Source organism: Streptomyces fuscichromogenes (assembly GCF_014645815.1).
GTDB classification, from domain to species: domain Bacteria; phylum Actinomycetota; class Actinomycetes; order Streptomycetales; family Streptomycetaceae; genus Streptomyces; species Streptomyces fuscichromogenes.
In genome coordinates this window covers 195457-426142 of record NZ_BMML01000002.1, presented here as the reverse complement: position 1 = coordinate 426142, position 230686 = coordinate 195457, and the positions used below count along the sequence as shown (strand labels likewise).

At 71.6% G+C, this 230686-nt stretch carries 195 protein-coding genes, 3 tRNA genes and 2 pseudogenes (2 of these 200 running past the window's edge); 99 read left to right on the top strand and 101 right to left on the bottom strand.

The genetic code is table 11. The features are described from left to right. The 15 genes from IEZ11_RS05675 to IEZ11_RS05605 form a co-directional block, all read right to left on the bottom strand. On the bottom strand, window positions 1-2782 hold the 5' portion of the coding sequence (locus IEZ11_RS05675; protein WP_189261457.1) for an HD domain-containing protein. It extends 2186 nt beyond the left edge of the window; the window shows 2782 of its 4968 coding nt (coding positions 1-2782); it begins with the start codon at window positions 2780-2782; its stop codon lies off the left edge, out of view. A gap of 379 nt (window positions 2783-3161) precedes the next feature. Then, on the bottom strand, window positions 3162-3980 hold the full coding sequence (locus tag IEZ11_RS05670; protein ID WP_189261456.1) for a S1 RNA-binding domain-containing protein: 819 nt from the start codon (window positions 3978-3980) through the stop codon (window positions 3162-3164). A 379-nt stretch (window positions 3981-4359) separates the two neighbouring features. Beyond that, on the bottom strand, window positions 4360-4947 hold the full coding sequence (locus tag IEZ11_RS05665; RefSeq protein WP_189261455.1) for a hypothetical protein: 588 nt from the start codon (window positions 4945-4947) through the stop codon (window positions 4360-4362). Window positions 4948-5190: 243 nt separating this feature from the next. Beyond that, window positions 5191-7164 (bottom strand): TIGR03960 family B12-binding radical SAM protein, encoded by a 1974-nt coding sequence (locus tag IEZ11_RS05660; RefSeq protein WP_189261454.1) that lies wholly within the window; start codon window positions 7162-7164, stop codon window positions 5191-5193. Window positions 7165-7320: 156 nt separating this feature from the next. Continuing rightward, window positions 7321-8823, bottom strand: coding sequence for a CYTH and CHAD domain-containing protein (locus tag IEZ11_RS05655; RefSeq protein WP_189261453.1), 1503 nt, complete (start codon window positions 8821-8823; stop codon window positions 7321-7323). A gap of 150 nt (window positions 8824-8973) precedes the next feature. Beyond that, entirely contained in the window at window positions 8974-10173 is a 1200-nt protein-coding gene (gene rodA / locus IEZ11_RS05650) for a rod shape-determining protein RodA (RefSeq protein ID WP_189261452.1), read from the bottom strand. Further along, window positions 10170-12419, bottom strand: a complete 2250-nt coding sequence (gene mrdA, locus IEZ11_RS05645) for a penicillin-binding protein 2 (protein ID WP_189261451.1) — start codon at window positions 12417-12419, stop codon at window positions 10170-10172. Before mrdA ends, rodA begins: the two co-directional genes overlap by 4 nt. A gap of 115 nt (window positions 12420-12534) precedes the next feature. Then, complete coding sequence (mreD, locus tag IEZ11_RS05640) at window positions 12535-13209, bottom strand: rod shape-determining protein MreD (RefSeq protein WP_189261450.1); 675 nt, start codon at window positions 13207-13209, stop codon at window positions 12535-12537. A gap of 15 nt (window positions 13210-13224) precedes the next feature. Next, complete coding sequence (gene mreC, locus IEZ11_RS05635; RefSeq protein WP_189261449.1) at window positions 13225-14184, bottom strand: rod shape-determining protein MreC; 960 nt, start codon at window positions 14182-14184, stop codon at window positions 13225-13227. Window positions 14185-14348: 164 nt separating this feature from the next. Continuing rightward, window positions 14349-15368: a rod shape-determining protein gene (locus IEZ11_RS05630; protein ID WP_046734341.1), complete on the bottom strand. Its 1020-nt coding sequence runs from the start codon at window positions 15366-15368 to the stop codon at window positions 14349-14351. 327 nt (window positions 15369-15695) lie between these two features. Then, window positions 15696-16109, bottom strand: a complete 414-nt coding sequence (gene ndk, locus IEZ11_RS05625; RefSeq protein ID WP_189261448.1) for a nucleoside-diphosphate kinase — start codon at window positions 16107-16109, stop codon at window positions 15696-15698. Window positions 16110-16175: 66 nt separating this feature from the next. Next, complete coding sequence (locus tag IEZ11_RS05620; RefSeq protein ID WP_189261447.1) at window positions 16176-16535, bottom strand: DUF4233 domain-containing protein; 360 nt, start codon at window positions 16533-16535, stop codon at window positions 16176-16178. Window positions 16536-16537: 2 nt separating this feature from the next. Further along, complete coding sequence (gene folC, locus IEZ11_RS05615; RefSeq protein WP_373294845.1) at window positions 16538-18046, bottom strand: bifunctional tetrahydrofolate synthase/dihydrofolate synthase; 1509 nt, start codon at window positions 18044-18046, stop codon at window positions 16538-16540. 18 nt (window positions 18047-18064) lie between these two features. Beyond that, window positions 18065-20545 (bottom strand): SpoIIE family protein phosphatase, encoded by a 2481-nt coding sequence (locus IEZ11_RS05610; protein ID WP_189261445.1) that lies wholly within the window; start codon window positions 20543-20545, stop codon window positions 18065-18067. A 142-nt stretch (window positions 20546-20687) separates the two neighbouring features. Continuing rightward, window positions 20688-23318 (bottom strand): valine--tRNA ligase, encoded by a 2631-nt coding sequence (locus tag IEZ11_RS05605; protein ID WP_189261444.1) that lies wholly within the window; start codon window positions 23316-23318, stop codon window positions 20688-20690. Between the two features lie 137 nt (window positions 23319-23455). On the opposite strand from IEZ11_RS05605, the gene IEZ11_RS05600 reads away from it, so the two are divergent. Then, window positions 23456-24403 carry a hypothetical protein gene (locus IEZ11_RS05600; RefSeq protein WP_189261443.1) on the top strand — a complete coding sequence of 316 codons (948 nt, stop codon included), beginning with the start codon at window positions 23456-23458 and terminating at the stop codon, window positions 24401-24403. A gap of 102 nt (window positions 24404-24505) precedes the next feature. Here the strand turns inward: IEZ11_RS05600 and clpX are convergent, their stop codons facing one another. From clpX to IEZ11_RS05575, 5 genes are all read right to left on the bottom strand, one after another. Continuing rightward, window positions 24506-25792 carry an ATP-dependent Clp protease ATP-binding subunit ClpX gene (clpX, locus tag IEZ11_RS05595; RefSeq protein ID WP_189261442.1) on the bottom strand — a complete coding sequence of 429 codons (1287 nt, stop codon included), beginning with the start codon at window positions 25790-25792 and terminating at the stop codon, window positions 24506-24508. 212 nt (window positions 25793-26004) lie between these two features. Then, on the bottom strand, window positions 26005-26670 hold the full coding sequence (locus IEZ11_RS05590; RefSeq protein ID WP_189261441.1) for an ATP-dependent Clp protease proteolytic subunit: 666 nt from the start codon (window positions 26668-26670) through the stop codon (window positions 26005-26007). A 67-nt stretch (window positions 26671-26737) separates the two neighbouring features. Further along, complete coding sequence (locus IEZ11_RS05585; protein WP_189261742.1) at window positions 26738-27346, bottom strand: ATP-dependent Clp protease proteolytic subunit; 609 nt, start codon at window positions 27344-27346, stop codon at window positions 26738-26740. A gap of 393 nt (window positions 27347-27739) precedes the next feature. Continuing rightward, a complete protein-coding gene (tig, locus tag IEZ11_RS05580) occupies window positions 27740-29137 on the bottom strand; it encodes a trigger factor (RefSeq protein WP_189261440.1) in 1398 nt (465 codons plus the stop codon). 186 nt (window positions 29138-29323) lie between these two features. After that, window positions 29324-29400: transfer RNA gene (locus IEZ11_RS05575), tRNA-Pro, on the bottom strand. 163 nt (window positions 29401-29563) lie between these two features. Here IEZ11_RS05575 and IEZ11_RS05570 point away from each other — a divergent pair. Beyond that, window positions 29564-29634 (top strand) — tRNA-Gly (locus IEZ11_RS05570). Between the two features lie 76 nt (window positions 29635-29710). Here IEZ11_RS05570 and IEZ11_RS05565 read toward each other — a convergent pair. Then, complete coding sequence (locus tag IEZ11_RS05565) at window positions 29711-29905, bottom strand: hypothetical protein (RefSeq protein WP_189261439.1); 195 nt, start codon at window positions 29903-29905, stop codon at window positions 29711-29713. 461 nt (window positions 29906-30366) lie between these two features. Here IEZ11_RS05565 and IEZ11_RS05560 point away from each other — a divergent pair, with 461 nt between their 5' ends. Beyond that, window positions 30367-31509: an acyltransferase family protein gene (locus IEZ11_RS05560; RefSeq protein WP_189261438.1), complete on the top strand. Its 1143-nt coding sequence runs from the start codon at window positions 30367-30369 to the stop codon at window positions 31507-31509. Between the two features lie 13 nt (window positions 31510-31522). On the opposite strand, the gene IEZ11_RS05555 is transcribed toward IEZ11_RS05560, so the two are convergent. Together IEZ11_RS05555 and IEZ11_RS05550 are read right to left on the bottom strand one after the other, a co-directional pair. Then, complete coding sequence (locus tag IEZ11_RS05555) at window positions 31523-31969, bottom strand: HD domain-containing protein (protein WP_189261437.1); 447 nt, start codon at window positions 31967-31969, stop codon at window positions 31523-31525. Between the two features lie 157 nt (window positions 31970-32126). Further along, window positions 32127-33290: a PP2C family protein-serine/threonine phosphatase gene (locus IEZ11_RS05550; RefSeq protein ID WP_189261436.1), complete on the bottom strand. Its 1164-nt coding sequence runs from the start codon at window positions 33288-33290 to the stop codon at window positions 32127-32129. A gap of 174 nt (window positions 33291-33464) precedes the next feature. On the opposite strand from IEZ11_RS05550, the gene IEZ11_RS05545 reads away from it, so the two are divergent. Further along, complete coding sequence (locus IEZ11_RS05545; RefSeq protein ID WP_189261435.1) at window positions 33465-34706, top strand: GNAT family N-acetyltransferase; 1242 nt, start codon at window positions 33465-33467, stop codon at window positions 34704-34706. Window positions 34707-34713: 7 nt separating this feature from the next. Here the strand turns inward: IEZ11_RS05545 and IEZ11_RS05540 are convergent, their stop codons facing one another. Both IEZ11_RS05540 and IEZ11_RS05535 read right to left on the bottom strand, forming a co-directional pair. Then, window positions 34714-35517, bottom strand: a complete 804-nt coding sequence (locus IEZ11_RS05540; RefSeq protein WP_189261434.1) for an Fpg/Nei family DNA glycosylase — start codon at window positions 35515-35517, stop codon at window positions 34714-34716. Window positions 35518-35720: 203 nt separating this feature from the next. Beyond that, entirely contained in the window at window positions 35721-36215 is a 495-nt protein-coding gene (locus IEZ11_RS05535) for a ribose-5-phosphate isomerase (RefSeq protein ID WP_189261433.1), read from the bottom strand. Between the two features lie 205 nt (window positions 36216-36420). Here IEZ11_RS05535 and IEZ11_RS05530 point away from each other — a divergent pair, with 205 nt between their 5' ends. Next, window positions 36421-37860: an amino acid permease gene (locus IEZ11_RS05530; RefSeq protein WP_189261432.1), complete on the top strand. Its 1440-nt coding sequence runs from the start codon at window positions 36421-36423 to the stop codon at window positions 37858-37860. Between the two features lie 3 nt (window positions 37861-37863). Here IEZ11_RS05530 and IEZ11_RS05525 read toward each other — a convergent pair whose 3' ends face one another. After that, window positions 37864-39651: a serine/threonine-protein kinase gene (locus IEZ11_RS05525; protein WP_373294829.1), complete on the bottom strand. Its 1788-nt coding sequence runs from the start codon at window positions 39649-39651 to the stop codon at window positions 37864-37866. 267 nt (window positions 39652-39918) lie between these two features. Here IEZ11_RS05525 and IEZ11_RS05520 point away from each other — a divergent pair, with 267 nt between their 5' ends. Beyond that, window positions 39919-40650 (top strand): LPXTG cell wall anchor domain-containing protein, encoded by a 732-nt coding sequence (locus IEZ11_RS05520; RefSeq protein WP_189261431.1) that lies wholly within the window; start codon window positions 39919-39921, stop codon window positions 40648-40650. 65 nt (window positions 40651-40715) lie between these two features. On the opposite strand, the gene IEZ11_RS05515 is transcribed toward IEZ11_RS05520, so the two are convergent. Then, window positions 40716-41300, bottom strand: coding sequence for a biotin transporter BioY (locus tag IEZ11_RS05515; protein WP_189261430.1), 585 nt, complete (start codon window positions 41298-41300; stop codon window positions 40716-40718). A 441-nt stretch (window positions 41301-41741) separates the two neighbouring features. On the opposite strand from IEZ11_RS05515, the gene IEZ11_RS05510 reads away from it, so the two are divergent. From IEZ11_RS05510 to IEZ11_RS05485, 6 genes are all read left to right on the top strand, one after another. Further along, on the top strand, window positions 41742-42950 hold the full coding sequence (locus IEZ11_RS05510; protein ID WP_189261429.1) for an ROK family protein: 1209 nt from the start codon (window positions 41742-41744) through the stop codon (window positions 42948-42950). A 195-nt stretch (window positions 42951-43145) separates the two neighbouring features. After that, complete coding sequence (locus IEZ11_RS05505) at window positions 43146-44213, top strand: ABC transporter substrate-binding protein (protein WP_189261428.1); 1068 nt, start codon at window positions 43146-43148, stop codon at window positions 44211-44213. After that, on the top strand, window positions 44210-45055 hold the full coding sequence (locus IEZ11_RS05500; protein WP_189261427.1) for an ABC transporter permease: 846 nt from the start codon (window positions 44210-44212) through the stop codon (window positions 45053-45055). Before IEZ11_RS05505 ends, IEZ11_RS05500 begins: the two co-directional genes overlap by 4 nt. After that, window positions 45031-45744, top strand: a complete 714-nt coding sequence (locus tag IEZ11_RS05495; RefSeq protein ID WP_189261426.1) for an ABC transporter ATP-binding protein — start codon at window positions 45031-45033, stop codon at window positions 45742-45744. The genes IEZ11_RS05500 and IEZ11_RS05495 overlap by 25 nt, the downstream gene beginning before the upstream one ends. A gap of 115 nt (window positions 45745-45859) precedes the next feature. Beyond that, window positions 45860-47200, top strand: a complete 1341-nt coding sequence (locus IEZ11_RS05490) for an LLM class flavin-dependent oxidoreductase (RefSeq protein ID WP_189261425.1) — start codon at window positions 45860-45862, stop codon at window positions 47198-47200. A 46-nt stretch (window positions 47201-47246) separates the two neighbouring features. Continuing rightward, window positions 47247-48137 (top strand): TauD/TfdA dioxygenase family protein, encoded by an 891-nt coding sequence (locus tag IEZ11_RS05485; RefSeq protein ID WP_189261424.1) that lies wholly within the window; start codon window positions 47247-47249, stop codon window positions 48135-48137. Between the two features lie 207 nt (window positions 48138-48344). On the opposite strand, the gene IEZ11_RS05480 is transcribed toward IEZ11_RS05485, so the two are convergent. After that, entirely contained in the window at window positions 48345-49007 is a 663-nt protein-coding gene (locus tag IEZ11_RS05480; RefSeq protein ID WP_189261423.1) for a mycothiol-dependent nitroreductase Rv2466c family protein, read from the bottom strand. Between the two features lie 136 nt (window positions 49008-49143). Here IEZ11_RS05480 and pepN (IEZ11_RS05475) point away from each other — a divergent pair, with 136 nt between their 5' ends. Next, window positions 49144-51729, top strand: a complete 2586-nt coding sequence (gene pepN / locus IEZ11_RS05475; protein ID WP_189261422.1) for an aminopeptidase N — start codon at window positions 49144-49146, stop codon at window positions 51727-51729. Window positions 51730-51936: 207 nt separating this feature from the next. Next, entirely contained in the window at window positions 51937-52986 is a 1050-nt protein-coding gene (locus IEZ11_RS05470) for a hypothetical protein (protein WP_189261421.1), read from the top strand. A gap of 124 nt (window positions 52987-53110) precedes the next feature. On the opposite strand, the gene IEZ11_RS05465 is transcribed toward IEZ11_RS05470, so the two are convergent. The 6 genes from IEZ11_RS05465 to IEZ11_RS05440 all read right to left on the bottom strand — a co-directional run bounded on the left by IEZ11_RS05465 (window position 53111) and on the right by IEZ11_RS05440 (window position 60533). Further along, complete coding sequence (locus tag IEZ11_RS05465) at window positions 53111-54616, bottom strand: DMT family transporter (RefSeq protein ID WP_189261420.1); 1506 nt, start codon at window positions 54614-54616, stop codon at window positions 53111-53113. Window positions 54617-54837: 221 nt separating this feature from the next. Further along, window positions 54838-56040: a glycosyltransferase gene (locus IEZ11_RS05460; RefSeq protein WP_189261740.1), complete on the bottom strand. Its 1203-nt coding sequence runs from the start codon at window positions 56038-56040 to the stop codon at window positions 54838-54840. Between the two features lie 310 nt (window positions 56041-56350). Then, window positions 56351-57508 carry an RNA polymerase sigma factor gene (locus IEZ11_RS05455; protein WP_189261419.1) on the bottom strand — a complete coding sequence of 386 codons (1158 nt, stop codon included), beginning with the start codon at window positions 57506-57508 and terminating at the stop codon, window positions 56351-56353. Next, entirely contained in the window at window positions 57508-57924 is a 417-nt protein-coding gene (locus IEZ11_RS05450) for a YciI family protein (protein WP_189261418.1), read from the bottom strand. The genes IEZ11_RS05455 and IEZ11_RS05450 overlap by 1 nt, the downstream gene beginning before the upstream one ends. Before the next feature lie 121 nt (window positions 57925-58045). Further along, on the bottom strand, window positions 58046-59824 hold the full coding sequence (locus tag IEZ11_RS05445; RefSeq protein ID WP_189261417.1) for a TIGR03767 family metallophosphoesterase: 1779 nt from the start codon (window positions 59822-59824) through the stop codon (window positions 58046-58048). A gap of 244 nt (window positions 59825-60068) precedes the next feature. After that, a complete protein-coding gene (locus IEZ11_RS05440; RefSeq protein ID WP_229712816.1) occupies window positions 60069-60533 on the bottom strand; it encodes an NUDIX hydrolase in 465 nt (154 codons plus the stop codon). 209 nt (window positions 60534-60742) lie between these two features. On the opposite strand from IEZ11_RS05440, the gene IEZ11_RS05435 reads away from it, so the two are divergent. After that, entirely contained in the window at window positions 60743-64057 is a 3315-nt protein-coding gene (locus IEZ11_RS05435) for a S8 family serine peptidase (RefSeq protein WP_189261416.1), read from the top strand. 55 nt (window positions 64058-64112) lie between these two features. On the opposite strand, the gene IEZ11_RS05430 is transcribed toward IEZ11_RS05435, so the two are convergent. Together IEZ11_RS05430 and IEZ11_RS05425 are read right to left on the bottom strand one after the other, a co-directional pair. Then, window positions 64113-64898 carry a hypothetical protein gene (locus tag IEZ11_RS05430; RefSeq protein ID WP_189261415.1) on the bottom strand — a complete coding sequence of 262 codons (786 nt, stop codon included), beginning with the start codon at window positions 64896-64898 and terminating at the stop codon, window positions 64113-64115. Window positions 64899-64900: 2 nt separating this feature from the next. Beyond that, window positions 64901-65428, bottom strand: coding sequence for an RNA polymerase sigma factor (locus IEZ11_RS05425; protein ID WP_189261738.1), 528 nt, complete (start codon window positions 65426-65428; stop codon window positions 64901-64903). Between the two features lie 343 nt (window positions 65429-65771). On the opposite strand from IEZ11_RS05425, the gene IEZ11_RS05420 reads away from it, so the two are divergent. The 3 genes from IEZ11_RS05420 (at window position 65772) to IEZ11_RS05410 (ending at window position 70224) form a co-directional block, all read left to right on the top strand. After that, entirely contained in the window at window positions 65772-66788 is a 1017-nt protein-coding gene (locus IEZ11_RS05420) for an aspartate-semialdehyde dehydrogenase (protein WP_189261414.1), read from the top strand. Window positions 66789-66988: 200 nt separating this feature from the next. Next, complete coding sequence (pepN, locus tag IEZ11_RS05415; RefSeq protein WP_189261413.1) at window positions 66989-69562, top strand: aminopeptidase N; 2574 nt, start codon at window positions 66989-66991, stop codon at window positions 69560-69562. A 203-nt stretch (window positions 69563-69765) separates the two neighbouring features. Then, window positions 69766-70224 carry a DUF5707 domain-containing protein gene (locus IEZ11_RS05410; protein ID WP_189261412.1) on the top strand — a complete coding sequence of 153 codons (459 nt, stop codon included), beginning with the start codon at window positions 69766-69768 and terminating at the stop codon, window positions 70222-70224. A gap of 5 nt (window positions 70225-70229) precedes the next feature. Here IEZ11_RS05410 and IEZ11_RS05405 read toward each other — a convergent pair whose 3' ends face one another. Then, the gene (locus tag IEZ11_RS05405) at window positions 70230-71807 is read right to left on the bottom strand and encodes an FAD-dependent monooxygenase (protein ID WP_229712815.1); all 1578 of its coding nucleotides are present in this window, start codon (window positions 71805-71807) and stop codon (window positions 70230-70232) included. A 143-nt stretch (window positions 71808-71950) separates the two neighbouring features. Here IEZ11_RS05405 and IEZ11_RS05400 point away from each other — a divergent pair, with 143 nt between their 5' ends. Next, window positions 71951-72550 (top strand): TetR/AcrR family transcriptional regulator, encoded by a 600-nt coding sequence (locus tag IEZ11_RS05400; protein ID WP_189261411.1) that lies wholly within the window; start codon window positions 71951-71953, stop codon window positions 72548-72550. An 81-nt stretch (window positions 72551-72631) separates the two neighbouring features. Here the strand turns inward: IEZ11_RS05400 and IEZ11_RS05395 are convergent, their stop codons facing one another. From IEZ11_RS05395 to IEZ11_RS05385, 3 genes are all read right to left on the bottom strand, one after another. Continuing rightward, complete coding sequence (locus tag IEZ11_RS05395; RefSeq protein WP_189261410.1) at window positions 72632-72895, bottom strand: hypothetical protein; 264 nt, start codon at window positions 72893-72895, stop codon at window positions 72632-72634. A gap of 310 nt (window positions 72896-73205) precedes the next feature. Further along, window positions 73206-75326, bottom strand: coding sequence for a 4-alpha-glucanotransferase (malQ, locus tag IEZ11_RS05390; protein ID WP_189261409.1), 2121 nt, complete (start codon window positions 75324-75326; stop codon window positions 73206-73208). After that, on the bottom strand, window positions 75327-75536 hold the full coding sequence (locus IEZ11_RS05385) for a hypothetical protein (RefSeq protein WP_189261408.1): 210 nt from the start codon (window positions 75534-75536) through the stop codon (window positions 75327-75329). 197 nt (window positions 75537-75733) lie between these two features. On the opposite strand from IEZ11_RS05385, the gene IEZ11_RS05380 reads away from it, so the two are divergent. The 3 genes from IEZ11_RS05380 to IEZ11_RS05370 are packed head-to-tail and all read left to right on the top strand — an operon-like array spanning window position 75734 to window position 78332. Further along, window positions 75734-76267 carry a PadR family transcriptional regulator gene (locus tag IEZ11_RS05380; protein ID WP_189261407.1) on the top strand — a complete coding sequence of 178 codons (534 nt, stop codon included), beginning with the start codon at window positions 75734-75736 and terminating at the stop codon, window positions 76265-76267. Beyond that, window positions 76264-76962, top strand: a complete 699-nt coding sequence (locus tag IEZ11_RS05375) for an ABC transporter ATP-binding protein (protein WP_189261406.1) — start codon at window positions 76264-76266, stop codon at window positions 76960-76962. Before IEZ11_RS05380 ends, IEZ11_RS05375 begins: the two co-directional genes overlap by 4 nt. After that, entirely contained in the window at window positions 76959-78332 is a 1374-nt protein-coding gene (locus IEZ11_RS05370; RefSeq protein WP_189261405.1) for an FtsX-like permease family protein, read from the top strand. Before IEZ11_RS05375 ends, IEZ11_RS05370 begins: the two co-directional genes overlap by 4 nt. 208 nt (window positions 78333-78540) lie before the next feature. On the opposite strand, the gene IEZ11_RS05365 is transcribed toward IEZ11_RS05370, so the two are convergent. Then, window positions 78541-79077 (bottom strand): HNH endonuclease, encoded by a 537-nt coding sequence (locus IEZ11_RS05365; protein ID WP_089107458.1) that lies wholly within the window; start codon window positions 79075-79077, stop codon window positions 78541-78543. 368 nt (window positions 79078-79445) lie between these two features. Here IEZ11_RS05365 and IEZ11_RS05360 point away from each other — a divergent pair, with 368 nt between their 5' ends. Both IEZ11_RS05360 and IEZ11_RS05355 read left to right on the top strand, forming a co-directional pair. Beyond that, window positions 79446-80549, top strand: a complete 1104-nt coding sequence (locus IEZ11_RS05360) for a mechanosensitive ion channel family protein (protein WP_189261404.1) — start codon at window positions 79446-79448, stop codon at window positions 80547-80549. A gap of 133 nt (window positions 80550-80682) precedes the next feature. Beyond that, window positions 80683-81303: a Uma2 family endonuclease gene (locus tag IEZ11_RS05355; RefSeq protein WP_189261403.1), complete on the top strand. Its 621-nt coding sequence runs from the start codon at window positions 80683-80685 to the stop codon at window positions 81301-81303. Between the two features lie 12 nt (window positions 81304-81315). Here the strand turns inward: IEZ11_RS05355 and IEZ11_RS05350 are convergent, their stop codons facing one another. Next, window positions 81316-81852, bottom strand: coding sequence for a hypothetical protein (locus IEZ11_RS05350; RefSeq protein ID WP_189261402.1), 537 nt, complete (start codon window positions 81850-81852; stop codon window positions 81316-81318). Between the two features lie 250 nt (window positions 81853-82102). Between IEZ11_RS05350 and IEZ11_RS05345 the strand changes: the two genes are divergently transcribed. The 14 genes from IEZ11_RS05345 to IEZ11_RS05280 all read left to right on the top strand — a co-directional run bounded on the left by IEZ11_RS05345 (window position 82103) and on the right by IEZ11_RS05280 (window position 101202). Continuing rightward, window positions 82103-82948 carry a hypothetical protein gene (locus IEZ11_RS05345; protein WP_189261401.1) on the top strand — a complete coding sequence of 282 codons (846 nt, stop codon included), beginning with the start codon at window positions 82103-82105 and terminating at the stop codon, window positions 82946-82948. A 276-nt stretch (window positions 82949-83224) separates the two neighbouring features. Beyond that, the gene (locus tag IEZ11_RS05340; protein WP_189261400.1) at window positions 83225-84436 is read left to right on the top strand and encodes an ROK family transcriptional regulator; all 1212 of its coding nucleotides are present in this window, start codon (window positions 83225-83227) and stop codon (window positions 84434-84436) included. A gap of 76 nt (window positions 84437-84512) precedes the next feature. After that, window positions 84513-85856, top strand: a complete 1344-nt coding sequence (locus IEZ11_RS05335; protein WP_189261399.1) for an ABC transporter substrate-binding protein — start codon at window positions 84513-84515, stop codon at window positions 85854-85856. A gap of 2 nt (window positions 85857-85858) precedes the next feature. After that, window positions 85859-86800, top strand: coding sequence for a carbohydrate ABC transporter permease (locus tag IEZ11_RS05330; RefSeq protein WP_189261398.1), 942 nt, complete (start codon window positions 85859-85861; stop codon window positions 86798-86800). Between the two features lie 2 nt (window positions 86801-86802). After that, window positions 86803-87696: a carbohydrate ABC transporter permease gene (locus IEZ11_RS05325; RefSeq protein ID WP_189261397.1), complete on the top strand. Its 894-nt coding sequence runs from the start codon at window positions 86803-86805 to the stop codon at window positions 87694-87696. Between the two features lie 6 nt (window positions 87697-87702). After that, window positions 87703-88971: a 6-phospho-beta-glucosidase gene (locus IEZ11_RS05320; RefSeq protein WP_189261396.1), complete on the top strand. Its 1269-nt coding sequence runs from the start codon at window positions 87703-87705 to the stop codon at window positions 88969-88971. Then, window positions 88962-89933 carry an N-acetylglucosamine kinase gene (locus IEZ11_RS05315; RefSeq protein ID WP_189261395.1) on the top strand — a complete coding sequence of 324 codons (972 nt, stop codon included), beginning with the start codon at window positions 88962-88964 and terminating at the stop codon, window positions 89931-89933. Before IEZ11_RS05320 ends, IEZ11_RS05315 begins: the two co-directional genes overlap by 10 nt. 323 nt (window positions 89934-90256) lie before the next feature. Next, window positions 90257-91663 carry a GlnX family signal transduction membrane protein gene (locus IEZ11_RS05310; protein ID WP_373294828.1) on the top strand — a complete coding sequence of 469 codons (1407 nt, stop codon included), beginning with the start codon at window positions 90257-90259 and terminating at the stop codon, window positions 91661-91663. A 14-nt stretch (window positions 91664-91677) separates the two neighbouring features. Next, entirely contained in the window at window positions 91678-92718 is a 1041-nt protein-coding gene (locus IEZ11_RS05305) for a glutamate ABC transporter substrate-binding protein (protein ID WP_189261735.1), read from the top strand. A 47-nt stretch (window positions 92719-92765) separates the two neighbouring features. Further along, window positions 92766-94097, top strand: a complete 1332-nt coding sequence (locus IEZ11_RS05300; protein ID WP_189261394.1) for a hypothetical protein — start codon at window positions 92766-92768, stop codon at window positions 94095-94097. Next, window positions 94094-96598, top strand: a complete 2505-nt coding sequence (locus IEZ11_RS05295; RefSeq protein ID WP_189261393.1) for a serine/threonine-protein kinase — start codon at window positions 94094-94096, stop codon at window positions 96596-96598. The genes IEZ11_RS05300 and IEZ11_RS05295 overlap by 4 nt, the downstream gene beginning before the upstream one ends. A gap of 3 nt (window positions 96599-96601) precedes the next feature. Next, window positions 96602-97975 (top strand): PP2C family protein-serine/threonine phosphatase, encoded by a 1374-nt coding sequence (locus IEZ11_RS05290; protein ID WP_189261392.1) that lies wholly within the window; start codon window positions 96602-96604, stop codon window positions 97973-97975. A gap of 141 nt (window positions 97976-98116) precedes the next feature. Further along, a complete protein-coding gene (locus IEZ11_RS05285; RefSeq protein WP_189261391.1) occupies window positions 98117-99457 on the top strand; it encodes a vWA domain-containing protein in 1341 nt (446 codons plus the stop codon). A gap of 68 nt (window positions 99458-99525) precedes the next feature. Continuing rightward, on the top strand, window positions 99526-101202 hold the full coding sequence (locus IEZ11_RS05280; protein WP_189261390.1) for an FHA domain-containing protein: 1677 nt from the start codon (window positions 99526-99528) through the stop codon (window positions 101200-101202). Between the two features lie 74 nt (window positions 101203-101276). Here IEZ11_RS05280 and IEZ11_RS05275 read toward each other — a convergent pair whose 3' ends face one another. Continuing rightward, window positions 101277-102251 (bottom strand): methyltransferase domain-containing protein, encoded by a 975-nt coding sequence (locus IEZ11_RS05275; protein ID WP_189261389.1) that lies wholly within the window; start codon window positions 102249-102251, stop codon window positions 101277-101279. A 79-nt stretch (window positions 102252-102330) separates the two neighbouring features. Between IEZ11_RS05275 and IEZ11_RS05270 the strand changes: the two genes are divergently transcribed. Beyond that, window positions 102331-102735 (top strand): globin, encoded by a 405-nt coding sequence (locus tag IEZ11_RS05270; RefSeq protein WP_189261388.1) that lies wholly within the window; start codon window positions 102331-102333, stop codon window positions 102733-102735. 35 nt (window positions 102736-102770) lie between these two features. Here the strand turns inward: IEZ11_RS05270 and IEZ11_RS05265 are convergent, their stop codons facing one another. The 4 genes from IEZ11_RS05265 to IEZ11_RS05250 all read right to left on the bottom strand — a co-directional run bounded on the left by IEZ11_RS05265 (window position 102771) and on the right by IEZ11_RS05250 (window position 106258). After that, a complete protein-coding gene (locus IEZ11_RS05265) occupies window positions 102771-103439 on the bottom strand; it encodes a DUF8010 domain-containing protein (protein WP_189261387.1) in 669 nt (222 codons plus the stop codon). Then, the gene (locus IEZ11_RS05260; RefSeq protein WP_189261386.1) at window positions 103436-103849 is read right to left on the bottom strand and encodes an acyl-CoA thioesterase; all 414 of its coding nucleotides are present in this window, start codon (window positions 103847-103849) and stop codon (window positions 103436-103438) included. The genes IEZ11_RS05265 and IEZ11_RS05260 overlap by 4 nt, the downstream gene beginning before the upstream one ends. 6 nt (window positions 103850-103855) lie before the next feature. Then, on the bottom strand, window positions 103856-105520 hold the full coding sequence (gene ettA, locus IEZ11_RS05255) for an energy-dependent translational throttle protein EttA (protein WP_189261385.1): 1665 nt from the start codon (window positions 105518-105520) through the stop codon (window positions 103856-103858). A gap of 111 nt (window positions 105521-105631) precedes the next feature. After that, window positions 105632-106258 carry a hypothetical protein gene (locus IEZ11_RS05250; RefSeq protein WP_189261384.1) on the bottom strand — a complete coding sequence of 209 codons (627 nt, stop codon included), beginning with the start codon at window positions 106256-106258 and terminating at the stop codon, window positions 105632-105634. A gap of 226 nt (window positions 106259-106484) precedes the next feature. On the opposite strand from IEZ11_RS05250, the gene IEZ11_RS05245 reads away from it, so the two are divergent. Continuing rightward, window positions 106485-107258 carry a ferritin-like domain-containing protein gene (locus tag IEZ11_RS05245; RefSeq protein ID WP_189261383.1) on the top strand — a complete coding sequence of 258 codons (774 nt, stop codon included), beginning with the start codon at window positions 106485-106487 and terminating at the stop codon, window positions 107256-107258. A 30-nt stretch (window positions 107259-107288) separates the two neighbouring features. On the opposite strand, the gene IEZ11_RS05240 is transcribed toward IEZ11_RS05245, so the two are convergent. The 5 genes from IEZ11_RS05240 to IEZ11_RS05220 all read right to left on the bottom strand — a co-directional run bounded on the left by IEZ11_RS05240 (window position 107289) and on the right by IEZ11_RS05220 (window position 114130). Then, entirely contained in the window at window positions 107289-107645 is a 357-nt protein-coding gene (locus tag IEZ11_RS05240; protein WP_189261382.1) for a hypothetical protein, read from the bottom strand. Between the two features lie 24 nt (window positions 107646-107669). Beyond that, complete coding sequence (locus tag IEZ11_RS05235; RefSeq protein WP_229712814.1) at window positions 107670-109037, bottom strand: Cys-Gln thioester bond-forming surface protein; 1368 nt, start codon at window positions 109035-109037, stop codon at window positions 107670-107672. A 378-nt stretch (window positions 109038-109415) separates the two neighbouring features. Further along, window positions 109416-109916, bottom strand: a complete 501-nt coding sequence (locus IEZ11_RS05230) for a single-stranded DNA-binding protein (protein WP_189261380.1) — start codon at window positions 109914-109916, stop codon at window positions 109416-109418. A gap of 410 nt (window positions 109917-110326) precedes the next feature. Beyond that, a complete protein-coding gene (locus IEZ11_RS05225) occupies window positions 110327-112474 on the bottom strand; it encodes a YfjP family GTPase (protein ID WP_229712813.1) in 2148 nt (715 codons plus the stop codon). Window positions 112475-112522: 48 nt separating this feature from the next. Further along, window positions 112523-114130, bottom strand: a complete 1608-nt coding sequence (locus IEZ11_RS05220; RefSeq protein ID WP_189261379.1) for a dynamin family protein — start codon at window positions 114128-114130, stop codon at window positions 112523-112525. A 321-nt stretch (window positions 114131-114451) separates the two neighbouring features. On the opposite strand from IEZ11_RS05220, the gene IEZ11_RS05215 reads away from it, so the two are divergent. Continuing rightward, window positions 114452-114524: transfer RNA gene (locus tag IEZ11_RS05215), tRNA-Arg, on the top strand. Window positions 114525-114673: 149 nt separating this feature from the next. Here IEZ11_RS05215 and IEZ11_RS05210 read toward each other — a convergent pair. Next, window positions 114674-116005, bottom strand: coding sequence for an MFS transporter (locus tag IEZ11_RS05210; RefSeq protein ID WP_189261378.1), 1332 nt, complete (start codon window positions 116003-116005; stop codon window positions 114674-114676). Between the two features lie 45 nt (window positions 116006-116050). Between IEZ11_RS05210 and IEZ11_RS05205 the strand changes: the two genes are divergently transcribed. Next, on the top strand, window positions 116051-117082 hold the full coding sequence (locus IEZ11_RS05205) for an ArsR/SmtB family transcription factor (protein WP_189261377.1): 1032 nt from the start codon (window positions 116051-116053) through the stop codon (window positions 117080-117082). A 291-nt stretch (window positions 117083-117373) separates the two neighbouring features. Here the strand turns inward: IEZ11_RS05205 and IEZ11_RS05200 are convergent, their stop codons facing one another. The 3 genes from IEZ11_RS05200 to IEZ11_RS05190 form a co-directional block, all read right to left on the bottom strand. After that, on the bottom strand, window positions 117374-118075 hold the full coding sequence (locus tag IEZ11_RS05200) for a TetR/AcrR family transcriptional regulator (RefSeq protein WP_189261376.1): 702 nt from the start codon (window positions 118073-118075) through the stop codon (window positions 117374-117376). A gap of 160 nt (window positions 118076-118235) precedes the next feature. Next, window positions 118236-119204 carry a MarR family winged helix-turn-helix transcriptional regulator gene (locus tag IEZ11_RS05195; RefSeq protein ID WP_189261375.1) on the bottom strand — a complete coding sequence of 323 codons (969 nt, stop codon included), beginning with the start codon at window positions 119202-119204 and terminating at the stop codon, window positions 118236-118238. 36 nt (window positions 119205-119240) lie between these two features. Beyond that, window positions 119241-119927 (bottom strand): hemerythrin domain-containing protein, encoded by a 687-nt coding sequence (locus tag IEZ11_RS05190; RefSeq protein WP_189261374.1) that lies wholly within the window; start codon window positions 119925-119927, stop codon window positions 119241-119243. A 160-nt stretch (window positions 119928-120087) separates the two neighbouring features. Here IEZ11_RS05190 and IEZ11_RS05185 point away from each other — a divergent pair, with 160 nt between their 5' ends. Together IEZ11_RS05185 and IEZ11_RS05180 are read left to right on the top strand one after the other, a co-directional pair. Then, on the top strand, window positions 120088-121047 hold the full coding sequence (locus IEZ11_RS05185; protein ID WP_189261373.1) for a D-2-hydroxyacid dehydrogenase family protein: 960 nt from the start codon (window positions 120088-120090) through the stop codon (window positions 121045-121047). A gap of 122 nt (window positions 121048-121169) precedes the next feature. After that, window positions 121170-121457 carry a chaplin gene (locus tag IEZ11_RS05180; RefSeq protein ID WP_189261372.1) on the top strand — a complete coding sequence of 96 codons (288 nt, stop codon included), beginning with the start codon at window positions 121170-121172 and terminating at the stop codon, window positions 121455-121457. A 63-nt stretch (window positions 121458-121520) separates the two neighbouring features. On the opposite strand, the gene IEZ11_RS05175 is transcribed toward IEZ11_RS05180, so the two are convergent. From IEZ11_RS05175 to IEZ11_RS05140, 8 genes are all read right to left on the bottom strand, one after another. Next, window positions 121521-122387, bottom strand: coding sequence for a tyrosinase family protein (locus tag IEZ11_RS05175; protein WP_189261371.1), 867 nt, complete (start codon window positions 122385-122387; stop codon window positions 121521-121523). After that, complete coding sequence (locus tag IEZ11_RS05170) at window positions 122371-122865, bottom strand: tyrosinase family oxidase copper chaperone (RefSeq protein ID WP_189261370.1); 495 nt, start codon at window positions 122863-122865, stop codon at window positions 122371-122373. The genes IEZ11_RS05175 and IEZ11_RS05170 overlap by 17 nt, the downstream gene beginning before the upstream one ends. A gap of 123 nt (window positions 122866-122988) precedes the next feature. Continuing rightward, window positions 122989-123513 (bottom strand): hypothetical protein, encoded by a 525-nt coding sequence (locus IEZ11_RS05165; protein ID WP_189261369.1) that lies wholly within the window; start codon window positions 123511-123513, stop codon window positions 122989-122991. 124 nt (window positions 123514-123637) lie between these two features. Beyond that, on the bottom strand, window positions 123638-124222 hold the full coding sequence (locus IEZ11_RS05160; RefSeq protein WP_189261368.1) for a vitamin K epoxide reductase family protein: 585 nt from the start codon (window positions 124220-124222) through the stop codon (window positions 123638-123640). Next, window positions 124222-124722: a DUF5949 family protein gene (locus IEZ11_RS05155; protein ID WP_189261367.1), complete on the bottom strand. Its 501-nt coding sequence runs from the start codon at window positions 124720-124722 to the stop codon at window positions 124222-124224. The genes IEZ11_RS05160 and IEZ11_RS05155 overlap by 1 nt, the downstream gene beginning before the upstream one ends. Before the next feature lie 156 nt (window positions 124723-124878). Next, window positions 124879-125175, bottom strand: coding sequence for a hypothetical protein (locus tag IEZ11_RS05150; protein WP_189261366.1), 297 nt, complete (start codon window positions 125173-125175; stop codon window positions 124879-124881). 106 nt (window positions 125176-125281) lie between these two features. Beyond that, complete coding sequence (locus IEZ11_RS05145) at window positions 125282-125926, bottom strand: hypothetical protein (protein WP_189261365.1); 645 nt, start codon at window positions 125924-125926, stop codon at window positions 125282-125284. 191 nt (window positions 125927-126117) lie between these two features. Continuing rightward, window positions 126118-126357 (bottom strand): chaplin, encoded by a 240-nt coding sequence (locus tag IEZ11_RS05140; RefSeq protein ID WP_189261364.1) that lies wholly within the window; start codon window positions 126355-126357, stop codon window positions 126118-126120. Between the two features lie 250 nt (window positions 126358-126607). Here IEZ11_RS05140 and IEZ11_RS05135 point away from each other — a divergent pair, with 250 nt between their 5' ends. The 9 genes from IEZ11_RS05135 (at window position 126608) to IEZ11_RS05095 (ending at window position 137178) form a co-directional block, all read left to right on the top strand. Next, window positions 126608-127702 (top strand): DUF3344 domain-containing protein, encoded by a 1095-nt coding sequence (locus IEZ11_RS05135; RefSeq protein WP_189261363.1) that lies wholly within the window; start codon window positions 126608-126610, stop codon window positions 127700-127702. Window positions 127703-127759: 57 nt separating this feature from the next. Then, window positions 127760-129028, top strand: a complete 1269-nt coding sequence (locus IEZ11_RS05130; RefSeq protein WP_189261362.1) for a glycosyltransferase — start codon at window positions 127760-127762, stop codon at window positions 129026-129028. Continuing rightward, the gene (locus IEZ11_RS05125) at window positions 129025-130446 is read left to right on the top strand and encodes an exopolysaccharide biosynthesis polyprenyl glycosylphosphotransferase (protein WP_189261361.1); all 1422 of its coding nucleotides are present in this window, start codon (window positions 129025-129027) and stop codon (window positions 130444-130446) included. The genes IEZ11_RS05130 and IEZ11_RS05125 overlap by 4 nt, the downstream gene beginning before the upstream one ends. 2 nt (window positions 130447-130448) lie before the next feature. Then, a complete protein-coding gene (locus tag IEZ11_RS05120) occupies window positions 130449-131759 on the top strand; it encodes an O-antigen ligase family protein (protein WP_189261360.1) in 1311 nt (436 codons plus the stop codon). Window positions 131760-131851: 92 nt separating this feature from the next. Next, the gene (locus tag IEZ11_RS05115) at window positions 131852-133474 is read left to right on the top strand and encodes a lipid II flippase MurJ (RefSeq protein WP_229712812.1); all 1623 of its coding nucleotides are present in this window, start codon (window positions 131852-131854) and stop codon (window positions 133472-133474) included. Window positions 133475-133559: 85 nt separating this feature from the next. Then, the gene (locus IEZ11_RS05110; protein WP_189261733.1) at window positions 133560-134249 is read left to right on the top strand and encodes a polysaccharide deacetylase family protein; all 690 of its coding nucleotides are present in this window, start codon (window positions 133560-133562) and stop codon (window positions 134247-134249) included. Further along, window positions 134250-135425, top strand: coding sequence for a glycosyltransferase (locus tag IEZ11_RS05105; RefSeq protein ID WP_189261358.1), 1176 nt, complete (start codon window positions 134250-134252; stop codon window positions 135423-135425). It abuts the gene before it with no gap. Beyond that, window positions 135422-136063 (top strand): YveK family protein, encoded by a 642-nt coding sequence (locus IEZ11_RS05100; RefSeq protein ID WP_189261357.1) that lies wholly within the window; start codon window positions 135422-135424, stop codon window positions 136061-136063. The genes IEZ11_RS05105 and IEZ11_RS05100 overlap by 4 nt, the downstream gene beginning before the upstream one ends. Then, complete coding sequence (locus IEZ11_RS05095) at window positions 136060-137178, top strand: GNAT family N-acetyltransferase (RefSeq protein WP_229712810.1); 1119 nt, start codon at window positions 136060-136062, stop codon at window positions 137176-137178. Before IEZ11_RS05100 ends, IEZ11_RS05095 begins: the two co-directional genes overlap by 4 nt. A 53-nt stretch (window positions 137179-137231) precedes the next feature. On the opposite strand, the gene IEZ11_RS05090 is transcribed toward IEZ11_RS05095, so the two are convergent. Next, entirely contained in the window at window positions 137232-138629 is a 1398-nt protein-coding gene (locus IEZ11_RS05090) for a glycoside hydrolase family 26 protein (protein WP_189261356.1), read from the bottom strand. 161 nt (window positions 138630-138790) lie between these two features. Between IEZ11_RS05090 and IEZ11_RS05085 the strand changes: the two genes are divergently transcribed. Next, complete coding sequence (locus tag IEZ11_RS05085; protein ID WP_189261355.1) at window positions 138791-140128, top strand: carboxylate--amine ligase; 1338 nt, start codon at window positions 138791-138793, stop codon at window positions 140126-140128. Beyond that, window positions 140128-141384: an NAD(P)-binding domain-containing protein gene (locus IEZ11_RS05080; protein WP_189261354.1), complete on the top strand. Its 1257-nt coding sequence runs from the start codon at window positions 140128-140130 to the stop codon at window positions 141382-141384. Before IEZ11_RS05085 ends, IEZ11_RS05080 begins: the two co-directional genes overlap by 1 nt. A gap of 43 nt (window positions 141385-141427) precedes the next feature. On the opposite strand, the gene IEZ11_RS52195 is transcribed toward IEZ11_RS05080, so the two are convergent. The 3 genes from IEZ11_RS52195 to IEZ11_RS05065 all read right to left on the bottom strand — a co-directional run bounded on the left by IEZ11_RS52195 (window position 141428) and on the right by IEZ11_RS05065 (window position 143299). Beyond that, window positions 141428-142267: a chaplin gene (locus IEZ11_RS52195; protein WP_229712809.1), complete on the bottom strand. Its 840-nt coding sequence runs from the start codon at window positions 142265-142267 to the stop codon at window positions 141428-141430. Between the two features lie 119 nt (window positions 142268-142386). Further along, window positions 142387-142638, bottom strand: a complete 252-nt coding sequence (locus IEZ11_RS05070; protein WP_229712808.1) for a chaplin — start codon at window positions 142636-142638, stop codon at window positions 142387-142389. A 244-nt stretch (window positions 142639-142882) separates the two neighbouring features. Next, window positions 142883-143299, bottom strand: a complete 417-nt coding sequence (locus IEZ11_RS05065) for a rodlin (RefSeq protein WP_189261353.1) — start codon at window positions 143297-143299, stop codon at window positions 142883-142885. Window positions 143300-143570: 271 nt separating this feature from the next. Here IEZ11_RS05065 and IEZ11_RS05060 point away from each other — a divergent pair, with 271 nt between their 5' ends. Next, window positions 143571-143984 carry a rodlin gene (locus IEZ11_RS05060; RefSeq protein WP_189261352.1) on the top strand — a complete coding sequence of 138 codons (414 nt, stop codon included), beginning with the start codon at window positions 143571-143573 and terminating at the stop codon, window positions 143982-143984. 230 nt (window positions 143985-144214) lie between these two features. Continuing rightward, entirely contained in the window at window positions 144215-144625 is a 411-nt protein-coding gene (locus tag IEZ11_RS05055) for a rodlin (protein WP_189261351.1), read from the top strand. Window positions 144626-144735: 110 nt separating this feature from the next. Here the strand turns inward: IEZ11_RS05055 and IEZ11_RS05050 are convergent. The 10 genes and pseudogenes from IEZ11_RS05050 to iolC all read right to left on the bottom strand — a co-directional run. Beyond that, a pseudogene (locus tag IEZ11_RS05050) lies at window positions 144736-144990 on the bottom strand (long-chain fatty acid--CoA ligase); the annotation flags it as partial. 117 nt (window positions 144991-145107) lie between these two features. Then, complete coding sequence (locus IEZ11_RS05045) at window positions 145108-146589, bottom strand: vWA domain-containing protein (protein WP_189261350.1); 1482 nt, start codon at window positions 146587-146589, stop codon at window positions 145108-145110. Between the two features lie 157 nt (window positions 146590-146746). Continuing rightward, window positions 146747-147610: an ABC transporter permease gene (locus IEZ11_RS05040; RefSeq protein WP_189261349.1), complete on the bottom strand. Its 864-nt coding sequence runs from the start codon at window positions 147608-147610 to the stop codon at window positions 146747-146749. Continuing rightward, window positions 147607-150255, bottom strand: coding sequence for a CocE/NonD family hydrolase (locus tag IEZ11_RS05035; protein WP_189261348.1), 2649 nt, complete (start codon window positions 150253-150255; stop codon window positions 147607-147609). The genes IEZ11_RS05040 and IEZ11_RS05035 overlap by 4 nt, the downstream gene beginning before the upstream one ends. A 441-nt stretch (window positions 150256-150696) precedes the next feature. Next, complete coding sequence (locus tag IEZ11_RS05030; protein ID WP_189261347.1) at window positions 150697-152094, bottom strand: APC family permease; 1398 nt, start codon at window positions 152092-152094, stop codon at window positions 150697-150699. Window positions 152095-152423: 329 nt separating this feature from the next. Further along, window positions 152424-153926 (bottom strand): CoA-acylating methylmalonate-semialdehyde dehydrogenase, encoded by a 1503-nt coding sequence (mmsA, locus tag IEZ11_RS05025; protein ID WP_189261346.1) that lies wholly within the window; start codon window positions 153924-153926, stop codon window positions 152424-152426. A 14-nt stretch (window positions 153927-153940) separates the two neighbouring features. Beyond that, a complete protein-coding gene (gene iolD, locus IEZ11_RS05020) occupies window positions 153941-155812 on the bottom strand; it encodes a 3D-(3,5/4)-trihydroxycyclohexane-1,2-dione acylhydrolase (decyclizing) (protein WP_189261345.1) in 1872 nt (623 codons plus the stop codon). Continuing rightward, complete coding sequence (gene iolB, locus IEZ11_RS05015; protein ID WP_189261344.1) at window positions 155809-156624, bottom strand: 5-deoxy-glucuronate isomerase; 816 nt, start codon at window positions 156622-156624, stop codon at window positions 155809-155811. Before iolB ends, iolD begins: the two co-directional genes overlap by 4 nt. Window positions 156625-156631: 7 nt before the next feature. Continuing rightward, window positions 156632-157507 (bottom strand): Cgl0159 family (beta/alpha)8-fold protein, encoded by an 876-nt coding sequence (locus tag IEZ11_RS05010; protein WP_189261729.1) that lies wholly within the window; start codon window positions 157505-157507, stop codon window positions 156632-156634. Between the two features lie 71 nt (window positions 157508-157578). Beyond that, window positions 157579-158529: a 5-dehydro-2-deoxygluconokinase gene (gene iolC / locus IEZ11_RS05005; protein ID WP_189261343.1), complete on the bottom strand. Its 951-nt coding sequence runs from the start codon at window positions 158527-158529 to the stop codon at window positions 157579-157581. 375 nt (window positions 158530-158904) lie between these two features. Here iolC and IEZ11_RS05000 point away from each other — a divergent pair, with 375 nt between their 5' ends. After that, complete coding sequence (locus tag IEZ11_RS05000) at window positions 158905-159105, top strand: helix-turn-helix transcriptional regulator (protein ID WP_189261342.1); 201 nt, start codon at window positions 158905-158907, stop codon at window positions 159103-159105. A 4-nt stretch (window positions 159106-159109) separates the two neighbouring features. Here the strand turns inward: IEZ11_RS05000 and IEZ11_RS04995 are convergent, their stop codons facing one another. Next, window positions 159110-160153: a zinc-dependent alcohol dehydrogenase family protein gene (locus IEZ11_RS04995; protein WP_189261341.1), complete on the bottom strand. Its 1044-nt coding sequence runs from the start codon at window positions 160151-160153 to the stop codon at window positions 159110-159112. 273 nt (window positions 160154-160426) lie between these two features. Here IEZ11_RS04995 and IEZ11_RS04990 point away from each other — a divergent pair, with 273 nt between their 5' ends. The 3 genes from IEZ11_RS04990 to IEZ11_RS04980 all read left to right on the top strand — a co-directional run bounded on the left by IEZ11_RS04990 (window position 160427) and on the right by IEZ11_RS04980 (window position 164099). Beyond that, the gene (locus tag IEZ11_RS04990) at window positions 160427-161377 is read left to right on the top strand and encodes a PrsW family intramembrane metalloprotease (protein WP_189261340.1); all 951 of its coding nucleotides are present in this window, start codon (window positions 160427-160429) and stop codon (window positions 161375-161377) included. Window positions 161378-161450: 73 nt separating this feature from the next. After that, window positions 161451-161690: a heavy-metal-associated domain-containing protein gene (locus IEZ11_RS04985; protein WP_189261339.1), complete on the top strand. Its 240-nt coding sequence runs from the start codon at window positions 161451-161453 to the stop codon at window positions 161688-161690. Between the two features lie 144 nt (window positions 161691-161834). After that, the gene (locus IEZ11_RS04980) at window positions 161835-164099 is read left to right on the top strand and encodes a heavy metal translocating P-type ATPase (RefSeq protein WP_189261338.1); all 2265 of its coding nucleotides are present in this window, start codon (window positions 161835-161837) and stop codon (window positions 164097-164099) included. Between the two features lie 553 nt (window positions 164100-164652). On the opposite strand, the gene IEZ11_RS04975 is transcribed toward IEZ11_RS04980, so the two are convergent. Together IEZ11_RS04975 and recD2 are read right to left on the bottom strand one after the other, a co-directional pair. Then, window positions 164653-165942: a citrate synthase gene (locus IEZ11_RS04975; RefSeq protein ID WP_189261337.1), complete on the bottom strand. Its 1290-nt coding sequence runs from the start codon at window positions 165940-165942 to the stop codon at window positions 164653-164655. A 178-nt stretch (window positions 165943-166120) separates the two neighbouring features. Beyond that, complete coding sequence (recD2, locus tag IEZ11_RS04970; RefSeq protein WP_189261336.1) at window positions 166121-168409, bottom strand: SF1B family DNA helicase RecD2; 2289 nt, start codon at window positions 168407-168409, stop codon at window positions 166121-166123. Between the two features lie 244 nt (window positions 168410-168653). Here recD2 and IEZ11_RS04965 point away from each other — a divergent pair, with 244 nt between their 5' ends. The 3 genes from IEZ11_RS04965 (at window position 168654) to IEZ11_RS04955 (ending at window position 171763) form a co-directional block, all read left to right on the top strand. After that, window positions 168654-169190 carry a DUF4232 domain-containing protein gene (locus IEZ11_RS04965; protein WP_189261335.1) on the top strand — a complete coding sequence of 179 codons (537 nt, stop codon included), beginning with the start codon at window positions 168654-168656 and terminating at the stop codon, window positions 169188-169190. Window positions 169191-169487: 297 nt separating this feature from the next. Next, the gene (locus tag IEZ11_RS04960) at window positions 169488-170339 is read left to right on the top strand and encodes a PhzF family phenazine biosynthesis protein (protein WP_189261334.1); all 852 of its coding nucleotides are present in this window, start codon (window positions 169488-169490) and stop codon (window positions 170337-170339) included. 236 nt (window positions 170340-170575) lie between these two features. Continuing rightward, entirely contained in the window at window positions 170576-171763 is a 1188-nt protein-coding gene (locus tag IEZ11_RS04955) for a trans-sulfuration enzyme family protein (RefSeq protein WP_189261333.1), read from the top strand. A 13-nt stretch (window positions 171764-171776) separates the two neighbouring features. On the opposite strand, the gene IEZ11_RS04950 is transcribed toward IEZ11_RS04955, so the two are convergent. Beyond that, window positions 171777-172220, bottom strand: a complete 444-nt coding sequence (locus IEZ11_RS04950) for an Lrp/AsnC family transcriptional regulator (RefSeq protein ID WP_189261332.1) — start codon at window positions 172218-172220, stop codon at window positions 171777-171779. 183 nt (window positions 172221-172403) lie between these two features. Here IEZ11_RS04950 and IEZ11_RS04945 point away from each other — a divergent pair, with 183 nt between their 5' ends. From IEZ11_RS04945 to rbsD, 8 genes and pseudogenes are all read left to right on the top strand, one after another. Next, a complete protein-coding gene (locus tag IEZ11_RS04945; protein WP_189261331.1) occupies window positions 172404-173186 on the top strand; it encodes a VOC family protein in 783 nt (260 codons plus the stop codon). Window positions 173187-173301: 115 nt separating this feature from the next. Next, window positions 173302-173808: pseudogene (locus IEZ11_RS04940) on the top strand (MBL fold metallo-hydrolase); the annotation flags it as partial. Window positions 173809-173983: 175 nt separating this feature from the next. Then, a complete protein-coding gene (locus IEZ11_RS04935; RefSeq protein ID WP_189261329.1) occupies window positions 173984-174772 on the top strand; it encodes a DUF5995 family protein in 789 nt (262 codons plus the stop codon). A gap of 266 nt (window positions 174773-175038) precedes the next feature. Further along, window positions 175039-176130 (top strand): LacI family DNA-binding transcriptional regulator, encoded by a 1092-nt coding sequence (locus IEZ11_RS04930; protein WP_229712807.1) that lies wholly within the window; start codon window positions 175039-175041, stop codon window positions 176128-176130. Continuing rightward, window positions 176127-177659, top strand: a complete 1533-nt coding sequence (locus IEZ11_RS04925) for a sugar ABC transporter ATP-binding protein (RefSeq protein WP_189261328.1) — start codon at window positions 176127-176129, stop codon at window positions 177657-177659. Before IEZ11_RS04930 ends, IEZ11_RS04925 begins: the two co-directional genes overlap by 4 nt. Next, window positions 177649-179586 carry an ABC transporter permease/substrate-binding protein gene (locus IEZ11_RS04920; protein WP_189261327.1) on the top strand — a complete coding sequence of 646 codons (1938 nt, stop codon included), beginning with the start codon at window positions 177649-177651 and terminating at the stop codon, window positions 179584-179586. Before IEZ11_RS04925 ends, IEZ11_RS04920 begins: the two co-directional genes overlap by 11 nt. A 73-nt stretch (window positions 179587-179659) precedes the next feature. Next, window positions 179660-180562, top strand: coding sequence for a ribokinase (locus IEZ11_RS04915; RefSeq protein ID WP_189261326.1), 903 nt, complete (start codon window positions 179660-179662; stop codon window positions 180560-180562). Next, the gene (rbsD, locus tag IEZ11_RS04910) at window positions 180559-180948 is read left to right on the top strand and encodes a D-ribose pyranase (protein WP_189261325.1); all 390 of its coding nucleotides are present in this window, start codon (window positions 180559-180561) and stop codon (window positions 180946-180948) included. Before IEZ11_RS04915 ends, rbsD begins: the two co-directional genes overlap by 4 nt. Window positions 180949-180969: 21 nt before the next feature. Here the strand turns inward: rbsD and IEZ11_RS04905 are convergent, their stop codons facing one another. Then, window positions 180970-181965, bottom strand: a complete 996-nt coding sequence (locus tag IEZ11_RS04905) for an ArsR/SmtB family transcription factor (protein ID WP_189261324.1) — start codon at window positions 181963-181965, stop codon at window positions 180970-180972. 319 nt (window positions 181966-182284) lie between these two features. On the opposite strand from IEZ11_RS04905, the gene IEZ11_RS04900 reads away from it, so the two are divergent. From IEZ11_RS04900 to IEZ11_RS04870, 7 genes are all read left to right on the top strand, one after another. Next, window positions 182285-182725, top strand: coding sequence for an NUDIX hydrolase (locus IEZ11_RS04900; protein ID WP_308426456.1), 441 nt, complete (start codon window positions 182285-182287; stop codon window positions 182723-182725). A 63-nt stretch (window positions 182726-182788) separates the two neighbouring features. Next, window positions 182789-183136, top strand: a complete 348-nt coding sequence (locus tag IEZ11_RS04895) for a hypothetical protein (protein WP_189261322.1) — start codon at window positions 182789-182791, stop codon at window positions 183134-183136. Continuing rightward, the gene (locus IEZ11_RS04890) at window positions 183133-183918 is read left to right on the top strand and encodes an MBL fold metallo-hydrolase (protein ID WP_189261321.1); all 786 of its coding nucleotides are present in this window, start codon (window positions 183133-183135) and stop codon (window positions 183916-183918) included. The genes IEZ11_RS04895 and IEZ11_RS04890 overlap by 4 nt, the downstream gene beginning before the upstream one ends. Continuing rightward, entirely contained in the window at window positions 183905-184579 is a 675-nt protein-coding gene (locus tag IEZ11_RS04885; protein WP_189261320.1) for a hypothetical protein, read from the top strand. Before IEZ11_RS04890 ends, IEZ11_RS04885 begins: the two co-directional genes overlap by 14 nt. A gap of 12 nt (window positions 184580-184591) precedes the next feature. Further along, window positions 184592-185326, top strand: a complete 735-nt coding sequence (locus IEZ11_RS04880) for an LbetaH domain-containing protein (protein ID WP_189261319.1) — start codon at window positions 184592-184594, stop codon at window positions 185324-185326. Window positions 185327-185411: 85 nt separating this feature from the next. Then, window positions 185412-186482, top strand: a complete 1071-nt coding sequence (locus IEZ11_RS04875; protein ID WP_189261318.1) for a sugar-transfer associated ATP-grasp domain-containing protein — start codon at window positions 185412-185414, stop codon at window positions 186480-186482. Between the two features lie 31 nt (window positions 186483-186513). Then, window positions 186514-187008 (top strand): GNAT family N-acetyltransferase, encoded by a 495-nt coding sequence (locus tag IEZ11_RS04870; RefSeq protein WP_189261317.1) that lies wholly within the window; start codon window positions 186514-186516, stop codon window positions 187006-187008. A 302-nt stretch (window positions 187009-187310) separates the two neighbouring features. On the opposite strand, the gene IEZ11_RS04865 is transcribed toward IEZ11_RS04870, so the two are convergent. From IEZ11_RS04865 to IEZ11_RS04855, 3 genes are all read right to left on the bottom strand, one after another. Then, window positions 187311-187661 carry a hypothetical protein gene (locus IEZ11_RS04865; RefSeq protein WP_229712838.1) on the bottom strand — a complete coding sequence of 117 codons (351 nt, stop codon included), beginning with the start codon at window positions 187659-187661 and terminating at the stop codon, window positions 187311-187313. Window positions 187662-187888: 227 nt separating this feature from the next. Further along, on the bottom strand, window positions 187889-188956 hold the full coding sequence (locus tag IEZ11_RS04860) for a DNA polymerase III subunit beta family protein (RefSeq protein WP_189261315.1): 1068 nt from the start codon (window positions 188954-188956) through the stop codon (window positions 187889-187891). 46 nt (window positions 188957-189002) lie between these two features. Continuing rightward, on the bottom strand, window positions 189003-189272 hold the full coding sequence (locus IEZ11_RS04855; protein ID WP_189261314.1) for a hypothetical protein: 270 nt from the start codon (window positions 189270-189272) through the stop codon (window positions 189003-189005). 275 nt (window positions 189273-189547) lie between these two features. On the opposite strand from IEZ11_RS04855, the gene IEZ11_RS04850 reads away from it, so the two are divergent. Continuing rightward, window positions 189548-190372, top strand: coding sequence for a helix-turn-helix domain-containing protein (locus IEZ11_RS04850; protein WP_189261313.1), 825 nt, complete (start codon window positions 189548-189550; stop codon window positions 190370-190372). Next, a complete protein-coding gene (locus tag IEZ11_RS04845; RefSeq protein ID WP_189261312.1) occupies window positions 190359-190586 on the top strand; it encodes a DUF397 domain-containing protein in 228 nt (75 codons plus the stop codon). The genes IEZ11_RS04850 and IEZ11_RS04845 overlap by 14 nt, the downstream gene beginning before the upstream one ends. Here IEZ11_RS04845 and IEZ11_RS04840 read toward each other — a convergent pair. Both IEZ11_RS04840 and IEZ11_RS04835 read right to left on the bottom strand, forming a co-directional pair. Then, window positions 190576-191337, bottom strand: coding sequence for an HNH endonuclease family protein (locus IEZ11_RS04840; RefSeq protein ID WP_229712806.1), 762 nt, complete (start codon window positions 191335-191337; stop codon window positions 190576-190578). The two genes, IEZ11_RS04845 and IEZ11_RS04840, sit on opposite strands and share 11 nt — an antisense overlap. Further along, on the bottom strand, window positions 191334-192734 hold the full coding sequence (locus tag IEZ11_RS04835; protein ID WP_189261311.1) for an AAA family ATPase: 1401 nt from the start codon (window positions 192732-192734) through the stop codon (window positions 191334-191336). Before IEZ11_RS04835 ends, IEZ11_RS04840 begins: the two co-directional genes overlap by 4 nt. Window positions 192735-193278: 544 nt before the next feature. Between IEZ11_RS04835 and IEZ11_RS04830 the strand changes: the two genes are divergently transcribed. The 3 genes from IEZ11_RS04830 to IEZ11_RS04820 are packed head-to-tail and all read left to right on the top strand — an operon-like array spanning window position 193279 to window position 196927. Beyond that, complete coding sequence (locus IEZ11_RS04830) at window positions 193279-195555, top strand: glycoside hydrolase domain-containing protein (RefSeq protein ID WP_189261310.1); 2277 nt, start codon at window positions 193279-193281, stop codon at window positions 195553-195555. Between the two features lie 17 nt (window positions 195556-195572). Beyond that, window positions 195573-196604 (top strand): hypothetical protein, encoded by a 1032-nt coding sequence (locus IEZ11_RS04825; RefSeq protein WP_189261309.1) that lies wholly within the window; start codon window positions 195573-195575, stop codon window positions 196602-196604. Continuing rightward, window positions 196595-196927 carry a hypothetical protein gene (locus IEZ11_RS04820; protein WP_189261308.1) on the top strand — a complete coding sequence of 111 codons (333 nt, stop codon included), beginning with the start codon at window positions 196595-196597 and terminating at the stop codon, window positions 196925-196927. The genes IEZ11_RS04825 and IEZ11_RS04820 overlap by 10 nt, the downstream gene beginning before the upstream one ends. Before the next feature lie 109 nt (window positions 196928-197036). Here the strand turns inward: IEZ11_RS04820 and IEZ11_RS04815 are convergent, their stop codons facing one another. From IEZ11_RS04815 to IEZ11_RS04805, 3 genes are all read right to left on the bottom strand, one after another. Next, window positions 197037-197834, bottom strand: coding sequence for a sugar phosphate isomerase/epimerase family protein (locus tag IEZ11_RS04815; RefSeq protein WP_189261727.1), 798 nt, complete (start codon window positions 197832-197834; stop codon window positions 197037-197039). 32 nt (window positions 197835-197866) lie between these two features. After that, window positions 197867-199018, bottom strand: a complete 1152-nt coding sequence (locus IEZ11_RS04810; protein ID WP_189261307.1) for a dihydrodipicolinate synthase family protein — start codon at window positions 199016-199018, stop codon at window positions 197867-197869. A gap of 84 nt (window positions 199019-199102) precedes the next feature. Next, window positions 199103-199261: an Arc family DNA-binding protein gene (locus tag IEZ11_RS04805; RefSeq protein WP_189261306.1), complete on the bottom strand. Its 159-nt coding sequence runs from the start codon at window positions 199259-199261 to the stop codon at window positions 199103-199105. 29 nt (window positions 199262-199290) lie between these two features. On the opposite strand from IEZ11_RS04805, the gene IEZ11_RS04800 reads away from it, so the two are divergent. Then, window positions 199291-200493 carry an RNA-guided endonuclease InsQ/TnpB family protein gene (locus IEZ11_RS04800; protein WP_189261305.1) on the top strand — a complete coding sequence of 401 codons (1203 nt, stop codon included), beginning with the start codon at window positions 199291-199293 and terminating at the stop codon, window positions 200491-200493. Between the two features lie 34 nt (window positions 200494-200527). Here IEZ11_RS04800 and IEZ11_RS04795 read toward each other — a convergent pair whose 3' ends face one another. Then, the gene (locus IEZ11_RS04795) at window positions 200528-201685 is read right to left on the bottom strand and encodes a Gfo/Idh/MocA family protein (protein WP_189261304.1); all 1158 of its coding nucleotides are present in this window, start codon (window positions 201683-201685) and stop codon (window positions 200528-200530) included. A gap of 239 nt (window positions 201686-201924) precedes the next feature. On the opposite strand from IEZ11_RS04795, the gene IEZ11_RS04790 reads away from it, so the two are divergent. Next, window positions 201925-202971, top strand: coding sequence for a LacI family DNA-binding transcriptional regulator (locus tag IEZ11_RS04790; RefSeq protein WP_189261303.1), 1047 nt, complete (start codon window positions 201925-201927; stop codon window positions 202969-202971). A gap of 222 nt (window positions 202972-203193) precedes the next feature. Here IEZ11_RS04790 and IEZ11_RS04785 read toward each other — a convergent pair whose 3' ends face one another. Both IEZ11_RS04785 and IEZ11_RS04780 read right to left on the bottom strand, forming a co-directional pair. Further along, the gene (locus IEZ11_RS04785; protein WP_189261302.1) at window positions 203194-204441 is read right to left on the bottom strand and encodes an FAD-dependent monooxygenase; all 1248 of its coding nucleotides are present in this window, start codon (window positions 204439-204441) and stop codon (window positions 203194-203196) included. 130 nt (window positions 204442-204571) lie between these two features. Then, on the bottom strand, window positions 204572-204967 hold the full coding sequence (locus tag IEZ11_RS04780; protein ID WP_189261301.1) for a hypothetical protein: 396 nt from the start codon (window positions 204965-204967) through the stop codon (window positions 204572-204574). Between the two features lie 393 nt (window positions 204968-205360). Between IEZ11_RS04780 and IEZ11_RS04775 the strand changes: the two genes are divergently transcribed. Next, window positions 205361-206296 (top strand): bifunctional helix-turn-helix transcriptional regulator/GNAT family N-acetyltransferase, encoded by a 936-nt coding sequence (locus IEZ11_RS04775; RefSeq protein WP_189261300.1) that lies wholly within the window; start codon window positions 205361-205363, stop codon window positions 206294-206296. A gap of 17 nt (window positions 206297-206313) precedes the next feature. Then, window positions 206314-207114 (top strand): sugar phosphate isomerase/epimerase family protein, encoded by an 801-nt coding sequence (locus tag IEZ11_RS04770; RefSeq protein WP_189261299.1) that lies wholly within the window; start codon window positions 206314-206316, stop codon window positions 207112-207114. Between the two features lie 21 nt (window positions 207115-207135). Here the strand turns inward: IEZ11_RS04770 and aroA are convergent, their stop codons facing one another. Continuing rightward, complete coding sequence (gene aroA / locus IEZ11_RS04765; protein WP_189261298.1) at window positions 207136-208386, bottom strand: 3-phosphoshikimate 1-carboxyvinyltransferase; 1251 nt, start codon at window positions 208384-208386, stop codon at window positions 207136-207138. Between the two features lie 399 nt (window positions 208387-208785). Here aroA and IEZ11_RS04760 point away from each other — a divergent pair, with 399 nt between their 5' ends. Both IEZ11_RS04760 and IEZ11_RS04755 read left to right on the top strand, forming a co-directional pair. After that, window positions 208786-210579, top strand: coding sequence for a glycoside hydrolase family 3 protein (locus tag IEZ11_RS04760; RefSeq protein ID WP_189261297.1), 1794 nt, complete (start codon window positions 208786-208788; stop codon window positions 210577-210579). A gap of 104 nt (window positions 210580-210683) precedes the next feature. After that, window positions 210684-211325 carry a hypothetical protein gene (locus IEZ11_RS04755; RefSeq protein ID WP_189261296.1) on the top strand — a complete coding sequence of 214 codons (642 nt, stop codon included), beginning with the start codon at window positions 210684-210686 and terminating at the stop codon, window positions 211323-211325. Window positions 211326-211344: 19 nt separating this feature from the next. On the opposite strand, the gene IEZ11_RS04750 is transcribed toward IEZ11_RS04755, so the two are convergent. From IEZ11_RS04750 to IEZ11_RS04740, 3 genes are all read right to left on the bottom strand, one after another. After that, on the bottom strand, window positions 211345-211737 hold the full coding sequence (locus IEZ11_RS04750; RefSeq protein ID WP_189261295.1) for a hypothetical protein: 393 nt from the start codon (window positions 211735-211737) through the stop codon (window positions 211345-211347). 103 nt (window positions 211738-211840) lie between these two features. Then, window positions 211841-215602 carry an ABC transporter ATP-binding protein gene (locus IEZ11_RS04745; RefSeq protein ID WP_189261294.1) on the bottom strand — a complete coding sequence of 1254 codons (3762 nt, stop codon included), beginning with the start codon at window positions 215600-215602 and terminating at the stop codon, window positions 211841-211843. 70 nt (window positions 215603-215672) lie between these two features. Then, window positions 215673-216086, bottom strand: a complete 414-nt coding sequence (locus IEZ11_RS04740) for a VOC family protein (RefSeq protein WP_189261293.1) — start codon at window positions 216084-216086, stop codon at window positions 215673-215675. A gap of 108 nt (window positions 216087-216194) precedes the next feature. Here IEZ11_RS04740 and IEZ11_RS04735 point away from each other — a divergent pair, with 108 nt between their 5' ends. From IEZ11_RS04735 to IEZ11_RS04705, 7 genes are all read left to right on the top strand, one after another. Next, complete coding sequence (locus IEZ11_RS04735; RefSeq protein ID WP_189261292.1) at window positions 216195-217259, top strand: helix-turn-helix transcriptional regulator; 1065 nt, start codon at window positions 216195-216197, stop codon at window positions 217257-217259. Between the two features lie 125 nt (window positions 217260-217384). Then, window positions 217385-219112, top strand: coding sequence for an MOSC and FAD-binding oxidoreductase domain-containing protein (locus IEZ11_RS04730; RefSeq protein ID WP_189261291.1), 1728 nt, complete (start codon window positions 217385-217387; stop codon window positions 219110-219112). Window positions 219113-219195: 83 nt separating this feature from the next. After that, window positions 219196-220041, top strand: coding sequence for a serine hydrolase (locus IEZ11_RS04725; protein WP_189261290.1), 846 nt, complete (start codon window positions 219196-219198; stop codon window positions 220039-220041). An 80-nt stretch (window positions 220042-220121) separates the two neighbouring features. Beyond that, window positions 220122-221177 carry an esterase-like activity of phytase family protein gene (locus tag IEZ11_RS04720; RefSeq protein WP_189261289.1) on the top strand — a complete coding sequence of 352 codons (1056 nt, stop codon included), beginning with the start codon at window positions 220122-220124 and terminating at the stop codon, window positions 221175-221177. Between the two features lie 118 nt (window positions 221178-221295). Beyond that, window positions 221296-223659, top strand: coding sequence for an ArnT family glycosyltransferase (locus IEZ11_RS04715; RefSeq protein WP_189261288.1), 2364 nt, complete (start codon window positions 221296-221298; stop codon window positions 223657-223659). 138 nt (window positions 223660-223797) lie between these two features. Further along, window positions 223798-224604 carry an endonuclease I family protein gene (locus IEZ11_RS04710; protein ID WP_189261287.1) on the top strand — a complete coding sequence of 269 codons (807 nt, stop codon included), beginning with the start codon at window positions 223798-223800 and terminating at the stop codon, window positions 224602-224604. Window positions 224605-224748: 144 nt separating this feature from the next. Further along, complete coding sequence (locus IEZ11_RS04705) at window positions 224749-225102, top strand: peptidase inhibitor family I36 protein (RefSeq protein ID WP_189261286.1); 354 nt, start codon at window positions 224749-224751, stop codon at window positions 225100-225102. Window positions 225103-225111: 9 nt separating this feature from the next. Here IEZ11_RS04705 and IEZ11_RS04700 read toward each other — a convergent pair whose 3' ends face one another. Together IEZ11_RS04700 and speB are read right to left on the bottom strand one after the other, a co-directional pair. After that, window positions 225112-226800, bottom strand: coding sequence for a thiamine pyrophosphate-binding protein (locus IEZ11_RS04700; protein WP_189261285.1), 1689 nt, complete (start codon window positions 226798-226800; stop codon window positions 225112-225114). Continuing rightward, window positions 226797-227765 (bottom strand): agmatinase, encoded by a 969-nt coding sequence (gene speB / locus IEZ11_RS04695; protein ID WP_189261284.1) that lies wholly within the window; start codon window positions 227763-227765, stop codon window positions 226797-226799. The genes IEZ11_RS04700 and speB overlap by 4 nt, the downstream gene beginning before the upstream one ends. Window positions 227766-228085: 320 nt before the next feature. Here speB and IEZ11_RS04690 point away from each other — a divergent pair, with 320 nt between their 5' ends. Beyond that, window positions 228086-229672 carry a helix-turn-helix domain-containing protein gene (locus IEZ11_RS04690; RefSeq protein WP_189261283.1) on the top strand — a complete coding sequence of 529 codons (1587 nt, stop codon included), beginning with the start codon at window positions 228086-228088 and terminating at the stop codon, window positions 229670-229672. A gap of 65 nt (window positions 229673-229737) precedes the next feature. After that, a complete protein-coding gene (locus IEZ11_RS04685) occupies window positions 229738-230526 on the top strand; it encodes a phosphatase (RefSeq protein WP_189261282.1) in 789 nt (262 codons plus the stop codon). 91 nt (window positions 230527-230617) lie between these two features. On the opposite strand, the gene IEZ11_RS04680 is transcribed toward IEZ11_RS04685, so the two are convergent. Further along, window positions 230618-230686 carry the 3' end of a hypothetical protein gene (locus tag IEZ11_RS04680; RefSeq protein WP_189261281.1) on the bottom strand. Its footprint extends 258 nt past the window's final position, so the window shows 69 of its 327 coding nt (coding positions 259-327); its start codon lies off the right edge, out of view; it ends in the stop codon at window positions 230618-230620.

The window sequence follows — 230686 nt, the reverse complement described above, 5'->3', positions numbered from 1 at the left end:
GTTCTGCTTTTAGATCTGCCACGAACCCGAAGAGCTTCTCGGGGTCTTGATCCTGTGACTCGACCCAAATTCCGTCAGACAGCAGAGCGCCTCTCCCATTCACCCACCAGAAATTCTCAACCCCCGATTGCGGGGAAACCACGGATCGACCTTGGTAATAGAGCCTGCCGGGCTCCCACTGTTCAGTTAGATTGCCGTCTTCAGTGCAGGATAGGCCAAACTCGCTTACCCATACGAGGGAACGCAGAGTGCGGGCCGCTGAAATGGCAGCCGTTCCTTCAGCGGCATGCTCTGAAAGATACAGACGTACGATCGTCCCTCCTCCTGGAAGAGCATGCGACATGTCATTGATTCTGAAGAGACTTCCGCTGGAAGATATGTGAACCTGCAAGCCGCTATCAGTGGCACGGCCGAAGTCATCGGTTCCGCGCGTGGAGATCACCATTTCATCGGCAATCATGAAGTAACTGAAAACCCCAATGCCAAATCGGCTGTTTGGGAAAATTCGCAGGTTCTCATCTAGGCGTCGCCAGCGCGCCTGCTCCATCCGAAATCCGCGAGATTGCTCGAATCTCCGACCAGCTCGAGAGAATGTGTTCTTTAGATCAACGGCTCGCATCCCAACACCGTTATCTTCGCATTCGATGTATCTGCGCCCAGCCGATGTTTCCCCCTGTCGAAACTTGATCATCCCAACCCATTGCTGATCGCCGGCAGGTTGCTTTAGGCGTCCGTACTTGAGACGTGCTTCTCTGTAGCGGCATGCGTCCAGGGCGTTCTGATAGACCTCTCTGATCGCAAGTTTCGGGCTTCCGTAAAGCTGCGTCCCCATCAGTAACTCGCGAATTTCGCTCTCTGCAAGTTGAAAGCGGAGGAGCGGCAATTTGTAGACTGAACCAGTCTGAGCATCGCGCGCAGGACGCAGCCTCTCACACGAAATCCTGCGAGGTACGTGTGCGAAGATTGCACTTTGAGGGTTGCCACGATCAGCGTTGGCCAACTTAATTCGATTGACCGCCTCATCTGCCCAGGAGGTGAGTGTCTCAAGCGCAGCGTGAATCGCTTGGTGAGGACAATGCAGATCGAGATCAAGGTTTGCATCGTGAGTGGACTGCGCCCACCGAATGTCCTGGAGAGCCCTTACTGCTTGATCGATTTCAATTCGATCTGATGTCCCAACATGGTCAACCATGACGCTCGGTAGGGTTCGAATATCAGCTGCAAGTGTGCCAGCTAGCCCGAGAATCTGAGATATCTCCCCCATGCGCCAGGGCTCGGTCTGTCCCGATGGCAGAGAGATGTGATCGCCTTGCCAGTAACGCTGCTTTCGCTCCACACTCTCTTCGTTAAGCTCTCCAGGGGCAGCATTCATCTGACGAGCAAGAAAGATCATTTGATCTATCAGGTCATCAACGCGAGATGCTTGCTGCTCTCGAATATCGAGAATTTCAGAGGCAAGCGGACGGAGTAGTGTCCGGACGAAGCTCTCGTCCCATAGCCCTTCCATTCCCAGACAATGACGTATTAGTAGCCAACTGGACACGGTGACAGCGTCCTGAGAAATTCCCCTCTTCTTTAGCTCTCTTCCCTTTCGCCAGACGAGCGGATGCGCCTGCCAGGTATTCTCTAGAGCAGCCCTCTCGTTCGTCATGTCGTTGGGAGCGGCGGGCTCTAGATTGGACGGATCAAGACCTGAACACTCCGTGAATGCAGCACCCAGCACAGCCTCGCGAACAAATGGGCTGACAGCTAGTGCAGAAAGCTCTGCCACGGAGAGAACACCTCTCCCGGAAGTGGTTGTCGGACCTGTCAGTAGCCTCCGAGCGACCTGCAAAACTCGAGCAGGGTACTCATCGTCCATCCACGGATTGGCATCCTGCAATTGGGTATTTCGATAATATTCAGAGCACTTCTCGATTGTTTGCTTAAGAGATCTTCTTAGGTTTTCAGTTCTGTTTTCCCCTGCATCCTCACATAGCAACCAAATGTCGTCAGAATCAACAACATCCATCCACTTCTGATGCTGATTATGCCCCTCGCACACCACTACTTGTGAAATCTTTTCTGGCCCTGCTGGCGGGTAATATGCCTGTGGATTTTGTGATTGCCCCGTCACTCTTGCGAGATTTCGTGTCTTGCGTGTCAGGAATGTGATTACTTCCTTCACGTCTCGCGGCTGCGTCCTCGGGCTAAGAGCCTCTGTCAGCGCGCCCGTGAAATAGCTTCCATTTTCTCGACTTGATCCGCAAGTCTCACCGATACCGCATCCAAAGATCACGGCAATTTTTTCATTGCCAGCAGGAAAGTTCGTGGCAGCACCGCCGCCATAGCCAAGACCGTCGTGGAGTGCATCGCGACACGCATCAATGGTGAAAAGTACTGCTTCTGCAGTCGAGCCCCGTAGCAATTCGGCTATGTCCAAGCGCAGAAGTGTATCCGTGTCTATGGTCGGAGCCCCGCTCCGCCAGGTGTTGGCGACATCTGCCGGCACTAGATAGTCTGTACCGTCAATTGTTACGCCATGTCCTGTGAAGTGGATAAGAACGAATGCGTCCGCTGGAGCGGTGCAGCAGATCTCGCTGATCCTGCTCCTGATAGACGATCTAGTGGCTTGCCAATCTCCGCCCGCGCCAAGCACATCTACGTTAAAGCCGGACTCGATGAGCGCTGACTCGAGGCCCTCCACATCATGCTTGACCACTTCAGAGAGATCTTCGAACTCTGTACTCAGGTCATGACGAGGTACGGCGATGATCAAGGCGCTACGCGGGGTGGCAGTCACGCTCTACTCCATGAAGGTGTTCTAACCGTGAGGTCAGAATGCCTGAACTTCACCCCAGCGTGCAGGCATTCTGGCAAAGAGGCGCCCTGATCGGCTGACTCTCTCAAGGATCGCACTGTCTGATCCGGCGCGTCGAGTCAAGGGGTCATTCACTCAGCAGCACGTGTCAGCACCACGCAGCTACAAGTCGTTAGAGACGGCGCCGGTCACTTGCCGCCACAGCACCGACATTCGAGTGCCTCGCTCACCTCAGTGCGTGTGACCACTCGCATCCGGCGCCGGACCCACGTCCTTGACCGCCAACGGCAGCAGCTTATTGCCCGTCGGGACGACCTGGATGTGGGTGTCCATGGCCGGGCATGGTCCGAACCGCCACCGCTCAGGCTTGCCGCCGGGACAGTGACAGCCGGCGCCGCTGACGGTCGACGTCCACGACGACGACCGTCAGCTCATCGCCGACCCGTACGACGTCCTCCGGCGCGGCCACGGGCACCGAGCTCAGCTCGGACAGATGCACGAGGCCCTCAATGCCATCGGCGACCTCCACGAAGACACCGAACGGGACCAGTTTCGTCACCCGCCCACTCAGCTTCTGTCCCGCCACGATGCCGTCGACGAACGCCAGGAAGGGGTCCGGCTGCATCGCCCGCAGGGACAGCCGGGCCTCCCCGTTCCAGGTGTCGAACTGCAAGAACTCGCACGACACCCGCTGCCCGACCTCGACGACGTCGGAAGCGGCCTCGAAATGACGCCAGGACAGCTCGGGATACGTGATGAAGCCGACGCCGGGATACACCGGATGCTCAGGTCCCTCATCCAGCGCCACGAAGACCCCGAACGACTCGATCGCCGCCACCGTGCCGGTCAAGCGCTCACCAGGACGAAGCCCCTTGAGGAACGCCCAGAGCTCCGGGTTCTCCATGGCCGCCATCGACAGTCGCACCCCGCCCTCGTCCACATCCACCGCCATCACCTCGCCGGCGACCCTCTGTCCGACCACAGCGACGTCGGCGAAGCGCCGGCACCACCAGGAACCGTCCAACGGCCCCACCGTCCCCAGCGGCCGGGCGGTGAAGCCGTCCAGGACCACCGACATCCCAGACCGGGAAACCGCTGCGACCGTCCCGCGGCAGACGTCCCCGACACCGATCGCCGCCAGAAAACTGCGGACGTCCCCTCCAGCCGACGCATCCCCCATACCCCGAAGGCTCTCACGGAGGGCCGCTAAACCCACTCCACCTCGGACTCTATGACTGCGCTGCTCCCCAGCACGGGCAGAGGCGTACGGGAGGAGGTCAACGGCGCTTGTGGACGCGGACGTCGAGCACCCGCCGTGACCATCAGCGCAGCCACCTCCTCCTCGCTCGCCCCCGCCAACGCCTCAACCACCCGATCGAGCGCCTCGCCCACCTCAGTGCGTGTGGCCGCTCGAAGACGGCGCCTGAGCTGCGTTCTTGACCGTCAGGGGCAGCAACTTCGCGCCGCTGTTGCTTACTTGTGGCCAAATGTCCATCTGCGGGCGCGGCACTAGGGAGATCCACCGATGTGGGAGTTCATCCATTGCCGAGCATGTGCGTTCACCAGCAACGCGACCATGCACTTGGAGGGAGGAAGTGGGGAAGGTCGTCCACCGCTTCAGCAGGGATGAAGACCGGCCGTGTGAGCAGGTGGTCGCCCGCCCGCTGCACGTCGATCACGACGCCCAGGGTGTTGGAGCCGGGTACGCCTGCGTCCATGTAGCTGAGCTCCGTGTAGGGCTCGCGGGCCTCGGCTCGGTCAGTCATCCACTGCTCCAACACCGAGGGCACACGGCCGACCACAGCCATGCCGTCGGCGAAGACCTGAGGCCCGCGCAGAGCGTCCACCACAACGCCGGCGAGTCGCTCCTGCCGGTAATAGAGCCTCAGGCCGAACTCCGGGTAGGCGCCTTCCTTGACTCCGGAGACCGTCTCGCTCGTAGACCGGCTACGCGTGTGCCGTTGAGGTTCCGCCGTGACGTCGCTCAGAGCCTCCGAAACCTCGTCGGGGCTCATGGCAAAGCTCAGTGGGCCCACGCTCACGAACGGATCGAGAGTCCACTGCTGCCGCGCGTTGTCAGGCAGAACGTCCCACCACTTGAACATGGCCACGAAGGTTACGGCAGCTTGATCGAACACCTCACCCACGGCCGGTGGACCACAGGCGCCAGATCCGCCGGACAGGCCCTAAGCCCCTTCCAGGCTCAGACCCACTCCACCTCTGAATGGATCCTCGTAGAGCCCCCAGGGGGCGGCAGAGGCGTTCTCGGCGCATGCTGTACGGATCTCTGCCGCCTGCCCTGAGCGCCGAGCGCGTTCAGCACAGCCGCTCGGTCTTCCTCACTGCTGTCCGCCAAGGCGTCAGCAATCCGCCGCAACGCCTCACTCACGTCAGTGAGCGTGTCCGCTGGCCGGAGCATCCTTCTTGACCGTCAGAGGCAGCAACTTCTTCCCGCTGTTACTTACTTGTGGCCAAGTATCCATCTGCGGGCACACCCCGCAGTCGAAGCAGGGTGTCCAGCGGCAGTCCTCGACCTCGGTCTCGTCGAGGGCGTCCTGCCAGTCCTCCCAGAGCCAGTCCTTGTCGAGGCCGGAGTCGAGGTGGTCCCAGGGGAGGACCTCCTCGTAGGTGCGCTCGCGGGTGGTGTACCAGTCGACGTCCACGCCGAAGGGGGCCAGGGCCTTGTCGGCGCAGGCCATCCAGCGGTCGTAGGAGAAGTGCTCGCGCCAGCCGTCGAAGCGGCCGCCGTCCTCGTAGACGGCGCGGATGACGGCGCCGATACGGCGGTCGCCGCGGGAGAGGAGGCCCTCGACGATGCCGGGCTTGCCGTCGTGGTAGCGGAAGCCGATCGAGCGGCCGTACTTCTTGTCGCCGCGGATCTTGTCCCGGAGCTTTTCGAGGCGGGCGTCCGTCTCCTCGGCGGAGAGCTGCGGGGCCCACTGGAAGGGGGTGTGGGGCTTGGGGACGAAGCCGCCGATGGAGACCGTGCAGCGGATGTCGTTGGAGCGGGAGACCTCGCGGCCCTTGGCGATGACCTTCGTCGCCATGTCGGCGATCTGGAGGACGTCGTCGTCGGTCTCGGTGGGCAGGCCGCACATGAAGTACAGCTTCACCTGGCGCCAGCCGTTGCCGTAGGCCGTCGAGACGGTACGGATCAGGTCGTCCTCCGAGACCATCTTGTTGATGACCTTGCGGATGCGTTCCGAGCCGCCCTCGGGGGCGAAGGTCAGGCCGGAGCGGCGGCCGTTGCGCGTCAGTTCGTTCGCCAGGTCGATGTTGAAGGCGTCGACGCGGGTGGAGGGCAGGGAGAGGCCGATCTTGTCCTCGGTGTAGCGGTCGGCCAGGCCCTTGGCGATGTCGCCGATCTCCGAGTGGTCGGCGGAGGAGAGGGACAGGAGGCCCACCTCCTCGAAGCCGGTCGCCTTGAGGCCCTTGTCGACCATCTCGCCGATGCCGGTGATCGAGCGCTCACGGACCGGGCGGGTGATCATGCCGGCCTGGCAGAAACGGCAGCCGCGCGTGCAGCCGCGGAAGATCTCGACCGACATGCGTTCGTGGACCGTCTCGGCCAGCGGGACCAGCGGCTGCTTGGGGTAGGGCCACTCGTCCAGGTCCATGACCGTGTGCTTGGAGATGCGCCACGGGACGCCCGACCTGTTGGGGACCACGCGGGCGATCCGGCCGTCGGGGAGGTACTCGACGTCGTAGAACGCCGGGATGTAGACGGAGCCGGTCTTCGCCAGGCGGAGCAGGACCTCCTCGCGGCCGCCGGGGCGGCCCTCCGCCTTCCACTCGCGGATGATCCGCGTCATGTCGAGGACGGCCTGCTCGCCGTCGCCGATGATCGCCGCGTCGATGAAGTCCGCGATCGGCTCGGGGTTGAAGGCCGCGTGGCCGCCGGCGAGGACGATCGGGTGGTCGAGCGTGCGGTCCCTGGACTCCAGGGGGATGCCGGCCAGGTCCAGGGCCGTGAGCATGTTCGTGTAGCCCAGCTCCGTGGAGAAGGAGAGGCCGAACACGTCGAAGGCCTGCACGGGGCGGTGGCTGTCCACCGTGAACTGGGGGACACCGTGCTCACGCATCAGCGCCTCCAGGTCCGGCCACACGCTGTACGTGCGCTCGGCGAGGACGCCCTGCTGCTCGTTGAGCACCTCGTAGAGGATCATGACGCCCTGGTTGGGCAGTCCGACCTCGTACGCGTCCGGGTACATGAGCGCCCAGCGGACGTCGCAGGTCTCCCACGGCTTGACCGTGGAGTTGAGCTCTCCGCCGACGTACTGGATCGGCTTCTGCACATGCGGGAGCAGAGCTTCGAGCTGCGGGAACACAGACTCGGCGACCTGAGAGGCGGCTTCGGCAGGCATCTCGCGGACCTTTGTGAGGTGGCTGGGGGCGACTCCCCGGCGTGAGGCCGGGGCGGCTTCCCGGCCGGTGACCGGGGGGTGTGGCTTCCCGGCCGGTGACCGGGAAGGGTGGCCATCTAGCCTAACCCGGTCGGCGGACTCCCCCGTACGTCCGGATCACACCGGCGCCCCGGCCCTGATCCTCTTCCAGGCATGCGGCGCCCCGGCCTCCACGGCCGCCGCCCGCTGTTCCTCGCGGCCGTACAGCAGCCCGTAGGTGAACGTGCTCTCCGCCGCCGCGTGGGCCACCGCGGACAGTTCGCGCAGGGTCTCGCGGGCCATCACGCTGTCCTGGTGCTCGCCGAGCATGCTCTGGAGCGACTTCATGGACTTCAGCAGGGTCTTCGCCGGTCTGCCGAGTGCGGGGCGGGCCGCCTCGGCGGCGTAGCGGGTGCGCTTGGCCTTCTTGCGGGCCTCGTGCAGGCCGAGGTCGCGGTCGTGGCCGGGGGGCTGTGCCATGGCGGTCTCGATCAGGTCGGTGACCTTGGCGAAGTCCCTCCGCACGGCCTTGCCGAGGATATCCTCGGGGTCGCCGGCGGCCGCCTTCAGCAGCGGCGGTCCCGCGGCCAGGGCGTCCAGGGTGTCCAGGAGTGCCAGGTAGCGCTCGGAGTCCAGGACGCCGAGGAGCCTGCTGCGGGAGCCGCGTTCGCCCGCCTCGGCCCACCGGTGCAGGCGGTCGTGGACGGGGCCGTCGACGAGCGCGGGGGGTACGTCGGCGAGGTCCGCCAGCAGGCGGTCGGCCAGGACCTCCTGGTCGCGGCCCAGGCCCAGTTCCCCGGCGAGCCACTTCAGCTCGTCGGCGACCGGGTCGGTGACCTCGCGGTCCAGGACCTTGCCGAAGGTGCGGAAGGTGCTGCGCAGCCGGCGGGTGGCGACCCGCATGTCGTGCACGCCCTCCTCGGTGTCCAGACGGACGGCCGGGTCGAGCGCGACGATCGCGTCGCGCTGGGCGCGGACGTAGGCCATGACGTGGTCACCGGCCGTGACCGGTGCGGCGGAGCCGGTGGGGAGGCGTGGCTTGCCGCCCTTGGTCTCGGCGAGGGCGCGGGCCAGTTTGGACGCGGACTTCGAGGGGCGTACGCCCGCCTTGCCCAACCGTTTCTCCACCTGGTCGAGGAAGGCGGGGTCGCCACCGTCGGCGAGTTCCACCTCGATCTCGGTCCACTGTGCTCTGCCCTTGCCGCCGAAGAGCCGGTCGGCGCGGACGCGGTCCACGCTCACCTCGGCGAGCAGGGTGCCGTCGGCGTCGACGAGGTGGCGGACGTCGCGGGTGGTGCGCAGCCGGACCACCGGGACCAGCCGGCCCTCGCGGACCCGGGAGCGGGCGAGGGCGGCGAGTTCGTCGGGGAGCGTGTCGGAGAGGGGGGCGTGGATCTCGTCCCGGACGCCGGGGGCGACGGGGAGTTTGAGGTGCCAGCCCGCGTCGCTGCCTCCGCTGCGGTGCCGCAGGGTGACTCTGGCCGAGGCCAGGCGCAGGTCGGAGGTGTCGTGGTAGGTCGCGTCGAGTTCGGCGGTGCCCTTGTCCACGACGTTCGCCACCCCGGCGACGCCGGTCAGATCGGGCAGGCCACTCTCGTCGGATTCGTACTTGCGCTCGATTTCACGCTTCGCATCCGCCATGAACCGAATCTAATGGCCCGGACGTCGCGGGGGCCAGCGGCCGAAGCGGGTGAATCAGCGGGAAATCCGCGGGAAAGCGGCGGGAAAAACGGAGCAGGCGACAGGTGAACACACAGCGAACGACGTGTGTTCACCTGTCCGCCGCCCCGGCTACGCCGACATCGGGCGCTGCACCCTGATCGACTGGAGCAGGCCCACCGCCACCCACACCGCGAACATCGATGAACCGCCGTACGACACGAACGGCAGGGGCAGACCGGTGACCGGCATGATGCCGAGGGTCATGCCGATGTTCTCGAACGCCTGGAACGCGAACCACGCCACGATCCCCGCCGCGACGATCGTGCCGTACAGCTCGGTCGTCTCGCGGGCGATCCGGCAGGCGCGCCACAGGACGACGCCGAGGAGCAGGATGATCAGGCCCGCGCCGACGAAGCCCAGCTCCTCGCCCGCGACCGTGAAGACGAAGTCGGTCTGCTGCTCGGGGACGAACTGGCCGGTGGTCTGCGAGCCGTGGAACAGGCCCGCGCCGGTCAGGCCGCCGGAGCCGATCGCGATGCGGGCCTGGTTGGTGTTGTACCCGACGCCGGAGGGGTCGAGGTCGGGGTTGGCGAAGGCCGCGAAGCGGTTGATCTGGTACTCGTCCAGGATGTGCAGCTGCCAGACCGCGATCGCGCCCAGCAGGCCCGCGCCGAGCAGGCCGAAGATCCAGCGGTTGGAGGCGCCGGAGGCGAGCAGCACGCCGAGGATGATGGTCACCATGACCAGGACCGTGCCGAGGTCGGGCATGAGCAGCACGATCAGGATCGGGACCGCGGCCAGGCCCAGGGACTGCAGGACGGTGCGGTGGTCGGGGTACTTCTTGTCACCGGCGTCGACCCGCGCCGCCAGTATCATCGCCATGCCCAGGATGATCGTGATCTTCACGAACTCGGCGGGCTGCAGCGAGAAGCCGCCGCCGAAGACGATCCAGTTGCGGCTGCCGTTGATGGTGGCGCCCAGCGGGGTGAGCACCGCGAGGATGCCGAGGACCGAGAGGCCGTAGAGGATCGGTACGGCGTTGCGCAGCTGGCGGTGGCCGACCCAGATCGTGCCGATCATCAGGGCGAGTCCGATGCCGGTGTTCATCAGGTGCCGGATCAGGAAGTAGTACTGGTCGCCCTGGTTGATCTCGGTGCGGTTGCGGGTCGCGGAGAACACCAGCAGCGAGCCGAGCAGGGACAGGGCCAGGGCGGCCAGCAGCATCGGCCAGTCCAGGCGGCGGGCCAGCGAGTCCCGGGCGAGGACCCGGGTCCAGCCGGCCCGCGCCGGGCCGTAGCCGGAGACGGAGAAGCTGTTGGCGCCGGTCATGTGAGCATCCTCCGGCTTCCCCTCTTCCGTGGCCGCCTGCGGGTGTTGCTGTTGCCGGTGGACGATGAGGGCGCGGTGGCCGGCGTCTGCTGGCCGTCGTCGGTCTTGTCGCTCTGCTGCGAGACGCGGAAGTCCTTCGCCGGGTCCTTGGAGATCTTCGGGGCGGCGATGGTGCCGTCCGTGCGGACCTTCGGCAGGCCCTTCTGCGGGGTGTAGAGCAGCGCCTTCGACTTGTCGACGGAGCCGTCGGACTGGACGCCGTACAGCGCGTTGTAGATGTTGTGGACCGCCTCACCGGAGGCACCGGAACCGGTACCGGCCTGGGCGATGGTCATGATGACCGTGTAGTCCTTGGTGTAGGTGGCGAGCCACGACGTGGTCTGCTTGCCGTAGACCTCGGCGGTACCGGTCTTGCCGTGCAGGGCGATCTTGTCCTGCGGCCAGCCGCCGAACTTCCAGGCCGCGGTACCGCGCGTGATGACGCCCGCGAAGGCGTCGTTCATGCCCTTGAGGGTGGCCTGGGTGACCGGCAGCTTGCGGATCACCTTGGGCTTGATCTCCTGGACGGTCTTGCCGTCGGCGGAGACGATCGCCTTGCCGATGGTCGGCTGGTACTCGGTGCCGCCGTTGGCCACGGCGCTGTAGATCATCGCCTCCTGTATCGGCGTGACGAGGGTGTCGCCCTGGCCGATGGAGTAGTTGATCTCGTCGCCCTCGCGCATCTTGTTGCCTTCGAGGCAGTTCTCGTACTCGATCTTCTCGACGTAGGTGCCGTCCTTCTTCCCGGACTTGCACCAGGCGTCCTTGTTGGCCTTCCAGTAGTCGAGCTTCCACTGGCGGTCGGGGATGCGGCCGGTGACCTCGTTGGGCAGGTCGATGCCGGTCTCCTTGCCGAGGCCGAACTGGTGGGCGGTCTTGAAGAAGTAGTCCTTCGGCTCGCCCTTCTTCGGGTTGATGCCGCCGTCCTTCTTCCACTCCCGGTCGGCGAGGCCGTAGAAGACGGTATCGCAGGAGACCTCCAGGGCGCGGCCCAGCGAGATGTCGCCGAAGTTCTCGCCCTCGAAGTTCTTGAAGACCTGGCCGCCCACCGAGTAGGAGCTGGTGCAGGGGTAGCCGCCGTCCCAGGCGTAGCCGGCGTTGACCGCCGCGGCCGTGGAGACCACCTTGAACGTCGAACCGGGGGCCGCCTGACCCTGTATGGCCCTGTTGAGCAGCGGGTAGTCGGAGTTCTTGCCGGTCAGGGCCTGGTAGTCCTTGGCGGAGATGCCGCCGACCCAGACGTTCGGGTCGTAGGTCGGGGCGGAGGCCATGGCGACGACCCGGCCGGTCTTGGCCTCCATCACGACGACGGCGCCGGAGTCGGCCTTGTAGTTCTCGTGGGTGATGCTGTCGTACTGCTTGCGGGCGGCCTTCATCGCCGTGTCCAGCTCGTACTCGGCGACCCGCTGGACGCGGGAGTCGATGCTGGTGACCAGGTTGGAACCGGGTTCGGCGGCGTCGGACTTGGCCTTGCCGATGACCCGGCCGAGGTTGTCCACCTCGTAGCGGGTGACGCCGGCCTTGCCGCGCAGTTCCTTGTCGTACTCCCGCTCCAGTCCCGACCGGCCGACCTGGTCGGAGCGCAGGTAGGGGGAGGAGGTGTCCTTGGCCTGCTGGATCTCGTCGTCGGTGACCGGGGAGAGGTAGCCGAGAACCTGGGCGGTGTTGGACTTGCCGGGGCTCGCGTAGCGGCGGACGGCCTCGGGCTCGGCGGTGATGCCGGGGAAGTCCTCGGAGCGCTCGCGGATCTGCAGGGCCTGCTTGGCGGTGGCCTTGTCGGTGATCGGGATCGGCTGGTAGGGCGAGCCGTTCCAGCAGGGCTGGGGGGTCTTGGCGTCGCAGAGGCGGACCTTCTGCATGACCTCCTCGGGCTTCATCCCGAGGACGCCCGCGAGCTTGGTCAGGACCGCCTTGCCGTCGTCCTTCTGCTTGAGCAGGTCGGTGCGGGAGGCGGAGACGACCAGCCGGGTCTCGTTGTCCGCGAGGGGGACTCCGCGGGCGTCCAGGATGGAGCCGCGCACGGCGGGGTCGACGACCTGCTGGACGTGGTTGCCGGACGCTTCCTTCTGGTACTCGGCGCCCTCGCGGATCTGGAGGTACCACAGGCGTCCGCCGAGGGTGCCGAGCAGGGAGAGGACCAGGATCTGGATGACGACGAGACGGATCTGGACCCGTGGGCTCCGACCGGTCTCGGGAATGTTGGTCACTGGGCTGCCTCCCCCTCTCCCTGCACGAAGGCGCGTGCGCGTACGCATGATGAACGATCTACCTGTGAGGCCGCGTTCCGCCCCCGTGTACCCGTTCGGGTGAACTCCCCCGCGTTCACAGACGCTTGACCCCCTTGATGCGGCCGACGCGGACGTTGCGGGTGCGGGCCTTGGCCTTCAGGGCGCCGAGGCCGCTGCGCTGGCCGCCGATCCGCATCCCGGTCCCGGAGGAGATCCAGCCGGAGGAGATGTCCGCCTTGCCGCCGGAGTTGGCCTCCGTGAGCGGGTCGCCGTCGGCGCGGCGGGCCAGGGCCATGACGCCGGGGACCACGAACGGGGCGAGCAGCAGGTCGTAGAGGGCGGCCGTGATCAGCAGGCTGGTCATGCCGACGTGCCGGGCGGCGGTGTCACCGACGAGGGCGCCGACGCCCGCGTACAGCAGGGTGGAGCCGATGGCGGCGGCGACCACGACGAGCATCGGGCCGGTCGCGGACTTCAGGCGGCCGTTCTCCGGCTTGATGAGGCCGGCGAAGTAGCCGACGACGCAGAGCACCAGGGCGTAGCGGCCGGCCGCGTGGTCGGCGGGCGGGGCGAGGTCGGCGAGGAGTCCGGCGCCGAAGCCGACGAGGGCGCCGCCCACATGGCCGTAGACCATGGCGAGGCCGAGGACGGTGAGGAGCATGAGGTCGGGGACGGCGCCGGGCAGGTGCAGGCGGGCGAGGACGCTCACCTGGATCACCAGGGCGACGACGACCAGGGCGGAGGAGAGCAGGAGCCGGTTGACACGCATGAGGGGATTCAGCTCCTACCGCTGCTGGTCGTTGGTGTCGGTCCCGTTCGTGCCGGTGCTCGCGCTCGCGGACGGGGTGACCGTGACGGTCACCGTCGGGGTGGGGGTCGGCCTGGGCTTGGCCGGGAGCACCTCGTCGCGCGGGTCCTTCTTCGGTGCCTCGACGACCACGCCGACGATGTCGAGCTTGGTGAAGGACACGAACGGCGTGACGTACAGGGTGCGGGTGAGGCCGCCGTTGGACGGGTCGATGGCGGTGACCGTGCCGACCGGGACGCCGGGCACGAACGGCCTGTCGTTCTGGGAGCCGAAGGTGACGAGCCGGTCGCCCTTCTTCACCTCGGCCTGGCCGTTGAGGAGTTCGACGCGCAGCGGACGGTCGCCCTGGCCGGAGGCGAAGCCGAGTTCGTCGCTGCCCTCCATGCGGGTGCCGACGGTGAAGTCGGGGTCGTTGGCGAGCAGCACGGTGGAGGCGTCCGGGCCGACGGTGGTGACGCGGCCGACGAGACCGCTGCCGTTGAGGACGGTCATGTCGCGTTTGATGCCGTCGTTGGAGCCGACGTCGATGGTGATGGTCCAGGAGAAGCCCTGTGCCGACCCTATGGCGATGACCTGGGCGCCCTTGATGCCGTACTGGCCCTCGGCGGCGATGTTGAGCATCTTGTCGAGCTGCGCCAGGCGGCTGCGGTTGCGGTCGTTGCTGCCGAGCTTCGCCTTGAGGGCGGCGTTCTGTGTCTCCAGCCGGGCCAGCCGGTCGTGCCGTTCGCCGGAGTCGCGGACGGCGGAGACCGCGTTGCCCACCGGGTCCACGACTGTCGACATGCCGTTCTCGATCGGGCCGAAGACCGCGGCCGCGGCCTGCCGGGCGCCGTCGACCGGGGAGTTCCTGCCACCTCGGATGTCCACCGTGATCAGCGCGAACGCGATGGCGATCAGCAGCACCAGGAGCAGCCGGCTCTCTTTCGTGTCCCTCACGTGCGGCGGCCGTGCCTTCCTCAATAGGAACTGGGGAGCTTGGTTGTGTGTGTGGGGGGGGAGTTGGGGGAAGCGGAGCTCGTTTTGGGTGAGCTTATGCCTCCATATCAACGATCCGCCGCACGAGAGGAGATCATCTCGTACGGCGGAATCGAAGCGTTACGTCATCTGCGCGGCTGGGCGTCCAGGACCTGCTGGAGCGCCTCGAACTCCTCGACGCACTTGCCGGAGCCGAGCGCCACGCTGTCCAGCGGGTCCTCGGCGATGTGGATCGGCATGCCGGTCTCGCGGCGCAGCCGCTCGTCCAGACCGCGCAGCAGTGCTCCGCCGCCGGTCAGAACGATTCCCCTGTCCATGATGTCGCCGGACAGCTCCGGCGGGCACTTGTCGAGGGTGGTCTTGACGGCGTCGACGATCGCGTTGACGGGTTCCTCGATCGCCTTGCGGACCTCGGCGGCCGAGATGACCACGGTCTTCGGCAGCCCGGACACCAGGTCCCGGCCGCGGATCTCGGTGTGCTCGTCGGAGTCGAGTTCGTACGCCGAACCGATGGTGATCTTGATCTGTTCGGCGGTCCGCTCACCGAGGAGGAGGCTGTACTCCTTCTTGATGTGCTGGATGATCGCGTTGTCCAGCTCGTCGCCCGCGACACGGATGGACTGGGCGGTGACGATGCCGCCGAGCGAGATGACCGCGACCTCCGTGGTGCCGCCGCCGATGTCCACCACCATGTTGCCGGTGGCCTCGTGGACCGGCAGGCCGGAGCCGATGGCGGCGGCCATGGGCTCCTCGATGATGTGCACCTGGCGGGCCCCGGCCTGCGACGACGCCTCGATGACGGCACGGCGCTCGACGCCGGTGATGCCGGAGGGCACGCACACCACGACACGCGGACGGGCCAGGTACCGCCGCTTGTGGATCTTCAGGATGAAGTAGCGGAGCATCCGCTCGGTGATCTCGAAGTCGGCGATCACGCCGTCCTTCAGCGGACGTACGGCGACGATGTTGCCGGGCGTGCGCCCGATCATCTTCTTCGCCTCCGCGCCGACCGCCAGAATTCCACCGGTGTTCGTGTTGATCGCGACGACGGACGGCTCGTTGAGTACGATCCCGCGACCCCTGACGTACACCAGCGTGTTGGCGGTCCCGAGGTCGACAGCCATGTCACGGCCGATGAACGACATTGAGTTCCCCATCAGGATTCGTCTGGCCTTCCCGGGAGCTTTTGAGGGCATTTCAGGTCGGCGAAGTGGGTGCTGTGACGTGAAGGCTTACATCGTAGACGCGCCTGCACGAACACTGCGCGAGGGTCTTCGCCATTGTCAGCACGTGTGGGGCCGCCTCGCTTGTGGAGACGGTCCAACGGGGCCACTCGTTCCCCCGATCGGCACGCATATGCCGAGGGACGGCCGAAATCGTTCGGCCGTCCCAGGTCATGCAGCTCAATGGGCTGACACCTCGTCAAAAACTTCCACCAAAACTCCGTAGCGCCCCTCCCGGGGCCCGGAGGGCTACGCGCGGCCCGGGAAGAAGATCTTGACCTCGCGCTCGGCGGACTCCTCCGAGTCGGACGCGTGGATCAGGTTCTCGCGGACGATCACACCGAAGTCACCGCGGATGGAGCCGGGCGCGGCGGCGATCGGGTCGGTGGGGCCGGCCAGCGCGCGGACGCCCTCGATGACCCGCTCGCCCTCGACGATCAGGGCGACGGAGGGACCGGAGGCCATGAACTCGACCAGCGGCTCGTAGAACGGCTTGCCGACGTGCTCGCCGTAGTGCTGCTCCAGCGTGGCGCGCTCCAGGGTGCGCAGCTCCAGCGCGGTGATCTGCCAGCCGGCCTTGCGCTCGATGCGGCTGATGATCTCGCCGGTCAGGCCCCGACGAACGGCGTCGGGCTTGAGCAGGACGAGGGTGCGCTGGGTCACGGGAGGGCTCCTTCGCGGTACTGGGTGTGCGGTGAGGAGAGGCTACAGGGCGGGCCTGGGCGTCCGTCACGCAGCGTCAGGTGCGGCGGGGGCCTCGGACTGCGCCGCGAAGCGGGCCTTGGCCTCGTCGATCTTCCTCCCGTAGTGCACGGACGCCCACCACAGGCCGGCGAAGACCGCACCCAGGAAGTACATCGTCGGGACGAAGACCCCGGACGCGACCAGGGCGATCTGCAGGGCCCAGCCGAGGGCCACGCCGCCGGGCCGGGTGATCACCCCGCACAGGGCCACGCAGAGGACCATCGCGATACCGCTGACCAGCCAGACCGTGGCGGCGGACAGGTCGGCGTCCTTCATGGCGACCAGGGCGGCGAAGCCGATGACGAAGAACTCGCCGATCAGGGTGGAGGAACAGAGCGTACGCATGGTCAGCCCCTCCCCAGGAGCAGCCGGGCCTCGCCGACGGTGATGACGGAACCGGTGACCAGCACCGCGCCGCCCGCGAACTCGCCCTCCTCCTCGGCCAGCGTGATCGCGGCCTCCAGGGCGTCGGGCAGCCGCGGCTCGACCTGGACGCGGTCCTCGCCGAACACCTCGACGGCGATCGCGGCCAGCTCGTCCGCGTCCATCGCGCGGTGACTGGAGTTCTGGGTGACCACGACCTCGGCGAAGATCGGTTCGAAGGCCTCCAGGAGGCCCTGGACGTTCTTGTCGCCGCTGGCCCCGACCACGCCGATCAGCCGGCTGAAGTCGAAGGCCTCGGTGACGGCCTCGGCGGTGGCACGGGCCCCGGCCGGGTTGTGGGCCGCGTCGAGGACGACGGTGGGAGAGCGTCGTACGACCTCCAGCCGGCCCGGGGACGAGACGGCCGCGAAGGCCTTGCGGACCGTGTGGATGTCCAGGGGCTCGGGGCGCTGCGCGCCGACCCCGAAGAACGCCTCCACCGCGGCGAGCGCGACGGCCGCGTTGTGCGCCTGGTAGGGGCCGTGCAGGGGGAGGTAGACCTCCTCGTACTCGCCGCCCAGGCCGCGCAGGGTGAGCAGCTGGCCGCCGACGGCGACCTGGCGGGCGACGACACCGAACTCCAGGCCCTCGCGGGCGACGGTGGCGTCGACCTCGACGGCCTTCTTCAGCAGCACCTGCGCCGCGTCCACCGGCTGCTGGGCCAGGATCACGGTGGCGTCCGGCTTGATGATCCCGGACTTCTCGGCGGCGATCTCCGCGGTGGTCCCGCCCAGCCGGTCGGTGTGGTCGAGGTCGATGGGGGTGACGACGGCCACGTCCCCGTCGATGACGTTCGTGGCGTCCCAGGAGCCGCCCATGCCGACCTCGACGACGGCGACGTCCACCGGGGCGTCCGCGAAGGCCGCGTACGCCATGGCGGTGAGCACCTCGAAGAAGGAGAGCCGGTACTCCTGCCGGGAGTCGACCAGCTCGACGTACGGCTTGATGTCCTGGTACGTCTCGATGAACCGCTCGGCGGAGACCGGGGCGCCGTCGAGGCTGATGCGCTCGGTGATCGACTGCACGTGCGGGCTGGTGTAGCGGCCGGTGCGCAGGTCGAACGCGCCGAGCAGGGCCTCGACCATCCGGGCGGTGGAGGTCTTGCCGTTGGTGCCGGTGATGTGGATCGAGGGGTACGCCCGCTGCGGCTCGCCCAGCACGTCCATGAGGGCGGCGATCCTGCTGACCGACGGCTCCAGCTTGGTCTCGCCCCAGCGGGTGGCGAGCTCCGTCTCCACCTCGCGCAGGGCCCGGTCGACCTCGGGGTCCTCGGGGCGGCCCGGGACGTCGGCCTGCCGCGGGCCGCCGTCCCGGGTACGCAGGGTGCGGCTGCCGGCCTCGATCACCGCGAGATCGGGGTCGCGGTCCGTCTCGGTCTCGACGACGTCGTCGAAGCTCTCGTCGAAGCTGTCATGGGGGTCGCGCGGAGGCAGATCACTCACGGGTCCAGTCTACGGAGCCCCGCGGGCGCGTGGAGCGTCGGTCGCCGGCAGTGCCTGTTCGCACCAGATCGTCTTGCCGGCGGCGGTCTGCCGGGTCCCCCACCGCCGGGTGAGCCGGGCCACCAGCAGCAGGCCCCGGCCGCCCTCGTCGAAGATCCGGGCCCGCCGCAGGTGCGGGGCGGTGCTGCTGCCGTCGGAGACCTCGCAGATCAGCATCCTGGTGTCGCGGATGAGCCGCAGCCGGATCGGGGGGCCGCCGTAGCGGATGGCGTTCGTGACGAGTTCGCTGACCACCAGTTCGGTGGTGAACGACAGCTCGTCCAGCTTCCAGGCGCCGAGCCGGCCGGCGGTCAGGGTCCGGGCCGTGGCGACCTGCTCGGGGTCCGCGGGGACCTCCCAGGTGGCCACGTGGTCGCCGGGCAGCGCGCGGGTGCGGGCGAGCAGCAGGGTGACGTCGTCGGCGGGCTCGCCGGTGCGCAGTTCGGTCACCACCCGGTCGCAGGCCGCCTCCAGCGACTCCTGCGCCCCGGGTGCCGCCAGCGCGCGGCGGAGCCGGTCGAGGCCGTGGCTCAGGTCGAGGCTGCGGGAGTGCACCAGGCCGTTGCTGAACAGCGCGAGGGTGGCGCCCTCGGTGAGGTCCAGGTCGCTGGTCTCGAACGGCAGCCCGCCGAGTCCGAGCGGCGGGCCGGCCTCGCCGGGGGCCGTCTCCACCGCTCCCTGCGGGGTGATCACGAAGGGCAGCGGATGGCCGGCGCTGGCCAGCGAGCAGTGCCGCGAGACCGGGTCGTAGACGGCGTACAGGCAGGTCGAGCCCACCTCGGCGGCCTGTTCCCCGGCGCCGTCGTCGAGGTGCAGGACCAGGTCGTCCAGGTGGGTGAGGAGTTCGTCGGGGGGCAGGTCCACGTCCGCGAGGGTACGGACCGCGGTGCGCAGCCGGCCCATGGTGGCGGAGGCCTGGATGCCGTGGCCGACGACGTCCCCGACGACCAGGGCCACCCGGGTGCCCGACAGCTGGATCACGTCGAGCCAGTCGCCGCCGACCCCGGCCCGGGTGCCGGTGGGCAGGTAGCGGTAGGCGAAGTCGACGCTCGGGCAGTCGGGCAGGACCTGCGGCAGCAGGCTGCGCTGGAGCGCCAGCGCGGTCTCGCGCTCCCGGGTGAAGCGCCGCGCGTTGTCGATGGCGGTGGCGGACTTCGCGGCGAGTTCCTCGGCGTCGGACAGGTCGTCCTTCTCGAACGGCGGGGAGTCCCGGGTGCGCCAGAAGACGATCACCCCCATCACGACGCCCTGTGCCGACAGCGGCGCGGTGATCAGCGAGCGCATGCCGTAGTCGAGGAGCCGGTCGGTGTGCGGTGCGTCGGGAAACCTCGCTCCGCGGGCGGCGCGCAGGTCCGCGGTGAGGGCCGCGCCGCCGTCGGCGCGCCGGGGGCCCCCGGGCGGCGGGTGCACGGCGATCAGGGCACCGGCGGGGTCCAGCGGGGAGTCCTCGCGCACGCCGCCCCGGGCCACCCGCCGCAGGACGCTCTCGGCGGCCGTCGGCTCCCCGCCGCGCAGCACGGACTCCTCCAGGTCGACGGTGACGAAGTCGGCGAAGCCCGGGACGGCCACCCGCACCAGCTCGTCGGCGGTCCGCCCCACGTCGAGGGTGTTGCCGACGGCGGTACCGGCGTCGTAGAGCAGCCGCAGCCGCCGGTGGCTCTTCTGCAGCGAGCCGGCCATGGTGTTGAACGCCGTCTCCAGCTGCCCGATCTCCCGGCGCCCGGAGAGCGGCACCCGCGCGCCCAGGTCGCCGGCGGCGAGCCGGGTCGCGGCGCCGGCCATCCTGCGCACCGGCCAGACGATCACCCGGGTCACATAGGCGCCGTAGGAGATGATCAGGACGAGCGCGCCGCCGACGCCCGCGGACGCGGCGATCGTGAGCGTGCGCATCCGGCCTTCCAGCGCGCTCTCCCGCAGGCCGATCTCGATGCGCTGGTCGTGGAGGTAGCGGGAGAACTGGCTCCGGAGCGCGTCGAGCCGCCGCGTGCCCTCCAGGGTCCGTGCCGTACTGGTCGCGTCGGGGTCGCCGCGCCGGGCGGCGGCCACCAGCGGGACCGAGTAGTCGTCGACGAAGGACTGCCCGGCCCGCTGGATCTGCTGGGCGAGCCGCCGCTGGGCGGGGGACGTGCTGACGTCCACGAGCCGCCGCGCCTGCTCGGGGAAGGCCGCGCGGGCGGTCCGCCAGGGTTTGAGGAACTCGTCCTGCCGGGTGATGACGTAGCCGCGCTGGCCGCCCTCCAGGTCGAGGACGGTCCCCTGCACCACCCCGATCTGGTCGAGGGCCGGCCGGCCGCTGCGGGCGGAGAGCAGGGAGTGCCGCGCGTCCTGGATCGCCAGTATCAGCATCAGGAAGACGAGGCCCATCAGCACGGCGAGCAGGGCACCCGCGACGGCCGCCAGGGGGACCAGTCCGCCCTGCGGAGGTGTCCTCGTTCGGCCCCTGCGCTGCATGCGGGAGTTCCCTCCGCCACCAAGCCAGAACGGAACATCAAGGACATGTTCCTACTTTTGGATTGTAGGGCGGGACCCTGCGCGCAGGCGTCCGGCAGCCCCGTGGGAAGGGGCTGCCGGACGCCTGCGGGGGACGCTTCGGCTACGCCTGCGGGAGGCGGTCCAGCTGGGTCTGGATGCGGGCGATGTCCTCGTCGGCCTTGGCCAGCCGGGTGCGGATCTTGTCCACGACGTCGTCCGGGGCCTTCGCCAGGAACGCCTCGTTGCCCAGCTTCGCGGTCGCCTGGACCTTCTCCTTCTCGGCGGCCGCGAGGTCCTTCGCGAGGCGCTTGCGCTCGGCGGCGACGTCGATCGTCCCGGACAGGTCCAGGGCGACCGTGGCGCCGGACACCGGGAGGGTGGCCGTCGCCGCGAAGGCGTCGCCCTCCGGCTGGAGGCGCAGCAGCTGGCGGATGGCCGCCTCGTGCGGGGCGAGGGCCGTGCCGTCCAGCGTCAGCCGGGCGGGGACCCGCTGGCCGGGCTGGAGGCCCTGGTCGGCACGGAAGCGGCGGACCTCGGTGATGACGGACTGGAGGGTCTCGATCTCCCGCTCCGCCGCGTCGTCGCGGAAGCCGCTGTCGGCCGGCCAGTCGGCGATCACGACCGACTCGCCGCCGGTCAGCGTCGTCCACAGGGTGTCCGTGACGAACGGGACGACCGGGTGCAGGAGCCTCAGGGTGACGTCGAGGACCTCGCCGAGGACGCGCCGGGAGACCTCGGCGCCGCGGCCGCCCGCCTGGAAGGTGGTCTTGGACAGCTCGACGTACCAGTCGAAGACCTCGTCCCACGCGTAGTGGTAGAGGGCGTCCGACAGCTTGGCGAACTGGAAGTCGTCGTAGAACGCGTCGACTTCGGCGACCGTCTTGTCGAGGCGGGAGAGGATCCAGCGGTCGGTCGCCGACATCTCGGCCGGGTCCGGGAGCGGGCCCTCGACGGTCGCGCCGTTCATCAGGGCGAAGCGGGTCGCGTTCCAGATCTTGTTGGCGAAGTTCCGGGACGCCTGGACCCAGTCCTCGCCGATCGGCACGTCGGTGCCGGGGTTGGCGCCGCGGGCCAGGGTGAAGCGGACGGCGTCGGAGCCGTACTGGTTCATCCAGTCGAGCGGGTCGACGGCCGTGCCCGAGGACTTCGACATCTTCTTGCCGAACTGGTCGCGGACCAGACCGGTCAGGGCGATGGTCCTGAAGGGGACCTCGCCGTCCATGGCGTAGAGGCCGAACATCATCATCCGGGCGACCCAGAAGAAGATGATGTCGTGGCCCGTGAGCAGGACGTCGGTCGGATAGAACTTCTCGAGATCCGGGGTCTGTTCGGGCCAGCCGAGGGTCGAGAAGGGCCACAGGCCGGAGGAGAACCAGGTGTCCAGGACGTCGGGGTCCTGCTTCCAGCCCTCGGCCTCGGTGCCGGGCGGCTCCTCGTCGGGGCCGACGCAGACGACCTGGCCCTCCGGGCCGTACCAGACCGGGATCCGGTGGCCCCACCACAGCTGGCGCGAGATGCACCAGTCGTGCATGTTGTCGACCCAGTCGAAGTAGCGCTTCGACATGTCGGCGGGGTGGATGGCGACCCGGCCGTCGCGGACCGCGTCGCCCGCCGCCTGCGCCAGCGGGGCGACCTTGACCCACCACTGCATGGACAGGCGCGGCTCGATGGTGGTCTGGCAGCGCGAGCAGTGGCCGACGCTGTGGACGTACGGGCGCTTCTCGGCGACGATCCGGCCCTGCGAGCGCAGCGCCGCGACGATGGTGGAACGGGCCTCGAAGCGGTCGAGTCCCTCGAAGGGGCCGTGGACCGTGATGACGGCCCGCTCGTTCATGACCGTGATGGACTCCAGGCCGTGCCGCTGGCCGATCGCGAAGTCGTTCGGGTCGTGGGCCGGGGTGACCTTGACGGCACCCGTGCCGAACTCCGGGTCGACGTGCGTGTCCGCGACGACGGGGATCGTACGGTCCGTCAGCGGGAGCTTGATGCGCTTGCCGACCAGGTGCTTGTACCGCTCGTCGTCGGGGTGGACGGCGACCGCCGTGTCACCGAGCATCGTCTCGGCACGGGTGGTGGCGACGACCAGCGTCTCGTCGCCCTCGCCGTACTTGATGGAGACCAGCTCGCCGTCGTCCTCCTGGTACTCCACCTCGATGTCCGAGATGGCCGTCAGACAGCGGGGGCACCAGTTGATGATGCGTTCGGCGCGGTAGATCAGCTCGTCGTCGAAGAGCTTCTTGAAGATGGTCTGGACGGCCTTGGACAGGCCCTCGTCCATCGTGAAGCGCTCACGGTCCCAGTCGACGCCGTCGCCGAGGCGGCGCATCTGGCCGAGGATCTTACCGCCGTACTCCTCCTTCCACTGCCAGACGCGCTCGACGAACTCCTCGCGGCCGAGGTCGTGGCGGGACTTGCCCTCCTCGGCGAGCTGCTGCTCGACCTTGTTCTGGGTGGCGATGCCGGCGTGGTCCATGCCGGGCAGCCACAGCGACTCGAAGCCCTGCATGCGCTTGCGGCGGGTCAGCGCGTCCATCAGCGTGTGCTGGAAGGCGTGGCCCAGGTGCAGCGAGCCGGTGACGTTGGGCGGCGGGATGACGATGGTGTACGCGGGCTTGTCGCTCTTGGCGTCCGCCGCGAAGTAACCGCGCTCTACCCAGCGCTCGTACAGCGGCCCCTCTACGTCGGCCGGCGCGTACTGGGTCGGCAGTTCGGTGCTGGGCGCTGTGGGCTGCTGCTGAGCATTCTCGGTCACGGGGCCCAGTTTAGGGGTGTCCCGGCACTGTCCCGAAACGCGTTTGTTCTGTAACGGTGGGCACCCCCGCGCCATGAGTCCGCTGTGGCTGAGCCAGGATGTCAGGAACACATAAGCATCTGGAGGGGAACCCAGAGATGAGCTACAACCAGCCGGGCCCGTACGGGGGGCCGCCGCCTCAGCAGCCGGGACCGTACGGGCAGCAGTCGGGTCCCTACGGCCAGCCGCCGCAGGCGCCCCAGCCCGGCTACGGCTACCCCCAGCAGGCCCCGCAGCAGCCGGGCCCCTACGGTCAGCAGCCCCCGCAGCCGCCGCAGCCCGGTTACGGCTACCCGCCCCAGGGTGTTCCCCCGCAGCAGAACCCGTACGGCCAGCAGCCGCCGTACGGCCAGCCCCCCTACGGCGTTCCGCAGCCGCCGGCGCCGGGCGGCGGCAGGAAGAGGACGGGGCTGGTCATCGGTGCGGTGGCGGTGGTCGCCGCGGTCGCGGTCGGCGCGTACTTCGTGCTCGCCGGGAGCGGCGGCAGCGGCTCGGTGGCCGACGACGGCCCGCACAAGCTGACGGCGCCGGCCACGGTCATCGACAACACGTACAAGAAGCAGGGCAACTCGGAGTCGGGCACCCTGACCTCCTCCGACGTCAAGGACGCCGAGGCGTGGGGCATCCAGGACCCCAAGGACGTGAGCGCGAGCTACGTCCTGGGCTCGGGTCTCACCGCGAAGTCCCTGACGTTCAGCGGTGTGTACGGCACCATCGACGATCCCGAGAAGACCGTCGACGCGATGTTCGCCAAGAGCAAGGAAGAAAGCAGCAAGCAGGGCTCCGACGGCAAACTCGTCGGAGATCCGAAGACGTTCGAGCCGGCCGGTTTCGACGGCGTCATGAAGTGCCAGGAAGTCGAGTCCAAGGACAGCACCACCGGCAAGACCGTCGACATGCCGTTCTGCGTGTGGGGTGACCACAGCACGGTCGCCTACGTGTTCGCCTACGACCTCACCGCCGTCGCCACTGGAAAGGCCGGTTCGATGCAGGACACGGCCTCCCTCGCCGCCAAGCTCCGCGACGACGTGCGCGTCAGGGCCTGACAGCCAGGCCGGCGCCGGCCCCGCACGGGAACGGCCGGACCGGACACCGAAAGGGCGCCCGCCGAAACCCGGCGGGCGCCCTTCCTCGTACGAGTACCGCGGTTACGCCGACTTCTGCTCGCCCGAGCCCCGCCCGCGGGCGTCGCGCGGGATCAGGGTCGGGTTGACGTTGGAGTGGACGACGTCGGCCGTGATGACGACGCGGGCCACGTCCTTGCGGGACGGCACCTCGTACATCACCGACATGAGGACCTCTTCCATGATGGCGCGCAGGCCCCGGGCGCCGGTCTGGCGGAGGATCGCCTGGTCGGCGATGGCCTCCAGGGCCTCACGCTCGAAGTCCAGCTCCACGCCGTCGAGTTCGAAGAGGCGCTGGTACTGCTTGACCAGCGCGTTGCGCGGCTCGATGAGGATCTGGAGCAGGGCCTCGCGGTCCAGGTTGTGGACCGAGGTGATGACGGGCAGCCGGCCGATGAACTCCGGAATCATGCCGAACTTGACCAGGTCCTCGGGCATGACGTCCTCGAACTGGTCCTTGGACTGCAGTTCCCGCTTGGAACGGATGGTCGCGCCGAAGCCGATGCCCTTGGCGCCCGCCCGGGACTCGATGATCTTCTCCAGGCCGGCGAACGCACCGCCCACGATGAACAGCACGTTCGTCGTGTCGATCTGGATGAACTCCTGGTGCGGGTGCTTGCGGCCGCCCTGCGGCGGGACGGAGGCCGTGGTGCCTTCGAGGATCTTGAGAAGGGCCTGCTGCACACCCTCACCGGAGACGTCCCGGGTGATCGAGGGGTTTTCGCTCTTACGGGCTACCTTGTCGATCTCGTCGATGTAGATGATCCCGGTCTCGGCCTTCTTGACGTCGTAGTCGGCGGCCTGGATCAGCTTGAGGAGGATGTTCTCCACGTCCTCGCCCACGTAGCCGGCCTCCGTCAGCGCGGTGGCGTCGGCGATCGCGAACGGCACGTTCAGCATGCGGGCCAGGGTCTGCGCGAGGAGCGTCTTGCCGGAGCCGGTGGGGCCCAGCAGCAGGATGTTGGACTTCGCCAACTCGATGGCGTCGTCGCGGCCCTGGGCGCCGCCGTTCTCCCCTGCCTGGACCCGCTTGTAGTGGTTGTACACCGCGACCGAGAGGGCCTTCTTGGCGGGCTCCTGGCCCACCACGTAGCCCTCCAGGAACTCGTAGATCTCGCGGGGCTTGGGGAGTTCCTCCCAGCGCACCTCGCTCGTCTCGGCGAGCTCCTCCTCGATGATCTCGTTGCAGAGATCGATGCACTCGTCGCAGATGTACACACCGGGCCCTGCGATGAGCTTCTTGACCTGCTTCTGGCTCTTGCCGCAGAACGAGCACTTGAGCAGATCGCCGCCGTCACCGATGCGTGCCACGGTGTGCTTCCCCTTCGCCTGGGAGACGCCTGGACTCTTCCGAATCCAGCGGCTCCTGGTGCTGCCTTATGTCGACGGTACCTTGCCGGGCCCCCTGTACGGGCCCCCCTTGGCACGGTTCACTTTGACGTGCACCTTGCCGTGCGCGTGGTCAAACCGTGCCAAGGGCGGCAGAGAACACATTCTCTGTCAGCGGCCGATCTCAGCTGAACTCAGCGGACGTCAGCGTTGTTCATCTTCCGGGTGGAGATGATCTGGTCCACGATGCCGTAGTCCAGCGCCTCCTCGGCCGTGAGGATCTTGTCGCGCTCGATGTCCTCGCGGACCTGCTCGATCGGCCGGTTGGAGTGCTTCGCCAGCATCGTCTCCAGCTGGTCACGCATCCGCGTGAACTCCTTGGCGATGATCTCCAGGTCGGAGAGCTGGCCGCGGCCGGTGGAGCCGGCCGGCTGGTGGATCAGCACCCGGGAGTTCGGCAGCGCCATGCGCTTGCCGGGGGTGCCGGCGGCCAGCAGGATGGCCGCGGCGGAGGCCGCCTGGCCCATGCAGACCGTCTGGATGTCGGGCTTCACGAACTGCATCGTGTCGTAGATCGCCGTGAGGGCGGTCATGTCGCCGCCCGGGCTGTTGATGTAGATCGAGATGTCCCGGTCGGGGTCCATCGACTCCAGGCACAGCAGCTGCGCCATGACGTCGTTGGCGGAGGCGTCGTCGATCTGGACGCCGAGGAAGATCACACGCTCCTCGAAGAGCTTCGCGTACGGGTCGTACTCGCGGATGCCCTGGGAGGTGCGCTCGACGAAGCGCGGGATGACGTAGCGGGCGTCGGGCCGGGGCCCGTCGTAGCGGGCGTCAGCGGCGCCGGGGATGTTGCTCATGAGGGTGTTCACCGTCCTGGTGGCGTTCGGGGGGCTGGAGTCTCGGCGGAGCGTGGCGTGTCCGGGCTCAGGAGGCGCCGGTGCCGCCGCCTCCCGGAACACCGGAGGCATGCGTGATGATCTCGTCAATGAGACCGTACTCCTTGGCCTCTTCCGGGGTGAACCAGCGGTCGCGGTCGCCGTCGCGGATGATCGCCTCGACGGTCTGGCCGGAGTGCTGCGCGGTCAGCTCGGACATGCGCTTCTTGGTGCGCAGCAGGTACTCGGCCTGGATCTTGATGTCCGAGACCGTACCGCCGAGGCCCGCGGAGCCCTGGTGCATCATGATGTCCGCGTGCGGCAGCGCGAAGCGCTTGCCGGCGGCACCGCCGGTGAGCAGGAACTGGCCCATCGAGGCCGCCATGCCCATGGCGATGGTCACCACGTCGTTCGGGATGTACTGCATGGTGTCGTAGATGGCCATACCGGCCGTCACCGAGCCACCGGGGCTGTTGATGTAGAGGTAGATGTCCTTGGCGGGATCGGCCGCCAGCAGCAGCAGCTGCGCGGTGATCTTGTTCGCGATGTCGTCGTCCACCTGCTGGCCCAGGAAGATGATCCGCTCACCGAGCAGCCGGTTGTAGACCTGGTCACCGAGGCCACCACCGAAGGAAGGCTCGCCGGCGGCGGAGGGCATCAGATTCGTCACGTATCCACCTGCTCGTCATGTACGACGGCGTTGGGCCGTCTCACGTTTCCCTAGCCGGGGGCTTGGCCGGGGGCTGCAGTCCTGTCGGACTCCGGTCCCCTTGCCCTCGTACTCATGGACCCTAACGCGATGGTCCCTTCGGGGAATCCCGGTAACAGGGCTGTTCGCCGGGGGCGTAGCGGCTGCGCCGGTGGGCCGACGGCCACGCGCCGTGCGGGTACGTGGGCGCGTGCGGGTGCGTGGGCGCGTGCGGGTGCGTCGTGGTCGCTCGCGCAGTTCCCCGCGCCCCTTTGGGGCGCGCTGCAGCCCGGGGGGATGACGAAGGGGCCCCCGGGACAGCGCCCAGGAGCCCCTTGTACGCCGTTACGGGCGCCGGAGGGCTCAGCCCTCGGTCTTCTCCTCGGCGGCCTCGGCGGGGGCGTCCGTGGCCTCGGCGACGGCCTCGGGGGCCTCCGTCTCGTCCTCGTCCTCGTCGTCCAGGTCGACGATCTCGCCGTTGGTGTCCTTCACCGTGGCGGCCTCGACCACGACGGCCAGGGCCTTGCCGCGGGCGACCTCGCCGACCAGCAGCGGAACCTGGCCGCCCTCGACGACGGCCTGGGCGAACTGGTCCGGGGACATGCCGGAGGAGGCCGCGCGCCGCATGAGGTGCTCGGTGAGCTCCTCCTGGTTGACGTTCAGCTTCTCGACCTTGACCAGCTCGTCGAGGACGAACTGGGTCTTGATGCCCTTGACCGCGGCCTCGCGGGTCTCGGTCTCGAACTCCTCCTCGGTCTTGCCCTGGATCTCCAGGTACTTCGCGAGGTCGAGGCCCATCTGGCCGAGCTGGTGGTGCTCCAGGTTGTGCTTGCGGGTGTTGATCTCGTCCTCGAGGAGCTTCTCGGGGACCGGCACCTCGACGAGCTCCAGCAGCTTCTCCAGGACGCGCTCCTGGGCCTGCGTGGCCTGGTCGTACGTCTTCATGTTGGCGAGACGCTTGCGGCTGTCGTCCTTGAGCTCGTCCAGGGTGTCGAACTCGGAGGCGAGCTGCGCGAACTCGTCGTCCAGCTCGGGCAGTTCGCGGGCGGCGACCTGGGTGACCTTGACGGTGACCTCGGCCTCGCGGCCGGCCGCGGAGCCGCCCTTGAGCTCGGAGGTGAAGGTGGCCTCGCCACCGGCCTCCAGGCCCTTCACGGCGTCGTCGATGCCGTCGAGGAGCTCGCCGGAGCCGATGGTGTAGGACACACCGCTGGCGATGCCGTCCTCCAGCACCTCGCCGTCGACCTTGGCCTCCAGGTCGATGGTGACGACGTCGCCGTCCTCGGCGGCCCGCTCGACCGGGGAGGTGGCGGCGAAGCGCTCGCGGAGCTGCTCGACGGACTTCTCGATGTCCTCGTCGGTCACCTCGACCGCGTCGACCTCGACCTCGATGCCCGAGTAGTCCGGGATCTCCAGGGCCGGGCGGACGTCGACCTCGGCGGTGAAGTTCAGCGTCTCGCCGTCCTTCAGCTCGGTGATGTCGACGTCGGGCTGACCCAGCGGGTTCAGCTCGGCCTCGTTGACCGCTTCGGTGTAGAACTTCGGAAGCGCGTCGTTGACCGCCTCCTCCAGGACCGCACCGCGGCCGAACCGCTGGTCGATGACGCGGGCCGGGATCTTGCCCTTGCGGAAGCCCTTCACCGTGACCTGCTGGTTGATCTTCTTGTACGCCGCGTCGAGGCTGTCCTTGAGCTCCTCGAAGGGCACCTCGACAGTGAGCCGAACCCGGGTCGGGTTCAGGGTCTCCACGGCGCTCTTCACGGTTCGGTCTCCTTGTGGCTGACTTCTTGGGTTCTGCCGGTGCCAGAGGGGCCCGGCGGACTTTCGTCGCCCGGAGGAGTTCGTAGGCCGCCGTGCGGGGGCCGGGACACGCGGGCGCGCAGCTTGCATAGTAACCGCAGCGGCTCAGCGCCCCAAAAGGCGATCAAGACGGACGCCGTCAGGTGGTGGTCGGGGTGGCGGGATTTGAACCCACGGCCTTCCGCTCCCAAAGCGGACGCGCTACCAAGCTGCGCCACACCCCGTTCCCGTGCGACACGTAGGGTACATGCCCGGGCCGCCCGCGTCGGCTGCTTTGTTCACCCGCGTCGGCGTGACATCCCCGCAGACCAACACGTTGGCCTGCGCGCGGGGCGACCCGCTACGATGCCTTCAGTGCCGCGGTCACCGACCTGCGGCGCGTCTGGTGCGGGCGTAGCTCAATGGTAGAGCCCTAGTCTTCCAAACTAGCTACGCGGGTTCGATTCCCGTCGCCCGCTCTGAACGGCAGAGGCCCAGGTGAGGGGTGGTGACACCCCCCTGGGCCTCAGTCATGCCCAGGGCGCGGGCGCCGGTTCAGAAGTTGATCGAGTTGATGGTCTGCGCTATCGAGTCGAGGAAGCGCTGGATGGAGGGCGCCATCCCGGTCGAGGCGAGGAAGAAGCCGAAGAGGACGGCGACGATGGCGGGGCCCGCCTTGATGTTCCCCCCTCTCATCAGCACCACAAGGATGATCGCCAACAGCAACACCACAGACAGTGAAATGGCCACAACTGATCACGCCCTCGGTCGGTCCGCACTCCGGCCCGGGGGTACGGCCCCCGCACCCCCGCCAGATCCATCGTGCCACCAACCCGGCCGCACTATGCGGTTCGTGACACAACGTCGACAACACGCACCGCACCGACAACCGCGCGCACTGTAATTCGAGCGTCCACCCGCCCGCGGATCCACGGCAATTGACAGACATGGTTTCGGTGTCCACACAACGCGTGCGCAGCTAATTCGAATTATTGACACAGGCACGGCAAGCGACGCTCAATCGTGGGCGTTATGCACCAATGAGTAGGGATGAATGAGGACATCACGGGTCTAAGTGCCGCATGGAACCGCATAGACGCAGGCATCGACTTCGGTAAATCACCCGACGGTTCACAGACCGCCGTCGCCGAATACCAGGATTCACATCGGCGGTTTTACGAAAACGCACAGGCGCCGCTAAGGTGCCTCAGATGTCCGACGCCGCCATCACCCCCGGCCAGAACCGAACACCGCGTCCCCCGGCCCGGCCGCCGGTGGGCGGACAGCGCGACGCGTTCTTCGACAACGCCAAGTACCTGGCGATCGTGCTCGTCGCGATGGGTCACTCATGGGAGCCGCTGAAGGGCGACAGCCGCGTCCTGGAAGCGGTGTACTGCGTGGTGTACGCCTTCCACATGCCGGCGTTCATCATCATCTCCGGTTACTTCTCCCGGAACTTCGACATGCGCCCGGACCGGCTGAAGCGGCTGGTCACCGGGGTCGTCGTGCCCTATGTCCTGTTCGAGACCGGCTACTCGCTCTTCGAGCGCTACGTGATCGGCTCCCCCGGCCAGGACATCAGCCTGCTCGACCCCTGGTACCTGACCTGGTTCCTGTGCGCGCTGTTCGTCTGGCGTCTGACCACGCCCCTGTGGCGGACGGTCCGCCATCCCCTTCCGGTCGCCTTCGGCCTCGCGATGCTGGCCTCCGTGTCCCCGAGCATCGGTGACGACCTCGACCTCCAGCGGGTCCTGCAGTTCCTGCCGTACTTCGTGCTCGGCCTGTGCCTGCGGCCCGAGCACTTCCGGCTGGTGCGCCGGTGGCCGGTGCGGATCGCCGCGGTGCCGCTGTTCGCCCTCGCGCTGGCGGTCGCGTGGTGGTCGGTGCCGCGGATGGACACCGCGTGGTTCTTCCACCGGGACTCCGCGCAGGAGCTGGGCGCGCCGTGGTGGTCCGGGCCGGTGATGGTGCTCGCCCTGTTCGGCTGCTCGATGCTGCTGACGGCCGGCTTCTTCTCCTGGGTGCCGGGCCGGCGGATGTGGTTCACGACGCTCGGCGCGGGCACGCTGTACGGCTACCTCCTGCACGGCTTCGTCGTGAAGTACGCCGTCCACCTGGGCTGGTTCGACCCGAGGTGGCTGCACCGGCCGGCCGGCGAGATCCTCGTCACCGCGCTCGCGGGCGCATGCGTGACGCTGCTGTGCACCCGGCCCGTGCAGCGGGTGTTCCGGTTCTCCATGGAGCCGAGGATGGAGTGGGCGTTCCGGCGGGACGCGGCGGAACTGGCCCGCGGGCGGGAACGGGAGCAGGGGCGGCGGCAGGGGTCGCGGAGCCGGCAGACGGCCGACGTGTGACGCCGTGCTCCGCCTACGCGGGGAGGCCGAGGAGGGCGCGCATCCGGGCGTACTTCCCGGTCAGCCGTTTCCGGGTGTCCTCGTCCAGTACGGCGAGACGGCCGGGGTCGGCGTTGTGCGCGAGGTCGGCCTCCTTGACCAGCAGGGCGCCGGGGGTGGCGAGGATGCGGCGGGCGTACGCCTCGGGGGGCTCGCCGGGGTGCTTGGTGAGGGCGCGCACGATGGCCCTGGTGCGCGGGCTCACGGCGGCCGTGTCCAGCCACTCCTCGGTGAGGGCGTGGTCCTCGACGGAGTCGTGCAGCCAGGCGGCGGCGATCTGGTCGGGGTCGCCGCCACGGGTGCGGACGCCTTCGGCGACGGCGGCGAGGTGCTCGGCGTAGGGGCGGCCGGCCTTGTCGGTCTGCGCAGCGTGGGCGGCCCGGGCGAGCCTCTCGACTTCGGGGAGGGTGAGGAGCTTCACGGTGCGAGTATCTCCGGGCGGGGGGTGGGGACGCTCACCGGCGCTTGCCGGGTGCCGCCGCGCCCACCCGTGCCGTCCCGCAGCTGGGCAGCTGCCCCGACTGCAGCGCCCCGTAGGGGCGCGGGGAACTGCGCGACCAACCCCCACCGGCCCGCACTCACCTCGCCGCCTCTCGGCAGATCAAGAGCAGGGCCCGGTCGTCGTTGACGTCCTTCGCGACCGCCTCGATCAGGTGCCAGGCGGCGCCGTGGAAGCCGCCGGCCACATAGCGGTCGGCCTCCCCCGTGAGCCGGTCTATGCCCTCCACGATGTCTCGGTCGGACGTCTCCACCAGACCGTCCGTGAAGATCATCAGGACGTCGCCGGGGCGCAGGGAGCCCTTCACGGGGTCGAACTGGGCGCCGTCGTAGACGCCGAGGAGGGGGCCTTCGGCGGCCTTCTCCTCCCAGCGGCCGCTGCCGGCGCTGAGCTGGAGACCGGGCGGGTGGCCCGCGGAGTACAGCTCGTAGTCGCCGGAGTCGAGGTCCAGGACCAGGTGTATGGAGGTCGCGAAGCCCTCGTCCCAGTCCTGGCGGAGCAGGTAGCCGTTGGCGGCGGGGAGGAAGGCGTGCGGCGGGAGGGAGCCGAGGAGGCCGCCGAAGGCGCCGGACAGCAGCAGCGCGCGGGACGCCGCGTCCATGCCCTTGCCGGAGACGTCCGTGAGGACGACCTCCATGGTGCGGCCGTTGTTCGTGCGGGCCGCGACCACGAAGTCGCCGGAGAAGGACTGGCCGCCGGCCGGCCGCAGGGCCATCTCGCGGTGCCAGCCCAGCGGCAGCTTCGGCAGCTTGCTCTGCACCCGGATGCGTTCGCGCAGGTCGAAGAGCATGGTGCCGCCACGCCGCCAGGGCACCCCGACCCGGCTGCGGAACTGGGCGGTGAGCAGGCCGAAGAAACCGCAGGCGGCCACGACGAGGACCACGCCCGGGGTGACCCGGGAGGGACCCTCGGTGTAGGGGCCGAGCCGTACCGACTCCACGATGAGGGCGGTGGCCGCCGCCGCGTACAGGCCGAGCAGGCTCGCCGGGCGCAGCAGCAGGCCGCCCGCGATGATCGGCAGGACCAGTGCGGCCGGGGAGAACCAGACGGAGTTGGCGAGGGTCATGGAGGCGAGGACCGGCACCGTCAGCAGCAGCCCGACCAGCGCGATCCAGTCGGAGCCGTCGCCGCGGAAGTAGTCCACGGCGCTTCTGCGCACGCCGACGCGGGCCCGGTGCCACTGCACTTTCCACCGGGCCGGGAACGTCTCGGCCTTCGCGCGCCGCTCTCGGTCTACTGCCATCAGTTCGGGACCCTATCCATCGGACCAGCTGCTTGGCACGGGAGGTCCCACTTGTCCCCCGTCCGAGACTCACCTTCGGGTGCGACTTCACAGTGAACTTCACCGGAAGCCCTCACGTCGCCGTCCGGGAGAAATTCGCTGGCTCGTCCTGCAATGCCCTGGTAGGCATGGCGCATGGCGAGCGAGCGTGCGACCGAGTCGAAGGTGCTGCGTCCCGAGGAGTTCGACAGGTGGTGGGACCACCTGGTCCGGGCCTTCGGCGCCGGTCCGGCATCGGCCGAGGAGCGTGCGCTGGACCGGTCCCTGACGGAGCCCGGCCGTTCGCTGGCCGCCTGGGACGGGGACGAACTCGTGGGAACGGCCGGGGCGTTCCGGTTCCGGATGACCGTGCCGGGCGGTGCCGTGCTGCCCACCGCGGGGATCACCATGGTGAGCGTGGCCGCGACGCACCGGCGGCGCGGGGTGCTGACGTCGATGATGCGCCGGCAGCTGGACGACATCCGGGAGTGGGGCGAGCCGCTGGCCGCGCTCACCGCCTCCGAGCCGGCGATCTACGGCCGCTTCGGCTACGACGCCGCGACCTTCCAGCTCCAGGCCGAGATCGACACCGGCCGGGTGACGCTGGACACACCCGCCGGCACCGGTGACGTACGACTGCGGTACGCCGGTCCGGCCGAGGTGCTCGCCGCGTGCGAGGCGGTCTACGCGGAGCTGGTGCCGCTGCGGCCCGGGATGCTGGCCCGGCAGCCGGGCTGGGAGCAGGTGGGGCTGCTGGACCCGGAGAGCGACCGGGACGGGGCGTCGGCGCTGCAGTGCGTGGTCGCCGAGCGGGACGGGCAGGTCACCGGGTACGCCCGGTTCCGTACGAAGCTGGGCTGGTCGGCGAGCGGGCACGACGGCACGGTGTCGCTGGAGGACCTCGCCGCGCTCGATCCGGCGAGCGACGCGGCGCTGTGGCGGTTCCTGTTCGGCATCGACCTGATGTCCAGGCTGACGGTACGGGGGCGGCCGGTCGACGACGCCTGGCAGTACCACGTCTCCGACATCCGGCGCTGTCTGACGCGGGTGCGGGACATGGGGTACGTGCGTCTCGTCGACGTCGGTGCGGCGCTCGCGGCGCGCACCTATCAGGCGCCGGTGGACGTGGTGCTGGAGGTGGCGGACGCCTTCTGCCCCTGGAACGCGGGGCGTTGGCGGCTCACCGGGGACGCCAAGGGGGCGTCCTGCGAGCGTACGACGGACCGGGCCGAGCTGACGCTGTCGGTACGGGAGTTGGCGGCCGCGTACCTCGGCGGGGTGTCCCTGCTGTCGCTGGCGCGCGCCGGGCGGGTGGGTGAACTGCGGCCGGGGGCGCTGGCGGAGGCGTCGGTGGCGTTCGGGTCACCGGTGCTGCCGTGGCTGTCGCACGGGTTCTAGCGGACGCTCAGCGTTTCTGGCAGTCCGGGCACCAGAAGAGGTTGCGGGCGGCGAGGTCCGCGGTGCGGATGCCGGTGCCGCAGAGGTGGCAGGGCAGGGTGGCGCGGCGGTAGACGTACACCTCGCCGCCGTGGTCGTCCACGCGCGGCGGGCGGCCCATGGCCTCCGGGGTGTGCTCGGGGCGGACGGTGTCGATGCGGTTGTTCCGGACACCCTCGCGCATCAGGCCGACGAGGTCGGTCCAGACGGCGTGCCACTCGGCGGGGGTGAGGTCCCGGCCCGCGCGGTACGGGTCGATCCGGTGCCGGAACAGGACCTCGGCGCGGTAGACGTTCCCGACGCCGGCGATGATCTTCTGGTCCATCAGCAGGGCGGCGATCGTCGTACGGCTGCGGGAGATCCTGCGGTACGCCGCGTCCGGGTCGGCGTCGTCGCGCAGCGGATCGGGGCCGAGGCGGGCGTGTACGGCGTTCTTCTCGTCGTCGGTGATCAGGGCGCAGGTGGTGGGGCCGCGCAGGTCGACGTAGCCGGTGGGGCCGGCCAGGCGGAGGCGGACGGTGTCGGTGGCCGGGGGCGCGGGGGCGTCGCCGAAGGTGACCTTGCCGAAGAGGCCGAGGTGGATGTGGACCCAGTCGCTGTCGCGGAAGCCGAGGAAGAGGTGCTTGCCGTGGGCTTCCGTGCGGGTGAGCTCGGCGCCGTCGATCAGCTCCGCGGCGTCGGAGAACTTGCCCTGCGGGCTGGTCACCCTCACGGGCCCGGCGAACCGCCGGTAGTCCAGCGCAAGCCGGTGGATCGTGTGCCCCTCTGGCACTGAGCCACTTCCTTTCCCACCCACCCACCCGACTCGGTCCGTGGAGAGGTGAACGTCGAGAGACCCGACCGCGGCCCCCCGCTCCAGCCCGCCCACCCGACTCGGTCCGTGGAGGGGTGAACGTGCGAGGAGGGCGGCTGCAGCGCCCCGGAAGGGGCGCGGGGAACTGCGCGATCAGCCCCCGCGCGCCCGCAGGCGGACGTCTACCGGCCGTCCCCGGAAGGGTGGTGCGCCGGGATCGGCGGGAGGTCGCCCGTGGTCTCGTACGCCGTGAGCATGTCGATGCGGCGGATGTGCCGCTCGCCCTCGGAGAACGGCGTGTTCAGGAAGGTCTCGACGAACTTCGTCGCCTCGTCCTGCGTGTGCATGCGCGAGCCCACCGCCACGACGTTCGCGTTGTTGTGCTGGCGGCCGAGCGACGCGGTCTCCTCGCTCCAGGCGAGCGCCGCCCGTACGCCCTTCACCTTGTTCGCGGCGATCTGCTCACCGTTGCCGGAGCCGCCGATCACGATGCCGAGGGACTCGGGGTCGGCCGCCGTCCGCTCGGCCGCACGGAGGCAGAAGGGCGGGTAGTCGTCGTCGGCGTCGTAGATGTGGGGGCCGCAGTCCACGGGGTCGTGGCCCGCCGCCCTCAGCCACTCGACGAGGTGGTTCTTGAGTTCGAAGCCCGCATGGTCGGAGCCGAGATACACGCGCATGGGATGAGTGTGACATGGGCGTGAACGCATGGCAGGGGCGGGGCTGGGCACCGGAAATTGTGAGCAACACTACAGAAGCTCAGGAAAACCTCAAGTAACGATCCGGATTCAAAGGTTCAGGAATCAGTCCACCTCCGTTTCACTGGACCGACTCGTACGCCGCTCGTACGAGAGCCCGCTCACCCGCCGCAAAGGAATTCCCCCCATGACTGGCAACGGTCTCCAGAACGGCCTCCACGCAGGACTCAAGAACCGCCATCTGTCGATGATCGCCATCGGCGGTGTCATCGGCGCAGGCCTCTTCGTCGGTTCCAGTACCGGCATCGCCACCGCAGGCCCCGGCATCCTGCTGTCGTACGCACTCGTCGGCACGCTCGTGGTGCTGGTGATGCGGATGCTCGGCGAGATGTCGGCCGCCAACCCGACCTCCGGATCGTTCTCCGCGCACGCCGACCGCGCGCTCGGCCGCTGGGCCGGGTTCTCCATCGGCTGGCTGTACTGGTTCTTCTGGGTGGTGGTGCTGGCGGTCGAGGCCACCGCCGGCGCCACGATCCTGGAAGGCTGGATCCCGGCCGTACCGCAGTGGGCCTGGGCACTCATCGTGATGACGGTGCTCACCGCCACCAACCTGGTCTCCGTCGGCTCCTACGGCGAGTTCGAGTTCTGGTTCGCCGGCATCAAGGTCGTCGCGATCGGCGCGTTCATCGTCGTCGGCCTGCTGGCGGTGCTGGGCGTGCTGCCCGGCGCGGACACCGACAAGGCGGGCTTCTCCAACCTCACCGGCCACGGCGGTTTCCTGCCGCACGGCCCCGGCGCCATCCTCACCGGCGTGCTGCTCGTCGTCTTCTCCTTCATGGGCAGCGAGATCGCCACCCTGGCCGCAGGCGAGTCGGAGGACCCGCAGCGCGCGGTCACCAAGTCCACGAACAGCATCATCTGGCGGATCGGCGTCTTCTACCTCGGCTCGATCCTGATCGTCGTCTCGCTGCTGCCGTGGAACGACCCGTCCATCAAGGAGAAGGGCTCCTACGTCGCCGCCCTCGACTCCCTCGGCATCGCGCACGCCGGTCAGATCATGAACGTCATCGTGCTGACGTCCGTGCTGTCCTGTCTCAACTCCGGCCTGTACACGGCCTCCCGGATGGCCTTCTCGCTCGGGCAGCGGGGCGACGCCCCGAAGGCGTTCGCCCGGACCACCGCCCGTGGTGTGCCGCTGGCCGCGATCGTCGCGTCCGTGCTGTTCGGGTTCGTCGCCGTCTTCTTCAACTACAAGTTCCCGGACTCCGTCTTCCTCTTCCTCGTCAACTCCAGCGGCGCGGTGGCCCTGTTCGTCTGGCTCGTCATCTGCTTCTCGCAGCTGCGGATGCGGAAGATCATCCAGGCCGAGGCCCCGGAGAAGCTCGTCGTGAAGATGTGGCTCTACCCGTACCTGACCTGGGCGACGGCCGGTCTGATCGTGTTCGTGCTGGGCTACATGCTGACCGACACGGAGGGCGAGAGCAGCGGTCGTACGACCGTGCTGCTCTCGCTGCTGGTCGCGGCGGCGGTGGTCGTGGTCGCCCTGGTGAAGCAGAAGGTGACGGGCGGCCGGTCGACGGCCCGGGCGGTCGCCGAGCCCGCCGCCGACGAGGTGTCCGTCGGCTGACCCTCACAGCAGGATGAAGCCCTCCTTCACCCGCTCGTAGGTCCGCACGGCCTGGGCTTCGACCGCCGGCTGGTACCAGGTGTTGATCTGGTACGACTTGCCGCCGGCGTCGAAGCCCAGCAGCCGTGCGTGCCAGGGGGTGCCCCTGAGGGTGAAGGTGTACTCCCAGACGACCGCCGGGTGGCCGCGGAAGGTCGTCCCGGCCAGCCGGATCTTGGCGTAGTCCTCGCCCTGGTGGGCGCTGCGTTCGGAGGCGGTCCAGGTGTCCATGAGGTCGCCACGGGCCAGCGAGGACTTGGCGACGAGTTCCTGGCGGCCGTCGGGGGAGGTGTAGTGGACCTCGGCGCCCGTCTTCACGTCCCGGCGCCAGCCGGCGGGCGGCGCCCAGGCGAAGCCGCCGGCCTCCTCGTGGGTGCCGGGCGGGAGGGAGCGGGGGCGGGCCGTGCCCGCCACGGTGGCCGACGGGTCGGTGGTGGCCGAGGGGGTTGTGGAGGTGCCGCTCGCGGTGTCCTTGTCGCCGCCGCCTGTTGCGGTGGTGAGGAGGACAGCGAGGGCGGTGGCTACCGCTGCGGTTCCCAGTACGGCAAGGAGCGTTGTGCGTTTGGGGGGCTTGCCTCGGTGGGTACGTGCGGGGTCGTCGTGGCTGGTCGCGCCGTTCCCCGCGCCCCTGACGGGGCGCTGCGGTTCGGGGCGTTGCAAAGCGGGGCTCGTCCGGGGACGGGTCGGGAGCGTCGGGTCCGTCGAACGGCTCGACGGGGTTTCCGAGCGGACCTCCGCGCGGGATTCCGAGGGGGCTTCGGTCGATGCGCTGACCGGCGGGGACGGCTGCATCTCCGTCGGCGGCGGCTGTGGGCGTTCGTCCTCGGGGGCTGGAAGGTGCACCACGTACGCCGGGGTCGGGCGTTCCGGCGGGCGGGGGGCCGGATGCCCCCGCGTCGGTGTCCGCGTCGGGTACGCCACCGGGCGCAGGGCCTGTTCGACCTCCGCCAACCCCGGCCTGACCGTCGGGTCCTTCTCCAGCAGTGCCGCCAGCAGGTCGGACAACGGGCCTGCCGTGGGCGGGAGTTCGGGCTCCTCGTAGAGGACGGCGTGCAGGGTCGCCAGGGTGGTGTCACGGGAGAAGGGGGAGCGGCCGGCGAGGGCCGCGCACAGGGTCGCGCCGAGCGACCAGACGTCGGACGGCGGGCCCTGCGGGCGGCCGGAGATCCGCTCGGGCGCCATGTAGTCGGGGGAGCCGACGAGCATGCCGACCATGGTGAGCGCCTTGGCGTCCTGGATCGCGGCGATGCCGAAGTCGGTGAGGACGACCCGGCCGGCGGTGCTCTCGACCAGGACGTTCCCGGGTTTGATGTCGCGGTGCAGCACTCCCCCGGCATGCACCTGGATCAGCGCCGCGACCAGGCCGAGGCCGATCCGGGCCGCCGCGCGCGGGCTCAGCGGCCCCTCCTCGGCCATGATCCACTCCAGCGAGCGGCCGTTGACCAGCTCCATCACGATCCAGAGGCGTTCGCCCTCGTCGACGACGTCGTAGACGCGCACGACGTTGGGGTGGTCGATCCGGGCGGTGGCCCTGGCCTCGCGCAGGGTGCGTTCGCGTCGGGTGCGGGTGTCCTCGGCGTCGAGGCCGTCGATCCGCATCTCCTTGACGGCGACCTGCCGGTCGAGCGTCTCGTCGGCGGCCCGCCACACCCTCCCCATCCCGCCCTGTCCGATGCTCTCGGCCAGCCGGTAGCGGCCGGTCACCAGCAGCCCGGGAACACCGCCCCGCCCGGCGCCCTCCGAACTCCCCACGCCAACCGGATTCCCCGGGTCCCCTGAATTCTCCGGAACCCCTGAATTCTCCGGGCTCCCTGCACCCTCCGAATTCCCTGAACTCTCTGAACTCTCTGAACTCCCTGAAATCCCCGGCAATTCGCCGCACCCCCTCAACGACCGCACCTGCCGGCACACAATGGTCACACTTACGGCCGTACCAGCATAGTGCGGAGAAATCTTGTGGTACCTCTTCAAGTGGCCGCGAATTCAGGCGCGGTCCAGGGGGTTGCAAGGGGGACGAACATGAGTTCTCGTCGTAGGGCCCGGCGGCTGGCTTTGGTCACGGGATCGCTGGTCACGGCATCTTTCTCGGCCGTGATGATCCTGCCGTCCACGGCCGCCGCCGATGACCAGGGACCAGGAAGCGGCAAGGGGGGAAAGGCAGCCGACCAGGAACCGGCGGGCGTGAAACTGACGACCACGCTGCCCGCGAGGATCTCGGTCGACAACAGTTCACAGAAAACGGCGATCACCGCCACCGTCAAGAACGAAGGGACCAGGGAAAGCGCCGACATCAGGCTTCTGGTGGTCGGTTTCGACGGCCTGAAGGTCACCGGTGTGCGGGGCTGCGACGCCGTCGCGGCAAAGGACCTGCCGGCCGGTTCGAACAGCGCGTTCAGCTGTCCCGTCGGCGCGCTCGGCGCGGGCAGGTCGAAGTCGTACGCCGTGGACGCCACGTTCGACCTCGGCGGCACCGGGAGGATCTGTCTGCCCGTGCAGAGCGCGGACGGGAAGAAGACGTTCTGGCAGCAGGGCCCGGTGCCGTTCGGTACCACGAACCCGTCGCCGAACGCCCCGGCCACCCCGCTGCTGCTCGGCACCGACAACAAGCCGGTGGGGCCGGGCGGCGACCAGTTGCCGAAGACCGGTGCGGGACGTGACGTGCTGCCGCTCGGCGCGGCCGGTGCGGCGCTGATCGCGGCCGGGGCGGCGGGGGTGTGGTGGTCGCAGCGGCGGCCCCGGCAGCGGTCGTAGCACCCGGTACGACAGCGGGGCCCGGGGTGCCGAAGCATCCCGGGCCCCGCTGCGGCCGGACGAGGTCAGCGCTTGTCGACGAGCTTCCAGGCCGCGGGGACCGCGCCCATCGCGAGGGCCGCCTTCACGGCGTCGCCGATCAGGAACGGGGTGAGGCCGGCGGCGATCGCCGCGGACGCGGACATGCCGGCGGCGTAGGCCAGGTACGGCACGCCGACCGCGTAGATGAGCGCCTCGCCGAGCAGCATCGTGCCCGCCATCCGCAGCATGCCGCGGTCGGCGCCGCGCCGGGCCAGGGCGCCGACGGCGGCGGAGGCCAGCATCATGCCGAGGACGTAGCCGAAGGAGACGGAGAGACCGGAGGTGCCGCTCGCGAACCACGGCACGCCCGCGAGGCCGGCCAGCGCGTACAGGGCGAGGGAGAGCAGGCCGCGGCGGGCGCCGAGGGCGGTGCCGACCAGCAGGGCCGCGAAGGTCTGGCCGGTCACCGGGACCGGGGAGCCGGGCACGGGCACCGCGAGCTGGGCGGCGAGGCCGGTGAGCACGGCGCCGCCGGCCACGAGGGCCGCGTCGCGCACCCGGGACGCGGGCAGGAGGTCGGCGAGGACGGTGCCGGTACGGGTCGGCGCGGCGGCGGTGGCGGTGCTCATGGGGACTCCGCGGGGTGGGGTGGGCGGACGGACGGGGACACCGTGACGCTATCCCGGCCGGTCTGAGCCGGACACGTCAGCGATCGACAAAGGCCGGAAGCGGCACTTGGTGGGCTCTCCACAAAGGGTGCGGGTTACACGCGGTACGGGGTGACGCCGATCACTGAGGCAGAGATGTTTCAGTCACGTCAACGGCGTTGAACAGGCCTGTGGAGTTCCACCAATCGAATCCCAGTGGTCTGGTGGGATTCAAGGTTTCTGGCCTACGCTTCCGGACATGGTCGCCCAGTCCCGGAACTTCACGTCGCGTCGCTATGTCGACCTGCGACGCCAGGGGGCTGCCACCTGTCGCCGTACGCCCTGAGGCCGCACGGCGGGAGACCGGTCCGGCGCGCCTCGACGTCCGAGACGTGTCGGCCCCGTTCCCGAGGACGGTTTCCCATGCCCCGTACCGCGGCACCCCCGCTCCCCTCCGCACCCCGTGACCGGCGGCGGACCAGCGCCAGCGTGGTCCTGCGCTCGGTCCTCGAACACGGGCCGGTCGCCCGCTCCACCATCGCCCGGCTGACCGGCCTGTCCCCGGCCTCCGTCACCGACTACTGCGCCCGGTTCACCGAACTCGGCCTGATCCGGGAGACCGAGACGCCGCGGCGCGTCAGGGGCGTGGGCCGGCCGCATGTCCCGGTCGACCTGGACGACTCGCGGTTCGTGGTCGGCGGGGTGCACGTGGCCGTGCCGTACACCACGGTCGCGCTGCTCGATCTGCGCGGCCGGGTCGTTCTGCGGCGGGAGCTGAAGCACCGCTCCACCGATCCGCGCGCGGTGCTGGCGCGGGCCGCCGCGGGGCTCGCCGCGCTGCTCGGCGAGGTGCCCGGCAGCCGGCCGCTGGGCGTCGGGGTCGCCGTCGGCGGCTGGGTGGACCGGGACTCCGGGACCGTCGTCGAGCACCCGCTGCTCGGCTGGCGCGAGGTGCCGGTGCGCGAGCTGCTCGGCGCGCACACCGGGCTGCCGGTCCACGTGGACGGGCACGCGCGGGCGCTGGTCAACGGGGAGCGGCTGTTCGGGCGGGCCCGCGGCAGCCGGAGCGTGCTGCACCTGTTCGTCGGGAACGTGGTCGACGCGGCCTTCGCCACCGGCGACGAGGTGCTTCACGGCCCGCGCTCCCAGGCCGGCATGATCACCCATCTCCCGGTACCGGGCGGCACCGAGCCCTGCGACTGCGGACGCACCGGCTGCCTCCAGGTGGAGCTCAGCGAACGCACGCTGGTGCGGCGGGCCCGCGCGGCCGGGGTGACGGACGGCGCCAACCCGATGGACGTCCTCGCGGCGGCCGGGGCCGGTGACCCGGCGGCCGCGCGGCTGCTGGTGGAGCGGGCGCGGCTGACCGGGCGGGCGGCGGCGCTGCTGCTCGACGTCCTCAACCCGGAGAGCGTGGTCGTCACCGAGGTCGGGGTGCTGTACCGCGAGGACTGTCTGCGCGCGCTGCGCGAGGCGGTCGGGACGGCGCGGGCGGCCGTGGTCGCGCCGACCAGTTTCGGGGCGTCGGTGCTGGCGGTGGCGGGCGGTTCGGTGGTCCTGGACGTGCTGTACCGGGACCCGCTGAGCGCCTCGCACACCGCTGATCCGGCCCTGTCACCAGAGCTTATTTAATTCAGGAACTCGGAATATTGACAGCCGTCGCACACGGCAAGGAACATCCATCCCATGACCTGTCGCACCCTCTGTTGCTGACGTCTTGACGCGCCCCGGGCGCGCATTTCTCTCTGCGTGAGATCTCTCTTTCCGGCCTTCCGTCGCCGGGAATTCGCCCTGCCTTTCTGCTGCTTTTCTCCCCGGAGCACTCCCATGCCTTCTGCGTCCCCTTCCGGCATCGACCGCCGGCTCTTCCTCACCTCACTGCTCGGCGCCTCGGCGGCCGTGGCCGGGCTGAGCGGCTGCGCGGGCGGCAGTGCCGCCGCCGACACCGCGGGCGCCTCGGCCGCTCCGCTGGCCGCCAAGGTCCCGGCGGGCACCAGTCTGAAGATCGCGTCGTATCTGAACACCCAGCAGCTGCAGTTCAGGCTGGCGAAGCTGCCGACGCTGCCGTTCACGGTGTCCAGCTGGGTGAACATCGGCGCCGGTCCCGATGTCATCAACGCGTTCCGCGCCAAGTCCCTGGATCTCGCGAACAACGCGGGCATCCCGCCGATCCAGGCGCAGTTCCAGGGTTTCGCGGCGAAGATCGTGGCGATCAACATCACCCGTAAGCCGAACTACCTGTTCGCCACCAAGCCGGGCAGTGACATCCGCACGGTCGCCGAATTCAAGGGAAGGAAGCTCGCCTTCTCCCAGGGGCAGGCCCAGGGTGTCGTACTGCTGCGGGCGCTCAAGGCGGCCGGGCTCGCCTACGGCGACGTGAAGCTGGTCCCGCTGACCAGCAACCAGTTCCTCACCGCCCTGCAGTCCGGTCAGGTGGACGTGGCCCCGCTCGCCAACACCCAGGCGCCGGCCTACCTCCAGCAGTACGGCTCGAAGGGCGCGCACACCATCGCCACCGACGTCGTCGACCTGCTCAACCTGCTGTGGGCGCCGCAGGCGGTGCTGAACGACAGGGCGAAGGCGGCCGCGGTCGCCGCGTACATCCCCGAGTGGGCCAAGGGCCTGGTCTGGCAGTGGGAGAACCCGGACACCTGGAACGAGGAGTTCTACGTCAAGACCCAGAACCTGACCCTCGCCCAGGCCCAGGGCATCACCAGGCTCGCCAACAAGCCGCTGTTCCCGCCCAGCTGGGACGAGGCGGTCAAGTGGGAGCAGGAGACCGCCGATCTGCTGGCGGAGGGCGGCTTCGTGAAGAAGACCGACGTCACCGGGCTCTTCGACCACCGCTTCGAGTCCATCGCCGCGAAGGCCGTACCGGCGGAGTACCGGAAATGACCGCCGTGACCACCGGCACCGTGCCGGTTCCCGTCGCGGAGGAGAAGGCGCACCGGGTCCGGCCGCGCCGCCGGCTCTCCCCCGGCCGCCGACTGCCCGCCGCCCGGCTGGCCGGTCCCCTCGTGGTCCTCGCCGCCTGGGCGATCGCCTCCGCCGCGGGACAACTGGACCCGGGCGCGATCCCGGCGCCCTGGACCGTCCTGGACACCGCCGTCCACCTGTGGACCGCCGGAACGCTGCGCACCGACATCCTGACCTCCGTGGAGCGGGCCGGGTACGGGTTCGCGATCGGCCTGACCGCCGGGGTGCTGCTGGCCCTGGCCGCCGGGCTCAGTCGCACCGGTGAGGCGCTGATCGACGGGACCGTGCAGATCAACCGCGCGATCCCCACCCTCGGCCTGATCCCGCTGTTCATCCTCTGGCTGGGCATCGGCGAGACCTTCAAGATCGCCATCATCGCGATCGTCGTCTACATCCCGGTCTACCTGAACACGCATGCCGCGTTGTCCGCCATCGACAGCCGCTACGTCGAACTCGCCGAGGTGCTGGACCTGTCGAGGGTCCGGTTCATCCGGGAGATCGTGATCCCCGGCGCGCTGCCCGGATTCTTCGTGGGGCTCCGGCTCGGCGTCACCGGCTCCTGGCTCGGCCTGGTCGTCCTGGAGCAGATCAACGCCACCAGCGGCCTCGGCTACATGATGTTCCAGGCCCAGAACTACGGGCGCAGCGACATCATCCTCGTCGGTCTGCTGATCTACGGCGTCTTCGGCCTCGTCTCCGACACCGTGGTCCGACTCGTCGAACGGAGGGTGCTGTCGTGGCGCCGCACACTGAGCAGCTGACCCGCCCCGCCGTCCGGCTGCGGGGACTGACCAGGTCGTTCGGGGACCGTACGGTCCTGGACGGCATCGACCTCGACCTGCCGGCCGGGCAGTTCACCGCCCTGCTCGGACACAGCGGCTCCGGCAAGTCCACCCTGCTGCGGGCCGTCGCCGGGCTCGACCACGGGGTCACCGGCAGCGGCGGACTCAGCGCCCCGGAACGGGTGTCGGTGGTCTTCCAGGACTCCCGGCTGCTGCCCTGGCGCCGGGTGCTGGACAACGTGGTGCTGGGGCTCGACGGCAAGGACGCCCACGGCAAGGGCCGGGCGGCGCTGACCGAGGTCGGGCTCGCGGGCCGCGAACGGGCCTGGCCGGGCGAGCTGTCCGGCGGCGAGGCACAGCGTGCCGCGCTCGCCCGGTCTCTGGTCCGCGAACCCGAACTGCTGCTCGCCGACGAGCCGTTCGGCGCCCTGGACGCGCTCACCCGGATCAGGATGCACCACCTGCTGCGCGAGCTGTGGAAACGGCACCGCCCGTCCGTGCTGCTCGTCACCCACGACGTCGACGAGGCGATCGCCCTCGCCGACCGGGTGCTCGTGCTGGAGCGGGGCCGGATCGGGCTCGACCTGACCGTGGACCATGACCGGCCGCGCGGGGAGTACCGGGGCCGGCTGCTGGCGGCGCTGGGCGTCACGGAGGACGTCGCGTGACCGTCGGTCGTGGTGACCGCCCCGGGGGCTGCCGCCCCCCGGACCCCCGCTTCGGCCTTCGGCCTCGTCCTCGAACGCCGGACGGGCTCAGGAAAAGACATGCAAAGGACCCCGTATGACCCGCCAGCTCCACCTCAACGCCTTCCTCATGACCACCGGCCATCACGAAGCCTCCTGGCGTCTCCCGGAGAGCGACCCCTACGCCCACGTCGACCTCGCGCACTACGCGGGGCTGGCCCGCACCGCCGAGCGCGGCACCTTCGACTCGCTCTTCCTCGCCGACGGGCCGCACCTGTGGGGCAGCGTCGCCCAGCGCCCCGCCGGGGCGCTGGAACCGCTCACCCTGCTCACCGCGCTGGCCACCGCCACCGAGCACATCGGCCTGATCGCCACCGCCTCCACCTCCTACAACTCCCCCTACAACCTGGCCCGCAGGTTCGCCTCGCTGGACATCATCAGCGGCGGCCGGGCCGGCTGGAACATCGTCACCACGGCGGGAGCGGAGGCGGCCCGCAACTTCGGCGTCGACGAGGAGCCCGCGCACGCCGAACGGTACGCACGGGCCGCCGAGTTCCTCGACGTGGCGCTGAAGCTCTGGGACAGCTGGGAGGACGACGCGATCGTCGCCGACAAGGCGGCCGGCGTCTGGGGCGACGACGCGAAGATCCACCCGCCCCGGCACCGCGGCACCTACTTCGGTGTCGAGGGCGCCCTCAACGTGCCGCGCAGCCCGCAGGGTTACCCGCTGCTGGTGCAGGCGGGCTCCAGCGAGGACGGCAAGGCGTTCGCGGCCCGGTACGCGGAGGCGGTGTTCACCGCGCAGCAGACCGTCGAGGAGGCGCGGGCCTTCTACGCCGACCTCAAGGCCCGGACGGCCGCCGCCGGACGCGACCCCGACCACGTCAAGGTGCTGCCCGGCATCGTCCCCGTGATCGGCTCGACCGAGGCCGAGGCGCGGGCGCACGAACAGCTCCTGGAGGACCACATCGTGCACCGGCACGGCGTGGCCAACCTGGAAGGGCTCCTCCGTCTCCCCGCGGGAACCCTGGAGCTGGACGCCCTGCTGCCCGCCGAACTGCCGCCCGAGGACGCCATCGAGGGCGCCAGGAGCCGCTACACGCTGGTCGTCGGACTCGCCCGCCGTGAGCGGCTCACCGTCCGGCAGCTGATCGGGCGGCTCGGCGGCGGCCGCGGGCACCTGACCTTCGCCGGCACCCCGGAGCAGGTGGCCGACGCGATCGAGACCTGGTTCACCCAGGGCGCCGCCGACGGCTTCAACATCATGCCGCCCGTACTGCCCTCCGGCCTGGAGACCTTCGTCGACCACGTGGTCCCGATCCTGCGCGCCCGCGGCCTGCTGCGCACCGCCTACGGCCCGCGCCGGACCCTGCGGGAGCGCTACGGCCTGCCGCGCCCCGCCAACCAGTACGCCGCTCCGGCACTCGCCACCGCCTGAGAACCCGCAAGCCCCTTCGCCCGAACGTCTGAAAGGACGCACCCGCATGTCCATCGAGATCCGCAAGGTCACCGCGCACATCGGCGCCCAGGTCCTGGGCGTGGACATCTCCGAGCCGCTCGACGCGGAGCAGGTCGCCGCGATCCGCGAGGCCCTGAACGTCCACAAGGCCCTGGTCTTCGACGACGTCCGCCTCGACGACGCGGGCCAGGAGGCCTTCGCCCGGCACTTCGGCGACCTCACCACCGCCCATCCGACGGTGCCCGCCGTCGACGGCGCCCCGAACGTGCTGCCCGTCGACAGCGAGCGCGGCCGGGCCAACCACTGGCACACCGACGTGACGTTCGTCCTCAACCCGCCCCAGGCCAGCACGCTGCGCTCGCTCACGGTCCCGCCGTACGGCGGCGAGACCCTGATCGCCAGTTCGGCCGCCGCCTACCGCGACCTGCCCGAGCCGCTGCGCGCGCTGGCCGACACGCTGTGGGCGGAGCACACCAACGACTACGACTACGCCGTACCGGACGAGGAGATCGACGAGGAGAAGGCCGCCCAGCGCGCCCAGTTCACGTCGATCAGGTTCCGCACGGTCCACCCGGTCGTCCGGGTGCACCCGCTGACCGGTGAACGCGGCCTGTTCGTCGGGGGGTTCGCGCAGCGGATCGCCGGTCTGTCGAAGGACGAGTCCCGCAAGGTCCTCGACCTGCTCCAGGCGTACGTCACCCGCCCCGAGAACATCCTGCGCCACCGCTGGTCCCCGAACCAGCTGGTCCTGTTCGACAACCGCATCACCCAGCACTACGCCGTCGACAACTACGACGGCGCGCCGCGCCGCCTCAACCGCGTCACCGTCGCCGGTGACGTGCCGGTCGGCATCGAGGGCAAGGAGAGCTACTCGATCGAGGGCGACGCGTCGCACTACACCTCCGTAGCCGAGTGAACGCATCGCGATGACGGGTACGTCCGGATGACGGGCGGCCTCTCCTGCCGAGCGGAGAGGCCGCCCGCACCGTGGGCGCTCCCGGCCCGTCCCGCCCATGGGACGAGCCGGGCCCATGCCGCGGCGCAGCACCCCGGCCGGCGCCGGCCGGCATGGTGGTGATCTTCGTCCCGTGCCCGGCGGGACGGCCGGGCACGGCGGGGTGGCCTACAGGTTGCTGAAGTCGGGGCCCTTGGTGCGGGTCCGCTTGATCTCGTAGAAGCCGGGGACGGAGGCGACCGCGACGGTGCCGTCCCACAGGCGGGCCGCCTCCTCGCCCTTGGGGGCGGGGGTGACGACCGGGCCGAAGAAGGCGATCTGCTCGCCGTCGGGGCCGGGGACCGCGATGACCGGGGTGCCGACGTCCTGGCCGACCCTGTCGATGCCCTCCTTGTGGGAGGCGCGCAGCTCGGCGTCGAACTCGAAGTCCTCCTGGTCGGCGTAGTCGATCAGGTCGGCGGGCAGGCCGACGTCCGCGAGCGCGCCCGCGACGGCCTCCACGGTCGGGCCCTCGCCGTTGTTGTGGATCCGGGTGCCGAGCGCCGTGTAGAGCGGGCCGAGGACGTCGGCGCCGTGCTTCTGCCAGGCCGCGGTGACCACCCGGATCGGCTTCCACGCCTTGGTCTCCAGCAGCTCGCGGTACTCCTCGGGCAGCTCGTCCAGCTTCGGCTCGTTGAGCACCGCGAGGCTCATGATGTGCCAGCGGACCTCGATGTCGCGGACCTTCTCCACCTCCAGGACCCACCGGGAGGTCATCCAGGCCCAGGGGCACAGCGGGTCGAACCAGAAGTCGACGGGGGTCTTGCCGGAGCCGGTCACGGTGTCGGACATGGTTCTCCTCGGAATACGGCCGTTTTCCAGCGGCAACACCCGCACCGGCCACCCCATTCCCGCTACCCGCCGTCAGGGGCGCATGGGAGGATCGGTGCTGTTCCGGCGTACCGACAACCATGAGGGAGTGCCGCCCGTGCCCGGTGAGAATCTGTCCCGCGACGAGGCCCGGGAGCGGGCCGCCCTGCTGTCGGTCGACGGATACGAGGTGTCACTGGACGTACGGTCCGCCGTCGGGGAGGCCCAGGACGAGCCGCGCACCTTCCGCTCGGTGACCACGATCCGCTTCCGCTGCAGCGAGCCGGGCGCGGCGAGCTTCGCCGACCTGATCGCACCGAGCGTGACCGCGGTGACACTGAACGGCAAGGACCTCGACCCCGGCGAGGTCTTCGACGGCACCCGGATCGCCCTGGAGGACCTGGCCGCGGAGAACGAGCTGGTGGTGGACGCCCGGTGCGCCTACTCCCGTACCGGCGAGGGCCTGCACCGGTTCGTCGACCCCGAGGACGGCGAGGTCTACCTCTACACGCAGTACGAGCCGGCCGACTCCCGCCGGGTCTTCGCGAACTTCGAGCAGCCGGACCTCAAGGCGCCGTTCCGCTTCGAGGTGCGGGCGCCCGGGGAGTGGACGGTGTGGAGCAACGGGGCGGGTGAACTCGCCGACGGCGTCTGGCGGTTCGCGGAGACGAAGCCGATCTCGACGTACATCACGTGCGTGGTGGCGGGGCCGTACCACTACGTGACGGACTCCTACTCCCGGACGTTCCCGGACGGCACGACGCTCGACATCCCGCTCGGCGCGCTGTGCCGCAAGGGCCTCGCCCCCTACTTCGACGCGGACGACGTCTTCCTCGTCACCAGGCAGGGGCTGGACTTCTTCCACGACCACTTCGACTACCCGTACCCGTTCGGCAAGTACGACCAGGCGTTCGTGCCCGAGTACAACCTCGGCGCGATGGAGAACCCGGGTCTGGTGACCTTCCGGGAGGAGTACATCTTCCGGGGCAAGGTGACCCAGGCGTCGTACGAGGCACGCGCCAACGTGATCCTGCACGAGATGGCGCACATGTGGTTCGGCGACCTGGTCACCATGGTGTGGTGGGACGACCTGTGGCTCAAGGAGTCCTTCGCGGACTTCATGGGCACCTTCGCGAACGTCGGCGCGACCCGCTTCCAGGGCGCCTGGACCACCTTCGCCAACCGCCGCAAGGCCTGGGCGTACCGCGCCGACCAGCTGCCCTCCACGCACCCGATCACGGCCGACATCCGCGACCTCCAGGACGCCAAGCTCAACTTCGACGGCATCACGTACGCCAAGGGAGCCTCGGTCCTCAAGCAGCTGGTGGCGTACGTCGGCCAGGACGCGTTCCTGGAGGGCGCCCGCCGCTATTTCAAGCGCAACGCGTACGGCAACACGCGCCTCGGCGACCTGCTGTCCGTCCTGGAGGAGACCAGCGGCCGGGACATGGGCGCCTGGGCCGGGAAGTGGCTCCAGACGGCGGGGGTGAACTCGCTGACCCCGCAGGTGCTCCTGGACGGGGACGGCAGGGTGGCCGAGCTGGCGGTGGTGCAGGAGGCCGCGGAGTCGCACCCGGAACTGCGGCCGCACCGGGTCGCGATCGGTCTGTACCGGCTGGCGGACGGCGATCTGGTCCGGTACGCGCGTGCGGAGGCGGACGTCGACGGCCCGCGCACGGTGATCGCGGAGCTGGCCGGCGCCGACGCCCCGGAGCTGGTCCTGGTCAACGACGACGACCTCACGTACTGCAAGATCCGCTTCGACGACACCTCGCTGGCGGCCCTGCGCGGCCACCTCGGCTCGCTCACCGACCCGCTGGCGCGGGCGCTGTGCTGGTCGGCGCTGTGGAACCTGACCAGGGACGCGCTGCTGCCGGCCCGGGACTTCGTCGACCTGGTGCTGCGGTTCGCGAACCGTGAGTCGGACATCGGTGTGCTCCAGATGCTCCAGGCGTGGGCGGAGTCGGCGCTGGTGCACTACGCGGCGCCCGAGTGGCGGGCGACGGGCGGGCGGCTGCTCGCCGAGGGCGCCCTGCGGGAGCTGCGGCAGGCGGCACCGGGCAGTGAGCACCAGCTGGCCTGGGCGCGGTTCTTCGCGTCGACGGCGGCGGACGGGCCCGACTTCGGGCTGCTCCAGGAGCTGCTGGCGGGTACGGCGACGATCGACGGCCTGGACGTCGACCAGGAGCTGCGCTGGGCGTTCCTGGAACCCCTCACCGCACACGGCGCCGCCGACGAGTCCGTCCTGGCGGCCGAACTGGCCCGGGACGACACCGCGTCCGGCAAGCGCCACCAGGTGCGCTGTCTGGCCGCCCGCCCGTCGGCGGCCGTGAAGGCGCAGGCGTGGGCCCAGGTCGTGGAGTCGCAGGCGCTGTCCAACGCGCTGGTGGAGGCGACGATCGCGGGCTTCGCGCAGCCCTCGCAGCGGCAGCTGCTGGCGCCGTACGCGGAGAGGTACTTCGAGGTCATCGCGCGGATCTGGGAGGACCGCTCGATCCAGATCGGCATGGACGTGGTCCGGGGTCTGTACCCGTCGTACCAGGACGGCCCGCAGACCCTGGCGGCGACGGACGCGTGGCTGACGGCCCACGCCGACGCGCCGCCGGCGCTGCGCCGGCTGGTCCTGGAGGCCCGCGACGACCTGGCACGGGCGCTGCGCGGACAGGAGTGCGACGCGCGGGCCGCAGCGGCCTCCGCGAGCTGACCTTTGGCCACGGGTCACCCTCCGGGTGACCGTTACGCAATTCATTCCATCATGGCCGTAACCCCTGGTCCCCACCCATCCGGACCAGGGGTTTCCGGTCCCTACTCGGCACCCGAACACCCGTCCTTTAGTACCGCCTTGTCCGCATTTATCGACGAACACGTAACACCGGTTAAGGACCCGGCCGGCCGCGGGAATCCCGAGGCCATGACCCACAACACCCCGCTCTCCCCCCGCCCCCTGCGCCACCTCCGCGACGTCCGCCGCCGGGTGCTGACGACGGCCCAGCTCCGCTCCCACGGCGTCGCGGCCACCGAGATCGCCGAACAGTGCCGGCCGGGCGGCCCCTGGCAGCAGCTGCTGCCGGGCGTGGTGCTGCTCCACCCCGGGCCGCCGACCAGCGAGGAACGGCTGCACGGAGCCCTGCTCTTCACGGCCCGCCAGCCGGCCCCGGGCGTCCCGGCACAGCCGGGCCCGGACTCCCCGCACCGCCCGGTCTACGCGGACGCGATGATCACCGGCCTGGCGGCGCTGACCCTGCACGGGTTCTCCGCCACCCCGCCGCTGCTCTCCCTGGACCACGTGGACGTCCTGGTCCCGCGGATGCGCCGGCTGCGCTCCACCTCCTTCGTCCGCGTGCTCCGCGCCCCGGCGCTGCCGGTCCCCGAGCAGCTGACGGGCCTCCCGGTCGCCCCGGTCCCGCGCGCCCTCGCGGACGCGGTGGCGGACCTCACCGACGCGGAGTCGGTACGGCGGCTGCTGACCGAGGCGGTGCGCGGCGGCCACTGCGAACCGGCGGCGGTGGTACGGGAACTGACCCAGGCGAAGCTGCTCTCCCGCCCGCACGTGGTGGACGCGGTCGACTCCCTGGTCGCCGAGGGCCGGGCCATCGCCGAGCAGCGTCTCTACCGGATGGTCCACGAGTACGGTCTCCCCGACCCGGTCTGGAACGTGGACCTGAGGCTGCCGGGCGGCCCCCACCTGGGCGGCCTCGACGCCTACTGGCCGGAGCAGGCGGTGGCCCTGGAACTGGACACCCGCGCACCGCGCCAAGGCCATCGGCAGGACGAGGACGCCCTGTGGTCCGAATACGCCCGCAAGCGGGAGCACCTGGAGCGGCTCGGCATCACGGTCGTGCACATCACCCCGAAGAAGCTCCGCGACACGATGGAACAGCAGGCGGCGGTGGTCCGTACGGCCCTGATGGCAGCGGACGACCGCGACCCGGCCGCGTACGTGGTGGTGCTCCCGCGCTGAACAACACCCCCGCAGGAGCGCCCCGTCAGGGGCGCGGGGCTGTGTCGACTGTCGACTGTGCGGCTGCCGCCTCGTGGGCGCGGCCAGCCACGACGGCGCGCCACGGCACCGTGCGGCCGAGCACTCAGGCGCGGGGCCCGGGAGAGGGCGGGACCGCCGGTTCGGAGGGGGACCGACGGCCTCGTCCCGGGTCGCGTCCGGCGTGCGGGAGCCCCCGCGCCGCGAGGTGGGCGTCGATCTCGCGGACGCCGCCGGACCACCGGCGGTGCTCGCGGGGGTCGTTCGGGTGACTCGCGTACATCTGCCGCAGGGCCGGGGCCAGTTCGCACGCCACGGCGTGGTCGTCCAGGCGCCGCCACTCGGTGAAGGCGTGCTCCAGGCAGAGCCGGGTCCGTACGGTGTCCCGCCGGGTCGCCTCCGCGTGGAAGCGGGCCGCGCTCAGCCACAGGCGGACGGCGAGGCGGCCGTCGCCGGTGAGGTGGGCGACGTGGGCGCGCACCTCGATCCAGTGGGTCGCCTCGGCCGACTTGGCGCCGTGCGACCGGACGGCGTGGTTCTCCGACCGCCGGATGGTGCGCTCCGCCTCGGTGAGCCTGCCCAGCCGGGCGTCGCGCCAGATCCCGTCGTGGACGTCCTCGGCCGGGGCCGGGGCCAGGATCGGGTGCTGCAACAGGGTGTGCAGACCGGCCCGGCCGTGCCCCGGCGGATCCGCCGCGGCGGGCGCACGCCGGGCGTCCCCGATCACCACGACGGCCACCCCGAGCATGATCATGACGAGTCCGGGCCAGGCCCCGGCGGTGGGCAGCTGCCCCAGCCAGAGCCGGCCGACCAGCGCCGCCATCGGCGCCTCCAACAGCAGCAGCACGCTGACCGCGGTCGCCGGTGCCCGGCCGAGGGCGAAGTTCAGCGAGAAGAGGCCCAGCAACTGCGGCAGCAGGAGCAGGCCCAGCAGGGCGTACCAGGCGTGGGCGGTGAAGGTGACCGGCGAGGTCCCCGTGACCAGGCACAGCAGCAGCATCTCGACGGTGCAGACCGAGAAGCACAGCACCGAGTACATCGGGGTGCTGACGTCGGGGCGGGCCTGCTCGCTCAGGGCGGTGTAGGCGGCCAGCGCGACGGCGCCGGCGAGGGCGAGGACGTCTCCGGTCACCGCGGCCGCACCGGTGCCGAGGTCGGCACCGCTCGCGACCACGGCCCCCGCCACCGACACCGCGAGCCCCGTCCACGCCGCCCGGGACGGGCGCCTGCCCTGCGCGGTCGCGATGAGGGCCTGCCACACCGGCTGGGTCGCCACCAGCCCGGTCGCCATCGCCACGCTGGTCAGCTGGGCGCCGGTCATGAAGGTGGCGAAGTGGGCGGCCAGCGCCGTCCCCGCGGCGAGGGCGAACAGGACCGCCCGCCGCTGCTCGCCGCGGACCAGTCCGCGCTGCCCGCTGAACACCCGGCGGACCTCACGGCGGCGCGCCAGCAGGAAGGCCGGGCCCAGGGTGCACAGGCCGAGGGCGTTGCGGCCGAACGCCAGCGCGAACGCGGGAGCCGCGGCGTAGGCGGTGAGGGGGGCGGTGGCGGAGAAGGCGAGGACGGTGACCAGGACGGCGGCACCGGAGACGGCGTCCAGTTTCGTTCGCATGGTGGTGGCTGAACCTCGGGTGGGGCGGCGGGTGGTGTCAGCACACCAGGGCCGCTTCCGCGGATCATTGCCGTACGCACCCCGACTCCGGGTACAGCAGGCTGTACCACGGCCCGCGTCCGGAGTGACCGGGACGAGCGACGCCGCCTCCGTGATACCGCGCCCCGCCCACCCCCACCGCCCGCGCTACGGTGGCGGGCCGGGCGGTGAGGGGTGAGGGGTCACTGGCCGCTGACGCCCGGGCGTAGTCCGTCGCGGACGTCGCCGACGACGTGGGCGAGGAGGTCGGCGTAGGCGGCGATCATCCGGGTGCGGCTGAACCGCTCGCGGCTCGCCGCCAGGGCCGGGGCGAAGAGTTCCCTGTCGGCCACCGCCGCCGACCAGGCGAAGGCGATCGCCTCGGGGTCGAAGGGCGTCACGAACCCGTGCCCCTCGACGATCGACGCGCTGTCGCCGACGTCCGTCGTGACCGGTACGGCGCCGCACATCATGCCCTCGATGAGGCAGAGCGGCGCGGCCTCGCCGGAGGCGGAGGTGAGGGCGACGACGTCGGAGCCGGCGTAGACGGTCTCCATGTCGTGCCGTACGCCGAGCAGGTGCACACGGTCGCCGAGGACGGCCCGGTCGGCGCCGAAGGCGACCTCGATGTCGGCCCAGAGCGCGGGGTTGTCCTCGGTCATCCCGGCCCCGCACACGACGACGTGCCCGCCGCCCTCACGGGCCAGCCAGGCCCTGGCCGCCCGCAGGAAGAGCGGCACGTTCTTCATGCCGGCGTACCGGGCGGCGAAGACGACCACGGGAGCGCCGGCGGGAATGCCGAGGGACTCGCGGAAGGCGAGCCGCAGCGCCGCGTCCGGCCGGAAGCGGAGCAGGTCGACCCCGTTCGGGATCACGTGCAGCAGCTCACCGGGGATCCCGGCGGCCTCGTACGCGTCCCGGGTGGACTCGGCGCAGCACACGCAGGCGACCACCGTGCCGTCGGCGATGGCGGCCTTGAGCTCGTCCAGCGCCTGGCCCTGGTTCTCCGGGTCGGAGCGGTGCAGGCAGACGACGACGGGGCGGCGGGGCAGTCCGGCCTGGTTGAGCAGCGCGAGGGGCTGCTCCTTCAGCGACAGGATGACGTCGGCGCCGGCCATCGCCCGCGCGGTGTCGGCCAGCTCGGGCCCGCTGAAAACCGACGCCGCGACGGTGCCGTCGACAAGGCCCGCGCTGCGGCCGAGCGACGTGACGTCGATGCCGCCGGCCGTGAGCGCGCGGTAGCAGGCGTCGTCCTCCATGCGTTGGGTGGTGGCTTCTCGGTGGACCTCACCGTGCACACTCAGCACACGGTGCCACTGCTGTCCGCCCTCTACCAGGCCGAGCAGCACATCACTGTGCACGATCCGGGCTCCCCCGGAGAAAAAGCCCTCGTAGACCGAGAGCACACGAAGTCCGAGCCGAACGCCCACACGAACACCTGCCTTGCACCAGATCGAGCCATCCCCGGGAACCTCGGGCTAGCCGATATGAGGCGGTACGGACGTTTCATTCGGATGAACGGAATGTCTCGGGCCGGAGTCGGCTGCGTTTACAGGGCGAGCGCCGGACCCCAGGTCGGCAACATCATTCCACTTCCCTCGCGGCCACCCTTCTGACCTGGGCTTTTACCAGGACTTCCGGATCCCCCGCGCCCTCCGTACGAGGGCCGTCGACGGCAAAAAAACGGCAAGCGAAACACCCGGACGCACGACGATGTCACCTGCCGCGGTCGGCGTCGAGCTGTGCGTTGAGATGCGCGGCCCGGCGGGTCAGGTGGTCGCGCTCGGCGAGGTTGGGGGCCTTGCGGGCCGCCTCGGCGTACAGCCGGGCCGCGGTCGTCCGGTCGCCGTCACGTTCGTGCAGGTAGGCGGCGACCGCGGTGTGCCGGGGCAGGGCGCTGTCCAGCCCGGCGAGGGCGGCGAGGCCGGCCCGGGGGCCGTCGGCCTCGCCGACGGCGACCGCCCGGTTGAGCCGGACGACCGGGCTGTCGGTGAGGCGGGCCAGTTCGTCGTACCACTCGACGATCTGCACCCAGTCGGTCTCCGCGGCGGTGGGCGCGTCCGCGTGCAGGGCGGCGATGGCGGCCTGGGCCTGGAACTCGCCGAGGCGGTCGCGGGCGAGGGCGCTCTGCAGGATCCCGACGCCCTCGGCGACCAGGCGGGTGTCCCACCGGCTCCGGTCCTGCTCGGCGAGGGGTACCAGGCTGCCGTCGGACGCGGTCCTGGCGGCCCGCCGGGCGTGGTGGAGCAGCATGAGGGCGAGCAGTCCGGCCGCCTCGGGGTGGTCGACGGCGGCCGCGAGCTGCCGGGTGAGCCGGACGGCCTCGGCGGCGAGGTCGACGTCGCCGGAGTAGCCCTCGTTGAAGACCAGGTAGAGGACGCGCAGCACGGTGGCGACGTCGCCGGGCCGGTCGAGGCGGACGCCGGAGACGGTGCGCTTGGCGCGGCTGATGCGCTGCGCCATGGTCGCCTCGGGCACCAGGTAGGCGCGGGCGATCTGCCGGGTGGTGAGCCCGCCGACGGCGCGCAGGGTGAGCGCGACCGCGGCGGACGGGCTGAGGGCGGGGTGGGCACAGAGGAAGTACAGCCGGAGGGTGTCGTCGGCCGCGGGGACCGGGCCGGGCGACGGTTCCTCGTCCACGCGGTCCTCGCGCCGGCGGCGGGCGGTGTCCGCGCGGGCCGCGTCGAGGAACCGCCGCCAGGCCACGGTGACCAGCCAGCCCTTCGGGTCCCGCGGCGGGTCGGCGGGCCAGACCCGGACCGCCTCGACCAGGGCCTCCTGCACGGCGTCCTCGGCCGCCGCGAAGTCGGCTCCGCGGCGGACGAGGACGGTGAGCACGCCCGGGGTGAGGCTCCTGAGCAGGACCTCGTCCATCAGTGACAGGACTCCGTGGAGTTCGGCGGCGCGGCCAGGAACGGGCGCACCTCCAGCCACTCGTGGATCGGCTTCCCGCCCGCCCCGGGGGCGGCCGACAGTTCACCGGCGAGCTCCACGGCGCGCTCCTGGCTGTCGACGTCGATCACCATCCAGCCGGCGATGAGGTCCTTGGTCTCGGCGAACGGGCCGTCGGTGACCGGCGGGCGCCCCTCGCCGTCGGACCGGACCCACATCCCGTCGGGGGCGAGGGCCTGGCCGTCGACGAACTCGCCGGTCTTCTCCAGCCTGGCCGCGAAGTCGTTCATGTACCGGATGTGGGCGGAGATCTCCTCGGGCGTCCACCGGTCCATCGGCACGTCGTTGACCGCGGCCGGGGCGCCCCGGTAGTGCTTCAGCAGCAGGTACTTGGCCATGGTGGTTCTCCTCGGTGCTGGTGCGACCCATTGTGGCCGCCTTCACCCCGGGGACGGAGCCGGCCACGGGATCTCGACATCACCGTCCGGAATTTTTTTCCGGACCCCGTGGCCGGTGCTGTCAGCCCTTTTTCAGTACCAGCTCCGTGTTCCGGTCCGCCGCGCTGCCGCCCAGTACCTTGCTGGCACCGGGTGCGTTGAAGGCCAGCTCGCGGTAGAGGGCGGCGAGGCCGGTCTGGGAGAGGTCGGAGAAGTCCGTGCGGTGCGGGGCGGCGGACTCGATCAGGGTGGTGAACAGGGAGATCGTGCCGTCCTTGTTGTCCGCCAGCTCGACGACCCGGGCCAGCTGGGGGTAGTCGACGTGCGAGGCGGTGGTGATCTCCCAGAAGGAGTTGCCGTTCGAGGCCTTGTGCGGGGTGATGAGGTTGCGGTGGATGTGGCCGTTCACCCAGGCCAGCACGCCCGCGTGGCGGTTGAGCAGGGTGACCAGCTCGGCGCCCGTTTGGCGGCCGTCGCTCGGGTGGGCCGGGTCCGGGCGGGTGTTGGTCATCGTCTGGCTGGTGTGGTGGCTGAAGACGACCGCGTAGGAGTCCTTGTTCTCCTTCAGGGTCTGTTCCAGCCAGGCCAGCTGGGTCGTTCCGATCGATCCGTCGTAGTGGCCGCCCGCGTCCGTCGTGTCCAGGCTGATGCCGATGACGTCGTCGGAGATGCGGAAGGCGTAGTACTGGGTGCCCGCGGCCACGTTGGCGGTCGAGTAGCCGTGGCCGGCCGGGCCGAGGCCCTGGTAGGCCGGGTCCAGGTGGGCCTTGAGGTAGTCGGCCGAGGTGTACGGGGCGCGCTTCTCGTCGGCGGTGACCGAGCGCATCGACCGGGCGTGGGCCTTCAGGAAGTCGCGGTAGCCGCTGCCCTTGGGGTCCTTGGCGGTGCGGATGGCGTCCTGGAGCTTCTTGGCCTCGGCGTCGGTCACCGTCATCAGCTTCTTGCCGCCGATCGCGGCCGCGGCGAGATAGGGGTCGGCGTGCGAGCCGAAGCAGCCGAGCGGCAGGGCGTCGTGGTTGCCGACCGTGGAGTACCAGGGGAGGTTGAGGCCGGGGCTCTTGACCTCGCGGATCGCGGCGGCCAGGTAGCCGGCGAGATGCGGGAAGCCGAGCGCCTTGTCCTGGTCGCGGACGGTCGAGGAGGCCTGCCAGTACTGCTTGAGGCCGCTGTTCTGGACGCCCTCGTAGTGCCTCGGGTCACCGGTGTTGGGGGTGATCCGGCCGCCGCTCATCACCTTCATGAACCACTCCAGTTCGGAGTGGGCGTTGTTGTCGGTGTTGTCGCCGGTCGTCATCACGAAGTGCAGCGGCGAGCCGGTGACCGGGGCGCCGCGCAGCGCGTTGACCCGTTCGACGAGCGAGATGGCGCCGGGCACGGTGAGCGCCTCGTGCGGGCGCCAGGCGTGCGGGTCGTGGGCGCGCAGGAACTCCAGGCGCAGCGGGTGCTGGACGTCCATCAGGTGCAGGTCGGTGAACTGCACGAAGGCGGCGAGCGCGGTACGGCGGTTCGCGCGGCCGGACTTGGCGGCGGCGAGGTCGGAGCGCACCGCGCGGGCCCAGCCGGCGCCGTCGCCGAGCCGCCGGTAGCCGGAGCTGCCCCGGGGCGCGGCGACGGAGGCGAGGGTGGTGCCCTTGGTGTAGGGGGCGAGGGGTGCCGCGGCGGCCCGGCGGCCCTCGGCGACCGGCTGCTGCTCCTCGGCCGCGGCGGGGGCGGCCTCGCTGTCGGTGGGACGCAGGGCGTAGCCGACGCCCACGGAGAGCGTGACGGCTCCGGCGGCGGCGAGCACGGTACGGCGGTTGATCTCCAGTGCCTCGCGGCCCTTGTGGGCCGCGGAGGTGGCGACAGAGCGTATGCGCGACATGGCGCGATCTCCCCGAGTACGAACGCGTCGGCAGTGGTCACGGGCGATCGCTTCCGCGAACTTCCCGCTCACTCTGGATCGTTGGCATCGGGGGTGACCTGTGCGTGAACGCGACGGCAACGCGCAGCGCCGATCACCGTACGTGGATCAGGCGAGGTGGGGACCGGTCATGGAGCGGATGACGGACGTCCGGGACCCGGTTGCTCGGCGTTCATCTGCCGGGGTAGGGGTGGGTCTCCGGCGCTTACGACTGCTCTTGTGCAAACCGCCCCGCCGCCGGCCTCTCCCGCCACAGGCGCAGCGCGACGTCGACCAGTCGGATGTGCCTCAGGGACGGTACGGCGTCCAGGTCGTGCCAGGCGGCCATGTCGGTGGAGCCGTCGACCTCGTTGCGCAGTTCGCCGCCGACGATGTCGCCGGTGTAGACGATCCGCACGCCGTGGTGGTCGGTGGCGGGGCGCCGCAGTCCCGCGCGGGGGAAGCGGAGGCGGTTGGAGTCGATGCCCAGCAGGCCGGTCACCTCGATGCGGTAGCCGGTCTCCTCCATGAGTTCGCGGCGGACCGTGTCGTACGGGTCCTCGCCGTGCTCCATGCCGCCACCGGGCAGGACCCACTCGGGTGTGCCGTCGTCGGCGGGTGACCGGGCGAGCAGGATCCGGCCGTCACGGACACACACGGCGTAGGCCGCCACCCTGAGCTTCTCGCGCACATCGGCACGTTAGGGCCCGGGACGTGCGGTGGCCACCGGGTTTTCCCGGACCGGACCGCGGGGTGACCGGGGGTTTTCCCCATACGTTCATATCGATTCGGTCAACGTTCCCCAAAGTCCTTTCCCTTGGGAAAAGCTGTGCGACCAAGCGCCGGTCATGACCATGTCCGGTCGCTCCACGCTCGTTCCTTTACCTACAAGGGATGCAGATGACCCTCAGCCCCCAGCACGACCCGATACCGGGCCACAGACGCCTGGGCCGGACAGCCGTCGCCGTCGGTGTCGTGGCCGTGCTCTGCGCCGCCGGGCCGGTACCCCTGGCCGCCGCCGTCACCCCGGCCCCCGCCGCCACCGCCGACCCCGGCGTCAAGTCGGCCCACGACAAGCTCGGTTCGGACGACGCCGCGCTGCTCGCCGAGGCCAGGTCCACCGGCGCCAAGAACGTCACGATGATGATCGCGACCGCGCCGGGACGGACCGAGCAGGTCGCCGAGGAGCTGGACGCGGTCAAGGGCGGCTCGGTGGGCCGTACGTACGACAGGCTCGGCTACGTCCGGGCCACCGTCCCGACCGGGCGGGCGGACTCGGCGATCGCCGCCGCCGCGAAGCTGTCCTCGGTGCACGCGATCGACCTGCGCCAGGAGATCCGGCTCGACGACCCGACGGCGACCGGCTCCGAGGCGAAGACCGGCAAGACCGCCAAGGCCGCGAAGACCGTCTACTCGGGGCCCGACAAGAACACCCCGGCCGCGAACCCCTACAACCCGTCCTTCGAGACGGGTGCCGTCGATTTCGTCAAGGAGCACCCGAAGGCGGACGGCCGGGGCGTCACCATCGGCATCCTGGACTCCGGCGTGGACCTCGGCCACCCGGCGCTGCAGAAGACCACCACGGGCGAGCGGAAGATCGTCGACTGGGTGACGTCGACCGACCCGATCGTCGACAGCGACCAGACCTGGCGGCCGATGGTCACGGCCGTGTCCGGTCCGAGCTTCACCTACGGGGGCAGGAGGTGGACGGCGCCCGCCGGGTCGTACCAGATCAGCACCTTCAAGGAGTCGTACACCACGGGCGGCGACGCGGCCGGTGACGCCAACCGGGACGGGGACACCACCGACAGCTGGGGCGTGCTCTACGACCCGGCGGCCGGCACGGTCACCGTCGACCTGAACAACAACAACGACTTCTCCGACGACACGCCGATGAAGCCGTACAAGGACGGCTACCAGATCGGCTACTTCGGCACCGACAACCCGGCGACCGACGTCGTCGAGCGGCAGCCGTTCGTCGTGCAGATCCGCAAGGACGTACCCATGGACCCGTACGGCGGGGACTGGGTCGGCAAGACGGCCGACTTCGTCAACATCGGGGTCATCGAGTCCGAGCACGGCACCCACGTCGCCGGCATCACCGCGGCCAACGGCCTGTTCGGCGGAAAGATGAACGGCGCGGCCCCCGGTGCGAAGATCGTCTCCTCGCGGGCCTGCACCTGGAGCGGCGGCTGCACCAACGTCGCCCTCACCGAGGGCATGATCGACCTGGTCGCCAACCGGGGCGTGAACATCGTGAACATGTCGATCGGCGGCCTCCCGGCGCTGAACGACGGCAACAACGCGCGCGCCGAGCTGTACACGCGGCTCATCGACACCTACGGCGTGCAGCTCGTGATCTCGGCGGGGAACTCCGGCCCGGGTGCGAACACCATCGGCGACCCCGGTCTGGCCGACAAGGTGATCTCGGTCGGCGCGGGCATCTCCCGGGACACCTGGGCCGCCAACTACGGCTCGCAGGTGACCACCAAGTACCAGCTGCTGCCCTTCTCCTCGCGCGGACCGCGGGAGGACGGCGGCTTCACGCCGACCCTGGTGGCACCGGGCGCCGCGATCAACACCACCCAGACCTGGCTGCCGGGCTCCCCGGTCGCCGAGTCCGGCTACACCCTGCCGGCCGGCTACTCGATGCTCCAGGGCACCTCGATGGCGTCCCCGCAGGCGGCGGGCGCGAGCGCGCTGCTGCTGAGCGCCGCGAAGGAGAAGGGCATCGCCCTCTCCCCCGCCGACCTGCGCACGGCGCTGACCTCGACCGCCCGCCACATCAAGGGTGTTCAGGCCTACGAGGAGGGTGCGGGCCGGATCGACATCGTCGACGCGTGGGAGTCGATCCGCGACCACGCCACCGCGCACGACTACACCGTCAAGGCGCCGGTCGACACCGCGCTGGACTCCGCGCTGAAGACCCCGGGCTACGGCACCGGCCTGTACGACCGCGAGGGCGGCCTGAAGGCCGGGCAGAAGAAGACGTACGACGTCACGATCGTGCGGACCTCCGGCTCCGACAAGGCGATCCGGCACGAGCTGCGCTTCCGGAACAACGCCGGGCACACCTTCAAGGTCCTCGGCCCGGACGAGGTGAAGCTGCCGCTGAACCAGCCGGTGACGGTCAAGGTGCAGGCGAAGCCGAAGAGTTCGGGCATCAAGTCCGCGATCCTGGAGGTCGACGACCCGCGGACCGAGGGCGTCGACAAGCAGATCCTGACCACCGTCGTGGTGTCGGCCCCCGTCGACTACAGCTACTCGGCGTCGGGTTCGGTGCAGCGCAACAGCTCCACGTCGTACTTCGTGACCGTGCCCGAGGGCGCCGAGTCCCTGGAGGTCGCGATCGGCGGGCTCGCCGACAGGAGCCAGACGCGGTTCATCGCCATCCACCCGTACGGCGTCCCGGTCGACAACACCGGCACCCCGTACTGCTACAACAACTATCTGAACGGCAACGGCTGTACGCCCGACGTCCGTTCGTACGCCGACCCGCAGGCCGGGGTCTGGGAGATCGAGGTCGAGGCGCGCCGCACCTCGCCGCTGCTCGACAACCCGTACAAGCTGGGCGTCACCGTGCTCGGCGCGGCCTTCGACCCGGAGACCGTGACCGTGCCCGAGGCCAGGGTCGGCACCCCGGTCACCGCCTCCTGGAAGGTGACCAACAGGTTCGCCGCCCTCGACGGCAAGCTGGTCGGCGGCCCGCTCGGCTCCTCGAAGACCACCCGCCCGGCCGTCAGGGAGGGCGAGACCCAGACCACGACGGTGACCGTGCCGGCCGGCGCGACCTCGCTGGACGTGGCGATCGGCAACGTCTCGGACGCCTCGGCGGACCTGGACCTGACCGTGTACGACGCGTCCGGCAAGCAGGTCGCGCAGTCCGCCGACGGCGACTCGGAGGAGGCGGTCTCCATCGCCTCGCCCGCCGCCGGGACCTACACGATCGAGGTCGTGGGGTACTCGGTCCCGTCCGGCTCCACCGACTACGACTACCGGGACGTGTTCTTCTCCGCCGCGCTCGGTTCCGTCACGGTCGACGGGGCCACGCCGGTCAGGCTCGGCACGGGTGCCTCGGCCACGGTGACCGGCCAGGTCACGGCGGCCGCGGCGGCCCCCGAGGGACGTGAGTTCTTCGGCCGGGTCCAGCTGGTCAACGCGCGCGGCACGGCCGCGGGCACCGGCAGCGTGAAGATCGAGAAGGTCACGCAGTAGGCGGCAACCGCGGTGACGGGGGCGGGCGTCCTGCGGGGCGCCCGCCCCTTCGCCGTCACTTCCGGCAGGTCAGGGTGCGCGACTCGGGCAGGTCACGGACGATCCAGGACCGCTCCGGCGCGATCTCCGGCTCCCCGACCGCGTACCGGTCGGGCACCTGCTGCCCGCGTGTGATGCCGACCAGCAGACGGGCGCCCTCCCGGATCCGGGTGTCCGTGTCGGCCTCGAAGAGGAACTCGACCTCCCCGGCGGTCTTCGCCGGCTTGTAGGCGCGGGTCACCCGCAGGGTGACGCGTTCCTCTCCGGAGCCCGGCAGCTGCCGCACCCCGGTCACCGTGCCCTCGACGACGAGACGGGCGCAGGCGAGGTAGCCAGGGCCTGCGGTCTGCTCCGCGCCGCCCTGGCCCGCCGTGCCCGACGCGCTGCCGGCGGCCTTGTCGGAACTCGCGCCGTTCGACATGGCGCTCGAACCACCGTTCGCCGCGAGCCAGCCGATGCCGAACACGGCCCCGGCGAACGCGGCCGCGAGGGCGCCGGCCAGGCCGAGGGCGCGGACGCCGGGGTACTGCCAGGGGCGGCGGCGCGCGGCCGGACGGGGACGGGGGGCCTGACGGGAGCGGGGGGCCGCGGGCGGCGGCCCGGCGAGGGCGTCGCCGATGATCCCGAGCTGCTCGCGCAGAAGTGCCAGGTCGGTGGCGGCGGCACGGTGTTCGGCCAGGAAGGCGGGGTCGGCGCGCTGCTCGTCGGTGAGCGGCTCGTCCATGAGGACGGCGAAGAGGGCGTCGGTCTCCTCCTCGTCCAGGCCGTCGTACCGCTCGCGGTCGTCGTGTTCGGCGGTCATGCTCACACCACCTCGTCCTCGTGCAGGCGGGCGCGCAGGGCCCGTACCGCCGTGTGCAGCCGGCTCTTGACGGTGCCCTCGGGGATGCCCAGTTCCTCGGCTATCCCGCGGACCGGCAGGTCGGCGTAGAAGCGCAGCACGAGTATCTGACGCTGGGCGTCCGGCAGTTCGTCCAGGCCGCGGGCGACGGCGACGGAGAGCAGCTTGCTGTCCTCCGCGGCGGTCGGGTCGGGCGGGCGGAGGGAGGCGAGCCGTTCGCCGAGGCGTTCCTGGCGGCGCTTGGCACGGTGCCAGTCCATGGCGAGGTGGGAGGCGACGACCGCCGCCCACGCCGACACGTCCCGCGGCGCCTCCTGGCCGCCGGCTGCCCGCTCCAGCAACCGCAGACGTACCTGCTGTACCCCGTCCGGCAGGTCCGCCTGCGGTACGCCGCCCAGCGCGAGCACCGCCCGCACCCGGCGCTCCTGGTCCGCGTCCAGAGGATCACCGTGCTGGTCCCCCTGGGCGCGGCGGGCCTTTCTGCGCAGCACAACCCACCCCCTCACCGCGTTTCTCCTACGACGCCGCAGCCCCCGGGAACGTTCGGCCGGATTCCCGGAAATCTTTTCCGAGGCGTCCAGGGGAAACGTCCGAGGCGTCCGGGAGAGGCTTCCGAGGCGTACGTCACACCTGCGCGCGGCACAGCACAGCTTGCGGCACGACGGCCAAGTGGAGGTAATTTCTGCAGCTCAGCGCGGGTGCGGGCGGGAGTTCCACGGGGCGGCTGGTCCAGTCGGTGGGCATGGCGCGCAAAGAATTGGACAGGTGGGCCCGGGTCGGCCGCATGATGGAAAGGCCGCAGACACAAGGTCAACGCACCCAGAGGGAGTCGCCGTGAGGGTCGGAATCGTCGGAGCCACCGGTCAGGTCGGCACGGTCATGCGCGGGATCCTCGCGGAGCGGAACTTCCCGGTCGACGAGCTGCGCCTGTTCGCCTCGGCGCGCTCGGCCGGGACCGTGCTCGACGGGGTGACGGTGGAGGACGCGGCGACCGCCGACTACACCGGCCTGGACATCGTGCTGTTCTCGGCGGGCGGGGCCACCTCGAAGGCGCTCGCGGAGAAGGTCGCCTCCCAGGGTGCCGTCGTGATCGACAACTCCTCCGCCTGGCGCAAGGACCCCGAGGTCCCGCTGGTCGTCTCCGAGGTGAACCCGCACGCGATCGCCGACCGCCCGAAGGGCATCATCGCCAACCCGAACTGCACCACGATGGCCGCGATGCCGGTCCTGAAGGTGCTGGACGCGGAGGCGGACCTCGAGGCGCTGGTCGCCACCACCTACCAGGCGGTGTCCGGCTCCGGTCTGGCGGGCGTCGCTGAGCTGCACGGGCAGGTGCAGAAGGTCGCCGCCGACGCGGACAAGCTGACGCACGACGGCCGCGCGGTCGAGTTCCCCGAGCCGCAGGTCTACAAGCGGCCCATCGCCTTCAACGTGCTGCCCTTCGCCGGCAACCTCGTCGAGGACGGTCTGAACGAGACCGACGAGGAGCAGAAGCTGCGCCATGAGTCCCGCAAGATCCTGGAGCTCCCCGGGCTGAAGGTCTCCGGCACCTGTGTCCGCGTCCCGGTGTTCTCCGGTCACTCGCTCCAGATCAACGCGCGGTTCGCCCGGCCGATCAGCCCCGAGCGGGCGACCGAGCTGCTGTCCGACGCGCCCGGCGTCGAACTGTCCGACATCCCGACCCCGCTGCAGGCGGCCGGGCAGGACCCGTCGTACGTCGGGCGGATCCGGCGGGACGAGACGGTGGAGAACGGGCTCGCGCTGTTCGTCTCCAACGACAACCTCCGCAAGGGGGCTGCGCTGAACGCCGTGCAGATCGCGGAGCTTGTCGCGGAAGAGCTGTCGCGGTAAGGGCCGAGCGCCCACGGGGGTGCCGCGGCTGCCGTCGTGCGGCTGCGGCGCCGTCGTGGCCGGTCGCGCAGTTCCCCGCGCCCCCTGACGGGGCGCCCTCATGGCCCGGCCTGCTCAATCCATGGGGTTTTCCCTCGTCGCCCCCCGCCCGGATGCCGTGGAAGGATGGCGCAACCCACACATAACGAGGAGATGACCGCGTGCCTGGCACAAACCTGACTCGCGAAGAGGCGCAGCAGCGGGCGAAGCTGCTCACCGTTGACTCGTACGAGATCGATCTCGACCTCTCCGGCGCGCAGGAGGGCGGTACCTACCGGTCCGTGACCACGGTGCGCTTCGACGTCGCCGGATCCGGCGCCGCTTCCTTCATCGACCTGGTGGCCCCGGCGGTCCACGAGGTCACCCTCAACGGCGACCCGCTCGACCCGGCCGAGGTCTTCGCGGACTCCCGGATCGCGCTGCCCGGCCTGCTGGAGGGCCGCAACGTCCTCCGGGTGGCCGCCGACTGCGCGTACACCAACACGGGCGAGGGTCTGCACCGGTTCGTCGACCCGGTCGACGCACAGGCGTACCTGTACACCCAGTTCGAGGTGCCGGACGCCCGCCGGGTCTTCGCCTCCTTCGAGCAGCCGGACCTGAAGGCGACCTTCCAGTTCACGGTCAAGGCGCCCACCGGCTGGACCGTGATCTCCAACTCGCCGACGCCCGAGCCCAAGGACGACATCTGGGTCTTCGAGCCGACGCCGCGTATCTCGTCGTACATCACCGCCCTGGTCGTCGGCCCGTACCACTCGGTGCACAGCGTGTACGAGAAGGACGGGCAGAGCGTGCCGCTGGGCATCTACTGCCGTCCCTCGCTCGCCGAGTTCCTGGACTCGGACGCGATCTTCGAGGTGACCCGGCAGGGCTTCGACTGGTTCCAGGAGAAGTTCGACTACGACTACCCGTTCAAGAAGTACGACCAGCTGTTCGTGCCGGAGTTCAACGCGGGCGCGATGGAGAACGCGGGCGCGGTGACCATCCGCGACCAGTACGTCTTCCGGTCCAAGGTGACCGACGCGGCGTACGAGACACGGGCCGAGACCATCCTGCACGAGCTGGCCCACATGTGGTTCGGCGACCTGGTCACCATGGAGTGGTGGAACGACCTGTGGCTGAACGAGTCGTTCGCCACGTACACCTCCATCGCCTGCCAGGCGTACGCCCCCGGCTCGCGCTGGCCGCACTCGTGGACAACGTTCGCCAACTCCATGAAGACCTGGGCGTACCGGCAGGACCAGCTGCCCTCCACGCACCCGATCATGGCCGAGATCCGCGACCTGGACGACGTGCTCGTCAACTTCGACGGCATCACGTACGCCAAGGGCGCGAGCGTGCTGAAGCAGCTCGTCGCGTACGTCGGGATGGACGAGTTCTTCACGGGCGTGCAGGCGTACTTCAAGCGGCACGCGTTCGGCAACACGCGCCTGTCCGACCTGCTGGGCGCCCTGGAGGAGACCTCCGGACGCGACCTGAGCACCTGGTCGAAGAAGTGGCTGCAGACGGCCGGGATCAACATCCTGCGTCCCGAGGTGGAGACGGACGCCGACGGTGTCGTCACCTCCTTCGCGATCCGGCAGGAGGCCCCGGCGCTGCCGGCCGGCGCCAAGGGCGAGCCGACGCTGCGTCCGCACCGGATCGCGATCGGCCTGTACGACCTCGACGAGGCGACCGGCAAGCTGGTGCGCACCGACCGGATCGAGCTGGACGTGGACGGCGAGCTGACGGCCGTACCCCAGCTGACCGGCCGCCCCCGCCCGGCGGTGTTCCTGCTCAACGACGACGACCTGTCGTACGCCAAGGTCCGCCTGGACGAGCAGTCGCTGCACTTCGTCACCGAGCACCTCGGCGACTTCGAGTCCTCCCTCCCCCGCGCGCTGTGCTGGGCGTCCGCCTGGGACATGACCCGCGACGCCGAGCTCCCGACCCGCGCGTACCTCTCCCTCGTGCTGTCCGGCATCGGCAAGGAGTCGGACATCGGTGTCGTCCAGTCCCTGCACCGCCAGGTGAAGCTGGCCATCGAGCTGTACGCCGACCCGACCTCCCGCGAGGCCCTGCTCACCCGCTGGACCGACGCCACGCTGGCCCACCTGCGGGCCGCCGCACCGGCCGGTGACCACCAGCTGGCCTGGGCGCGGGCGTTCGCGGCGACCGCGCGCACCCCCGAGCAGCTGGACCTCCTGGACAGCCTGCTGGAGGGCACCCACACCATCGAGGGTCTGGCCGTGGACACCGAGCTGCGCTGGGCGTTCGTGGAGCGGCTGGCGGCGGTCGGCCGCTTCGACGAGACGGAGATCGCCGGCGAGTACGAGCGGGACCGGACCGCCGCCGGTGAGCGGCACGCGGCCACCGCCCGCGCGGCCCGCCCGACCGAGGAGGCCAAGGCGGAGGCATGGGCGTCGGTCGTCGAGTCCGACAAGCTGCCGAACGCCGTGCAGGAGGCGGTGATCGGCGGCTTCGTCCAGACCGACCAGCGTGAGCTGCTGGCGCCGTACACCGACAGGTACTTCGAGGTCCTGAAGTCGGTCTGGGACTCCCGCTCGCACGAGATGGCCCAGCAGATCGCGATCGGCCTCTACCCGTCCCTCCAGGTCTCCCAGGAGACCCTCGCCAGGACGGACGCCTGGCTGGCCGCGGCGCAGCCGAACGCGGCCCTGGCCCGGCTCGTCTCGGAGTCCCGCGCGGGCGTCGAGCGCGCCCTGAGGGCCCAGGCGGCGGACGCGGCCGCCCAGTAGGCGGTACCGCTCGGCGGGGCGTCCGGCGGGGTCTCCGCCGGGCGCCCCGCTCTGTGCACGAAGTACCCATCACCCAGGACGAGTTGAGTATCCGTGCTCACGCCCGGGACTGCCGCGCGTTGCGAGTATCGGGGCAACGGCGCGGCAGCGAGCGCCGGGTCCATCCGGCTGACACAGCCTGAGCCAGTTACGGAGAACTCGCCATGTCCCGTCGTATCGCCCTGTCCGTGGTCGCCGGTGTCGTCGTGCTCGGAGGTGCCGGGGCCTTCGCCCTCGCCTACGCCGGCGACCAGGACCCGGCGCCCGCCCTGGCGCACAGCACCGTCCGCTACAGCGCCCCCGAGGCCGGTCACCAGGGCTCGTTCTCCTTCACCACCGAGGTCGGCGCGCCCTCCGGCGTCAAGAGCCTGAAGGTACTGGCCTGGCCGGAGAAGTCCGAGTTCGCCAAGAAGCATCTGACCGCCGAGGAGATGGCCGAGGTGGAGTCGGCGACCTGCACGCCTGCCGGCGGCCACACCGTCCGGTGCGTGTACAAGGACGCGGTGTCCGCCGCGGACGTCGCGTCCTCCCCGCACGGCGCCTGGCACGTCGCCGTGCTCGCCACGGCGAAGGACGGGCACACCACCTTCGACACCAGGGCCGCGGACTTCACCATCGGCTGAGCCGGTCACCCGACATGGGCGGCCAGGGCCTTCTCGACGTCCGACGCCCGCGCCTCGTCGCCCGCCCAGGCCACGTACCCGTCGGGGCGCACCAGGACGGTCGTACGACGGCCGCTCCTCCAGTGCGCCACGGCCAGCCGGTCGCCGTACCGCGCACTCACGTCGTGGGGGGTCGGAGCGGGGTCCCGGGCAGGATCCCGGGCGGGGTCCGGGGTGACCAGGACGAACCGGCCGCCGCGCAGGGCCTCGTACAGGCGGCCGCCGCCGGCCGGGGCACCGGGCCCGCCGCCGGACGCGGTGCCGGACGCACCGCCGGACGCGGTGCCGGACGCGGTGCCCCTCGCCGCATCGGTCAGGGCGAGGTCGGGGACGCGGGTGCCGGTGAGGCGGTGGGCGCCCCGCGGTGCGGGGTAGCGGTAGCCGATGCCGGTGACCTGGCCGACGATCCTGCGGCGGACCGGGCCGGCATGGCCCAGCGCACGGATCAGTCCGGCGCGCACCGCCAGCATGGGGCCCTTGGCCATCGCGAGGCGGACGATGGCGCCGCTGCTGCGCAGGACGGACCTGCCGACCGGGTGGCGTTCGCTCTGGTAGGTGTCGAGCAGGCCCGGGGCCGCGTGGCCGTGCAGCACGGCGGCGAGCTTCCAGCCCAGGTTGGCCGCGTCCTGCAGTCCGGTGTTCATGCCCTGGCCGCCGGCCGGGGTGTGCACGTGCGCCGCGTCCCCGGCCAGGAAGACCCGGCCGACCCGGTAGCTGGGCACCTGCCGCTCGTCGCTGTGGAAGCGGGACATCCAGCGGGCGTCGTGCATCCCGTAGTCCTTGCCCAGGGCCAGCCGGGTGATCTCCCTGACCTCGTCGAGGCCGACCGGCTCGTGGTCGGGGACGTCATGGCCGCGGTTCCAGCAGATGACGCGGTAGTAGCCGTCTCCGAAGGGCGCCAGGAACGCGAACGCGTCGCCGACCGCGGCGGCCGTCAGCAGCGTCGGGGGCTTCTCGGTGAGCAGCACGTCGGCGAGGACGACGGAGCGGATCGCCGACCGCCCCGGGAACGGCAGCCCGACCGCCTCCCGGACGGCGCTGCGCATGCCGTCGGTGCCGACCACGTACGCGGCACGCAGGTCTTCGGCGCCCCCGGCGGCCCCCGCGCCCCTGACGTGCACGGTGACCCCGGCCGTGTCCTGGGTCAGGCCGGTCACCTCGCACTCGTTGCGGAAGTCGACGCCCGCCTCGGCCGCCCGGCGCTCCAGCACCTTCTCGACCTCGTACTGCGGGAGGACCAGCAGGTGCCGGAAACGGGACGGCAGGGCGCCGAGGTCGAGGGTGAGGCCGTCGAAGAGGTTGAGCCGGGCGAGGGGCTCGCCGACGGCTTCGAGTGCGTCGGCGAGGCCGCGGGCGTCGAGCTGCTCCAGGGCTCGGGCGTGCAGGACGAAGGCGCGGGAGAGGTTGCTGATCTTGTGGGGGCGCTTTTCGAGGAGGGTGACCGGGACACCGGCGGCGGCGAGGTCACCGGCCAGGAGCAGGCCGGTGGGGCCGGAGCCGACGACGATCACCCGGGAGGTTCCGGGGGCGGTCATGCCGTTCATGGAGGCCTCCTGGGATGCCTACGCGTGATTGCCGACGAACGTGGGCCAACAAGTGTTGACCAACACCTGTTGGCAACAGTAGAGCGGGCCGAATCCGCAGTCAACACTTGTTGGCCCACACTTGTTGGCCTACGCTCGTTGGCATGACCGGCACCTCCAGTAGAAGCACAGACGCCGCGCACGGCCCGGCGGCACGCCGCTCCGACGCCAGCCGCTCCGCCATCCTGGCCGCCGCCCGCGAGCGCTTCGCCGCCGACGGCTACGAGCGCGCCACCATCCGCGCCATCGCCGGGGACGCCCGCATCGACCCCTCGATGGTCATGCGCTACTTCGGCAGCAAGGACGGCCTCTTCGCGGCCGCCGTCGCGCTCGACCTGCGGATGCCCGACGTCTCCCAGGTACCGCGCACCGAGGTGGGGCAGGCGCTGGTGGGCCACTTCCTGGACATCTGGGAGGCGAACGAGGAGCTCACCGCGGTGCTGCGGGTCGCCGTCACCAACCAGGCGGGGACCGAGCGCCTGCAGAGCATCTTCCGGGAGCAGGTGGTGCCGGTGGCCCGGCTGGTGTGCCCGGACCCCGAGCAGGTGGCGGCGCGGGCGGGGCTGTGCGCCGCGCAGCTGCTGGGGCTCGCGCTGACCCGCTACGTGGTGCGGCTGCCGCCGGTCGTGGCGCTGGCCCGCGAGGAGATCCTGGCGTGGCTCGGGCCGACCGTGCAGCGGTATCTGACCGCGCCGAGCCCCTGAGGGAACGCGCCGAGGGCGCCGGTCAGCTCCCGTACGTACGGGAGGCGACCGGCGCCCTCGGTGGAGAGACGGAAACGGGTGTCAGGCCTTCGCCTTGGCCTTCGCGCCCGGCTTGGTGACCCGGATCTTGGACTTGTCCAGCACCATCACCAGGCCCGCGATGACCGCGAACAGCACGAGCGGGGTCAGGACGTAGAGGCCCAGCGTCTGGACGACGCTCAGGCCCTTGCCGGGGTCGTCACCGTCGTCACGCGTGAGCGCGAGGGCGGGCGACGACATGAGCAGCATCATCAGCGTCGTACCGGCAGCCAGGGCGCCGGCGCGCAGGGCGTTCTTCTTGTCCACGAAGCCAAAGTTAGCGGGCCGACTTGGGGGGCGCGCGTCCGGGGGGTACCTGTAAGGGGCACCGCGGGGTGCGGCGCCCGCCCTGGGGGCTGCCGCCCCCGCACCCCCGCATCGGCCTGAACGGCCTCGTCCTCAAACGCCGGACGGGCTGAGGGGGGCGCGGACCGGCACTCGCCCTCGAACCCCGGACGGACCGAAGAGGACACGGACCAGCACTCGCCCTCACACCCCGCACGGGCCGAAGGGAGTGCGGGTCGGTGCTCGTGCTCGGATGTCGGGCGGGCTGAGGGCGGGTGCGGGAGGTATGTCCTCACGCTGTGGACGGGTTGTCCGTGTGCAGGGTCCGGAACAGGGCTCGTACCCGGTCCGAGGCCGTGAGCTCCTCCAGAGTGATCGGGCGGCCCTTCGTGTCGGCGACGGGGAGGCGCCAGTTCGGGTACTGGTCCCAGGTGCCGGGGAGGTTCTGGGGGCGCCGGTCGCCCACGGTGTCCGGGAGCCAGACGCCGATCATGCGGGCCGGGGTGCGGAGCAGGAAGCGGTGCACGGCCCGGATCTCGGCCTCCTCGTCGCCGGTGTCGGCGGCGGCGAGCAGGCCCAGGCGGGTCAGCAGGGCCAGCCACTCCGCGGTGTCGGCCGCGGCTTCGGCCCGTTCCGTCGCCAGCGGGCGGGTGAGCAGGCCTAGGCGGTCGCGGAGTTCGACGTGTTCGCCGGTGAGACGGGCCGCGGTGGGCGGCAGGTCGTGGGTGGTCGCGGTGGCGAGGCAGGCGGCGCGCCACCGCTCCGGGGGCAGCGGGCGGCCGTCGCCCGTCCAGTCCCGTTCGAACCAGAGGACGGACGTCCCGAGCACCCCGTGCCGCTCCAGCGTCTCGCGCACCCCCGGTTCCACCGTGCCCAGGTCCTCCCCGATCACCACCGAGCCGGCCCGGGTCGCCTCCAGGGCCAGCAGCGCCAGCATCGCCTCGGCGTCGTAGCGGACGTACGTGCCCTCGGTGGGCGGGCCGCCCTGCGGCACCCACCAGAGCCGGAACAGGCCCATCACATGGTCGATGCGCAGGGCGCCGGCATACCGGAAGAGCGCGCGCACCAGCTCACGGAACGGGGCGTGGCCGGAGGCGGCGAGGCGGTCCGGGCGCCAGGGCGGCAGGCCCCAGTCCTGGCCACGCGCGTTGAAGGCGTCGGGCGGGGCGCCCACGGACATCCCCGCGGCGAAGTGATCCTGCTGTGCCCAGGCGTCGGCGCCGTCGGGGTGCACCCCGACGGCGAGGTCGTGCACGATCCCGATGGGCATGCCGGCCTCGCGGGCGGCGCGCTGGGCCGCGGTGAGCTGGGTGACGGTGAGCCAGGCGAGACGGGAGTGGAAGCCGACCCGGCCGGCCAGTTCGGCGCGGGCCCGTGCGGTCTCCGGCGAGCGGGGGTCGCGCAGCGCCCGCGGCCACCGGTGCCAGTCGGAGCCGTGCCGCTCGGCGAGCGCGTACCAGGTGGCGTGGTCCTCCAGGGCCCGGCCCTCGGCGGCGCGGAAGGCGTCGTAGGCGGCCTGTCGGCCGGGGGTGAGCGGGGCGGCGGCCGCCGTCTCCAGCGCCTCCCGCTTCAGCTCCCACACCGCGTCGCGGTCGATGAGGGCGCCCTGGTCGAGGACGGCGGAGCGCAGGGCTGCGGCACGTTCGGTGACCGCACCGGCACCGGATCCGGCGGCGGTGGCGGTGCCTGCCGTGCCGAGGGTCGTGGCGGCGGTCGCGGTGGTGGCCCCGGTGTGCTCGGTGTACTCGGGGACGGCCTCCGGGCGCAGGTGGACCGGGTCGGGGAAGCGGCGGGAGGACGGGCGGTAGGGGGACGGGTCGGTGGGCGCTCCGGGTACGGCCGCGTGCAACGGGTTGACCTGCACGAATCCGGCGCCCGCGGTGCGTCCGGCCCAGTCGGCCAGCTCGGCGAGGTCGCCGAGGTCGCCCATGCCCCAGGAGCGGCGGGAGAGCAGCGAGTAGAGCTGGACGAGGATGCCGTACGAGCGGGTGGCGGGGGTGGGCAGCCGGTCGGGGGCGACGATCAGGTGGGCGCGGGCGGTACGGCCGTCGGGGGCGGCGGCGGTCAGCAGATGCACCCCGAGCGGCAGGTCCCGTACGTCGTCCCGGGTCTCCCCGTCCTCCGTGCGCACCTCCAGGCGGGTGCCCGCGGGCAGGCCGAGGGCGATCTCGCCGGTGCCCGCCCAGTGGACGACGGTCGGCGGCAGCAGCCGTTCGGCGAGCTCCCGCTCCCGGTCGGCGAGGGCGGCGCGGACGGCTTCCGGGCCGCTCGCGTCGACTCCCAGGGCGCCCAGCGCGGCGGTCACGGCGCCGGCGGAGGCGGCGACCGTACGGTCCGGGGCGGGGCGGTAGGACGTGGCGACGCCGTGCAGCTCCGCGAGCCGGCACAGCCCCGGGTCCAGGGCTTCGTTCATCTACAACCCCGGCTCGCTGGTCAGCGGGGCCGCGTCGGCGAGCGGCGGTTCGCTGGTGAGGGGCTCGGCGTCGGGCAGCGGAGGCTCGCTGGTCAGCGGCGCCTGTGCCTGGGCGCCCTCGGCGCCGGACACGCGCAGGTGGGGCTCCTCCGCGGTCTCCACCACGGGTTTGCACTGGGCCGGGATCGGATGACGAACCGTTGCGGCCACGGTGGCCTCCTAGTCATGTCGTCGGGTGCGGGGGCGTATGCCGGGTCAGAGCAGGCCTACCCCGTCGCTGCGGGGGCACTCCCCCGCGGACGGCGATCAGCCCTGCGACGCGATGGACTCCGCCCCGGGCCTTCGGTCGGTTTTCCGGGGAAGGTCACTATTCACTCAGTACATGTATCTGGTGCATACTGGCTCCCATGAGTACCCGGCACATCCTTCTGGGGCTGCTGGAGGCGGGGCCGAGCCATGGCTACGACCTCAAGAGGCGCCACGACGAACGCTTTCCGCAGGCCCGTCCGCTGGCCTACGGGCAGGTGTACACGACCCTGCAACGCCTGGTCCGGGACGGACTCGCCGAGGTCGAGGGGACCGACGCCGACGGGGGGCCGGAGCGGACGCTGTACCGGTCGACGGACGGCGGGGCACGTGAACTGACCCGCTGGGCCGGGGAGATCGCGCCGCCCGCGCCTTTCGTGGCGAACGAGATCTTCGCGAAGGTCGTCGTCTCGATCCTGGCCGGTGGCGATCCGGCCGCCTATCTGCGCACCCAGCGCGCCGCTCACATGGAGCGGATGCGGGAGCTCACGGCCGTGAAGACGGTCCCGGGCGCCGATCTGGCGACCGTGCTCTCGGCGGACTACGCCCTCAACCACCTCGATGCCGACCTCCGCTGGATGAACACCACGGCGGCCCGGCTGACCACTCTGACCGCGGAGGTCGACGCAGCATGAGCAACCAGGGGGACTCCTCGGTCCCGCTTCTGGCGGGCCGGGACCTCGTCAAGGCGCATGGCAGGACGGAGGCACTGCGCGGCGCCTCCGTCGAGTTGCGCGTGGGCGAGATCCTCGCCGTGACGGGAGCCAGCGGCAGTGGCAAGTCCACGCTGCTGCACTGTCTGGCCGGGATCGTACGACCGGACGCGGGGGCGGTGACCTACGACGGGTCGCGGCTCGACCAGCTGCCGGAGAGGCGGCTGAGCGAGCTGCGGCGCTCCGACTTCGGCGTGGTCTTCCAGTTCGGGCAGCTGATCCCCGAACTGACCGCCCTCGACAACGTGGCGCTGCCGCTGATGCTGGCCGGAGCGGCCCGCGCCGAGGCCCGGGTGCGGGCCGGCGCGTGGCTGGAGCGGTTCGGGGTGCGCGGACAGGAGGGGCTGCGGCCGGGCGAGATGAGCGGCGGCCAGGCGCAGCGTGCCGCCCTGGCCCGGGCGCTGGCGACCGGCCCGAAGGTGGTCTTCGCGGACGAGCCGACGGGGGCGCTGGACTCGCTGGCGAGCGAGCAGGTGATGACGTCGCTGGTGCACACGGCCCGTGAGTCGGGCACGGCCGTGCTGCTGATCACGCATGACGCCCAGGTCGCGGCGTACGCGGACCGCGAGGTGCGGCTCAGCGACGGGACCGTGGCGCCGGCGGGGGTGGCGGCGTGAGGACGGAGCTGCGCCTGGCGTTGCTGCTCACGCGGGGGTCGGACCGGCGGGAGTGGTGGCGGGTTCTGCTGACGGCGATCGGGGCGGCGCTGGCGACCGGTATCGGGCAGGTGATCGCGGTCCTCGTCCCGATGGACTCGCAGTACAGCATGTCGGTCGGTGCCGGGCTGCTCGACCAGCCCGGCACCCGCAACGGAGTGATCACCGCGCTGATGCTGCTGTTCGTCCCGGTGCTCGGGTTCCTCGGGCAGTGCGCGCGGGTCGGCGCGGTGCACCGCGACCGGCGGCTGGCCGCGCTACGGCTGGCGGGGGCCACGCCCGCGCAGGTGCGGCGGATCGCGGCGCTGGAGTCGGGGCCGGCCTGCCTGGCCGGTTCGGCCGCGGCCACCGTGTGCTCGGTGCCGGTCCTGCTGCGCCTGTGGCACCGTCCCGACCCCCTGGCCTGGGTCGACATCACTGTGGTGGCCGTGCTGGTGCCAGTGCTGGGCGCGGCCGTGAGCGCCCTGGCGCTGCGCCGGGTGGCGGCCTCGCCGCTGGGCCGGATCCGACGGGTGCGGCCGGCCAGGGGTCCGGGGCGGGCGTTCCAGGTGGCGACGGGGCTGCTGGCCGTACTGGCGGTGCTGGTCGCGGTGGCCGCGTTCACCGGTGATCCGTTCGCGTTCCCCCTGGTCGGGTTCGCCCTCGGGCCGGTCACGGCCTTCGCGGTGTGTCTGCTGGTCGGCGCCTCGGCGGTGTGGCTGGCGGGCTGGTCGTCCCGGCGGCTGGGCTCGGCGCTCGCCGCCCGCACCGGGAGTCCGGCGGTGCTGATCGCGGCGGAACGACTGCGCGACGACCCGTGGGCGGCGGCCCGCACGCACGCGGCCGTGCTGCTGGTGACCGTCGTGGGCACGGGATTCATGGGGGTGCGGGAGGTACTGCTCGCCGTTCTGCACGCCATGGACGGGGCGGACAACCTCGGCAGGGACCGCACGTACTACACGACGGGTCTGGACCTCACGGCTGCCGCGATCCTCGTCGCCCTGGCGATCGTCCTGTCCGCTCTCGCCGTCGGCACCGCCGAGTCGCTGGCCACCCGGCGCCGGGACCTGGCCGCGCAGGCCGCCGCCGGAGTGCCTCGCGGTGTGCTGGGCCGGGCGCTGCTCCTGGAGACCGCGCTGCCGCTGGCCCCGGCGGTCCTGGTGGCGGGCACCGGCGGCATGGCGATCGGCGCCTGGTACGCCTGCACCGCCACGAGGTACACCGTGCCGGGCGTGCCGTACCCGGCCCTGCTGGTTCCGCTCGCGGTCTACGGCGCCTGTCTGCTGGCGGCGGCCACCGCCCTTCCGCTGTTGCACCGCTCGGTGCAACCGGCGGAGCTGCGCTACGCATGACCGCCGACGGATGTCCGGCCTCCGGGGCGCGCGGAAGCGCGGTGACGGTGCGGGCGTGGCCGGTGCGCCCGGGGGCGCGACCGGGCGCCCGGGCCGTGGCGCCGGGGGCGTTCGCGGTGGGCGGTGCGCTGTTCGTCGTACGGGGTGCGCGTGCCGAAGGGCCCCGTGGCTGAACGGACAGCCACGGGGTATGCGAAGGCCCGGATCGTCAGGCGGAGATGCCGTCGATCCGGGCCAGGGCGTCGTCCGCGCCGTACGGCTGCAAGTACGGCAGCCAGCGCGGGTCCCTATGGCCGGTCCCGATGATGCGCCAGGCGAGGCCGGTGGGCGGGGCTGGTTTGTGCCGCAGTCGCCAGCCGATCTCGAAGAGATGCCGGTCGGCCTTGACGTGGTTGCAGCGACGGCAGGACGCCACCACGTTGTCCCAGACGTGCTGACCCCCGCGACTGCGCGGGATGACGTGGTCGACGCTGGTTGCGACGCCACCGCAGTACATGCACCGGCCCCCGTCACGCGCGAAGAGCGCCCGGCGGGTGAGAGGAACGGGCCCCCGGTAGGGAACCCGCACGAATCGCTTGAGCCGGACCACGCTGGGTGCGGAGACTGTGACGGTTGCGCTGTGCATATAGGCGCCGGATTCCTCCAAGGCGACTGCCTTGTTCTCCAGGACGAGGACGAGCGCGCGGCGGAGCGGTACGACGCCGAGCGGCTCGTACGACGCGTTGAGGACCAGGACATGCGGCACGGGTGCCTCCTTGGGCGTCGGCGGCGCGTGGCTCGCGCCGGGACGATCTGTGGCCAGTCTCCCCTCCTGGCTGGTGGACGCGCCACCATCTCCCGGTAACGGGCTGGGAGTGTTTTCGACCACACCGCATTCATCCCCCGGTCGCACCCCTTTTCAAGCGGGCCTGTTCGCGGGCGGGCCCGTTCCGGCGGGAGTAAGGAGCGGGCGTGAGGACGGTCTCTCCTTCCCGTATCGGCCGGGCCCACACACAATGCCCCGTTAGTGTGGTGTTCCTGTCCGTCCGGTGACCTTTCCGTGACCTGGAACGCCGTATCTGACCTTGAACGCCGTACCGGAGGGCAGTAACGCACCGCCTGGAGGTACCCGTCGTGTCCTTGCCCGCCGTCCTACTGGCCGCCGGTTCGTCGCCGTCGCCGACCCCCTCGGAGTCGTCGACAACGACCGTCCCCACGCTCCAGGACGCCCAGGAGAGCGCCGCCAACACGGCCAGCTGGGTCGAGCAGAACTGGTCGACCTGGCTGGCGATAGGCCTGAAGGTGCTGCTGGTCGTGGTGATCGCGGTGGTGCTCAGAAACGTCGTGCTGCGGGCGATCACCAAGTTCATCGAACGGATGAACCGGACGGCCGAGTCGGCGGAGGGCACCACCCTCGGCGGGCTGCTGGTCAACGCCGAGCGGCGGCGGCAGCGCTCGCAGGCGATCGGGTCGGTGCTGCGGTCGGTGGCGAGCTTCCTGATCCTCGGCACGGCCGCGCTGATGGTGCTGAGCAGCTTCCAGATCGACCTGGCCCCGCTGCTGGCCTCCGCCGGTGTCGCCGGTGTCGCGATCGGTTTCGGCGCCCGGAACCTGGTCACGGACTTCCTGTCCGGCGTGTTCATGATCCTGGAGGACCAGTACGGCGTCGGCGACTCGATCGACGCGGGGGTGGCCTCCGGCGAGGTGGTCGAGGTCGGCCTGCGGGTGACCAAGCTGCGCGGCGCCGACGGTGAGATCTGGTACGTCCGCAACGGCGAGATCAAGCGCATCGGCAACCTCTCGCAGGGCTGGGCCACGGCCGGCGTGGACGTCACCCTGCCGCCCAGCGAGGACCTGGACCAGGTGCGGGCCGTGCTGGACGAGGTCGCGGAGAAGATGTCCAAGGAGGAGCCCTGGAACGAGCTGCTGTGGAGCCCGGTCCAGATCCTCGGCCTGGACTCGGTCCTCATGGACTCGATGGTCGTGCGGCTCTCCGCCAGGACCATGCCGGGCAAGGCGCTGACCGTGGAGCGCGAGCTGCGCTGGCGGATCAAGCGGGCGTTCGACGCGGCGGACATCCGGATCGTCGGCGGTGCGCCGGCGGGCCTCTCCGAGGAGGAACCGGCGGACCCGACGACCGCCGTGGCCGCCCCGTCGGTGTTCTCCGACTCGGACTCGCCGCAGGTGGCGGCGACGGCGCCGATAGCCGCGCAGCGGTCGTCGGCCCCCGGGAAGTAGCGGAACGGTTCAGGACACTCGTTCGAGTGAACGGTGGGGCATTCCGACGTCTTGCGACGTCCGGGGTGCCCCATCGTTCTGCCGGGGCACCCATGGCGGGCTTAGCCTGGCGTCAGCGTGAGGAGAACCAGGGATGAGCGCCGAACCGATCATGGAGAAGATCATGACGGAGCAGGACCCCATCGATCTGCTGATCGCGATCGAGGAGGCGTCGGTAGCGCCGATTCGACCCGAGTACATCGAGGGGATGGCCATCGTGCCGCCGACACCGAACGACAACCACAACGACGGCGCCTTCAAACTGGCCGTCCAGTTCTTCAACGCCGGCTTCGAGCTGGCGGGGATGGGCAACGGCTATCGAGCCGCACACAAGGACGGCAAGACCATGGCGCTGTTCATCCCGGACTTCTACGTCCGCCGCCGAAAGGCGACCGAACTCGACGAGTCATACCGCAAAGCACATAAAGGCTGGTATCCGGCCGACATGATCACCCTGGTCGGAGAGGTCACCTCGACCAACCACGAAACCGACACCGGCCCCAAGTTCCGCGCCTACGCCGCCGCCGGCGTCCCGATCTACGTCCTCATCGACCGCCACACGAAGACCGCCCACTGCTACACCGACCCCGTCCTCCCCGGCGACGACCCCACCGAGGCCTACTTCAAGACCGACGAGAAGGTGAGCCTCGGCGATCCGCTCCCGCTCCCGGCCCCCTACCCCACCCTGGACACAGCCGCCTTCCTCGGCGACTGAGCGCCCTCCGGCTCAGCGCCCTTCGAGCGTGCGCACTATCTGGCAGAGCGCGAGGAACACGGCGCCCTGGAAGAGGGGGGTGTCGGTCCCGAGGCGTTTGCCCGCGTGGACCTCGACGCGGGTCTCCCCCGAGGTCTCGTCGTAGGTGACCGACCCGTCGGCGTACGTCCTGCCCCGGAACGGGCGCCAGGAGAAGTCGACCGGGTTGCCGCCGCGGACCCCGGACGCCCGCCGGGCCGCGCCCAGTTCGGCACGGACGAGGGGCAGCGGGACACCGGTGAGGATGTGCGTCTGGGTACGGTCGAGGGCGTTCTCGGAGACCGGGATGTCCAGCCCGCGCGCCGCGCGCACCAGCGAGCGGGTCCGCCAGGCCGCCCACAGCGGGGAGAGCGCCGCCGAGGCCAGCGGGATGCCGGTCGTGTCACGCAGGGTCGACCAGGAGAGGCCGTCCTGGACGAAGGAGATGACGCACAACGTCACCGTCATCGGCACGGCGCCGGTGAAGGTCTTCAGCGACAGCCGCAGGAACAGCCGCCTCCGGTGGGCCATACGACTCCCCCGTCCCTCTGGTCGATGCCCGGATCTCATGGCAGGAAACTGTGCGGAGGACCGCCTTGACCAGCGCGGACGAAGATCGTGACGCAGCCGTGATCACAAACCGGCCGTCGGCCGGATTCAGATGGTCTTCACAGGTCCCCCGCATTCTCCGCGCCTCGATGATGATCTATGGTCGCCGCATCACGGGTCCTTGTTCTGGAGCGCGACGTCGCCCGGGGGCCCGTCTCGAATGTGGGGACAGATGACAAAGCTCGCCATAGGCACCGCCCTGTCCGGTGCCCTGGCCCTGGCCGGCCTCGCGGCGCCCGCCGCCTCCGCGGCCACTCCGAACCTGGTCTTCTCCGACGTGACCGTGAACAAGGGCAAGGCGATCGTCGTCGGCACCACCAGGACGGTGAACGTGCCGGTGACGTACACCCTGACCCGGCCCGCGGACCTGGTCATCGACAACAAGAAGACGTTCGCCGCGGTGATGCTCTACCGCGGCACGCTGAAGTCGCTCGCCAACGAGCTCGACCCCGAGGTCATGCCCGTCTGCACGGCGACCGCCACCACGGACACCACGGTCACCGAGAGCTGCACCGAGACCATCCCGGTCGACCCGGACGAGTACCTGTACGAGGCCGCGGACGCCACCACCTGGAAGGCCGGGGGCCTGTACGCCCACCTCGACGCCACCGTCTCGGACGACTTCCTCAGCTCCGAGTACGACGCGGCCATCTGGGGCAACCTGACCACGGCCAAGGTGCAGCGCGCGGCCAGGCTGACCGTCGACGCGGCCCCGGAACCGGCGGTCATGGGCAAGACGATCACCGTCAAGGGCAAGCTGACCCGGGCGAACTGGGACACCGGCAAGTACGCGGGGTACAAGGGGCAGAAGGTCGTCCTCCAGTTCCGCGCCGAGGGCACCGGCACGTACAAGAACGTCAAGGGCATCACCTCCGGCACCGGCGGCGCCCTGTCCACCACCGTGAAGGCCTCGAAGCGCGGCTACTACCGCTTCGTCTTCGCCGGTACGACGACCACCGCCGCGGCGAAGGCCACGGGCGACCACGTCGAGGTGGACCCGCCGGCCATGAAGCTCTGACCGACCTCCAGACGCACGAAGGGCCCGTCCGGATCTTCCGGGCGGGCCCTTCGCATGCCCTTTCGCGCCGCCCTTCACATGTCCATGTCCAGGTAACGAGTGCGTTGCCGCGCCTGCGGGCTATTGACGCACTTCTTCCGGCGGCCTACTTTTTCCAGCCAACAGGAAACTTTCCTAACAGTGATCAAGGAGAGCGGTCCGGCCGGTTCCCCCGGCTGGACCGATCGCCCAGGTCACTGGGAAACTGAGCGGCTGGAAAGGCAGGTGTCGAACCCCATGGCAGGAACCGCCGGTACGCCGGGCACCCCGCGTGTGCTGCGCGCCATGAACGACCGCGCCGCACTGGACCTGCTGCTGCAGCACGGCCCGCTCTCGCGCACCCGGATCGGCAAGCTCACCGGCCTCTCCAAGCCGACCGCCTCCCAGCTGCTGGCCCGTCTGGAAGCGGCCGGGCTGGTCCTGGCGACCGGCACCAGCGAGGGCCGCCCGGGTCCCAACGCCCAGCTGTACTCGGTGAATCCGGCTGCCGCCCACGCTGCCGGGCTCGACGTCAACCCCGCCCGGATCCGGGCCGCCGTCGCCGACGTCACCGGCCGCACGGTCGGCGAGTACGAGCTGCCGACCCCGGGCAGGCGCTCCGCGCAGTCCGTCGTACGGCAGGTCACCGACGCCCTGGACGGCGCGGTGAAGGCGGCCGGGCTGGCCCGCGACGACCTCCACCGGGTCGTCGTCGGCACCCCCGGCGCCTTCGACCCGGGCACCGGCCGGCTGCGCTACGCCTCGCACCTGCCCGGCTGGCACTCCCCCGCGCTGCTCGACGACCTCGCCGCCGCGCTGCCGATGCCCGTCGAGTACGAGAACGACGTCAACCTCGTCGCCATCGCCGAACAGCGGCTCGGCGCGGCCCGCGGCCACGGCGACTTCGTACTGCTGTGGAACGAGGAGGGCCTCGGCGCCGCCCTGGTCCTCGGCGGGCGGCTGCACCGCGGCTGGACCGGCGGCGCCGGCGAGGTCGGCTTCCTGCCGGTGCCGGGCACCCCGCTGGTGCGCCAGGTGACCAAGGCCAACAGCGGCGGTTACCAGGAACTCGCCGGTTCGCAGGCCCTTCCCCGGCTCGCCCGTGAACTCGGCATCGAGGACCTGCCCACCGGCTCGCACTCCGAGGTCGCCGCCGCACTCGTCACCCGCGCCATCGATCACGGCACCGGGCCGCACCACGAACTCCTCCGGACCTACGCGACCCGGCTCGCCACCGGTCTCGCCTCCCTCGTCTCCGTCCTCGACCCCGAACTCGTCGTCCTCAGCGGCACCGTCCTGACCGCCGGCGGCGAGGTCCTGCGCGCCCTGGTCCAGGCCGAGCTGGAGGAGCTGGCGGCCGCCCGGCCGCGGCTCGTCGTCGGCGACGTCCAGGAACACCCCGTGCTGCGCGGCGCGCTGGAGAGCGCGCTCGCGACCACCCGCGACGAGGTCTTCGACACCTCGCGCTGAGCCCCTGCCCCCTCTCCACCTCAGCTTCCCGCACAGTCGTTCCCTTCCCACACCGCCCGCCCCGGGAGACCTCGCCATGCCCATACCCTCCGCTGCCCGAAAGACGGCTTTTGCCCTGACCGCGGCCGCCAGTTCACTGGCCCTGCTCACCGCCTGTACCGGCCAGTCCTCCTCCGGCGCCTCCGACGACGCCTCCGCGAACACCACCATCAACTTCTGGCACGCCTGGAGCGCCCCGAACGAGGTGAAGGCGGTCAACGCGCTGATCGCCGGCTTCGAGAAGGCGCACCCCAACATCCACGTCAACGTCGTCAGCAACATGACCGACGACAAGATCAACCAGGCGCTGCGCAGCGGCGGCGACAAGGCCCCGGACGTCATCTCGTCGTTCACCACCAACAACGTGGGCAAGTTCTGCTCCTCGGGCGCGCTGGTCGACCTGAACCCGTTCTTCAAGAAGTCCGGCATCGACCCGGAGACGACGTTCCCGAAGGCGATGAACGAGTACACCCAGTACGACGGCAACCGCTGCACGGCGCCGCTGCTCGGTGACGCGTACGGCCTCTACTACAACAAGACGGCGTTCAAGAAGGCCGGCATCACCAGCCCGCCGAAGACCTGGACCGAATTCCAGGCGGACGCCAAGAAGCTGACGATCAACCAGGGCGACAGCTACAAGCAGCTCGGTTTCATGCCGGACTACCACGGCTGGGAGACCACGACCGAGCACTACGCGGCGCAGTTCTCGCCGACGTACTTCACGGCCGACGGCAAGTCGAACGTCGCCAAGGACCCCGCCTTCACCGAGGCGTTCACGCTCCAGAAAGACCTCGTCGACGAACTCGGCGGATTCCAGAAGCTGGAGAAGTACCGGGCGACGCTGGGCGACGAGTGGGGCGACAAGCACCCCTTCCAGACCGGTCAGGTCGCCATGCAGCTGGACGGCGAGTGGCGGCTCGGCATGGCCGTGGACGCCAAGACGAAGTTCGACATCGGCGTCGCCCCGCTGCCCGTGCCCGACGACCAGGTCGCGCAGTACGGCAAGGGCTACATCACCGGCACCATCGCCGGCATCGCCGCCAACAGCAAAAAGCAGAACGCGGCCTGGGAGTTCGTCAAGTACATCACCACGGACACCGACGCGGTGGTGAACTTCTCCAACGCCATCCACAACGTGCCGTCCACGCTGGCCGCCCTGAAGTCGCCGAAGCTGACGTACGACCCGCGCTTCAAGACCTTCCTGGACATCGCCGCGAACCCGAACTCGACGACCTCCCCCGCCTCCATCAACGGCGGTGTGTACCTGGCGACGATCCAGAACTTCGGATACGACTACGAGAGCGGCAAGGTCAAGGACCTCAAGTCCGGTCTGGCGGCCACGGCCAAGCAGATCGACACGGACATCGCGCAGGCGAAGTAGCGATGAGCACCATCACGTTGGCGTCGAAGCGCCGCAGGTCGGCGCTGCGCACGATCGCTTTCATGTCGCCCTGGCTGATCGGTTTCGCGGTGTTCTTCGCGTACCCGCTGATCTCCACGGTCTATTTCTCCTTCATGCACTACGACGGCTTCAAACCGCCGACGTGGAGCGGCACGAAGAACTGGACGTACGTCTTCGAGCACTACCCCTACTTCTGGCCCGCGCTGCGCAACACCCTGTGGCTGGTCGTCGTGATGGTGTCGCTCCGGGTCGTCTTCGGGCTCGGCGTCGGCATGCTCATCACGAAGATCAAGACGGGTACGGGGGTCTTCCGCACCCTCTTCTACCTGCCCTACCTGGCACCCCCGGTCGCGGCGACCATGGCCTTCGCGTTCCTCCTCAACCCCGGTACCGGGCCGGTCAACTCCATCCTGGAGAAGGTCGGCATCCCGGCCCCGGGCTGGTTCAACGACCCCGCCTGGTCCAAGCCGGCCCTGACCCTGCTGGCCCTGTGGGGCGTCGGCGACCTGATGGTCATCTTCATGGCCGCGCTGCTCGACGTGCCGACCGAGCAGTACGAGGCGGCGGAGCTGGACGGCGCCTCCGCGTGGCAGCGCTTCCGGTTCGTGACGCTGCCGAACATCTCGCCGATCGTGATGTTCGCGGTCGTCACGGGTGTCATCCAGACGATGCAGTACTACACGCAGCCGCTGATCGCCGGAAAGGTCGCCTCGGGCGTGATCCAGGGCGCGGGGACGCAGTTCGAACCCGGCTATCCGGAGAAGTCGACGCTCACCCTCCCCCAGCTCGTCTACAACCTCGGCTTCCAGCGCTTCGACTACGGCTCCGCGTGTGTCGTCGCCCTCGTCCTCTTCGTCCTGTCCATGGCGTTCACCGCGATCCTGATGCGGCGCCGGGGCGGTCTCATCCAGGCAGGTGACTGACGATGACCCAAGTACTCGACCGGCCGGCACAGTTGCAGGCCCCGGTGTCGGAGGCCGAACGCACCGCCCGCCGCAAGGCGTTGCTGAACTGGGTGGCGGTGCACTCCCTCGGCGTCGCGGCCGCCCTGTTCTTCACCCTGCCCTTCGTGTTCGTGTTCCTGACCTCGCTGATGAGCGACAGCCAGGCACTGAGCCGGGACCTGATCCCGCACACCTGGGAGTGGGGCAACTACCGGAAGGTGTTCGACACCCCGGGCTTCCTGACCTGGTGGAAGAACACCCTGATCTACGCGGGACTCGGCACCGTCCTGACCGTCGTGTCCTCGCTCCCGGTGGCGTACGCGCTCGCCAAGTTCCGCTTCCGGGGCCGCAACCTGTCCCTGATGCTGGTGATCTCGATGATGATGCTGCCCCCGCAGGTCGTCATCATCCCGATGTACCTGTTCTGGGCGAAGCAGCTGGACCTCTCCGGCACGTTGTGGCCGCTGATCGTGCCGATGGCGTTCGGTGACGCGTTCTCCATCTTCCTGCTGCGCCAGTTCCTGATGACGATCCCGAACGAGTACCTGGACGCGGCGAAGGTGGACGGCTGCGGGGACCTGCGGACCCTGCTGCGGGTGGTGATCCCGATGGCCAAGCCGGGCATCGCCGCCGTCGCCCTCTTCCAGTTCTTCTACGCCTGGAACGACTACTTCGGCCCCCAGATCTACGCCTCGGAGAACCCGGGCGCCTGGACCCTCTCCTACGGCCTGGAGTCGTTCAAGGGCATGCACCACACCGACTGGAACCTGACCATGGCCGCGACCGTGCTCGTCATGGCCCCCGTGATCCTCGTCTTCTTCTTCGCCCAGAAGGCGTTCGTCGAGGGCGTCACGCTCACCGGAGTGAAGGGTTAACCAAGCATGAAACTCACCGTGGTCGGCGGAGGCTCGACCTACACCCCCGAACTCATCGACGGCTTCGCTCGCCTGCGCGACACCCTGCCCATCGAGGAACTCGTCCTGGTCGACCCGGCCGCCGAACGCCTGGAACTGGTGGGCGGACTGGCCCGCCGGATCTTCGCCCGGCAGGGTCACGGCGGCCGGATCGTCACCACCTCCGACCTGGACGCGGGCGTCGAGGGCGCCGACGCGGTGCTGCTCCAGCTGCGCGTCGGCGGCCAGGCGGCCCGGCAGCAGGACGAGACCTGGCCGCTGGAGTGCGGCTGCATCGGCCAGGAGACCACCGGCGCCGGCGGCCTCGCCAAGGCGCTGCGCACCGTGCCCGTCGTCCTGGACATCGCCGAACGCGTCCGCCGCGCCAACCCGAACGCCTGGATCATCGACTTCACCAACCCGGTGGGGATCGTGACCCGCGCGCTGCTGCAGGCCGGCCACAAGGCGGTCGGGCTGTGCAACGTGGCGATCGGCTTCCAGCGCAAGTTCGCGAACCTGCTGGGTGTCACGCCGTCCGAGATCCACCTGGACCACCTCGGCCTCAACCACCTCACCTGGGAGACGGCGGTCCGCCTCGGCGGCCCGGAGGGCGAGAACGTCCTGCCCAAGCTGCTCGGCGAGCACGGCGACACGATCGCCGCCGACCTGAAGCTGCCCCCGGCGCTCCTCGACCGCCTGGGCGGTGTCGTCCCGTCCTACTACCTGCGCTACTACTACGCGCACGACGAGGTGGTGCGCGAGCTGGGCACCAAGCCGTCCCGGGCCGCCGAGGTGGCCGCCATGGAGAAGCAGTTGCTGGAGATGTACGGCGACCCGGCCCTGGACGAGAAGCCGGAGCTGCTCGCCAAGCGGGGCGGCGCCTACTACTCGGAGGCGGCGGTCGACCTGGCCGCCGCGCTGCTGGGCGGCGGCGGTAACCCCTACCAGGTGGTGAACACGTACAACGGCGGCACGCTCCCCTTCCTCCCCGACGACGCGGTGATCGAGGTCCAGGCCGCGGTGGGCGCGCACGGCCCGGTGCCGATGCCCCTCCCGGACGTCGACCCGCTGTTCGCCGGGCTCGTGGCGAACGTGACGGCGTACGAGGAGCTGGCTCTGGAGGCAGCCCTGCGCGGCGGCCGTGACCGGGTCTTCCGGGCGCTGCTCGCCCACCCCCTGGTCGGCCAGTACGAGTACGCCGACGCCCTGACCGACCGACTGATCGCGCACAACCGGGAGCACCTCGCGTGGGCCTGACCGCAAGTGTCCTCGCCATCGACGCGGGCAACAGCAAGACCGACGTCGCGGTGGTGGCGGCGGACGGCGAAGTCCTCGCCACGGCCCGTGCGGGCGGCTTCCGGCCGCCGGTGGTGGGCGTGGAGCAGGCCGTGGACGAGGTGGCCACGGCGGTCGCCGAGGCGTACGGCGCCGCCGGGGTCACCTCGGTCGCGCACGTCTCCGCCTGCCTGGCCAACGCCGACTTCCCCTTCGAGGAGGAGCAGTTGGCCGCCGCGCTGGCCACGCGCGCGTGGGGGGCGACGGTGGCGGTCCGCAACGACACCTTCGCGATCTTCCGGGCCGGTGTCACCGAGCCGCGCGGGGTCGCCGTCGTGTGCGGCGCCGGCATCAACTGCGTCGGTATGCGCCCCGACGGCCGTACCGCCCGCTTCCCCGCCCTCGGCCGTGTCTCCGGCGACTGGGGCGGCGGCTGGGGGCTGGCGGAGGAGGCCATGTGGCACGCGGCCCGCGCGGAGGACGGCCGCGGGGAGCACACGGCGCTGGCCCGTACGCTCCCGGCGTACTTCGGGTACGGCAGCATGCTCGCGCTGATCGAGGCCCTGCACCGGGAGGAGGTCGAGCCCGTCCGCCGGCACGAGCTGACGCCGGTGCTGTTCGCGACGGCGGCCGACGGCGACCCGGTGGCCCGGTCGGTCGTGGACCGGCTGGCGCAGGAGGTGGTGGCCATGGCCGTGGTCGCGCTGACCCGTCTGGACCTGCTGGACGAGGAGACGCCGGTGCTGCTGGGGGGCGGGGTGCTGGCGGGCGGACACCCGCAACTGGACGACGGCGTGCGGGAGCTGCTGGCCGCGCGGGCGCCGAAGGCGGTACCGAGGGTGGTGGCGGCGCGGCCGGTACTGGGCGCTGCGCTGCTGGGGCTGGATGCGGTGGGGGCGGGGGTGGAGGTGCGGGAGAGGGTGCGCGCCTATTTCGAGGGGTGACCCGGGGTAGGGGCGGGGGGTGGGGACGCTTACCGGCGCTTGCAGGGTGCCGCCTGCGCCCACCCGTGCCGCCCCTGGCGGCACGCCTGCCCGCAGCTAGGTCTTTGTCTTTCAGGGGCGCGGGGAACTGCGCTACCAGCCCCCACCGGCCCGCGCCCCCGAAACGCTCCGTCACCACCCCTCCGGAACCGAACCGTTGCCCCCGGCGTATTCATGGGCAGGGGTTCCGCTGCGATCCGATCAAGATCCAGTGAAGGCCGGTGCCGAATGTCAGTCCGGGCGGCGATACTGGGCGGCGACCGGATGACCATGGGGGAGGTCACGTGACACACCCGCCGACGAAGAGCGCGGCACCGCCAGGAGCGGGCACCGCCCTGCCCGCGCAGCGGACCCGGCCCGGCGCCCCCACGCCTTCTCGCCGCACCGCGTTCGCCGAGGGTGTCGAGCAGCTGCGCGCCGCCGCCACCACCGAGCCCGGCCGGCTCCGCGTCATCGGCGCCGTCCTGGCCGTGCTGATCGTCGCCTTCGGTGCCGTCACCGCCTGGCAGATGACCGACCGCGCGGCCGCCGCGGACGACGTGCTGCACCGCAGCCAGCCGCTCAGTTCCAGCGCGGCCGACATCTACCGTTCGCTGGCGGACGCCAACACCACCGCCTCCAGCGGCTTCCTGGCGGGCGGTCAGGAGACGGCCGCCTCGCGGCAGCGGTACGAGTCGGACATCTCCACCGCCGCCGCCAAGCTGGTCACCGCCGCCGCCAACTCCGAGCCCGGCTCGCCCGCCGAGGCGGCGGTGGCGAAGCTGAACAAGCTGCTGCCGGAGTACAAGGGGCTGGTGGAGCGGGCCCGCGTGTACAACCGGCAGGGCTACCCGGTCGGCGGCGCCTACCTGCGGTACGCGAACGAGAAGATGCAGCAGGAGATGCTCCCGGCGGCGGAGGACCTGTACACCAAGGAGAACGCGCGCCTCACCTCCGACTACTCGGACGCGACGCCGTACCCGTGGGCGGCGATCGCCCTCGGCCTCCTCGCGCTCGTCGCGCTCGCCTGGGCCCAGCTGCGCCACTACCGCCGGACCAACCGCCTGCTGAACCAGGGCCTGGTCGCGGCCTCGGCGGCCACCGTCGTGACGCTGCTGTGGCTGGTCGTCGGCCACACCGTCGCCCGCGCCGGCCTGGACGACTCCTACGACCACGGCGTCCGCTCGCTGACCGTGCTGCACGACGCCCGGATCGCCTCCCTGAAGGCGCGCGGGAACGAGAACCTGAGCCTGGTGGCGCGCGGCGCCGAGACGGTCACGGTCGACGGGCAGACGTACGACGCGTACTACTACGACTTCGACAAGGACATGACCGCGCTCGGCAAGGGCCTCACGGAGGCCGCCGCGCTCGCGAACGACACGGCGGGCAGCAAGCCCGTGGCGGCCGCCGAGGGGAACATGAAGGTGTGGAAGGAGCGGCACGCCGCCGCCCGCACCGAGGACGAGAACGGCGACTACCAGGCGGCGCTGGACAAGGTGATAGGCACGAAGGACGCGACCGGCGAGTGCTTCGACAGTGTCGACGCGAATCTGAAGACCGCGCTCGCCCACGAAGAGGCCGAGTTCCAGGCACAGGCCACCGACGGCCGGGACGCGATGTCCGGGCTGCCGATCGGTGCCGCCATGCTGGGGGTCGCGGCCGCGGCGGGCGCGCTGTCCGGCATCGGCCGCAGGCTTTCGGAGTACCGGTGAGAGGGGGCGTGGCGATGTTCGTACGGCGGATGAGGGCCTCCCTGCGGGGCTGGGGCGGAGTGGGCGCGATGGCGGTCGGCTGCGCCCTGGCGCTGGCGTTCGTCCTGCTGCTGCCGCTCACCCAGTCGCGTGGTGAGGGCGGTCAGGGCGAGGGGCTCGGCGGTCCGGGGCTGGCGACCGGCAGTCCGGCGAAGGCCGACGACTGCACCGACTCCCGGGCGCAGGACGAGACCTGGTCGCCGTCGGGTGCGGACGGGTCCACCATCGACGCCATCAAGGCCCGTACCGGCGCCAAACGGAAGCTGATCGTCGGTGTCGACCAGAACAGCTACCGCTGGGGCTACCGCAACCCGAACACCTCGGACGCGGAGCTGGAGGGCTTCGACATCGACCTGGTGCACCGGATAGCCCAGGACATCCTCGGCGACCCGGACGCGGTGCAGTTCAAGGCGATTCCGACGAGCCAGCGGATACCGGCGATCCAGGACGGCCGCGTCGACATGGTCGTGCGCACGATGACCATCAACTGCGACCGGCTGAAGGACGTCGCGTTCTCCGCGCCCTACTTCAAGACCGGGCAGCAGGTCCTCGCCCCCAAGTCGTCGTCGATCACGGGTTACAACGGCACGCTGGCGCACAAGAAGATCTGCACGGCGGCCGGTTCGACGGCGTACGCCAAGCTGGACGCCGACCGGAAGTCCGGGAAGCTGGTCGCCTCGGCGGACATCTCCACCACCGTCCCCAACCAACTCGACTGCCTGGTGCGGCTGCAGCTCGGCGAGGTCGACGCGGTGGTCACCGACGGCGCGCTGGCCGCCAGCCAGGCCGCCCAGGACCCGACGGTCGAACTGAAGGGCGCCGCGTTCACCACCGAGTACTACGGCGTGGCGATGAAGAAGGGTGCGACCGATCTGGTACGCCGGGTCAACCAGATCCTGGTGGAGTACCGGGCGGACGGCTGGCAGGCGTCGTACGACAAGTGGCTGTCGGCGACACTGGGAGCGGACTCGGGGGCGTCGAAACCGCCCGCGCCGCAGTACCTGCGCACAAGCTGACCCGCATCCGCGAGGCCCAGCCCCGACGAGCGAGCGAGAGGTGATCGATGGGCGTCACGGACCCCGCCGGGCCGGTGATGGACCGGGACGAGGTGGACCGTGCGCTGGCGCGGCTCGGCGCGGAGCACGAGGCGATCGAGACCTCGCTGCTCGCCCTTCAGGACCACGCGGGCCGCAGGCTCCTGGAAGGCGCCGAGCTGACCGGGACGACCCGGGAGCGGTGGGCTGCCGCCGATGCGTCGATCACCCTGCTGTGGGCCTACTTCGACGCCTACACGGACGCGCTGCGCGCCGCCCGGGAGATCAGGGCCCGGCGCCGCTGGTCCAGCCGTGAGGACCTGGTGGAGCTGACCGAGCTGCTGCGCGGCGAGGCCGTGACGGTGGCGGGCAGCGCGACCGCCACGGCGAACGCGCCGACCCTGCTGTCGGCGGCCGGCCGGCTCAGTGAGCGGTTCTCGCTGGCGGCCCTGGTCGACCGGATGAACGAGCTGTACGCGACCTCGCTGGACATGGTCGTCACCGCCGACGCGGTGTGGTCGGCGCTGCCCGCGCGGATCGATTTACTCGCCGCGGAGCTGCAGCGCACCCGCAAACTGGCGCACTCCGTCGGGGTGCGCCCCGGCGAGCACCCGGCGGGCGACGACCTGGAGCGGATCACCCGGATACTGACGAGGCTGCGCGAGGACGTGGTGTCGGACCCGCTGACCTTCTGGGTGCCCACCCAGGGGAGTTCGGCACCGGGCGGCGGCCGTCCCGACACCACGGTGTACGACCGGGAGGCGCGGGCGCTGGAGGAGGTACGGCGGGAGATCGACGCCGTGCTGACGGTACGGCAGGACGCCGAGGCCCGGCTGATCAGGCTGCGGGACGTGCTGTCCCGCGCGGACCGCACCCTCGCCGAGGCGCGTACCGCGCGCGGTGAGGTGCTGGCGAAGATCGCGGCGACCGAGGTGCCGGTGGTCAGCGGGCCGCCGACCGCGTTGCAGGAGCAGCTGTCGGCGGCCGCCGAGTATCGCAGACAGGCCCAGTGGCACCGTCTGTCGCCGCTCCTGGAGTCCCTGGAGCAGAAGGCGGAGGACGAACTGCTGCGCGCCCGTGAGTCGTTGACGGCGGTCACCGCGCCGCTCGCGGTGCGCGCGGAGCTGCGCGGCCGGCTGGACGCGTACAAGGCGAAGGTGGCCCGGCACGGGCTGGCGGAGGACAGGTTCCTGACCGAGCGCTATGACGCGGCCCGGCGGATGCTGTGGAGCGCGCCCTGCGATCTCAGGGTCGCGGAGCAGGCGGTGCTGCGCTACCAGCAGGCGGCCGCCGAGGCACTGGGGGCGCCGCGGGTGCCGCAGCAGGGCGGGCCCGAGGACCGGAGGGGAGAGCAGTCGTGAGTCAGGCGGGAGAGGCCTGCCAGCGGCCGGGCTGTGAGGGCTCCTACGAGGACGTGGGCGGCGGTGAGCTGTACTGCGACACCTGCGGTCTGGCACCGGTCGTCTCGGCGAGCGGGATGGTCGAGTCGCCGGCCACCGGGCTGACGGCAGGCGGCAAGGGCTCGACGGGCAGCGGGAGTTCGCGTTCCAGCGGCCGTAGTTCGCGTACCTCGTCGCAGTCGTCGAAGTCGCGGCGCTCGGTCTCCGGGCGGCTGTCGCGGTCCGTGTCGGGCACGTCGACGGGCCGTTCGGTGTCGGTGCGCAGCTCCGGTTCGTCGACGAGTGCGTCCGGGCGCAGCAGGCTGGGCGCGGGCCTGGTGACGGTGCCTCAGGTGCCGAAGCCGGATCCGCGCGAGATGGTCCTGGAGAACCCCGAGGTCCCGGAGCGCAAGCGGTTCTGCTCGCGGTCGGACTGCGGGGCGCCGGTGGGCCGGGGCCGCGGTGACCGGCCGGGGCGGACCGAGGGGTTCTGCACCAAGTGCGGCAACCCGTACTCGTTCGTGCCCAAGCTCAAGGGCGGCGACGTGGTGCACGGCCAGTACGAGGTCGTGGGCTGCATCGCGCACGGCGGCCTGGGCTGGATCTACCTCGCGGTGGACCGGGCCGTGTCGGACCGCTGGGTGGTCCTCAAGGGCCTCCTGGACACCGGCGACCAGGACGCGATGGCCGCGGCGATCTCCGAGCGGCGGTTCCTCGCGGAGATCGAGCACGCCAACATCGTGCGGATCTACAACTTCGTCGAGCACCTCGACCAGCGCACCGGCTCCCTCGACGGCTACATCGTCATGGAGTACGTCGGCGGCAAGTCCCTGAAGGAGATCGCCAACGACCGGCGTACCCCGGAGGGCCGCCGCGACCCGCTGCCGGTGGAGCAGGCCTGCGCGTACGGCATCGAGGCTCTGGAGGCCCTCGGCCACCTGCACAGCCGCAACCTGCTGTACTGCGACTTCAAGGTCGACAACGCCATCCAGACCGAGGACCAGCTCAAGCTGATCGACATGGGCGCGGTGCGCCGGATGGACGACGAGGAGTCGGCCATCTACGGCACGGTCGGCTACCAGGCGCCCGAGGTCGCCGAGGTCGGCCCGTCCGTCGCCTCCGACCTGTACACGGTCGGCCGTACCCTGGCCGTCCTCACCTTCGACTTCCAGGGCTACACGACCGTCTTCGTGGACTCGCTGCCCGACCCGGACACCATCGAGGTCTTCCGGCAGTACGAGTCCTTCTACCGGCTGCTGGTGCGGGCCACCGACCCCGACCCGGCCCGCCGGTTCGCCTCCGCGCAGGAGATGGCCGAGCAGCTGACCGGTGTGCTGCGCGAGGTCGTGTCGGTGCAGTCCGGCACGGCGCGGCCCGCGCTGTCGACGCTGTTCGGGCCCGAGGTGAAGGTGACCGACACCGAGCTGTTCCCGAAGCTGACCGGGGACGTGTCCCGGCTGGGCGGGCGGACGGTGGCGTCCAGGACGCTCGCGCTGGACCCGGCCGCGGCGGCTCCGGCCCCGGCCGACCCGACGCTGGTCAGGCCCGTCCCCACCGCGGCCGCCGCGCTCGCGCTGCCGGTCCCGCTGGTCGACCAGAACGACCCGAACGCGGGTTTCCTGGCGGGTCTGTCGACCTCGCTGGTGGGCGAGGTCAGCCTGCTCGGCGCGCTGGCCGCGGTCCCGACGCGGTCGGTGGAGACCGAGCTGCGGCAGATCCGCGCACGGCTGGAGAGCGGCGACTCCGAGACCGCGCTGGCGGGCCTCGGCCGGCTGGAGGACGAACAGCCCGACGACTGGCGGGTGGTCTGGTACCGGGGCGTGGCCGCCCTGGTCACCGGCGACTTCGAGGGCGCCGCGCTGTCCTTCGACGCGATCTACGACGCCTTCCCGGGCGAGAACGCGCCCAAGCTGGCGCTCGGTCTGTGCGCGGAGGTGCTCGGCCAGCTGGACAACGCGGCCGAGTACTACCGGCTGGTGTGGGCGACCGACCCGGGCTTCGTCAGCTCCGCGTTCGGTCTGGCCCGGGTGCAGCTGGCGGCCGGGGACCGGCGCGCCGCCGTACGGACGCTGGAGTCGGTGCCGGAGGCCTCCATCCACTACACGGCGGCCCGGGTGGCGGCCGTACGGGCGCGGCTGCGGCACCGGACCGCGGCGGCCGGCGACACACCGTTCCTGGACGATCTGACGGCCGCCGCCGGGCAGATCGAGGCGCTGGACGCCTACGGTCTGGATCCGGCCCGGCGCGAGCAGTTGTCGGCGGAAGTCCTCGGCTGCGCGCTGGACTGGATACTCTCCGGGGGCCAGGAGTCCCAGCCCGCCGTCGGCGGCCGGGTGCTGCTCGGCAGCGGTCTGGACGAGCGGGGTCTCCGCTTCGGACTGGAACGCTCGTACCGCACGCTGGCCAGACTGGCGACCGGCGGTGAGGAGAGGATCGACCTGGTGGAACGGGCCAACCGTTACCGCCCCCGGACGTGGGTGTAGTTGATGTCGCAGATGCCCCAGCAGGCCGCACCGGCGAAGTGCCCGAGCTGCGCGGAGCCGCTCGAATCGGGTGACCTGTTCTGCGGTGCGTGCGGGTACGACCTGTCGGCCGTGCCCGCCGCGCCGCCCGACCACCCGACCCTCACCATGGGCGCCGCCGATGTGGGATCCTCGGGCGTGGACTGGCCCCCGCCCGAGCCGGAGAGCTCCCATACGCCCGCGGCACCGCATCTGCCGACCGACCTGCCCGGTACGGACTCGGGCGGCACGTCGCTGCCGGCGGCACCGCCCGCGCACGGCTCCCCGGCACCGCACGGCTCCCCTGCGTCACCGGCGCCGCACGGCTCCCCGGTGTCGCCGGCCTCCGGGGTGCGGTTCGACCGGCCGCCGGAGCCGGACGAGTACCCGCTGCAGGCGCCGGACCCGCGAGTGGCGGCCTCCGCCGCCGAGACCACCGAGCTGCCGAAGGTGTGCGTGGCCTGCCGCGCGGGCCGGGTCGACGACGACGGCTACTGCGAGAACTGCGGGCACGCCCAGCCCCGCGAACGCGACCACATGGAGCAGGAGTCGGGCCCGGTGGCCGCCGTCAGCGACCGCGGGCTGCGCCACCACCGCAACGAGGACTCGTTCGCCGTCGGCCACACCACGCTGCCCGACGGCACCGCGGCCTCGATGGCGGTCGTCTGTGACGGCGTCTCCTCGGCGACCCGTCCCGACGAGGCCTCCATGGCCGCCTCCCGGGCCGCGATCGAGGCGCTGCTGGCCGCGCTGCCGCAGGGCACCCACCCGCAGCAGGCGCTGCACGACGCGATCGTCGCCGCCTCCCAGGCCGTCAACGCCCTGGCGGAGGAGCCCCCTTCGGCCCGTGAGCACACCCCGCACCAGAACGCCCCGGCGTGCACGATCGTCGGTTCGATCGTGGCCTCGGGCCTGCTGGTGGTCGGCTGGGTGGGCGACAGCCGCGTCTACTGGGTGCCGGTGGACCGGGGCGCACCGGCGGCCCGGCTCACCGAGGACGACTCCTGGGCGGCGCAGATGGTCGCCGCCGGCCTGATGAGCGAGGCGGAGGCGTACGCCGACGAGCGCGCCCACGCGATCACCGGCTGGCTGGGCGCGGACGCCTACGAGCTGGAGGCGCACACCGCGTCCTTCAAGCCGGACCGGTCCGGTGTGGTGGTGGTGTGCACCGACGGTCTGTGGAACTACGCGGAGACGGCCGAGGAGATGTCCGAGATCGTCCCCGCCGACGCGGACCGGCGGCCGCTGCACGCGGCCCGGGTGCTGGTCGGCCACGCCCTGGACGGCGGGGGCCACGACAACGTAACAGTGGCGCTGCTGCCGTTCCCGGAACCGCCGCAGGGGGCAGGATCCGCCTGAGGCCACCGCAAAACGGCCGCAAACGGGGAAGAGACGTAAGGGAAGCGTCCTACGGGGCAGCACCCGCGGACCGGAGGGGACCGGTCCGCACACTGTCAGCAGCACCCACCACGCGTGGGGTGGAGGGGGACCAGAGCAGTCATGGCCAATTTCTCGAAGTCGAACGTGCCGCAGTTCTCGGTGGACGTGTACCAGAACGAGTACCTGCCGCAGGACGGCCGCGAGGTCAACGCGATCGTCACGGTGACGGCGACCGGCGGGGGCACCGTCGGAGCCGCGGTCGGGACGTCGTACGCCCCCGGGCAGGGACCCTCCGCCGGGGTGGCGATCATGGTCGACTGCTCGGGTTCGATGGACTACCCGCCCACCAAGATGCGCAACGCCCGGGACGCCACCGCGGCCGCGATCGACACCCTGCGCGACGGCACCCACTTCGCGGTGATCGGCGGCACGCACGTCGCCAAGGAGGTCTACCCGGGCGGCGGCCGGCTCGCGGTGGCCGACCGCGCCACCCGGGAGCAGGCCAAGCAGGCGCTGCGCAGACTGAGCGCGGGCGGCGGCACGGCGATCGGCACCTGGCTCCGGCTCGCCGACCGTCTCCTCGGCTCCGCGGACGTCACCATCCGGCACGGCATCCTGCTCACCGACGGCCGCAACGAGCACGAGGCGCCGGAGGACCTGAAGGCCGCCCTGGACTCCTGCGCCGGACGGTTCACCTGTGACGCGCGTGGTGTGGGCACCGACTGGGAAGTGAAAGAAGTCACAGGGATCGCCTCCGCGCTTCTCGGCACCGCCGACATAGTCGCCGACCCCACCGGTCTGGCCGCCGACTTCACGCAGATGATGGAGACGGCGATGGGCAAGGAGGTCGCGGACGTCGCGCTGCGGCTGTGGACACCGGTCGGCACGACGATCAAGTTCGTCAAGCAAGTGGCCCCCACGGTCCAGCAGTTGACCGACCGCCGCACCGAGGCCGGACCGCGGGCCGGGGACTATCCCACCGGCTCCTGGGGCGACGAGTCCCGCGACTACCACGTCTGCGTGGAGGTCCCCTCGGCCGGCCTCGGACAGGAAATGCTCGCCGCACGCGTGTCGTTGGTCGTCCCGCAGCCCGACGGCAGCGTCCAGAACCTGGGCGCACAGGGCCTGGTCAGAGCGGTGTGGACGGACGACATGGTCGCCTCCACCTCCATCAACCCCCAAGTCGCCCACTACACAGGTCAGGCCGAACTGGCGCAAGCCATCCAACAAGGCCTGAATCTACGCAAAGCGGGCGATATGGATGGGGCAACGGCCAAACTGGGTCGGGCCGTTCAGTTGGCAAGCGCTTCCGGGAACGCGGATACTGCGAAACTGCTTGCGAAGGTGGTGGACGTGGTCGATGCCACGGCAGGTACTGTGCGACTGAAGGCGAAGGTCGAGGAGGCCGACGAGATGACTCTCGAAACACGGTCCACAAAGACTGTTCGTGTAAAGAAGTGACCTGACGGTTCACACGCAGGACCACCCAGACAGGCTCAGGACGAACCTGACAGAGAGGGAAGCCCGCCATGCCGACCTGCCCGAACGGACACCAGTCGGGTTCCGACGACTGGTGCGAGGTGTGCGGTCACCGCATGGCCGGTGCCGTACCTCCGCCGCCCCCGCCGACCGCCGGCGGCGGCTACGGCTTCCCGCCGCCCGCGCCCGGCGCCCAGTCCGGTGGTCCGATGGGCGGTCCGATGGGCGGCGGCCGCCACCTGTCCTCCGTGCCGAACGCGCACGAGCCGGAGCTGTGCCCGCAGTGCCGTACGCCCCGTGAGGGCGGTGCGCCGTTCTGCGAGGAGTGCCGCTGGAACTTCCTGACCAACACGGCCACCTCGTACACCCCGGCCGCCCCGCGGCCGCCTGCGGGCGGTCCGGGTGGTCCGGCGGGCGGTCCGGGTGGTCCGGGCGGTCCGGGGGCGCCCACCTTCCGGCCGCCGGCCCCGCCGACGTTCGGCGGCGGCGACTCGTACGAGTACCAGGGCTCGCGCCCCTCGCAGATGAACCGGCCGGCCGAGCCGATCCCGTCCTTCGGCAGCGAGCCCTCGGGCCCGACGCCGTTCGCGGGCGAGCGCGGCGGCGGCCCGTCGCCGTACGGCAACGACCCGTCGGCGTTCGGCGGCGACCGCGGCCAGTCGGGTCCGCCCGCCTTCGGCGGCGGTGACCGCGGCCAGGCCTCTCCCCCGCCCTTCGGCGGCGAGCGCGGCCCCTCCGCGCCGCCTCCGCAGTTCGGCGGCGGCGAGCGCGGTCAGTCGGGTCCCCCCGCCTTCGGCGGCGGTGACCGCGGCCAGTCCGGTCCGCCCGCCTTCGGCGGCGGTGACCGCGGCCAGGCCTCTCCCTCGCCCTTCGGCGGCGAGCGCGGCCCCTCCGCGCCGCCTCCGCAGTTCGGCGGCGCCCCGGGCCAGAACGCCGGTGGTCCGCCGTCCGCGTTCGGTGCCCCGCCCCAGGCCGGCCAGGCCTCCGGCCCCTTCACCCGCGATCCCTCCGGCGGCCCCGGCGCCGGGCCCTTCGGCGGCCAGGACCCGTCCCGGCCGCCGGTCCCGCCGCCGCCCGGCGGCCCCGGTGCGCCCGGAGCCTTCCAGCAGTCGGCCCCGCCCGCACCGCCCGGCTTCCCGCAGGAGACCAGGCCGCCGGCCGGCGGCCCGTCCTTCGGCGGCGCCGACGACGACTGGGTGATCTCCCCGCCGGGGCCTGGCGGCCCCGGTGCGCCCGGCCGTCCGGGCGGCTACGGCTACCCGCAGCCCGGCGCCACGCAGGTCCCGCCCGCGCCCGCCTTCCCGCAGGCCCCGCAAGGCCCGGCGACCTGGACGGCGACGATCGGCCCGGACCGTGAGTACTTCATGGCGATGATGCAGCGCTCGGGCCCGGAGGCGGCCGGCCTCAACCTGCCCGCGTACTCCCCGGAGCAGCAGCGCACGCTCACCGGCAACCAGGTCACCATCGGCCGCCGCCGGCACTCCACCGGCGACACCCCCGACGTCGACCTGTCGGTGCCGCCGGAGGACCCGGGCGTCTCGCACCAGCACGCGGTCCTGGTCCAGCAGCCGGACGGCAGCTGGGCGGTCGTCGACCAGAACTCGACGAACGGCACCACGGTGAACGGCGGCGAGGAGCCGATCCAGCCGTTCGTCCCGGTACCGCTGCAGGACGGGGACCGGGTGCACGTGGGAGCTTGGACAACGATCACTGTCCGACGAGGCTGAGCGGTAGCGCGCCCCTCAGGGGCGCGGGGAACCGCGCGACGGGCTCCACCGGGCCCGCAGCCGAAGTACTGTGCTCAGACCGGGAGCGGCCAGGCAAACGGCCCCTCCCGGTCGTCCAGCCACACCCATTCCCCGTCCTTCCCGACGCTCACCCCGAACCGCTCCCGCCCGGGCCTCCCCTCCCGCTCCCACACCTCATAGGCCGCCCGCGGACCGAGCACCCCCTGGGTCAGCTCGGCGAAGAACTGGAACAGCTCGTCCTCCAGAGCCCCTGGCGGCACCCCGCCCGCGTCGCCCGCCGCACGCGTCCTCGCCATCCCCCGCAGCGGCACGAAGAACGCCGCCGACGGCAGAAACCTCCCCTCGGCGCACCCGCCCCGCACGGTCAGCACCAGCAGCCCCGTGGCCACCGGCGCGAGGATCCGCGCCCCCTGCGCGCACTGCTCGACCCACGATCGCGGCACACCCGGCAGCGCGCACGTGGCGATGATCCGGTCGAACGGCGCCCGCTCCGGCACCCCCCGCGCCCCGTCCCCCGTGACCACGGCCGGCCGGTACCCCGCCGCGGCCAGGTGCCGTCGCGCGGACTCGCTGATCTCCGGCTCCACATCGACCGTGGTGACCAGGTCGCCGTCGCCCAGCCGGTGCGCCAGCAGCGCCGCGTTGTACCCGGTCCCGGCGCCGATCTCCAGGACCCGGTCGCCGTCCGCGACCCCCAGCGCGACCAGCATCCGCGCCATCAGCGAGGGCTGGCTACTGGAGGACAGCAGCTCGCCGTCGCGCAGCCGGGTGGCCAGCGGTACGTCCTCGTAGGCGCCGCGCACCCAGCGTTCCCGGGCGGCCGGATCCGGGCTCTCGCCCCACCGGCGCTCGTAGCCGCGCGCCCCGGCGACGTAGTAGGAGGGCACGAACAGATGCCGGGGCACCTGCGCGAACGCCTCCCGCCACACCGGCTGCGCCGCCCAGACCCCCTCGGCGTCGATCTCCCGCACCAGCGCGGCCCGCGCCGCGTCGGCGAGCCCCTCGGTCCGGCTGTCGTAGGCGCCCATGTCTCCACCCTAGGCGCGTGCCCCTGCCCGGGGTCCTAAGCCTCGGGTCCTCGGTCACCCGGTCTGAGACCATGTACGGGTGAGAGAGATTCGGCGCGGCACGCTGCAGGAGAAGACCTTCTACGAGCAGGTCGGCGGGGAGGAGACGTTCCGCCGGCTGGTCCACCGCTTCTACGAGGGCGTCGCGGAGGACCCGATCCTCAAGCCGATGTACCCGGAGGAGGACCTGGGCCCGGCCGAGGAACGGCTCACCCTGTTCCTCATGCAGTACTGGGGCGGCCCCACGACGTACAGCGACAACCGCGGTCACCCGCGGCTGCGGATGCGGCACGCGCCGTTCACCGTGGACCGGGCGGCGCACGACGCCTGGTTGCGGCACATGCGGGTGGCCGTGGACGAGCTCGGCCTCTCCGAGGAGCACCGCGAGCAGCTCTGGAACTACCTCACCTACGCGGCCGCCTCGATGGTCAACGCCCCCGACTGACCGCAGGCCGGCCGGCCTGCGGCCCTGAACGGCTGTCAGCGGACGCTGACGTCCAGTGCCCCGAGTCCCGCCCGCCGTACGGCGATCGACCCGAACGGTGTCCGCAGCCGCAGCCACGCCCCCGCCGAGAGCAGCACGGCCTCGTCGTCCGGCCGCAGGAAGCCCAGTGACTGCGCCGCGTGCACGGCCCGGACCGGCAGCCGGGTCCCGCCGACCGTCCGGGACCAGATGTCCCGCCCGATCCTGTCGAGTTGGGCCCGGGTACGGCCGTCCGCGGCCAACTCCTCGGTGCGGGACCGGAACTCACCGATCGCGGCGGCGACCGTGGCCCGCAGTTCCCGGGGTCCGGGCAGACCGGGCTCGGCCCGCCAGCCGCCCCGCGGCGGCAGCACCCCGGCCCATGGCGGCCCGGTCACCGCCCCCGGCACGGCGGCCGTGGCGGACCGCTCGTCCACCGACTCCAGCAGTTCCCCCGCCGACACGGTCACGTCGAGGGTGACGTCCAGCCCGTCCTCGTAGGGCTTGGCGAGCCGCACCGCGCGGATCGCCAGCACCTCGAAGGAGGGCGGCCGCCCGAAGACGGCGAGCGCGGTGCCGGCCGCCTGCAACCGCACGGCGGCCGACCGGTCGTAGCGGAGCAGCCGGGAGAGGAAGGCCGCGAGGTCCGCGGCCTCCCCGTCGTCGGCGAGGTGGAGCACCGTCATGCGGCGACGGCCTCCTCCTTGTCGTCGTCGCGGTACTCCGCGAGGAACTCCCGCTCCTCGGCGGTGATCCGGCGCGGCCGGCCCGCCTCGAAGTCGAAGGGCACGACCACCGTCGAGGCCCGTACGTAGACCAGGTCGTCGTCCTTCACCTCGTAGGTGATGGTGAAGGACGCGGCCCTGATCTCGGTGATCCACAGCTCGATGTCGACCGGGTGGTGCCGGTGGACGAGCTGGCGCTTGTAGTCGATCTCATGGCGCGCCACGACCGACCCCTGCTGGAAATCCTTGTCCGGGCGGAAGAGGAAGTCGATACGGGCCTCCTCCAGGTAGCGCAGGAAGACCACGTTGTTGACATGGCCGTACGCGTCCATGTCCGCCCAGCGCAGGGGACAGCGGTAGATGTGGCGCAAGACCGATCAGCCCCGGGTCAGCTTCTTGTAGGTGGCACGGTGCGGACGCGCGGCGTCCGCGCCCAGCCGCTCGATCTTGTTCTTCTCGTACGACTCGAAGTTGCCCTCGAACCAGAACCACTTGGACTCGCCCTCGTAGGCGAGGATGTGGGTGGCGACCCGGTCCAGGAACCACCGGTCGTGGGAGACGACCACGGCCGCGCCCGGGAACTCCAGCAGCGCGTTCTCCAGGGAGGACAGGGTCTCGACGTCGAGGTCGTTCGTCGGCTCGTCGAGGAGCAGCAGGTTGCCGCCCTGCTTGAGGGTGAGCGCCAGGTTGAGGCGGTTGCGCTCACCGCCGGAGAGCACACCGGCCGGCTTCTGCTGGTCCGGACCCTTGAAGCCGAAGGCGGAGACGTAGGCGCGGCTCGGCATCTCGACCTGGCCGACGTTGATGTAGTCGAGCTCGTCGGAGACGACCGCCCACAGGGTCTTCTTCGGGTCGATGTTGGCGCGGCTCTGGTCGACGTACGAGATCTTGACGGTCTCGCCGACCTTGATGTCACCGGAGTCCGGGGTCTCCAGACCCTGGATCATCTTGAAGAGGGTGGTCTTGCCGGCGCCGTTCGGGCCGATGACGCCGACGATGCCGTTGCGCGGCAGCGTGAAGCTCAGGTCGTCGATGAGGACCTTGTCGCCGAAGCCCTTGGAGAGGTTGGTGACCTCGACGACGATGCTGCCGAGCCGCGGGCCCGGCGGGATCTGGATCTCCTCGAAGTCCAGCTTCCGCATCTTGTCGGCCTCGGCGGCCATCTCCTCGTAGCGGGCGAGGCGGGCCTTGGACTTGGCCTGGCGCCCCTTGGCGTTGGAGCGCACCCACTCCAGCTCTTCCTTGAGCCGCTTCTGCCGCTTGGCGTCCTTCTGGCCCTCGACCTTGAGACGGGTGGCCTTGGTCTCCAGGTAGGTGGAGTAGTTGCCCTCGTAGGGGTAGGCGCGCCCGCGGTCGAGTTCGAGGATCCACTCGGCGACGTTGTCGAGGAAGTACCGGTCGTGGGTGATGGCCACGACCGTCCCCGCGTACTTGGCGAGGTGCTGCTCCAGCCAGTTCACCGACTCGGCGTCGAGGTGGTTGGTGGGCTCGTCGAGGAGGAGCAGGTCGGGGGCCTCCAGCAGCAGCTTGCAGAGCGCCACGCGCCGCTTCTCACCACCGGAGAGGGTGGTGACGGGCCAGTCGCCGGGCGGGCACCCGAGGGCGTCCATGGCCTGCTCCAGCTGGGCGTCGAGGTCCCACGCGTTGGTGTGGTCCAGGTCCTCCTGGAGCTTGCCCATCTCGTCGAGCAGCGCGTCCGAGTAGTCGGTCGCCATCAGCTCGGCGATCTCGTTGAACCGGTCGAGCTTGCCCTTGATCTCGGCGACGCCCTCCTGGACGTTCTCCAGGACGGTCTTGTCCTCGGTGAGCGTGGGCTCCTGCATGAGGATGCCGACGCTGTACCCCGGTGAGATGTAGGCGTCGCCGTTGGACGGCTGCTCCAGCCCCGCCATGATCTTCAGCACGGTCGACTTACCGGCACCGTTCGGACCGACGACGCCGATCTTCGCCCCCGGCAGGAAGTTCAGGGTGACATCATCGAGAATCACCTTGTCGCCGTGCGCCTTGCGCGTCTTGCGCATGGTGTAAATGAACTCAGCCAAGAGAAACCGTCCGGCAGCTTGAAATCTGGCAGTGGGCAGATACACCCCATCTTGCCTGACGTCCAGCCTCGGGTGTTAACCCGTTTGGTGCGGGGGCTGTGACCTGGGGTTTCACTGCGCTCGCCGGATGCGGGTGGCGGGGGCGGCGGAGACGTCCCGCCCCAAGGGGGACAGCGCCGCGCAGAAGAGCAGCGCGCTGAGCGGTATCAGGTCCAGGCCGGCCGCCGTGGTCGCAATGCCGAGGGTCACCAGCACGGGACGCCAGGCCGCGATGCGGCCCTGCACGGCGAGCTGGACCACCAGCCACAGAAGGCCGACGTAGAACAGCATCGGGCCGACCGTGTACACCGCGGGCATCACTCCCGGATGGCTCTGGACCTCCTCGTAGAGCCGGTTCATCCCGGCCCGGTCGTCGGCACGGAAGCCGACGACGACATCGATGACACCCTGGACGGTGACGGCCGCCACCCCCACCAGTCCCAGCAGCGTGGCCGTCCGGGCGCTCAGCCGTGCCGCGCCGGCCGTCGGCTCCGACAGCCGCAGAAGCCCGGGTAAGACGACGCCGAAGAGCAGCACGCCGGTGATCAGGGCGACATGGCCGCTGGTCCAGGCGGGCCCCGGGCCGTGGTCGGGGTCGGACAGACGGATGGCTCCGTAGGCGAGCATGCACAGCGGTGCGGCGATGAACGCGGTCCGCGTCATCGCGGTCCGGCGGGGACCCCAGGGTCGGTTCGTCATGTACCGATTCTTTCGATCCGCGCCCGCCCCGAGATCGGGGATCACCCCACGTGCACCCTGATCCACCCCTGACACGCGCTCATGGTCGGCTCGTTCCCGCGCCGGTGCGCCGGTCTCCCTGTTCCGGGCGGTTCGTGCCGTCTCCGTGCTCGCGGAACGCTTCGGGGTCCGGTTGCGTCGTCCCTCTCCGGGGCACGGCGGCCGTGTCCCGGAGAGGGGAGACCGGGTGGGTACGGACGGCTTCGCCAAGTGGACGAGACGGTTCGAGGACGAGCGCGAGCGCAGGTGTGCCCAGGGCGATCCGGACTGGGGGCGGGGCGCGACGCTGCATCCGGCGGTGTGGGCCGGCATCCAGCGCTTCCAGGTCGGCGAGGACGGTGACGGCGCCAACCTCGTCGGCAAGGCGGACCAGGCCGGCGACGCCGACTACGGTCGGGCGGTCCGGCTCTTCGTCGCCGAGGAACAGAACCACGCCCGGCTGCTCGCCCGGCTGCTGGCGGCCGGGGGCCTGCCGACGCTGACGGGGCACTGGAGCGACACGGTCTTCGTACGGCTGCGGCGTCTCATGGGCCTGCGCCTGGAGCTGCTGGTGCTGATGATCGCGGAGGTCGTGGCGCTGCGGTACTACCGGGCCCTGCGCGACGGCACCGACGACGCGCTCACCTCGGACGTGGCGGGACGGATCCTGTCCGACGAGGAGCGTCACGTGCCGTTCCACTGCGAGCGGCTGCACGCCTCCCTGGCGGAGCTGCCCCGTGCGACGCGCCGCCCGGTGATGGCCCTGTGGCGGCTTCTGCTGCTCGCGGTCACTCTCGTCGTCGCCGCCGACCACGGCCCGGCACTGCGCCGGCTCGGCATCGGGCGCAGGCGATTCGTGCGCGAGGTGACGGCCTCGTCCCGCGCGGTGGTCTCCGCGGTGCTCGCGCCCCGCCCGGACGCGTGGGCGAGCACCGCCGAATCCCCTCGGCACGACAGCGCTCGGGGAGGAGCGAAGGCGTGACACCTCCGCCGAAGTCGGCGCCGGGAGAGGTCAGCGGGGAGCGGGCCTGTGCCGGGTCCGGTGGAGGAGGAGGGCGGTGGCCGCGGCCGCCGCCACCGTGCCGGCGGTGCGGAAGGTGCGGGTGGAGTTCCAGGAGAGGATCGACCAGCGGGAGTTGGCGGAGAGGACGGAGCCCGTGCTCAGCCAGGAGCCGGCCGAGACGAGGGACAGGGCCGAGCCGACCGAGCCGGCCGAGAGGGCGCTGCCGATCGAGCCGACGGACAGGGCCGAGCCGACCGACCCGATGGAGAGCACGGAGCCCACCGAGCCGATCGACAGCACCGAGTCGTGCGACCACAGGGACAGGATCGAGTCCGAGGACGACGGCTTGTCAGGGAAGTCAGGCATGACGACATAGTGCCCGTCCCGGAGTCAGTCGGTCTGCTGGTTCTCCCGCTGGCGCAGGATCACCAGGACCGCGCCGCCGATCACCACCAGGCCGATGGCCACGCCCGTGATCACGCCGGTCGCCGAGTCGCCGCCGGTCGCGGCCAGGTTGACGTCGGCCGCGGTGCCGCCGACCGAGGCGGGGCTGGGCTCGCTGAGGGTCTGGGTGCCGAGGCCGGCGTCGGTGCCCTGGGTCCTGCAGTCGAGGACACCGCTGAAGCGGCGTTCCAGACCGTTCGGGCCGGTGATCGTGAAGTCGTAGGCCTGGTCCTCCTGGAGCGGGACGGTCACCGTCCGCGAGGTGTTCGCGGGGATGGTGTACTCGGTGCTCACCAGGTCGAAGGTGAACGGCTTGTCCCCGGTGTTGGCCGCGGTGACGGCCAGTCCGCTCCGGGCGCAGTTCTTCTCCGCCGACAGTGCCGGTATCGCCCCCTGCGCCGCCCAGGTCGCGTTCGCGGTCGCGGTGACCGTCGACTCGCTGGAGCCCGCCAGGATCTGCGTCTGGCTGCGGCTCTCGGAGGTGAAGGCCCGGCCGACGGGGACGGTGGTCGACGCCTGCACCGTCAGTTCGGCGGAGTCGTCCGCCGCGTCGTCGGGGACCTTGAAGTAGAGCTCGCTGCCGTTCCGTGCCGTGGTGACCGGCTTTCCGGCCTTGTCGGTGATCCGTACGCCGCTCAGTGCCGCGTCGGACGGCGGGATCACGGTGACGCCGCCGGCGTTGGTGCGGACCGTCACCGGGCCGAGCAGGGCGCCCGGACGGCCGGACACGGCCGGCGGGGAGAGGGTCAGCGACGCCGACGGCTCGTTCTGGCCGCGGGCGTTCTTCTCCAGGTAGTCGGCCAGCTTCTCGGCCTGCGGGTCGACGGCGTCGACGTCCGCGCCGTCCGAGTAGCGCCAGATCGCCACCTGGGTGCCGGCCGCCGCGTCCTGCTCCGTGAGGCTGCCGGCACCGGCCTTGCGGGCCAGCGCGGCCAGGTCGTTGACCTGCGGGTAGGAGTTCTGGAGGATCCAGCGGATGTTGCCGGCGTTCTTGTTGGCGCCGAGCGACGTGCCGCTCCACGCCGTCTCGTGGTACTTGGCGTCCCGCTGGGTGGGGTTGTGGAGATCCACGCAGTACGTCTGGAGCGTGCCGCCGCCGTCCACGGACATCTCGAACAGGCCCGCGGCCACCTGCTCGTCGCCGCTGTCGCCGTGGACCACGGCCTCGCCGTAGGTCTTCAGGCCGTTCATGGTCGCCGACGCCCCGCTCTGGCTCTGGGCGGTCCCGTCGTCGGCCGCGGCCCGGCCTGCGCCGGTCAGCGCGGCGGCCCCCACCAGTCCGGACACCAGCACCGCGGCGGCGAGGCGCGACACGCCTCTCCCGGCCACGGCCGGGCCGTAGTGCCTGGTGGACGCGCGGGGCGCCGAGAGACCAGAGAACGCAGCGAGCACAGAATTCCCCTTCGAGCAGGACCCGTTGGACGCAGGGGGGGTGGTCCCACCGGCAGAATCAGCGGCCCCAGGGGCCATGCCCGGCATCCTATGGATCAGCCGGACCGGCCTTTCCCGATGAGATGGTCGGATGAGCGATCCGATCCGTAATCGTTATCGCGGGGAGGGGTGGAGGGACCCGAACAGGCGGGGCTCATCGACAGATCCGCCCTGGTCCGACGAAGGCCGCCAATGCGGGCTCGGTCGGCCGCGGTTCGGGCAGTTCGCAACGAACGGGCCCTGGTCCGGGCCGGTTTCAGGTCATGCCACGGCCATCGGTTCCAGCTCCGACTCCGAATCCGACTCCGAATCAGGTTGCTCGCTGTTGGCCGGGGACTCCGCCGGGGTCTCCCAGTTCGGTTCCGGGCGCGGTGGTGCCGGGGGTGCCGGTGCCGCCGTGTCCGGCTTGCCGGTGCGCCGGAAGGCCGCCGTACCGCGGGCCAGGTCGTGGCCGATCGCCACCGCGTCGATGTCGGCCGAGGTCCACTGCTGGCCCTCCCGGGTCTCGGTGCGCACCCTCAGCCTGCCCTGCACGACGACCGGGTCGCCGACCGTCAGCGAGGTCGCCGCGTTGGTGGCGAGCTGCCGGTTGGCCCACACCGTGAAGAAGTTGGTGTGGCCGTCCGTCCAGGCGTTCTTCTCCCGGTCCCAGTACCGCGAGGTCACCGCCAGCCGGAACCGCGCCGACCCTCCGGCCGCCAGCTCCCGGTACACCGGCTGCGTCGCCACGTTGCCCACCGCGCAGACCATCGTCTCGTTCATCACGAACCCCTCCCTCGCCCGGCCGCCGTGGCCGGGCGGATCCGCGTACGGTTCCGTCCCGTACGGCGGTGTCCACCGCGGCGACCGCGTGCGCCCTCGTACGTCCTGGCGCGCCCTTGTGCGTCGTGTGTGTCGCGATCGCCGCGGGACCAGACTGCCGCCGTCGGGCCGGGCCCGCCGGGCGCTGTGGACCACAGCCGGCCTGTGGAGAACCCCGCCACCCGGACGAGTGACCCACGTCCCGCCGGACGGAGCCCCGCCCGAGCCGCCGCGTCGGCCCGCCCCAGCACCCACGTCGGCCGCCCGGCGACCCACTCCGGCTCCCGCCCGCGGCGACCCACTCCGCCGCCCGTCCGCGTCCGTCCACTCCGGCTCCCGTCCGCGTCCGCCCACTCCGGCTCCCGCCCACGTCAGCCCACTCCGGCTCCCGTCCGCGTCACCCTCCCGTACTGCTCCCGCACCTCCTGGTACCGCAGCAGCTCCGCCGCCACCGGGTCCAGCACCCGGGCCCGTCCGCAGCCGGCCGCCGCCTCCCGCAGCCGGCGTTCCGCCTCCAGGCCGTAGCGGCGGGCCGGGCCGCGGGCCGCCATCCGGCAGCCCCACTCGACCAGCGGCCCGCCGACGATCCCGGCGACCATCAGCAGCACCGGAACGCCCAGGTTGGGCGCCATCACCCCGGAGATCTGCCCCACCAGCCAGAGCCCGCCGACCACCTGAAGGAGCGTCATGGCGGCCTGGGCGAGCACCGCCACCGGCCACCAGCCCGGCCGTGGTGGGCGCCCCGGCGGCAGACCGGCCTGCGCGGCGAGCTCGTCGAGCGCCTCCGGAAGTCCCTGCGAGCCGCGTACGGCCGCCTCGCGCACCGCCAGCGCCCACGGCGCGGGCAGCCCGGCCGAGGCCCGTTCGGAGACGGTGCGGACCGCCTGCTCCACGCGCTGCCTCGCGGTGGCCTCCTCCTCCGGCTGGGCCTTCTGGAGGCGTCCGGTGGGTGGCACGCCGCGCTTCTGGTGCCAGCGCCACAGCCGCAGCCAGGGCGTGCCGCAGGCCCGGTTGGCATTGCGCCGCCAGGCCCGTTCGGCGGCCTCGCCGGCGCCGGTGGCGCCGACCGCGTCCGCGAGCCGGGCCGCGAACTCGTCGCGTGCCTCCTCGCTGAGCCCGGCCCGCCGCCCGGTGGCGTAGACGGGCCGCAGCCGGGCCGCGGCGGCGTCCAGGTCGGCGGCGACACGGCGGGCCGCCGCGCCCCGCTCGGTCACGAACTGGCCGAGGACCTCGCGCAGTTCGCCGACGCCGTCGCCGGTGAGCGCGGACAGCGCGAGCACGGTCGCGCCCGTGTCGCCGTACTCGCCGAGCGCGACCCCGTCCTCGTCGAGCAGCCGGCGCAGATCGTCCAGTACCTGGTCGGTGGCCTCGCCGGGGAGCCGGTCGGTCTGGTTGAGGACGATGAACATGACCTCGGCGTGGCCGGCCATGGGGCGCAGATAGCGCTCGTGGAGGACCGCGTCGGCGTACTTCTCGGGGTCGACGACCCAGATCACCGCGTCGACCAGTTTCAGGATCCGGTCGACCTGCTCGCGGTGCTGGACGGCGGCCGAGTCGTGGTCGGGCAGGTCGATCAGGATGAGTCCGCGCAGCTGGGCGTCCGCCTCGGGGTTGTGCACGGGGCGGCGGCGCAGCCGGCCGGGGATGCCGAGCCGGTCGATGAGGGCCGCGCTGCCGTCGCTCCAGCTGCACGCGATGGGCGCGGCGGTGGTGGGCCGTCGTACCCCGGTCTCCGAGATGGCGACCCCGGCGAGCGCGTTGAACAGCTGGGACTTGCCGCTGCCGGTGGCGCCGGCGAGGGCGACGACGGTGTGCTGGCCGGAGAGCCGGCGCCGGGCGGCCGCCTCGTCCAGGATCCGGCCGGCCTCGGCGAGGGTCTTGCTGTCGAGGCGGGTGCGGGAGAGGCCGACGAGTTCGCGCAGGGCGTCGAGGCGGGAGCGCAGCGGGCCGTCGTACGCGAGCGGGGCGGGGGCCGGGGCACCCGGGCCGCGGGTCTCCACGGCGGGGGCGGCGGCTTTGGCGGTCTCTGTGACGCGGCGGGCGATGAGGCCGTCGTCCCAGGCGTCGTCGCCGGTGGCCGGATCGTCGTCGGTGACCGGGTCGTCGCCGGTGACCGGGTCGTCGCCGGCCGGTTCCCGTTGCTCCCGCACGCGCGCGTGCGGGACGTTGTCGGCTTCGGCGGCGGCTCCGGCGGCGATTTCGGCCGTGGTTGCGGTTGCGGTTGCGGCTGCTGCCGTGGCTCCTGCGACCCGGGCGGCCTCGGCCGCTCCGGGGGCTTCCGGGGCCTCGGTGGCTTCGTGGACTTCGCGGGACGGCCCACCGGTGTCCGCGTGCTTCCTCGCGGTCCCGTCCCGGTACCGGCCGGCCTCCGCCCCGGAGTCCGGGACACGATCCCGCACGGACTCCCGCAGGGACTCCCGCACGGGCTCCCGTCCGGCGGCCGGTGTGGGGTCCGCCTTGGTCGGGCCGGTTTCGAAATCGCTGGTGTAGTCACCGGTGTAGTCACTGGTGTGATCCATGCGTCCCATGTGATCCGTGTGGTCGTGGTCAGTGACGGCGGTCACCGGTCACCTCTCCTTCTGTAGGACGGACAGGGCGGCGATGAGTTCGGCCTGGGGTTCGGGATGCACGTCGAGGCCGTCGAGCGGGGCGAGGCGCCGTTCCCGTTCGGCGTGCAGGACGCGGTCCACGTGCTCGGTGAGCAGCCGTCCCGCCCGGTCCCGCAGCCGCAGCGCGCCGTGGGCGCCGATGCGCTCGGCGAGCCGCTCCCCCGCCACCCTGGTACGGCGTCCGCCGAGCAGCCCGGTGGCCACCAGGGCGGCGACCACCTCGGAGTCGGGCGCCACGCTGCGGTCGAGTTCGCGCACCTCGTCGTCGGCGTACTCCTCCAGTTCGCGCCGCCAGCGCCGGACGGCGAGACCGATGCGGTGCTCGGCGCTCTCCAGGGAGGGGTCGCGGTCGGTGAGCCCGGAGGCGGCGGAGGCCGGCTCCCGGCGCCAGGTGTCGTCGACCCGTTCGTCGGCCGCGGTGACGGAGCACAGCAGCAGGGCGGCGAGGCTCTCCACCAGGGCGTCCAGGAGTTCACCGGCGGAGCAGTCCAGCGGGTAGGCGCGCCAGCGCTTGAGGGCGTCGCCGGCGAGGACGGCTCCGCTCTGCAGGCGTCCTCGCAGGCGCGCGTGCTCGCTGTCGTACGCCGTCTCCACGGCGGAGGTCAGGCGCAGGGCGGCGGCGTACTGGGCGGCGGCGGCGCCGGCCAGTTCGGGCATCCGGGCCTTGAGGGAGTCGAGGAGGCCCTGGGCGGTGCGGGCCAGGGTGTGGGCGCGGGCACCGGGATCCTGGGCCTGATGGAGGAGCCAGGCGCGCAGCGGGGCCACCGCGGTGGCCGGGAGCAGTCCGCCGCCCCAGGCCGACTCGGGCAGCTCGGGCACCGTGAACCGGGGTACGTCCCCGAGCCCGGCCTTGGTGAGGAGGGCGCCGTACTGCCGGGAGACCTCGGAGACGACCGTGTGCGGGACCCGGTCGAGGACGGTCACCAGGGTGGCGTTGTACTCCTTCGCGGCGCGCAGCAGGTGCCAGGGGACGGCGTCGGCGTAGCGGGCGGCCGTGGTCACCATCACCCAGACGTCGGCGGCGCAGATGAGTTCCGCGGCGAGGACGCGGTTGTCGACGACCAGGGAGTCGATGTCGGGGGCGTCGAGCAGGGCGAGGCCCCGCGGGATGCTGTCGGCGGTCTCGACGCGCAGCACGCGCGCGGGGGTCTCGCCGGGGAGGAAGAGGTCGTCGCCGGGTTCCCGGTGCGGTACCCACTCGCGGGTGAGGTCGGGCAGCACGCGCATGCCGCTGAACCAGTGATGGTCCTCCGGATGACAGACGAGGACCGGCGTGCGGGTGGTCGGCCGCAGCACGCCGGCCTCGCTGACCCGGCGGCCCACGAGTGAGTTGACGAGGGTCGACTTGCCGGAGCCCGTCGATCCGCCCACCACGGCCAGAAGAGGCGCTTCGGGCTCTTTGAGGCGGGGCACCAGATAGTCGTCGAGCTGTGCGAGCAGTTCGTCGCGGTTGGCACGCGCGCGTGGAGCCCCCGCCAGGGGCAGCGGGAAGCGTGCGGCAGCGACACGGTCGCGCAGGGCGGAGAGTGTGTCGAGCAGCTGAGGCCGTACGTCCAAGGTCACCACATGCGAAGAATGCCCAATTTTAGGGGAATTCTGAAGCATATAGACATGTCTGCGCGCCGACAGGACACAACGGGCGGAAGGGGCGACTGGGACGGAGGCACAGTCCAGGCATAACGAGTGCACAACACCCGGTGCGCCGGGCGCCAAAAGCGATGCACGATTCGTACCTGCCTGCGATTATCAGGACCGCTTCACCGAACCTCCACATTGAGCCACGGAGGCGAAGCAGCAGGGACAAGGAGCGGGGAGTTCTATCCTTGTCCCCGGCAACGTCACGGACCCGCCCCCACCAGGGCAGTACGTACGAGGCCAGCACAGCCGGCCCCCGTAGCTCAGTGGATAGAGCAGGCGCCTTCTAAGCGCTTGGCCGCAGGTTCGAGTCCTGCCGGGGGCGCCCACAGCATCCGTACGCATACGGCGCGTATCCACCCCCCGGCGGACCTGCGGACTCGGGCAGCGTGTCGACAGGCAGCGTGATGCCGATCGTCGCAGCCTCCTGGCAGGGCACCCCGTCGAGCCGGTCCGCGTACTCCTGAGTAGGGATCACCGGTCTCGGTCTGGCGCAAAATGCTCTGCTGACGCTGCGGGAATCCGTTGAGGTGGGCTGTTGACGGGGCCGTCCTCGTTCAAGGGGCTGAGGCGAGACTCATCGTTCAAGGGGCTGAGGCGAGCCTCATCGAATGCGCGGGCCGAGAGGCATCGCCACACCAGGGCGGCACCCACGGCCTGGACGGTGGCCGCGCCGACCCACACGGCGCTGAAGCCCCACGTTGCCGCGACGATGCCGCCCGCCGCGGCGCCGAGCGGTGCGACGCCCCACGAGAGGGCCCGATGGCTTGTCAGTACCCGGCCCAGCAGCTCCGGTGGTGTGAACCGTTGCCTGCTCGACTGCGAGCCGACGTTCCAGACGAATGTCGCGAACGAGTGAACGGCCAACACCGCCCCTACGGCGGCCCAGTGGGCCGGGACGACGCCGAGCAACAGCTTGCAGGTGACCTCGCCGGCGATCGCGGCGCGCATCGCCGTGGGATGGCCGAGTCGGGTAACGAGGCGGCCGGAGAACGGGGCCGCGGCGGCGAAGCCCACGGCCGTACAGGCCAGCAGTACGCCGTACCACCAGCGGTCGAGACGGAGGTACTGCTCGACATAGAGCGCAAGCGTCGCGTAGCCCATGAACCAGGCGAACGACGCGCCCAGGACCTCGATCGTGATCGACCGGAGCAGCCGGCTGCCGACAAGGTGGCGCAGGCCCAGCCGCACTTCGTGGACCGGGCGTAGGCGCGTGACCGGGGGCCGGATCACGGGGGTCCGCAGTCGCTTCGTGAGCAGCGCTGTCGGCACTGAGGTGACGAAGGCCGCCCAGCCGACGGAGTCCGGGCGCCAGACCACGAGGAAACCGGCCAACGGGGGGATCAGGAAACGGACGACACCCACGTCGATGAAGAGCAGCCGTGCGTTCGCGGCGTCCAGGCCGGCCGGTCCCACTGCCCACGGCACCAGGGCCCCGCGGGTGCCTTCGCCGACGACTTGGCCCACGACGACCGCACATGCCACCGCCATCAGCACCGGCAGCGATGCCGTGTGGGTGAGGACGGCCAGCGCGAGGCCCAGATATCCGGCCGTCTGCAAGCCCAACGCGGCGCCGAGCAGCGACGACTTACGGACGTGGTCGATGGCCACACCGACGGCCAAGGGCAGGACCAGCCACGGTGCCTGGCTCGCGGCCGTCACCAGCGAGACGCTCCTGGGGTCGGTGGTGACGGTCACGGCCATCACCGGCAGCGCGGTGAGCAGCAACCCCTCCGCGCTGGATGCGCCCAGGGCGATGCCCTGCAAGTTCCGCCAGGCCAAGGGTCGTACAGCGGTGTTCCCCATACGCGCATCGTCGCGAAGAGCATCGGTCGTCCCTACATTTCATCTGTGACTAAACAGTCGGGTGCACGGCAGCAAGCCGTCGCCCTCACCGGCGAGGTCGCCGAGGGAACGCGGTTCTCGGTGTCACCGCTGTGGGAGACGGTGTCCGGCCTCCGCGTGCTCGCCCGCTCCCGGCACCAGGCCGTGTACGGGAGGTGGACGGCCTGGGCCGACGAACAGCTCACGAACCTGCGGGACGACCGGTGGTTCCGGCTCCTCCTCTGGTTACTGACCTCGGCAGCCGAAGTGCCGGAATTCCTGGTCGTCACACCGGGTCTGCGTTCGGTGTCCATCAGCACCGAGATCGACGCCGTGATCGCCACTCCCGCGGTACGGGTGCGCGCGGCCTTCGAGTCGGCCTTCGGCGACGACGAACTCCCCGCGGCCGTCCGTGCGGCCGCGGAGCAGCCCGAGGACACCTGCCGGAGACTCGGCGAACGGCTTGCAGCCTGTCACGATGCCCTGATCTCACCGCTGTGGCCTCGGCTCGCGGGCGTACTGGAAGGCGACATCGAACAGCGCGCGGCACAACTGGTGGAGTTCGGCGTCCCCTACGTGGTGCCCCGGCTGCACGACTCGGTCCGGTGGGCCGCCGGCTCGATCGTGATCGGTGACCCGGCGCGGGCGACCGCCCGGCCCGCGAACGACCGCGACCTGGTGTTCATGCCCTCCGCGTTCGTGTGGCCCGACGTCTATCTGAGATACACCCCGCACCGGATCGCACTCTGCTACCCGGCCCGCGGCTTCGGCTCGCTGTGGCAGCACTCCCCCGCGTCACCGGACAACGCGCTCCAGGCAGTGCTGGGGCGCAACCGCGCCCGCCTGCTCCGGATACTCGAACGTCCGGCGACGGTGGGCGAACTCGCCGAGGAACTGGGCATCACTCCTGGCGCGGTATCGCAACACCTGGCGCTCCTGCGAGCAGCCGGCCTCGTGGTCAGCAGACGAACCGGCCGCCAGACCACATCCCTGCGCACCGCCCTGGGCCACGCCCTGGTCGACGGACGACTGCCCGAGACCCCGATCCGACTCGCCTGACCGATGGTGCCGCTCCGCCCGGTCACCCAGCCGAACCGGCAGCGTCACGACCTGACGGCACAGCCCGCATCGCCTTGCACGGTGCAGGCCGCAGCGACGCGGAAGAGTGCGAGTCCGACGACGGATCCGGCAACGGATCCGACGATCACAGGAGATGCCACATGAGGGTCCGCCCGTCCCCGTATCGGACGAGCACTTGGCCGTGATGCTGGTGAACCGGGCCCCGGGATTTCGTACCGCGGAGGAGGCGGTGTGCGCCCGTTCCGTCCGAGGAGTTCGAGCGGGGCGCGGTCAGGCCTCGGTGGCGTCCCGCGGCGCGGCCTCGGCGGGGTCCCGCGCCTCGGCCTCCGGCACCGCCTCCGCCTCCGGCACCGCCTCGGCGGCGGCCTCCTCGACGACGGTGTGCGCCTGCTTCTCCGGGACCCCGGCCGCGATGAGCGTGGCGACGGCCGTACGGGTGCCGTCGTCCTCGAACGTCCCGGTGTTGACCTCTTCCAACAGGGCGATCGTCATGCCCTCCAGGGCGGCGCCGAGCACCGCGGGCGGCAGGTGGGGGTGGAAGACGCCGTCCCGCTGCCCGCGCTCCACGATGGCCGTGACCCGGACCCGGGCGGGTTCGAGGATCTCGGCGACGCGTTCCGCGCCCAGGTCCCGGTGGGCGAGGGCGAGCAGCATCCGGTAGCGGTCGCCCACCGGCCACATCGACAGGGAGAAGCGCGCGAGGGCCCGGTCGGCAGGCTCCGCCGGCTCCGCTCCCCGCGCCACGGCGGCCCGGAGCGTCTCGGCGGCCTCCTCGGCCAGGGCTTCCAGGAGCGCGGCCCGCCCCGGGAAGTGCCCGAAGAGCGTGCGCCGTACGACACCCGAGGCGCGGGCCAGCTCCTCCAGGGTGATGTCGGGGTTCCGGCCGAGTTCCTGGCGGGCGGTGGCGAGGATCCGCGCCCGGTTGGACCGTGCGTTGCGACGCTGCGGCACGCGGCCGACGGGCTGGGACACGGACAACCTCGATGAAGACCGGACGAACGACGGGCGTCCTCATTCTGGCACGCGCGCCAGACCGCGACCCTGGCAGCTGCGGACCTCGGCGGACCGCTGCGGACCTCGGCGGACCGCTGCGGACCACGGCGGCCTCCCGCCGGAGGTCAGCCGCCGGAGGTCAGCCGCCGGCGGACACGGACGGCCCGGCGCTCGCGGTGTCCTCCGCGAACGCGGGGCCGGAATGCGTCGGGGCCAGGAGTCTCAGCAGCAGGGACCGGAGTTCCGCCTCGCCGCCGGGACCGAGCAGGGCGGAGACGTCCGCGGCGAGCCCGGCGACGGCACGGGCCACGACCCCGAGTTGCGCACGGCCGGGGTCGGTCAGCTCCAGGGCGTACCGGCGCCGGTCGTGCGGGTCGCGGCCCCGGCGCACCAGACTCAGCGCAACCAGTTCGTCGACGAGCTGGGAGGCGGCGGGCCCGGTGATGGCGAGCAGGTCGGCGAGCCGCTGCTGGGCGATGGGCCCGAGGACGTCCAGGGCGGACAGCGGGCCGTAGTGACGCACCCTCAGACCGGTGCCGGCCAGCTTGTCGTCGCCGAGCCTGCGCAGCCGGTGGTGGGCCTGCGCGACCAGGTACTCGGTGCCCCGCACCAGCGGCTGCGCGGACTCGGGCAGCAGCCGGCCGAGCAGCTCGTCGAGCCGGGCGGTCTCCGCGTCGGTCAGTACGGCGGTGAGCCGGGCGTCCCGCTCGGCGACCGCCCGCCTGCTGGCCTCCACGGCCTCGCGTCCCCGGCCGGTCAGGGAGAGCACGTACTGGCGCCGGTTGCCGGGGTTGCGGGTGCGCCGGACCTCGCCGCGGGCCTCCAGCCGGTCGATGACGCCGACCATGATGGTGCGGTTGATGCCGAGCCGCTCCGCGAGGTCGAGCTGGGACTCCCAGTCACGGCCGGTGAGCGCGTCGAGGACCAGGAAGTCGCGGGAGTCGCTGTCGCCGCCGTCGCCGGTGGCCGTGGCGGAGAACTGCGCGTACACCCGGCGCAGGAGGTAGCCGATGAAGCCGGTGAGCGAGTCCGGGAGGACCCCGGGGACCTCCGCGGTCCGCTCGGTCCCGGTCTCCGGGCCCGGCTCCTCGTCGCTCTCGTACCGCAAGGCAGCACCTCCTGCCCGAGTATATCGACGCTCCGTTCAGCGGCCGGAGGCGGTCACGGCCCCGGTGGCGGCCCCGGGGGCGGCCCCGGGGGTCCAGACACCGAGGTTCCGGTAGGCCTCCCGCCAGTCGCTCTCGTAGGCGATGCGCAGCGGCTCGGGCACCCTGGCGAGGATCCTGGCGGCCTTCGCGGCGTCGGCGTCGTCGAGCAGCCAGGGCAGGTAGCGGGCGGCGTCGGGGGACAGCCGGCCGCGCTGCTCGGCGGCGAAGTCCTGCCACTGCTCCGGGGAGAGCGTGGCGTCCACCAGGGGCAGGGCGTCCCGCTCCTCGTGGTCGAGGTGGGCGGCGAGCCGGGTGCGCAGGGTGTCGGTCAGACCGCCGAGGCGCTCCGGGCCGGATTCGCGGTCGGCGAGAGCCGCGTCGATGCCGGCGAGCAGCGGGGCGATGCCCGCGTGCTCGGCCTCCATGTCGGCGAGCAGGGCCAGTTCGGAGGTCCGCCCGGCCAGGGCCGCCCGCATGACCGGCCAGATCCGCAGGTCCTCGGAGGTCTGGTGGGCGGTCAGGAACTTCTTGAAGAGCTCCCAGCCGACCGCGGTGCTCAGGACGTGCCGGGGGTCCTCGTCGACCCGCGCGGCCGTCCGGGCCAGCCGCTCCAGTTCACGGCGGAGCGCGTCGTGGATCGCGAACATCATCGTCATGTCGAGGTTCTTGAAGTCCTGGCTCATCGGTCTCTCCCTCGCCGCTTCGTCGTCGTACCGCGACAGTATCGTCAACTCACTTATCTATCAATACTCCAACTAACAATCCTCCAACCATCAGCACTCGTACCATCAGTACTTGAACCGTTTCCGGGTCCGCGGCCGACGCCGCCGATACGGTGATCCCATGCGTCTTCGTTGTGCTGTACTCGACGACTTCCAAGGTGTGGCCAAGGAGTTCGGGGACTGGGACTCCCTCTCCGACCGGGTCGAGGTCGTCCCGCTGCGCGGGCATCTCGCGGACGAGGACGAACTCGTCGCCGCTCTCGTCGGCTTCGACATCGTCGTCACCCTGCGCGAGCGCGTCGCCTTTCCCGGCTCGCTCCTCGGCCGACTGCCCCGGCTCCGGCTGCTGGTCGCCTCCGGGATGCGCAACGGCGTCATCGACTACGCGGCCGCCGAGGCGCACGGGATCACGGTGTGCGGCACGGAGAGTTCCTCGGCCCCGCCGGTCGAGCTGACCTGGGCGCTGCTGCTGGGGCTGGCCAGGGGGCTGGTCGAGGAGAGCACGGCGTTGCGTACCGGCGGGCCCTGGCAGTCCACCGTCGGCGCCGATCTGCACGGGCGCCGGCTGGGACTGCTCGGACTCGGCCGGATCGGGAGCAGGGTCGCGCAGGTGGGGCTCGCCTTCGGGATGCGGGTGAGCGCCTGGAGCCGGAACCTCACCGAGGAGCGTGCCCGGGAGGTCGGCGTCGGCCTCGCGCCGAGCATGGCGGACCTGCTCGCCACCAGTGACTTCGTCTCGATCCACCTGGCGCTCGGCGACCGCACCCGGGGACTGCTCGGCGCCGCCGAACTCGCCCTTCTCAAGCCCACCGCCTACCTCGTCAACACCTCCCGCGCGGCCGTCGTCGACCAGGACGCGCTGCTCGCCGCGCTGCACGAGGGCCGGATCGCGGGCGCCGGTGTCGACGTCTTCGACGAGGAGCCGCTGCCCGCCGGCCACCCGATGCGCACCGCACCCCGCCTGCTGGCCACCCCGCACCTCGGCTATGTCTCCTACGCCAACTACACGACGTACTACGGCCAGGCCGTGGAGAACATCCGGTCCTTCCTGGCGGGCACCCCGGTACGACGGCTGCCCTGACTCCGGCCCTTGGGGTGATCGTCCCGTGATCGGCGTGACCAGCCGCAGGTCGGGACGTTGAACGGGGAGTGCGGCGGCCGGTCCGGCCGGCGCACTCCCCGAGCAACAAGAAGGAGAACGTGATGTCTCGCATCGCGAAGGCCGCTGCCGTCGCCCTCGGCACCGGCGCTGTGGTGATCGGCGGGGCCGGCCTGGCCCTGGCCGACGCGGGTGCCAACGGCGAGGCCGTCGGCTCGCCCGGCGTGCTGTCCGGCAACGTCATCCAGGTGCCGATCAACATCCCGGTGAACGTGTGCGGCAACACCATCGACGTGATCGGTCTGCTGAACCCCGCGTTCGGCAACACCTGCGTCAACGACGGCGGCCACCACAAGGACGGCGACCACAAGGGCGGCGGCTACGGCCACTGAGCCACCCGCGCGGAAGAGCCCCGGCGCCCTGTGCACCGGGGCTCTTCCCGTGTCCGGGGCCGCTCAGGCGTACCGGTAGATCCGGCTCACGTCCTCCAGCGACTGCGGGGTGACGTCCCACGGGGGCAGCTTCTCGCCCCGGGCGACGACCCGGCCGTGCTGCGGGTCCGTGGCCCCCGGCGGCCGCGCCGGCAGATAGCGCTGCCCGCGGTGCCGGGCCTGCCAGCGCTCCCACTGCAGGTCGATGAAGGCGTGATGGAACCAGAAGACGGGGTCGTTGACGGAGGCGCCGCCGAGCATCGCCCCGCCGACCCAGCGGTGCACCCGGTTGTGGTTGTGCCAGGACGCGCTGCCGGACCCGGTCCCCCAGCCCTCCAGCCTGTTGCGGAAGCCCCGGGTGACGGTCGAGTCCCAGGGCGGGACGTCGTACGCCGGGTCGGCCAGCGCCCGGTCGAGTTCGGCCCGGGTGGGCAGTTCGATGGGGTCGCGGGCCCGGCCCAGGTCCCGGGCGAGGAACTCGCCGTCGGTGATGCCCTCCTTGATGGTCCAGTGCCCGCCCGCATAGGCGAACGGACCGGTCATCACCTGCTGGTCCCGGGCCCGGCCGTTCCCGCCGAGCAGGTCCCTCGTCCACGGCACGGCGGACTTCGTACGGTCCCGGGTCCAGTCCCAGTACGGCACGGTCACCGACCCGTCCACCCGGCGCAGGGCACGCTCCAGGTCCAGCAGGAAGCGGCGGTGCCAGGGCAGGAAGGAGGGTGCCATGTGGGCGGTGCGCAGCCCGTCGTCGCCGTCGGAGGTGTAGTAGTCGATGTGCATCCGCACGAACTCGTCGTACTCGCCCCGCCGTTTGACCTCCAGGAACGCCTTCACGAGCCGTTTGCGCTCGCCGGCCGTCAGCCTGCCGACGTCCTTACGCACGTACGCCATGGTCTCCCCCCATGTGCATGTGTCCCCCGCCCATCGGCCCCGGCGCCAGGTCCCGCAGCCGCTGCCCGGGCCCGATCTCGTCGACGGCCGCCCGCGCCGCCTCCAGCGGGGTCGGGTACGAGCTGTAGTGGTCGACCATGCTCAGCCAGGTGCCGTCGGCCCGCCGCATCAGGTGCAGCGGCCGGCCGTCCACGGTGACCTCCCACTCGCCCTGCCCGGCGACCCGTCCCGCCGTCGGCACCAGGACCCCGTGGATACGGCGGCCCCGGTAGGTCTCGTCGAAGGAGGTGCCGGCCGACCCGTCCGCCGGGGGCACCGGGCGGGAGGCGGCCACGACCGGGGCGAGTGCCAGGGCGGCCGCGGCGGCGAGCAGCCCCCGCGTCATCTCGCGCCGGGTCGGTCTGCCCGCCCCGGCTCTGTCCGGCTGCCCGGCGCCCGGCTCCGCGCCCACCGCCACACCACCGAATCCGACGACCATGCTCACTCCTCGTACGGTTCACCGATCGCTGTCGGTACCGGTAACCGTCCGAGGGGCCGCCCGGTCACCGCCGCGCCGCCATCCGGTGCACGGGCGGGCCGGAACCGCCGTTCTGCGGGGGAGTCACAGACCGGGCCCGGCACCCAGGTCGCCGCCGGCGACGGTCTGGACGACCGGGGCGAGCAGGCCCGCCCGGGGGCTCTGCAGGCCGGGCAGGCCGAAGTTCCTCGGGTCGGGCGCGGTGAGCGGGGCCTCCACCGACAGGCCGGGGGCGAGGGTGCGCAGGTCGCCGGCCGGGGCGTCGACGCCGACGTGGTCGAAGTCGGCGCCGAGGACGTGCGGGAGCGGGGCACGCAGGCCGAGGCCGGGCAGCCCGCCGCGGACCGGCAGCTGGGGCAGGGCGCGGTCCGGGAGCAGCCGGCCCTCGACGTAGCGCGGCCCGTCGGGGGCGCCGGGCGTCAGCAGCGGCAGCTCCATGCCGACACTGGGCACCTCCATGTCGAGGGACTTCCCGACGCCGCCCAACGGCACGGGAACGGGGACCGCGCCGGCCGCGGCGGCGGGCCCGGCGGCGGCACCCACGGCCGCCACGGTGGCCGCGACGCCCGTGACGACGGCGGCAAGGGTTCCTCGGGTGGTCGGCTTCATCTCAGGTACGGGCCCTTTCAGGATGCGGGGAGCGAGGTCCGTACCGGGTAACGAGCCGGAAAACGACATCAGTTCACAATTCACCCGGGTGCAGCATTGATCGGCTCGTCGGCTCGTCGGCTCGTCAGCTCGTCCAGAAGTCCCACCAGCGGGTCAGGACCAGCATGCCGACGACTCCGATGTGCAGCAGCGGGAGCACCCAGGTGAACTCGCCGAGGAACGCGCGCAGCCACTCCGGCGCGGGCAGGAACCGCCGGCGTACGGCGTGCGAGGTGACGTACCAGAACAGCAGGATGGTGGCGACCCAGGCCAGGCAGCACCACAGGCACAGCGCGTTGATCCGGTACAGCGACTCGAACTGGAGCCAGGACACGAACCCGACGCCGAACACACAGCCGGCGTCGAAGGTCAGCCAGTACCAGGCGGGGAAGCGGGCGCCGGCCAGCAGGCTCATGCCGACGCAGATGACGATGCCGTAGGCCACCAGGCCCAGCATCGGGTTGGGGAACCCGAACGCCGAGGCCTGGTCGCTCTTCATCACGCTGCCGCAGGACACCACCGGGTTCAGGCTGCACCCGGGCACGAAGCGCGGGTTCTCCAGCAGCTTGAACTTGTCGAGGGTGATGACCCAGGAGGCCAGCAGCCCGGCCGCCCCCGTGACCACCGTCAGCAGCGCGAACCCCCGCCCGGCGCCCGCGGTCCGCGCCATCAGCCGCGCAGGCTGCGGGCCGGCAGTACGACGTGCGCGGCGGCCGTCAGCGTCTCCTCGGCCCCGGCGAAGTCCTTCAGCGCCTCGGGGGTGACGGGCTTGCCCGGCTCGCCCTCGGGCCACGGGCGGGTGGTGAACACCAGGTAGGCGTAGCCGCGTTCGGCGACCGCGGCGAGCCACTCCTCGGGGGCGGGGCACTGGGCGTTGAGCGGGGCCAGGTTGAGGACGGCCTGGCCGGCCTCGACGAGCAGGGTGACGGGCAGGCTGGGCCGGGCGGTGCCGTCGACGACGTCGCCGCCGACCGGCAGCCCGTTGTTCGCCAGCAGCGTCCCGATCGCGGCCGAGGTGGCCCGCGGACCGCCCTCGGCGTCACCGAGGGAGTAGGCCAGCAGGTAGGGCATGTCACTGCCGTCGGGCGCCTCGCCGCTCCAGGCCAGTACGACGAGGGTGCCGAGGTCGGCGATGCGGAAGGGGCGGGTCTCGCTTGGGGTTGAGGTCACCGCGCGACCGTATCGCCGGGCCGCCGGGCGGACGGGTGCCCGCTCACCCGACCGGCGGACGCCCGCGGGGCTCCGCCACACGAACGAGGGACACCCCCGCTGTCACTCGAACGGTGTCCCTCGAACGGCCCCGTGGCAGGCCCCGGCCGCGTCGCCTCAGCTCTGCAGGGGCAGGCCGCCGAGCAGCGGGTTGTGCTGGTTGAGGCTGCCGGCCGCGCCCTTGACCGTGCTGAGCACGGACTGCTTGTTCTCGGTGTCGAGCGCGTCCGACTGGTGCTGGAGCGGCATCGGCAGCGCGTCGTCCAGGGTCAGGGGGCCCTTGGTGAGCGTGTTCACGGCGCCGTTGAGGCTGGTGGGGGTGAGGTCGGCGGTGGTGTAGGCGAACGCGGGCGCGGCGACGCCGGCGAGAGCCACGGAACCGGCAACGACGGCGGCGGCCTTCAGGGACTTCATCGTGTTCCTTTCTTCGGCGACTTTCGGCGTGCCTAACGATGTCCCGGCGGGCCGGAAACCCCGTGCGCGGAAGACATATGAGATCAAATTCCCTGAAAAGGCCCGGTCAGGACGAGGGCGGCGGCAGGAGCACGGTCGCCGGGAGGCCGGGCAGGGTCGGCCGTGCGGCACGGGCGGGCGCGGGCAGGCCGCCGCCGAGCAGGAGCGCGGCGAGGTAGTCGGCCAGGCCGGTCAGGACGGCGGTGCCGGCCGGGGCGACCTGGCCCGCGTCGCCGGAGGTGACGGCCTTGACCAGGTTGTCGATCGCGGTCTGAAGGGATTTCAGCGCGTCGTCGGTCAGCTCCTTGGCCGTGGGTTCGCCGCCGAGCCCCTTGGCCTGGGCGACCGCGGCGGGCCGGGCCGGGGCGGACTGCTGGGCCGTCGACTGCTGGGCCGGGGCCGGCGCGGTGAGCCGGGTGATCGCCGACCTGGCCGCGGCGGCGAGCCGGGCCGCCCGTTCGGGGGCCAACTGGCCGTTGTCCGCCTTGAGTGCGGCGGTGAGCAGGTCGGTGACCGGTGCGAGCACGGCGGCGAGGTCGCCGAGCGACCTGGTCCGGCCGAGGAGGGCGTCGGCTCCGGGGGCGGGCGCCCGATGGGTCGCACGGGTGCGCTCGTGGGCCGGGGCGGCGGCGGCCGCCGGGCCGGCGACCCCGGCCAGAAGGGCGGCGCAGAGCGCGGTGGACGCGAGACGCCGTGCGGGCAGAGCGCGCATGGGTGTTCCTTTCGGTGTGCGTCGGATCCTGCTGCCCACCGTGGAATCACCCGTGCCGGCCCGCAACCGCTCGTCCGCCCACCGCCACCCGCAGCCGCCCGTTCGGGGGAAGCGCCCGGACGGACGCGGGCCGGCCGCCCGCCCGCGGGGTGCGCGGGCGGACGGCCGGCCGAAAGGGAACAGCCGCTGCGTCAGCCGTTGACGCAAGTGTTGCCGAACCCGGGGTTCAGCAGACCGACCACGTCAATGGTGTTGCCGCAGAGGTTGATCGGCACGTGGATCGGAACCTGGATCACATTGCCAGACAGCACGCCCGGGGAGTGGGCGGCGGCGCCGTTCGCCCCGCTGTCCGCGGCGGCCACACCGGCGCCGCCGGCGACGGCCGCGACGGCGGCGGTGGAAAGGACCAGGCCCTTCGCGATACGCGACATGGAGAGATGCTCCTTGGGATCGAAACAAACATCCGGGCGGATGCCCAGCGCTGTGTCAACGCGTGGCACCGGCTCGGGTTGTGCCGCCAAAGGAGTGATCTCCCGGGAGCCCTCCTTCACCAATCCGACACACTTGATCGGTTTCGCCGGATTAGTACGGATAGAGACTAGAGTTGCGCATCTCCCGACTTGCCCGTATTGCCATTACATCGCACACTTTCTCCCTCTCCCCGAAAGGGCGAAGCCGGTCATGCGCAATCCCCTCGGCCCGCCGCTGCTGCGTCGCGCGTCGGTCGGCGCGCTCGCCCTCGCCGCGATCTGGGCACCGGGCACCGCCCGGGCGACCGCACCGCCCGCCCCGGAGTCCGCGCGCATCCCGTTCGCCGAGCGCTACCACGCGGTGCAGCACGGCGGATTCGCCCGCGCGGCCAACGCGTCCACCAGCTGCCGCACCGCGGCCGCCGCCCCGTCCGAGCCGCCCTGCGCGGCCGCCCGGGAGGGCCAAGTCCCGGCGGTGAACGGGAACTTCGACATGTTCTACGTCGACGTGGACGACGACCCCGGCACCTACAACTCCTCCCGCGCCGAACTCCGGCTGCCGGCCGGCTCCCGGGTGACGTACGCGCGGCTGTACTGGGGCGGCAACCTGCTGGCCGGCGAACAGAAGCCGGCCCGGGACAACGGGCGGGTGCTGATCGCCGAACCCGGCGGCGCCTACAAGGAGTTGCTCGCGGACACCGTGGTGGGCCACCGGGTGGCCCGCGGCGCGGACGCCTTCCAGGCCTCGGCGGACGTCACCGCCCTGGTCCGGTCCAGCGGCCCGGGGATGTGGACGGTCGGCCAGGTGAACACGGCGATGGGCAGGTCCCGGTCCGGCGCCTGGGGCGGCTGGACGCTGGTCGTGGCGTACGAGGACCCGGCGCAACCGCGGCGCACGCTCTCCCTCCACGACGGCTTCGACTCCCTGGACCGGCCGGCCGAGGTTCGGCTGAACGGGCTACACGCCCCGCGTGGCGCCGGAGGTCAGGTGGGTCTGGTGGCCTACAACGGCGACCGGGGCGGTACCGGCGACTCGCTCACCTACACCACCGCCGGCCACGCACCCGTCCCGCTCCATGACTCCGCCGACCCGGCCGACGACGTACTCAACTCCACGATCGACGAACCCGGCCCGGTACGCGCCCGGCGTGAGCCCGCGTACGCCAACACGCTCGGCTACGACTCGGATGTGTTCGATCTAGGTACGGCTCTCGTCCAGGGCGGTGACCAGCTGACCTTCCGGCTCGTTTCCCAGCGCGACGCGGCGTGGGCGGGCGCGCTCTTCGCCGCTGTGGACGCGCCGTAGTGCGGCGCATTCCGGCCCGCAGTCCCGAGCGCCCCCCGCGAGCGAGGAAATCCGCGTATGCAGCCATCAGCAACCGACCCTCGGCCACGGGTCCTCCACCTGGCTCAGCCCGTCGAGGGCGGTGTGGCCCGGGTCGTCCTGGACCTGACGAAGGCTCAGCTCGCGGCCGGCATGCGGGTCACGGTGGCCTGCCCCGGCGGTGAACTGGCCGAGCGCGCACGGGGATTGGGCGCCGAGGTGCGCGGGTGGCACGCGGACCGCTCCCCGGGCGCCGGTCTCCCGGCCGAGGTGCGCCGCCTCACCGGGCTGCTCGACGAGGTACGGCCCGCAGTGGTGCACGCGCACAGCGCGAAGGCGGGCCTCGCCGGACGGCTCGCCGTACGCGGGCGCGTCCCGACCCTGTTCCAGCCGCACGCCTGGTCCTTCGAGGCGGTCGGCGGCGCCACCGCCGCGCTGGCGCTGCGGTGGGAGCGGTGGGGCGCGCGCTGGGCGCACCGGGTGCTGTGCGTCAGCGAGGCCGAGCGTGCGACCGGCGTGCGCGCCGGCATCCGCGCCCGCTACACCGTCGTACCGAACGGCATCGACACCGCGCACTTCGCACCCGGAGTACCTGGAACGCCCGGAGTACCCGGAGTACCCGGAGTACCCGGAGTGCACGGAACACCCGGAGTGCACGGAACACCCGGAGACCTCGGAACCCTCAGCGCCCCTAGCAGCCCCAGCGCCTCCAGCGCCCCCTGCGCCCCCGGCCGGGGAGCGCCCCTGGTGGTGTGCGTCGGGCGGCTGTGCCGGCAGAAGGGCCAGGACGTGCTGCTGCGGGCCTGGCCCGAGGTGCTGCGCCGGGTGCCGGACGCCCGGCTGGTGCTGGTCGGCGACGGACCCGACCGGGACGCGCTGCGCCGACTCGCCCCCGGTTCCGTCGAGTTCACCGGCGCCGTCGCGGATGTCCGCCCCTGGTACCGGGCCGCCGACCTGGTGGTGCTGCCGTCCCGCTGGGAGGGCATGGCGCTGGCCCCGCTGGAGGCGCTGGCCTGCGGGCGCCCGGTGCTGGTCACCGATGTCGACGGCGCCCGCGAGAGCCTGCCGCCCGGCCACGCGGCGCACTGTCTGGTCCCGCCGGGGCGGCCGGGCGCGCTGGCCGGGGCCGTCGCCGCGCTGCTCCTCGACCCGGAGCTGCGCGCGTCGCTCGGCGGCCAGGGACGCCGGCACGTCCTGTCCACGCACGATGTGCGGCGCTCGGCGGAGGCGGTCGCGGAGCTGTACCGCGAACTCCTCGGCGGGCGGCCGCTGGTGTCCTTCGAGTGCAGGGAGTCCATCCACTCGTGACCGCGGAAAGCACCGTCCCCTCCCCCGGCGCGCAGCCCCGGGACCACGGACTCTCGCCTGTCTCGGTCCTGCCGCCGCGCACCGCCGGCGGCTTCCGGTTCCCGCTGCGGCGGCCGCCCGCGCGGCCCGCCTCCCCGGTGCCGCTGCTCGCCGCCGACCTGTGCGCCGCGCTGCTCGGCGCGGCCGCGCTCGACGAGGCCGTCCGGCGGCCCGTCCTGGTCGGTCTGCTGGCGGCCGGCGCGGTACTGCTGCGCCCGCGGACCATCCGGCGGATGACCGGGATCCTGGACGAACTCCCCGTCGTCTGCGGCCGGATCGCCGTCGTCTGGCTGGGCCTGGCCGCGGCCCTCGCCGCCTGGCACCCGGACCGGGCGCTGTCCGCCCGGGTCCTGCTGCTGGGCTTCGCCCTGCACGCGGCGACGGCCGTCGCCGGCCGCGGGCTGGTGCACTGGCGGCGCCGCCGCGCCCTGCTGCGCCGGCCGCGTGCCGCCCTGGTCATCGGCCCGGCCGCCACCGCCCAGCGGGTCGCGGCCGCCGTGCTGCGCCACCCGGACTGCGGGGTGCGCCCGGTCGGCGTCGTCGCCGAACACCCCGAGGGGCCCGCGGGCCTGCCCGTGCTGACCACCGGCGAGGAGGTCGAGCGGGCCCTCATCCAGAACGGGGTCCGGGCCGTCCTCACCGTCCACCCCGCCGTCCGCACCGAACAGGGCCCGCTGCTGCGGGCGTTGGCCGAGTCGGGCTGCGTGGTGTGGGAGGTCGACGCGGACTCACCGGCGTACGAGATGCGCGACCAGCTCGCCGGGTTCTCCTGCCGCCGGCTGGAGATGGGCTCGCGGCGGCGCGGCAGCATCGGCAAGCGGATCCTGGACATCGCGGTCTCCGGGGCGACGCTGGTGCTGGCCGGCCCGCTGCTGCTGGTGTGCGCGGCGGTGCTGCGGATCACCGACGGACCCGGGGTCGTCTTCCGGCAGGAGCGGATCGGCAAGGACGGCCGCCCCTTCACCCTGCTGAAGCTGCGCACCCACCGCCCGGTCGACGCGCACGAGGCCGCCACCCGGTGGAGCGTGGCCGGCGAGGTCGAGATGAGCCGCTTCTGCCGCTTCCTGCGCCAGACCTCGCTGGACGAGCTGCTGCAGCTGTGGAACGTGCTCTGGGGCGACATGAGCCTGGTCGGCCCGCGCCCCGAACGGCCTTACTTCGTCGGCCAGTTCAGCCAGAGCTACCCGGGCTACGCGGCCCGCCACCGGATGCGGACCGGTATCACCGGCCTCGCCCAGGTCAACGGGTTGCGCGGCGACACCTCCATCGAGGACCGGGCCCGCTTCGACAACGCCTACATCGACAACTGGTCGCTGTGGCAGGACGTCTGCATCCTGCTGCGCACCGCGGCCGCGCTCGTGCGCCCGACGGGGAGCTGAGAATGAGCTTCGCACTCTCGCCGGCCGGGCCGCTGCGGCTGCCGCCGGTGCTGGCCGCGGTCGCCGTGCTCGCGGTCCTCGCGCTGCCGCTCGCCCCGGGCGGCGCGGAGGGCGGCGCGGGGCCCGCCGACGCGGTGTCCGCCCTTGTGGTGCTGTACGCCGCGGTGCGCACCCTGCGGGAACGGCGGCGCCCGCTGTCCGCGACCGCCGTGACGGTGCTCGGCACACCGGTCGTGGGGCTGGCCGTCGCCGCGATGGGCGCGGCCTCGCCGGGCGCCGGACTGACCGGCCTCGGCCGCTACCTCCAGGTGTTCGTCCTGGTCCCCGCCGCCGTCGTGCTGCTGGTCCGGGACCGCGCCGACCTCCGGCTGCTGGCCTGGTCGTTCGTGGGGCTGGCGGGCTGGCAGGGCGCGGTCGGGGTGCACCAGTACCTCACCGGGACCGGGGCGTCCTACCAGGGCCAGGAGATCCGCGCGGTCGGCACCTTCGGGCCGCAGGACGTGATGGGGATGGCCACCGTCGTGTCGTTCGGCCTGGTCTGCGCGCTCGGTCTGGCGCTCGGACGGGCGCCGGTACGGCAGCGGATCGCGGCGGGCGCCTGCGCGCTCGGGCTGCTGCTGCCGCTGGCCCTGTCCTTCAGCCGGGGCGCCTGGATCGCGACCGTGCTGACCTGCGGGGTGCAGCTCGCCCTGGCCGGCCTGCGGCGGGCGCTGAAGGTGGCGGCGGTCGCGGTCGCGGCCGGTGTGGTGCTGGTGGGCGGCTTCGGGGTCGGTACGGCGATGCTCCAGGAGCGGATCAGCAGCATCGGGCAGGTCACGGACGCGCCGGACCAGTCGGTGGTCGACCGGTACACGCTGTGGGCGGCGGCGACCGGGATGTGGCGGGAGCACCCGGTGACCGGCGTCGGCCTGAAGAACTTCCCGGCGTACCGGGACGGGCACGCCTCGCTGGCGCTGTCGTCCGGGAGCGACACGGAGGGGGCGGGGGCCGCGTACCGGAAACAGCCGCTGCTGTCGCCGCACGACATGTATCTGCTGGTGCTCAGCGAGCAGGGGCTGCTCGGGCTGCTGGCGCTGGCGGGCAGCTGGCTGGCGCTGCTGGCGTGCGGGCTGCGGGGGCTGTGGCGGGTGCGGGGCGGTGACGGCCTCGACTGCGCGCTGGTGGGGTGCGGGCTGCTGGTCTGGCAGCTGGTCGACTTCGCGTACGGCGACATCGGGGGGCCGTCGACCGTGCTCACGGCGGTGGTGTTCGGGGTGGTGGCCTGGTGGGCGCTGGTGGGGGCGGAGCGTGCCGAGGAAGCCGCGGCGCTATGACGGTGACGCCTTCTCGGATGCCGGGAGTGGAAGGGTCGGATGTCGACTGCGGGTCCGATGTGGCTGGTCGCGCCCACGCGGCGGAGCCGCACATGTCACAGCCCCGCGCCCCCAGGAAGGAAGGTGTCGGCGCCGGCGCTGAGAGCGCCGGCCCCACGCGCGGTTTTCTCGCCAGGGCCGCCCTCGTCACCGCCGTCCTCTCCGTGCTCGGGTCGTTGCTCGGGCTGGTCCGCGACCAGTCCCTCGCGCGGCTCTTCGGGGCCGGGCGGGACACCGACGCGTTCCTCGTCGCCTGGACCGTTCCCGAGTTCGCCGCGACGCTGCTCATCGAGGACGGGCTGGCCTTCGCTCTCATCCCCGCCTTCAGCATGGCCCTCGCCCGCAGGGCGCAGGGGGCGCCCGGCGACCCCGTCCGGGCCCTCGTCGCCGGGACGCTGCCCAGGCTGGCCCTCGCCTTCGCCGCCGTCGGCGCCCTGCTGGTCGGCGGGGCCCCGCAGCTCGTCGAGGTGCTCGCACCCGGGCTCCGGGACCCCGGGCTCGCCGTCGGCTGCACCCGGCTCACCGCCACCTGCGTGCTGACCTTCGGGCTGGCCGGCTACTGCAGCGCCGCCCTGCGCGCGCACCGGAGCTTCCTCGCGCCGGCCGCGATCTACGTCGCCTACAACGCCGGCATCATCGCGGCGATGTTCACGCTCGGCGGCCACTGGGGCGTGCGGTCGGCCGCGTTCGGGGTCGCGGCCGGGGGCGCCCTGATGGTCGTCGTACAACTTCCCTCGCTGCTGCGGCGGTTGCGGCACAGGCCGAGGACCGGGAAGAGCACCGCGGCCGTCGCCGGGGAACGGCCCCTGAACGTCACGCTGATGGCCACCGTGCTGCTCTTCGCGCTGTGCCGGCAGTCGCAGGTGCTGATCGAGCGGTTCCTCGCCTCGCACCTGCACTCCGGGGCCATCTCGCACCTGAACTACGCGCAGAAGGTCGCGCAGATCCCGATGACGATGTCGATGATGCTGTGCACGGTCACCTTCCCGGTGGTGGCCCGGGCGCTGGCCGAGGGCGACACCGAGCGGGCCCGGAACCGGGTGGAGCGGGACCTCTCGGTGGCCGCGAGCGTGGTGCTGCTCGGCACCGCCGTGGTGGTGGCCTGTGCGCCGCAGCTCATCCTGCTGCTCTTCCAGCGCGGCGCGTTCACCGCCGCGGACACCGCCGCCACGGCCGGGGTGATGCGGATCTACGCGCTCGGGCTGCTCGGGCAGACCCTGGTCGGGGTGCTGGTCCGCTCCTACTTCTCGGCGGGCCGCGCCACCTGGTACCCGGTGGGCGCCATGGCCGCCGGGATCGTGGTGACCTCCTGGATCGGCGCCCTGACCGTGGGCCGGTACGGCGTCACCGGGATCGCCGCCGCCAACGCCACCGGCATCACCGCCACCGCCCTGCTCCTGCTGGCCGGCATGGGCCCGCGCAGCGTACCGATCCGGACCCGGCGGGTGCTGGCCGAGCTGAGCCGTCCGGTGCGGGCGGCCGTGGCCGCGGCCGCCGTGGGGATCTTCGTCGCCGCGCGCCCGGCGGACCCGTTCACCGGTCTGGCCGCCGGCGCCACCGCCGTCACCGTCGTCTTCGTCCTGCTCGGCTGGGCCCTGGACGCCCAGGGTTTCGCTCCCGCACTCCGTTCCGTAGCCACCGCCACCCGAAGGCTCGCGCATGCCGTCTTCCATTGAGTCCGCTGAGTCCACCGAGGCCACCGAGGCCACCGAGTCCGCCGCGAAGGCCGGACACGCCACCGGCCCAGTCCCCTGGGTCGCCATGTACCACTCGGTGGGCGACTGTTCCGACGATCCGTACCGCATCACCGTCACCCCCGAGCGCCTGGAGAAACAGCTGGGCTGGCTGCGCCGGCGGGGACTGCGCGGGGTGTCGGTGGCCGAACTGCTCGCCGCCCGGTCCCGCGGCGAGGGGCGCCGGCTGGTGGGGCTGACCTTCGACGACGGGTACGCCGACTTCCTCGACCACGCGCTGCCCGTCCTCGACCGCTGGGGCTGCGGCGCCACCCTGTTCGTACTGCCCGGACGGCTCGGCGGCGACAACGCCTGGGACCCGCTGGGCCCGCGCAGGCCGCTGCTCACCGCCGACGGGATCCGGCGGGCGGCCAGGGGCGGGGTGGAGATCGGTTCGCACGGGCTCACCCACGTCGACCTGACGAAGGCCGACCCGCAGACCCTGCGGGCGGAGACCGCCGACAGCCGGGCGAGGCTGGAGGAACTGCTCCAGGCACCCGTCGACGGTTTCTGCTACCCCTACGGCACCGTCGACCGGCGTGCCGTCGACGCCGTACGGGACGCCGGGTACGGCTATGCCTGCGCCATCGACCCCGGTCCGCTGAACGGGCCGCACGCCCTGCCCCGGGTGCACATCGGGCAGAACGACAACGCCGTGCGGCTCTTCCTGAAGTACCGGCTGCACCGGCTGCGCCGCCGTCCCGTCGAGGGGCTGTGAATGAAGGCACTGCACGTCATCACGGGGCTCGGGGTCGGCGGTGCGGAGCAGCAGCTGCGGCTGCTGCTGCGGCACCTGCCGGTCTCCTGCGACGTCGTCACGCTCACCAATCCGGGACCGGTGGCGCGCGGACTGGCCGCGGACGGGGTGCGGGTGGTCCACCTCGGGATGACCGGGAACCGGGACCTGTCCGCGCTGCCCCGACTGGTCCGGCTGATCCGCCGGGGCCGCTACGACCTCGTCCACACCCACCTGTACCGGGCCTGTCTCTACGGCCGGATCGCCGCGCGCCTCGCGGGCGTGCGGGCCGTCGTCGCCACCGAGCACTCGCTCGGCGACTCACAGCTGGAGGGGCGGGCGCTGACCGCCGGGGTGCGGGCGCTGTACCTGGCGGGTGAGCGGCTCGGGCGGGCCACGGTGGCCGTCTCGCCGACCGTCGCCGAGCGGCTGCGCCGGTGGGGGGTGCCGGGGCCGCGGATCGAGGTCGTCCCCAACGGCATCGACCTGGAGCGGTTCCGCTTCGACCCGGCCCGGCGGCAGCGGGTCCGCGACCGGCTCGGCATCCCGCGGGACGCCTGGCTCGTCGGTGCCGTCGGGCGGCTCGCGCCCGGCAAGCGGTTCGACGTCCTGATCGGGGCGCTGGCCCAGCTCCCCGCCGACTGCAGGCTGTTGCTGGTGGGCGGCGGCCCCGAGGAGGACGCCCTGCGGCGCGCGGCCCGGGACGCCGGGGTGGCCGGCCGGGTGCTGTTCGCCGGCGAGCGGCCCTACGTCTGCGACGGCGCGCCACACCCCGGCGCCGCCCAGGACCCCGGCCTCGCCCAGGACCCCGACCTGCCCGACCTCACCGCCGCCATGGACGTGTTCGCCTCGCCCTCCGCCGAGGAGGCGTTCGGGCTCGCGGTCGTCGAGGCGCTGGCCGCCGGGCTGCCCGTGCTCTACAGCTCCTGCCCGGCCGTCGAGGACCTGCCGTCCGCCGCCGCCCCGGGCGCCCGCCGCGTCGCGGGCGGCGCCGACGCCTACGCCGGGGCGCTGGCCGCCGCCCGCGCCGCCGGACCCGGCCCGCGCAGCGCACCGGACGCCGCCCGCCACTACAGCATCACCCGCAGCGCCGCCCAGCTCATGGACGTCTACGCGGCCGCACTCGCCACCACATCCCAGGGAGCCAGTACGCCATGACCGAGAACACCGTCCGAGCGTCCCGCCCGTCCTCCCGCGCGTTCCCGCCCTGGTCGCTGCTGGCGGCCGGGGTGGTCGCCGGCGGACTGCTGGGCGGCGCCTACGGCGTGCTGACGCCGCCCAGCTACACGGCCACCAGCTATGTCATCGCCGTGCCCGCGGACAAGGCCGACACCGCGTCCGCGCAGGGGTTCGCGCAGGCCTACGGCCGGGTCGCGACGCAGCTCGCGGTGCTCGGGGACGCGCAGGTGTGGGCCGGGGTGCCGGTGAAGACGCTCCAGAGCAGCGTGCAGACGGAGACCTCGCCGGACGCGCCGATGGTCGCCGTCACGGCCACCTCGCCGCACCGTCTCCAGGCCGCCGACATGGCCAACGCCGTGGCCCGCTCGCTCATCCGGCACGCCAACTACACCAAGGCCGACACGAACGTCGAACTCCTCCAGTTCTCAAGGGCGTTGAAGCCGGTCGCGGCCACCTCGGCGTCCTCGAAGGTGACCGGTCTGGTGGGCGCGAGCGCGGGCGGTCTGCTGGGCGCGCTGGTGTTGCTGGTGCGGCCCCGGCGCCGTGTGGAGGAAGCCGCCGTCCAGGCCTCGGTGCCCGGACCGGCCGTCGCCGCCGACGCGCACGGACAGCTGTGACGACGACGGCCCGTCCGACGCTGGCCGCGTACACCACCGAACTCGTCACCGACGAGGGCGCCTTCGCCGCTCTGGCCCCGGCCTGGGGGCGCCTGTACCGGCGGTGCGGCACGGCCACCCCGTTCCAGAGCCACCCCTGGCTGCACTCCTGGTGGCGCTCCTACGGCATCCCCGGCCGGCTCCGCCTCGTCGTGGTGCGCCACGGCGGTGAACTGGTCGGCGCGGCGCCGCTGATGCTGGTGCACCGGCCGCTGCCCACCCTGGTGCCGCTCGGCGGGGCGATCTCGGACTACGCGGACGTGCTGCTCGCCGACGCCGACGACGGCCGGGTGGCGGGCGCGCTCACCCGGGAGCTGGCGGAGGCGGCCCGGACGGCGCTGATCGACTTCCGCGAGGTGCGGCCCGGCGCCGCGGCGGAGCGGGTCTACGACCGCTGGCGCGGCCCGTGCCGGAAGGTGCCCGACTCGCTGTGCCTGGAGCTGCCGGCCGTGTCGATGGACGAGCTGGTCGGCCGGCTGCCCTCGAACAAGGCCCAGCGGGTCCGCGCCAAGCTGCGCAAGCTGGGCTCGCTCGGGGTGCGCCGGGACGCCGTACCGCCCGACGGGGTCGACGCGGCGCTGCGCCGGCTGCTCGATCTGCACCGGCTCCAGTGGCAGGGGCGCAAGGTGACCACCGAGCACCTCCAGTCCCGGTTCCAGGAGCATCTGGTGCGCTCGGTGGGGCCGATGGTGCGGTCCGGGGACGCGGTGGTCACCGAGTTCCGGCTCGACGACGAGGTGGTCGCCGTCGACCTGACCCTGCTGTCGCCGAGCCTCGCCGGCGGCTACCTGTACGGGGCGCATCCCCGGCTGCGGGAGCGCAAGGCGGACGTCGCCGTGATGCTCCTGGACGCCTGCGCCCAGCACACCGGCACCGGCGAGCGGGGCGCGCTGAGCCTGCTGCGCGGTGACGAGCCGTACAAGCACCACTGGCGGCCCCGGCCGGTCGTCAACCAGCGGCTGCTGCTGGCCCGGCGGCGCACCGCCCCGCTGCTGACGGCGGCGCTGTGCGACGCCGCCGCCCGGCAGCGGATCAAGGAGGTGCGGCACCGATGGAAGGAACGCCGGCAGGACTAGTGCCCCGACAGGCGACGTCCGCCCCGTCGCGGCGCCCGGTGCCTGCCGGGGCACTAGGAGGTGCCCGGCGTGCGCGACCACCAGTCGAGGCGGACGCAGAGCTTCCCGCCGAGCCAGTACTCGACCCAGGCACCCAGGTCCATCGGAGCGCAGTCGGCCGGAGGCGTGACGGCGGACGTGGCGCCGGGCGTGCCGGCCGGCTTCGGGGCCGGGGCCGGACTCGGCGACTTGGCCGGGGCCGAGACGGCCGGCGACGGGGCCGGTGTCGAAGCCGGACTCGGGGTCGGGGTCGGGACCGGCGTTGGTGTCGGGGCCGGTGTCAGGGCGTCGGGGCGGCCGGAGAGGGCCGCGCGGTAGACGCGCGCGGCGAGCGGGTTGGCCGAGCACTGCCAGACACCGTGCGGGCAGTAGTCGGTCAGCGTGTTGTACAGCGGCTTGTGCTCGTCCATCCAGGCGAGCATCCGCCGCATGTACTCGGCGTTGTCACCGTTGCGGAAGAGGCCCCATTCCGGATAGGAAATGGGTTTCCCGTGGGCCTTCGCGAAATCGACGTGCTGCTGAAGTCCGTAGGGCTCCCGCACCTGTTGGTCGAAGGAGAGTCCGGTCGGCTGGTCGTACGAATCCATGCCGATGATGTCGACGGTGGCGTCCCCGGGATAGCACTGCGTCCACGGTACGGCGTCCTGACCCCGGCTGGGCGTGAAATCGAACCGGAATTTCTGGCCCGGCACCGCACGCATGGTGGTGACGATCCTGTTCCAGTACGCCTTCCAGGCCTCCGGGTCCGGCCCGCAACGATGGGTGTAGGTGATGCCGTTCATCTCCCAGCCGAGCACGATCACCGTGTCCGGCACCTTCAGGTCCACCAGCCGCTCGGCCAGGGCCCGGAAGTGGTGATCGAACTCACCGGCCGCGCCCTGCCGCAGCAGCGAGCGGACCGCGTAGTCCCCGACGCCGTCCTCGTTGCGCTCCTGCATGGGCACGTTGAGGACGAGCGTCCGGTCGGCCTTCTCCCGTCGCCAGTGCGCCCAGACGTCCAGGAATCCGGGGGCGCCCTCGATGTCGGCCCAGCGGTTGCCGGGCAGATAGGTGTGCGCGACCTTGAGCTCGGTGCCGCCGAGCCAGCTGCTCAGCTGGGCCATGCGGGCCACGCCCAGCGGGCCGGAGTCGAGGAACGCCCCGAAGGCCGGGGGCGCCGCGACGGCCTGCGCGCCGGAGGCCGGTCCATGGGCGGCCGGCACCGGCAGCGGTGCCGCCGACGCCGGGACGGAGGTCGTGGGCGCCGGGACGGACGGCGTCGGTGCCGGTGTCGATGCGGTCGCCGTGGGCTTCGGGCCCGCGGCGAATCCCGGACCGGTCGCCAGGGTCGCCGAGGCGACGACGACGGCCGCCGTGACCACGGTCGGCCGGTACCACCGGAACCTCGGCCGCTTTCGCTGCTCCAGGGCCATGCCTGCTCCTTTCTCCACCGGTTCTCGTCCGTTCGCAGAATCCCTGAGGAAGTGCCAGTTACTGACACTCAGTCATATCAATATGAATTCCGCCAGTGCGGTTGCGGCTTTCGGGTGTCCCGAACGCCCGCACGGGTGAACCGACGCAAAGGAAAAGGTCCGTGTCGCTGCTAGACATCCGGGTCCCCGCGGTTCTGCTGCGGATCGACCGGAATCCCTTTCACCACGGCACCTTGGGGGCCGTGCGCTCGCTCGGCAGAGCCGGCGTGGACGTCCACGTGGTCGCCGACTCCACCGGCAGCCCGGTCCGCAAGTCCCGTTTCGTACGGCAGCTGCATCCGCCGCCGGCACCGGGCGCGTCGCCCGCCGAGATCGTGGCCGTGCTGCGCCGGGTGGCGGCACGGATCGCCCGTCCGGCGGTGCTGATCCCGATGGACGACGCGAGCGCGATCGCGGCCGGCCGGCTCCGCGAGGACCTCACACCCGCCTACCTGCTCCCGCAGCAGCCCGGCGCCCTGCCCGAACGCGTCGCCGACAAGGCCGAGCTGGCCGAGGTGTGCGCGGCCGCCGGGATCCCGCACCCGCTGACCCTGGTCCCGGACAGCGCCGAGCGGGCCGCCGCCGCTGCCGGGCGGCTGGGGCTGCCGGTGATCGCCAAGTGGAGCCGGCCCTGGCTGCTGCCGGCCGGGTCCGGGCTGCGCAGCACGGTCGTGGTGCGCTCGGCGCAGGAGGCGGTGGAGCTGTTCCTGCGCAGCGAGGAGGCGGGCAGCAGGCTGCTGCTCCAGGAGTTCCTGCCGCCGGGCCCGGACCGCGACTGGTTCTTCCACGGCTACGCCGACCGCACCGGGGTGGTGCGGTCGGGCGGCCCCGGCCGTAAGCAGCGGGCCTGGCCGCGCGGCGCCGGACTGACCGCGGTCGGCCTGTGGACACCCAATCCGCAGGTCCAGGGACTGGCCGAGCGGATCACCGGCGAGCTGGGTTTCCGGGGCATCTTCGACCTGGACTTCCGGCGCTGCGGCAGCACCGGCCGTTACCACCTCCTCGACTTCAACCCCCGGCCGGGCGCCCAGTTCCGGCTCTTCACCGACAGCGCGGGCCTGGACGTCGTACGCGCGCTGCACCTGGACCTGACCCACCGACCGCTGCCGGACGGGGCGCCGCTGGCCGGGCGGGCGTTCGTGGTGGAGAACTACGCGCCGCTGAGCGCGCTGCGGCCGGCCCCGCGCGGGCGGGAGCTGGCCTGGTCCGCGCCCGACGACCGGGGACCGGGGCTCGCGATGTGGGGGCTGTGGGGCCGGCATGTGGCGGGCCGGCTCCTCGACCGGCTGCGCGACGGCGGCGCCGCGCGGGTACCGCACCCGCACTCCCCCGTGCCCGCCGCCCGGGGCGAGGAACTCACCGGTGTGGCCGGCGTGTCCGCCGCCCCCGGAGCCTCCGGCCTCCCCGGCCTCTCCGGTCAGCCCGACCGGTCCGACGACGAGAAAGCGAGCAGCTGCTGATGTACGACCTGCTGGTGGTGGGCGCGGGCCCGTACGGCCTGTCCATCGCGTCCCACGCCGCGGCGGCGGGCCTGAACGTGCGGGTGTTCGGCCGCCCGATGGCGTCCTGGCGCGACCACATGCCCCGCGGGATGTTCCTCAAGTCCGAGCCCTGGGCCTCCAACCTGTCGGATCCCGAGGCGCGTTGGCGGCTGGACGTGTACTGCGCGGGCCGTGGCGTGTCGGCCCGGCACGGGCAGCCGATCCCGCTGGACATGTTCGCCGAGTACGGCCTGTGGTTCGCCCGCAACGCGGCCCCGCCCGTCGACGAGCGCATGATCACCCGCGTCGCCCCGCGCGCCGGCGGCTTCGAGGTGACCACGGCGGACGGCGAGGTGCTGCGCGGCCGGACGGTGGCCCTCGCCATCGGGGTACTGCCCTTCGTCGAGATTCCCGCCGCCCTGCGCGGCCTCTCCCCCGACCTCGTCTCGCACAGCAGCCACCACGCCGACCTCGACCGCTTCCGGGGGCGGGACGTCACGGTGATCGGCGGCGGCCAGGCGGCCCTGGAGACGGCCGCGCTCCTCGCCGAACTGGACAGCCGGGTACGGGTGCTGGTCCGCGCGGACGAGCTGTTCTGGAACGACGTGCCGCCGCCCTGGCAGCGCCCCTGGTGGCAGTCGGTGCGCTCGCCGCACAGCGGTCTCGGCCCCGGCTGGCGCAACTGGTTCTACTCCGAGCGGCCGGGCCTGTACCGGCGGCTCGCGGAGCCGACCCGGGCCCGGATCGCGGCGACCGCCCTCGGGCCGGCCGGTGCCTGGTGGGTACGGGAGCGGGTGGAGGCCGGGGTGGAGGTGCTGCTCGACCGGGAGGTGACGGCGGCCCGCGCGACGGCGGCCGGGGTACGGCTGGACCTGGCCGGCAGCGGAGGGCGCACGGCCACCCTGGAGACCGGACACGTCATCGCCGCGACGGGGTTCAGGGCCACCCGGGACCGGCTCGGGCTGCTCGCGGGCGAGTTGCGCTCGACGCTGGTGACGGGGGCCGACGGGGCGCCCGAGGTGGGCCGGGAGTTCGAGTCGTCGTACCCCGGGCTGTTCCTGGCCGGGCTGATCACGGCCGCGGGCTTCGGTCCGGCGATGCGCTTCGTGCACGGCGCCGGCTTCACCGCGGGCACGCTGGTGCGCGGGGTACGGCGGCGGCTGCGCTCCGGACCGGCCGGCTGGGGCATCCCGGCGGGGCGCCGGGAGTCGACGCCGGACCCGGTCCACACCTGACCGACGGGTGCCGGGCGTTAGCGGCGTCCGGCACCCGTTTCCCCTACGACCGGCGCGAGCCGGCCCGCCCACGCCGGTACAGGATCATCCCGCCGGCGATCAGCGCGGCACTGGCCGCCGAGGTGGCGAACATCGCCTCGGCGCCGGTGTGCGCGAGCACGGGCGGCGACACGTGCTGCCGCCCGCCGGCGGGCGGCACGGTCTGCCCCGGAGGCGTCGACCGGCCGGGACCGGGAGGGGTCGAGTGCCCCGGAGGCGTCGACCTGCCGGGCGGAGTCGTCTCGCCGGGGGGCGTCGTGTGCCCCGGAGGCGTCGTCTCGCCAGGGGGCGTCGTGTGCCCCGGCGGGGTCGAGTGACCCGGTGGGGTCTCGTCGCAGGGCGGCGAGTCGTCGCCTCCGTGCGCGGGCGGGGTCTCGTGGCCGTAGGACGGCGGAGCCTCATGACCGTACGACGGCGGGGTCTCGTGGCCGTACGACGGCGGAGCCTGGTGGCCGTACCCGGGCGGGGGTGCCTCGCCGTGGTGCCGATGGGTACCGGTGCCGTGACCCGGGCTGTCGTGGCCGGGGTTCCCGTAGCCCGTGTCACCGTAGCCCGCGTCGCCGTAAGGGGTCCCGTGGGTTCGGGTGTGGTGTTCCGAAGAGGAGACGTTTCCACAGGAGTTGCCGAAGGCCGGGTTCAACGCGGCGGCGCCGTCCACGGAGTTGCCGCAGATGTTGACCGGTACGTTCACCGGGGCCTGGACGTTGTTGCCGGACAGGACACCCGGGGAGCCTCCGGCGGCTCCGGTCGCTTCCGTGTCGGCGAGGGCGGGGCTGCCGTACAGGGACAGAATGCTCGTCGCAGCGGCGGCCGCGACCATTCCCCTGCTGAGGGACTGTCGCAATCTCGTTGTCCTCCTGCTCGAAGAAGTGGGAAAGCCGGCCTCGGAACGCGGATGCGAAGGATCGACGGTCCGAGACCGGCGTGACACAGCCGGTGGGGCTGATGCGCTGCGTCGTGCCCTCAGCCGTTGACGCAGGTGTTGCCGAACGTCGGGTTCAGCAGCGCGATGACGTCGATGCTGTTGCCGCAGAGGTTGATCGGCACGTGGACCGGGATCTGGATCACGTTGCCGGACAGGACGCCCGGGGACTTGACGGCGGCACCCTGGGCACCGGCGTCCGCGAAGGCGGGGGCGGCACCGCCCAGGGCCAGGAGCGTGCCGGCGACGACAGCAGCGGTCTTCTTCATGAACTTTCCCTTCTCTGCGGTCATGCCCGTATGACGGCCGAAACCGAGCGAGCACAGCATGAACGGCTCGCACCATGACCGGCAGGCTGTAGAACGAGGAATAGGCGACGAGGAAACTACGGAACGCGCGCCGTCCGCGAATTCACTCGATCGCCTTCATGGATTTGACGCAGCGGGAAGGAAACGATTCTTCTAGAAAGACGAAATCCGCTCGGGCGACAGCGCATGAGCACACGTCGTCACCCGAGCGGATTTCACGCAACCGGGGTCACTTGTTGGCGACACCGTTCGCCGACAGGGCCGAGATGTCGGACACGAGGTGCGACAGCGGCTCGTCGCCCTTGGCCTGGGTGGAGTTCTCGGCGCACTGCTGGTTCTGCGGCGCGGACAGGATCGGCACGTCCTGCGCGATGCCGACCGCGGCGATGAGACCGAGGATGCCCTGGGCGTTCACCTTCGCGGGCAGGCCGACACAGAGCTTGTTGAGCGAGCCCCCGACCAGGGTGGCCTGGGGGCTCATGTTGCCCTTGGTCACCGCGTTGCCGAACGCCTCGTGGGCGCCGTTGCCGCTCGCGGAGGTGGTGCCGTGGTCGTTACCGGTGGCAAGCGCCTGGGGGGCTGCCGCCGCCGACACACCTACGACGGACGCGGCGACCGCCGCCGCGGCCATTGCCTTCTTCAGCATTTCGCTATTTCCTTTCCCGGCTTCACGCCAAGACGGACGTTCCTGTCCGGCATCAACCTCCCACGCCCGAAATGGTTGCGGCAGGGACGCGGTACGTCACCCGTTCGGGCCGGTGCCCCGTGCGGAATTCCCCTGTGGAACCGGGCCCGGCGGCGGGGTCGGGGATTTCCGGACTGTGGGCCATTGGAGTGAAGGGGAGCAACCAAAGGGTTCGCGGGCAGTTGACCAGAGCGCTCCGGTCGACGGGGTGTCCTCAGAAGGGAATTGACAAGTGATCAAGAAGGTTCTGGCCGCCGCCGCTGTCGCAGCCTCCGTTGTCGGCGTCACCGCAGCGGCCGCCTCGCCTGCCCTGGCCACCGGCAACGACCACGGCACCACCTCGGCCAGCGGCAACGGCGCCTCGCAGGCGTTCGGCAACTCCGCCACGTACGGCAACATGAGCCCCCAGATGGCGCTGATCCAGGGCTCCTTCAACAAGCCGTGCATCGGCCTCCCGGCGAAGCTGAACCTCCAGGGCCTGGTCGGCCTCGGCGCCGTCGGCGTGCTCCAGGACGTGCCGATCCTGTCCTCGCCGCAGAACCAGCAGTGCGTCGAGAACTCCACCCAGGCCAAGGGCGACGAGCCGCTGTCGCACATCCTCGACGACATCGCGGTCCTCGCGGCGAACGGCGCCGGCAACAAGTAGTACGGACGCGCTCCAGGCCCCCTGTCGAGGGGCCCAGGCCGGCGGGCCACCGGTTTCCGGTGGCCCGTCGGCCTGTGTCTTTTCCGGTACACCCGGTCCGGGACGGGCGCTTGTCGACTGATCGGACTGCGCTCCGCCGATCGGGGCAAAGCACGCAACCACGGCGGGGCCGCGGCCGTTGACGATCACGCAGCTCCTCCCCGGAGTCCGCCTTTCGAAAGGGAACGAACATGAAGAAGCTGTGGGCAACCGCGGCCGTCGCCGCCACTGTCGCCGGTCTCGCCGCCGTGGCCGCCCCGCAGGCCCTGGCCACCGGCAACGACAACGGCACCACCTCGGCCAGCGGCAACGGCGCCAAGTCGGAGTTCGGCAACTCGGCCACGTTCGGCGACATGAGCCCGCAGCTCTCGCTGGTTCAGGGCACGCTGAACAAGCCGTGCATCGGCCTCCCGGTCAAGGCCAACCTCCAGGGTATCGCCGGTGCCCTCGCCCTCGGCATCGCCCAGGACGTGCCGATCCTGTCCGCGCCGCAGAACCAGCAGTGCGTCGAGAACTCCACCCAGGCCAAGGGCGACGAGCCGCTGTCGCACATCCTCGACGACATCGCGCTCCTGTCGGCGAACGGCGCCGGCAACCAGTAGTACCGACGCTCCGCGGGCGGCGGGTCACCGGTTCTTCCGGTGACCCGCCGCCTTTGCCGTGCCGGCCGCACCCCGGCCCGCTCCCGGCTCACCCGCGACGCACCCGCGGCTCACCCGCGGTACAGCGCCTCGATCTCGTCGGCGAAACGGGCCGTGACCGCGTGCCGCTTGACCTTCAGGGACGGCGTGAGCAGTCCGTTGTCCTCGCTGAACTCGCCCTCCACCAGGGCGAACGCACGGATCGACTCGGCTCGGGAGACGGCCTGGTTGGCGTGGTCCACCGCCTTCTGCACCTCGGCCCGCATCCGGTCGTCGCGCACCAGCTCGGCGAGCGGGGTGTCCGGCGGCAGCTTCCGTACGGACAGCCGGTCGTGAGCGGGGCGGCGAGGGGCGGGCGGCGCGCCTCCCGCACGACCCCGGCCTCGTCCTCGATGACCTCGGCCTTGCCCCGGCCGGCCAAGTACGGGTACAGCCCCGCGCCCCTAAAGGGGCGCTGCCTCGCCGATCGCTGTGGAAAGTTCGGCTACGTCCTTGTCCTCGGTCACCTCCGCCAGAGCGGCTGCCCGGGACCGGAGCTTGGTCAGGCTCGGTGCTCCCGGCATGTCGTACTCCCCGCCCGCCAGCGCGTCCGCGAAGTACGCCGCCACCGCCGTCACCTGGAAGCGCGGGGAGGCCGACCAGACGTCGTCGTGCAGGGCGCCGGTCTCCATCGAGCCCGTGTTCTCGTGCGGGGTACGGGTGTCGGGGTCCAGCCAGCGGACCGTGGCGGTGGCGAGGTGGCCGTCGGTGCCGGGTTTGGTGCGGACGGCGTAGAGGGCGGTGACCGTGTGGCCGGGGCCGATCTCGCCGCCGTCGACGCTGTCGTTGCGGAAGTCCTTGTCGGCGACCCTGCGGTCCTGGTAGCCGATCAGCCGGAACTCGGCGACCGTGTGCGGGTCGAAGGCCACCTGGGCCTTGGCGTCGCGGGCCACCAGGTCGATGTTCTGCGGGAGTTGGCGGCAGAAGACGTCGGTGGCGGCCGCGGTGTCGGAGATGTACACCGTGTGGCCGTCGCCCTTGTCGGCGAGGCGTTCCATGAGGGCGTCGCCGTAGTCGCTGCCCACGCCCACGCCGAACAGGGTGATGCCGTACTCGCGGCGGTCGCCGTCGATGCGCCTGAGGATGGCGTTCGGGTCGGTCTCGCCGTCGTTGGCGAGGCCGTCGGAGATGAGGACGACGCGGTTGGTGGCGTCCTTGCGCAGGCCCTCGACGGCGGTGGCGTATCCGGTCTCGACGCCCTCGCCGAGGTTGGTGGAGGAGAGCGCGGCCAGCCCGTCGACCGCGTCGTGGATCTCGGCGCGGTGGCCGCCCAGGCGGGTCATCGGCAGGACCGTCTCGGCGCGCTCGCTGAAGGTGACGAGCGCGACCGAGTCGTCGTCGCGCAGCCGGTCGGTCATCGTGTCCAGGGACTTCTTGGCGAGGTCGAGGCGGCCCGGTTCGGCCATGGAGCCGGAGACGTCGATGACGAAGGTGAGGGCGGCCGGCGGGCGGGCGTCGGTGTCGGCGGGACGGGTGGTGAGACCGACCCGGACCAGGGACCAGTCCGCCCTGCTGGTGCGGGCGCCGTCGACGGTGACCGTGAAGCCGTTGTGCTCGGGGGTGCGGTAGTCCTGGCGGAAGCTGTTGACGAACTCCTCGGGCCGGATGGTCGAGGCGGCGGGGCGGCCGCCGTCGGCGAGGGTACGGCGGGCGTAGCCGTAGGAGGCGGTGTCGACGTCGAGGGCAAAGGTGGAGAGGTGGTCGGAGGGAGAGCCGGTCTCGTCGCCCCGGGCCGGGGAAGGGACGGGAGCCCTGGTGGCGCTCGTGTAGTTGGGGCCGTTGGCATGGTTCTCGTTCGCGCTGCAGCCCGTCAGCAGCAGGGCGCCCGCGGTGGTGAGGGCGAGCAGTGCCCCGCATGCCTGTCGCCGGGTCCGGTGTCGGTCCATCGCGTGTGCCCCCTGTGCCGGTCGGAGTCGACTTCCTGACTTGTCGTCGACTCTGACGGCGCAGGGGGCCGGAACGTGCGCCCCGATGCGTTGCGGATGGATCTCGAAGCGGCCACGGACCAGGGGCGCCGAGGCCGGAGGGAGATCGTCCGGTGACCTAGGAGACCACGTCCTTGCGGGCGAAACCCCGGAAGGCCAGGGCGAACAGCACCAGGGCGTACGTTATCGAGACCGCGGTGCCCTGGATCATGCCGGACCACTCCAGATGTGGTTGTACGGCGTCCGCCCAGGCGAACTGCCAGTGCGCGGGCAGGAAGTCGCGCCAGTGGCCGAGGGCGGTGACCGCGTCCAGGACGTTGCCGACGATGGTCAGGCCGACCGCGCCGCCGACCGCGCCGAGCGGCGCGTCGGTCTTCGTGGACAGCCAGAACGCCAGGCCCGCGGTGACCAGTTGGGACAGGAAGATGTACGCGATCACGACCGCGAGGCGCTGGGTGGCGGTGGCGGTGTCGAGTGCGCCGCCGGTGGGGATCTGGAGCGGGCCCCAGCCGTAGGCGGCGGTGCCGACGGCCAGGGCGACCAGCGGCAGCAGGATCATCGCGGCCAGGCTGAGGCCGAGCGCGACGACCAGCTTGGACCAGAGCAGGCGGGCCCTCGGCACGGGTGCGGCGAGCAGGTAGCGCAGGGAGGACCAGCTGGCCTCGGAGGCGACCGTGTCCCCGCAGAACAGGGCGACCGGGATGACCAGCAGGAAGCCCGCCGACACGAACAGGTTGACCGCGGCGAAGTTGGCGCCGGACGAGGTGGCCGTGTCCAGGAGGGTGACCTGGCCGTTGCGTTCGCCCGGACTGCCGCCGATCGCGAACGCGATCAGCAGGACGAACGGCAGGACGGCCAGGATGCCGCCCATCATCAGCGTGCGGCGCCGCTTGAGCTGGCGGACCAGTTCGACGCGGAGCGGCAGGGTGCGGCCCGCCCGGTAGCCGGAGGCCACCGCGGACTTCTCGGTGAGCGTGCTCATGCGGAACCTCCGATCAGGGTCAGGAAGGCGTCTTCCAGACGGCGGTGCGGGCCGACCGATGCCACCGGCACGTCGAGCCGGACGAGTTCGGCGACCAGGTCCGGAGCGCCGGCGCCGGGCTCCAGGCGGACCAGCAGGCCGTCGTCCGTGCCGGTCACGGAGGCCACGCCGGGCAGCGCGGCCACCTTCTCCACGACCGGCTCCGGCACGGGCGTGCCGGTGCCGACCAGGAGGGTGTCGCCGGAGCCGATGATCTCGGCGACCGGGCCGGCCTGGACGAGCCGGCCGCGGTCCATCACCACGAGGTGGGTGCAGGACTGCTCGACCTCGGCCAGCAGATGGCTGGAGACGATCACCGTACGGCCGGCGGCCGCGTACCGGATCATCACCTCGCGCATCTCGCGGATCTGCGGCGGGTCGAGGCCGTTGGTGGGTTCGTCGAGGATGAGCAGGTCGGGCAGGCCGAGCATGGCCTGGGCGATGGCGAGGCGCTGCCGCATGCCCTGCGAGTACGTGCGGACCGCGCGGGCCAGCGCGTCGCCGAGGCCGGCGATCTCCAGGGCCTCGTCGAGGTGCGCGTCCTCGGGCGGGCGGCCGGTGGCCCGCCAGTACAGCTCCAGGTTCTCCCGGCCGGACAGGTGCGGGAGGAAGCCGGCGCCCTCGACGAAGGCGCCGACCCGGGAGAGGACGGGCGCGCCGGGGCGGATGGCGTGGCCGAAGACCCGGACCTCACCGCCGTCCGGCTTGATCAGGCCCATCAGCATGCGCAGGGTCGTGGTCTTGCCCGCGCCGTTGGGGCCGAGGAGCCCCAGCACCTGGCCCCTCTCCACGCGGAAGGACAGCTCCCGGACCGCGTAGCGGTCGGTCGAACCCGCGTAGCGCTTGCTCAGGTCCGTTATCTGGAGCGGGACTTCGGCCAGTTCGGGGGCGGGTGCCGGGGTGGCGGTGCGGCGGCGGCCGGTGAGCAGCAGGGCCAGTGCGGCGAGCGCGCCGGCCAGCGGCAGCCACCACACCCAGGCGGGCAGCGGCGCGGCGGCCGTGTCCACCCGGGGTGCCGTCGGCACGCTCAGGGCGCCCTTGAGGGCGACGGTGTAGGTGGCCGGGGCGGCCGGGGAGGCGTAGCCGAGGTCGGTGGAGGCGAGGACCAGGCGCAGCCGGTGGCCCTTCTGCACCTGGTGGTCGATGGCCGGGAGGGTGAGGGTGACGTCCTTGCCGGCCTTGGCGCCCTCGACACGGATCGGGGCGACCAGCTGGGACGGCAGCACCTGCTGGGTGCCGTCCGGGCCGACGTCGTACACCTTGCCGAAGAGCACGGCGTCGTCGGTGGTGGAGGTGATGTGGACGGTGGCCGTGGGGGTGCCGGTGATCTGCACGGTGTCGGTGACGGGCGCCGACTCGAAGCGGGCGTACTGGCCGGGGAAGTCGAGGGAGATGCCGACGCCGAGGGAGGAGAGCTGGGCGAGGCCGCCGGCGCCGCCGAGGCCGGGCAGCGCGGAGACGCCGGGCGGGCTGGCGCCGGCCGGGTTGTCGACGCGCTGGGTGCCGCCGCGCAGGGCGATGTCCTTCCGGTCGCTCTCCAGGCCGGGGTAGCTGTCGGCGGTCGCGCCGCGCAGCTGGGCGGCGCCGTCGGTGGAGTCGACGCCTCCGGTGCGGGTGATCCGGAAGGCCGGGCCGGTGTCGGTGGCCTTGTCACCCTTCAGGTACCGGTCGAACCACGAGGTCACCCGTCCCTCGACCCGGCTGCTCTCCAGATCGCCGCCGTCGTGGCCGCCGGCGATCCAGTCGACGTCGACGGGGGCGCCGTTGGCCTTGATCGCCTTCGCCGCGGCGTCCGACTGGGAGAGCGTGAAGAGGGAGTCGGTCTGGCCCTGGAAGAGCAGCGTCGGCACCTTGATGCGGCTGCCGACCGCCGACGGTGACCGCTCCTGGAGGAGCTTGACCGCGGCGGCGTCCGGCCTGCCCGACTCGGCGACCCGGTTGTACATCGCGCACAGCTCGGGCTGGAAGTTGGCGCAGCCGCCGCCGGTGTTGAAGAAGATCCCGGCCCAGAGCTTCTTGAAGACGCCGTCCGGGAACAGGGCGTCCGCGAGGTTCCAGTACGTGATGGACGGGGCGATGGCGTCCACGCGGTCGTCGTAGGCGGCGGTGAGCAGGGAGATCGCGCCGCCGTACGAGCCGCCCGCCATGCCGACGCGGGGGTCGCCGGGTTTGTCGAGCTGCACCTGGGGCTGTTCCGCCAGCCAGTCGATGAGCTTGGAGACGTCGGCGACCTCGCCCTTCGGGTCGTTGAGGCCGATCTTGCCGGTGGACCTGCCGAAGCCGCGGGCGGACCAGGTGAGGACCGCGTAGCCGTCGCGGGCGAGGTCCTCGGCCTCGGCGCGCATGTCGTCCTTGCTGCCGCCGAAGCCGTGGGCGAGGAGGACCGCGGGGCGTCGGCCGGTGCCGGGCGTGGTGAAGTACGAGGTGTCGAGATGTACCCCGTCCACCGCCATGACCTTGTCGGTGCGGTGCACCGGGCTCGGGTCGTCGGAGGCGACGGCCGTCCACGTGCCGGCGCCGACGAGCACGACGACGGCGGCCGCGGCGGGCAGGAGCCGTCGCGGCCGCCGAAGCAGCGCTCGTAGGCCTGGGGGTCGAAGATCCATGCTTCAACGGTACGGGGCGGGACGGACGTCCGATGCCGACGGTGGGGTGAACCCCGGGCCATCCCCGAGGAGTACGGTCCCATTGCCATGTACTTCGCCCGCGGTACACCGACGCCGCCAAAGCGGCCGGTGGAACCCCGCGGGCCGGTGGGGGCCGGTCGCGCAGTTCCCCACGCCCCTGGGGTCAGCGGCCCTCCCCGGCACTCACAACACACCGCCACCCACCCCAGCCGACCGCAACGGCGATCAACCACGGCGGCAGAGTCCGGCGGTCCCGGACCGGCCGCTGGGGGCCGATCGCGCAGTTCCTCGCGCCCCTGGGGTCAGCGGCCCTCCCCGGCGTTCACAAGGTGCCGAAGCGGCCGGTGGAACCCCGCGGGCCGGTGGGGGCCGGTCGCGCAGTTCCCCGCGCTCCTGGCGGGGCGCTGTAGTCGCCCTGCTTTAAGCCTGGGTGTCCTCCGGGAGGGAGACCACCCAGTGGGTTTCCTTGCGGGGGTGGAGGTAGAGGGCCCAGTAGAGGGTGGCTGCGGCGGTGATGCCGCCGGTCCAGAGGAGGTAGGTCGTCTCCTGCTGGGTGAGGATGTAGGCGAGGACGGCGATGAGGAGGATCGGCATCGCCGGCCAGAGGGGCATCCGCCAGGCGGGGGTGTGCTTGTGGTGGCCTCGGCGGGAGAGCAGGGCGGCGACCGCGACCAGGAGGTACATGCCGGTCACCGAGACGCCCGTCACGCCGTACAGGGTGTCGAGGTTGACGAAGCAGAGCAGGGCGCCGGGGACGCCGACGGCGAGGGTGGCGACCCAGGGGGAGCCGAAGCGGCCGAGGCGGGAGAGGGCGCCGTTGACCGGTGCCGGCCACGCCTTGTCGCGGGCGGAGGCGAACAGCACGCGGGAGTTCTGGATGACCATGACGATGCCCGCGTTGATGATCGCGAGGGCCACGCAGAGGCTGACGAAGGTGCCGACCGCGGAGTTGGACCAGGCCGTGACCATGGAGCTGATGTCGCCGCCGGTGAGGGCCTTGAGGTCGGTCGCGCCCATGGTGATCGCGGCGACCGGGACGAGGATGATCACCGTGGAGATGGCGAGGGTGGCCAGGACCGTACGGGCGACGTTGCGGCGCGGGTTCTCCAGTTCCTCGGAGAGGTAGACCGCGGTCGAGAAGCCCTGGGTGACGAAGAGGGCGATGGCCAGCCCGGAGACGACGAGCATCGCGGTGACGGTGGTGGCGTGGCCGCCCGTGTCCGCGACCTGCATGGAGGTGAGGCTGCCGATGCCGCGGTGGCTGTGGGAGAAGCCGAGGACCGCCACCACGCCCGCCGCGATGACCTCCAGGACCAGGAAGATGCCGGTGATCCAGGCGTTGGCGCGCAGGTCCAGGAGGCCCGCGAGGGTCGCGAGGAGCATCACGCCGGCGCCGGTCATGGCCGGGTCCAGGTGGACGATCGGGGACAGGTAGTCGGCCGTGCCCATCGCGATCACCGGCGGCACGATCATGACCACCAGCAGCGACAGCACGAAGACCAGCCAGCCGGTCAGGCGGCCCGCCAGCGTGGAGACCATCGCGTACTCGCCGCCCGCGCTGGGTATCAGGGTGCCCAGCTCCGAGTAGCAGAACGCCACGGCGATGCAGAGGAGGGACCCGATGGCGATCGTGAGGGCGGTGGCCGTGCCCAGGGAGCCGAACAGGTCGGGGACGACCACGAAGAGCGTGGAGGCCGGTGTGACGCAGGAGAGGGTGAGCAGGGTGCCGCCGACCACTCCGATGGAGCGCTTGAGCGTCTTGGGACTGTCGGACGCCTCGGTGAGGGCGGTTTCGACAGGGCGGAGCGTGTCGGTCATGCGGCGGTTCCGATCGACTCTGGCGGATGCCTCCGGCGGTTGGGCTGTGCTGCATGGAACCCCGACGAAAACCATTGCGTCAATGGCCGTTTACCTTCGGATTCCGCACCCGTAAAGCAATGTCATCCACATCGCTTTCTTAGGGTCGAGCGGCTGGATGAGGTAATCATCAATATTTTTCTCTCCATGACCTTGTTTTCGAAGGTCATGAACGCAAAGAACTTAAGTCACCCGTTTCATCCCCGAAAACGAGAACCGCAGCACCGCCGGTAAAAAAAGTCGGGGCCGTCCGGTATCCGGACGGCCCCGACGGGGTCAGGCGGTGACGCTCAGTGGTTGCGCGGGAAGCCCAGGTCGACGCCCGAGGGTGCCTCGGACGGGTCGGGCCAGCGGGTGGTGACGACCTTGCCGCGGGTGTAGAAGTGCGTGCCGTCGTTGCCGTAGATGTGGTGGTCGCCGAAGAGCGAGTCCTTCCAGCCACCGAAGGAGTGGTAGCCGACGGGGACCGGGATCGGGACGTTCACGCCGACCATGCCGGCCTCGATCTCCAGCTGGAAGCGGCGGGCCGCGCCGCCGTCCCGGGTGAAGATCGCGGTGCCGTTGCCGAAGGGGGAGGCGTTGATCAGCGCCACGCCCTCCTCGTAGGTGTCCACGCGCAGGACGCACAGGACCGGGCCGAAGATCTCGTCCTGGTAGGCCTTCGCGGACGTGGGCACCTTGTCGAGCAGCGAGATGCCGATCCAGTGCCCGTCCTCGAAGCCCTCGACCGTGTAGCCGGTGCCGTCGAGCACGACCTCGCAGCCCTCGGCGGCGGCGCCGGAGACGTAGGAGGCCACCTTGTCGCGGTGCACGGCCGTGATCAGCGGGCCCATCTCGGAGGCCGGGTCGTTGCCGGGGCCGATCTTGATCTTCTCGGCGCGCTCGCGGATCTTCTCCACCAGCTCGTCGCCGATCGCGCCGACGGCGACCACGGCCGAGATGGCCATGCAGCGCTCGCCCGCCGAGCCGTAGGCGGCGGAGACGGCCGCGTCGGCCGCCGAGTCCAGGTCGGCGTCCGGCAGGACCAGCATGTGGTTCTTGGCGCCGCCCAGCGCCTGGACGCGCTTGTGGTTGGCGGCGGCGGTGGTGTGGATGTAGCGGGCGATCGGCGTCGAGCCGACGAAGGAGACGGCCTTGACGTCCGGGTGCTCCAGGAGCCGGTCCACGGCCACCTTGTCACCGTGCACGACGTTGAAGACGCCGTCGGGCAGCCCGGCCTCGGCCAGCAGCTCGGCGATCTTGATCGAGGCCGACGGGTCCTTCTCGGACGGCTTCAGGACGAAGGTGTTGCCGGTCGCGATGGCGATCGGGAACATCCACATCGGGACCATCGCCGGGAAGTTGAACGGCGTGATGCCCGCGACGACGCCGAGCGGCTGGCGGATCGAGGAGACGTCCACGCGGGACGCGACCTGCGTGGACAGCTCGCCCTTCAGCTGAACGTTGATGCCACAGGCCAGGTCCACGATCTCCAGGCCGCGGGCCACCTCGCCGAGGGCGTCGCTGTGCACCTTGCCGTGCTCGGCGGTGATCAGCTCGGCGATCGCGTCCCGGTTGGCGTCGAGCAGGGCGCGGAAGCGGAACAGGATCTCGGTGCGCTTGGCCAGCGAGGACTGGCCCCAGGACAGGTACGCGTCCTTGGCGGTGGCCACCGCGGCGTCGACCTCGTCGACCGACGCGAACGCGACCTTCGTGGTGACCGCGCCGGTGGCCGGGTCGGTGACCGGCCCGAAGTTGCCCGACGTGCCTTCGACGGACTTGCCGCCGATCCAGTGGTTGACGATCTTCGTCATGACCGGTTACTCCTTCACAGATGGCGGCGTCGGGTGGAGACGTGCCGTTCGTAGAGCTCACGTGCCTTGACCGCGGCGGATCGGGTCGCGGTCGCGGCCACAGGTACATCCCACCAGGCCTGCGCGGGAGGCGGGCCCGACACAGTGTCGGCCGTTTCGGTCTCCACGTAGACACATGTGGGAGTGTCGGCGGCCCGCGCCTCGGCGAGCGCCGCGCGCAGGTCCCGGACAGTCTTCGCGCGCAGCACGCGCATACCGAGGCTGGCGGCGTTGGCGGCCAGGTCGACGGGGAGCGGGGCGCCCGTGAAGGTGCCGTCGTCCGAGGGGAAGCGGTACGCGGTGCCGAACCGCTCGCCGCCCACCGACTCGGAGAGGCCGCCGATGGAGGCGTACCCGTGGTTCTGCACCAGCAGCACCTTGACGGCTATCCCCTCCTGGACGGCGGTGACGATCTCGGTCGGCATCATCAGATACGTGCCGTCGCCGACCAGCGCCCACACGTTGCGCTCCGGCGCCGCGAGTTTCACCCCGATGGCGGCCGGTATCTCGTAGCCCATGCACGAGTAGCCGTACTCCAGGTGGTACTGGTCGCGCGAGCGGGCCCGCCAGAGCCGGTGCAGGTCGCCGGGGAGCGAGCCGGCCGCGTTGACCAGTACGTCCGTCTCGTCGACCAGCGCGTCCAGGGCGCCGAGGACCTGCGACTGGGTCGGCCGGACGTCGGGCTCGTCGGCCTCGTAGCAGGCGTCGACGCGCTGCTCCCAGCGCTCCTTGTCCTCGGTGTACTCGGTGACGTACGAGTCGGCGGTGCGGTGGCCGGCCAGGGCCTTCGTCAGCTCCGCGAGGGCGCCGCGGGCGTCGGCGACCAGGGGCAGGCCGGCGAGTTTGTGACCGTCGTACGGGGCGATGTTGAGGTTGAGGAAGCGGACGTCCGGGTTCTCGAAGAGGGTGCCGGAGGCCGTGGTGAAGTCGGTGTAGCGGGTGCCGACGCCGATCACCAGGTCGGCGGTGCGGGCGAGTTCGTCGGCGGTGGCGGTGCCGGTGTGGCCGACGCCGCCGACGTCCTGCGGGTGGTCCCAGCGCAGGGAGCCCTTGCCGGCCTGGGTCGAGGCGACCGGGATGCGGGTGGCCGCGGCGAACTCGGCGAGGACGGTCTCGGCGCGGCTGTGGTGGACCCCGCCGCCGGCGATCACGAGGGGGCGCCCGGCGGTCCTGATCTCCCGTGCCGCGGCGGCGAGTTCGGCCGGGTCGGCGGCGGGTCGCCGGACCGTCCAGACCCGCTCGGCGAAGAACTCCTCCGGCCAGTCGTACGCCTCGGCCTGCACGTCCTGTGGGAGCGCGAGGGTGACGGCGCCGGTCTCGACCGGGTCGGTGAGGACGCGCATGGCGGCGAGGGCCGAGGGGATCAGCTGCTCGGGGCGGTTGATCCGGTCGAAGAACCTCGACACCGGACGCAGGCAGTCGTTGACCGACACGTCGGCCGCGTACGGGACTTCGAGCTGCTGCAGGACCGGGTCGGCGGGGCGGGTGGCGAACACGTCGCCGGGGAGCAGCAGGACCGGGAGGTGGTTGATGGTGGCGAGGGCGGCGCCGGTGACCAGGTTGGTGGCGCCGGGGCCGATGGAGGTGGTGACCGCGTGCGTGGCGAGCCGGTTCGATTGACGCGCGTAGCCGACTGCCGCGTGCACCATGGCCTGTTCGTTGCGGCCCTGGTGGTACGGCATGTCGTCCGCGTGCTCCAGGAGCGCCTGGCCGAGGCCGGCCACGTTGCCGTGGCCGAAGATGCCCCAGGTGGCGCCGATGAGGCGGCGGCGCTCGCCGTCCCGCTCGGTGAACTGGACGGCGAGGAAGCGGACAAGCGCTTGCGCGACGGTCGACCGAATCGTCATCGGTAACCCTCCGTATGGTCCGGGTGGAAGCAGATCCGCCACTCCCGCGTCTCACCCGGCCCCGCCATGACGTTCAGGTAGTACATGTCGTGCCCGGGCTGCGCGATCGACGGGCCGTGCCATCCGTCGGGAACGAGCACGGCGTCGCCGGAGCGGACCTCGGCGAGGACGTCCGTACCGCCCTCACGGGAGGGGAATACGCGCTGGTACCCGAATCCGTTCGCGCCGTCGATCTCGAAGTAGTAGATCTCCTCCAGCTCCGACTCCTCGCCGGGCCGGTACTCGTCGTGCTTGTGCGACGGGTACGAGGACCAGTTGCCGCCGGGGGTGACGACCTCCACGGCGATGAGCTTGTCGCAGTCGAACGCGTCCGCGGAGGCGAAGTTGCGCACCTGCCGGGCGGCGGTGCCGCTGCCGCGGTCTTCGACGGGGACCTCCGGCGCGGGGCCGTAGCGGGCGGGGAGTCGTCGCTCGCACTTCGCTCCTGCCAGGGCGAAGCGGCCTCCCGCGCCGGAGGCGATCTGGACCTGGGCGTCCCGGGGCACGTACACGAAGTCCGAGACTCCGCTGAACACGCTCTCCCGGCCCAGGATCTGGAACTCGGTTCCCTCTGTTCGCACCGTACAACCGCCCTGCAGCGGAAGCACGATCCATTCGCTGTCCCCGGTGGTGAACAAATGCGTTCCACCAGGGGCCAGTTCGACGATCCTCAGGCTGCTGTGCGCCCAACCGGCCCGCTTGGGGTCGATGTCGAGCACGTACTGGGCGTTCGCGGTCGAACCCTTGCTCAGGTGCAGCTCGTTCGTCGTCATCAGGCCCTCACAGCAGTCCTACGGCGGTGTCCACGGCGGCGGCCACGTCGCCGTCCGCCGGGTACAGCAGCGAGCGGCCGACCACCAGGCCGCGCACGGTGGGGAGTTGCAGGGCGCTGCGCCACTTCTCGTACGCGCCGTCCTGGTCATCGCCCACTTCGCCGCCCAGCAGCACGGCCGGCAGCGTGGACGTCTCCATGACCTGGGCCATGTCGTCGGGGTTGTCGGTGACCGGCACCTTCAGCCAGGTGTAGGCCGAACTCCCGCCGAGGCCCGAGGCGATGGCGATGGACCTGGTGACCGCCTCCGGGGACAGGTCGTTCCTGACCTTGCCCTCGGGGGTGCGGCGGCTGATGAACGGCTCGACGAAGACCGGCAGTCGGCGTGCGGCCATGTCGTCGATCGCGCGGGCGGTGGACTCCAGGGTGGTCAGGGACCCCGGGTCGTCGTAGTCGATGCGGAGCAGCAGCTTGCCGGCGTCGAACCCGAGGCGCTGTATGTCCTCGGCGCGGTGGCCGGTGAACCGGTCGTCGAGCTCGAAGGAGGCGCCCTGCAGCCCGCCCCGGTTCATCGAGCCCATGACGACCTTGCCGTCGAGGACGCCGAGCAGGAGCAGGTCGTCGAGGATGTCGGCGGTGGCGAGGACGCCGTCGACGCCGGGCCGGGACAGCGCCAGGCAGAGGCGTTCCAGCAGCTCCGCCCGGTTGGCCATGGCGAGCTTGTCGCCGCCCACGCCGAGGGCGCCGCGGGCCGGGTGGTCGGCGGCGACGATCATCAGCTTGCCGTCCTCGTTGAGGAGCGGACGGCGGACGCGGCGGGTGGCCGCCTCGGCGATGGCCTCGGGGTGGTGGGTGCGGGTGTGGACGAGCGCGGAGATGTCCACGGACGTCTGCTTGACGGCGGCGCCGTCGCCGTCGACGTCGACGGGGTGCGCGCCCGTGACGCGGCCGGCCCTCACAGCACCGCTCCGGCGGCGAGCGCGGCGTCGATCTCCGCGGTGGTCGGCATCGCGGAGGAGCACTCCAGACGGGAGGCGACGATGGCGCCGGCCGCGTTGGCGTGCCGCATGATCTTCTCCAGGTCCCAGCCCGCGAGGAGGCCGTGGCAGAGGGAGCCGCCGAAGGCGTCTCCGGCGCCGAGGCCGTTGAGGACGTTCACGGGCAGCGGCGGGACCTCGGCGGACTCGCCGTCGCGGTGGACGGCGAGGACGCCCTTGGGTCCCTGCTTGACGACGGCGATCTCGACTCCGGCGTCGAGGAGGGCCTGCGCGGCGGCCTGCGGCTCGCGCACCCCGGTGGCGACCTCCACCTCGTCGAGGTTGCCGACGGCGACGGTGGTGTGCTTGAGGGCCTCGGCGTAGAAGGGGCGGGCCGCTTCCGGGTCCTGCCAGAACATGGGACGCCAGTCGAGGTCGAAGACCGTCGTGCCCGCCTTGGCGCGGTGCGCGAGGGCCGCGAGGGTCGCGGTGCGGCTGGGCTCCTCGCTCAGGCCGGTGCCGGTGACCCAGAAGATCCGGGCGTCGCGGACGGCGTCGAGGTCCAGCTCGTGGGCGTCGATCTCCAGGTCCGGGGCCTTGGGCTGACGGTAGAAGTACAGCGGGAAGTCGTCCGGCGGGAAGATCTCGCAGAACGTGACGGGGGTGTTCAGGCCGGGGACCGGGGTGACCCAGCGGTCGTCGACGCCGAAGCCCTGGAGGGCCTCGTGCAGGTAGGCGCCGAAGGCGTCCGCGCCGGTGCGGGTGATGACGGCGGTGCTGCGGCCGAGGCGGGCGGCCGCGACGGCCACGTTCGTCGCCGACCCGCCGAGGAACTTGCCGAAGGACGACACCTGGGCGAGCGGGACTCCGGTCTGGAGCGGATAGAGATCCACCCCGATCCGCCCCATGGTGATCAGGTCGTACGCCATCGGCTTCCCTTCGTCATGGCTCTCCCGTGGTTTGTAGTCCGGGACGGCAGGTCGTGTCAATGGTTTGTCCGGACATTCGGACGAGAGGGTGAGGGATCTCGCCGGGCGGTGCAGCCCCTCCGTTCCCGCGGATGTCAACACGCCCCGCCGACGAACCGGCAGACGCCTGTGCAGCAGCTGTGTCACAAACTCCCCCCTTGTGTCACACATGTCGCGCATACGCGGGCTCTCCGTCACACCCGGTCCACAGCCGCTTGCCGTCGGTCACTCTCCGTCGTTCACCGGGCGCAGGCTTTGTGATCGCCAGCGCAGCGCCCGGCTCCCCCGACGACCGACTCCGGTCGCCCCCGCGGTGCGCGCAGGGAGGTGCATCTCATGACCGACCGACGGCTCTGGTCCTACAAGGAGATCGCGGCGCACATCCGGGTGCAGCCGGACACCGTCCGCTCCTACCGCAAGCACGGACTGCTCCCGCCGCCGGACCACGTCGAGGGCGGCAAGCCCTACTGGTACGCGGACACGGTCCGTGCCTGGGTCGCCTCCCGGCCGGGCAACCGCGGGCGCAGAGACATCTGATCCGTCAGGCCCACGGCTCGATGACCGTCACCCCCGCCGCCCGCGCCCCGCCCATCGCCGCCAGCGCCGCCGGGGCCGCGTCCAGGGCGATGGTGGAGGTGACCAGGAGGTCGGGGCGCAGGACGCCCGCGCGGACCAGGCCGAGCATCGCGGGATAGGCGTGGGCCGCCATGCCGTGGCTGCCGAGGAGTTCCAGCTCCAGGGCGATCGCGCGGGCCAGCGGCACCGCGGTGTTGCCGTCCGGGGACGGCAGCAGACCCACCTGGACGTGCCGGCCGCGCCGGCGCAGGGAGTTGACCGAGGCGGCCGCGGCGGCGGGTGAGCCGAGGGCGTCCAGGGAGAGGTGGGCGCCGCCGGAGGTCAGCTCGCGGACCGCCGCCGCCGGGTCGGCGGTGTCGGTCGCGTCCACGCCGTGCGCCGCGCCGAACCTCCTCGCCAGGTCCAGGGCCTGGGGCGACACGTCGACCGCGACCACCCGCGCCCCGGACGCCGCCGCGATCATCACCGCCGACAGGCCCACGCCGCCGCAGCCGTACACCGCCACCCACTCCCCCGCGGCGACCCGGCCCTGCTGCACCACCGCGCGGAAGGCGGTGGCGAAGCGGCAGCCCAGGGAGGCGGCGGTGGTGTACGACATGCCGTCGGGGACCGCCACCAGGTTCACGTCGGCGTGGTCCAGCGCCACGTACTGGGCGAAGGACCCCCAGTGCGTGAAGCCGGGCTGGGTCTGGCGCTCGCAGACCTGCTGGTCGCCGGCGACGCAGGACGGGCAGCCGCCGCAGGCGCAGACGAACGGGACGGTGACCCGGTCGCCGGGGTGCCAGGCGGTCACCGCGGCGCCGGACTCCTCGACCACGCCGACCAGTTCGTGGCCCGGCACGTGCGGGAGCGTGATGCCCTGGAGGTGGCCCGTCCAGCCGTGCCAGTCGCTTCGGCACAGGCCGGTGGCCTCCACCCGGACGACGACCCCGTGCGGGGCCGGGCGGGGGTCGGGGACGTCCCGTATCTCGGCGAGGGTGGCGTAGTGGTCGAAGACGACGGCTCGCATGCGCATTCCCTTCGGACGACTCCGGGAAGGGTAGGCGCTGCGACCGGACCCCGTGCCGTGTTCTCGGGGCGCCGTCCGGCACTCCGGGAGATGCCCGGAGCGGTCCACGGCAGGGCGTGGCCGCGCCGTCCGCCCGTCACACGCACGGCGGACGCCCGGCCACTCCACCGCGTCACCCGCACTGCGACATACCGCACATATGCCTAAAGTGCCGGTAAACAGCCCGATCCGGCCTGCGCCACCCGCGCCCGCAGGAGCACAAGGGGACCCGCCGTGACCCACTCTCCGCAGCCCCGCCGGCCGCAGGCCCGGATCCCCGGTCCGCAGCAGCCGCCACCGCCGTACCCCCGCATCCGCACCGGTCTGTGGAAGCGCTGCCTGGGCGGTGGGCTCACCCTGTGGGCGCTGACCGCGGTGGTCACGTACGCGACGCGGAACACCACGCTGCTGCCGACCCTCATCCTGCTGGGCAGCTTCCTCGTCCCGGTCGTCTTCGTGCTCTGGGCGTACGAGCGGCACGGCCGCGACCTCGGGGTCAGCGCGATCCTCGGCTGCTTCCTGACCGGAGGCACGCTCGGGGTGCTGGGCGCCTCGGTGATGGAGTCCTACCTCGTCCGCCCCTCCTGGGGGATGTTCGTCTGCGTCGGCCTGATCGAGGAGGCCGTGAAGCTGGGCGCGCTGGTGTTCACGCTGCGCCGGCTGCCCGGGATCCGGGGCCTGCGGGCCGGGCTGGTGCTCGGCGCCGCGGTCGGCTTCGGCTTCGCGGCCCTGGAGAGCGCCGGGTACGCGTTCGACGCGGCGGTCTCCACCGAGGGCATCGACCTGCGGGCGCTGATCGAGACGGAGACCCTGCGCGGCGTGCTGGCCCCCTTCGGGCACGGCCTGTGGACGGCGGTCGCCGGTGCCGTCCTGCTCTCCTTCCGCCGCCCGAACGGCCGCTTCCGCCTCACCTCCCCGGTCGTCGCCGCCTATTTCGGGGTCGCCCTGCTGCACACCCTGTGGGACTCCGCGCACGGCATCGCGATCTGGCTGGTGGCCCGCCTGGCGGGCACCGGACCGGAGCGGCGGCTGTTCGCCGAGGGGTACATCCCGCGGCCCAGCGCGACCCAGGAGCACCTCTTCACGGTGTTCTCGGTCGGCCTGCTGGTACTCGTCTCCCTGCTCGGGGTCGCCTGGGTGCAGTCGCTGGCGCGCCGGGACACCTCTTGGAGAAATACCCCCTAGGGGTATAGTGTGACGAGAGTGGGGTTCCCTCGTGGGCCCCATCGGCCCCACCCGCCTCGACGAGGAGAACGACATGACCGCCCAGACCGAAACCGCCGGCTCCGTGACCGCCGTCTACAAGGTGACCGGCATGAGCTGCGGACACTGCGAGGGTTCCGTCTCCGCCGAGCTCTCCGCGCTCCCCGGCGTCGGCTCGGTGACGGCCGTGGCGGCCAGCGGCGAGGTCACGGTGGTCTCCGCGACCCCGCTCGACGACGAGGCGGTCCGCGCCGCCGTCGACGAGGCGGGCTTCGAGCTCGTCGGCCGCGCCTGACCCGAGCACCGCAGCGCCGCGAAAGACCGGCACCAGCAGACCCGCACCAGTAGTACGTACGACGGAAGCACATCTCTCCGCCGGGCCGTGCCGACCAGCTGATACTGGCTCCGTGCGGTCCGGTCCGTTGTCTGGAGTCCGGACATGACGACCAGCACCACCACCAGCACCGCACAGACACCGATAGCCCCGCCGCGCCCGGCCGCCGACGCCGAGGTCGAGCTGCTGATCGGGGGCATGACCTGCGCCTCCTGCGCCGCACGGGTCGAGAAGAAGCTCAACCGCATGGACGGCGTCACCGCCACCGTGAACTACGCGACCGAGAAGGCCAGGGTCACATACCCCCAGGGGGTTCAGGTCGCCGACCTGATCGCCACGGTCGTGAAGACCGGGTACACGGCCGAGGAACCCGCGCCGCCGGCACCGGAGCCGGAGCGGGAGGCCGAGGCCGCGCCGGATCCCGAGCTCGCCGCCCTCCGCCACCGCCTGCTGGTCTCCGCCCTGCTGGCCGCCCCGGTCGTGCTGCTCGCGATGGTCCCGGCGCTCCAGTTCGACAACTGGCAGTGGCTGTCGCTGACCCTCGCCGCGCCCGTCGTCGTCTGGGGCGGCCTGCAGTTCCACCAGGCCGCCTGGACCAACGCCCGGCACGGCGCCGCGACCATGGACACCCTGGTCTCGGTCGGCACGCTGGCCGCGTTCGGCTGGTCGCTGTGGGCGCTGTTCTTCGGCGACGCGGGCATGCCGGGGATGCACGACGAGTTCCGGTTCACCGTCGCCCGCATGGACGGCGCGTCCACGATCTATCTGGAGGTCGCCTCCGGGGTCGTCGCGCTGATCCTGCTCGGCCGCTATCTGGAGGCGCGTTCCAAGCGGCGCGCGGGGGCCGCCCTGCGGGCGCTGCTGGAGCTGGGCGCCAGGGACGTGGCGGTGCTGCGGGGCGGCCGCGAGGTGCGGGTCCCGGTGGCGTCGCTGGCGGTCGGCGACCGCTTCGTCGTACGGCCCGGGGAGAAGGTGGCTACCGACGGGACCGTGGTCGAGGGGACGTCCGCGGTGGACGCGTCGATGCTGACCGGCGAGTCCGTGCCGGTGGACGTGACCGTCGGCGACACCGTCACCGGCGCGACCGTCAACGCGGGCGGGCGGCTGGTCGTCGAGGCGACCCGGGTGGGCGCCGACACGCAGCTCGCGCGGATGGCGAAGCTGGTGGAGGACGCGCAGAACGGCAAGGCCGAGGTGCAGCGCCTGGCCGACCGGGTCTCCGCCGTCTTCGTCCCGGTCGTCATCCTGATCGCGCTCGGCACCTTCGGGGTCTGGCTCGGCGTCACCGGGGACCCGGCCGCCGCGTTCACGGCCGCCGTCGCCGTCCTGATCATCGCCTGCCCGTGCGCCCTGGGCCTGGCCACGCCGACCGCGCTGATGGTCGGCACCGGGCGGGGCGCGCAGCTCGGCATCCTCATCAAGGGTCCCGAGGTGCTGGAGTCCACGCGCCGGGTCGACACCGTCGTCCTGGACAAGACGGGGACGGTGACCACCGGGCGGATGAGCCTCCAGGAGGTGTACGCCGCCGAGGGCGCCGACGAGGACGAGGTGCTGCGGCTCGCGGGCGCCCTCGAACACGCCTCGGAGCATCCGGTCGCGCGGGCGATCGCCGCGGGGGCCGGGGAACGGGTCGGGGCGCTGCCCGCGGTCGAGGACTTCGAGAACGTCCCCGGACGGGGCGTGCGCGGGCGGGTGGACGGCCGCCAGGTGGCCGTGGGACGCCTCTTCGACGTGGTGCCCGAGGAGTTGGTCCGGGCCCGCTCCCGGGCCGAGCAGAAGGGGCGCACGGCCGTCCTGGCCGGGTGGGACGGGCGGGCCCGGGGCGTCCTGGCCGTCGCCGACACGGTGAAGGAGACCAGCGCCGAGGCGGTCCGCGAGCTGCGCGCGCTCGGGCTGAGGCCGGTCCTGCTGACCGGCGACAACCGGGTGGTGGCCGAGTCGGTCGCCGAGGCGGTGGGCATCACCGAGGTCGTCGCCGAGGTGCTGCCCGAGGACAAGGCGGACGTCGTACGACGGCTGCAGCGCGAGGGGCGGACGGTCGCCATGGTCGGCGACGGGGTCAACGACGCGGCCGCGCTGGCCACCGCGGACCTCGGCCTCGCCATGGGCACCGGGACGGACGCGGCGATCGAGGCCGGTGACCTGACCCTGGTGCGCGGGGACCTGCGGGTGGCGGCGGACGCGATCCGGCTGTCCCGGCGGACCCTCGCCACCATCAAGGGCAACCTCGTGTGGGCCTTCGGCTACAACGTGGCCGCGCTCCCGCTGGCCGCCGCCGGACTCCTCAATCCGATGATCGCGGGCGCCGCGATGGCCTTCTCGTCGGTGTTCGTGGTGACCAACAGCCTGCGGCTGCGCACCTTCCGGTGAAAGTTACCGGCGGTTCGCCCCAGTGGATGTAGGAGTCCCCCTGGAGTCCAACGCGCACCTCACATAAGCTCTTCACAAGGCTCGCGCACCATCCTTACGCTTGAGCTCCGATCACCGTATCGGGGCTCTTGCGCATCTCACGGATGGATGCAAGAGACGCAGATCACAGTGGTGTGAACGTAACCATCGAAGGGCTTCGACGGTCTAAGTTGGCGATGTCAGAGAAGCGTCTTGGGGGGCGCTGACCTGGCATCTGGGGATGTCTTGGGGGACTTCCTCAGAGATGCGTTGCCGGGGCACGTACGACGGGAAGCTTTGAGCGGCCCTCCCGTGCCGTGCGGGTCCCGGCAGATCGCACCGCATCACTGGATGCAGTACGGCGAGTTCTGCTCGTTGTGCTCAAAGCAGCGATTCAGGCGCTGCCGTACCGAGCGCCCGGCCGGATCCCGTGGGGGGAATCCGCACCGGGACACGGGAAGGCGCCCTGGTCGCCGGCCCGTGGGGGGACCGGCGCTCCAGGGCGCCTTCTGCTATGCCGGTGCGGCTAGCGCCTTCAGCGCTCCTCGACCGGCACGAAGTCTCGCTCGACGACGCCCGTGTAGATCTGGCGCGGGCGGCCGATGCGGGAACCCGGCTCCTTGATCATTTCCTGCCACTGGGCGATCCAGCCCGGCAGTCGGCCGAGGGCGAACAGGACCGTGAACATCTCGGTCGGGAAGCCCATGGCGCGGTAGATCAGACCGGTGTAGAAGTCGACGTTCGGGTAGAGGTTGCGCGAGACGAAGTAGTCGTCGGAGAGCGCGTGCTCCTCCAGCTTCAGCGCGATGTCCAGCAGCTCGTCGGACTTGCCGAGGGCGGAGAGGACGTCGTGCGCGGCGGACTTGATGATCTTGGCGCGCGGGTCGAAGGACTTGTAGACCCGGTGGCCGAAGCCCATCAGGCGGACGCCGTCCTCCTTGTTCTTCACCTTGCGGATGAAGGAGTCGACATCGCCGCCGTTGGCCTGGATACCCTCCAGCATCTCCAGGACGGACTGGTTGGCGCCGCCGTGCAGGGGGCCCCAGAGGGCGGAGATGCCCGCGGAGATCGACGCGAACATGTTCGCCTGCGACGAGCCCACCAGGCGGACCGTGGAGGTCGAACAGTTCTGCTCGTGGTCCGCGTGCAGGATCAGCAGCTTGTCGAGCGCCGAGACGACCACCGGGTCGAGGTCGTAGTCCTGCGCCGGCACCGAGAACGTCATGCGCAGGAAGTTCTCCACGTAGGAGAGGTCGTTGCGCGGGTAGACGAACGGGTGGCCGACCGACTTCTTGTACGCGTAGGCGGCGATCGTCGGGAGCTTCGCGAGCAGCCGGATGGTGGACAGGTCGCGCTGCTGCGCGTCGAACGGGTTGTGGCTGTCCTGGTAGAAGGTGGACAGCGCGGAGACGACCGACGACAGCATGGCCATCGGGTGCGCGTCACGCGGGAAGCCCCGGTAGAAGTTCTTGACGTCCTCGTGCAGCAGCGTGTGCCGCGTGATCTCGCTCTTGAACGTGGTGAGCTCGTCCACGGTCGGCAGCTCACCGTTGATCAGCAGGTACGCCACCTCAAGGAAGGTGGAGCGCTCGGCCAGCTGCTCGATCGGGTAGCCGCGGTACCGGAGGATGCCCGCCTCGCCGTCGAGGTAGGTGATCGCGGATTTATAGGCGGCGGTGTTGCCGTATCCGCTGTCCAGCGTCACGAGACCGGTCTGGGCCCGGAGCTTCCCGATGTCGAAGCCCTTGTCACCGACGGTGCTGTCGACCACCGGGTAGGTGTACTCGCCGTCGCCGTACCGCAGTACTACAGAGTTGTCGCTCACGTCTTCCCTCACCGACGTAGTGCCTCATCTTCGAGGTGCCCTGACTGTCTCTACCATCCCCCATTTGGCTCAGGAGAGTGCACTCGGGGTCGACCATTGGGCCTATCGGCGGCACTCAGTGCCGCCAACCTGCTCATCCTGCCCCCTTGTTTCCCAATCGGAAAGAGCTCTGTGACCTTCACGACTCATTTGATCGATCATTTTTCCGGAGATCGCTCCGGCCGAGCCGGAAGTCCAGCGCCGTACAGCGCCGGCCTGCCGAGACCGTGCGCACGGCCTGTCCGATCGCCTTGCGCGAACCGACCAGGACGACCAGCTTCCGGGCCCGGGTGACCGCCGTGTAGAGCAGGTTCCGCTGGAGCATCATCCACGCTCCGGTGGTGACCGGGATCACCACTGCGGGATATTCACTCCCCTGTGAACGGTGGATGGTCACCGCGTAGGCATGGGCGAGTTCGTCCAGTTCGTCGAACTCGTACGGGACTTCCTCGTCCTCGTCCGTCAGCACGGTGAGCCGCTGGTCGACCGGGTCGAGCGAGGTGACCACGCCCACGGTGCCGTTGAAGACGCCGTTCTCGCCCTTCTCGTAGTTGTTGCGGATCTGGGTGACCTTGTCGCCGACCCGGAACACCCGCCCGCCGAACCGCTTCTCGGGCAGGTCGGGCCGGGCCGGGGTGATGGCCTGCTGCAACAGCCCGTTGAGCACGCCGGCCCCGGCCGGTCCCCGGTGCATCGGCGCCAGCACCTGCACATCGCGCCGCGGGTCGAGCCCGAACCTGGCCGGCACGCGCCGGGCCGCGACGTCCACGGCGAGCCGCCCGGCCTCCTCCGTCTCGTCCTCCACGAAGAGGAAGAAGTCCTTCATGCCGTCGGTGACGGGCTGCTGCCCGGCGTTGATCCGGTGCGCGTTGGTCACCACCCCCGACTGCTGGGCCTGCCGGAAGACCTGGGTGAGCCGGACGGCCGGTACCGGACTGCCGTCGGCGAGCAGGTCCCGGAGCACCTCCCCGGCCCCGACGCTGGGCAACTGGTCCACGTCCCCCACGAAGAGGAGATGCGCCCCGGGCGGCACGGCCTTCACCAGCTTGTTGGCGAGGAGCAGATCCAGCATCGACGCCTCGTCGACCACGACCAGGTCGGCGTCGAGCGGGCGGTCCCGGTCATAGGCCGCGTCCCCGCCCGGCTTCAGCTCAAGGAGGCGGTGCACGGTCGACGCCTCGGCCCCCGTCAGCTCGGCGAGCCGCTTGGCGGCCCGGCCGGTCGGGGCGGCGAGCACCACCTTCGCCCGCTTCGCCCGCGCCAGCTCCACGATGGACCGCACGGTGAACGACTTGCCGCAGCCCGGCCCGCCGGTCAGCACGGCCACCTTCTCGGTGAGCGCCAGTCTGACGGCGGCCTCCTGCTCGGGGGCCAGGTCGGCGCCGGTACGGTCCTTCAGCCAGGTGAGCGCCTTGTCCCAGGCGACGTCCCGGAACGCCGGCATCCGGTCGTCCCCGGTGCGCAGCAGCCGCAACAGCTGTGCGGCGAGGGCGACTTCGGCCCGGTGGAAGGGGACGAGGTAGACGGCGGTGACCGGTTCGGCGTCCGGGGAGGGACCGGGCAGCTTCTCCCGTACGACCCCCGGATCCTCCCCCTCCGCCGGCTCCGCCGCCAGCTCGGCGAGGCAGTCGATGACGAGCCCGGTGTCGACCTGGAGCAGCTTGACCGCGTCCGCGATCAGCCGTTCCTCGGGGAGGTAGCAGTGCCCCTGGTCGGCGGACTGGGACAGCGCGTACTGCAACCCGGCCTTCACCCGCTCCGGACTGTCGTGCGGAATCCCCACCGACTGGGCGATCTTGTCGGCGGTCAGGAACCCGATGCCCCAGACATCGGCGGCGAGCCGGTACGGCTGGTTCTTCACGACGGAGATCGAGGCGTCGCCGTACTTCTTGTAGATCCGCACGGCGATCGACGTGGACACCTCGACGGTCTGGAGGAACAGCATGACCTCCTTGATCGCCTTCTGCTCCTCCCAGGCGTCGGCGATCTTCCTGGTCCGCTTCGGCCCGAGCCCCGGCACCTCGACGAGCCGCTTCGGCTCCTCCTCGATGATCCGCAGGGTGTCCACCCCGAAGTGCTGGGTGATCCGGTCGGCGAACACCGGCCCGATGCCCTTGACCAGCCCCGACCCCAGGTAGCGCCGCATCCCCTGCACGGTGGCCGGCAGCACGGTCGTGTAGTTCTCGACGGTGAACTGCTTGCCGTACTGGGGATGCGACCCCCACAGCCCCTCCATCCGCAGCGACTCCCCCACCTGAGCGCCGAGCAGCGCGCCGACGACCGTGAGGAGATCGCCGGCGCCTCTCCCGGTGTCGACCCGCGCGACCGTGTAGCCGTTCTCCTCGTTGGCGTACGTGATCCGTTCGAGCACGCCTTCGACGGTGGCGAGCCGTCGTTCACCGGTGGGGGTCCCCGTCTGCTGAGCCATGATCCGACGGTACTGGTACGGACTGACAGTCGTCCCCCCGTCCCAGCAGGGCGTTCCAGGGGTGTGGTGTTTGCGCAGGTCAGAGTGGATGCGAGCGTTCCACCGTCCCGTAATCCCCGGCGGTGCGGCAGCTGGAACGGATCACGGTGCAGGGTTGTGGTCGTCGGACGGCGTGATGCACAACGACCGGTGCCACGCGACTTCCGTATCCGATCTCGTATATCCGAGGGGAACCCGAAACACCATGAAGAACAAGCTGATCGCCGTGATCATCGCGACCGTCGCCGCCGCCGGTACCGCCGCTACCGCCATCCCGGCCTCGGCCGCCACGGCCCAGCCGACCCGCTGCCACACCGCCGACCTGAAGGCCGGCTTCGCCACAGGAGGCGACGCGGCGCCGGAGATGAAGCAGACCAGCCACCAGACCCAGGCGTTCATCTGGTTCACCAACAAGAGCAGCCGCACCTGCACCCTGTCCGGCTTCGCCGGTGTCGACATGGTCGGCGCCCAGTCGACCGACGGCACCTGGTCGCTGGCGCGCTCCTCCAAGAGGGCTCAGAAGTTCACCCTGAAGAAGGGCGACACGGTGGACTTCAGCATCACCCTGGACCCGGTGGCCAAGTCCACGCCGAAGAAGCAGAAGTTCGTCCCGGCGAAGTTCGTCGTCACCCCGCCGAACGAGACGAAGTCCTTCACCCTGAAGTGGCCGTTCGGCGGCCAGGTCCTCAAGCAGGACGGCGCCACCCACCCGGCCACCTTCCTCAACCCGATCGGGCAGTAACCGACCGCGGCACAGCAGCGCCGGCCACGATTCGGTGGCCGGCGCCGGCCTTGTCAAGGAGACGCCGACGGGAAGGTCTTGAGGGCTTCGCCGTCGCCTTCGCCTTCGCCTTCGCCGGAGTACGACGACTTCCGCCGGATGTCCATGCGGCCTCACCGCTCTTCCGCCGGCTTGTGACGTGTGGTGCGAGCCGGCCGCGGCGTGACGCGGGGCCAGGCCACTTTCTTGTGACTGGCCATGTCCCGGGCGTGCGGGCGGCCGTTGTGATGGGGCTGACCCCGTCACCGAAAGGCCGTGATGACCATGCCGTCGCGCACCCGCCCCTTCGTCCAGGTCGACGTGTTCTCGACGAGTCCCTATCGCGGCAACCCGGTCGCGGTCGTCCTAGACGGCGCGGACCTGACGGACGAACAGATGCAGCTCGTGGCGCGGTGGACGAACCTGTCCGAGACCACGTTCGTGCTGGCCCCCACCGTCCCGGCGGCGGACTACCGGCTGCGGATCTTCACGCCCGACGGCGAGCTGCCGTTCGCCGGGCACCCCACCCTCGGCTCCGCGTGCGCCTGGCTGGACGGTGGCGGTGTGCCGGGCCACGCCGACCGGATCGTGCAGGAGTGCGCCGCCGGCCTGGTCACCGTGCGCCGCGGCGACGGCGTACTGTCCTTCGCCGCCCCGCCGCTGGTCCGCGACGGCGCGCTCGACGACGGGTACCTGGAACGGATCGTGGCCGCGTTCGGTATCGGCCGCGACCGGGTCCTCGCTCACCAGTGGGTCGACAACGGACCGGGCTGGGCCGTGCTCCGGCTGGCCACGGCCGACGAGGTACTGGCTCTCGAACCCGACCTCGCCCGCATCCCGGACGCGATGGTCGGCGCGATCGGCGCCTACCCCGACGGCTCCCCGTACGACTTCGAGATGCGGACCTTCGCCCCTCGCGTCGGAGTGCCCGAGGACCCCGCCTGCGGCAGCATGAACGCCGCCGTCGGACAGTGGCTCACCGGCACCGGCGCGGCGCCCGCCGCCTACCGGGTCTCCCAGGGCGCACGGGTGGGACGGGCCGCGACCATCGAGGTCATCGCCGACGCGGACGGCACCGTCTGGGTGAGCGGCGCCACGACCGTCTGCATCCGGGGCACGATCGCCGTATGAGCGACGCCGTGCGAGCGGCACGCGTGAGCGGCATCGTGTGAGCGGCATCGCGTGAGCGGCATCGCGTGAGCGGCATCGCGTGAGCACAGAATTGCGTGGGTCCGTCCCCTAGCACAATCCGTCACCCCGACGGCCGCGCAATTTGCTGCCAACGTTGCCGGGATCCGCGCACTCGCGGGTGTCCGTCGGTCACGCTCGACGACGTCACCCCGACGGACCACGGAAGGGCACACAGCATGCCGGGCAGCAGCACAGTCACCGTCCACGCCGATCGTGAGGTTCTCCCCGACCGCGCCGTGGCACCGCCCATCTACCAGACGGCCGCCTTCTCGGCGCCCGACGGCGACACGTTCGCCCGAGCCGCGGTCGAGCCGCGCGGCCAGGACTTCTACACCCGCTTCGGCAACCCGAACCACGCCCGGGTCGCGGCCGTCGTCGCGGAACTGGAGGGCACCGAGGTCGCCATGGTCACCGCGTCCGGGATGGCCGCGCTGACCACCGCCGTGCTGGCCCTGGTGTCCGCCGGCGACCACGTCATCGGACAGCGGTCCACCTACGGCGGTACGGCGTCCCTCCTGCTGAACCTGCTGCCCCGGTTCGGCGTGTCGACCACCCTGGTCGACCAGACCGACCCGGAGGCGTTCACACGGGCACTGACCCCGCGGACCCGTCTGATCCTGGTGGAGACCCCGAGCAACCCGCTGCTCCAGATCACCGACCTGCGCGCGGTCTCGGAGCTGGCCCGCGCGCACGACATCCTGACCATGGCCGACAACACCTTCGCCACCCCGCTGAACCAGCGGCCCGCGGACCTCGGCATCGACGTGGTCTGGCACAGCGCGACCAAGTACCTCAACGGCCATTCCGACGTGTCCGCCGGGGTGCTGGCCGGTCCGGCCGGACTCCTGGACCGGGTCTGGGAGACCGGCCTGCTCACCGGTGCCGTGCTCGGCCCGTTCGACGCCTGGCTGCTGCTGCGCGGCATGCGCACCCTTCCGCTGCGCGTCCCCCGGCACAACGAGAACGGCCAGGCGCTCGCGGAGGCTCTGGCCGCCCACCCCGCCGTGCGCAGGGTGCACTATCCCGGCCTGGCCTCCCACCCGCAGCACAAGCTGGCCACCCACCAGATGAGCGGGTTCGGCGGAGTGCTCGGCATCGAGTTCACCGACGGCTTCGAGGCGGCCGACGCGTTCCTCGGCCGACTGCGCTACGCCCGCCGGTCGGCCAGCCTCGGCGGCGTGGAGTCGCTGGCCGTGCACCCGGCGTCCATGTGGCGGGGCATGCTCGACGAGGAGCAGATCGCCGCCGCGGTTCCGCCGGGCCTGGTCCGGCTCGCGGCGGGCACCGAGGACACGGCCGACCTGGTCGCCGACGTGGTCGCGGCGGCCGACGCGGTGGGCGGCGCGGTGGGCGACACCGCCTGAAGGGTCCCGGGGCTCACGGGGTGCGGGCGGAGAGGGTCTTCATCGTGACGTAGCTGCTGACCGTGGCGACGCCCGGAAGGTCGGCCAGCCGGTTGGCGTGGAAGTCCTCGTAGGCCGGCAGGTCGGCGACCTCGACCTGGAGCAGGTAGTCGTAGTTGCCGGTGACGTGGTGGACGTGGACCACCTCGGGCAGCTGGACGACCGCGCGCTCGAACGCGGCCACGTCACCACGGTTGTGCCGCATCAGCCGGACGCCCGCGAACACGCGGAGGCTGCGCCCGAGTGCCGCGGGGTCGATCTCGGCCCGGTAGCCGCGGATCACGCCGGTCTCCTCCAGCCGGCGCACGCGCCGCAGGCAGGGCGACGGCGACAGGCCGACCAGCGCGGCGAGCTCGGCGTTGCTGATCCGCCCGTGCTTCTCCAGCACGGCGAGGATCGACCGATCCACATCGTCCATGGGGGCAGATTATGGCCCGCCGGCCTTCCCGCCCTCACCCGATGCCCCGCTCCGGCGCGATCCGCCGCCGCCCGGCCGCCGCCGGAGCCGACCGTAAAACCTGGCCGGTTCCGGTGGCGCAAAAGCGCCGGGGCGGTGATGGTGGGCGGCGGGGAACTTCTTCGCGCGCAGGGAGAGTCGCACATGCCCGAGATCACCACTCCGTACGCGACCGGCACCCCGTGCTGGGTCGATCTGATGGCGCAGGACCAGCAGGCGGCGCTGGACTTCTACCGTGACCTGTTCGGCTGGCAGGGCGAGGTCGGCGGGGCCGACTTCGGCGGGTACGCGGTCTGCACGCTGCGCGGCAAGCCGGTGGCCGGCATCGGCGCGGCCATGGCGCCGGAGGGGCAGCCGGAGCCGCCCACCGTCTGGACCACCTACCTGGCCAGCACCGACGCCCAGGCCACCCAGGACACCATCGTCTCGGCGGGCGGCACGCTGATCGCCCCCGTGATGGACGTCGGCGACATCGGCCGGATGCTGATCGCGGCCGACCCGCAGGGCGCGGTGTTCGGGGTCTGGCAGCCGGGCGACTTCCACGGCGCCGGGCTGGTCAACGAGCCGGGCACGCTGATCTGGAACGAGCTGAACACCAGTGACGTACTCGGCGCCACCGGCTTCTACGGCGAGTCCTTCGGGATCGAGATCCAGCCGATGGAGGGCGCCGACGGGACCTACTGGTCGCTGAACGTCGGCGGCCGGGGCGTCGGCGGCGCCGCCCGGCTCGGCGACGACCGCCCCGGCGTCCCGCCGCACTGGCTCACCTACTTCGCGGTCGACGACGTCGACTCCACGGTGGACGCCCTGGTCAAGCGCAACGGCACGGTATTCGCACCGCCGTTCGAGATGATGGCCGGCCGGATGGCCGTGGTCGCCGACCCGCAGGGAGCGACCTTCGCGGTGTTCAAGCCGAAGGAGATGTGAGCCGCCGACGGCAGAGCAGCCCTTCGCCGGGACCACCAGATCCTGACCCCTTCGGCTGTCCGTACGGCCCGGGACACCCCTGGGGTGACCGGGGCGGTACGGAAGGGGACGGGGCATGGTCACGGGAGCCGGACAGGGCGAGCACGGCTGGTGGGTGGGCGGGCGCCGCACGGACCGCGATGTCGCGCGGCTGCTCGCCCCGGGGCTCATCGGGGAGGTGGCGGGACGCTCGGAGGTCCTGCGCCGGTCGCGCGACGCCGCGGAGGCGGCACGGTTGCACACGGCGGCGCACGCCTGCCCCACCCGCTCCGTCCGTCCCCCGGGCGGCCGGCCGGCCCCGGCCCGGGATCCCTTCCCGATGCCCCGGGACGACGGCGACGGCGTCGGCACGGTGCTGCCGTGCGGGCACGACTCGCCGCACACCGCCGGCGCCGACTCCTACCTCCTGCGCCGCCCCGACGGCACGTCGATGACGATCGGCACCCCGCGCCGGAGCCCGGCGCTCGCCGCCCGCCACGAAGCGCCGGGGCCCGTCACCGACGTACTCCTCACCCACCGCGACCACGCCGCGCACGGCAGCCGGTACACCGGCCTCCCCCACGAGCAAATGGCCGCCCGGCTGGCGCACTCGGCGGCTCGCACGCGCGAACTGGGGCCCCGCCCGCTGGACTTCACCGCGGCGCGCTGGTGACTTTTCCCGCCCGGCCCGACAACCCAGGTCCGCGTTCCGTACCGTTCCCCGGCCCGCGGTGGTAGGACGGTGGCCTCGACGCAGGCACCGGGCAGGGGAGTTGGGGATGGCCGCACAGAACATCGACGATGTCGTGGACGGGCTTGCCGAGATCGTGCGGGAGGCCGTCCGTACCGGTGACCGGATCGGGTACTTCGCGGCGCTGTACCGACAGGTGACCGTCGAGATCCGCGCCGCCATACACGCGGGGCTGTTCGACGACGGCGCCCGCATGGACCGTTTCGACACCCTCTTCGGCAACCGCTACTTCGACGCGTACGACGCCTGGCGCCGTGACCGCAGCGGGCCGCGCTGCTGGCGCGAGACGTTCGGACTGCTCGACGACGCCGACACCGTCATAGTCCAGCACCTGATCCTGGGCGTGAACGCGCACATCAACCTCGACCTGGCCGTCGCCGCCGCGGGGACCGGACCGGGCGCGGACATCCAGACGTTGCGACGCGACTTCCTGCTGATCAACGACATCCTCGCGCGGGTGGTGCTGGCGGTGCAGGACTCCGTCGACGCCCTGTCGCCCCTGCTGTCGCTGCTGGACAAGGTCGGAGGCCGCTCCGACGAGCGGATCCTCGACTTCAGCGTCCGTGAGTCGCGCGCGGAGGCCTGGCACAACGCCGTCGTCCTGGCCGGCCAGGACGAGGAGGAGCGCGCGGCCACCGTCGAACGGCTCGACAGCCGGGCCACCGTGCTCGCCCGGCTGACAGCGCGACCGGGCGGCCTCGTCCGGCCGGCCCTGGAGCTGATCCGGCACACCGAGAACGACGACGTACCGGCCGTCATCACCCACCTGGACAACGCCGTGCGGCAGGCCTCCGCCGCCCGCCGGGGCACGGGGTGAGGCGGGCATCCGCCCGGCCGGCGCGCCGACGGCGGACGAGCTCCCGGACGTAGAGCGCCGGCAGGGGCGCGCCGCCGCGTCGTCCGCTTCGGGGCAGGCCCGGAAACACGCAGGTCAGACCTCGGGTTGACCATCCCCTCCGGTCCCGCCCCCGGTCACGATTGGGTTTCGGCCGCCTCCGGGCCCTTGCCCGGCGCCCGTGTAATCGATTCCAATCCTCCGTACACGAAGTCGTGTAATCGATTCCACGAGGAGGTGGAGCGGCGATGGCGAGCATCAAGGACGTGGCCGCCGAGGCGGGCGTCTCCGTCGCCACGGTGTCCCGGGTCCTGAACGACCATCCGTCGGTCAGCGACGACGCGCGCACCCGCGTGCAGGCCGCCGTCCGGACGCTGGGCTACCGCCCGAACGCCGTCGCCCGCTCCCTGCGCACCGACCAGACCCGCACCCTCGGCCTGGTCATCAGCGACGTGATGAACCCCTACTTCACCGAGCTGGCCCGCTCGGTCGAGGAGGCGGCCCGCGCCCTCGGCTACAGCGTCATCATCGGCAACGCCGACGAGCGGCCGGAACTCCAGGACCACCACGTACGGACGCTGCTCGACCGGCGGATCGACGGGCTGCTGGTCTCCCCCACCGACGGCGGTTCGCCGCTGATGCTGGAGGCGGCACGGGCCGGCACGCCCATGGTGTTCGTCGACCGGTGGATCCCGGGCGTCGACGTGCCGGTGGTACGGGCGGACGGGCGGGCCGCGATCCGCGATCTCGTCGCCCATCTGTGCGGACTCGGGCACCGGCGGGTCGCGATCATCGCCGGACCGGCGGCCACCACCACCGGCAGCGAGCGTGTCCAGGCCTTCCGCGAGGCCCTCGCCGAATACGGCGTCCCCCTCCCGGACGCCTACATAGGCCAGGGCGACTTCCAGGCCGAGAGCGGGCGGCGGGTCACCGAGGGGTTCCTCGACCTGCCCGAGCCGCCCGAGGTCGTGTTCGCCGCGGACAACCTGATGGCGCTGGGCGCGCTGGACGCGATGCGGGCGCGGGGGCTGCGGGTGCCGTCCGACATAGCGCTGGCCGCCTTCGACGACATCCCCTGGTTCGTGCACACCGACCCGCCCGTCACCGCCATCGCCCAGCCCACCGGTGAGCTCGGCCGGGCGGCCGTACACGCGCTGATCGACCGTATCGAGGGCCGGCCCCCGCAGTCCGTCACCCTCCCCGCCCGGCTCGTCGTCCGCCGCTCGTGCGGCGAGAACCCGGACCAGAACCCGGACCAGAACCCGGACCAGAACCGCGAAGAGAACCGCGAAGAGAACCGCGGCAAGAAGCAGACCCCTGTGCAAAGGAGCACGTCGTGAGCGACCCGGACGAGTTGCTGCGCATCGAGGGCATACGGAAGTCCTTCCCCGGCGTGGTCGCGCTCGACGGCGTCGACTTCGATCTGCGCCGGGGCGAGGTGCACGTGCTCCTCGGTGAGAACGGCGCGGGCAAGAGCACCCTCATCAAGATGCTCTCCGGCGCCTACACCCCCGACGCGGGGCGGATCCTGGCCGGCGGCGAGGAGGTGCGCATCCATGGTGCGCAGGACTCCGAGCGGCTCGGGATCGCCACCATCTACCAGGAGTTCAACCTGGTGCCCGACCTCACGGTCGCCGAGAACATCTTCCTCGGCCGGCAGCCGCGCCGCTTCGGGATGATCGACCGCAAGCGGATGGAGGCCGACGCCGAAATCCTGCTGCAGCGGGTCGGCGTGCCCGTGTCACCCCGGGCGCGGGTCCGTGACCTCGGGATCGCCCGCCTCCAGATGGTCGAGATCGCCAAGGCGCTCAGCCTGGAGGCGCGCGTGCTCGTCATGGACGAGCCGACCGCCGTGCTCACCTCGGAGGAGGTGGAGAAACTCTTCGCGATCGTGCGGCAGTTGCGCGCGGACGGGGTCGGGATCGTCTTCATCACCCATCACCTGGAGGAGATCGCCGCGCTGGGCGACCGGGTGACGGTGATCCGGGACGGGAAGAGCGTGGGCCAGGTGCCCGCCGCCACCCCGCAGGACGAACTGGTACGGCTCATGGTCGGCCGGTCCATCGAGCAGCAGTACCCGCGCGAGCGGACCGACACCGGAGCCGCGCTGCTCTCCGTCCAGGGACTGACCCGCGACGGCGTCTTCCACGACGTGAGCTTCGAGGTGCACGCCGGGGAGGTCGTGGGGATCGCCGGCCTGGTGGGCGCGGGCCGTACGGAGGTCGTACGGGCCGTCTTCGGGGCCGATCCGTACGACCGGGGGGCCGTGCGGGTCTCCGGTACGGCGCTGCGGCGGCACGACGTCAACGCGGCCCTGACGGCCGGGATCGGGCTCGTCCCGGAGGACCGCAAGGGCCAGGGGCTGGTGCTGGACGCCTCCGTCGAGGAGAACCTCGGCCTGGTGACCCTGCGGAAGGCCACCCGGGCCGGGATCGTCGACCTCAAGGGGCAGCACACGGCCGCCGAGCGGATCGCCGGGCAGCTGGGCGTGCGGATGGCCGGGCTCGGGCAGCACGTGCGCACGCTCTCCGGCGGCAACCAGCAGAAGGTCGTCATCGGCAAGTGGCTGCTCGCCGACACCAGGGTGCTGATCCTCGACGAGCCGACGCGTGGCATCGACGTCGGCGCCAAGGTCGAGATCTACCAGCTGATCAACGAACTCACCGCCGCGGGGGCCGCGGTGCTGATGATCTCCAGCGACCTGCCGGAGGTCCTCGGGATGAGCGACCGGGTGCTGGTGATGGCCCAGGGCCGGATCGCGGGCGAACTGGCCGCGGACGAGGCCACCCAGGACGCCGTGATGGCACTCGCCGTCAGCACCCCCGGCACCCCCACCACAACCGACAAGGAGGCCGGACGTGGCCACTGACACGCTCAAGAACAGCAGCACGGGCGCCGCGGGCGTGCGCCGGCTGCTCCTCGACAACGGCGCGCTCACCGCGCTGATCGTCCTCGTCATCGCCATGTCGGCGCTGTCCGGGGACTTCCTCACCACCGACAACCTGCTCAACGTCGGTGTCCAGGCGGCCGTGACGGCGATCCTGGCCTTCGGCGCGACCTTCGTGATCGTCTCGGCGGGCATCGACCTGTCGGTCGGCTCGGTGGCGGCCCTGTCGGCCACCGTGCTGGCCTGGAGCGCCACTTCGCACGGGGTGCCGGTGTTCCTGGCCGTCGTGCTGGCCGTCGCCACCGGCATCGTGGCCGGTCTCGTCAACGGCTTCCTCATCGCCTACGGCAAGCTGCCGTCGTTCATCGCGACGCTCGCCATGCTGTCGGTGGGCCGCGGCCTGGCGCTGGTCATCTCCGGCGGTTCCCCCATCGCCTTCCCCGACTCGGTCTCCCACCTCGGCGACACGCTCGGCGGCTGGCTGCCGGTACCGGTCCTCGTCATGATCCTCATGGGTCTGATCGCCGCCTTCGTCCTCGGCCGTACCTACATCGGACGCTCGATGTACGCGATCGGCGGCAACGAGGAGGCCGCCCGGCTGTCCGGGCTGCGGGTGAACAAGCAGAAGCTCGCCATCTACGCCCTGTCCGGGCTGTTCGCGGCCGTCGCCGGCATCGTGCTGGCCGCCCGGCTGTCCTCGGCGCAGCCGCAGGCCGCCAACGGCTACGAGCTGGACGCCATCGCGGCCGTGGTGATCGGCGGTGCCTCGCTGGCCGGCGGCACCGGCAAGGCGTCCGGCACGCTGATCGGCGCGCTGATACTCGCGGTGCTGCGCAACGGCCTCAACCTGCTGAACGTCTCCGCGTTCTGGCAGCAGGTCGTCATCGGTGTCGTGATCGCGCTGGCGGTTCTCCTGGACACCGTGCGCCGCAAGGCCGGTGCCACCCCGGTGGCCGCCGGTGCCGGTGGCGGCAAGGGCAGGCAGGCCGGGACGTACGCGCTCGCGGCCGTCTTCACCGTGGCGCTCGTCGCCGCGACCTCGCTCCTGCACACCGGATCCGCCTCCGGCAAGCCGAAGATCGGGCTGTCCCTGTCCACCCTCAACAACCCCTTCTTCGTGCAGATCCGGGCCGGTGCCCAGGCCGAGGCGAGGAAGCAGGGCGTGGACCTGACCGTCACCGACGCCCAGAACGACGCCTCGCAGCAGGCCAACCAGTTGCAGAACTTCACCAGTTCGGGCCTGGGTGCGATCATCGTCAACCCGGTCGACTCGGACGCGGCGAGCAACTCCGTGAAGTCCGCCGACAAGGCCGGCATCCCGGTGGTCGCGGTCGACCGCGGCGTCAACAACGCCACGACGGCGACCCTGGTCGCCTCCGACAACGTCGCCGGCGGCGAGCTGGCCGCGAAGACGATCGCCGAGAAGCTCGGCGGCCACGGCAAGATCGTGATCCTCCAGGGCCAGGCGGGCACCTCCGCCGCCCGGGAGCGGGCGCAGGGCTTCGCCGACGGCCTCAAGGCCTACCCCGGCATCCAGGTGGTGGCCCAGCAGCCCGCCGACTTCGACCGCACCAAGGGCCTCGACGTGATGTCGAACCTGCTCCAGGCCCACCCGGACGTGCAGGGCGTCATCGCCGCCAACGACGAGATGGCCCTCGGCGCGATCAAGGCGCTTGGTTCCAAGGCCGGTTCGTCGGTCCCGGTGGTCGGCTTCGACGGCACCCCGGACGGCCTGACCGCCGTGAAGAACGGCACGCTGTACGCGTCGGTCGCCCAGCAGCCCAGCCAGCTGGGGAAGATCGCGGTGGACAACGCCCTCAAGGCCGTCAAGGACCAGAGGATCCCGTCGGCGATCAAGGTTCCGGTGAAGGTGGTCACGAAGGACAACGTGGCCGGGTTCACGGGCTGAGCCACCGAGGAGGCGGCCGGGCGGTTGAATTGAGCCCCGGCCGCCTCGACGTGTTTATCTAGGGAGTCATCTGATGTACGACTACGACCTCCTGGTCGTGGGCTCGGCCAACGCCGACCTGGTGATCGGTGTCGAGCGGCGGCCGGGCGCGGGTGAGACCGTGCTCGGCGGCGACCTCGCCACGCACCCCGGCGGCAAGGGCGCCAACCAGGCGGTCGCGGCCGCCCGGCTCGGTGCCCGTACCGCCCTGCTGGCCCGGGTCGGCGACGACGCGCACGGCAGGCTGCTGCTCGACTCGCAGCGGGCGGCCGGGGTCGACACGGTGGGGGTGCTGGTGGGCGGGGCGCCGACGGGGGTCGCCCTGATCACCGTGGACCCCTCCGGCGACAACAGCATCGTCGTCTCCCCGGGCGCGAACGGCCGTCTCACACCGGCGGACGTGCGGGCCGCGGTCTGTCTCTTCCACGCCTCCCGGGTGGTGTCCGCACAGCTGGAGATCCCGCTGGAGACGGTGCTGGAGGTGGTCCGGAGCCTGGCCCCCGGCAGCCGGTTCGTCCTCAACCCCTCCCCGCCGCGACCCCTCCCCGGTGAGGTCCTCGCGGCCTGTGACCCGCTGATCGTGAACGAGCACGAGGCGCGGGTGATCCTCGGCGAGGCGTGCGTGAGCGAGGAACCGGCCGACTGGGCGCGGCTGCTGCTCGCGAAGGGCCCGAGGTCGGTGGTCGTCACGCTGGGCGCGGCGGGTGCGCTGGTGGCCGACGGCCACGGGACCGAGCGGATCCCCTCCGTGAAGGTGGACGCGGTGGACACCACGGGCGCAGGCGACGCGTTCACGGCGGCCCTCGCGGTACGGCTCGGGGCGGGCGCGTCGCTCGCGGAGGCGGCGGCGTACGCGGCCCGGGTCGGGGCGGCGGCGGTGACCGGGCGGGGTGCGCAGGAGTCGTACCCGACGGCGGCGGAGGTCGACGCGCTGTGAAGCGGGCGGGCATTCTCAACCGTCATCTCGCGGGCGCGCTGGCCGAGTTGGGCCATGGGCACGGGGTGTTGATCTGTGACGCCGGGATGCCGATCCCGAAGGGCCCGCGGGTGGTGGACCTCGCCTTCCGGGCCGGGGTGCCGTCCTTCGCGGAGGTGCTGGAGGGGCTGCTGGCGGAGCTGGTCGTGGAGGGCGCGACGGCGGCGACCGAGGTGCGCGAGGCCAACCCGGCCGCCGCCAGGCTGCTGGACGACCGCTTTCCGGACCTGGCCCTGGTCCCGCACGAGCAGCTGAAGGACCTGTCGGCCCACGCGCACCTGGTCGTACGCACCGGCGAGGCCCGCCCGTACGCGAACGTGCTGCTGCGGTGCGGGGTGTTCTTCTAGGGCCGGTGCCGCAGAGCGGGCTCAGCCGGGTGAGGTCCCGGCGTCGGCCGAGGGCCGCAGCAGGGCGGCGCCCAGCGGGGTGAGGCTGTGCAGCACGGTGTTGTGGTGACGCCGGCTGACCACCAGGCCGGCGTCGCGCAGCACGGTGGTGTGGTGGGTGGCCGTCGGCACCGACACCCCCAGGGACCTGGCCAGTTCGGAGGTGGTCGCGCCGAGTGCGAGGAACCGCAGGGCGGCCGCCCGGGTGCGGCCCAGCAGCGCGGCGAGCGAGGCGTCGGGCGGGCGTTCGGGGGCGGGGGCGCGGACGCCGTGCACGGGGTAGACCAGCAGCGGCTGAAGGGTGTCGTCGGCCATCGAGACCGGCGACTGCCAGCAGAAGTAGGAGGGGACCAGGCGCAGTCCGCGGCCCGCCAGGTGCAGGTCGCGGTCCTCGACGTAGTCGACGTGCAGGACCGGCGGGCACCAGCGGACGGCGGGTGACAGGCCGGTGAGCAGGCCGTCGACCCCGGCCGCGAGGGCGTCCCGGCCGCGCACGGCGCGCTCCGCGGCGATGGTGCCGAGGATGCGGTTCTCGTGGGGCGCGACGACCGCTTCGTGGTAGGCGCGCAGCAGCCCGGCCAGGTCCTCGCGGGCCTGGCGTTCCAGCAGCCGGGGTGCCCAGCCGGGGGCGCCGCTGCACCGGTCAAGGAGCTGGATCTCGTGGGCGACCCGCTCGGGCGGGGTGTCGACGATCGCGGCGAGCCCGCGGTCCAGGCCGTCGGCGGCCTGGTGCGGGGTGAGGAAGTCGGGCAGGTAGCGGGCCCGGGGCAGCACGGGGACCAGGAGCCGTCGTACGGCCGCGCCGAGCGGGGTGCCGGCGAGGGTGGCCCGGGTCTCGCGGTACCAGTCGGCGTACGCCCAGCGGCCCCGCGAGGTCTGTAACCGGTGCAGGCTGCAGGTGATCTCCCAGAGCGGGTCCGGCTCGCTCGCCACCCGGACGCACGCCAGATCCTGCGGCGTGAAGTGAATGCGCAGCACGAGAACCCCCGAGTCGACTGCGACGCGTTTTCGTGCCCCCGGGCGGTCGGTCCCGGGGTTGCTTCGAGGGGGCCCGGTCCGTCGACCGAACCCCCTCGACTTTTCCCCTCCGCATCAGAACCCCCGCGATCCCCCCGGATCCCCCTCCGAAAGCCCTGACGCCAAGTGAGACAGGCGAGGTGGGGGGAGGGTTGTACGCCGGTCCAGAAATTTTTCGTCTCCGTCCGGTGGCGCGGACCGCCGCCGTTCACCGTGCTCGGCCACGGTCTTCGCACCACGACTCGCGTCTTGCGTGACTCATGTCACGTCTAGCTAGAATGTGGTGGACTTCAGGGGAGCGCATGTGGATTCCGATCTCGTGGCACCGCTTCATACCGTCAGTGTCACCGGCATCGTCCTGAGGGACGACGGTCGTCTGCTCACGATCAAGAGGGCGGACGACGGCACCTGGGTACCGCCGGGCGGGATGCTGGAGCTCGGCGAAGGACTGCAGCAGGGAGTTGTCCGCGAGGTTCTCGAAGAAACGGGAGTCACCGTGCTTCCGGTGCGGCTGACCGGCGTCTACAAGAACATTCCCCGCCGCACGATATCCATCGCGTTCCTCTGCCGCGTGGTGCGGGGTGAACCCGGCGTCTCGGACGAGGCCACGGATGTGGCGTGGATGACCCCTCAAGAGGCCTCCACGGTGATGCCACCGCTGCGCGCGCTCAGGGTCAGCGACGCACTCGACGCGAACGGCCCGTTCGTCCGGTCCTACTGACACGGCCGGCCGGAGGTGCACATCAGGTTCTACACCCGTGTCCTGTGGGTGCCCGTCGTTGCCATGCTCTTCGCCACCTTCGCCCTGCACGAGGTGACCGAGCGCCTGTCGATCAGCGGCGACACCGCTGTCATGGGACTGCTCTCCCAGTTCGACGGCACCGCCACAACGGTCTTCGTGGCACTGGCCACCCTGCGCACATCGGTGGCGCCGAAGACTCCGGGAGGAAACGCGCGCATGTGGCGCCGCTCGGTCAGATTCCAGTTCGCTGCGGCATTCGCTCTTCTCGCGTTCGTCATCGCGACCGCCGCCGCCCACTACACGGCGCTGGGCCCCTGGGCGGTGGCCCTCAATGTCACCACGACCGTCACCGTGCTCTGGGCACTCCTCGGCCCGATGGAGCCTGCATGACGCTGCGCCTGGAGTACGACCTCGTCCTCGCCCCGTCCTCCCACGTGGACCAGATCGTGGCCACCGTCCGGACAGGACTGCTGGCCCACCGGACCGACAGCCAGGCCGAGATCGACATGACCTACCGCACGAGCACCACCCAGGACGACTTACGCCTGTCTCTGAGTGTCGAACTGGAACTCGGTCACTTCGGGATGGCAGAGCGCGGCTCGGCGGGGCTGGCCGCCCTGCTCGCAGGGACGAGTTTCCGCGATCCAGCCATCAGGACCGTGCGACTCAGCGCGTTCAGATACGTCGGTGACGACACTTTCTTTCCCGGCCCTGCCCGCGGCACGGGACTTCTGGACGCATCGGCCAGACCTGCGCCATGCACCGACTGGAGGCCTGCCCCGGCCGACCGAACCAGCGACCTGGAAGGCCTCGCGGGACTGCGTGCCACAGCGTTCCCCGTCACCCACGCGGGCACCGAGGCCCTTGGCTACCGGGTCCTCGGCACCCTGTTCTCCGGCGACGCCGTCTGTGACGACCGGCTGGCGAGCGCCGTGGACGATTCGGTGCGGACGTTCGTCGTCGACTGCGGTGGCGGCCGGTCGGGAAACGCCGGGCACGCCGGTGCCGCGGACATCGCCGAACTGGTGCGCAAACGCGACTCGTTGCGGTCCGTCCTGCTGACCCACATCGGAACCCCCGCGTCCGAGGACGACGCCCTGCTGAGCGCGTTCCAGGGCTGTGGGTCGGAGGTTCGGATCCTCTCGGACGGTGATCGCTTTGAACTCGTCTGATCCGGTGGTCTTCTGCGGCATGGGGGGCTCCGGTTCCACCTACCTCAGGCATGCCCTGGAACGAGCCGGCATGACGGTGCACAACAAGCCCGACATCGTTCACCACCGTCACTGGGTGAAACAGGGCCGCAAGGCGCAACACGACGAGTTCGCACGGCGAGCCGACGGATTCACGCTGGACAGCACCGGGATCGCCGGCATCCAGCACTACCTCGACCAGGTGTCCGGCGCCGCTGCCACCACCGCGGTCCTCAGCACGTGGGCGGAGCAGCAACTCCTGCGGCACACCACCCGGCGACGCGTCGTCTTTCTTCTCCGTGAACCTGCCGCGGCCTACCGCTCGATGTGCGACCCCGACCGGCACGGGGACATCGCCGCTCAGTACGGTGGCCCGGACTCCTGGTACGCCGTCTTCTACGCGGAACGCTGGCGGAAGACCGCCGAGGAGTATCTGGCCCTGCGCGCGGCCGACTGGGACGTCTCGCTCTGGGCGTACGAGCACCTGCCCGATCACGCCCGCAGGGACGGCTTCGGCGAGATCGTCAGTCAGTGGCGGCGTTCCGCGCCCCGTCTCAGGCCGGCGCTGGCAGAAGAAACCATCGACCTGATCAGAACGTGTACCCGCGAAGTTCTCGAAGTCCTGGACATACCCGGTTGGTGAAGGGGGGCTGCCGTGGCCAAGGGGCCGACGATAATCGGCGACATCGAGATGGGCCGCCGGAACACCTTCGAGCAGGGCGTGGTGATCTCCGGCCCCGCCGTGATCGGAGACGACAACTTCTTCGGCGCGTACTCGGTCATCGGCGGCCGGTGCCGCCAGGCTCACCGCCAGGGCACGGCCTGGCAGCGGAAGGGCATGGTCCGCATCGGCTCCGGCAACTACTTCGGGGAGCACACCGTGATGCATGCCCCGGTCGGCCGGGCCACGGTGATCGGCGACAACAGCTCCGTGGGCGCGGGCAGCCTGCTCGCCCACGACTCGCGCGTCGGCTCGCAGGTCACCTTGTCGGTCCACTGCTCCGTGGGGGGCCACAGCGTCCTGCTCGACTGGAGTGGCCTGGGGATCGGCAGTTCGCTGCACCCCCGCACCGTGATGGGCCACTGGTCCTTTGCCGGCATGGCCGCCGCGGTGACCCGCACGGTGGGCATAGGGCAACTCGTGGTGGGCACCCCGGCCTCCTTTCTCCGGCTGAACTACGAGGCGTTCGTCCGATCCGGCCTGGACAGCACTGCTCTGACCCAACTCCGCGAGTTCCTCGAGACCGGTCGGATACCGGAGGATCCGAGCCCGGTATCGGCGGCGGTCTCCGAGTTCGAGGCCGCGCAGTCGCACACTGTCAGAAACCGGGTACTGCGCAGCTGGTCGGACGTCGAGATGGAGCGGTCGCGCATGATGGTCCATGACTGACGCCTTCGGGACGTCGGCTCGTCCGTTGCCACCATGGCTTGCCACCCGGTTCGTGTGCGGGCTTCACAGGGGGCAGCTGACGCCCGTGAACGCCCCTCGCCTGGCCTGGGGAACCGCCCTCACCGCGACGACCGGTCCGACCGCCGCGGGTCGAATGCTGCGCGCTCTCCTCTACGGGATCAAGGGTGCGGTGGATGTATGGCGCCACCGACAGGCGATAGTTCAGGAGTACCCGATAGGGGACGCGGTGTTCATGGCCCTGCGCACGAGTTGCGACAGCCGTGACATCGCGGCGCTCCGCAAGTGCGGCAGACGGGAGCTCAACGCTCTGCACGGCGTGGTGCCGAGGGCACGCCGCACGGAATATCGCGACTGGAACAACTGCGCGGTGGCTGCCGCGCTCCTCGACGACAAGGCAGAGTGCAACCGACGGCTGGGGGATGTGGGAATCGACGTCCCGCATCAGATACCCCTCGGCCCCGCATCACGGGTATGGAGGGGAACCGAGGAGGTCGTCGGCGGTTCTCCGGAGTTCTCGCACCCGACCGTCCCGCACGGGACACGCTGGATGCTGAAGGACCGCTTCGGGCTGCAAGGAGAGTCCGTGTGGGCCGCCCGCTCACGTCCTGAACCGGACGCGGCGAGACCCGTGCTGATGGAACTGGTCCGCTCCGGTCGCCTGGTGGCAGAAGAACTGCTCCGCCCGGAGGGCTGGTTCGCGGACTGCGGGGACACGGCTCTGCCGACTCTGAGGGTCGTCACCTCGAGGCTCGGGGGACACACGGAAGCAGTGGGCATGGTCCTGTTCCGCGGCGCGCCCGGAACCGTGGCGGCCAACCGCAGGCAGGGTGGGCTCGCACACCTGGTCCACGAAGACGGTTCCTGCGGGGCCGGCCTGGACGCACAGGGCGTCGACCGGGGCCCGTGCGGCTATGTCCTGCCCCCGGCGCAGGCGGCGGCCGTCCGGCACATGTGCACGCGGGCACACGACCTCTTCCCCTGCGTCGGATCGGTCGGCTGGGACGTGGGGCTGTCCGACCGCGGGCCCGTCGTACTGGAGGGCAACCCGAACTGGGGCATGAACGTGCCTCAGTTGATGCCGGGCAGACCCATGCTCGAAGAGTTCAGGACAACGCGGTTCCGCGCCGGCTGGTAGGACAACGCGCCCGGGGCCTGGGGGGAATGTGTTGATCGACAAGAGCGAGGTCCGCATAGAGCGGCTGGAACACCCATGGCCGACCGCCTTTCTCGGATTCGCGGACCGGGCGACTCTGGACAGCCTCGCCTCCGTGCGCATCGCTCAGCACCTCGCCCCGGGCCAGACCATGCTCTGCGCCCTTCATCGGGGTCAGGTGATCGGCTGCACCTCGTGGTACCAGGAGTACCGGCACACCTATGTGGCCCTGGACGGGACGACCGCCCGCGCCATCGGGGTGTACCTGTGCTCGTCCGAAGTCCTCCCCCGGTTCCGGGGCATGGGCATCGGCAGCATGCTCTACGAGCACCGCCTCACCGAATGCGGCGGAGACACCCCCGGCGTCAGCGTCGAGATCCTGGGGCAGGGAAGCCCCCTGTCGGTCGACGAGGAGGCTCGACCGGGGCTCGTCTGGCACCTCGTGCGGGGCTTCGCGATCGTCGGCTACAGCTGTGCTGCGGACGCCGGACCCGTACTCACTCGCTGACACCCAGGTCTTCGCTCCACAAGGTCGTACGGGAGTTCCTGAGCCATGGGGCGTCCTGGAACTCCTGGAACGAGACAGCCGCAGGCCGACTCGCGCCCCAGCCGCCCCGTCACCGGTTTCCGCAGGCCCTCCCGATCGCCACATCCGCGGCGATTCATCGATACCGGCCCAAGGCCTCCGCGATGACAGGCGGCCCATGGCATCCATAGGATCGGCGAGCGCGTACGCGCCCCGACGACACCTGCCCCACCCCGGATCGGACGGGGTGGGGCAGGAGTTCAGGGGTGCCGGTCAGGCGGTGTTCAGCGGACCGTGACGGACACGCTCTTGGAGACGGTGCTGCCGTCCTTGACGCGCAGGACCTCGACGCCCTTCTTGTCGAACCTGTCGGTGAGCTTGTAGGCCGCCTTGGCGACCTTCGCGGTCGCGGGCAGCGAGACCCACTTCTTGCCGTCCTTGACCTGGAGGGTCACCTTGCTGCCCTCCTTGAGGCCGTCGGCCTTGCCGGTGAAGGTGACGGCATCGCCCAGCTTGACCTTGGCGGCGCTCGCCTTGAGGGTGATCGAGGAGGCCGGGGCCGGGGCGGCGACGGCTGCGGTGGCACCGGCGGCGACGAGCGCGGCGGAGGCGGCGGCAACGACGGCGATACGCATGTTCACAGGGAACTCCTTGGCTTTTAATTACCTTTTCCAATCGCAATCAAGGGCCATTTGCTCACCCCTTGCGACCGGCTCGAAACCTATAGACATGGCCAGTCCGAGCACGGTTCCAGCGGATCGGGAAAAAGCCGAAGAGACAGGTTAAACACAGCAAATACAAAAGGGCTGTCGGCGCTGAACAGCGAAAATAAAGGAGACCTGTGCGAAGAAGGCGCGGGCCGTCAGTCGTCCAGCCGGACCGGCATCAGCAGCGAGAGGGCGCCCTCGTCGTCGGGGCGGCGGATCGCGATCGGCGCCGTGGGCGCGCCGAGCTCCAGCACCAGTCGGTCCCGGGCCCCGGCGGCCAGCGCGGCCAGCAGGAACTCACGGTTGACGGCGACGCGGTCCGGGTCCTCGTCGGCATCGGCGCAGAGGGTCACCGTGCCGCCGTCCGCCACCCTGAGCACGCTGAGGTCGGGTGCCCCGGCCTCGCCGGAGCGGACCGGGCCGGTCTCCAGAGCCTGCCGGAAGGCCGCCACCTCGACGACGGTCCGGCGTCCGCCGGCCCGCGGCAGGAGACGCCGGTAGTCAGGGAAGTCGTGGTCGAGGCACCGGCCGGCCGCCTGCCGGTCCCCGGCCTCCAGTGTCACGCGGTCACCGTCGAGGGAGAGTCGTACAGGTCCCTCGCCGTCCAGCAGCGCACGCATCGCGTCGGCGAGCGGAGTGGGCACGACGACCTGCACCCGGCCCCCGTCGTGCCCGGCGACACCGGCCCGCGCGACGGCCATCCGGTACCGGTCGGTGGCCACGGCGTGCAGGCCCTCCCCCTCGATGTCGAACAGCACCCCGCCGAGCATCGGCAGTTCGGGGTCGGTGCTCGCCGCGAAACGGACCGTGTCCAGCACGGCGGCCAGCTCGGGCGCGGCGGCGGACAGGCGGACGGCGGCGATGCGTTGCGAGGTCATGACGTTCTCCCGGTGATCGAGTAGCGCTCGGAGTGCGGAGAACTCGCCGCGGGCGTCGGACAGCCCCTGTTCGAGACGGCGCAGGTGCGCCCTGAGCAGCTTTCGGACCAGACCGGTGTCCGCACCGGACCAGCCGGCCAGCACCAGCCGGACGTCCGCCAGCGGCATCCCGGCCCGGCGCAGGCGGGCCAGCACCCGGGCCTCCTCCAACTGCTCGGGCTCGTACCAGCGGTAACCGCTCACCGGATCCACCCGGGCCGGGACCAGCACACCGGCCCGGTCGTAGAACCGCAGGGCGCTCACCCCCAGACCGCTGTCACGGGCCAGCTCCCCGATGCTGCGCATGTCGTTCTCCACACCGGCCACTCTGGGCCCTGCACAAGGTCGAGGGTCAATCCGGCAACCGCGCGCCCCTGCTCTCGGCGACACGCTTCACCTCCCGCAGCGGCTCACTCAGCCGCCGTACGAGGTAACGGAGTTCCTCGACGGTCAGCCGATGCTCGGCGAGGAGTTCGGCCGCGTGGTCGAGCAGGTCGCCGGCCATGCCGAGATGCATGCTCTCGACCTGGTCGGCGAGCCGGGACACGTATCCCGTCCCGTCACCCACGAGATAACCGGGTTTGCCGTCCACACCGGTCCAGGGAAGCAGGCGCCCGCTCATGCGTAGGTCTCCACGTGGTCGAGGTAGCCGACATACGGACAGGAGTACAGGCACGTGTACGCGACCTGCCTACGGCGCCGTCGCCCTCGAGCGGGCGGGAGGAACCGGAGTAACGGCTGTACCAGCCGGGCCAGGAGATATGTCATGCCGACCTGCTTTCTCACCTGCGATGACTTCACTGTGTGGTGATTCCCTCACAGAGTGGGGTCGAGAATGGCTACGCTTCCAGAGGCGGGGACTTGACAGAGCCTTTGTCAGGAACGGGAGTTGGCCGCATGAGCGAGCGCCAGAAGCCTCGGACGCAACGGGAGAGGTACGGAGAGGAGTTGAGGCTGCGGCGGATGGCATCCGGTCTCACCCAGGAGGGACTGGGCGAGCTGGTCGTCTGCTCGCCGACACTGATCAGCCACTTCGAGGCGGGGAGGCGGCTGCCGAAGCCGGACGACGCGCGTCGGATCGACCGAGCTCTCAAGACCGACGGGTTCTTCGAGCGGTGGCTGGAGGACCTGGAGTCGAAGTACGAGGACTACTTCGCAGCCGTGGCAGAACTTGAGCAACAGGCCACGCTGATCCAGCAGTTCGGGCTGTCATTGGTTCCCGGCGTATTCCAGACCGAGGACTACGCGAGCGCCCTCTTTCGTGCGTGCCGACCTACCTATACGACCGAGGAACTTGACAATTTCCTCGCCAACCGAACAAAACGCCGCCGAATCCTCGACGACCCCAAGCAGCCGGTCATCTGGACGCTGCTCGACGAGTCGGTGCTGCGGCGCCGCGTCGGCGGCTCCCAGGTCATGGCCGAACAGCTGCACAAGATCGCGGACATGGCCGGGGCGGGGCGGCTTCGGCTCCACGTGCTTCCGTACGGTGTCGGAGCGCACGCTCTCCAGGCGAGCTACCTCACGCTCATGAGCTTCGAGGACTCCGCCCCCGTGGCCTACGTCGAAGCCTTTCTCACAGGCAACTTGATGGACGATCCGGCGCAGGTGACCGCCAGCCAGACGGCCTACGCTCTGGCACTGAGCGACGCGTTGTCGCAGCAGCAGTCACTTGCCGTCGTCAGAGCGGCAGCGGAGGATCACGTACATGGCGAGCAATGAACACACCGTCTCCGACTCGTCCACTTTCACCGGGTGGTACAAGTCCAGCTACAGCAGTGGCGCCAACGACGACTGCCTGGAGATCGCCCGCAGCCACGCCACCGTCCCCGTCCGCGACAGCAAGGCCGGGAACAGCGGCCCGGTGCTGGTCTTCTCCTCCGGCGGCTGGACCGCGTTCGTAGGGGCCGTGCGGGACGGGCGTATCAGTAGTTGACGCCCCGGAAGTGCAGGAACGCGGTGCGCAGTTCGGAATCGAGGAGGAGGCCGAGAAGCTCCTCCTCGCCCGCGAACAGGGCATCGGCCGCCGGATGGCCGGACTGGTGGAACATCGCGACCAGAACATCGATGAGGGGGCGGTCCCAGGCGACGCGGACGATCCGCTTCGCCTTGTCGCGGTCTCCCTTGTCCATGGCTGTGCGCCACAGCTCGACGGAGTCCCTGGCCGTCCAGTAGGCGTCCACACGCCCCTTGACCAGGACCGCTCTTTCGTTGAGGCCGAACACCTCGATACAGGCCCGTCCCCGGTCGGTCAGGCCCCGGTACGTACCGAGCGGGAGCACCAGCCGTAGGTGGTCCAGGGGGTCCTCGACCGTCGGGTCGACGAGGAGGGGGCTGCCGTCGGCTGCGGTGGGGAAGAGGTTCCGCTTCTGGTTGCTGTTGCAGAACAAGCAGGCGAGCAGATGGTTGAGCCAGTCGAAGGTACGCAGCGGAGCGAGGCTCTTCGGCTCGAAGTGGTCGATGTCCGTGCCCTGGCTGTCACCGCAGTACATGCAGCGTTCGTGGCCGGGAGCCATCTCCGCGAGCCCCTTGACGAGTGCGGGGCGGACCTGTCGGCGGTTCGCCCAGAGTTCCTTCGCCCTGTCCTTGCGTTCCCGCTCCGTGGCCTGCCGCCGGATGTCATCGGTGTAGCCCCGCAGCCGTTCCGCCGTGTCCGCCTCCAGGACGGCACGCCGAAGCCGGATCACTCCCGCTCGTCCTTGATCTCCTCCGCGATCCGTCGGAGGTGCGTGCCCACCTCGTCCACGCGGGCCGACGGCGAGCTGGCGAGCCGTTCCTTGAGTTCCCGGTAACGGGCGAGCGACTCCGCCGACGGGACCCCGTCGTAGATCTCCGCCTCCAGCTCCACGAACTCGGCCCTCGCCCGCTCGGCCTGCTCGGAGTAGGGCGTGTCGAGACCGAAGAGGTCGGAGAGCACGGCGTCGTCGCCGCTGCCGTACACCACGCGGTCGTACAGGTCCTGGCCGATGACCTCGGGCGGGCGCGCCTCGTCCACACCCGGCAGCCGGATCAGGCCGCCGGGGTCGGCCGCCTGGCAGATGTAGGGGCTGTGCGTGGTGACGATGAACTGGATGCGCGGGAAGTGAGCGGTCAGCCAGGGGCCGATCCGGCGCTGCCAGGAGACGTGCAGATGGGCGTCGATCTCGTCGATGATGACGACGCCGGGTGTCATCAGCGCGATCGGCCCGCCCTGGGCCTCCCGTGGACCGGCCTCCCACAGGTCGTCGCCGAACACGTCGTGCAACTGCTTGAGGATGTCGACGACGAGCGCCGCCACCGTACGGAATCCGTCGCTCGTCTCCCGCAGCGGGAAGCGGCTGTCGTGCCGTTCGACCCACAGGCCCTCGGAGTCGACGTCGTCGATCCGGTACCCGTCCGGCAGCAGTCCGTCCCCGAGCAGCGCCAGTGCGAACGTCTTCAGTCTCTCGGCGCCCCCTCTGCCTTCCAGCGCGCGCAGATGCTGCTCGATCAGCCAGGTGACCCCCTCGGAGAGTGAGGCGTCCTCGTGGAAGAGGCTCGTGTGCCTGGCCACGGGCCCGGACGCCAGCATCAGCCGCTGTACCTCGCCCGAGCCGCCTGCCATCCGCCGGAACGGCCCGTAGGCCGCGGAGAACCAGCCCGCGGGGCTGTCGGCCCAGGGACCACGGCGAGGGATGCTCGTCTGTGCCTTGGTGTACCTGATCTCGTCGAGCCCGGACAGGAGTCCCCGGCGGACCGGAACCCTGCCCGCGAAGCCGTCGCGAGGCGTCTTCCAACGCAACCCGGCCCAGAAGGCACCGGCGGGCGGACGGCCCTGCGAGAACCGGTCGTGCTGCGTGTCACGGCTGACCTCGACCTCGACCTCGCCCGCCGTACGCTCCTCCGTCACCCAGTTCTCGAACTGAGGCACCAGGCTCCGGGCCACCCCCGGTCCGGTGAGCGCCAGCGCCATGGCCCGCAGCAGCGTCGTCTTGCCCGAGCCGTTGCGCCCGGCGAGCACCGTCCACCCGGCGTGACTTCCGTCGGGGCGGGTCAGCGTGAGGTCGACTTCGCGGGGGCCGTGGAAGGACTTGATGTCCTTGACGATGATCCGGCTGACGTACATGGTCGTCGGCGTCCGTTCGCTCGGGTGTCACCCCGATCCCAGGGGCGTGGCCTGCCCGCCATCACCGGACGCGGGCAGGCCACCGGCCCGTCAGTCCGCCGCGTGCTCCACGAAGCGAACGGATGAAGTCGCCCGAATGCGGAATATGAGATTCGGCCCGCCGAATATTCATGCCTCCACTCGCCACAAAAGGCTCCGCCGCGCCGTATGGTGATCTTCGTTCGAGCCGCTCGGGATGCAATTAACCGACTTCTCCGGTGATTGCCCCCACGCAAGTGGATCCAGCGGGATCAGTGACTGATCCAGGGGTCACGGACGCCATATCAAGCGCAACAAAGAACGATTAAAGACTGACTATCGATCTCCCCTGGTCCGGGCAGCCGGAATGGGCCGCGAGGGCGCTTTCTTCGACCACGAACGCAAGTACCAGGGTGCCGACAACCAGAAGGGCCGCTCTGTGGATCAGATGGTTCTCAAGGCGCAGCAATGGGTCAACGCAACGTATGCGGGCGTATCGGGATACAATCCGTGCACCGAGAACGGAATGACCGGCTGGGAGACGATCTACTGCCTCACCCGGGCGCTCCAGCACGAACTCGGCATCACCACGCTGTCCGACAACTTCGGGCCGACGACATGGGCGGACCTGAACGCGTACGGTCCGGTCGGGCGGGACTCCGGCAACATCAACATGCGGACGATCGCCGAGGCCGCCCTCTACTGCAAGGGCTACAGCGGCGGCGACATCGACGGCGGCTTCAACGTGTCCACCGGCGCCGGCCTGACCGCGCTGGTGGCCGACATGGGCCTGCCCGGCCCGGAAGTTCCCGGCTCCCAGCTCTACGACGTGGAGCCGAAGGTCTTCAAGGCGCTGCTGACCATGGACGCGTACGTGCTCACGGCCGGCGGCTCCAGCATGATCCAGACCTGTCAGCGATGGCTCAACGACGCTTACTACGGAAAGGGCCAGTTCTTCATCGGCCCGTGCGACGGGCACTTCTCCCGCAACGTCCAGCAGGCCCTGGTCCTGGGCATCCAGTACCAGATGGGCCTGACAGACAGCCAGGTGACGGGCTCCATCGGTCCGACCACCGAAGGGGCGCTCAGGACGACGGCGTACGTCGCCGACGGCTCGCAGGACTCGGGCTCGGCCGGCTGGGTGCGGCTGTTCCAGTGCGCCGTCGCGTTCAACGGCTACGACGCCCACTGGGGCGACGGCGGCGGGACGTTCGGCTCCGATCTGGAGGCCACGGTGAAGGCCTTCCAGCGGTTCAGCTCGCTCTCGGCCTCCGGCGCCGGCGACTACGCAACCTGGATGTCGCTGCTGGTGTCCACCGGTGACCCGGACCGCAAGGGCACCGCGTTCGACTGCATGTACCCGCTGAACGCGACCACCATCCAGACGGTGAAGGACAACGGCTACTCCATAGTGGGCCGTTATCTCACGGGCGGCACGAACAAGGTCCTCACGAATTCCGAGATCGCGCTGATCTTCGACAGCGGTCTTTCCCTCTTCCCGATCTGGCAGGAAGAGGGGAACACGATCAGTGATTTCAGCGGTCCGCTGGGGACCGAGGCCGGAAACGACGCGGCCGAGGCCGCGATCACCTTCGGTATACCGTACGGCACGGTCATCTATTTCTCGGTCGATTTCGACGCGACCGACGACGACATCACGAGTGCGATCATTCCGCACTTCCGGGGAATCAACAACGGCATCAGCGCGATGGGCAGCCAGTACGCGATCGGTGTGTACGGATGCCGCAACACCTGCCTTCGTCTCGAGGCCGAGGGCCTCACCACCCGGAGTTTCGTCAGCGGCATGTCCACCGGTTACAGCGGAAATCTCGGATACCCGCTCCCGGACAACTGGGCCTTCGACCAGATCAAGGACTTCACCCTGGCCACCGGCACCAGTGGGGCCGTCGAGATCGACAACGACATCGCCTCCGGGATGGACCCGGGCATCAACAGCGTCACCCGGCCGCGCGACCCCAACGACGCCTTCTACACGTACATGATCTGGGTGGAGGCCAGAGCGGGCCAGTGGATCGACCAGGGAAACACCTCGCGCTCCGCGCAGGAACTGGTCGCGCAGTACCTTCGGGCCCGCACCTCGAAGTACGTGTTCACCGGTTCCGACACGGTTTTCGGCGAACTCGACCAGGGTTTCGTCGACTTCGTGAACACCTATCCCGACGAGCCGTACGCGGGCCCGCTCCGCGACCCGGGCCTGCTGTGGGACGCCGACATCGACCACTTCGGCGCGTCCTGCGGCGCGGTCATCACCAGTGGAGTGCCGGGCGACCTCACATCGGCCGACCTGACGGACTTCGGGAGCTGGGGCGGCGACCTCGTCAGCGTGCTGGCGCAGTTCTACCTCAGCGGGCTCTCCGACGACCAGGCGTACCTCTACGCCGCGGACCAGATCGCCGGAAAGGGCGACAGCACGTACTTCTCGCTCGACGACCTCCTCGCCGACATGGACTCCTACGTCCTGGGCCTTCCCGTCAGGCAGGGCTCCGGCCAACCGCTGTCGACGGGTTTCAAGGCGGGCTACGCGTCGGCCGACGCGGCTGCGGCACGCCGGGCCTCGTTCTACTCGATCCGCTTCGGCAGCTCCCCCGACACGGTGGTGGCCGCCGCCCTCAGCGCCATGACCAGCAACACCGCCGACCCGCAGATGGCCGGCATCCGGGATGCCTTCTGGCTCAAGACGACCCAGTCCGTGACCTGCCCGACTCCCGGGTTCATGTCCGACACCGCGCTGTCCGGTGTGGCGACCGCCTTCAAGGACGCCGTCGTCCAGTACTGCTCATGAGGAATGGGGAATTCGACATGACCGACTCGAACGTCACCCGTCGGCACGTGCTGGTACTGGGAGGTCTGACGCTGGGCGTCGGCGCCGTCACCTTCGCCGGTCCGGGCCCGGCGTGGGCCAGCACCGCGGCCGCCGGTGCGGAACTGGTCCCGGTCGCCGCGAGCCCGGTCGCCGTCCTCGCGAAAGTCGGCACCGAACCGGCCGCGTTCCCCAGACAACTCGCGGTCCAGGTGCAGCACTCCGGTACGGATCTGCCTGCCGGGACGCAGGTCGCCATCAGCTACGACCCCCGGGTCTACGCCCCGCTGCCCAGCGCGGTGGCCACCGTCGGCACCCGGCGGCTGCACACGACGAGCACCATCGCCACCGACCCCGAGACCCTGGTCACCACCTGCACGATCACTCTGGCCGAGGCGCTCCCGGCGGGCAACGACCCGGTGGTCGTCGTGGGGACCGCGTCTCCCGTGCTGTACCCCCGCGACCTCGTCGCCGGACCCGCGGACGCCACTGCGGCCGTGGGCCACAAGGACACGAAGCCGGGCGGCCGGCGGAGCCTGCGGCCCAGCCGTCCGCACGCCTTCGGCGGAGTCGCCACACCGTGGGGCCTGGAGGTGAGCGGTGTGTGGAACCGCTACGAGTGGGCCGACGGCAAGCGTTGGTACTACTACCCCACGCGGATCACGCTGAGCAGCGTCGGACCGGGCACGACCCCGGTGGCCGCGTCCTTCTCCGTCGCGCTGGACCCCCAGGTCGTCTCGGACGTCGAGATCGTCGGCGCCCGGCTCAACGACATGAGGCACGACGCGGGAGTGCGGCTCCTCTCGGACACCCGGACCGCGTCGCTGTTCGAGACCCGGTGGGTCACGAGGGTGAAGCTCAAGGCCGGCGACCGGCTCGACCTGGAACTGGAGGTGAGGACCCGCAGGCCGACGGGCGACCTGCTGACCGTCAAGCACCCGACGGTAAACTTGATTGACATGGGCAACCACGTTTCCCAGCGGCTGACCGGCCGCACCACGATGTCGCGGAGCGATTCCACATGGGCGTAGTCCCCGACTATGTGTTCATCCTGCCGGCGGTGATCCTCGTGGGCTGGATCGCGTCCTGGTGGGCGACCCGGCGCATCCGGTGGGTCGGGCTGTCCGGCGCGGCCGTGGTCTCCGTGCTCTGCCTCGTCATCGGCTGGAACGCGATGGGGCCGCGGACGGACCCGCGGACCCTCGGCTGTTCACCGGCCTTCGAGTGCACGGACCTGAGCTCGGTCTACGTCATCGCGGCCGGGCTGCTCGGCATCCTGTGCTGCCTGGCGTTGGTGGTGCTGACGCTCGTGGGTGAGTTCATCGTCCATCTCAGCCGGGATGCCTCGGCCTGACCAGGAGTGGCCTGGCCGGACGGGTGCGCGGCCCAGGACAGGGCAGAGAGGGACCGGGGCACGGCCGGCGGCCGGAGAGCAGGTTCGCTTCTTCGGCCGCCGGGCCGGACTACGCCGTGTACGCCACGAAGCGGGCCGCCGTCTCCGCCAGCACCTCGCGGCCGTCCCGCGCCCACAGCCCGTCGTTGAACAGCTCGACCTCGATGGGACCGGTGTAACCGGCCGCCTCCACATAGCCCTTCCACTCCCGCATGTCGATCGCGCCGTCGCCGATCTGGCCGCGGCCGTTGAGGACGCCCTCCGGCAACGGGGTGGTCCAGTCGGCGAGTTGGAAGGTGTGGATGCGGCCGCCCGCGCCGGCTCGGGCGATCTGCGCGGGTGCCTGGTCGTCCCACCAGATGTGGTACGTGTCGACCGTGACCCCGACCTGGTGGGCCGGAAAGCGTTCCGCGAGGTCCAGGGCCTGGGTGAGGGTGGAGACCACGCAGCGGTCGGCGGCGTACATGGGGTGGAGGGGCTCGATGGCCAGCCGTACGCCGTGCTGCTCGGCGTGCGGGCCCAGCTCGGCCAGGGCGTCGGCGATCCGCTCCCGGGCGCCGTGCAGGTCCTTGGAGCCGGCCGGCAGGCCGCCGGAGACCAGGACCAGGGTGTCCGTGCCGAGGGTCGCGGCCTCCTCGACCGCCCGCCGGTTGTCGGCGAGCGCGGCGGCGCGCTCGTCCGGGTCGATCGCCGTGAGGAAGCCGCCCCGGCACAGCGTGGTGACGGTCAGACCGGCCTCGCGGACCAGCTTGGCGGCGGCGTCGACGCCGTAGGACTGGACCGGCTCCCGCCACAGACCGACGCCCGGCACGCCCAGTCGGACGCAGGCGTCGGCCAGTTCGGGCAGCGACAGCTGCTTGACGGTCATCTGGTTGATGGAGAAGCGGGAGAGGTCGCCGGTCACCGGTTCACCCCGTACAGCGCGAGGAGGGTCCTCATGCGGTCCTCGGCCAGCTTCGGGTCCGGGAACAGGCCCAGACCGTCGGCGAGTTCGTAGGCGCGCGCGAAGTGCGGGAGGGAACGCGCCGACTGGAGGCCGCCGACCATCGTGAAGTGGCTCTGGTGGCCGGCCAGCCAGGCCAGGAAGACCACGCCCGTCTTGTAGAAGCGGGTGGGGGTCTGGAAGAGGTGCCGGGAGAGTTCGACGGTGGGGTCGAGGAGGGTGCGGAAGCCCGCCGTGTCGCCCGTGTCCAGGACCCGGACCGCCTCCGCCGCCAGCGGGCCCAGCGGGTCGAAGATGCCGAGCAGGGCGTGGCTGAAGCCCTGCTCGTCGCCCGCGATCAGCTCGGGGTAGTTGAAGTCGTCGCCGGTGTAGCAGCGGACGCCCTGCGGAAGGCGGCGGCGGATGTCGATCTCGCGGCCGGCCTCCAGCAGCGACACCTTGATGCCGTCGACCTTGTCGGGGTGGGCGGCGATGACCTCCAGGAACACGTCCGTGGCCGCGTCGAGGTCGGAGGAGCCCCAGTAGCCCTCCAGCGCCGGGTCGAACATCGGGCCGAGCCAGTGCAGGACCACCGGCTCGGTGGCCTGGCGCAGCAGGTGGCCGTAGACGTCGAGGTAGTCCTCGGGGCCCTTCGCGGTCGCCGCGAGCGCCCGGGAGGCCATCAGGATGGCCTGGGCGCCCGACTCCTCGACGAGCGCGAGCTGCTCCTCGTACGCGGCCCGGATCTCGGCGAGGGAGCCGCCGGTGATCTGGTCCGTGCCGACACCGCAGGCGATCCGGCCGCCGACCGCCCTGGCCTCGGCGGCGCTGCGGCGGATCAGCTCGGCCGCGCCCGCCCAGTCCAGCCCCATGCCGCGCTGGGCGGTGTCCATCGCCTCGGCGACCCCCAGGCCGTGCGACCACAGGTGGCGGCGGAAGGCGAGGGTGGCGTCCCAGTCGACGGCGGCGGGCGCGTCGGGGTTGGTGTCGGCGAACGGGTCGGCGACGACGTGCGCCGCCGAGAAGACCGTACGGGAGGCGAAGGGGGTGCCCGAGGTGAGGGCGATCGGCTCGGTGCGGGGTTCGTAGGCCCGCAGCCCGCCCTTGAAATCAGGGATGTGGATGGTCACCGGGAACCTCCGGGAATCGACCGACCTGCAGGCCGGGTAGCAAGCGGGCTCCTGTGGAGCAGGGCAGGGGAAGGCATGTGGCGGTCAGGGAGATTCGTTGTCCGCCTTGGCAGAGACGCGCTCGCCCTCCAAGCGGTACACGAGCTCGGAGTTGAGTGACCGACGGGCGGACTTGGCCTGGGCGACGAGCCATTCGTGAAGATCGGCGGGCAGTCTGAGCGTGATTCGTACTTCATGGTCCATGACCTCAACCATAGTGCTAGCGTGGTGTCATGACGACACCAAAGGCGGCTGGAGCGGCCGGGCTCGCCCGGTACACCTACCGGCTTCGCGTGTCGTCGACGGCCCGGTCGGCGCTTCGTGCCGAGTGGGACCGGTGCAGGTGGCTCTGGAACGAATGCGTGGCCCGGTCGAAAAAGGCCTACACCGAGGGTGAGACATGCGGCCCCGCTCGCCTGGACAGGATGCTGACTGAGGCACGGTCGAATACACCATGGCTGGCCGAGGGTTCCTCGGTGCCGCAGCAGCAGCTCATCCGGGACTTCGGCAAATCCCGCGCGAAGGCACAGAAGGACATGAAGGAACGCCTGCCGATGCACCGCCGAGCCGGAATGCCACAGCGCAAGAAGAAGCGCGAAGCCTTGCCGACGCTGAACTACACCCGGCGGGGGTTCCGGCTGAAGAACGGACGTCTGCACCTGGCGGGTGGGATCGTGCTCACCGTGGTCTGGTCGCGCGACCTGCCCACCGAGCCCTCCTCGGTGCGCGTGTACGAGGACAACGTTGGCAACTGGTACTGCTCGTTCGTGATCCTCACCGAAGTGCAGCCGCTTCCGGAGACTGGTGCTGTGCTCGGCGTGGACTGGGGCGTCAAGGAGACCGCCACCACAACCTCCGACGCTCACGACCTCCCACACCCCCAGCACGGCAAGAGGGCTCAGGCCAAACTGACTCGGTATGACCGGATGGCGGCCCGCCGCAGACCGAAGAAAGGACAGGCCGCCTCGAAGGGCTACCGTGAGGCGAAAAAGTGGCGCGCGAAGACCTACCAGAAGATCGCCCGACAGCGCCATGACACCGCCCGCAAGTGGGCGAAGCAGGTCGTGCGCGACCACGACGCCATCGCGGTGGAGGACTTCCGCCCGAAATTCCTCGCCAAGTCGTCCATGGCGCGCAAGGCCGCCGACGCCGCGATCGGCGCCACCAAAAAGGCCCTGCTGGAGATGGGCCGCAAGCATGGGCGGGACATCCGCCTGGTGCATCCCGCGCACACCACCATGCAGTGCGCATCGTGCGGAGCGAGAACCAAGCACGCACTTCCTCTTTCGGAACGTAACTACACCTGCAGCGCGTGCGGAGCCGTGTCCCCGAGGGACAAGAACTCCGCCCGCGTCATGCTCGTCCGGGCTGGTCTGAACCCGGCTGGTGCCGAGGGCGCAAGACCTTCTGGAGCGCCGCTCCAGAAGGCAGCCTGAGCCAGGAATCCTCTCCCTCCAGGGAGGGGAGCGGTCAAAGTTCGATCTCCGGGACGTCGATGCGGCGGCCCTCCGCCGACGACTTCAGGCCCAGCTCGGCGAGCTGGACGCCGCGGGCGCCGGCCAGCAGGTCCCAGTGGTAGGGGGCGTCGGCGTAGACGTGCTTGAGGAACAGCTCCCACTGCGCCTTGAAGCCGTTGTCGAACTCGGTGTTGTCGGGGATCTCCTGCCACTGGTCGCGGAAGGCGTAGGTGGCCGGGATGTCCGGGTTCCAGACCGGCTTGGGGGTCGCGCTGCGGTGCTGGACGCGGCAGTTGCGCAGGCCGGCGACCGCTGAGCCTTCGGTGCCGTCCACCTGGAACTCGACCAGTTCGTCCCGGTTGACGCGGACCGTCCAGGAGGAGTTGATCTGGGCGATCGCGCCGCCGTCGAGCTCGAAGACGCCGTACGCGGCGTCGTCGGCCGTCGCGTCGTAGGGCTTGCCGTTCTCGTCCCAGCGCTGCGGGATGTGGGTGGCGGTGAGGGCCTGGACGGACTTCACGCGGCCGAAGAGCTCGTGCAGGACGTACTCCCAGTGCGGGAACATGTCGACGACGATGCCGCCGCCGTCCTCCGCGCGGTAGTTCCAGGACGGGCGCTGCGCCTCCTGCCAGTCGCCCTCGAAGACCCAGTAGCCGAACTCGCCGCGGACGGAGAGGATCCGGCCGAAGAAGCCGCCGTCGATGAGCCGCTTCAGCTTCAGCAGGCCGGGCAGGAAGATCTTGTCCTGGACGACGCCGGACTTGACGCCCTTGGCGTGCGCGAGCCTGGCCAGCTCCAGGGCGCCCTCCAGGCCGGTGGCCGTCGGCTTCTCGGTGTAGATGTGCTTTCCGGCCGCGATGGCCTGCTGGAGGGCCTCCTCGCGGGCGGAGGTGACCTGGGCGTCGAAGTAGATGTCGATGGTGGGGTCGGCGAGGACGGCCGACAGGTCCGTGGAGATGTGCTCGTCCGACAGGCCGTGGCGGTCGGCGATCTCGCGGAGCGCGTGCTCGCGGCGGCCGACGAGGACCGGTTCCGGCCACAGCACCGTGCCGTCGCCGAGGTCGAGTCCGCCCTGCTCGCGCAGGGCGAGGATCGAGCGGACGAGGTGCTGGCGGTAGCCCATGCGCCCGGTCACGCCGTTCATGGCGATACGCACCGTCTTGCGGTTCACGTGATTCCCTTCGTCCGCGTGCGTCTCAGCAACGCAGCAAGCGCTTTCTATACGGTCAGAAGCTAGCCTTTGAACCCTGGTCTGTACAAGACCGTGATGGGGTCGACTTGTTCGAGGGGGCGAACAACAGGAGTGAATGGCCTTATGGTCTGCACGGCAAGGGGGCTTCCTGTGAGCCGGCTGTTGATCAGTTCGAGCACGAAGGCGTACGACGAGATGCGCGACCGGAGGACGACGAGATGACGGTGACCCTGGCGGACGTGGCGGTCCGCGCCCAGGTCTCGCCCGCGACGGTGTCGCGCGTACTGAACGGCAACTACCCAGTGGCGGCGACCACTCGGGAACGGGTGCTGCGGGCGGTGGACGAGCTGGACTACGTCCTCAACGGGCCGGCGAGCGCGCTCGCGGCGGCCACCTCCGACCTGGTCGGCATCCTCGTCAACGACATCGCCGACCCGTTCTTCGGGATCATGGCGAGCGCGATCCAGGGCGAGATCGGCGGGCCGGGCGGGCGCGCGGGCGGCGAGCGGCTGGCTGTGACATGCAACACCGGGGGGTCGCCGGAGCGGGAACTGACCTACCTGACCCTCTTGCAGCGGCAGCGGGCGGCGGCGGTGATCCTGACCGGCGGGGCCGTGGAGGACGCGCCGCACGCGGCGGCGGTGGCGGCGAAGCTGCGGAAGCTGGCGGACGCGGGGACCCGGGTGGTGCTGTGCGGGCGGCCGCCGGCGCCGGACACCGACGCGGTGGCGCTGACCTTCGACAACCGCGGCGGCGGCAAGGAGCTGACCGAGCACCTCATCGGGCTCGGCCACCGGCGGCTGGGGTACATCGCGGGACCCGAGGAGCGGACCACGACCCGGCACCGGCTGGAGGGCCACCGGGCCGCGCTGGCCGAGGCGGGCATCGCGGAGGACCCGCGCTGGACCGTGCACGGGCGCTACGACCGGCGGGCGGGGTACGAGGCGACGCTGGAGCTGCTGCGCCGGGACCCGACGCTCACCGCGGTGGTGGCGGCGAACGACTCGGTCGCGCTGGGGGCGTGCGCGGCGCTGCGGGAGTCGGGGCTGCGGATCCCGGCGGACGTGTCGGTGGCCGGCTTCGACGACCTGCCGTTCAGCATCGACGCGGTGCCGTCGCTGACGACGGTGCGGCTGCCGCTGGCGGAGGCGGGGGCACGGGCCGGCCGTATCGCCATGGGCCGCGAGGAACCGCCGCCGGGCGGGATCGCGACGGTCCGGGGCGAGCTGATGGTGCGGGGCTCGACGGGCGTACCCCGCGCCTGACCGCACGCCGGACACGAGGAACCCGACACCGGGGGGCGCGGCTCAGGTGCCCCCGATCATCCCTCGTGGCACGCCCGGTCGTGTTCCGGCTGCGGGTGCGTGGGGGTTGCTCGCGCAGTTCCCCGCGCCCCCAGAAGAAGGGGCGCTGCGCAACCCCCTGTTTTCAGGGGCGCGGGGAGCTGCGCGACAAGCCCCCACCGGCCCGCAGCCGGAACACGACCGTCAGGCCCCTTCGGCCCTTCGCGCCAGCAGCGGCAGCGCGGCCTCGCCGCGTCTGCGGTCGTCGTACCAGCGTCTGCCGGTGTCGTAGGCCCGGCGGGCGCGGCGGACCGGGGACAGCTGCATGGCCAGGTGGGTCTGGTAGCGCCAGGGGGACTGGTGGCCGCCCTGGCGGACCGCCATCGCGTAGGCGAAGTCGACCGGGTCGCGGTCCACGTGGTCGTCCAGTCGTTCGAACCACGCCATGCTGGTGCGCGCCGCCGCCTGGACGGCGTGCAGTTCCGCCCGGCGGCGCGTGTCGTACTCGCGCAGCGCGACCCGAGGGTCCGGGAAGCGCTTGAGCGCCTCGGACAGCACGATCGCGTCGATCATCGCCAGCCGGGTGCCGGAGCCCAGCGTGAAGTGGGTGGTGTGCGCGGCGTCGCCGGCCAGTACGACGGGCCGGCCCTCCCCGGCGTCGACCCAGGTCCGGTTGGTGAGGTGGGTGAACCGCTGCCACTTCGCCGGCGCGCCCCGCGAGCTGCTGATCAGGGAGTGGCCGTCGAGCGGACGGTGGAAGATCTTCTCCAGCAGGGGCAGCGCGTCCTGCTCGTCGAGCGCGTCGAGGCCGAGGCCCTGCCAGGTCTCCGGGGAGCACTCCACGATGCAGGTGCTGACGCCCTTGAACGACGGGTAGGCGTGGAACCAGATCCAGCCCGCCTCGGTCTCCTCGAAGGCGAACACGAAGCGGTCGAACTCCCGGTCCGTACCGAGCCAGATGAACGGGTTGCGGCCGGTCTCCAGGCGGGTGCCGAAGCGCTCGGCGCGGCCGGCCCGGATCCGGCTGTTCGCACCGTCGGCCGCCAGCACCAGGTCGGCGTCGGGCAGGTCGGCCGGGTCGGCGAGGCGTTCCCCGTGCCGTACGTCGACGCCGAGGGAGCGGGCACGCCGGGTCAGGACGTCGAGGAGGGCCGCGCGGCCCATGCTGTAGCCGTAGCCGCCGAAGTACGCGGTTCCGTCGTACCGGTCGCCGTGCACGCGGATGTCCTGCTGCTGCCAGAGCACCGAGCCGGCGCTGACGGCCCGTGCGCTCTCGGGGTCGTTGCGGTGCAGGATGTCCAGCAGGTCGTTCCAGTAGACGACGCCCCAGCCGTAGGTGGCCTCGGGCGGGTCCGCCTCCAGAACGACGATCTCGTGCCCGGCGTCCCGCAGTTTCGCCGAGATCGAGAAGTACAGCCCGGCCGGGCCTCCGCCCACACAGACGATCCTCATCCGGTCACCGCCTCCACGGCCGCGGGACCCGGAGGCCCGCGGGGATCGGAATGCACGGGTCCGGGTGCCCGAGGGTCGGGCACCCGGATCCGTCCTTTGCTGTCAGGACACGCCGGACGGCGTGACCCGGCTAGTCGCCCCAGCCACCTCCGCCCCAGCCGCCGCCGCCCCAGCCGCCACCGTCGTGGCCCCCGCCCCAGCCGTAGTCGTCGCCCCAGCCGCCGTAGCCGCCGCCGTAGCCGCCATAGCCGCCATAGCCGCCGTAGCCGCCGTGACCGCCGCGGTCGCCGCCGCCGTAGCCGCCACCGCCGTAGCCGCCACCGCCGTGACCGCCACCGCCGTAGCCGCCGCCACCGTGACCGCCACCGCCACCGCCGTGACCGCCGCCACCGCCGCCGCCACCGCCGTTGTCCTGATAGGCAGCGACGTGGTCCGGCGCCGAGTGGGTGGCCGCGCTCGCGACTCCGGCCCCGGCGGCGAGCGCCAGGATGGGTGCCGAAATCGCCGCGATGGCAACCCTCTTCATACGTGTGGTGTGCGCGCGCATGGTTCGCCCCTCTCCGAGGGTGTGGATGTCTTACGACGGCCGCCGTGTCAGGAGGGCCGGCCGCCCTGCGTGCACTCCAGAGCCTGCGCGCAGCTCTGAGCGCGCCCGCCGCCCGCGATGCCGGGTTTCCGTACCCGTCCGGGCTCTTCGGCGGACCACGTCACGTCCTGGTTGAAACGGACATAAGTGACGTTCGTGTATAAAGCTACGGCTCGGGCGCGACGAAGTCAAAAGCAGGACCAGGACCAGGCAAAAAGAACAAGTAAAGCCTGCGGGGCCGCCGTTCGGGCCGACGCCTTCCGGCCGGGCGGGGTGGCGGGATAGCCTCGGAGACACGGTATCTCTGACTCAGTCAACCATCGGGGTCCAGCCATGACCGTCCAGGACGTCCGCGCCTTCAACCGCTTCTACACCAACCTCATCGGCGCCCTCGACTACGGCCGCCACCTCTACGCCCCGTACACCCTCACCGAGGCCCGCGTGCTGTACGAGCTCGCGCACGCCGCCGACACCGACGCGGCCGACCTGCGCTCCGATCTCGCGCTGGACGCCGGGTACTTGAGCCGGATCCTCAACAAGTTCGAGGAGGCCGGGCTGATCGAGCGCGCGCCCTCCGAGAAGGACCCGCGGCGCCGGCGGGTGTCCCTCACCCCGGGCGGCCGGGCCGCCGCCGAGCTGCTGGACGAGCGGGCCCGGGACTCGGTCGGCTCGCTGCTGGACGCCGTCGCCCCCGGCGAGCTGCCGCGCCTCGCCGAGGCCATGCGCACCATCCGCACGGTCCTCGGCGACGGACACCCTCCGGCCGGCCCCGGCGAGGTCGTGCTGCGCGAGCCGCACCCCGGCGACCTGGGCTGGATCGTGCAGCGCAACGCCGCCCTCTACGCCACCGAGTACGGCTTCAACGCCGACTACGAGGGGCTCGTCGCGCGGATCGTCGCCGACTACGCCGAGGACCACGACCCGCACCTGGAGCGGGCCTGGATCGCCGAGTGGGCCGGGCGGCCGGTGGGCTGCGTGATGTGCGTCCGGGACGACGCCCCGGGCACCGCGCGGCTGCGGCTGCTGCTCGTCGAACCGGAGGCCCGCGGGCTCGGCGTCGGGGACCGGCTGGTCGGCGCCGTGACCGGCTTCGCCCGCGGGGTCGGCTACCGGGAGCTGGTCCTGTGGACCAACGACGTGCTGACCGCCGCCCGCCGCATCTACCAGCGGCACGGCTTCGTCCTCACCGCCGAGAAGCCGCACCGCTCCTTCGGCCAGGACCTGGTCGGCCAGGACTGGCGGCTGGACCTGCACGCCACCGGCGGGTGAGAAGTAGGTTGGTGAGCATGAAGTTCGCCTTCTCCACCCTCGGGGTTCCCGGTCTGCCGGTGCCGCAGGTGCTGGCTCTCGCCACGGACCACGGCTACCACGGCGTCGAGCTGCGCGCCCATCCGGAGGAGCCCGTGCATCCCGGCCTCGGCCCGGCCGCGCGGGCCGAGGTGGCCGCCGAGTTCAAGGCGGCCGGGGTGGAGGTGCTGGGCGTCGCCGGGTACGCGCGGGTCGCGGCGCCCGGCGCGGACGCCCCGGTCCTCGACGAGGTCCGGGGGCTCCTCCAGCTCGCCCACGACCTGGGTGCCTCCTACGTCCGGGTCTTCCCGGGCGCCGACCCGGACCTGCCCGCCGCCGAGTCCGACGCGATCGCCGCCCGGCGGCTCGGCACGGTCGCCGAGGACGCCGCCGCGCTCGGCGTACGGGTCCTGCTGGAGACCCATGACTCGCACCGCACCGGCGCCGCCGCGATCCGCGTCCTCGGCCCGGTCGGCCACCGCATGGTCGGCTCGCTCTGGGACGTCATGCACACCTGGCTGGGCGGCGAGCAGCCCGCCGAGAGCTACGCGGCGCTCGCCCCGCACCTCGGCTACGTCCAGGTCAAGGACATCGCCTCGGCCGAGGACACCACCCCGCTGCCGCTCGGCGCCGGGGTCCTGCCGCTGTCCGAGTGCGTGGAGGTGCTCTCCCGGCACGGCTGGGACGGCTGGCTGTGCTGGGAGTACGAGAAGCGCTGGTACGAGGCGGCGACCCCGCTGCCCGGCCTGCTGGCGGCGGGCCGGGAGCACCTGGCCCGGCTGCTCACCGAGTCGGCCTGAGCCGGGGTCCCGGCGGCGCGGTCAGGCGCCGGCGAACGGGATCCCCCACCCCGCGGCCAGCTCCCCGAACGCCTCGTGGAAGCCCGGGAACGTCTTCTTCACGCACCCCGGGTCGTCGAAGGAGATACCGGGTGTGCGCAGGCCGGCCACCGCGAAGGACATCACGATGCGGTGGTCGCCGTAGGTCCTGATCTCGGCCGGGGCAGGGGTGCCGGGCCGGATCTCGATCCAGTCGTCACCCGTGGCGACCCCGATCCCCAGCCGGCGCAGGTTCTCCGCGCAGGCGTCCAGCCGGTCGCACTCCTTCACCCGGGTGTTGGCCACGTCCTCGATACGGACGGGGCCGTCGGCGAAGGGGGCGATGGCCGCGAGGGTGGGCATGGTGTCGGAGATGTCCCGCATGGCCACGGTGAGGCCGCGCAGCTCGCCGGTGCCCCGCACGGTCGTGCGGTCCGCGCCGACCTCCACCTCCGCGCCCATCCGCCGCAGTACGTCCACGAACCCCAGGTCGCCCTGGAGCGCGCCCCGCCCGAGCCCCGGCACGGTGACCTCACGGCCCGTCACGGCCGCAGCGGCGAAGAAGTAGCTGGCGGTGGAGGCGTCGGGCTCGACCGCGTAGGTGGTGGCCCGGTAGCCGCCGGACGGGACGGTGAGGACATCGCCCTCCCGGGCCACCTCCACCCCGAACGACCGCATCATCGCGATGGTGATCTCCACGTACGGCGCGGACACCAGGTCCGTCACCCGGATCCGCAGGCCCTTGCGGGTGAGCGGGCCGAGCATCAGCAGGGCGGTGAGGTACTGCGAGGACTGCCCGGCGTCCAGCGTCACCTCGCCGCCCTCGACCCCGGCCGCCTCGATGCGCAGCGGGTGGTGCCCCTCCGCCGCTTCGTGCCGCAGGTCGACACCGAGGTCGCGCAGGGCGCGGGTGAGCGGGGCGAGGGGGCGGCGGCGCATCTGCTCGGAGGCGTCGAAGCGGTAGCTGCCGTGGCCGGCCGCGGCGAGGGTGGGCAGGAAGCGGGCGGTGGTGGCGCCGTCCCGGCAGTAGACCTCGGCCTCGGGCAGGGCGGGGCCCTGCGGACGGCCGTCCACCTGCCAGGTGTCGGGGGTACGGCCGACGCGGTAGCCGAGCCGGGCCAGGCCCTCGGCGAAGCCCTCGGTGTCGTCGGAGCGGAGGGGGCGGACGAGGGTGGTGACTCCGTCGGCGGCGGCCGCGAGGAAGAGGGCGCGGGCGGTGACGGACTTGGAACCGGGGATGTCGACGAGGGGCATGCTGCCCATGATCGCCGCTCGGGGGTTTCAGGTGCGGGGTGTTTCCACAAGGTGGAACAGGTGGTTCGTCGGGTGCGGGCCGGTGGGGGGGGCTGGTCGCGCAGTTCCCCGCGCCCCTGACGGGGCGCTGTCCCTGACGTGACTTCCAGCTCCCCCCTCCCGAATCACGGAAAGGGACCGCCCGACGGGAACCCCTCCCCCGCCCCGGCCGTCCAACGCGCAGGCTGCCGGAAGAGTCTCCGTAGTGCGGTGTCGGCCCTCGCTGCTGGCTGCGATCGCCGACCCACCCTCTCCGCCGCACCACGGCCGTCGGCCCGCCGCCATCGACGTGCCCCCCTCCAATGCGCCGATGGCGGCCCCTTTCTGGTTACTGTGCATTCCCCACCAAAAGGAGTGCACATGCCCTCCAGACGCACCGTTCTCACCGCGACCGCGGGCGTCACCGCGGGACTGGCCGTCGGCACCGGCGCACATGCCCTCGGCTCCGACGACGCGAGGCTGCGGGCGGTCATCTCCGGGATGACGCTCCCGGAGAAGGTCGGACAGCTGTTCGTGATGCGGTTCTACGGGCACTCGGCCACCGACCCCGACCAGGCCGACATCGACGCCAACCTCAAGGAGATCGGCGTCCGTACCGTCGCCGAGCTGATCGCGAAGTACCGCGTCGGCGGGATCATCTACTTCACCTGGACGCACAACACCCGCAGCCCGCGGCAGATCGCCGAGTTGTCGAACGGGATCCAGAGCGCCTCGCTGGCGCAGCCGCGCGGTCTGCCCGTCCTGATCGCCACCGACCAGGAGCACGGCGCCGTCTGCCGGATCGGCACGCCCGCCACCCTCTTCCCGGGCGCCATGGCGATGGGGGCGGGCGGCTCCCGGGCCGACGCGCGCGCCCTCGGCCGGATCTCCGGGGCGGAGCTGCGCGCGATGGGGGTCCGGCAGGACTACTCCCCCGACGCCGACGTGAACGTGAACCCGGCCAACCCGATCATCGGCGTACGGTCCTTCGGGGCCGGTCCGGACGCGGTCGGGGCCCTGGTCGGCGCCGAGGCGCAGGGGTACCGGGACGCGGGCGTGGCGGCCACCGCCAAGCACTTCCCGGGACACGGCGACACCGCCGTCGACAGCCACACCGGCTTCCCGGTGATCACGCACAGCCGGGAGCTGTGGGAGAAGCTGGACGCGGTCCCGTTCCGGGCGGCGGTCGCGGCCGGCGTCGACGCGGTCATGACCGCGCACATCCAGTTCCCGGCGCTGGACGCCTCCGGCGACCCGGCCACCCTGTCCCACCCTGTCCTCACCGGCATCCTGCGCGGCGAACTCGGCTACGACGGGGTCGTGGTGACCGACTCCCTGGGCATGGCGGGGGTGCGCACGAAGTACGGCGACGACCGGGTGCCGGTGCTCGCCCTGAAGGCCGGCGCCGACCAGCTGCTGGACCCGCCCGCCCCGGACGTCGCCTGGAACGCCGTCCTGAAGGCCGTGCGGGACGGCGAGCTGACCGAGTCCCGGCTCGACGAGTCGCTCCTGCGGATCCTGCGGCTGAAGTCGCGGCTGGGGCTGCTCGACCGGCCCTACGTCGCCGCGAAGGACGTCGGCCGGGTGGTCGGCACGGCGCGGCACCTCGCCGCCGCCGACCGGATCGCCGAGCGCACCACCACCCTGCTGGTCAACGAGGGCGGACTGCTCCCGCTGTCCAGCCGTACGCACGGCAGGCTGCTGGTCGTCGGCGCCGACCCGGCCTCCCCGTCCGGTACGACGGGACCGCCGACCGGCGTGCTCGCCGCCGCCCTCACCGAACTCGGCTTCACCGCCACGGCGTTGTCCACGGGTACGGACCCCTCCGCCGCCGACGCCGACAAGGCGGCCGGGGCGGCGCGGGCGGCGGACGCGGTGATCGTCGGGACGTACAACGTGACGGCGGGCGACGGACAGCAGCGACTGGTGGAACGGCTGGTCGCGACCGGCCGGCCGGTGCTGGCGGTGGCGGTGCGCAATCCCTACGATGTCGCACAACTCCCCTCCGTGCAGGCCTGCTTGGCGACCTACTCGTGGACCGACGTCGAACTGCGGGCCGCGGCGCGGGTGATCGCGGGCAAGGTGGCGCCGCGCGGCAGACTGCCGGTGCCGGTGCAGCGGGCGGACGATCCGACGCAGGTGCTGTATCCGATCGGCCACGGGCTGACGTACTAGAGGTACGTCACGGAACCGGGCGTAATACCACCAACAGGAGGAAAGCCTCCCATACGGCTGACGTGGACCGTGATCCCGAGCCACGCTGGCGAGGGGGGGTCGGTATGCGCAGCAGGCGTTTCGCGGGGGTTCTGGTGACGCTGGCCGTCGTGCTGCTGGCGGCCGGCTGCCGGACGTCCTCGTCCGGGGCGCCGGCGGGCAGCGCCCGGTCGACGGCGAGCCCGACGCCGTCCGGGTACGGCACGCGGTTCCTCGCGGTGGACGAGTGCAGCTCGTTCGGTACCGCCAGCTTCACCGAGGTGCCCTGCACCGGCGAGCGGGCGGCGGCCCGGGTGATCGCCCGGTACGACGGCGCCGTGGCCGACGGTCCGCCGTGCCCGGCCACCACCGACTTCGTGCTCCACATCGGCGCCCAGCACACCGCGGGCGACAGGACAGCCGGCCGGGCGGGCGGCCAGGCCGCCGACGGAACGATCCCGCAGGGCTATGCCTGCATGCGCGACCTGGAGCCGCCGCACCCCGGTGACCCCGGCGGGGGCGGCGGACCGCGCACGATCGTCGGCGACTGCGTCTACGGCTCGGGCCACGGCCAGGTCCGGGAGACCGCCTGCGACGGCTCGGGGAAACGGAAGCCGCAGTACCGGGTGGTACGAGCGGTGACCTCCCGGGACGGCTGCCCGGCCGCCACCGACCTGTACGTCCAGCTCGGCGGCGAACACCCGGTGGGCTGCGCCCGGCGGATGTGAACCCGGGCAGAGGCGCGGCTCAGCAGAGGATCCAGCCCGAGCTCACCGAACTCCGCCCCACCGCGCCCCGCACCCACACGCACCGGTGCCCGGCGTGGACCGTGACCGGGCCCGCGCGGTGGCTGTACCTGCCCTTGTCGACGACCGGGCGGTTGCCGCGGGCCTGGACGCTGACGGACATCATCCGCCTGCCGCCGGACGTCCTGGGCAGGGTGATCGCGCAGACGTAGCCGCCCTGCCGGTAGACGTGCACGGTGCCGGTGGCGAAGGACAGGGTCCGCACCTCGCGTCCGGCGCAGTCCGTCGCCGTCACGGCCTGTGCCTGGGCCGGTGCCGCGAGGGCGAACGCCCCGGAGGCGGCCAGCACGGCCGCACCGAGCGCCAGCCGCCGACGTATCGCACCACTGTCCACAGTCGTCCCCTCCCGTACCGCAGCCCCGCCCCCACCATGACCGTACTGATGTACGGACGCCCGACATGTGTCGGATGGTTGCACGGCCGTCAGGAAGTCGGGGTCAGCGGGCCGCGGCCACCGGCTCCTCCGGTTCCCCGGGCCGGCCGACGAAGGTGCGCCACAGCTCGGCGTACCGGCCGTCGAGGGCCAGCAGTTCGTCGTGGGTGCCGTCCTCGGCGATCCGGCCGTGGTCCATGACCACCACCCGGTCGGCGCGGGCCGCGGTGGTCAGCCGGTGGGCGACCACCAGGGTCGTACGACGGCCCGTCAGACGGTCGGTGGCCATGTTGACCTGGGCCTCCGTCGCCAGGTCCAGGGCCGCCGTCGCCTCGTCGAGGAGCAGCACGTCGGGGTCGACCAGTTCGGCGCGGGCGAGGGCGATCAGCTGGCGCTGGCCCGCGGACAGGTTGCGGCCGCGCTCGGCCACCTCGTGGAGGTAGCCGCCGTCGAGGGTCGCGATCATCTCGTGGGCGCCGACCGCGCGGGCCGCCGCCTCCACCTCGGCGTCGGTCGCGTCCTGGCGGCCGTACGCGATGGCGTCCCGGACGGTCCCCGGGAAGAGGTACGCCTCCTGCGGGACGACCCCGAGCCGGTGCCGGTACGAGGTGAGGTCCAGGTCGCGCAGATCGGTGCCGTCGACCGTCACCCGGCCGCCCGTCGGGTCGTAGAACCGCGCCACCAGCTTGACGAGGGTCGACTTGCCGGCGCCGGTCTCGCCCACGAAGGCGACCGTCTGTCCGGCCGGGACGGTCAGGTCGATGCCGCCCAGGGCCGCGTCGCCCTCGTCGGCGGCGCCGTAGGCGAAGTGCACGTTCTCGAAGGCGATGTCACCGTGCAGCGAGGCCACTTCGAGAGGTTTCGCCGCCGACCGCGTGGACGTCGGCTCGCGCAGGAGTTCCTGGATGCGGCCGAGGGAGACGGTCGCCTGCTGGTAGCCGTCGAAGACCTGGGAGAGCTGCTGGACGGGGGCGAAGAACAGGTCGATGTAGAGCAGGTACGCGACCAGCGCGCCGGTGGTGAGGGTGGCCGCCTCGACCCGGTGGGCGCCCGCCATCAGCACGCTCGCCGCGGCCACCGACGACAGCAGCTGGACGAACGGGAAGTAGACCGATATCAGCAACTGGCCCCGGATACGGGCCCGGCGGTAGCTCTCGCTGCGCTCGGTGAAACGCCGGCCGCTGTCCCCCTCGCGCCGGAAGGCCTGCACGATCCGCAGCCCGGAGACCGTCTCCTGGAGGTCGGCGTTGACCACCGACACCCGCTCACGGGCGAGTTCGTAGGCCTTCACGCTCGCCCGGCGGAAGAAGAAGGTGGCGACGACCAGCGGGGGCAGGGTGACGAAGACGACCAGCGCGAGCTGTACGTCGATCACCAGCAGGGCGACCATGATGCCGAAGAAGGTGACGACCGAGACGAAGGCGGTGACCAGGCCCGTCTGCAGGAAGGTCGAGAGGGCGTCGACGTCCGTCGTCATCCTCGTCATGATCCGGCCGGTCAACTCCCGCTCGTAGTAGTCGAGTCCGAGCCGCTGGAGCTGCGCGAAGATCTTCAGGCGGAGCGAGTAGAGGACCCGTTCGCCGGTACGGCCGGTCATCCGGGTTTCGCCGGTCTGGGCCGCCCACTGGACGAGCACCGCGAACAGGCCGAGCAGCGCGGCCGCCCAGACCGCGCCGAGCGCCATCCTGCCGACGCCCTGGTCGATGCCGTGCCGGATCAGGACCGGGAGCAGCAGGCCCATGCCGGCGTCCACGGCGACCAGGCCGAGGCTGACGAGCAGCGGCAGCCCGAAGCCGTGCAGCAGGCGGCGCAGGCCGTAGGAGTCCTCGGGGCGCACGGCCCCGGCCTCGTCGATGTCGGGGATGTCGGTCGCCGGGGGCAACGCCTCGACCTGGGCGAGGAGTTCGGGGGTGGCGGGGGTGCCGGCGAGGGCGAGGTCGCGGGGCGTGCGGTCGCCGGTCCACAGCCGCGGGGTCACGCCGCGCTCGGCGTCGAACTCGGCGTCCAGCTCGTCCCGTACGGAGGTGTCCTCGCTCGGTTCGAGGGGCAGCGCGTGTCCCGGGGAGACCCCGCCCAGCTCGTCGGGGTCGGTGAGCAGCCGGCGGTACAGGGCGGACCGCTGCTGGAGCTCCTCGTCGGTGCCGATGTCGGCGAGCCGGCCGCCGTCCAGGACGGCGATGCGGTCGGCGAGGTTGAGGGTGGAGCGGCGGTGCGCGATGAGCAGCGTGGTGCGGCCCCGCATCACCTGGGCGAGGGCCTCGTGGATCTCGTGCTCCACGCGGGCGTCGACGGCCGAGGTGGCGTCGTCGAGGACGAGCAGACGGGGGTCGGTGAGCAGGGCGCGGGCCAGGGCGAGGCGCTGGCGCTGGCCGCCGGAGAGGGTGAGGCCCTGTTCGCCGACCTTGGTGTCGTAGCCGTCGGGCAGCTCGGCGATGAAGCGCTCGGCCTGGGCGGCGCGGGCGGCGGCGCGGATCTCGTCCTCGGTCGCGTCGGGACGGCCGTACGCGATGTTGGCGCGGACCGTGTCGGAGAAGAGGAACGAGTCCTCCGGGACCAGGCCGATCGCGGCCCGCAGCGAGTCGTGGGTCAGCTCGCGGACGTCGTGGCCGCCGATCAGGACGGCGCCGTGGGTGACGTCGTAGAAGCGCGGCAGGAGCAGGGAGACCGTGGACTTGCCGGAGCCGGAGGAGCCGACGACGGCGAGGGTCTCGCCCGGCCGGATCTCGAAGCTGAGCCCGCTCAGCACCGGGCCGGTCCCGCCGGAGGCGCGGTCGTACCCGAACGACACGTCGTCGAACTCGACGGTCGCGGGCGCGTCGGCCGGGAGGGTCTTCGTGCCCTCCGTCATGGTCGGCCGGGTGTCGATCAGCTCCAGCACCCGCTCGGTGCCGGCGCGGGCCTGCTGGCCGACGGTGAGGACCACGGCGAGCATCCGGACCGGGCCGACCAGCTGGGCGAGGTAGGAGGAGAAGGCGACGAAGGTGCCGAGGGTGATGTGGCCGCGGACGGCCAGCCAGCCGCCGAGCGCCAGCATGGCGACCTGGCCGAGCGCCGGGACGGCCTGGAGGGCCGGGGTGAACCTGCTGTTCAGCCGTATGGTGCGCAGGCGGCCCGCGAAGAGCCGGCGTCCGACCTCCCGGAGCTTGCCGGTCTCCTGCTCCTCCTGTCCGAACCCCTTGACTACCCGTACGCCGCTCACCGCGCCGTCGACGACGCCGGCCACCGCGGCGGCCTGGGCCTGGGCGTACCAGGTGGCGGGGTGGAGCTTGCTGCGGCTGCGCTTGGCGATCCAGTAGAGGGCCGGGGCGACGGCGAGGGCGACCAGGGTGAGCGGCGGCGACAGCCAGGCCATGATCGCGAGGGAGATCACGAAGAGCAGGACGTTGCCGATGGTCATCGGCAGCATGAAGAGCAGCCCCTGGATGAGCTGGAGGTCGCTGGTGGCGCGCCCCACCACCTGGCCCGTGGACAGCTCGTCCTGCCGCCGTCCGTCGAGCCGGGTGAGGGTGCCGTACATCTCGGTCCGCAGGTCGTGCTGGACGTCGAGGGCGAGCCGGCCGCCGTAGTAGCGGCGGACGAAGGTGGCCGCGTAGACGAGGACGGCGGCGCCGATCAGGGCACCGGCCCAGGGGCCCATGGACCGGCTGTGGTCACCGATCACGTCATCGATGATCACCTTGGTGATCAGGGGTACGACGGCCAGCACCGCCATGCCGGCCAGCGAGGACCCGAGCGCCAGCACGACGTCCCTGGGATGCCGCCAGGCATACCCCGCGAGCCTGCGCGCCCAGCCGTCCTGCCGTCGCTCCCCCTGTTGCACTGCCACCCGGATGCCTTTCGTTCGCCCTCGTCAACCCTGGTCTTCCGCAGGGCCACAACACAAGGGGAAGCGGATTTCATCCCTCCGCAACAATGCGGGGGCGGGTGTCGAGGGGGGTCCGCGCCGCCGGAGTGAAGAAGTTGACGAGGTTGCCGTCGGGGTCGCGGAGCAGCAGGGAGCGGTTGCCCCAGGGCATCGTGGTGGGCTCGTTGACGAAGTCGGTGACGAAGCCGGTGAGGTCGCGGTACACGCGGTCCACGTCGTCGACGAGGAACTCGGTGATCACGCTGTGGTTGTCCGCCGGGCGGGCGGCGCCCGGGGCGAACAGCGGGACGGTGCGGGTACCGGCGATCGCGAGGGTCGCGCCCGCGGTCCTGAGTTCGGCGAAGTCCTCGGTGGCCCAGGTCGCCGGCACCCCCGTGGCCCGCTCGTAGAACCCGACGAGGCGCGCCACGTCGCCGGTGATGATGCGGATCGAGACGAAGTCCATGGAATCTCCCTGGCAGTGGGTACCGCGGTGGGCACGGGTGCGTGCACTGCGCAGGCTAGGAGGGATAGTGGACAGAATCGGTCCGGTATTCCGCGTTAGGTTGTGCCCATGTCCCGACCCACCGGCCGCGTGCTGACCCTCCTGGAGCTGCTCCAGTCGGGCGGCACCCGGACCATGGCCGAACTCGCCGACCGGCTCGGCGTCGAGGGACGCACCGTGCGGCGGTACGTGGACCAGCTGATCGACCTGGACGTGCCGGTGGAGTCGGTGCGCGGCCGCTACGGCGGCTACCGGCTCGCCCCCGGGTACCGGCTGCCTCCGCTCATGCTCGGCGACGACGAGGCGCTGGCCGTGCTGCTCGGCCTGGTGGCCGGCCGCCGGACCGGGCTGACGACGGCGCAGCGCACGGCGAGCGAGACGGCGTCGGCGAAGATCCGGCGGGTGCTGCCCGGGCACCTCGCCCGCCGGCTCGACAGTCTCCTGGAGGCCCTCGCCTTCACGGACCGGCCCGGCGGGTTCGACACCCCGGACGCCGACGTGCTGCTCACCGTCGCCGACGCGGTACGCCACCGCCGGCCGGTCTCGGTCCGCTACACCGACCGCGACGGACGGCGCAGCGAACGCACCCTGCACCCGTACGGGATCGTCGCCCACTCGGGCCGCTGGTACGTCACCGGCAAGGACGCCCTGATCGACGAGGACCGGACCTTCCGGCTCGATCGCATCGCGGACGCGAGGGCCCTGCCCGGCTCCTTCGAGGCACCCGCCGGTCCCGGTCCGGCCCAGCGCGTGCTGTCGGGGTTCGCGGCCGCCGGGTACCGGCACGAGGTGACCCTGCGGATCCACGCGACGGTCGACCAGATCCGCGCCCGCCTGCCCGCCGGGGTCGCGACCGTGGAGGAGGACCACGAGCCAACGGCGGACCGGGATCGGGGCCGGGACCAGGGACCGGGACCAGGACCGGGGCAGGGGCAGAGGCAGGGGCACGCACAGGCACAGGGCCGGGACGCCGGGCGGTGGCTGCGTGTCGACTTGCGGGTGGAGCGGCTCGACTGGCTGCCTCCGCTGCTCGCCGCCCTCGACCGCCCGTTCGTCATCGAGCGCCCCGCCGAACTGCGCACCCTCGTCACCGCGCTCGCCGACCGCCTCGCCTCCCGCGCCCGCCAGGTCTGACGGCGAGGAACCGGCGTCCGGGAGCGGCCCGCCCGCCCCCGTGCCTCCGTTCGCGGATTCCCCGCGCAGGCACCAGGATGCGTGGCAGGGGAACGTGGTGGCGCCGGCCGCCACAGGAGGTCCGCATGGCGAGGTTGCTGTCCGTCAACGTGGGGATGCCCCAGGACGTCTCCTGGCAGGGCAGGACCGTCCGCACCGGGGCCTGGAAGGCGCCCGTGCCCGGCCGCCGGATGGTGCGGCGGCTGAACGTCGAGGGGGACGGCCAGGGCGACCTGGCCGGGCACGGCGGCGAGATCCGGGCCGTCCTCGTCTACCAGCTGGAGTCGTACCGGTACTGGCGCAAGCGGCTCGGCCGCGACGACCTGGCCTTCGGGATGTTCGGGGAGAACTTCACCGTCGACGGCCTGCCCGACGACGAGGTGTGCATCGGCGACCGGTACCGCATCGGCGAGGCCGAGTTCGAGGTGACCCAGCCCCGTGTCACCTGCTACCGCGTCGGCATGCGGCTGGGCGAACCCGCCATGGCCTCGCTCCTGGTCGCCCATCACCGTCCGGGCTTCTACCTGCGGGTGATCACCGAGGGGCGGGTCCAGGCCGGTGACGGGATCACCCGCACCCGCCGGGGCCCGGGAGAACTCAGCGTCGCCGACACCGACGCGCTGCTCTACCTGCCCGGCCGCGACCCCGCGAAGCTGCGCACCGCCCTGGACATCCCGGCCCTCAGCCCCGGCTGGCAGCAGTCCTTCCGCGAACTCGCCGCCGCCGGGCGGTCCGGTCAGCCCGGACCCGGGCCGGGGCCCGGTTCGCCGGGCTTCAGGCCGCTGTGTGTCGCCCGGATCGTCCCCGAGACCGCCGACGTCTCCTCGGTCCACCTCGGCAGCACCGACGGCACGCCCCTGCCCGAGGCCCGCCCCGGCCAGTACCTCTCCCTCCGCCTCGCCGTCGACGGCACCGCCCGCGCCGTACGCAGCTACTCCCTGTCCGCCGCACCCACCGGCTCCGCCTACCGCATCAGCGTCAAGCACGAGCCCCACGGGAAGGTCAGCGGCTACATCCACGCCCGGCTCCGGGCCGGGGACCTCGTGGACGTCGCCGGCCCGAGCGGAACGTTCGTGCTCGAAGCGGGCACCGCCCCGGTCGTCCTGCTCTCGGCGGGCATCGGCGTCACTCCCGTGCTCGCCATGCTCCACCGGCTGGCAGCCGTACGGGACCCGCGCCCCGTCTGGTGGATCCACACCGCCCGCGACCGCGCCCACCACGCCTTCGCGGACGAGGCCCACGCCCTCCTGGCGCGGCTCCCGCACGCCCGCGAGCACATCCACTACACCGCGCAGGCACCGCCGCCCGGCGACGACCGGGTCACCCGGGGCCGCCCGACCGCCGCCTCGCTCACCGCCCTGGGCGTCCCGGCCGGCGCCGACGCCTATCTCTGCGGACCGACCGCCTTCATGGACGACCTCGGCGGCCACCTGCGCGAACTCGGCCTGCGCCCGGAACGGATCCGCACGGAGCGGTTCGGGGCGCTCGCCGCCGTCAACCCCGGCGTCACCCCCACCGCCCCGGTCCCCCCGCACCAACCGCCCGGTCCCCCCGGCACCGGCCCCCTGGTCACCTTCACCCGCAGCGGCGTCACCACCCGGTGGTCGCCCGCCCACGCCTCGCTCCTCGAACTCGCCGAAGCCTGCGACGTGCCCACCCGCTGGTCCTGCCGCACCGGCGTCTGCCACACCTGCGTCACCCCCCTGCTGACAGGGGACGTCACCTACACCGCCCCGCCCCTCGAACTCCCCGCCCCCGGCACGGTCCTGGTCTGCTGCACCACACCGGCCGCCGAGGTCGTCCTCGACCTCTGAGGGGCGGCAGCCGCAGGTGAAGGTTGGTTAAAGGCCTGCCCGGTCGTACAACCATTCGTGCAAACCCGTGGGTCATCCGGGGCATGACTCACAGACGAAGGGGAGGCCTGGTCGCCACCGCTCTCGGCACCGGCTTTCTCATAGCCGGCGTGGCCGTCGCCGCGCCCGCCTCCGCCGCCACGCCCACCGTCAGCTGTACCTCCACCAAGGCGGCCCTCGCCACGAAGCTGAAGAAGGACATCACCGCGGCCATCGCGAACCGCAAGGGGACGATCGCCGTCGGGCTGTACGACCGTTCGACGAAGACGACGTGCACCCTCCGCTCCACCACGCACTACGACTCGGCCAGCACGGTCAAGGTGACCGTCCTCGCCACGCTGCTGTGGGACGCGGCCAAGCACAGCCGGTCGCTGACGACCACCGAGCAGTCGCTCGCCAAGGCCATGATCACCCAGTCCGACAACGACGCGACCAGCACGCTGTGGAAGCAGCTCGGCCTGACGAAGATCAAGGGCTTCCTGAGCGCCGCCGGGATGACGCAGACCACCCCGGGCGCCGACAACTACTGGGGCCTCACCCAGATCGACGTGCACGACGAGCAGCGGCTGCTCGCGCTCGTCACCGCCAAGAACACCGTCCTGAGCGACAGTTCGCGGGCCTACATCCTGAAGCTGATGGGCCAGGTCATCTCGTCCCAGCGGTGGGGCACGCCGTACGGCGCCCCGTCCGGCGTCTCCGTGCACGTCAAGAACGGCTGGCTGCAGCGGGCCACGCACGGCTGGCGGGTGCACAGCCTCGGCACGTTCACCGGCGGCGGCCACGACTACCAGATGAGCGTGCTGACCGAGGACGACAGCACCATGAGCTACGGCATCAACACCATCCAGGCCGTCGCGAAGGTCGTCCACAAGGACCTCGCGGCCTCCTGAGGCGGCCCGCGGCCGGAACCGACCCTTTCCTTCACGGGGCGGTCTCCACCCCGTCACCGATCCCCCCTACGGTGACCGCCATGCGCCTGCGAACCGTACTCGCCACCCTCACCGCCGGCCTGGCGGCGGCCACCTGTCTGTCCGCCGCCGGGCCCGCCAACGCCGTCGCGGTCGACGCCGCTGCCGCCGACACCGCCGCGGCCCATGCCTGTTCGTCCTCGGTCTCGCTCGACGGCTTCTCCGACGCCCTCGACAAGACGACCTTCGGCGGCTACTTCGTCGGCAACCTCTCCGCGCTCGCCATGGACAAGGACGGCTCCCTGGCCGCCCTCGCCGACCGGTCCTACCTCTTCGACCTGGACGCGAGGACCCTCGCGCCGAAGTCGGTCGTCGGACTCGCCGACGAGAACGGCGCCGCGCTCGACTCCGAGGGCCTGGCCGTGGACCGGGACGGCACCCGCCTGATCACCTCCGAGACCGAGCCGTCCATCCGCCGCTACTCGGTGGACGGCAGGATCCTGGACCGCCTCCCGGTGCCGTCCTCCCTGCTCGTGTCCCCCGCCGGGCGCGCGACCGGCAACCAGACCTTCGAGGGGCTGACCCTCCTGAACGGCGGCCGCACCCTGTTGGCGTCGATGGAGTACGCCATCTCCGGCGACACTCCCGGGACCGTCCGCTTCCAGACCTGGCAGCGCACCAGGGGCGACCACTTCAGGCTGTCGGCCCAGTACGCCTACCGCACCGACGACCCGGCCCTCGGCGTCCCCGAGGTGCAGGCGCTCCCCGACGGCCGGCTCCTGGTCCTGGAGCGCGGCTTCACCTCCGGCGTCGGCAACACCGTCCGCCTCTACCTGGCCGACCCCCGGCACGCCACGGACACGAGCGGCATCGAGAACCTCACCGGACAGCCGGGCGTACGGCTGATCAGGAAGACCCTGCTCACGGACATCGCGAGCTGCCCGTCGCTCGGCGCGACGGCGAAGCAGCCGCAGCCCAACCCCCTCCTCGACAACATCGAGGGCATGGTCGTCACCGGCCACGCGCAGGGCACGTACAAGGTTCTCCTGGTCAGCGACGACAACCAGAACGCCGTACAGACGACCCGGTTCTACCGGCTGTCGGTCCGCGTGCGCTGACCCGGCGGCCGAGGAGGGCGGCCGCACGGGCCGCCCTCTTACCGACATCTCATCCACCCACAGGCTGCGCCCAGGATCGGCACAGCCCGCGCCCATCGACCGCCCGCAGGGTGGGATGGTGACATCTGCCACCGATCCCGTCCCCCACACGCCCGTGTCCCCCGACTGGGGCCCGCCCACGGCGTCCTCCACGGCACCTCCCACGGCCACCCCCGCGGCCGACCAGCCGGACAAGGCGCCACGCTGGTCCCTGCCCGCGTTGATCGCGATCCTGATCCTGGCGGCGGTGCTCTACTCCTGGAACCTCTCCGGTTCCAACATGAACACCTTCTACAGCGGTGCGATCTGGGCCGGCACGAAGAGCTGGAAGGCCTGGTTCTTCGGTTCGCTGGACCCGGGCAACTTCCTCACCGTCGACAAACCGCCCTTCGCGCTCATGGTCATGGGCCTGTCCTGCCGCATCTTCGGCTTCGGCACCTGGCAGATGATGGCGCCCCAGGTCGTGGTCGCGCTCGCCACGATCTGGATCCTGCACTCCACCGTGAAGCGGGTGTGGGGGCACGGCGCGGCGACCGTCGCCGCGCTGGTGCTGGCGCTCACCCCGATCACCGTCGCCATCAACCGCGACAACAACCCGGACACCATCCTGGTCTTCCTGATGGTGTCGGGCGCGGCACTGGCGTTCCGCGCCACCCGTGACGAGAAGCTGCTGCCGCTGCTCGGTGCGGCGGCCTGCTTCGGTCTCGCCTTCAACACCAAGCTGCTCGCGGGCTGGATCGCGCTCCCCGCCGTCTTCGCGCTCTACCTCTACGCGTCGAAGGCCACCTGGGCCAAGCGCGCGGTCAACCTGCTGCTGGCCGCGGTCGTGCTGGCCGTCTCCAGCTTCTGGTGGGCGGTCGCCGTCTCCCTGGTCCCGGCCTCCGACCGGCCGTACATCGGCGGCTCCACGGACGGTTCCGCCTGGGACCTGATCATGGGCTACGACGGTCTGGGCCGCGTCTTCGGCGGCGAGGGCAACGGCGGAGGAGGCGGCGGCGGGGGCGGCGGCTTCTCCGGCTCCGCGGGCCTCGGCCGGATGTTCAACGACATCCTCGGCGGCCAGATCTCCTGGCTGCTCCCCTTCTCCGCGATCGCCCTGATCGGCGGCCTGGTGCTGTGCGGGCGCGCCCCGCGCACCGACCTGAGGCGGATGGCCCTGGTCCTGTGGGGCGGCTGGACCCTGCTGCACTACGTGATCTTCGCGACCGCGCAGGGCACCATGCACCCGTACTACACGACCGCGCTCGCCCCGGGCATCGCGGTGCTGTGCGGCGGCGGTGGCGTGATGCTGCTGGAGGCGTTCCGCAGCGACAAGCGGTGGATCTGGGTCCTCCCGGCCGCCTTCGGCGTCACCGGCATCTGGGCGGTCGTACTGCTGCGCCGGGCCTCCGACTGGAACACCTGGCTGTGGCCGACGGTCGCGGTCCTGACCGTGGCCGGCATCGCGGGCATGCTGGTCTTCCGGTCCGGCAACCGGGCCCGGCTGCTGACGGCCTCCGTGGCGGCGGCCGTGATCGCGGCCCTCGCCGGTCCGACGGCGTACGCGGCGGCCGATCCGTTCGGCAGCTCGGCCGGCGGCGGCATGGGGGGTACGAATCCGACGGCGGGCCCCTCGACGGGCAGCGGCGGCTTCGGCGGCGGACCCGGCGGTGGCGGCGGCACCCGGGGCGGTTTCCCGGGCGGCGGCGAACTGCCGGGCGGCACCCAGCAGGGCGGTACCCAGCAAGGCGGCGGCCAGAACAACCAGGCCGGCGGCGAGGCGGGCGGCGGCTTCCCGGGCGGCATGAACGGCGAGGCCCCGACCGGCGGCATGAACGGCCAGGCCCCTGGCGGCACCGGCACCGGCGGCGGTCAGATGACGCCCGGCGGCGGCACCGGCGAACTGCCGAGCGGCGGCACCGGCAACGGTGAACTGCCCGGCGGCACCGGCAACGGCACCGGCACCGGCGGCACGCGCGGCGCCATGGGCGGCGGCATGGGCGGTGGCGGCGGCATGGGCGGCAGCGTGAGCAGCGACCTGATCGCCTACCTGAAGAAGCACATGGACGGCGCCACCTGGCTGCTGGCCGTCTCCAACTCGCAGTCCGCGTCGCAGATCGAGCTGAGCTCGAACGAGCCCGTCATCTCCATGTGGGGCTTCACCGGGTCCGACAACGCGATGACCGTCGCCAAGCTGAAGGAACTGGTGAAGGCGGGCAAGCTGCACTACATCCAGGTCGGCAGCAGCGGCATGGGCATGGGCGGCAGCAACACCGTCAGCTCCGCGGTCACCTCGTGGGTGGAGAAGAACGGCACGGCGGTGAAGGAGAGCGCGTACAGCAAGACCACGAGTTCGAGCTCGTCGTCCAGCTCCTCGTCCAGCTCCTCGTCGAAGTCGACCTCTTCGACGCAGACGACGAACACCTCGTCGCTCTACCGGCTGGACCCGTCGGACGTCGACTGACGTAGCCCCGGCCCCCGAAGAGACCCCCGACCGGACGGTCGGGGGTCTCTTTTTACGTCCCGTTTACCTGCATGTCCTCATGTTCATGTCACCCTCCTTCTTGCCGCCTCATCAACCCGCGTAGATGGGAAACTCTTTATGCTGGCGACACACATCCGGCGCTGGAAGTCGGTGGCCCTGACGACCGCCGCCGTCCTGGTGGGCCTGACCGCCCCGGCGCTGACGGCGACTCCGGCCGCCGCGACCACGACCGCGTACGACTCGACGTACTACAAGAACGCGATCGGCAAGACGGGGACGAGCCTCAAGTCGTCCCTGCACACGATCATCAGCGCGAACGTCACCAAGCTGTCGTACTCGGCCCTGTGGGACGCCCTGAAGAAGACCGACCAGGACCCGAACAACAGCAGCAACGTGATCCTGCTGTACTCGGGCATCTCGCGCAGCAAGACCCTCAACGGCGGTGACAGCGGCGACTGGAACCGTGAGCACGTGTGGGCGATCTCGCACGGCGACCTCACCACGTCCACCGGCCCCGGCACGGACCTGCACCACATCCGTCCCGAGGACGTGGCCGTCAACGGCAAGCGCGGCAACCTCGACTTCGACGAGGGCGGCTCCACCTTCACCAACAGCGGTGGCAGCAAGGTCGACTCGGACTCCTTCGAGCCGCGCGACGCGGTCAAGGGCGACGTGGCCCGCATGATCCTCTACATGGCCGTCCGCTACGAGGGCGACGACGGGTTCGCGAACCTGGAGCCCGACGACAAGGTCAACAACGGCTCCACCCCGTACATCGGCAAGCTCTCGATCCTCAAGCAGTGGAACGACGAGGACCCGCCGGACGCCTTCGAGGAGAACCGCAACCAGGTCATCTACGACACCTACCAGCACAACCGGAACCCGTTCATCGACCACCCGGAGTGGGTCGACGCGATCTGGTAGGCGAGCCGGACCCGGTCGTACTACTTACCTCACACAGGTGAAGTCGATCTTGGGCTCGGGCGTGTCCCGGTGACCGCCCAGCAGCATGGGGGCACCCCGGAAGTTCCGCCGGGGTGCCCCCAACTCCCTTTTCCGGAGAGTCCCGTGCAGCTTCGTACCTGGTCCCTCGCCACCGCCCTCGCCCTGACCGCCCTGGTGGCCCCCGCGCAGAGCGCCTCCGCACACGTGGCCGCCCCCTCCTGTCCCGACGGCTCGGTGTGCTTCTGGAGCGGCGAGGGCTTCGGCGGCGACTACTGGGAGTGGACGTCCCGCAGCGGCTACCGCGACATGCCGCCGAACCTCCACGACCACGTCGGCTCCTTCGTCGCCGCCACCCGCGCCTGCTTCGTCAACTGGTCCCCGGTCGAGAAGCGCGACGTCTACAACGCCGACTGGCGCTCCCAGTACGGCGGCGACTTCGGCGGCCGCATCGACGGGGTGGGACCGGGCGCCTGCTGAGCGGAGCGCTCAGTCCCCCAGATGCGTCGGCGCGAACATCCGGAGCAGGGCCGGGAGTACGACCACCGACGGGCCCGGTGCGGCGAGGGCCTTGGCGAGGTCGGTCTCCAGGGTCTCCGGGGACGTCCGTACCGCCGGGACGCCGAAGGACTCGGCCAGGGCCACGTAGTCGGGGCGGGCCAGTTCCGTCGCCGTGGCCTCGCCGAAGGCGCCGGTCATGTACTCGCGCAGGATGCCGTAGCCGCCGTCGTCGACGATCAGCCAGGTGACCGGGAGGTCGTGCTGCCGTGCCGTCGCCAGTTCCGCGACGGAGTAGAGGGCGCCGCCGTCGCCGGAGACCGCGAGGACCGGCCGGGTGGGGTCGGCGGCGGCCGCGCCCAGCGCCGCCGGGAAGCCGTAGCCGAGGCCGCCCGCGCCCTGCGCGGAGTGCATGAGGTTCGGCGCCTGGGCGTCGAACGCCGACCAGGCCCAGTAGGCCAGGATCGTCATGTCCCAGAAGGACGGGGAGCCGGCCGGCAGGGCGCGCCGGACCGCCGCCAGCACCTCCTGCTCCAGGGTGAGTTCCTGGCCGGCGATACGCTCCGAGACCCGGGCCAGCAGCTCTCGTACCCGGTCGGCCGCCGTGTCGTCGGCGCGCGGGGTCACCGTCTCCAGGAGCGCCTGGAGCGCGAGGCGGGCGTCCGCGTGGATGCCGAGGGCCGGGTGGTTGGCCTCCAGTTTGCCGAGGTCCGCCTCGATCTGGACGACCCGGCCGCGCGGCTTGAACGTGTGGTAGTTCGAGGAGAGTTCACCGAGCCCCGAGCCGACCACCAGCAGGACGTCCGCGTCCTCCAGGAAGTCCGTGGTGTGGCGGTCCTCCAGCCAGGACTGGAGGGAGAGCGGGTGGTGCCAGGGGAACGCGCCCTTGCCGCCGAAGGTGGTGACGACCGGGGCGTTCAGCTCCTCGGCCAGCCGCCGCAGCTTGCCCGACGCGTCCGCGCGGACCACTCCGCCGCCCGCGATGATCGCCGGGCGGGCGGCCCGCGAGAGCAGGTCGGCGGCCACCGCGGTCAGTTCGGGGCGCGGGGCGAGTTCGTCCGGGGTCGCGTCCACCGCCGTCACCACGGGCAGCGCGGTGTCCGCGAGGAGCACGTCCTGCGGGATCTCCACCCACACCGGGCCGTGCGGGGCGGTCAGGGCCGACTTCCAGGCCGCCGCGAGCGCGGACGGGATCTGCGACTGGGTGCGGACGGTGTGCACCGACTTCACCACGCCCCGGAAGGAGGCCGCCTGGTCCGGGAGTTCGTGCAGGTAGCCGTGGCGGCCGCCGCCCAGGCCCGCGGTGGGGACCTGGCTGCTGATCGCGAGGACGGGGGCGGAGGCGGCGGCCGCCTCGTGCAGCGCGGCCAGCGAGGTCAGCGCGCCGGGGCCGGTCGACAGGAGCAGCGGGGCCGCCTCGCCGGTGATCCGGCCGTAGGCGTCCGCCGCGAAGCCCGCGTTGTTCTCCACTCGCAGGCCGACATAGCGCAGCGAGGAGCGGCGCAGGGCGTCGAACATGCCGAGGGCGTGCTGGCCGGGCAGTCCGAAGACGGTGGTCGCGCCGAGCCCGGCCAGGGTCTCCACGACCAGGTCCCCGCCGCTTCGGCCGGCGGGCGGGTTCAGGGCTGCGGCCGTCTGCGCCTCGGTCGGGCGGAGCACCAGGTCGTGGTCGTGGGTCACTTCGAACGCGCCTCGGCAATCTGTCGGGTCATGATCGTGGTCAGTTCGTACGCCGTGTGCGAGGCCGCCACCGAGGTGATCTCGGCGTGGTCGTACGCGGGGGCCACCTCGACGACGTCCGCCGAGACCAGGTGGCATGCGGAGAGACCGCGCAGGATCTCCAGCAGTTCCCTGGACGTCATACCACCGGCCTCGGGCGTGCCGGTGCCCGGGGCGTGCGCGGGGTCCAGGCAGTCGATGTCGATCGAGATGTAGAGGGGCCGGTCGCCGATGCGCTGACGCAGCTGGTCGGCCACCTCGTCCGCGCCCCGGCGGTAGATGTCCGCCGAGGTCACGATGCCGAAGCCCATCTTCTGGTCGTCGGTCAGGTCCTGCTTGCCGTACAGCGGCCCGCGGGTGCCGACGTGGGAGAGGGCGGAGGTGTCCAGGATGCCCTCCTCCACCGCCCGCCGGAACGGGGTGCCGTGCGTGTACTCGGCGCCGAAGTAGGTGTCCCAGGTGTCGAGGTGGGCGTCGAAGTGGAGCAGCGCGACCGGGCCGTGCCGCTTGGCGACCGAGCGCAGCAGGGGCAGCGCGATGGTGTGGTCGCCGCCCAGGGTCATCAGCCGGGCACCGGTGCCGAGGAGGTCGTCCGCGGCGGCCTCGATCGTCTCCACGGCCTCGTTGATGTCGAAGGGGTTCACCGCGATGTCGCCGCCGTCCGCCACCTGGGCGAGGGCGAAGGGGGACGCGTCCTGTGCCGGGTTGTAGGGGCGCAGCAGCCGGGACGCCTCGCGGATGGCGTTGCCGCCGAAGCGGGCGCCCGGCCGGTAGGAGACGCCGGAGTCGAACGGCACGCCCACCACCGCGACGTCGGCGCGGCCGACCTCGTCGAGGCGGGGCAGCCGGGCGAAGGTCGCGGGACCGGCGTACCGCGGGATGCGGGAGGAGTCGACGGGGCCGCGGGGCGTCTCGTTGCCGCTCATGGGCTGCTGCCTTCTTTCCTACGCTTCATCGCGTACGTACCGCTATGCACTGCTTCTGTCATGACTCTACTGGTGGGCCGGGACCGGCTCGGACACGAGTTCGGGAGCGCCCCGGCCCGCGAGCCGCTCGCGCCGGTTCGCCGGCGCGTACCGACGGTCACGGCGTGGCCGACGGACACCGAACCTCCCTCACTCGAATGAACCGGGTCCGAATCGGAGTCGCCGGGGGGTGACGGTCATCGACACTAGGTGACCGGAAAGCGGCTGCGAAGTGTACGTTTCATCCATTCGAGCCGTACGTGATGAAGGAAACGCACACCATGCCGGACTCGACGGTTCACCCCACGCCTCCCACGCCCGCCGTGCCCCTCGCGGCCCTCCTGGCCCGCGAGGACCTCGCCCTGCGCCAGATCGCCGGGCCGTCGGACCCGCCGCCCGTCGTGCACGCGGCGCACACCTCGGAGATGGCCGACCCGTACCCGTACCTGCTGGGCGGCGAGCTGCTGCTGTCGGCCGGGGCGCACATCCCGGACGCGGCGGACTCGGACACCTACTTCGACGACTACGTCTCCCGGATCGTCGCGGCGGGCGGGGCCGCCCTCGGCTTCGGGCTGGCCCCCGTGCACGACACGGTCCCGCACGCCCTGGTCGAGGCCTGCGACGCGCACGGCCTCCCGCTCGTCGAGGTGCCGCCGCGGACCACCTTCTCCGCCGTCGCCCGCGCGGTCTGGCAGCTGCTGGCCCAGGCCCGCCTGGCCGAGCTGCGCCGCGTCACCGAGGCCCAGCAGAGCCTCGCGGCCGCCGCGGCCCGCCCCGACCCGGTCCCGTCGGTGCTGCGGCAACTGGCCCAGCGGGTGGGCGGCTGGACGGCCCTGTACGGCCCGGAGGGAGCGGAGATCGCGGCGGCGGGACGGGAGCCGGAGGCACCGGTGCGCGGCTCGCTGACCGAGCTGACGGAGGTGGTACGGCCGTCCGGGCCGGGCACCCCCGCCTCGGCGACCCCCGCCTCGGCGACCCCCGCCTCGGCGACCCACGTCACGGCCGGCACCCGCCTCGCGGCCTACGCCCTCGGCACCGGCTTCGTCCTCGGGGTGGCCACCCCGGCCCGCGAACCGGGCGACCACACCATCGCCTCGGTCGCCGCGGTCCTGCTCACCCTCCTGACCGGCGAACAGCAGAGCGGCTCGGGAGCGGCCCGCACCTCGGCGCTCGTCAGACTGCTGCTGGGCGGCACGGCGGAGGAGGTGGCGCCACTGCTGAGCAAGGAGACCCACTGGTTCGTCGTGGATGCCCGCAGGAATGACCAACGGGACCGGCCCGCCCCCTCAGGGGCGCGGGACCCTGTCGACATGCGGCTCCGCCGCGGGGCGCGACCGGCCCCCACGCACCCGCAGCCGCCGGATCTCCTGGCCGCCACCGCACTGGGCGCCGCACTCGGCTCCACCCTCATCGACCCCATGGTGGAAAACGTACGCATCCTCGTCCCCGCTGACCGAACACCTCAGCCACAGCCCGGCTGGACCCTCGGCGTCAGCTCCCCCGCCCCCGCACAACACCTGGCGGCCGCAGCCGCACAGGCGGCACGCGCCATGGCCCGCGCCCGAGCGACCCGCACCGCGCTGCTGAGGCACGGCAGCCGCCCCGGCCTGGCCGAACTCGTCCCGAGGGAAGAAGCACAGGCCCACGCCCGCGCCCTCCTCGGCCCCCTCGCGGAGCGCCCCGCCCTCGTCGAGACCCTGCGCGCCTGGCTCTCCCTGCACGGCAGTTGGGACCGTACCGCGGTCGCCCTGTCCGTCCACCGCAACACCGTGCGGCAGCGCATCGCCCGCGCCGCGGAGCTCCTGCACGCCGAACTCGACGATCCTGACGTGCGGATGGAGCTGTGGTTCGCGCTCCGTCAGGAGTGAGTGACGCACGTCCCAGCGGGCGGTACGCAGGGAAATCGCACAGCCCGCTGCCCCACAATGGAGCCATGCCGATACCCGGGACGCCCAGCCGCGCCGAGCTCGTAGAGCACCTTGTGAAGACCCGTATCGCGGGGGACGTCGCCACCCCCCGCGAGAACAACCTGCTGCACTACCGCAAGCTGGCCAACGGCGAGCGCAACTGGTGGCTGGGACTGGAACTCGGCGACCGCTGGAGCGACGAGCAGGACGTGCTGGCCGTGATGGCCGAGCGGGTCGGGGTGAACGACGACCCCGAGCACCGGTACGGCCAGGACACCATCGACCCCGAGCTGACCGTGGACGGCCTGGACCGGCTGGCGGCGCGGCTGCGCAAGGCGGCCGAGGGACGGCAGCGGGTGCTGTTCGCGACCGGTCACCCGGGCGGTCTGCTGGACGTGCACCGGGCGACCGCGGCCGCGCTGCGCACCGCCGGCTGCGAGATCGTGGTCATCCCGGACGGTCTGCAGACGGACGAGGGGTACGTCATGCAGTTCGCCGACGTGGCCGTGCTGGAACACGGGGCGACGCTCTGGCACACCCACTCCGGGGAGCCGATGAAGGCCGTCCTGGGCGGCCTGGAGCGGGCGGGGCGGCCGCTGCCCGACCTGGTGGTCGCGGACCACGGCTGGGCGGGTCACGCGGCGCAGGCGGGCCTGGACGCGGCCGGATACGCGGACTGCAACGACCCGGCGCTGTTCCTCGCCGAGTCGGAGGGCACCCTCCAGGTCGCCGTACCGCTGGACGACCATGTGCTCAGCCCCCGGTACTACGACCCGCTGACCGCGTACCTGCTGGCCGGGGCGGGACTGGTCTGACAGAGCGATGTGCGGCCCCCGTCGACGGGAGCCGCACATCGTGGCCTGGCCCTAGACCCTCAGTACCTGGTCTGCCGAGATCCGGTCCGGCTCAGAATCCGAACCCGTTGAAGCCGCCGATCCCACCGAACCCGCCGAACCCGCTGAAGCCGCCGAACCC

Excerpts from the sequence above, each read along its gene's own strand:
- IEZ11_RS05280 (WP_189261390.1), top strand. The coding sequence starts at position 99,526 with ATGCCGACCTGCCCGAACGGACACCAGTCGGGTTCCGACGACTGGTGC.
- IEZ11_RS05285 (WP_189261391.1), top strand. The coding sequence starts at position 98,117 with ATGGCCAATTTCTCGAAGTCGAACGTGCCGCAGTTCTCGGTGGACGTG.
- mreD (WP_189261450.1), bottom strand. The coding sequence starts at position 13,209 with ATGCGTGTCAACCGGCTCCTGCTCTCCTCCGCCCTGGTCGTCGTCGCC.
- IEZ11_RS04735 (WP_189261292.1), top strand. The coding sequence starts at position 216,195 with ATGTCCCGACCCACCGGCCGCGTGCTGACCCTCCTGGAGCTGCTCCAG.
- IEZ11_RS05520 (WP_189261431.1), top strand. The coding sequence starts at position 39,919 with ATGAGTTCTCGTCGTAGGGCCCGGCGGCTGGCTTTGGTCACGGGATCG.
- IEZ11_RS05445 (WP_189261417.1), bottom strand. The coding sequence starts at position 59,824 with ATGTCGCGCATACGCTCTGTCGCCACCTCCGCGGCCCACAAGGGCCGC.
- IEZ11_RS04845 (WP_189261312.1), top strand. The coding sequence starts at position 190,359 with ATGGCGAGCAATGAACACACCGTCTCCGACTCGTCCACTTTCACCGGG.
- IEZ11_RS05035 (WP_189261348.1), bottom strand. The coding sequence starts at position 150,255 with ATGGATCTTCGACCCCCAGGCCTACGAGCGCTGCTTCGGCGGCCGCGA.
- IEZ11_RS05305 (WP_189261735.1), top strand. The coding sequence starts at position 91,678 with ATGTTCGTACGGCGGATGAGGGCCTCCCTGCGGGGCTGGGGCGGAGTG.
- IEZ11_RS05100 (WP_189261357.1), top strand. The coding sequence starts at position 135,422 with ATGACCGAGAACACCGTCCGAGCGTCCCGCCCGTCCTCCCGCGCGTTC.
- IEZ11_RS05500 (WP_189261427.1), top strand. The coding sequence starts at position 44,210 with ATGACCGCCGTGACCACCGGCACCGTGCCGGTTCCCGTCGCGGAGGAG.
- IEZ11_RS04770 (WP_189261299.1), top strand. The coding sequence starts at position 206,314 with ATGAAGTTCGCCTTCTCCACCCTCGGGGTTCCCGGTCTGCCGGTGCCG.
- aroA (WP_189261298.1), bottom strand. The coding sequence starts at position 208,386 with ATGCCCCTCGTCGACATCCCCGGTTCCAAGTCCGTCACCGCCCGCGCC.
- IEZ11_RS04890 (WP_189261321.1), top strand. The coding sequence starts at position 183,133 with ATGACGCTGCGCCTGGAGTACGACCTCGTCCTCGCCCCGTCCTCCCAC.
- IEZ11_RS05535 (WP_189261433.1), bottom strand. The coding sequence starts at position 36,215 with ATGCGCGTGTATCTCGGCTCCGACCATGCGGGCTTCGAACTCAAGAAC.
- IEZ11_RS04800 (WP_189261305.1), top strand. The coding sequence starts at position 199,291 with ATGACGACACCAAAGGCGGCTGGAGCGGCCGGGCTCGCCCGGTACACC.
- IEZ11_RS05550 (WP_189261436.1), bottom strand. The coding sequence starts at position 33,290 with ATGGCAGTAGACCGAGAGCGGCGCGCGAAGGCCGAGACGTTCCCGGCC.
- IEZ11_RS05560 (WP_189261438.1), top strand. The coding sequence starts at position 30,367 with ATGTCCGACGCCGCCATCACCCCCGGCCAGAACCGAACACCGCGTCCC.
- IEZ11_RS05350 (WP_189261402.1), bottom strand. The coding sequence starts at position 81,852 with ATGGCCCACCGGAGGCGGCTGTTCCTGCGGCTGTCGCTGAAGACCTTC.
- IEZ11_RS04960 (WP_189261334.1), top strand. The coding sequence starts at position 169,488 with ATGACCATGCCGTCGCGCACCCGCCCCTTCGTCCAGGTCGACGTGTTC.
- IEZ11_RS05655 (WP_189261453.1), bottom strand. The coding sequence starts at position 8,823 with ATGGCGGATGCGAAGCGTGAAATCGAGCGCAAGTACGAATCCGACGAG.
- IEZ11_RS05380 (WP_189261407.1), top strand. The coding sequence starts at position 75,734 with ATGAGTACCCGGCACATCCTTCTGGGGCTGCTGGAGGCGGGGCCGAGC.
- IEZ11_RS05660 (WP_189261454.1), bottom strand. The coding sequence starts at position 7,164 with ATGCCTGCCGAAGCCGCCTCTCAGGTCGCCGAGTCTGTGTTCCCGCAG.
- IEZ11_RS05040 (WP_189261349.1), bottom strand. The coding sequence starts at position 147,610 with ATGAGCACGCTCACCGAGAAGTCCGCGGTGGCCTCCGGCTACCGGGCG.
- IEZ11_RS04955 (WP_189261333.1), top strand. The coding sequence starts at position 170,576 with ATGCCGGGCAGCAGCACAGTCACCGTCCACGCCGATCGTGAGGTTCTC.
- IEZ11_RS05590 (WP_189261441.1), bottom strand. The coding sequence starts at position 26,670 with ATGAGCAACATCCCCGGCGCCGCTGACGCCCGCTACGACGGGCCCCGG.
- IEZ11_RS04915 (WP_189261326.1), top strand. The coding sequence starts at position 179,660 with ATGTACGACTACGACCTCCTGGTCGTGGGCTCGGCCAACGCCGACCTG.
- IEZ11_RS05355 (WP_189261403.1), top strand. The coding sequence starts at position 80,683 with ATGAGCGCCGAACCGATCATGGAGAAGATCATGACGGAGCAGGACCCC.
- IEZ11_RS04825 (WP_189261309.1), top strand. The coding sequence starts at position 195,573 with ATGACCGACTCGAACGTCACCCGTCGGCACGTGCTGGTACTGGGAGGT.
- IEZ11_RS04980 (WP_189261338.1), top strand. The coding sequence starts at position 161,835 with ATGACGACCAGCACCACCACCAGCACCGCACAGACACCGATAGCCCCG.
- IEZ11_RS04930 (WP_229712807.1), top strand. The coding sequence starts at position 175,039 with ATGGCGAGCATCAAGGACGTGGCCGCCGAGGCGGGCGTCTCCGTCGCC.
- IEZ11_RS04835 (WP_189261311.1), bottom strand. The coding sequence starts at position 192,734 with ATGTACGTCAGCCGGATCATCGTCAAGGACATCAAGTCCTTCCACGGC.
- IEZ11_RS05170 (WP_189261370.1), bottom strand. The coding sequence starts at position 122,865 with ATGGTCGTCGGATTCGGTGGTGTGGCGGTGGGCGCGGAGCCGGGCGCC.
- IEZ11_RS05160 (WP_189261368.1), bottom strand. The coding sequence starts at position 124,222 with ATGGCGCGGACCGCGGGCGCCGGGCGGGGGTTCGCGCTGCTGACGGTG.
- IEZ11_RS05165 (WP_189261369.1), bottom strand. The coding sequence starts at position 123,513 with ATGAAGCCGACCACCCGAGGAACCCTTGCCGCCGTCGTCACGGGCGTC.
- IEZ11_RS05120 (WP_189261360.1), top strand. The coding sequence starts at position 130,449 with ATGAGCTTCGCACTCTCGCCGGCCGGGCCGCTGCGGCTGCCGCCGGTG.
- IEZ11_RS04950 (WP_189261332.1), bottom strand. The coding sequence starts at position 172,220 with ATGGACGATGTGGATCGGTCGATCCTCGCCGTGCTGGAGAAGCACGGG.
- IEZ11_RS05330 (WP_189261398.1), top strand. The coding sequence starts at position 85,859 with ATGAGCACCATCACGTTGGCGTCGAAGCGCCGCAGGTCGGCGCTGCGC.
- IEZ11_RS04780 (WP_189261301.1), bottom strand. The coding sequence starts at position 204,967 with ATGAAGAGGGTTGCCATCGCGGCGATTTCGGCACCCATCCTGGCGCTC.
- IEZ11_RS04740 (WP_189261293.1), bottom strand. The coding sequence starts at position 216,086 with ATGGACTTCGTCTCGATCCGCATCATCACCGGCGACGTGGCGCGCCTC.
- IEZ11_RS04995 (WP_189261341.1), bottom strand. The coding sequence starts at position 160,153 with ATGCGAGCCGTCGTCTTCGACCACTACGCCACCCTCGCCGAGATACGG.
- IEZ11_RS05290 (WP_189261392.1), top strand. The coding sequence starts at position 96,602 with ATGTCGCAGATGCCCCAGCAGGCCGCACCGGCGAAGTGCCCGAGCTGC.
- rodA (WP_189261452.1), bottom strand. The coding sequence starts at position 10,173 with ATGACCGGCGCCAACAGCTTCTCCGTCTCCGGCTACGGCCCGGCGCGG.
- IEZ11_RS05450 (WP_189261418.1), bottom strand. The coding sequence starts at position 57,924 with ATGGCCAAGTACCTGCTGCTGAAGCACTACCGGGGCGCCCCGGCCGCG.
- IEZ11_RS05545 (WP_189261435.1), top strand. The coding sequence starts at position 33,465 with ATGGCGAGCGAGCGTGCGACCGAGTCGAAGGTGCTGCGTCCCGAGGAG.
- IEZ11_RS05325 (WP_189261397.1), top strand. The coding sequence starts at position 86,803 with ATGACCCAAGTACTCGACCGGCCGGCACAGTTGCAGGCCCCGGTGTCG.
- IEZ11_RS05435 (WP_189261416.1), top strand. The coding sequence starts at position 60,743 with ATGACCCTCAGCCCCCAGCACGACCCGATACCGGGCCACAGACGCCTG.
- IEZ11_RS05065 (WP_189261353.1), bottom strand. The coding sequence starts at position 143,299 with ATGCTGAAGAAGGCAATGGCCGCGGCGGCGGTCGCCGCGTCCGTCGTA.
- IEZ11_RS05180 (WP_189261372.1), top strand. The coding sequence starts at position 121,170 with ATGTCTCGCATCGCGAAGGCCGCTGCCGTCGCCCTCGGCACCGGCGCT.
- IEZ11_RS05340 (WP_189261400.1), top strand. The coding sequence starts at position 83,225 with ATGGCAGGAACCGCCGGTACGCCGGGCACCCCGCGTGTGCTGCGCGCC.
- IEZ11_RS05080 (WP_189261354.1), top strand. The coding sequence starts at position 140,128 with ATGTACGACCTGCTGGTGGTGGGCGCGGGCCCGTACGGCCTGTCCATC.
- IEZ11_RS05485 (WP_189261424.1), top strand. The coding sequence starts at position 47,247 with ATGTCCATCGAGATCCGCAAGGTCACCGCGCACATCGGCGCCCAGGTC.
- IEZ11_RS04760 (WP_189261297.1), top strand. The coding sequence starts at position 208,786 with ATGCCCTCCAGACGCACCGTTCTCACCGCGACCGCGGGCGTCACCGCG.
- IEZ11_RS05090 (WP_189261356.1), bottom strand. The coding sequence starts at position 138,629 with ATGGCCCTGGAGCAGCGAAAGCGGCCGAGGTTCCGGTGGTACCGGCCG.
- IEZ11_RS05530 (WP_189261432.1), top strand. The coding sequence starts at position 36,421 with ATGACTGGCAACGGTCTCCAGAACGGCCTCCACGCAGGACTCAAGAAC.
- IEZ11_RS05240 (WP_189261382.1), bottom strand. The coding sequence starts at position 107,645 with ATGCCTGACTTCCCTGACAAGCCGTCGTCCTCGGACTCGATCCTGTCC.
- IEZ11_RS05630 (WP_046734341.1), bottom strand. The coding sequence starts at position 15,368 with ATGTCGTTCATCGGCCGTGACATGGCTGTCGACCTCGGGACCGCCAAC.
- IEZ11_RS05185 (WP_189261373.1), top strand. The coding sequence starts at position 120,088 with ATGCGTCTTCGTTGTGCTGTACTCGACGACTTCCAAGGTGTGGCCAAG.
- IEZ11_RS05515 (WP_189261430.1), bottom strand. The coding sequence starts at position 41,300 with ATGAGCACCGCCACCGCCGCCGCGCCGACCCGTACCGGCACCGTCCTC.
- IEZ11_RS04730 (WP_189261291.1), top strand. The coding sequence starts at position 217,385 with ATGGCGAGGTTGCTGTCCGTCAACGTGGGGATGCCCCAGGACGTCTCC.
- IEZ11_RS04855 (WP_189261314.1), bottom strand. The coding sequence starts at position 189,272 with ATGAGCGGGCGCCTGCTTCCCTGGACCGGTGTGGACGGCAAACCCGGT.
- speB (WP_189261284.1), bottom strand. The coding sequence starts at position 227,765 with ATGAGCGGCAACGAGACGCCCCGCGGCCCCGTCGACTCCTCCCGCATC.
- IEZ11_RS04690 (WP_189261283.1), top strand. The coding sequence starts at position 228,086 with ATGCCGGACTCGACGGTTCACCCCACGCCTCCCACGCCCGCCGTGCCC.
- IEZ11_RS04865 (WP_229712838.1), bottom strand. The coding sequence starts at position 187,661 with ATGCGTATCGCCGTCGTTGCCGCCGCCTCCGCCGCGCTCGTCGCCGCC.
- IEZ11_RS04685 (WP_189261282.1), top strand. The coding sequence starts at position 229,738 with ATGCCGATACCCGGGACGCCCAGCCGCGCCGAGCTCGTAGAGCACCTT.
- IEZ11_RS05210 (WP_189261378.1), bottom strand. The coding sequence starts at position 116,005 with ATGGGGAACACCGCTGTACGACCCTTGGCCTGGCGGAACTTGCAGGGC.
- IEZ11_RS04860 (WP_189261315.1), bottom strand. The coding sequence starts at position 188,956 with ATGCGCAGCATCGGGGAGCTGGCCCGTGACAGCGGTCTGGGGGTGAGC.
- IEZ11_RS05225 (WP_229712813.1), bottom strand. The coding sequence starts at position 112,474 with ATGGATCACACCAGTGACTACACCGGTGACTACACCAGCGATTTCGAA.
- IEZ11_RS05230 (WP_189261380.1), bottom strand. The coding sequence starts at position 109,916 with ATGAACGAGACGATGGTCTGCGCGGTGGGCAACGTGGCGACGCAGCCG.
- IEZ11_RS04965 (WP_189261335.1), top strand. The coding sequence starts at position 168,654 with ATGAAGAACAAGCTGATCGCCGTGATCATCGCGACCGTCGCCGCCGCC.
- IEZ11_RS05030 (WP_189261347.1), bottom strand. The coding sequence starts at position 152,094 with ATGACCGACACGCTCCGCCCTGTCGAAACCGCCCTCACCGAGGCGTCC.
- IEZ11_RS05300 (WP_189261394.1), top strand. The coding sequence starts at position 92,766 with ATGGGCGTCACGGACCCCGCCGGGCCGGTGATGGACCGGGACGAGGTG.
- IEZ11_RS05505 (WP_189261428.1), top strand. The coding sequence starts at position 43,146 with ATGCCTTCTGCGTCCCCTTCCGGCATCGACCGCCGGCTCTTCCTCACC.
- IEZ11_RS05620 (WP_189261447.1), bottom strand. The coding sequence starts at position 16,535 with ATGCGTACGCTCTGTTCCTCCACCCTGATCGGCGAGTTCTTCGTCATC.
- IEZ11_RS05670 (WP_189261456.1), bottom strand. The coding sequence starts at position 3,980 with ATGGGGGATGCGTCGGCTGGAGGGGACGTCCGCAGTTTTCTGGCGGCG.
- IEZ11_RS05045 (WP_189261350.1), bottom strand. The coding sequence starts at position 146,589 with ATGGACCGACACCGGACCCGGCGACAGGCATGCGGGGCACTGCTCGCC.
- IEZ11_RS05610 (WP_189261445.1), bottom strand. The coding sequence starts at position 20,545 with ATGCAGCGCAGGGGCCGAACGAGGACACCTCCGCAGGGCGGACTGGTC.
- IEZ11_RS04850 (WP_189261313.1), top strand. The coding sequence starts at position 189,548 with ATGAGCGAGCGCCAGAAGCCTCGGACGCAACGGGAGAGGTACGGAGAG.
- IEZ11_RS05510 (WP_189261429.1), top strand. The coding sequence starts at position 41,742 with ATGCCCCGTACCGCGGCACCCCCGCTCCCCTCCGCACCCCGTGACCGG.
- IEZ11_RS04830 (WP_189261310.1), top strand. The coding sequence starts at position 193,279 with ATGACCGGCTGGGAGACGATCTACTGCCTCACCCGGGCGCTCCAGCAC.
- IEZ11_RS05135 (WP_189261363.1), top strand. The coding sequence starts at position 126,608 with ATGCGCAATCCCCTCGGCCCGCCGCTGCTGCGTCGCGCGTCGGTCGGC.
- mmsA (WP_189261346.1), bottom strand. The coding sequence starts at position 153,926 with ATGACGAAGATCGTCAACCACTGGATCGGCGGCAAGTCCGTCGAAGGC.
- IEZ11_RS05175 (WP_189261371.1), bottom strand. The coding sequence starts at position 122,387 with ATGGCGTACGTGCGTAAGGACGTCGGCAGGCTGACGGCCGGCGAGCGC.
- IEZ11_RS05585 (WP_189261742.1), bottom strand. The coding sequence starts at position 27,346 with ATGCCCTCCGCCGCCGGCGAGCCTTCCTTCGGTGGTGGCCTCGGTGAC.
- IEZ11_RS05375 (WP_189261406.1), top strand. The coding sequence starts at position 76,264 with ATGAGCAACCAGGGGGACTCCTCGGTCCCGCTTCTGGCGGGCCGGGAC.
- IEZ11_RS05145 (WP_189261365.1), bottom strand. The coding sequence starts at position 125,926 with ATGCGCGCTCTGCCCGCACGGCGTCTCGCGTCCACCGCGCTCTGCGCC.
- IEZ11_RS05455 (WP_189261419.1), bottom strand. The coding sequence starts at position 57,508 with ATGGACGAGGTCCTGCTCAGGAGCCTCACCCCGGGCGTGCTCACCGTC.
- IEZ11_RS05470 (WP_189261421.1), top strand. The coding sequence starts at position 51,937 with ATGACCCACAACACCCCGCTCTCCCCCCGCCCCCTGCGCCACCTCCGC.
- IEZ11_RS05110 (WP_189261733.1), top strand. The coding sequence starts at position 133,560 with ATGTACCACTCGGTGGGCGACTGTTCCGACGATCCGTACCGCATCACC.
- IEZ11_RS05140 (WP_189261364.1), bottom strand. The coding sequence starts at position 126,357 with ATGTCGCGTATCGCGAAGGGCCTGGTCCTTTCCACCGCCGCCGTCGCG.
- IEZ11_RS04755 (WP_189261296.1), top strand. The coding sequence starts at position 210,684 with ATGCGCAGCAGGCGTTTCGCGGGGGTTCTGGTGACGCTGGCCGTCGTG.
- IEZ11_RS05115 (WP_229712812.1), top strand. The coding sequence starts at position 131,852 with ATGTCACAGCCCCGCGCCCCCAGGAAGGAAGGTGTCGGCGCCGGCGCT.
- IEZ11_RS04790 (WP_189261303.1), top strand. The coding sequence starts at position 201,925 with ATGACGGTGACCCTGGCGGACGTGGCGGTCCGCGCCCAGGTCTCGCCC.
- IEZ11_RS04985 (WP_189261339.1), top strand. The coding sequence starts at position 161,451 with ATGACCGCCCAGACCGAAACCGCCGGCTCCGTGACCGCCGTCTACAAG.
- IEZ11_RS05430 (WP_189261415.1), bottom strand. The coding sequence starts at position 64,898 with ATGACCGCCGAACACGACGACCGCGAGCGGTACGACGGCCTGGACGAG.
- iolB (WP_189261344.1), bottom strand. The coding sequence starts at position 156,624 with ATGACGACGAACGAGCTGCACCTGAGCAAGGGTTCGACCGCGAACGCC.
- IEZ11_RS04725 (WP_189261290.1), top strand. The coding sequence starts at position 219,196 with ATGACTCACAGACGAAGGGGAGGCCTGGTCGCCACCGCTCTCGGCACC.
- IEZ11_RS04775 (WP_189261300.1), top strand. The coding sequence starts at position 205,361 with ATGACCGTCCAGGACGTCCGCGCCTTCAACCGCTTCTACACCAACCTC.
- IEZ11_RS05250 (WP_189261384.1), bottom strand. The coding sequence starts at position 106,258 with ATGACGAACCGACCCTGGGGTCCCCGCCGGACCGCGATGACGCGGACC.
- iolC (WP_189261343.1), bottom strand. The coding sequence starts at position 158,529 with ATGGCGTACGACCTGATCACCATGGGGCGGATCGGGGTGGATCTCTAT.
- IEZ11_RS05335 (WP_189261399.1), top strand. The coding sequence starts at position 84,513 with ATGCCCATACCCTCCGCTGCCCGAAAGACGGCTTTTGCCCTGACCGCG.
- IEZ11_RS05190 (WP_189261374.1), bottom strand. The coding sequence starts at position 119,927 with ATGAGCCAGGACTTCAAGAACCTCGACATGACGATGATGTTCGCGATC.
- IEZ11_RS05600 (WP_189261443.1), top strand. The coding sequence starts at position 23,456 with ATGAGCTACAACCAGCCGGGCCCGTACGGGGGGCCGCCGCCTCAGCAG.
- IEZ11_RS05480 (WP_189261423.1), bottom strand. The coding sequence starts at position 49,007 with ATGTCCGACACCGTGACCGGCTCCGGCAAGACCCCCGTCGACTTCTGG.
- IEZ11_RS05265 (WP_189261387.1), bottom strand. The coding sequence starts at position 103,439 with ATGACGGTGCTCCACCTCGCCGACGACGGGGAGGCCGCGGACCTCGCG.
- IEZ11_RS05275 (WP_189261389.1), bottom strand. The coding sequence starts at position 102,251 with ATGGGCGCCTACGACAGCCGGACCGAGGGGCTCGCCGACGCGGCGCGG.
- IEZ11_RS04820 (WP_189261308.1), top strand. The coding sequence starts at position 196,595 with ATGGGCGTAGTCCCCGACTATGTGTTCATCCTGCCGGCGGTGATCCTC.
- IEZ11_RS05055 (WP_189261351.1), top strand. The coding sequence starts at position 144,215 with ATGAAGAAGCTGTGGGCAACCGCGGCCGTCGCCGCCACTGTCGCCGGT.
- IEZ11_RS04935 (WP_189261329.1), top strand. The coding sequence starts at position 173,984 with ATGGCCGCACAGAACATCGACGATGTCGTGGACGGGCTTGCCGAGATC.
- IEZ11_RS05405 (WP_229712815.1), bottom strand. The coding sequence starts at position 71,807 with ATGAACGGCATGACCGCCCCCGGAACCTCCCGGGTGATCGTCGTCGGC.
- IEZ11_RS04805 (WP_189261306.1), bottom strand. The coding sequence starts at position 199,261 with ATGGACCATGAAGTACGAATCACGCTCAGACTGCCCGCCGATCTTCAC.
- IEZ11_RS04720 (WP_189261289.1), top strand. The coding sequence starts at position 220,122 with ATGCGCCTGCGAACCGTACTCGCCACCCTCACCGCCGGCCTGGCGGCG.
- IEZ11_RS04785 (WP_189261302.1), bottom strand. The coding sequence starts at position 204,441 with ATGAGGATCGTCTGTGTGGGCGGAGGCCCGGCCGGGCTGTACTTCTCG.
- IEZ11_RS05490 (WP_189261425.1), top strand. The coding sequence starts at position 45,860 with ATGACCCGCCAGCTCCACCTCAACGCCTTCCTCATGACCACCGGCCAT.
- IEZ11_RS04710 (WP_189261287.1), top strand. The coding sequence starts at position 223,798 with ATGCTGGCGACACACATCCGGCGCTGGAAGTCGGTGGCCCTGACGACC.
- IEZ11_RS05465 (WP_189261420.1), bottom strand. The coding sequence starts at position 54,616 with ATGCGAACGAAACTGGACGCCGTCTCCGGTGCCGCCGTCCTGGTCACC.
- IEZ11_RS05105 (WP_189261358.1), top strand. The coding sequence starts at position 134,250 with ATGAAGGCACTGCACGTCATCACGGGGCTCGGGGTCGGCGGTGCGGAG.
- IEZ11_RS05070 (WP_229712808.1), bottom strand. The coding sequence starts at position 142,638 with ATGACCGCAGAGAAGGGAAAGTTCATGAAGAAGACCGCTGCTGTCGTC.
- IEZ11_RS05410 (WP_189261412.1), top strand. The coding sequence starts at position 69,766 with ATGTCCCGTCGTATCGCCCTGTCCGTGGTCGCCGGTGTCGTCGTGCTC.
- IEZ11_RS05130 (WP_189261362.1), top strand. The coding sequence starts at position 127,760 with ATGCAGCCATCAGCAACCGACCCTCGGCCACGGGTCCTCCACCTGGCT.
- IEZ11_RS04945 (WP_189261331.1), top strand. The coding sequence starts at position 172,404 with ATGCCCGAGATCACCACTCCGTACGCGACCGGCACCCCGTGCTGGGTC.
- malQ (WP_189261409.1), bottom strand. The coding sequence starts at position 75,326 with ATGAACGAAGCCCTGGACCCGGGGCTGTGCCGGCTCGCGGAGCTGCAC.
- IEZ11_RS04895 (WP_189261322.1), top strand. The coding sequence starts at position 182,789 with ATGCTCTTCGCCACCTTCGCCCTGCACGAGGTGACCGAGCGCCTGTCG.
- IEZ11_RS05000 (WP_189261342.1), top strand. The coding sequence starts at position 158,905 with ATGACCGACCGACGGCTCTGGTCCTACAAGGAGATCGCGGCGCACATC.
- IEZ11_RS04815 (WP_189261727.1), bottom strand. The coding sequence starts at position 197,834 with ATGACCGTCAAGCAGCTGTCGCTGCCCGAACTGGCCGACGCCTGCGTC.
- IEZ11_RS05320 (WP_189261396.1), top strand. The coding sequence starts at position 87,703 with ATGAAACTCACCGTGGTCGGCGGAGGCTCGACCTACACCCCCGAACTC.
- IEZ11_RS05345 (WP_189261401.1), top strand. The coding sequence starts at position 82,103 with ATGACAAAGCTCGCCATAGGCACCGCCCTGTCCGGTGCCCTGGCCCTG.
- IEZ11_RS05400 (WP_189261411.1), top strand. The coding sequence starts at position 71,951 with ATGACCGGCACCTCCAGTAGAAGCACAGACGCCGCGCACGGCCCGGCG.
- iolD (WP_189261345.1), bottom strand. The coding sequence starts at position 155,812 with ATGACGATTCGGTCGACCGTCGCGCAAGCGCTTGTCCGCTTCCTCGCC.
- recD2 (WP_189261336.1), bottom strand. The coding sequence starts at position 168,409 with ATGGCTCAGCAGACGGGGACCCCCACCGGTGAACGACGGCTCGCCACC.
- IEZ11_RS05150 (WP_189261366.1), bottom strand. The coding sequence starts at position 125,175 with ATGAAGTCCCTGAAGGCCGCCGCCGTCGTTGCCGGTTCCGTGGCTCTC.